General features: G+C 56.2%; 211 protein-coding genes and 6 tRNA genes (1 of these 217 cut by a window edge). 156 read left to right on the top strand and 61 right to left on the bottom strand.

Features of this window, described 5'->3' with window-relative positions:
• The 15 genes from M8010_RS14155 to M8010_RS14085 all read left to right on the top strand — a co-directional run.
• A protein-coding gene (locus M8010_RS14155) for a flippase (RefSeq protein WP_250092292.1) crosses the window boundary here: on the top strand, nt 1-341 show its end. It extends 979 nt beyond the left edge of the window; the window shows 341 of its 1320 coding nt (coding positions 980-1320); its start codon lies beyond the left edge, outside the window; it ends in the stop codon at nt 339-341.
• A gap of 19 nt (nt 342-360) precedes the next feature.
• The gene (locus M8010_RS14150) at nt 361-1011 is read left to right on the top strand and encodes a sulfotransferase family 2 domain-containing protein (protein WP_250092290.1); all 651 of its coding nucleotides are present in this window, start codon (nt 361-363) and stop codon (nt 1009-1011) included.
• 53 nt (nt 1012-1064) lie between these two features.
• Nucleotides 1065-2018 (top strand): glycosyltransferase family 2 protein, encoded by a 954-nt coding sequence (locus tag M8010_RS14145; RefSeq protein WP_250092288.1) that lies wholly within the window; start codon nt 1065-1067, stop codon nt 2016-2018.
• 91 nt (nt 2019-2109) lie between these two features.
• Nucleotides 2110-3213, top strand: coding sequence for a glycosyltransferase (locus tag M8010_RS14140; RefSeq protein WP_284048120.1), 1104 nt, complete (start codon nt 2110-2112; stop codon nt 3211-3213).
• Between the two features lie 77 nt (nt 3214-3290).
• Nucleotides 3291-4181 carry an ATP-grasp fold amidoligase family protein gene (locus tag M8010_RS14135; protein WP_250092284.1) on the top strand — a complete coding sequence of 297 codons (891 nt, stop codon included), beginning with the start codon at nt 3291-3293 and terminating at the stop codon, nt 4179-4181.
• Nucleotides 4178-5269 (top strand): EpsG family protein, encoded by a 1092-nt coding sequence (locus M8010_RS14130; protein ID WP_250092282.1) that lies wholly within the window; start codon nt 4178-4180, stop codon nt 5267-5269. The genes M8010_RS14135 and M8010_RS14130 overlap by 4 nt, the downstream gene beginning before the upstream one ends.
• A 1-nt stretch (nt 5270) precedes the next feature.
• Nucleotides 5271-6413, top strand: coding sequence for a glycosyltransferase (locus M8010_RS14125; protein ID WP_250092281.1), 1143 nt, complete (start codon nt 5271-5273; stop codon nt 6411-6413).
• A 5-nt stretch (nt 6414-6418) separates the two neighbouring features.
• Nucleotides 6419-7231 (top strand): glycosyltransferase, encoded by an 813-nt coding sequence (locus tag M8010_RS14120; RefSeq protein ID WP_284048119.1) that lies wholly within the window; start codon nt 6419-6421, stop codon nt 7229-7231.
• A gap of 20 nt (nt 7232-7251) precedes the next feature.
• Nucleotides 7252-8205: a UDP-glucose 4-epimerase family protein gene (locus M8010_RS14115; RefSeq protein ID WP_250092278.1), complete on the top strand. Its 954-nt coding sequence runs from the start codon at nt 7252-7254 to the stop codon at nt 8203-8205.
• Between the two features lie 12 nt (nt 8206-8217).
• Nucleotides 8218-8769, top strand: coding sequence for a sugar transferase (locus M8010_RS14110; RefSeq protein WP_250092275.1), 552 nt, complete (start codon nt 8218-8220; stop codon nt 8767-8769).
• A gap of 2 nt (nt 8770-8771) precedes the next feature.
• The gene (locus M8010_RS14105) at nt 8772-10712 is read left to right on the top strand and encodes a polysaccharide biosynthesis protein (protein ID WP_250092273.1); all 1941 of its coding nucleotides are present in this window, start codon (nt 8772-8774) and stop codon (nt 10710-10712) included.
• Between the two features lie 226 nt (nt 10713-10938).
• Nucleotides 10939-11304 (top strand): GxxExxY protein, encoded by a 366-nt coding sequence (locus M8010_RS14100; RefSeq protein WP_250092272.1) that lies wholly within the window; start codon nt 10939-10941, stop codon nt 11302-11304.
• Nucleotides 11305-11354: 50 nt separating this feature from the next.
• The gene (locus M8010_RS14095; RefSeq protein WP_250092270.1) at nt 11355-11561 is read left to right on the top strand and encodes a hypothetical protein; all 207 of its coding nucleotides are present in this window, start codon (nt 11355-11357) and stop codon (nt 11559-11561) included.
• Complete coding sequence (locus M8010_RS14090) at nt 11552-11890, top strand: type II toxin-antitoxin system PemK/MazF family toxin (RefSeq protein WP_250092269.1); 339 nt, start codon at nt 11552-11554, stop codon at nt 11888-11890. The genes M8010_RS14095 and M8010_RS14090 overlap by 10 nt, the downstream gene beginning before the upstream one ends.
• 57 nt (nt 11891-11947) lie before the next feature.
• The gene (locus M8010_RS14085; protein ID WP_250092263.1) at nt 11948-12232 is read left to right on the top strand and encodes a DUF4351 domain-containing protein; all 285 of its coding nucleotides are present in this window, start codon (nt 11948-11950) and stop codon (nt 12230-12232) included.
• Between the two features lie 31 nt (nt 12233-12263).
• Here the strand turns inward: M8010_RS14085 and M8010_RS14080 are convergent, their stop codons facing one another.
• Together M8010_RS14080 and M8010_RS14075 are read right to left on the bottom strand one after the other, a co-directional pair.
• Nucleotides 12264-12800, bottom strand: coding sequence for a GNAT family N-acetyltransferase (locus M8010_RS14080; protein WP_250092260.1), 537 nt, complete (start codon nt 12798-12800; stop codon nt 12264-12266).
• Nucleotides 12800-13114, bottom strand: coding sequence for a type II toxin-antitoxin system TacA family antitoxin (locus tag M8010_RS14075; RefSeq protein WP_250092253.1), 315 nt, complete (start codon nt 13112-13114; stop codon nt 12800-12802). The genes M8010_RS14080 and M8010_RS14075 overlap by 1 nt, the downstream gene beginning before the upstream one ends.
• 118 nt (nt 13115-13232) lie before the next feature.
• On the opposite strand from M8010_RS14075, the gene cysC reads away from it, so the two are divergent.
• Both cysC and M8010_RS14065 read left to right on the top strand, forming a co-directional pair.
• Complete coding sequence (gene cysC, locus M8010_RS14070; RefSeq protein WP_250092251.1) at nt 13233-13853, top strand: adenylyl-sulfate kinase; 621 nt, start codon at nt 13233-13235, stop codon at nt 13851-13853.
• Between the two features lie 6 nt (nt 13854-13859).
• Nucleotides 13860-15629, top strand: a complete 1770-nt coding sequence (locus M8010_RS14065; protein WP_250092249.1) for an SLC13 family permease — start codon at nt 13860-13862, stop codon at nt 15627-15629.
• Between the two features lie 177 nt (nt 15630-15806).
• On the opposite strand, the gene M8010_RS14060 is transcribed toward M8010_RS14065, so the two are convergent.
• Nucleotides 15807-17105, bottom strand: a complete 1299-nt coding sequence (locus M8010_RS14060) for a type II toxin-antitoxin system HipA family toxin (protein ID WP_250092242.1) — start codon at nt 17103-17105, stop codon at nt 15807-15809.
• Nucleotides 17106-17108: 3 nt separating this feature from the next.
• Nucleotides 17109-17357 (bottom strand): helix-turn-helix domain-containing protein, encoded by a 249-nt coding sequence (locus M8010_RS14055; RefSeq protein ID WP_250092240.1) that lies wholly within the window; start codon nt 17355-17357, stop codon nt 17109-17111.
• A gap of 402 nt (nt 17358-17759) precedes the next feature.
• Here M8010_RS14055 and M8010_RS14050 point away from each other — a divergent pair, with 402 nt between their 5' ends.
• From M8010_RS14050 to M8010_RS14025, 6 genes are all read left to right on the top strand, one after another.
• Entirely contained in the window at nt 17760-18170 is a 411-nt protein-coding gene (locus M8010_RS14050) for a type II toxin-antitoxin system HicB family antitoxin (RefSeq protein ID WP_250092233.1), read from the top strand.
• A gap of 192 nt (nt 18171-18362) precedes the next feature.
• Complete coding sequence (locus tag M8010_RS14045) at nt 18363-18611, top strand: type II toxin-antitoxin system Phd/YefM family antitoxin (protein WP_250092231.1); 249 nt, start codon at nt 18363-18365, stop codon at nt 18609-18611.
• Entirely contained in the window at nt 18601-18894 is a 294-nt protein-coding gene (locus tag M8010_RS14040) for a type II toxin-antitoxin system RelE family toxin (RefSeq protein WP_250092229.1), read from the top strand. The genes M8010_RS14045 and M8010_RS14040 overlap by 11 nt, the downstream gene beginning before the upstream one ends.
• Before the next feature lie 46 nt (nt 18895-18940).
• On the top strand, nt 18941-20386 hold the full coding sequence (locus tag M8010_RS14035) for an MBL fold metallo-hydrolase RNA specificity domain-containing protein (RefSeq protein ID WP_250092227.1): 1446 nt from the start codon (nt 18941-18943) through the stop codon (nt 20384-20386).
• Between the two features lie 34 nt (nt 20387-20420).
• On the top strand, nt 20421-21683 hold the full coding sequence (gene tviB / locus M8010_RS14030; RefSeq protein WP_284048118.1) for a Vi polysaccharide biosynthesis UDP-N-acetylglucosamine C-6 dehydrogenase TviB: 1263 nt from the start codon (nt 20421-20423) through the stop codon (nt 21681-21683).
• Nucleotides 21684-21842: 159 nt separating this feature from the next.
• The gene (locus tag M8010_RS14025; protein WP_250092220.1) at nt 21843-22211 is read left to right on the top strand and encodes a histone-like nucleoid-structuring protein, MvaT/MvaU family; all 369 of its coding nucleotides are present in this window, start codon (nt 21843-21845) and stop codon (nt 22209-22211) included.
• Nucleotides 22212-22295: 84 nt separating this feature from the next.
• Here the strand turns inward: M8010_RS14025 and M8010_RS14020 are convergent, their stop codons facing one another.
• Complete coding sequence (locus tag M8010_RS14020) at nt 22296-23255, bottom strand: GGDEF domain-containing protein (protein ID WP_250092218.1); 960 nt, start codon at nt 23253-23255, stop codon at nt 22296-22298.
• A 3-nt stretch (nt 23256-23258) separates the two neighbouring features.
• Nucleotides 23259-24287: a response regulator gene (locus tag M8010_RS14015; protein WP_250092217.1), complete on the bottom strand. Its 1029-nt coding sequence runs from the start codon at nt 24285-24287 to the stop codon at nt 23259-23261.
• Between the two features lie 262 nt (nt 24288-24549).
• Between M8010_RS14015 and M8010_RS14010 the strand changes: the two genes are divergently transcribed.
• The 4 genes from M8010_RS14010 to M8010_RS13995 all read left to right on the top strand — a co-directional run bounded on the left by M8010_RS14010 (nt 24550) and on the right by M8010_RS13995 (nt 28492).
• Complete coding sequence (locus tag M8010_RS14010; RefSeq protein ID WP_250092216.1) at nt 24550-25431, top strand: hypothetical protein; 882 nt, start codon at nt 24550-24552, stop codon at nt 25429-25431.
• Nucleotides 25432-25480: 49 nt separating this feature from the next.
• Nucleotides 25481-26926 carry an exodeoxyribonuclease I gene (sbcB, locus tag M8010_RS14005; RefSeq protein WP_250092210.1) on the top strand — a complete coding sequence of 482 codons (1446 nt, stop codon included), beginning with the start codon at nt 25481-25483 and terminating at the stop codon, nt 26924-26926.
• Between the two features lie 194 nt (nt 26927-27120).
• Nucleotides 27121-27309 carry a helix-turn-helix transcriptional regulator gene (locus M8010_RS14000; protein ID WP_250092208.1) on the top strand — a complete coding sequence of 63 codons (189 nt, stop codon included), beginning with the start codon at nt 27121-27123 and terminating at the stop codon, nt 27307-27309.
• On the top strand, nt 27299-28492 hold the full coding sequence (locus tag M8010_RS13995) for a type II toxin-antitoxin system HipA family toxin (RefSeq protein WP_250092206.1): 1194 nt from the start codon (nt 27299-27301) through the stop codon (nt 28490-28492). Before M8010_RS14000 ends, M8010_RS13995 begins: the two co-directional genes overlap by 11 nt.
• A 6-nt stretch (nt 28493-28498) precedes the next feature.
• Here the strand turns inward: M8010_RS13995 and M8010_RS13990 are convergent, their stop codons facing one another.
• Together M8010_RS13990 and M8010_RS13985 are read right to left on the bottom strand one after the other, a co-directional pair.
• Entirely contained in the window at nt 28499-30496 is a 1998-nt protein-coding gene (locus M8010_RS13990; protein ID WP_250092204.1) for a tetratricopeptide repeat protein, read from the bottom strand.
• Nucleotides 30497-30870: 374 nt separating this feature from the next.
• Nucleotides 30871-32400 (bottom strand): flagellin N-terminal helical domain-containing protein, encoded by a 1530-nt coding sequence (locus M8010_RS13985; protein ID WP_250092203.1) that lies wholly within the window; start codon nt 32398-32400, stop codon nt 30871-30873.
• A gap of 382 nt (nt 32401-32782) precedes the next feature.
• On the opposite strand from M8010_RS13985, the gene M8010_RS13980 reads away from it, so the two are divergent.
• The 6 genes from M8010_RS13980 to M8010_RS13955 all read left to right on the top strand — a co-directional run bounded on the left by M8010_RS13980 (nt 32783) and on the right by M8010_RS13955 (nt 39505).
• A complete protein-coding gene (locus M8010_RS13980; protein ID WP_250092201.1) occupies nt 32783-34246 on the top strand; it encodes a flagellin N-terminal helical domain-containing protein in 1464 nt (487 codons plus the stop codon).
• Nucleotides 34247-34328: 82 nt separating this feature from the next.
• Entirely contained in the window at nt 34329-34769 is a 441-nt protein-coding gene (locus tag M8010_RS13975) for a flagellar protein FlaG (RefSeq protein WP_250092200.1), read from the top strand.
• 182 nt (nt 34770-34951) lie between these two features.
• Nucleotides 34952-36940 carry a flagellar filament capping protein FliD gene (gene fliD / locus M8010_RS13970; protein ID WP_250092197.1) on the top strand — a complete coding sequence of 663 codons (1989 nt, stop codon included), beginning with the start codon at nt 34952-34954 and terminating at the stop codon, nt 36938-36940.
• 72 nt (nt 36941-37012) lie between these two features.
• On the top strand, nt 37013-37414 hold the full coding sequence (gene fliS / locus M8010_RS13965; RefSeq protein WP_250092188.1) for a flagellar export chaperone FliS: 402 nt from the start codon (nt 37013-37015) through the stop codon (nt 37412-37414).
• On the top strand, nt 37415-38218 hold the full coding sequence (locus M8010_RS13960) for a substrate-binding periplasmic protein (protein WP_250092185.1): 804 nt from the start codon (nt 37415-37417) through the stop codon (nt 38216-38218).
• Nucleotides 38219-38293: 75 nt separating this feature from the next.
• A complete protein-coding gene (locus M8010_RS13955) occupies nt 38294-39505 on the top strand; it encodes an argininosuccinate synthase (protein WP_250092183.1) in 1212 nt (403 codons plus the stop codon).
• Between the two features lie 234 nt (nt 39506-39739).
• On the opposite strand, the gene M8010_RS13950 is transcribed toward M8010_RS13955, so the two are convergent.
• The gene (locus tag M8010_RS13950; RefSeq protein ID WP_250092181.1) at nt 39740-40762 is read right to left on the bottom strand and encodes an AraC family transcriptional regulator; all 1023 of its coding nucleotides are present in this window, start codon (nt 40760-40762) and stop codon (nt 39740-39742) included.
• Between the two features lie 473 nt (nt 40763-41235).
• Nucleotides 41236-42204 carry a response regulator gene (locus tag M8010_RS13945; protein ID WP_250092179.1) on the bottom strand — a complete coding sequence of 323 codons (969 nt, stop codon included), beginning with the start codon at nt 42202-42204 and terminating at the stop codon, nt 41236-41238.
• Nucleotides 42205-42361: 157 nt separating this feature from the next.
• On the opposite strand from M8010_RS13945, the gene M8010_RS13940 reads away from it, so the two are divergent.
• The 3 genes from M8010_RS13940 (at nt 42362) to M8010_RS13930 (ending at nt 44802) form a co-directional block, all read left to right on the top strand.
• The gene (locus tag M8010_RS13940; RefSeq protein WP_250092174.1) at nt 42362-42844 is read left to right on the top strand and encodes a YajQ family cyclic di-GMP-binding protein; all 483 of its coding nucleotides are present in this window, start codon (nt 42362-42364) and stop codon (nt 42842-42844) included.
• Between the two features lie 93 nt (nt 42845-42937).
• On the top strand, nt 42938-44326 hold the full coding sequence (locus tag M8010_RS13935; protein ID WP_284048117.1) for an AmpG family muropeptide MFS transporter: 1389 nt from the start codon (nt 42938-42940) through the stop codon (nt 44324-44326).
• Between the two features lie 164 nt (nt 44327-44490).
• Nucleotides 44491-44802, top strand: coding sequence for an MGMT family protein (locus M8010_RS13930; protein ID WP_250092168.1), 312 nt, complete (start codon nt 44491-44493; stop codon nt 44800-44802).
• A gap of 169 nt (nt 44803-44971) precedes the next feature.
• Here the strand turns inward: M8010_RS13930 and M8010_RS13925 are convergent, their stop codons facing one another.
• Nucleotides 44972-45733: an SDR family oxidoreductase gene (locus M8010_RS13925; protein WP_250092166.1), complete on the bottom strand. Its 762-nt coding sequence runs from the start codon at nt 45731-45733 to the stop codon at nt 44972-44974.
• A gap of 94 nt (nt 45734-45827) precedes the next feature.
• Here M8010_RS13925 and M8010_RS13920 point away from each other — a divergent pair, with 94 nt between their 5' ends.
• The 6 genes from M8010_RS13920 to gspD all read left to right on the top strand — a co-directional run bounded on the left by M8010_RS13920 (nt 45828) and on the right by gspD (nt 52337).
• Complete coding sequence (locus M8010_RS13920; protein WP_250092165.1) at nt 45828-46388, top strand: FxsA family protein; 561 nt, start codon at nt 45828-45830, stop codon at nt 46386-46388.
• 161 nt (nt 46389-46549) lie between these two features.
• Entirely contained in the window at nt 46550-46837 is a 288-nt protein-coding gene (groES, locus tag M8010_RS13915) for a co-chaperone GroES (RefSeq protein ID WP_114613282.1), read from the top strand.
• A 64-nt stretch (nt 46838-46901) separates the two neighbouring features.
• Entirely contained in the window at nt 46902-48554 is a 1653-nt protein-coding gene (gene groL, locus M8010_RS13910; protein ID WP_250092157.1) for a chaperonin GroEL, read from the top strand.
• 137 nt (nt 48555-48691) lie between these two features.
• Nucleotides 48692-49498: a type II secretion system protein N gene (gspN, locus tag M8010_RS13905; RefSeq protein ID WP_250092150.1), complete on the top strand. Its 807-nt coding sequence runs from the start codon at nt 48692-48694 to the stop codon at nt 49496-49498.
• Between the two features lie 5 nt (nt 49499-49503).
• A complete protein-coding gene (locus M8010_RS13900) occupies nt 49504-50352 on the top strand; it encodes a type II secretion system protein N (protein ID WP_250092148.1) in 849 nt (282 codons plus the stop codon).
• Between the two features lie 32 nt (nt 50353-50384).
• On the top strand, nt 50385-52337 hold the full coding sequence (gene gspD / locus M8010_RS13895) for a type II secretion system secretin GspD (RefSeq protein ID WP_250092146.1): 1953 nt from the start codon (nt 50385-50387) through the stop codon (nt 52335-52337).
• Between the two features lie 21 nt (nt 52338-52358).
• On the opposite strand, the gene M8010_RS13890 is transcribed toward gspD, so the two are convergent.
• The 6 genes from M8010_RS13890 to purE form a co-directional block, all read right to left on the bottom strand.
• Entirely contained in the window at nt 52359-54320 is a 1962-nt protein-coding gene (locus M8010_RS13890; RefSeq protein ID WP_250092144.1) for a M48 family metallopeptidase, read from the bottom strand.
• A gap of 11 nt (nt 54321-54331) precedes the next feature.
• Nucleotides 54332-54919, bottom strand: a complete 588-nt coding sequence (locus tag M8010_RS13885) for a LemA family protein (protein ID WP_250092143.1) — start codon at nt 54917-54919, stop codon at nt 54332-54334.
• A 44-nt stretch (nt 54920-54963) separates the two neighbouring features.
• Nucleotides 54964-57030, bottom strand: a complete 2067-nt coding sequence (locus M8010_RS13880; RefSeq protein ID WP_250092141.1) for a putative bifunctional diguanylate cyclase/phosphodiesterase — start codon at nt 57028-57030, stop codon at nt 54964-54966.
• A gap of 257 nt (nt 57031-57287) precedes the next feature.
• Nucleotides 57288-57866, bottom strand: coding sequence for a superoxide dismutase [Fe] (gene sodB, locus M8010_RS13875; protein WP_250092134.1), 579 nt, complete (start codon nt 57864-57866; stop codon nt 57288-57290).
• A gap of 80 nt (nt 57867-57946) precedes the next feature.
• Nucleotides 57947-59065, bottom strand: coding sequence for a 5-(carboxyamino)imidazole ribonucleotide synthase (locus M8010_RS13870; protein WP_250092128.1), 1119 nt, complete (start codon nt 59063-59065; stop codon nt 57947-57949).
• 164 nt (nt 59066-59229) lie between these two features.
• A complete protein-coding gene (gene purE, locus M8010_RS13865) occupies nt 59230-59721 on the bottom strand; it encodes a 5-(carboxyamino)imidazole ribonucleotide mutase (protein WP_250092121.1) in 492 nt (163 codons plus the stop codon).
• Between the two features lie 178 nt (nt 59722-59899).
• Here purE and M8010_RS13860 point away from each other — a divergent pair, with 178 nt between their 5' ends.
• The 5 genes from M8010_RS13860 (at nt 59900) to M8010_RS13840 (ending at nt 62625) form a co-directional block, all read left to right on the top strand.
• Entirely contained in the window at nt 59900-60904 is a 1005-nt protein-coding gene (locus M8010_RS13860) for a GumC domain-containing protein (RefSeq protein ID WP_250092113.1), read from the top strand.
• A gap of 117 nt (nt 60905-61021) precedes the next feature.
• Nucleotides 61022-61900 carry a DUF2846 domain-containing protein gene (locus M8010_RS13855; RefSeq protein WP_250092111.1) on the top strand — a complete coding sequence of 293 codons (879 nt, stop codon included), beginning with the start codon at nt 61022-61024 and terminating at the stop codon, nt 61898-61900.
• A 409-nt stretch (nt 61901-62309) separates the two neighbouring features.
• Nucleotides 62310-62385 (top strand) — tRNA-Val (locus tag M8010_RS13850).
• 69 nt (nt 62386-62454) lie between these two features.
• Nucleotides 62455-62531, top strand: a tRNA-Asp gene (locus tag M8010_RS13845).
• 18 nt (nt 62532-62549) lie between these two features.
• Nucleotides 62550-62625: transfer RNA gene (locus M8010_RS13840), tRNA-Val, on the top strand.
• Between the two features lie 8 nt (nt 62626-62633).
• On the opposite strand, the gene M8010_RS13835 is transcribed toward M8010_RS13840, so the two are convergent.
• On the bottom strand, nt 62634-64040 hold the full coding sequence (locus tag M8010_RS13835; protein WP_250092110.1) for a 3-oxoacyl-ACP reductase: 1407 nt from the start codon (nt 64038-64040) through the stop codon (nt 62634-62636).
• A 41-nt stretch (nt 64041-64081) separates the two neighbouring features.
• On the opposite strand from M8010_RS13835, the gene M8010_RS13830 reads away from it, so the two are divergent.
• Complete coding sequence (locus tag M8010_RS13830; protein WP_250092109.1) at nt 64082-65419, top strand: acetyl-CoA C-acetyltransferase; 1338 nt, start codon at nt 64082-64084, stop codon at nt 65417-65419.
• 101 nt (nt 65420-65520) lie between these two features.
• Nucleotides 65521-65597: transfer RNA gene (locus M8010_RS13825), tRNA-Met, on the top strand.
• 51 nt (nt 65598-65648) lie between these two features.
• Here the strand turns inward: M8010_RS13825 and M8010_RS13820 are convergent.
• Nucleotides 65649-67124 (bottom strand): amidase, encoded by a 1476-nt coding sequence (locus M8010_RS13820; protein WP_250092108.1) that lies wholly within the window; start codon nt 67122-67124, stop codon nt 65649-65651.
• A gap of 29 nt (nt 67125-67153) precedes the next feature.
• Nucleotides 67154-68161, bottom strand: coding sequence for a hypothetical protein (locus M8010_RS13815; protein ID WP_250092094.1), 1008 nt, complete (start codon nt 68159-68161; stop codon nt 67154-67156).
• A 437-nt stretch (nt 68162-68598) separates the two neighbouring features.
• Between M8010_RS13815 and M8010_RS13810 the strand changes: the two genes are divergently transcribed.
• Nucleotides 68599-70359, top strand: a complete 1761-nt coding sequence (locus tag M8010_RS13810) for an autotransporter assembly complex protein TamA (protein ID WP_250092085.1) — start codon at nt 68599-68601, stop codon at nt 70357-70359.
• Nucleotides 70356-74096: a translocation/assembly module TamB domain-containing protein gene (locus M8010_RS13805; protein ID WP_250092084.1), complete on the top strand. Its 3741-nt coding sequence runs from the start codon at nt 70356-70358 to the stop codon at nt 74094-74096. The genes M8010_RS13810 and M8010_RS13805 overlap by 4 nt, the downstream gene beginning before the upstream one ends.
• A 9-nt stretch (nt 74097-74105) precedes the next feature.
• On the opposite strand, the gene M8010_RS13800 is transcribed toward M8010_RS13805, so the two are convergent.
• Nucleotides 74106-74792: an SIMPL domain-containing protein gene (locus M8010_RS13800; protein ID WP_250092083.1), complete on the bottom strand. Its 687-nt coding sequence runs from the start codon at nt 74790-74792 to the stop codon at nt 74106-74108.
• Nucleotides 74793-74804: 12 nt separating this feature from the next.
• Here M8010_RS13800 and M8010_RS13795 point away from each other — a divergent pair, with 12 nt between their 5' ends.
• Nucleotides 74805-75005, top strand: coding sequence for a hypothetical protein (locus tag M8010_RS13795; protein ID WP_250092082.1), 201 nt, complete (start codon nt 74805-74807; stop codon nt 75003-75005).
• On the opposite strand, the gene M8010_RS13790 is transcribed toward M8010_RS13795, so the two are convergent.
• Nucleotides 75002-75754, bottom strand: coding sequence for a gamma-glutamyl-gamma-aminobutyrate hydrolase family protein (locus M8010_RS13790; RefSeq protein ID WP_250092080.1), 753 nt, complete (start codon nt 75752-75754; stop codon nt 75002-75004). The two genes, M8010_RS13795 and M8010_RS13790, sit on opposite strands and share 4 nt — an antisense overlap.
• Nucleotides 75747-76742 (bottom strand): amidoligase family protein, encoded by a 996-nt coding sequence (locus tag M8010_RS13785; RefSeq protein WP_250092079.1) that lies wholly within the window; start codon nt 76740-76742, stop codon nt 75747-75749. Before M8010_RS13785 ends, M8010_RS13790 begins: the two co-directional genes overlap by 8 nt.
• Before the next feature lie 182 nt (nt 76743-76924).
• On the opposite strand from M8010_RS13785, the gene lexA reads away from it, so the two are divergent.
• Nucleotides 76925-77533, top strand: coding sequence for a transcriptional repressor LexA (lexA, locus tag M8010_RS13780; RefSeq protein WP_250092078.1), 609 nt, complete (start codon nt 76925-76927; stop codon nt 77531-77533).
• A gap of 85 nt (nt 77534-77618) precedes the next feature.
• Nucleotides 77619-78107, top strand: a complete 489-nt coding sequence (locus tag M8010_RS13775) for a cell division inhibitor SulA (protein WP_250092076.1) — start codon at nt 77619-77621, stop codon at nt 78105-78107.
• A gap of 36 nt (nt 78108-78143) precedes the next feature.
• Here the strand turns inward: M8010_RS13775 and M8010_RS13770 are convergent, their stop codons facing one another.
• Together M8010_RS13770 and M8010_RS13765 are read right to left on the bottom strand one after the other, a co-directional pair.
• Nucleotides 78144-78404 carry a hypothetical protein gene (locus M8010_RS13770; RefSeq protein ID WP_250092075.1) on the bottom strand — a complete coding sequence of 87 codons (261 nt, stop codon included), beginning with the start codon at nt 78402-78404 and terminating at the stop codon, nt 78144-78146.
• A gap of 60 nt (nt 78405-78464) precedes the next feature.
• Nucleotides 78465-78941 carry a DUF6586 family protein gene (locus M8010_RS13765; RefSeq protein ID WP_250092073.1) on the bottom strand — a complete coding sequence of 159 codons (477 nt, stop codon included), beginning with the start codon at nt 78939-78941 and terminating at the stop codon, nt 78465-78467.
• Between the two features lie 213 nt (nt 78942-79154).
• Here M8010_RS13765 and M8010_RS13760 point away from each other — a divergent pair, with 213 nt between their 5' ends.
• From M8010_RS13760 to flhB, 23 genes are all read left to right on the top strand, one after another.
• Nucleotides 79155-80516, top strand: coding sequence for a DUF1329 domain-containing protein (locus M8010_RS13760; RefSeq protein WP_250092072.1), 1362 nt, complete (start codon nt 79155-79157; stop codon nt 80514-80516).
• Nucleotides 80517-80587: 71 nt separating this feature from the next.
• Nucleotides 80588-80914, top strand: coding sequence for an SOS cell division inhibitor (locus tag M8010_RS13755; RefSeq protein WP_250092070.1), 327 nt, complete (start codon nt 80588-80590; stop codon nt 80912-80914).
• Nucleotides 80915-80985: 71 nt separating this feature from the next.
• Nucleotides 80986-82437: a sigma-54 dependent transcriptional regulator gene (locus M8010_RS13750; RefSeq protein WP_250092068.1), complete on the top strand. Its 1452-nt coding sequence runs from the start codon at nt 80986-80988 to the stop codon at nt 82435-82437.
• 216 nt (nt 82438-82653) lie between these two features.
• Nucleotides 82654-83943 (top strand): sensor histidine kinase, encoded by a 1290-nt coding sequence (locus M8010_RS13745; protein ID WP_250092066.1) that lies wholly within the window; start codon nt 82654-82656, stop codon nt 83941-83943.
• 12 nt (nt 83944-83955) lie between these two features.
• Nucleotides 83956-85413 carry a sigma-54-dependent transcriptional regulator gene (locus M8010_RS13740; protein WP_250092064.1) on the top strand — a complete coding sequence of 486 codons (1458 nt, stop codon included), beginning with the start codon at nt 83956-83958 and terminating at the stop codon, nt 85411-85413.
• A gap of 219 nt (nt 85414-85632) precedes the next feature.
• A complete protein-coding gene (gene fliE / locus M8010_RS13735) occupies nt 85633-86001 on the top strand; it encodes a flagellar hook-basal body complex protein FliE (protein ID WP_250092062.1) in 369 nt (122 codons plus the stop codon).
• A 15-nt stretch (nt 86002-86016) separates the two neighbouring features.
• The gene (gene fliF / locus M8010_RS13730) at nt 86017-87717 is read left to right on the top strand and encodes a flagellar basal-body MS-ring/collar protein FliF (protein WP_250092060.1); all 1701 of its coding nucleotides are present in this window, start codon (nt 86017-86019) and stop codon (nt 87715-87717) included.
• On the top strand, nt 87710-88750 hold the full coding sequence (gene fliG, locus M8010_RS13725; protein ID WP_250092058.1) for a flagellar motor switch protein FliG: 1041 nt from the start codon (nt 87710-87712) through the stop codon (nt 88748-88750). The genes fliF and fliG overlap by 8 nt, the downstream gene beginning before the upstream one ends.
• Nucleotides 88750-89622, top strand: coding sequence for a flagellar assembly protein FliH (locus M8010_RS13720; protein ID WP_250092056.1), 873 nt, complete (start codon nt 88750-88752; stop codon nt 89620-89622). Before fliG ends, M8010_RS13720 begins: the two co-directional genes overlap by 1 nt.
• On the top strand, nt 89603-90985 hold the full coding sequence (gene fliI, locus M8010_RS13715; protein ID WP_250092055.1) for a flagellar protein export ATPase FliI: 1383 nt from the start codon (nt 89603-89605) through the stop codon (nt 90983-90985). Before M8010_RS13720 ends, fliI begins: the two co-directional genes overlap by 20 nt.
• Nucleotides 90985-91425, top strand: a complete 441-nt coding sequence (gene fliJ, locus M8010_RS13710; protein WP_250092052.1) for a flagellar export protein FliJ — start codon at nt 90985-90987, stop codon at nt 91423-91425. The genes fliI and fliJ overlap by 1 nt, the downstream gene beginning before the upstream one ends.
• 124 nt (nt 91426-91549) lie before the next feature.
• A complete protein-coding gene (locus M8010_RS13705) occupies nt 91550-91855 on the top strand; it encodes an STAS domain-containing protein (RefSeq protein WP_250092050.1) in 306 nt (101 codons plus the stop codon).
• A 32-nt stretch (nt 91856-91887) separates the two neighbouring features.
• A complete protein-coding gene (locus M8010_RS13700; protein ID WP_250092047.1) occupies nt 91888-93633 on the top strand; it encodes a SpoIIE family protein phosphatase in 1746 nt (581 codons plus the stop codon).
• A 14-nt stretch (nt 93634-93647) separates the two neighbouring features.
• Entirely contained in the window at nt 93648-93992 is a 345-nt protein-coding gene (locus tag M8010_RS13695) for an Hpt domain-containing protein (RefSeq protein WP_250092044.1), read from the top strand.
• 107 nt (nt 93993-94099) lie between these two features.
• Nucleotides 94100-95254 (top strand): flagellar hook-length control protein FliK, encoded by a 1155-nt coding sequence (locus M8010_RS13690; protein ID WP_250092042.1) that lies wholly within the window; start codon nt 94100-94102, stop codon nt 95252-95254.
• 154 nt (nt 95255-95408) lie between these two features.
• Complete coding sequence (locus M8010_RS13685) at nt 95409-95918, top strand: flagellar basal body-associated FliL family protein (RefSeq protein WP_250092040.1); 510 nt, start codon at nt 95409-95411, stop codon at nt 95916-95918.
• 73 nt (nt 95919-95991) lie between these two features.
• Nucleotides 95992-96993, top strand: a complete 1002-nt coding sequence (gene fliM, locus M8010_RS13680) for a flagellar motor switch protein FliM (protein WP_250092039.1) — start codon at nt 95992-95994, stop codon at nt 96991-96993.
• Entirely contained in the window at nt 96986-97510 is a 525-nt protein-coding gene (gene fliN, locus M8010_RS13675) for a flagellar motor switch protein FliN (RefSeq protein WP_250092037.1), read from the top strand. The genes fliM and fliN overlap by 8 nt, the downstream gene beginning before the upstream one ends.
• Nucleotide 97511: 1 nt before the next feature.
• The gene (gene fliO / locus M8010_RS13670; protein WP_250092036.1) at nt 97512-97991 is read left to right on the top strand and encodes a flagellar biosynthetic protein FliO; all 480 of its coding nucleotides are present in this window, start codon (nt 97512-97514) and stop codon (nt 97989-97991) included.
• Nucleotide 97992: 1 nt separating this feature from the next.
• On the top strand, nt 97993-98757 hold the full coding sequence (fliP, locus tag M8010_RS13665; protein WP_250092034.1) for a flagellar type III secretion system pore protein FliP: 765 nt from the start codon (nt 97993-97995) through the stop codon (nt 98755-98757).
• Nucleotides 98758-98769: 12 nt separating this feature from the next.
• Complete coding sequence (gene fliQ, locus M8010_RS13660) at nt 98770-99039, top strand: flagellar biosynthesis protein FliQ (RefSeq protein ID WP_250092032.1); 270 nt, start codon at nt 98770-98772, stop codon at nt 99037-99039.
• A gap of 6 nt (nt 99040-99045) precedes the next feature.
• Entirely contained in the window at nt 99046-99828 is a 783-nt protein-coding gene (gene fliR, locus M8010_RS13655; RefSeq protein ID WP_250092031.1) for a flagellar biosynthetic protein FliR, read from the top strand.
• A 167-nt stretch (nt 99829-99995) separates the two neighbouring features.
• Nucleotides 99996-101132: a flagellar biosynthesis protein FlhB gene (flhB, locus tag M8010_RS13650; RefSeq protein ID WP_250092030.1), complete on the top strand. Its 1137-nt coding sequence runs from the start codon at nt 99996-99998 to the stop codon at nt 101130-101132.
• A 367-nt stretch (nt 101133-101499) separates the two neighbouring features.
• Here flhB and M8010_RS13645 read toward each other — a convergent pair whose 3' ends face one another.
• Genes M8010_RS13645 through upp form a run of 3 tightly spaced genes read right to left on the bottom strand, consistent with a single transcriptional unit; the run spans nt 101500 to nt 104247 of the window.
• A complete protein-coding gene (locus M8010_RS13645; protein ID WP_250092027.1) occupies nt 101500-102369 on the bottom strand; it encodes a class I SAM-dependent methyltransferase in 870 nt (289 codons plus the stop codon).
• Nucleotides 102350-103606, bottom strand: a complete 1257-nt coding sequence (locus M8010_RS13640) for a uracil-xanthine permease family protein (RefSeq protein WP_250092026.1) — start codon at nt 103604-103606, stop codon at nt 102350-102352. Before M8010_RS13640 ends, M8010_RS13645 begins: the two co-directional genes overlap by 20 nt.
• A gap of 2 nt (nt 103607-103608) precedes the next feature.
• A complete protein-coding gene (gene upp / locus M8010_RS13635; protein WP_250092024.1) occupies nt 103609-104247 on the bottom strand; it encodes a uracil phosphoribosyltransferase in 639 nt (212 codons plus the stop codon).
• 228 nt (nt 104248-104475) lie between these two features.
• On the opposite strand from upp, the gene flhA reads away from it, so the two are divergent.
• From flhA to M8010_RS13555, 16 genes are all read left to right on the top strand, one after another.
• The gene (gene flhA, locus M8010_RS13630; RefSeq protein WP_250092022.1) at nt 104476-106644 is read left to right on the top strand and encodes a flagellar biosynthesis protein FlhA; all 2169 of its coding nucleotides are present in this window, start codon (nt 104476-104478) and stop codon (nt 106642-106644) included.
• Nucleotides 106645-106703: 59 nt separating this feature from the next.
• Nucleotides 106704-108005: a flagellar biosynthesis GTPase FlhF gene (gene flhF / locus M8010_RS13625; RefSeq protein ID WP_250092020.1), complete on the top strand. Its 1302-nt coding sequence runs from the start codon at nt 106704-106706 to the stop codon at nt 108003-108005.
• Nucleotides 108006-108051: 46 nt separating this feature from the next.
• Nucleotides 108052-108864, top strand: a complete 813-nt coding sequence (locus tag M8010_RS13620; protein ID WP_250092018.1) for a MinD/ParA family protein — start codon at nt 108052-108054, stop codon at nt 108862-108864.
• A gap of 28 nt (nt 108865-108892) precedes the next feature.
• Nucleotides 108893-109624 (top strand): RNA polymerase sigma factor FliA, encoded by a 732-nt coding sequence (locus M8010_RS13615; RefSeq protein ID WP_250092714.1) that lies wholly within the window; start codon nt 108893-108895, stop codon nt 109622-109624.
• Nucleotides 109625-109803: 179 nt separating this feature from the next.
• Nucleotides 109804-110187, top strand: a complete 384-nt coding sequence (cheY, locus tag M8010_RS13610; RefSeq protein ID WP_114613228.1) for a chemotaxis response regulator CheY — start codon at nt 109804-109806, stop codon at nt 110185-110187.
• A 21-nt stretch (nt 110188-110208) separates the two neighbouring features.
• The gene (locus M8010_RS13605) at nt 110209-110997 is read left to right on the top strand and encodes a protein phosphatase CheZ (protein WP_250092017.1); all 789 of its coding nucleotides are present in this window, start codon (nt 110209-110211) and stop codon (nt 110995-110997) included.
• Between the two features lie 17 nt (nt 110998-111014).
• A complete protein-coding gene (locus M8010_RS13600; protein WP_250092015.1) occupies nt 111015-113072 on the top strand; it encodes a chemotaxis protein CheA in 2058 nt (685 codons plus the stop codon).
• A gap of 35 nt (nt 113073-113107) precedes the next feature.
• A complete protein-coding gene (locus M8010_RS13595; protein ID WP_250092013.1) occupies nt 113108-114241 on the top strand; it encodes a protein-glutamate methylesterase/protein-glutamine glutaminase in 1134 nt (377 codons plus the stop codon).
• Nucleotides 114241-114978 carry a flagellar motor protein gene (locus M8010_RS13590; RefSeq protein WP_250092011.1) on the top strand — a complete coding sequence of 246 codons (738 nt, stop codon included), beginning with the start codon at nt 114241-114243 and terminating at the stop codon, nt 114976-114978. The genes M8010_RS13595 and M8010_RS13590 overlap by 1 nt, the downstream gene beginning before the upstream one ends.
• Entirely contained in the window at nt 114975-115757 is a 783-nt protein-coding gene (motD, locus tag M8010_RS13585) for a flagellar motor protein MotD (protein ID WP_250092009.1), read from the top strand. The genes M8010_RS13590 and motD overlap by 4 nt, the downstream gene beginning before the upstream one ends.
• A 196-nt stretch (nt 115758-115953) precedes the next feature.
• A complete protein-coding gene (locus M8010_RS13580) occupies nt 115954-116751 on the top strand; it encodes a ParA family protein (RefSeq protein WP_250092007.1) in 798 nt (265 codons plus the stop codon).
• Nucleotides 116744-117469, top strand: coding sequence for a chemotaxis protein CheW (locus M8010_RS13575; RefSeq protein WP_250092005.1), 726 nt, complete (start codon nt 116744-116746; stop codon nt 117467-117469). The genes M8010_RS13580 and M8010_RS13575 overlap by 8 nt, the downstream gene beginning before the upstream one ends.
• 133 nt (nt 117470-117602) lie before the next feature.
• Nucleotides 117603-118091, top strand: a complete 489-nt coding sequence (locus M8010_RS13570) for a chemotaxis protein CheW (protein ID WP_250092003.1) — start codon at nt 117603-117605, stop codon at nt 118089-118091.
• Between the two features lie 69 nt (nt 118092-118160).
• Complete coding sequence (locus M8010_RS13565; protein ID WP_250092001.1) at nt 118161-118553, top strand: DUF2802 domain-containing protein; 393 nt, start codon at nt 118161-118163, stop codon at nt 118551-118553.
• Nucleotides 118554-118579: 26 nt separating this feature from the next.
• The gene (locus M8010_RS13560) at nt 118580-120850 is read left to right on the top strand and encodes an ATPase, T2SS/T4P/T4SS family (RefSeq protein WP_250092000.1); all 2271 of its coding nucleotides are present in this window, start codon (nt 118580-118582) and stop codon (nt 120848-120850) included.
• Nucleotides 120847-121950, top strand: coding sequence for an ATP-binding protein (locus M8010_RS13555; RefSeq protein WP_250091998.1), 1104 nt, complete (start codon nt 120847-120849; stop codon nt 121948-121950). The genes M8010_RS13560 and M8010_RS13555 overlap by 4 nt, the downstream gene beginning before the upstream one ends.
• Here M8010_RS13555 and M8010_RS13550 read toward each other — a convergent pair.
• Complete coding sequence (locus tag M8010_RS13550; protein ID WP_250091996.1) at nt 121936-122253, bottom strand: EscU/YscU/HrcU family type III secretion system export apparatus switch protein; 318 nt, start codon at nt 122251-122253, stop codon at nt 121936-121938. The two genes, M8010_RS13555 and M8010_RS13550, sit on opposite strands and share 15 nt — an antisense overlap.
• Nucleotides 122250-123602, bottom strand: coding sequence for a flagellar hook-length control protein FliK (gene fliK / locus M8010_RS13545; RefSeq protein ID WP_250091995.1), 1353 nt, complete (start codon nt 123600-123602; stop codon nt 122250-122252). Before fliK ends, M8010_RS13550 begins: the two co-directional genes overlap by 4 nt.
• A gap of 130 nt (nt 123603-123732) precedes the next feature.
• Between fliK and ccmA the strand changes: the two genes are divergently transcribed.
• The 9 genes from ccmA to ccmI all read left to right on the top strand — a co-directional run bounded on the left by ccmA (nt 123733) and on the right by ccmI (nt 130991).
• On the top strand, nt 123733-124371 hold the full coding sequence (gene ccmA / locus M8010_RS13540) for a cytochrome c biogenesis heme-transporting ATPase CcmA (protein WP_250091993.1): 639 nt from the start codon (nt 123733-123735) through the stop codon (nt 124369-124371).
• 52 nt (nt 124372-124423) lie between these two features.
• Nucleotides 124424-125086 carry a heme exporter protein CcmB gene (ccmB, locus tag M8010_RS13535; protein WP_250092712.1) on the top strand — a complete coding sequence of 221 codons (663 nt, stop codon included), beginning with the start codon at nt 124424-124426 and terminating at the stop codon, nt 125084-125086.
• A 22-nt stretch (nt 125087-125108) separates the two neighbouring features.
• Nucleotides 125109-125852, top strand: a complete 744-nt coding sequence (locus tag M8010_RS13530; RefSeq protein WP_250091992.1) for a heme ABC transporter permease — start codon at nt 125109-125111, stop codon at nt 125850-125852.
• 4 nt (nt 125853-125856) lie between these two features.
• Entirely contained in the window at nt 125857-126084 is a 228-nt protein-coding gene (gene ccmD / locus M8010_RS13525) for a heme exporter protein CcmD (RefSeq protein WP_250091990.1), read from the top strand.
• 14 nt (nt 126085-126098) lie between these two features.
• Entirely contained in the window at nt 126099-126575 is a 477-nt protein-coding gene (ccmE, locus tag M8010_RS13520; protein WP_250091988.1) for a cytochrome c maturation protein CcmE, read from the top strand.
• Between the two features lie 39 nt (nt 126576-126614).
• Nucleotides 126615-128627 (top strand): heme lyase CcmF/NrfE family subunit, encoded by a 2013-nt coding sequence (locus tag M8010_RS13515; protein WP_250091987.1) that lies wholly within the window; start codon nt 126615-126617, stop codon nt 128625-128627.
• Nucleotides 128624-129160 (top strand): DsbE family thiol:disulfide interchange protein, encoded by a 537-nt coding sequence (locus M8010_RS13510; RefSeq protein ID WP_250091986.1) that lies wholly within the window; start codon nt 128624-128626, stop codon nt 129158-129160. The genes M8010_RS13515 and M8010_RS13510 overlap by 4 nt, the downstream gene beginning before the upstream one ends.
• A complete protein-coding gene (locus M8010_RS13505; RefSeq protein WP_250091985.1) occupies nt 129160-129642 on the top strand; it encodes a cytochrome c-type biogenesis protein in 483 nt (160 codons plus the stop codon). The genes M8010_RS13510 and M8010_RS13505 overlap by 1 nt, the downstream gene beginning before the upstream one ends.
• A gap of 71 nt (nt 129643-129713) precedes the next feature.
• Nucleotides 129714-130991 carry a c-type cytochrome biogenesis protein CcmI gene (ccmI, locus tag M8010_RS13500; RefSeq protein WP_250091983.1) on the top strand — a complete coding sequence of 426 codons (1278 nt, stop codon included), beginning with the start codon at nt 129714-129716 and terminating at the stop codon, nt 130989-130991.
• A 5-nt stretch (nt 130992-130996) separates the two neighbouring features.
• On the opposite strand, the gene M8010_RS13495 is transcribed toward ccmI, so the two are convergent.
• The 6 genes from M8010_RS13495 to M8010_RS13470 are packed head-to-tail and all read right to left on the bottom strand — an operon-like array spanning nt 130997 to nt 137938.
• Nucleotides 130997-132736, bottom strand: a complete 1740-nt coding sequence (locus M8010_RS13495) for a BatD family protein (protein ID WP_250091982.1) — start codon at nt 132734-132736, stop codon at nt 130997-130999.
• Nucleotides 132730-134523, bottom strand: coding sequence for a vWA domain-containing protein (locus M8010_RS13490; RefSeq protein ID WP_250091981.1), 1794 nt, complete (start codon nt 134521-134523; stop codon nt 132730-132732). Before M8010_RS13490 ends, M8010_RS13495 begins: the two co-directional genes overlap by 7 nt.
• Nucleotides 134516-135538, bottom strand: coding sequence for a vWA domain-containing protein (locus M8010_RS13485; protein WP_250091979.1), 1023 nt, complete (start codon nt 135536-135538; stop codon nt 134516-134518). Before M8010_RS13485 ends, M8010_RS13490 begins: the two co-directional genes overlap by 8 nt.
• On the bottom strand, nt 135532-136002 hold the full coding sequence (locus tag M8010_RS13480) for a DUF4381 domain-containing protein (protein ID WP_250091978.1): 471 nt from the start codon (nt 136000-136002) through the stop codon (nt 135532-135534). Before M8010_RS13480 ends, M8010_RS13485 begins: the two co-directional genes overlap by 7 nt.
• A gap of 18 nt (nt 136003-136020) precedes the next feature.
• Nucleotides 136021-136965, bottom strand: coding sequence for a DUF58 domain-containing protein (locus M8010_RS13475; protein WP_250091976.1), 945 nt, complete (start codon nt 136963-136965; stop codon nt 136021-136023).
• 10 nt (nt 136966-136975) lie between these two features.
• Nucleotides 136976-137938 (bottom strand): AAA family ATPase, encoded by a 963-nt coding sequence (locus M8010_RS13470; RefSeq protein ID WP_250091974.1) that lies wholly within the window; start codon nt 137936-137938, stop codon nt 136976-136978.
• Between the two features lie 153 nt (nt 137939-138091).
• On the opposite strand from M8010_RS13470, the gene M8010_RS13465 reads away from it, so the two are divergent.
• The 5 genes from M8010_RS13465 (at nt 138092) to M8010_RS13445 (ending at nt 147085) form a co-directional block, all read left to right on the top strand.
• The gene (locus M8010_RS13465) at nt 138092-142978 is read left to right on the top strand and encodes an NAD-glutamate dehydrogenase (protein ID WP_250091973.1); all 4887 of its coding nucleotides are present in this window, start codon (nt 138092-138094) and stop codon (nt 142976-142978) included.
• A 65-nt stretch (nt 142979-143043) separates the two neighbouring features.
• Complete coding sequence (gene can, locus M8010_RS13460; RefSeq protein ID WP_250091971.1) at nt 143044-143721, top strand: carbonate dehydratase; 678 nt, start codon at nt 143044-143046, stop codon at nt 143719-143721.
• A 74-nt stretch (nt 143722-143795) separates the two neighbouring features.
• Complete coding sequence (locus M8010_RS13455; protein WP_250091968.1) at nt 143796-144842, top strand: methyltransferase; 1047 nt, start codon at nt 143796-143798, stop codon at nt 144840-144842.
• Between the two features lie 82 nt (nt 144843-144924).
• Nucleotides 144925-145776, top strand: coding sequence for a UDP-2,3-diacylglucosamine diphosphatase (locus M8010_RS13450; RefSeq protein ID WP_250091966.1), 852 nt, complete (start codon nt 144925-144927; stop codon nt 145774-145776).
• 163 nt (nt 145777-145939) lie between these two features.
• Nucleotides 145940-147085: a class I SAM-dependent methyltransferase gene (locus M8010_RS13445; protein ID WP_250091964.1), complete on the top strand. Its 1146-nt coding sequence runs from the start codon at nt 145940-145942 to the stop codon at nt 147083-147085.
• On the opposite strand, the gene M8010_RS13440 is transcribed toward M8010_RS13445, so the two are convergent.
• Entirely contained in the window at nt 147064-147678 is a 615-nt protein-coding gene (locus M8010_RS13440; protein WP_250091962.1) for a riboflavin synthase subunit alpha, read from the bottom strand. The genes M8010_RS13445 and M8010_RS13440 overlap by 22 nt on opposite strands.
• Before the next feature lie 204 nt (nt 147679-147882).
• On the opposite strand from M8010_RS13440, the gene M8010_RS13435 reads away from it, so the two are divergent.
• From M8010_RS13435 to M8010_RS13415, 5 genes are read left to right on the top strand one after another with little or no spacing between them, the layout of a single operon-like run.
• Nucleotides 147883-148749: an MFS transporter gene (locus M8010_RS13435; RefSeq protein ID WP_250091961.1), complete on the top strand. Its 867-nt coding sequence runs from the start codon at nt 147883-147885 to the stop codon at nt 148747-148749.
• A gap of 60 nt (nt 148750-148809) precedes the next feature.
• A complete protein-coding gene (locus M8010_RS13430) occupies nt 148810-149484 on the top strand; it encodes a TetR/AcrR family transcriptional regulator (RefSeq protein ID WP_250091959.1) in 675 nt (224 codons plus the stop codon).
• Between the two features lie 58 nt (nt 149485-149542).
• On the top strand, nt 149543-150049 hold the full coding sequence (locus M8010_RS13425) for a L,D-transpeptidase (RefSeq protein ID WP_250091958.1): 507 nt from the start codon (nt 149543-149545) through the stop codon (nt 150047-150049).
• Between the two features lie 49 nt (nt 150050-150098).
• Nucleotides 150099-151340: a mechanosensitive ion channel family protein gene (locus tag M8010_RS13420; RefSeq protein ID WP_250091957.1), complete on the top strand. Its 1242-nt coding sequence runs from the start codon at nt 150099-150101 to the stop codon at nt 151338-151340.
• On the top strand, nt 151337-152119 hold the full coding sequence (locus M8010_RS13415) for an S-methyl-5'-thioinosine phosphorylase (protein WP_250091956.1): 783 nt from the start codon (nt 151337-151339) through the stop codon (nt 152117-152119). Before M8010_RS13420 ends, M8010_RS13415 begins: the two co-directional genes overlap by 4 nt.
• Here the strand turns inward: M8010_RS13415 and M8010_RS13410 are convergent.
• Entirely contained in the window at nt 152100-152948 is an 849-nt protein-coding gene (locus M8010_RS13410) for a CsiV family protein (protein ID WP_250091955.1), read from the bottom strand. The genes M8010_RS13415 and M8010_RS13410 overlap by 20 nt on opposite strands.
• A 23-nt stretch (nt 152949-152971) precedes the next feature.
• Nucleotides 152972-156481 carry a transcription-repair coupling factor gene (gene mfd / locus M8010_RS13405; protein WP_250091954.1) on the bottom strand — a complete coding sequence of 1170 codons (3510 nt, stop codon included), beginning with the start codon at nt 156479-156481 and terminating at the stop codon, nt 152972-152974.
• Between the two features lie 193 nt (nt 156482-156674).
• Here mfd and M8010_RS13400 point away from each other — a divergent pair, with 193 nt between their 5' ends.
• The 10 genes from M8010_RS13400 (at nt 156675) to sthA (ending at nt 167141) form a co-directional block, all read left to right on the top strand.
• On the top strand, nt 156675-158144 hold the full coding sequence (locus M8010_RS13400) for a glyceraldehyde-3-phosphate dehydrogenase (RefSeq protein ID WP_250091953.1): 1470 nt from the start codon (nt 156675-156677) through the stop codon (nt 158142-158144).
• A 272-nt stretch (nt 158145-158416) separates the two neighbouring features.
• On the top strand, nt 158417-159763 hold the full coding sequence (locus M8010_RS13395) for a Na(+)-translocating NADH-quinone reductase subunit A (protein WP_250091951.1): 1347 nt from the start codon (nt 158417-158419) through the stop codon (nt 159761-159763).
• A 3-nt stretch (nt 159764-159766) separates the two neighbouring features.
• A complete protein-coding gene (locus M8010_RS13390; protein ID WP_250091950.1) occupies nt 159767-160972 on the top strand; it encodes an NADH:ubiquinone reductase (Na(+)-transporting) subunit B in 1206 nt (401 codons plus the stop codon).
• The gene (locus M8010_RS13385; protein WP_250091948.1) at nt 160965-161768 is read left to right on the top strand and encodes a Na(+)-translocating NADH-quinone reductase subunit C; all 804 of its coding nucleotides are present in this window, start codon (nt 160965-160967) and stop codon (nt 161766-161768) included. Before M8010_RS13390 ends, M8010_RS13385 begins: the two co-directional genes overlap by 8 nt.
• Nucleotides 161769-161770: 2 nt before the next feature.
• On the top strand, nt 161771-162436 hold the full coding sequence (locus M8010_RS13380) for an NADH:ubiquinone reductase (Na(+)-transporting) subunit D (RefSeq protein ID WP_250091947.1): 666 nt from the start codon (nt 161771-161773) through the stop codon (nt 162434-162436).
• The gene (gene nqrE / locus M8010_RS13375; protein WP_250091945.1) at nt 162436-163044 is read left to right on the top strand and encodes an NADH:ubiquinone reductase (Na(+)-transporting) subunit E; all 609 of its coding nucleotides are present in this window, start codon (nt 162436-162438) and stop codon (nt 163042-163044) included. Before M8010_RS13380 ends, nqrE begins: the two co-directional genes overlap by 1 nt.
• Before the next feature lie 37 nt (nt 163045-163081).
• Nucleotides 163082-164308, top strand: coding sequence for an NADH:ubiquinone reductase (Na(+)-transporting) subunit F (gene nqrF / locus M8010_RS13370; protein WP_250091944.1), 1227 nt, complete (start codon nt 163082-163084; stop codon nt 164306-164308).
• A gap of 9 nt (nt 164309-164317) precedes the next feature.
• Entirely contained in the window at nt 164318-165367 is a 1050-nt protein-coding gene (locus tag M8010_RS13365; protein WP_250091942.1) for an FAD:protein FMN transferase, read from the top strand.
• Nucleotides 165368-165381: 14 nt separating this feature from the next.
• Complete coding sequence (nqrM, locus tag M8010_RS13360; RefSeq protein WP_250091941.1) at nt 165382-165630, top strand: (Na+)-NQR maturation NqrM; 249 nt, start codon at nt 165382-165384, stop codon at nt 165628-165630.
• Nucleotides 165631-165749: 119 nt separating this feature from the next.
• A complete protein-coding gene (gene sthA / locus M8010_RS13355) occupies nt 165750-167141 on the top strand; it encodes a Si-specific NAD(P)(+) transhydrogenase (protein ID WP_250091939.1) in 1392 nt (463 codons plus the stop codon).
• On the opposite strand, the gene M8010_RS13350 is transcribed toward sthA, so the two are convergent.
• From M8010_RS13350 to dusA, 5 genes are all read right to left on the bottom strand, one after another.
• A complete protein-coding gene (locus M8010_RS13350; RefSeq protein ID WP_250091937.1) occupies nt 167115-167915 on the bottom strand; it encodes a glycerophosphodiester phosphodiesterase in 801 nt (266 codons plus the stop codon). The genes sthA and M8010_RS13350 overlap by 27 nt on opposite strands.
• Nucleotides 167912-169039, bottom strand: coding sequence for a 3-deoxy-7-phosphoheptulonate synthase (locus tag M8010_RS13345; protein ID WP_250091936.1), 1128 nt, complete (start codon nt 169037-169039; stop codon nt 167912-167914). The genes M8010_RS13350 and M8010_RS13345 overlap by 4 nt, the downstream gene beginning before the upstream one ends.
• Before the next feature lie 16 nt (nt 169040-169055).
• On the bottom strand, nt 169056-169502 hold the full coding sequence (locus M8010_RS13340) for a tellurite resistance TerB family protein (RefSeq protein WP_250091934.1): 447 nt from the start codon (nt 169500-169502) through the stop codon (nt 169056-169058).
• 36 nt (nt 169503-169538) lie between these two features.
• Nucleotides 169539-170504: a transaldolase gene (tal, locus tag M8010_RS13335; protein ID WP_250091932.1), complete on the bottom strand. Its 966-nt coding sequence runs from the start codon at nt 170502-170504 to the stop codon at nt 169539-169541.
• A gap of 119 nt (nt 170505-170623) precedes the next feature.
• Nucleotides 170624-171694, bottom strand: coding sequence for a tRNA dihydrouridine(20/20a) synthase DusA (gene dusA / locus M8010_RS13330; RefSeq protein ID WP_284048116.1), 1071 nt, complete (start codon nt 171692-171694; stop codon nt 170624-170626).
• Nucleotides 171695-171939: 245 nt separating this feature from the next.
• Between dusA and M8010_RS13325 the strand changes: the two genes are divergently transcribed.
• On the top strand, nt 171940-172854 hold the full coding sequence (locus tag M8010_RS13325; protein ID WP_250091931.1) for an AEC family transporter: 915 nt from the start codon (nt 171940-171942) through the stop codon (nt 172852-172854).
• On the opposite strand, the gene M8010_RS13320 is transcribed toward M8010_RS13325, so the two are convergent.
• Nucleotides 172834-173790: a zinc ABC transporter substrate-binding protein gene (locus tag M8010_RS13320; RefSeq protein WP_250091929.1), complete on the bottom strand. Its 957-nt coding sequence runs from the start codon at nt 173788-173790 to the stop codon at nt 172834-172836. The genes M8010_RS13325 and M8010_RS13320 overlap by 21 nt on opposite strands.
• Before the next feature lie 162 nt (nt 173791-173952).
• Between M8010_RS13320 and gltX the strand changes: the two genes are divergently transcribed.
• The 3 genes from gltX to M8010_RS13305 all read left to right on the top strand — a co-directional run bounded on the left by gltX (nt 173953) and on the right by M8010_RS13305 (nt 175708).
• Nucleotides 173953-175437 carry a glutamate--tRNA ligase gene (gene gltX / locus M8010_RS13315; RefSeq protein WP_250091927.1) on the top strand — a complete coding sequence of 495 codons (1485 nt, stop codon included), beginning with the start codon at nt 173953-173955 and terminating at the stop codon, nt 175435-175437.
• Between the two features lie 112 nt (nt 175438-175549).
• Nucleotides 175550-175625, top strand: a tRNA-Ala gene (locus tag M8010_RS13310).
• A gap of 7 nt (nt 175626-175632) precedes the next feature.
• Nucleotides 175633-175708 (top strand) — tRNA-Glu (locus M8010_RS13305).
• A gap of 207 nt (nt 175709-175915) precedes the next feature.
• Here the strand turns inward: M8010_RS13305 and M8010_RS13300 are convergent.
• Nucleotides 175916-176788 carry a 6-carboxytetrahydropterin synthase gene (locus M8010_RS13300; protein ID WP_250091926.1) on the bottom strand — a complete coding sequence of 291 codons (873 nt, stop codon included), beginning with the start codon at nt 176786-176788 and terminating at the stop codon, nt 175916-175918.
• A 110-nt stretch (nt 176789-176898) separates the two neighbouring features.
• On the opposite strand from M8010_RS13300, the gene M8010_RS13295 reads away from it, so the two are divergent.
• Complete coding sequence (locus M8010_RS13295) at nt 176899-177510, top strand: nucleotidyltransferase family protein (protein ID WP_250091924.1); 612 nt, start codon at nt 176899-176901, stop codon at nt 177508-177510.
• On the opposite strand, the gene M8010_RS13290 is transcribed toward M8010_RS13295, so the two are convergent.
• The 3 genes from M8010_RS13290 to M8010_RS13280 all read right to left on the bottom strand — a co-directional run bounded on the left by M8010_RS13290 (nt 177493) and on the right by M8010_RS13280 (nt 180411).
• On the bottom strand, nt 177493-178593 hold the full coding sequence (locus M8010_RS13290; RefSeq protein WP_250091923.1) for a response regulator: 1101 nt from the start codon (nt 178591-178593) through the stop codon (nt 177493-177495). The genes M8010_RS13295 and M8010_RS13290 overlap by 18 nt on opposite strands.
• Before the next feature lie 49 nt (nt 178594-178642).
• Nucleotides 178643-179728, bottom strand: a complete 1086-nt coding sequence (locus tag M8010_RS13285; RefSeq protein ID WP_250091920.1) for an MORN repeat-containing protein — start codon at nt 179726-179728, stop codon at nt 178643-178645.
• Between the two features lie 161 nt (nt 179729-179889).
• On the bottom strand, nt 179890-180411 hold the full coding sequence (locus tag M8010_RS13280; protein ID WP_250091918.1) for a hypothetical protein: 522 nt from the start codon (nt 180409-180411) through the stop codon (nt 179890-179892).
• Between the two features lie 98 nt (nt 180412-180509).
• Between M8010_RS13280 and M8010_RS13275 the strand changes: the two genes are divergently transcribed.
• The gene (locus M8010_RS13275) at nt 180510-183434 is read left to right on the top strand and encodes an insulinase family protein (protein ID WP_250091916.1); all 2925 of its coding nucleotides are present in this window, start codon (nt 180510-180512) and stop codon (nt 183432-183434) included.
• An 18-nt stretch (nt 183435-183452) separates the two neighbouring features.
• On the opposite strand, the gene ppsR is transcribed toward M8010_RS13275, so the two are convergent.
• Nucleotides 183453-184268 (bottom strand): posphoenolpyruvate synthetase regulatory kinase/phosphorylase PpsR, encoded by an 816-nt coding sequence (gene ppsR / locus M8010_RS13270; RefSeq protein WP_250091915.1) that lies wholly within the window; start codon nt 184266-184268, stop codon nt 183453-183455.
• Between the two features lie 227 nt (nt 184269-184495).
• On the opposite strand from ppsR, the gene ppsA reads away from it, so the two are divergent.
• Together ppsA and rraA are read left to right on the top strand one after the other, a co-directional pair.
• The gene (gene ppsA / locus M8010_RS13265; protein WP_502846224.1) at nt 184496-186832 is read left to right on the top strand and encodes a phosphoenolpyruvate synthase; all 2337 of its coding nucleotides are present in this window, start codon (nt 184496-184498) and stop codon (nt 186830-186832) included.
• Between the two features lie 28 nt (nt 186833-186860).
• Nucleotides 186861-187343: a ribonuclease E activity regulator RraA gene (rraA, locus tag M8010_RS13260; RefSeq protein ID WP_250091912.1), complete on the top strand. Its 483-nt coding sequence runs from the start codon at nt 186861-186863 to the stop codon at nt 187341-187343.
• A 56-nt stretch (nt 187344-187399) separates the two neighbouring features.
• On the opposite strand, the gene M8010_RS13255 is transcribed toward rraA, so the two are convergent.
• The 3 genes from M8010_RS13255 to M8010_RS13245 form a co-directional block, all read right to left on the bottom strand.
• Nucleotides 187400-187702, bottom strand: a complete 303-nt coding sequence (locus M8010_RS13255; protein ID WP_250091911.1) for a PilZ domain-containing protein — start codon at nt 187700-187702, stop codon at nt 187400-187402.
• Between the two features lie 89 nt (nt 187703-187791).
• The gene (locus M8010_RS13250) at nt 187792-188463 is read right to left on the bottom strand and encodes a TIGR04211 family SH3 domain-containing protein (RefSeq protein ID WP_250091908.1); all 672 of its coding nucleotides are present in this window, start codon (nt 188461-188463) and stop codon (nt 187792-187794) included.
• Between the two features lie 117 nt (nt 188464-188580).
• Nucleotides 188581-188880, bottom strand: coding sequence for a YciI family protein (locus M8010_RS13245; RefSeq protein ID WP_250091907.1), 300 nt, complete (start codon nt 188878-188880; stop codon nt 188581-188583).
• A gap of 85 nt (nt 188881-188965) precedes the next feature.
• Here M8010_RS13245 and M8010_RS13240 point away from each other — a divergent pair, with 85 nt between their 5' ends.
• Entirely contained in the window at nt 188966-189844 is an 879-nt protein-coding gene (locus tag M8010_RS13240; RefSeq protein ID WP_250091905.1) for a PHP domain-containing protein, read from the top strand.
• Here M8010_RS13240 and M8010_RS13235 read toward each other — a convergent pair.
• Together M8010_RS13235 and rne are read right to left on the bottom strand one after the other, a co-directional pair.
• A complete protein-coding gene (locus M8010_RS13235; RefSeq protein ID WP_250091904.1) occupies nt 189841-190380 on the bottom strand; it encodes a YecA/YgfB family protein in 540 nt (179 codons plus the stop codon). The genes M8010_RS13240 and M8010_RS13235 overlap by 4 nt on opposite strands.
• Before the next feature lie 3 nt (nt 190381-190383).
• Nucleotides 190384-193467, bottom strand: a complete 3084-nt coding sequence (gene rne / locus M8010_RS13230; RefSeq protein ID WP_250091902.1) for a ribonuclease E — start codon at nt 193465-193467, stop codon at nt 190384-190386.
• Between the two features lie 596 nt (nt 193468-194063).
• On the opposite strand from rne, the gene rluC reads away from it, so the two are divergent.
• The 3 genes from rluC to M8010_RS13215 are packed head-to-tail and all read left to right on the top strand — an operon-like array spanning nt 194064 to nt 196892.
• On the top strand, nt 194064-195116 hold the full coding sequence (rluC, locus tag M8010_RS13225; protein ID WP_250091901.1) for a 23S rRNA pseudouridine(955/2504/2580) synthase RluC: 1053 nt from the start codon (nt 194064-194066) through the stop codon (nt 195114-195116).
• 50 nt (nt 195117-195166) lie between these two features.
• Nucleotides 195167-195814: an HAD family hydrolase gene (locus M8010_RS13220; protein WP_250091900.1), complete on the top strand. Its 648-nt coding sequence runs from the start codon at nt 195167-195169 to the stop codon at nt 195812-195814.
• 25 nt (nt 195815-195839) lie between these two features.
• Nucleotides 195840-196892: a S49 family peptidase gene (locus M8010_RS13215; protein WP_250091899.1), complete on the top strand. Its 1053-nt coding sequence runs from the start codon at nt 195840-195842 to the stop codon at nt 196890-196892.
• Here the strand turns inward: M8010_RS13215 and M8010_RS13210 are convergent.
• Nucleotides 196872-197495 (bottom strand): Maf family protein, encoded by a 624-nt coding sequence (locus tag M8010_RS13210; RefSeq protein WP_284048115.1) that lies wholly within the window; start codon nt 197493-197495, stop codon nt 196872-196874. The two genes, M8010_RS13215 and M8010_RS13210, sit on opposite strands and share 21 nt — an antisense overlap.
• A gap of 150 nt (nt 197496-197645) precedes the next feature.
• Here M8010_RS13210 and M8010_RS13205 point away from each other — a divergent pair, with 150 nt between their 5' ends.
• The 13 genes from M8010_RS13205 (at nt 197646) to putP (ending at nt 211506) form a co-directional block, all read left to right on the top strand.
• Entirely contained in the window at nt 197646-198200 is a 555-nt protein-coding gene (locus M8010_RS13205; protein ID WP_250091897.1) for a YceD family protein, read from the top strand.
• Nucleotides 198201-198271: 71 nt separating this feature from the next.
• Nucleotides 198272-198451 (top strand): 50S ribosomal protein L32, encoded by a 180-nt coding sequence (gene rpmF, locus M8010_RS13200; protein WP_250091896.1) that lies wholly within the window; start codon nt 198272-198274, stop codon nt 198449-198451.
• Between the two features lie 42 nt (nt 198452-198493).
• Entirely contained in the window at nt 198494-199495 is a 1002-nt protein-coding gene (gene plsX / locus M8010_RS13195) for a phosphate acyltransferase PlsX (RefSeq protein WP_502846221.1), read from the top strand.
• Between the two features lie 128 nt (nt 199496-199623).
• Nucleotides 199624-200565, top strand: coding sequence for an ACP S-malonyltransferase (gene fabD, locus M8010_RS13190; RefSeq protein ID WP_250091892.1), 942 nt, complete (start codon nt 199624-199626; stop codon nt 200563-200565).
• Between the two features lie 9 nt (nt 200566-200574).
• Nucleotides 200575-201318: a 3-oxoacyl-ACP reductase FabG gene (gene fabG, locus M8010_RS13185; RefSeq protein ID WP_250091890.1), complete on the top strand. Its 744-nt coding sequence runs from the start codon at nt 200575-200577 to the stop codon at nt 201316-201318.
• Between the two features lie 132 nt (nt 201319-201450).
• Nucleotides 201451-201684: an acyl carrier protein gene (gene acpP, locus M8010_RS13180; protein WP_012136033.1), complete on the top strand. Its 234-nt coding sequence runs from the start codon at nt 201451-201453 to the stop codon at nt 201682-201684.
• 119 nt (nt 201685-201803) lie between these two features.
• On the top strand, nt 201804-203051 hold the full coding sequence (gene fabF / locus M8010_RS13175; protein WP_250091888.1) for a beta-ketoacyl-ACP synthase II: 1248 nt from the start codon (nt 201804-201806) through the stop codon (nt 203049-203051).
• An 8-nt stretch (nt 203052-203059) separates the two neighbouring features.
• Nucleotides 203060-203875 carry an aminodeoxychorismate lyase gene (pabC, locus tag M8010_RS13170; RefSeq protein ID WP_250091886.1) on the top strand — a complete coding sequence of 272 codons (816 nt, stop codon included), beginning with the start codon at nt 203060-203062 and terminating at the stop codon, nt 203873-203875.
• Nucleotides 203876-203880: 5 nt separating this feature from the next.
• Nucleotides 203881-204945, top strand: coding sequence for an endolytic transglycosylase MltG (gene mltG / locus M8010_RS13165; protein ID WP_250091884.1), 1065 nt, complete (start codon nt 203881-203883; stop codon nt 204943-204945).
• A complete protein-coding gene (gene tmk, locus M8010_RS13160; RefSeq protein ID WP_250091883.1) occupies nt 204942-205574 on the top strand; it encodes a dTMP kinase in 633 nt (210 codons plus the stop codon). Before mltG ends, tmk begins: the two co-directional genes overlap by 4 nt.
• 67 nt (nt 205575-205641) lie before the next feature.
• The gene (locus tag M8010_RS13155) at nt 205642-206421 is read left to right on the top strand and encodes an AraC family transcriptional regulator (RefSeq protein WP_250091880.1); all 780 of its coding nucleotides are present in this window, start codon (nt 205642-205644) and stop codon (nt 206419-206421) included.
• A gap of 203 nt (nt 206422-206624) precedes the next feature.
• Nucleotides 206625-209804 carry a bifunctional proline dehydrogenase/L-glutamate gamma-semialdehyde dehydrogenase PutA gene (putA, locus tag M8010_RS13150; RefSeq protein WP_250091879.1) on the top strand — a complete coding sequence of 1060 codons (3180 nt, stop codon included), beginning with the start codon at nt 206625-206627 and terminating at the stop codon, nt 209802-209804.
• Nucleotides 209805-210015: 211 nt separating this feature from the next.
• Nucleotides 210016-211506 carry a sodium/proline symporter PutP gene (gene putP / locus M8010_RS13145; RefSeq protein WP_250091878.1) on the top strand — a complete coding sequence of 497 codons (1491 nt, stop codon included), beginning with the start codon at nt 210016-210018 and terminating at the stop codon, nt 211504-211506.
• A gap of 299 nt (nt 211507-211805) precedes the next feature.
• On the opposite strand, the gene M8010_RS13140 is transcribed toward putP, so the two are convergent.
• Nucleotides 211806-214400, bottom strand: coding sequence for a bifunctional aconitate hydratase 2/2-methylisocitrate dehydratase (locus M8010_RS13140; RefSeq protein WP_250092694.1), 2595 nt, complete (start codon nt 214398-214400; stop codon nt 211806-211808).
• 194 nt (nt 214401-214594) lie between these two features.
• On the opposite strand from M8010_RS13140, the gene M8010_RS13135 reads away from it, so the two are divergent.
• Nucleotides 214595-215227, top strand: a complete 633-nt coding sequence (locus M8010_RS13135) for a MiaE family protein (protein ID WP_250092688.1) — start codon at nt 214595-214597, stop codon at nt 215225-215227.
• On the opposite strand, the gene M8010_RS13130 is transcribed toward M8010_RS13135, so the two are convergent.
• Complete coding sequence (locus M8010_RS13130) at nt 215179-216105, bottom strand: LysR family transcriptional regulator (protein ID WP_250091876.1); 927 nt, start codon at nt 216103-216105, stop codon at nt 215179-215181. The genes M8010_RS13135 and M8010_RS13130 overlap by 49 nt on opposite strands.
• Nucleotides 216106-216224: 119 nt before the next feature.
• Between M8010_RS13130 and M8010_RS13125 the strand changes: the two genes are divergently transcribed.
• The 3 genes from M8010_RS13125 to M8010_RS13115 all read left to right on the top strand — a co-directional run bounded on the left by M8010_RS13125 (nt 216225) and on the right by M8010_RS13115 (nt 218551).
• Nucleotides 216225-216995 (top strand): ferredoxin--NADP reductase, encoded by a 771-nt coding sequence (locus M8010_RS13125; protein WP_250091874.1) that lies wholly within the window; start codon nt 216225-216227, stop codon nt 216993-216995.
• Between the two features lie 101 nt (nt 216996-217096).
• Nucleotides 217097-217426, top strand: a complete 330-nt coding sequence (locus M8010_RS13120; RefSeq protein WP_250091872.1) for a DMT family transporter — start codon at nt 217097-217099, stop codon at nt 217424-217426.
• Nucleotides 217427-217450: 24 nt separating this feature from the next.
• Nucleotides 217451-218551, top strand: a complete 1101-nt coding sequence (locus M8010_RS13115; protein ID WP_250091870.1) for a hypothetical protein — start codon at nt 217451-217453, stop codon at nt 218549-218551.
• Here M8010_RS13115 and M8010_RS13110 read toward each other — a convergent pair.
• From M8010_RS13110 to M8010_RS13100, 3 genes are all read right to left on the bottom strand, one after another.
• Complete coding sequence (locus M8010_RS13110; protein WP_250091868.1) at nt 218533-221229, bottom strand: mechanosensitive ion channel domain-containing protein; 2697 nt, start codon at nt 221227-221229, stop codon at nt 218533-218535. The two genes, M8010_RS13115 and M8010_RS13110, sit on opposite strands and share 19 nt — an antisense overlap.
• A 72-nt stretch (nt 221230-221301) precedes the next feature.
• Complete coding sequence (locus M8010_RS13105) at nt 221302-223098, bottom strand: glycerophosphodiester phosphodiesterase family protein (protein ID WP_250091865.1); 1797 nt, start codon at nt 223096-223098, stop codon at nt 221302-221304.
• Nucleotides 223099-223131: 33 nt separating this feature from the next.
• Nucleotides 223132-224991, bottom strand: coding sequence for an LTA synthase family protein (locus M8010_RS13100; RefSeq protein WP_250091863.1), 1860 nt, complete (start codon nt 224989-224991; stop codon nt 223132-223134).
• Nucleotides 224992-225090: 99 nt separating this feature from the next.
• On the opposite strand from M8010_RS13100, the gene M8010_RS13095 reads away from it, so the two are divergent.
• The 5 genes from M8010_RS13095 (at nt 225091) to M8010_RS13075 (ending at nt 230407) form a co-directional block, all read left to right on the top strand.
• The gene (locus M8010_RS13095; RefSeq protein WP_250091861.1) at nt 225091-225924 is read left to right on the top strand and encodes a hypothetical protein; all 834 of its coding nucleotides are present in this window, start codon (nt 225091-225093) and stop codon (nt 225922-225924) included.
• 281 nt (nt 225925-226205) lie between these two features.
• On the top strand, nt 226206-227231 hold the full coding sequence (locus M8010_RS13090; protein ID WP_250091860.1) for an amino acid ABC transporter substrate-binding protein: 1026 nt from the start codon (nt 226206-226208) through the stop codon (nt 227229-227231).
• A 94-nt stretch (nt 227232-227325) separates the two neighbouring features.
• Nucleotides 227326-228513 (top strand): amino acid ABC transporter permease, encoded by a 1188-nt coding sequence (locus tag M8010_RS13085; protein ID WP_250091858.1) that lies wholly within the window; start codon nt 227326-227328, stop codon nt 228511-228513.
• The gene (locus M8010_RS13080; RefSeq protein WP_250091856.1) at nt 228513-229598 is read left to right on the top strand and encodes an amino acid ABC transporter permease; all 1086 of its coding nucleotides are present in this window, start codon (nt 228513-228515) and stop codon (nt 229596-229598) included. The genes M8010_RS13085 and M8010_RS13080 overlap by 1 nt, the downstream gene beginning before the upstream one ends.
• Nucleotides 229599-229696: 98 nt before the next feature.
• Nucleotides 229697-230407 carry an amino acid ABC transporter ATP-binding protein gene (locus M8010_RS13075; protein ID WP_284048127.1) on the top strand — a complete coding sequence of 237 codons (711 nt, stop codon included), beginning with the start codon at nt 229697-229699 and terminating at the stop codon, nt 230405-230407.
• Nucleotides 230408-230686: the final 279 nt, after the last annotated feature.

The raw sequence follows: 230686 nt of genomic DNA, 5'->3' as shown, positions 1-230686 counted from the left end.
TGGCACTGGTGTTAGGTGGAGAAGAATTGGTTGGATTGGCTTTTGGGGAGGACTATGCAACGATTTCCTACTATCCAGTTGTACTTATTTCATTGAGTCAATTATTGAATGTCTTCTTCGGGTCTGTCGGGCATCTTCTGTCAATGAGCGGTAATGAGAGGTACACATTATTTGGTCAAGTGATGGCTGTTCTCGTGAATGTTTTGCTGTGTATCGTGCTAATTCCTAACTTCGGCGCTGTGGGAGCAGCTATAGCTGTCTCAATAAGTATCGTAGTTTGGAACCTTGTTTTGGCGTATTTCGTTGTAAAAAAACTAGATATACGTCCGACAGCACTTTAGTGGATTTTGGAGGTGTTACGTGCCCATTTTTTCAAAAGACGAAATGAACATTTTATTCATACATATTCCGAAATCCGCAGGTTCCAGTATAGAGCGGATTGGTTCAGATTTTGGATGGAGGGAAAGCTTTTCAGTAAGGGGTGAATCTTTGCAAAATCTTGAGCATTACAAGGCTACTCTTCAGCATCTGCACGCAGAACCTTTAGAGTCTTTGCTGAACCCAGATAAGTTTGATGCGATATTTACAATAGTAAGAAATCCTTTTTCTCGATTAAAGTCTGAATATTATTGGCAAAGATCTCAAAGAATAACTGATCTTAGCGTTACTGAGTGGATTAATGACACTTTTGAGAGATATTCAAAAAATCACTACCTCTATGATAATCATATCCGTCCACAAACTGAATTTCTGTTAGATAATGAACGCATGAAGGTTTTTAAATTAGAAGATAATGGAATAGATAAAGCAAAGAAATTGTTCATAGATCTTTCATATATTCGAGGTCAAAGTAACTTTGTAAAGAGGAAATTTTTTTCGAGATTATTGCCGGAGCGACAAGAAAAGCGTTCTGTTAAAGATCGCGATATAGAGACGGAATTTAATAAGCACTATAATGAAGTCGTTGATTTTTACAAAGAAGACTTCTCGTTTTTTTCATATGATATATGAAAATAAATATTTTTTAATTGCCTTATGTTCATAATATGAAAATATCCATAGCAATGGCCACCTACAACGGTGCCCGATACCTTCAAGCCCAGCTTGACAGCTTCATAAGCCAAACCAGGCAACCAGATGAACTTATTATCACAGACGATTGCTCAATCGACGAAACGGAGGCTATCGTCAATGAGTTCGCTAAAACCTCGCCGTTCACTGTGGAGTTTTACCGCAACAAAAAGAACCTCGGTTATTGCGGCAACTTCAATGCAGCATTAATGAAAACCACTGGAAATCTGGTGTTCCTGTGTGACCAGGACGATGTTTGGTTTCCAGAAAAAATTGAACACATGGTTGACATCGCTGAGAGTAATCCCCGAGCGTTGGTGGTGATGAATGATGCAGCGCTTACGGACGGGGAGCTAAATGAGGTAGGGCTAACAAAAATTGGACAGATCCGTAATGCCGGTCTGCCACTTGATAGGTTTGTTATGGGTTGTTGCTGCGCAATTCGGCGAGAGCTTCTTGATTTCTGTCTACCCATCCCCGAGGGTTTCCGCGCCCATGACAGTTGGCTGGTAAAAATTGCGGATGGACTGGATGCAAAATTAGTGGATGAAAAGGTTCTCCAGTATTATCGCCGCCATGAGTCCAATGAGTCGCAGTTTATTGCCAACAGAACAACGAGAGTCTCGCGAACAAGTGCTTTTCTGCATTCATCCAAAAAAATCTTCGATCCTGATACACCGCTTATAGAACAACGGGATATCAGGCAAGCCAAAATATTTGAAGCTGGTATTAAAAATATAGGAATCGATGCGCCCTACGCTTATCAACCCGGGTTAGATAAGCTGTTGGAGGTAACAAAAAACCGGACGGCATGGATGGAAAGACGTTTTGAGATGCGACGGATGTCAATGGTTCCCAGGTACATATCGGTGATTCGATATTTTATCGATGGGGGCTACGGCACTACTGGTGGCTTAAAGGCATTTTTCAGGGATCTTGCGGGGTGAGCAGAGAAATATTAGAGTTTGGGGCAAGATAACAACAAGACCACTGAAGAATCACAACACAAAGACCTTCCCGAAAAATTGTTAGATTAATATGTCAAAAATAACATTAATTAGCCCTTCATTTTCTGGTGGAGGTGCGGAACGCGTAATGGTTACACTAGCGAATACTTTTCTTGATCTTGGGCATTTGGTCGACTTTATTGTGCTCCGTGATACCGGGCCCTACAGAGAAATGCTATCAAATCGCGCACGTAAAATCGTCTTATACCCGGTATCTTCTAAAGGGCGCATCAAAGGTGTAATTAAATCGTTTTTCTTCATGGTACGGTATCTTCGTAGGAATCAAGATCGTGCCATTATGTCGACTGTTCGTGAACTTAATCTGTTTTGTGTTGGAGCAAACTTCCTTAATCTGGGGCGGGGTAAACTCTTTATTCGAGAAGCCGCTACTCTTGACCGTTTCTTCGATAAACCTAGCCCGAGTGATCGGTTGATCTTCATCCTTATGAAGATTTTTTACAATAGAGCGGAAGGCATTATTGCCAATTCGGAAGAAACAAAAAAAGACTTGGTAGAATATCTGGGTCTTTCACCATCCAAAATTAAGACTATCTACAATCCGCTGGATCTTAAATCCATTCGTGCTGAGGCCGAAAATTCGAAGAAAACTGAGCATCCATCTTTAGTGGCTTGCGGAAGGCTCGTTCCCATGAAAAATTTTGAGGATGCGATACGCGCTGTAGTGAAGGTTCGGGAGAAGTACCCGAATGTAATTCTGAAAATTATTGGGGATGGCCCGCACTACGATACCTTGGCGCGTATGATTAGAGAGCTCCAGCTTGAGGGTACCGTTGAGCTCACTGGTTTTCTTACTGCACCTTTTTCAGAATTCGCCTGTGCGCACGTCTTCGTTCAGACTTCACTCTGGGAAGGATTTGGATATGTGATGCCGGAGGCAATGGCGTGTGGTACACCAGTGGTGTGTTTCGACAGTAAAGGCGCTATGCGGGAAATTCTCGATAAGGGTCGTTTCGGTTCGCTTGTCCCAACTGGCGATATTACCGCTTTAGCCAATGAGATTATGCGGCAACTGGAAACTCCTCATCCTTCTTATTTGCTGAGTGAGGCTGTAGGGCGTTTCGATTCTAAAGGGATTGCTCTTCAATATTTAGATGCTTTAGACGTCGAGGAATAGCCATTCGCAACATAAACCAAAAACCGCGTTAATTCAGGCAGTTCTGTTTCGTTTCTTTGACAATGCTGAGCTACACCATGAGTTCATTCAATAATTTTCTAAAATCTGTTTATTTAGCCCTACCTTTAACTCTGCGAGAGCAAATACGTTTTCGCTTTAACACGGGTTACTTTCCAAGGCACCGATGCCCAGTGACTTTTAACGAGAAAACATTACATAGGAAGCTCAATTGGTCGAACCCACTGTTCTCAAAATGCGCTGACAAAATTGGGGCAAAAATTTACGTTGCTGGCAGGCACCCGGATTTAGTTGTACTGAGAAATTTAGCCGAAGGTGAGCAGCTTAGTCTCGATATTTTGAGGAGAACTATTGCGGAGCACGGAGAGGTAGTATTGAAGACTAACCACGATTCTGGCGCGCCCTTTTTTGTGAATAGCACTTGGAGTGATGAGCAACTGAGGAGTGTTTGTGCGGCTGTAAATTCTCGACTCAAATCCAAGTTCGGCCAGCTGCAATGCGAGAATTGGTACAGCGATATAACTCCTAAATACCTGATTGAGAGTAAGATTGAAACTGGTCCAGGCGTTCAATTATGTGATTATAAGTTCCATGTTTTTAGTCACGGTGTGGATCAGGATCCAACGATCATTCTTCATGTAGATTTTGACAGGTTTACCAATCACACTCGGTCTTTTTTTGACTCTGAGCTTAATTGGCTACCGTTTTCAGTACGCTATCCTGCAATCTATACACAGGTACCCCGTCCCCTCCACTTTGATCGTATGCTAGATATTGCTAAAGATCTTGCATCACCCTTCTCATATGCGCGAGTGGATCTTTACAATGTGGAAGGAGCGATCTTTTTCGGTGAGATAACGTTTGCAAATGAATCTGGAAGGGGGCGGTTTTCTGATAAGGCATATGATGAGTGGCTCGGCAACCTGTGGACAGAAAATCCCTGCCTATGATTCCTTATACTGGCGTTCTGCTGTTGCTCATGTCAGCCTATCTTTACAGCAGGGCGCATTATGTGGTGGCTCCGAACCTCCTCGTCGGCTATACCCTGCTTTGCCTGACGGCGCTACTAGGGTTAAGGTTTGGCGTCGGCTCCGATTACTATAGCTACAAAGAAATTTTTTATAGTACCGATACATTGTCGGATTTTAATTGGTTTATTTACAAAGCTGGAGAGAACACTCCGATTGAGTCTGGTTACGCAGCTCTCGCGTTCCTGGTTCGGGAGTTGACTGATTCATATGCGGTGTTCGTCTTTTTGTGGGCTGTTCTCAGTGTTTCTCTTAAGATTTATGTTTTTTCTAAAACGTCTCCCATATTTATTCTGTCTTTTCTCATCTATTTCGCGGAGGAGTGGTTTTGGAAAGATCACAGTGGAGCTAGATCCGGCATGGCGGCAACATTTGTGCTGCTAAGCATGCTCTATATTCAGAAGGGTTCTTTTAGGAAGTTCTGTCTGTGTATTTTCGCGGGCGTACTATTCCATGTATCCGCAGCTATAGCTCTGCCATTCTATCTGATTCGCTATTTCCCAAATATTAAGATTATGCCAGTTGTGCTGGTAGTTGCTATTGCGGTGTCACTAACTGGCGGAGTCGGCCTGATGATTGTTGAGTTGGCGGGCCTTGCTGGCGTGCCCGATTCGTCTCGCCTCATAAAATATGCTTTGAGGGAAGACGTTGGCGGAATACGAATTCTTGGTGGCACTTACATTCTCCATATTCTACTTTCCTGCATTTTTCTTTTTTTCTATCGTCCTTTAACGAGTGCCTGGCCACTTAACAAATCTCTAATTCCACTTTATGTTTACGGTACGGCGTTGTTTTTTCTGGTGCTTGATTATGGGATCGTTGCTGGGCGCATTCGGGAACTATTAACAGTGCCGGCTATCACGATTCTCTTACCCAGTTTCATTCCAGCCTTAAAACAAAAGGAACAGGTTGTCGGTGTCTTCGCCGTGTTTGGATATGCGATCCTTTGGTTCTATCTAAAAACCCGGGAGCGGGTTTCCTATTCATCGATTCTAACAGCGACTTTGTAACATGCCTCCAACTATTGTTGTCTACGTAGTAAGCACACTGCAGCGCACTGGGCCGACCACCCAGCTGTTGAATCTAGTAAAGAACCTAGACTTAACTCGATATAAACCTCAGATCGTGACGTTATCACCGGAACCTAAAGACTCGTTGAAAGATCAATTCCTTTCCCATGGGGTGGATGTGAAAGTCCTTGATTTGTCTCGAATGCAGGGGGCTTTTCGCGCGAATAAATATGTGAGAGATGTTATTCGACAAACGGGAGCACAACTGGTTCATACTCAAGGTATCCGGGCGGATGCGATGGTATCAAGTTCGGCTTATAGACACATCTCGCGCATTGCAACGCTTAGAAATTATCCACAGCTTGATTACCCGCTAACGTATGGGAGATCGCTTGGAAAATTAATGTCTTTCGTTCATACCCGTTGCCTAAAAAGGCTTGATCTTACTGTTGGTGTCTCAAGGCCAGTCACGGAGAACCTTCGCAAATTGGTTCCACATGTGACCGTTACAACAGTTATGAACGGGGTGGATACAGATGTTTTTGAACCCGTAAACGAATTTGAAAAACAACAAATTCGCAACCATTTAGGTTTCTCGTCTAGCGCGACGATATGGCTTGTGTCTGGCCATCTCTCCCAGCGTAAAGATCCGATTACTTTGATTGAAGGCTTTAAAAATGCGTTCGGTGATGATTGTTCACAGCTTCTGATTCTAATTGGTGCTGGCCCACTCGAAGATGCTGCCAGAAGCCTTACTCAAGGTTGCGGTAATATTCGTATTGAGGGTCGGGTATCGGATGTTAGGAGCTATCTACAAGCTAGTGATTTCTATGTTTCTGCCTCAATGGGAGAGGGGCTTCCCAATGCCGCGCTTGAAGCCATGGCTTGTGGTCTTCCTGTCCTTATTTCAGATATTGAACCCCACCATCAGTTACTTGAAATGAAGCCAGGCATTGGAGTGAGCTTTGAGACAGGCAATGCCGTTAGCCTCAAAAAGGGGTTTCGCACCATGATGGATTGCGACATTCAGGTCATGAGGCAGTCCGCCATTGAGTTAACAAAAAATGAACTGAGTGCTCGTGCCATGGCAGTCAATTATCAGAATCTTTACGACGAACTAATGACACTGGGGGCGGGGGCTTAGCAATTATGCCGTGTTCCGTCCTGCTTCCTGTCTACTCAGGCGATGATTCAGGTTTGCTGAACGAGGCGCTGAAAAGCCTTGCCCAGCAGACGATGATGCCTGCCGAAGTGATTCTCGTAAATGATGGCCCCCTCACCGATCTTCAGGAGAAAATGATTCACTACCATGAGTGCCAGCTTCCGATTCGGCGGTGCGGAAACGACTCCAATCAAGGGCTAGCTTCAGCTTTGAATCTTGGGCTTAAACACTGCAGTTATAAATACGTGGTCCGGATGGATGCGGACGATATGTGTGCTCCCAATCGCATCGAACGCCAATTGGAGTTCATGTATGCCAATCCGGAAATTGACATCGCTGGCTCCTTTGCGCGTGAGGTAAACCGTAATGGTGAGCTTGGTGCGACGCGAAGAGTGCCATTGGAACATGCTGCAATTATATCAATGCTTTGGACATGTCCACTGCTTCATCCTACGGTCATATTTCGTAAGCAGCTTATTGAATCGTTGGGTGGATACGACAATTCGTTACGGCGCCGCCAAGACTATGAACTTTGGTTTCGTTGCGCCCGCCACGGTGCAACCTTTGCGAATATCCCGCAGGTCTTGTTGTACTATCGATTCGATTGGAGCATGTTACGAAAACAGACGCCTCGATTAGCTTTTCAGCAGGGTAGAGTTGGTTATCGAGGTGCAAGTGCACTGGGATTGGCGTACTGGAAGCGTGTGGCGTGTTTCGCGCCGTTCTTAAGGTCAATGTTGCCCGGCCGCTTCGAGCATTGGGCTTACCAGCTTATGCGACGCTTCGGCCCCCGCTCCTGATTGGTTAGTGAGCCCATCATATGGTGATACGCAATAAAATACTGATTACCGGGGCAACTGGTTTCGTCGGTAACCGTCTTGTTCAGTGTTTAAGTGAGGAGAAACTCTGGCCAATTGTCGCATTGACACGGAACTTCATCCCGGTTCCTTTCGCTTCACAGACAGTTACTGTGCCTGAACTTTCTTCCAGTGCTTTAAATTCAACACTTGATCTGGGAAAAGTGGACGTTATCGTACACCTCGCTGCGCGCGTTCATGTAATGAACGATGATGCTGTGGATCCTCTATGGGAATTCCGACGCACCAATGTTGAGGGAACATGCGCACTCGCAGAGCAAGCTGCCCGTTCGGGTGTTAAACGTTTCGTATTTCTCAGTTCCATTAAGGTGAATGGTGAGTTCACGAAACCTGGAGTACCTTTTACCGCTAAAGATGCACTTGCCCCTAGCGATCCCTATGGACAGTCCAAGGCAGATGCCGAGGAAGCTTTGTTTGCTATTGCTCGGAAGACGAGGATGGAGATTGTGATAATTCGTCCACCTTTAGTCTATGGACCCGGAGTGAAAGGCAATTTTAATAACATGGCGAAACTGGTTAAAAAAGGCTTTCCCCTGCCTTTAGGCGCTATACATAATAAACGGTCTTTGATATCGCTGGATAACCTGGTTGATTTGATCATCACCTGTATTGATCACCCGGCTGCAGCCAATCAGGTTTTTCTCGCAGCGGATGGGGAGGATTTGTCCACATCTGACCTGTTATGTCGCGTCGCTGCTGCGATGGGTAAGCCTTCTCGCTTGATACCTTTCCCTGCTGGCTTGTTGCAGTTCGGGGCTCTGCTGCTTGGGAAAAGAGCTACTGCACAGCGGTTGCTGGGTTCATTGCAGGTGGATATATCCAAAGCCCGTAACCTGCTTGGCTGGCAGCCGCCATTGAGTGTGGAAGAAGGGCTGAAACGCTGCTTTCCCGAATAATAAGGATTTCTTGTGATTCGTTTGTTGGATTTGATGTTTGCCTTGTTCGGGCTGGTGTTCGGTTTGCCTGTATTGCTGTTGTTGGTGGTGATCGGTCTATTTGATACGGGCTCTCCAGTTTTTTTTCAGCAACGGGTAGGGCGTAACAAAAGGCCGTTCACGTTGGTGAAGTTTCGCACCATGAAAAGAGACACTGCTTCGGTTGCCAGCCACCTGGCTAGCGCCGGTTCGATTACAAAATTCGGCCACTTCCTCCGCCGCACCAAACTGGATGAACTTCCTCAGCTCTGGAACGTGTTAAAAGGAGAGATGAGCCTTGTTGGCCCTCGTCCATGTTTATTCAACCAGGAAGAGCTGATTGCCGAACGGGACTCTAGGGGCGTGCTTAAGGCCCGCCCCGGTATCACCGGCCTAGCGCAAATTAATGATATTGACATGTCCACGCCATGTCTGCTGGCGGAAACCGATGCTAAGATGTTAGCGAGTCTGAATCTGAAAAACTACTTTCGCTACATTGTTCAAACGGTGCTCGGAAAAGGCGCCGGTGATCGTGTAAAGGACTGATCATGATCAAAACCTTTCTGAATCTGCCAAGGGTGCAGAAGCGCATCATATCCGTGGTCTCCGATATGGTCGTTCTATTTGCTGCTATCTGGGCAGCTTATGCCCTGAGGCTGGAGCAGCAGCTATGGGTGCCCAACCGTGATCAGTTGGTGGTGGCCGCTATCACTGTCGTGTTTACCATTGCGGTGTTTATCCGCCTCGGCTTGTACCGTGCGGTGATTCGGTATCTGGGGGATCGGGCGTTCCTTACCATTATCTATGGGGTTGCGCTTTCCGCCATATCACTGATTGTCTTGGGTTATCTCCTTCAGGTGTTTGTTCCCCGCTCCGTTCCCATCATCTACGGCGCGCTGGCCTTCCTGTTTGTAAGCGGTACCCGCCTCGGCGTTCGCATGATCGTAAACCACCCCAGACAACGGGCAAAAGAGGCGGTGGCCATTGTCGGCGCCGGCGAGACCGGTATGCAGCTTGCCTCGGCGCTGGAGCAGGGCATGGAATACCGCCCAGTGGTGTTTGTCACCTTTGAGCGCGCTAATCACAAATCGCTGATCAACGGTTTGCCGGTGGTGAGTATCAATCATGTTGCCAAGCACCTGCCAAAGTTTCGCGTGCAGCGGATTCTTCTGGCACTGGATGTGGACTCGAAAGTGGACCGTAAACAGCTGTTGAAGCAATTGGAGCCCCTGTCCATCCCGGTGCAGACGGTGCCGTCCATGTCGGAACTGGTGGCGGGGCAGGCGCGAATCAATGATATCCGCGATCTGGAACTGGATGACTTGCTGGGGCGTGATCCGGTACGGCCGGACTCGGCCATCGTGGCCCGTAGCCTTTACAACAAGGCGGTGATGGTGACGGGGGCGGGCGGTTCGATCGGCTCGGAGCTGTGCCGGCAGATTATTCAGCATCGCCCGCGGGTGCTGGTGTTGTTCGAGCAGTCCGAGTTTTCGTTGTATGCCATTGAGCGGGAGCTTCAGGCCATCAACCGTATTGAGGGCCTGGAGGTGCAGATTCACCCGCTGCTGGGCAATGTGGCCCATCGCCGACGCTGTGAGACGGTGATGAAGGGCTTTAAGGTGGAAACCGTTTACCACGCGGCGGCCTACAAGCATGTGCCGCTGGTGGAGCAGAATGTTATTGAGGGTGTTCAGAACAATGTGTTCGGCACCCTGCACGCGGCCGAGGCGGCTATTGCTGCTGGTGTTGAGCGTTTTGTGCTGATTTCCACCGACAAGGCGGTTCGCCCCACCAATGTGATGGGGGCTAGTAAGCGCCTGGCGGAGCTGGTGTTGCAGGGGTTGGCGGAGCGGCAGCGTGGAACCGTGTTTTCCATGGTGCGGTTTGGCAATGTGCTGGGGTCGTCCGGCTCTGTGGTGCCGCTGTTCCGTGACCAGATTCGTGACGGCGGGCCGGTAACGGTTACTCACCAGGACATCATTCGCTATTTCATGACCATTCCCGAGGCCAGCCAGCTTGTGCTGCAGGCCGGCAGTATGGGGCAGGGTGGTGAGGTGTTTGTGCTGGATATGGGCGAGCCGGTGCGCATCGCAGACCTTGCCCGTAAGATGATTCACCTGATGGGGCTGGAGGAGAAAACCGAGGACCAGCCGGATGGCGATATTGAGGTGGTTTTCACTGGCCTGCGCCCAGGCGAGAAGCTGTTTGAGGAGTTGCTGATTGGTGATGACCCGCAGGGTACGTCTCACCCACGCATTATGATGGCGCGGGAGGTGTCTTTGTCCTGGGAGCGGGTGGAGGAGTTGCTGGGCCAGTTGCAGCGCGCCAGTCAGGCTTTTGACTGTAGTGCCATTGTCGAGGTGCTGAAGAACGCGAAGACGGGGTATGCGCCGAATAGCGAGCTGGAGGACCTGGTTTGGTGTAACGGGCAGTCGGATGTTGTGGCTGAGGGCCGCCAGGATGACAAGGTGCATCGGTTGTCGGTTTAGGAATCTCGCCCCGGGCGCGCCGGTATCTCTTGAATTAGAGGTTATTTGTGGGGACTAATGATGTTTTTTTGCCACGAAATCCACGAAAGAACACGAAAAAAGGACAAAGATAACGGATTCATTGACTGGGAGATCCGCGAGGAAACGTGAGTGATTTCTGGTTTTACTTTCGTGTTATTTCGTGGATTTAGTGGCTAAAAAAAGTCCTTAAAAATAGGGATGTATAATGCTCAAGGAAAAAGAGCTGTGCTATCGCATTACCGGTTGTGTGTATGAAGTATATCGGCACCTGGGCGCAGGCTTTCTGGAGTCGGTTTATCAGAAAGCACTGATTCGGGAGTTGCAGCAGGTCGGGCTGGCTGTGGCGAGCGAAGTGCCAGTGGTTATTCGCTACAAAGGCGAGCCCATTGCCGAACATCGGTTGGATCTCCTGGTGGAGAACTCGGTTATCATCGAACTCAAAGCCCAGCAAAAGATGCCACTGTCGGCAGAGCCGCAGCTGATCAACTACCTGAAGGCTACCGGGAAAGAGCTTGGGCTGTTGGTTAATTTTTCGTTTCCCAGGGCAGTGGTGAAGCGGGTCGTATTATGAGGGACTTTCCCTGTTATGATGGACCTAAAGTCTTGCCGGTGGAGGGATGTATGTACGCTGTCGAATTTGAAGCTGATATTCGTGATGGTGTAGTCAAGATACCTGAGCAATACGCCCTTTTGAAAAATACCCATGCTCGAATAGTGGTTTTGCTTGAGGGTGAAAGCTCGGATTCAGAGCTCCGTGCACTCTCAAACCATGCAGCGGGGAATGTTGAAGAATGGAAGGATCCAGCAGAGGATGAAGTATGGAAGTAGAGCAGGGAGAGCTCGTGCTATGCGAATTTTATTTTTCTGATCTTGGCGCTAGTAAGCGAAGGCCGGTTGTCGTTTTTCGGGACAACCTTCCATTTGATGATTTTGTTGGCATTCCAGTGAGTAGCAAGGTTAATACGTTGCATGCTGACGAGTTCCTTTTGGAGGCTGCTGATCTGGTCGAGGGGGTGCTTCCTAAGCCTTCCAAAATTATGGTCAGGAAGACATTTGTCATCTCAAAGCATGTAATTATTAAAAAATATGGTGCGCTGGCTCCAGCACGCTTTCAGAAGTTGCATTCGGATTTTTGTCGATACTTCGGGTGCTGTTGAATCATTTGCGAGTACATTGACTTCATCGACATCTACTCAGCCCTGGATGATAATGAAATGGAACAGTACAAAGCGCAGTACCCGCAGGAGGATAAAACCATGGCAAGCCTGAGTGAACGGCTAAGGGCAGAAGGTATGGCCCAGGGCATGGAAAGAGGCATGGAAAAGGGCATGGAGAATGGCGAACGCGCCGTACTAAGCCGGCAGTTACAGCGTCGCTTCGGCTCATTGGACCCACAAACCCGGCACCGGCTTGAAGCGGCTGATCAGAAGCAGTTAGAGCTATGGGCTGAGCGTATACTGGATGCGGATTCGTTGGCGGATGTGTTTCAGGATCATTGACGGTCAGAAGTTAAAGAACCCCATATACTCACTACAGCGCCTCAGCAATGGTGGCGACCGGAAGGAACATTCTGAGGGGTTGGGAGGGCAGGCATTGAAATCCGAACCCTTCGTAGAGCCTTTGCCTTCGGGCTATCGCTGACGGGTTGCAGCAATCGAGGATATCAAGCATAACTACGGCTGTTCCTACTCTGTGTGAGGCCAGGTAGGCTCCCTTGAGTGCGTCAGCAAGGAGCAAACTTCCCAGGCCATGCCACTGAGCTGTTCTGGTGACCCCCATCATGCCGATGAAGGCGGCAGGAATGTTGCCGTCAGGCAGGGAGTATCGCCGGTAGCGGCCGGGAAGGTCCTTATATTCAATGCTATGCGCGTTAATTGAGTAGAAGCCAAGAATGGTTGTGGGGGAGTCTTCAGGGTTGACCGCTACAAAGACCCTTGCAGTACCCCCCTTCATCAATTTGCCGGCTGTTTTGTGTAGAAAGTTATCAACGGGCTCAACCCCTGACGAAAAAGCCGCTCGATCATGTTTGTGGGCATCGAGCGGCTCGATAATAATGTTACCCGGCATCAGCGCTTCTCAACCTTTTCCTTATGCTGGGCGAAAGCGGCGCGCAGTTTGTCTGTGGGGGCAGGGGGCTGCTCCAGGGCTTCAAAGAACGCCTGATGGTCCTCAGGTTTGAGGTGCGTTACCTCGTGGGCCTGTATCGTCTCGATGGCCCGCTGGTAAACTGCATCAATGGCGAAGGTTGATGTGTCCTGCCCCATCAATGCCGCCGCACGCTCAACGGTTTTCTTGATCCGTTCGGTTGTGCGGAAGTTGAAGCGGGCGGTGTTGCGCTTCCGGGCTTCCGGGTTGTTGTCGGGTGGTGATGTAGTAAGCATTTGGAGTTCCTTAATAATAACGTTGTATTGGGGTAGTGTACGTCCAATGGGCGTACAGTTCCAGTGTGGCTGGCCCCGCCGGGCCGATTTAACTTTCCAATAGCAAGGTAGCTGTTTAATGTCTGAAAATGTTGTCTGGCATCACCAGAAAGTTACCCGGGCGGACCGGGCGGTTCCGAAGAATCAAAGTCCTTGCCTTTTGTGGTTTACCGGCTTGAGCGGCTCTGGTAAGTCCACCATTGCCAATGCGCTGGATGTGGCGCTGTATGAGCGCGGTTATCATACGTTTCTGCTGGATGGTGATAATGTCAGGCACGGGCTGAACAAAGACTTGGGGTTTTCTGATGAGGACCGGGTTGAGAATATCCGGCGTATTGGTGAGGTCAGCAAGCTGTTTACCGATGCCGGGTTGATTGTGCTCAGTGCATTTATTTCGCCGTTTACCAGTGACAGGCGCCTGGTGCGCAACCTTTTCCCGGCCGGGGAGTACATCGAGGTGTTTATGGATACCCCGATTGAGACCTGTGAGCAGCGGGACCCCAAGGGGCTTTATGAGAAGGCCCGCGCCGGCAAGATCAAGCACTTTACGGGGATCGATTCGCCATATGAGGTGCCGGAGCGGCCGGAGGTGCGCCTGGATACCTCGGTGATGTCGGTGGATGAGTGTGTGAACCGGCTGATCGACTATCTGCTTAAACGACAACTGATTTTTACCCCGCCGCAAGCTACTGGAGCGTAATTTTCTATGGCATGGGAAGCCATTGTTACGCTGCTTACCCTGTTTACCGTCCTCGCCGCCCTGGTGATTACCCGGGTGTCCGCCGACCTGGTGTTGATGGCGGCCCTGGCGTTCCTGTTGATTACCGGCATCCTGGGGCCGGCTGAGGCGTTGGCGGGGTTTGGGAACCCGGGTGTGATTACCATTGCCACGCTGTATGTGGTGGCTGCTGGGCTGAAGGAGACCGGCGCGGTGCAGTGGATTGCACGTTTGCTGCTGGGGCATCCGAAAACCGAGAAGGGTGCCCAGCTGCGGATGCTGGCGCCGACCGGTATTCTCAGCGGTTTTATGAACAACACCGCTGTGGTTGCCATGTTTATTCCCGCCATTCAGGACTGGGCCCAGCGCTTGGGTATTCCTGCCTCCCGCCTTCTTTTACCCCTGAGTTACGCCGCCATTCTGGGTGGTACCTGTACGCTGATCGGCACAAGTACCAACCTGGTGGTGGACGGCATGCTGCAGACGCGATTGGGGATCAATCTGGGGCTGTTTGAACTGGCCTGGGTGGGGGTGCCCCTGTTGCTGGTGGGCGGATGTTACCTGGTGCTGGTGGCGTCCCGCGTGCTGCCGGACCGGGGTGGCATGAAGGAGGAGCTGGAGCAGGTTCGGGAATACGGGGTTGAGGTTGAAGTGGACGCTACCGGGCCTCTGGTGGGCAAGACGGTGGCGCAGGCGGGTTTGCGGGCATTGAATTACGGCTACCTGACGGAGATCGACCGGGGTGGCCGGCTGATTACGGCGGTAGAGCCGGACCGGATGCTGCAGCCCGGTGACAAGCTGTATTTTGTGGGGGCGCCGGAATGCGCCAGTGAGTTGCGGCGGATTCAGGGCCTGAAGCCCGCCCAGGCCAGTATCCATAAGCTGGAGCTGGCCAACCATCAACGCTGCTTGGTGGAGGTGGTTCTGGGGCAGGAATTCCCGGCGCTGGGTAAGACGGTGCGGGAAAGCCGGTTCCGTACCCGTTTCAACGCGGCGATTCTGTCGGTTTCCCGGGAAGGTAACCGAGTGCCGGGTAAGTTGGGGGATATTACCTTCAAGATGGGGGATACCCTGCTGCTGGAGTCCAGCCATGAGTTTGTGGAGCAGTATCGCTTTCGTCGGGACTTTCTGCTGGTCAGCGCGCTGAATGATTCCACGCCGCCGGATTTCCGCAAGGCGCCGCGGGCGTTGGGTATTTTGTTGCTGATGGTGCTGGCCAGTGCCTTGGGGTTGCTGCAGATTATCGAAGCGGCGTTTCTGGCAGCGGGCGCGATGATTGTGACTGGCTGTATTACCGCCAGCCGTGCCCGCCGTAGTGTGGATTTGCCAGTGCTGGTGGTGATTGCGGCGTCTTTCGCCCTGGGCACGGCCATGACGGAGACGGGCGGGGCGCTATGGGTAGCCGAGGGTTTGCTGGGGTTGTTTGGTCCGCTGACGCCCTGGTTGGCGTTGGCGCTGGTGTACATTCTTACGGCGGCGTTTACCGAAGTCATTACCAATAATGCGGCGGCGGTGCTGATGTTTCCTATTGCGCTGGCGGTGTCTGAGCAGTTGGGTGTGAATTTCCTGCCCTTTGCGGTAGCGGTGATGTTTGCGGCCTCGGCTTCGTTCATTACTCCGCTGGGATACCAGACCAACCTGATGGTGTATGGCCCGGGGCGTTATCAGTTCATGGATTATGTGCGTTTGGGGTTTCCGCTTAGCCTTCTGGTAGGTGCTACGGCCATCTCCCTGATCCCTTTCGTCTGGGCGTTTTGACGATATCCCGTAGGTAGGATTAGCGAAGCGTAATCCGACACCTCTTAGCCTGACAGTTTTGAGGCTGGCCCGGCGGTGGGGGTACCTTTTCTTTGGAAAAAGAACTCGCTGCGCTCAGACACCTTTTTCTGGCAGAAAAGGTACCACCACCCCCGGGCCGATCAGGCCTTCTAGTGCTCATCCCGTTTTCAGCTTCTCTGTCTGTTTCTGAAGTCCCTCAAGAATGGGTTGGCTGATGTGGTTCGGAAAGTCATTTGGAAGTATGGAATCGATATGTCCGATGACGGTTTCTGTTTTCTGAGCCATTTCGTCCATTAGGGTCTTCGCCTTCTGTGTCGAGAAGCCCACTTGTTGCGCAGTGCTGAGGAAATGGCGGGGTTGAATTCTGGCCCAGTGATAGTGGCGGTTATGTCCTTTGAGGGACATGGCCATTTTGGCTTTTTCGGCCGGAATACTGCCTTGCGCCATGAGTGGATAGGCTGACAGTACATCGTAAAGAGGCGCCATTCTGTAGGCGGAATCGGCTTCCAGGAACAGGCTGTAGTTTTTGGCGTGGCCGTCGATGGCTGCCATAAGCCAGTAGAGGATCTGGGCCCTGAAAAAATTGTCCCTGTCCTGGTTAGCTTGTTGAGAGCCCAGTAGCAGTTGCATACCTTCACGAATGCCCGGGCCGCCATCGCTTTCGTATTTCAGTGCGGGTGCTATGCCGAGTGCCTGGCAAAAGTCTTCCTGGGGCAGGCGCATCAGCCAGGTTTTATCTTTTGACCAGCGCCGGTCAAAACGTTCGACGATTAACGCCTTCTCGGCCCCGAAGTGACCAATCTCCGATTGAGCGGTGGGTAGTCCGTAGGCCCTGGCAATTTCCAGGCAAAGCCATTCATTTTCCGCGCTTTCCCGCAAATCGATGTTGCTTTGTCCGATAAACCCGATCGGCAACTTCAGTATGTGGCTGGTGGGGGTAGCGCCAAACGGACGATGCCACTGGTTTTTGAACCAAAGCAGCGCTGTCTTCTCCTGGGCGCCCGCCAGGGAAATGCGGAACTCATTGTCATCGGTCATTCCCAGCGGGTTGTTCTGGTGGTTTTTCAGAATGGTTTCGATGTCACTTTCATGGAGTGGTTCGGCGTCCACCTTATTGATCGAGGGAACCGAGGAACTCGAAGGGTAGAGCTGTATGGCGCCCACACAGTCCCTTCCAATGCGTGATAGTAAATCGAAGGGGTGGCTGGTCGGTATTTTGAACCGTGCCTGCATTCGCCCGCGAATGACATCTGAGTCTGGCAGAAGGTTGTCGAAGAAGTTGTAAACCAACGCCCCACTGTAACGCTGTGCGGACAAGGGTAACGACAGCGATATGGCCCTGGCGCCAGGGCGATTCAGCCAGTCTTTGCTGTATTGAAACGTCATTGCACCGGAAGGTTCCAGTTTTAACTGGCCGACCTGGATGCCGTTGAGGGCCACGGTGAGACTACTCACTGGTTACCACTCCTGATCCCAGTTTGTGGTTGGTTTTTCGTTGTCGCGTTCGGTGACGTGCAGTTCCAGTTCCAGCGCGGACAGCAGTTTGAACAGGGTCTCGATTCTGGCTTTGTCTGGTTGATTTTCGAGGCCTGAGACGGTTGATTGTTTAATGCCGATTTGCTCAGCTGTTTTTTGCTGAGTCAGCTTTTTGTCCGTGCGCGCGTTTTTTAACGCCTGGGCGAGTAGTTTGGGTGATGTGATTTTCATCTTTATCCCTTATGGCGGATTAAAGTGAGATTATACCCTTTGGGGGATATTTTCAATTTATCCTTTTGTCGGTATATATGCAGCCTGAAGGCTGCGGGGGCTGGCCCGGAGGTGGGGATACCTTTTCTTTGGAAAAAGAACTCGCTGCGCTCAGACACCTTTTTCTGGCAGAAAAGGTATCCCCACCCCCGGGCCGATTGAACCTTTGAGGCTGACACCCCTATCCATCCACGACAGCTCACTGCGTGGTGGGTATAGTGTTGACAAATTCTAGATGGTGGTTATAGTAACCACTAAAGCAAAGGGATTTGCATGAAAAGCTCTGATGTCAGGAAAAGCTGGAGAACGATGGCTGGCAGTGATTGTCTGGCCCTAAGGCTATAGAAAGTCGAGGAAGGTACTATGCGTTACCCAGTCGCGTTGCATACAGATGATGGCAAGAGCTTCGGCGTTACAGTGCCAGATATTCAGGGCTGTTTCTCTGCGGGCGACAATGAAGATGAGGCGTTGGATAATGCACGTGAAGCCATTCTGGGCCATTTAGAGCTGTTGGCGGAATCTGGCGAAGAAATTCCTTCTGCACAGCCCATTTCTGAGCACCGTCACAATCCGGATTTTGAAGGTGCAATCTGGGGTTTTGTAGAGGTTGATGTGACGCCTTTCCTGGGAAAGGCGGAGAAAATTAATATCACCGTACCCAGTCTGGTGCTCCGGCAGATTGACCGTTACGTTAAGATCCATTCTAAAGAAGCCCGGTCCCGGTCTGCTTTTCTTACTGAAGCGGCTTTGGAGCGGATGAAGGGGGTTCGTTGAATGACAGTTGCCTGGCCCGGCGGCAGGGTACCTTTTCTTTGGAAAAAGAACTCGCTGCGCTCGGACACCTTTTTCTGGCAGAAAAGGTACCCCCACCCCCGGGCCGACCGTACCTTTCGCGATAACTCTTTTTTGTATCATCCCTATGGTTGTCGTATTATAAGACCAGTTAACAGGTCTTGAGGTGTTGTTATGACCAGCCCAATCTATTCTGAAGTGACTGCCAGTGTGTCTGAGCTGAAAAAGAACCCTATGGCGACGGTTCGTGATGGGGATGGTTTCCCTGTGGCAGTGCTCAACCGGAACAAGCCTGCTTTTTACTGTGTGCCGGCCGATGTTTATGAATCCATGTTGGAGCGCCTTGACGATCAGAGCCTTGCTGAAATCGTGCGCGAGCGCCGTTCGGAACAAAGTGTCAGGGTTGATTTGAGTGAGCTTTAAGTACCAACTTGCCTTTAAGGCGTCTGCCTTAAAAGAATGGAAAAAGCTCGCTGAACCTATTAAAAAGCAGTTCAAAAAGAAGCTTGCAGAACGACTGGAGCTTCCTCGCGTTCCTTCTGATGCCCTTTCAGGGTTTGATAGTTGCTATAAAATCAAACTGAGAAGTGTCGGGTACAGACTCGTCTATGAGGTTGAGGACGAGACGGTAACTGTGACTGTTGTAGCGGTAGGGAAGCGCGAGAGAGCAGATGTATATACCAAGGCGAAGCGTCGTATTAAATGATGTGTCCGTCTGAGAATGGAACATTCAGGGTAAACGGTAAGGGACTATGATAGACATTAAACACCACGGAGCGGTGACAGGGGTAACGGGCTCTTGCCATGAGCTGACGGTTAAGGGGTCTGACCCCTCGGGGTCAGACCCCACAAGCACCAAGCCCTCCGGCATTCTAATCGATTGCGGCCTTTTCCAGGGCGAGGAAGCCGGCAACGGCGCTACTGCTTTAGATCTTTCCATTGATTTTCCTATCAGCCACATCCGTGCGCTGGTGGTCACCCATGTACACATAGACCATGTAGGCCGGATTCCCTATCTGCTTGCCGCCGGTTTTGAGGGGCCGATTATCTGTTCGGAGCCTTCGGCGATTATGTTGCCGGAGATTCTGGAAGATGCGCTGAAGATTGGCTTTACCCGGGACCGGACGTTGATTGAACGGGTGCTGGGGCTGATTCGTTCGCGGCTTGTGCCGGTACCTTACGGGCAGTGGCATTCTGTCTTTGGTGGAAACGGTGAGGAGGCGTCGCTTTCCGTTCGGTTGCAGAGGGCGGGGCACATTCTGGGTTCGGCTTATGTGGAGTGCGAGGCCCAATGCGATGGTGAGTCGGAGCGGATTGTGTTCAGTGGCGACCTTGGTGCACCCCATGCGCCGTTGTTGCCGGAGCCACAGCCGCCGGAGCGTGCCGACCGGGTGGTGATTGAGAGCACCTACGGTGACAAGGACCATGAAAGCCGGGAGGATCGGCGGTATCGCTTGAAGGCGGTGTTGGAGCATGCGCTTGAGGATGGCGGGACGGTGTTGGTGCCGGCGTTCAGTATTGGGCGGACGCAGGAGTTGTTGTATGAGATTGAGAGTTTGATTGGGGAGTTTGGCACGGGGTCAGACCCCATAACCGAGTTCACCTGGAACAAACTGGAAATCGTCGTAGACTCACCACTCGCCGCCACTTTCACCAGAATCTACCGCGACCTCAAACCCTTCTGGGATGCCGAAGCTACCGAGCTGGTCAGGCAGGGCCGGCATCCGCTTTCTTTCGAACAGCTCACTGTCATTAACAGTCACGAAGACCATCTCAACGCCGTCAACTATCTGGCGAATTCACATCGCCCCTGCGTGGTTCTGGCCGGCTCTGGCATGTGCGCCGGCGGCCGGGTGGTGAATTATCTGAAAGCCATGCTGGCTGATGAACGCAATGATGTGTTGTTTGTGGGCTACCAGGCTAAAGGCACCCCGGGTCGGGATATCCTGAACTATGGGCCCCGTGGCGGCTGGGTGGAGTTGGATGGTGAGCGTTACGATATCCGTGCCCGGATTCATCAGGTAGGAGGATACTCAGCCCATGCGGGGCAATCGGATCTGGTGCGGTTTGTCAGCGGGATTGAGCCGGCCCCTTCGGAGATTCGGATTGTGCATGGGGATGCGGATGCCAAAGAGGCTTTGAAAAGACAATTTCATTCTATTGGGCTAACGGGGATAATGATTCCCGGTTTGGCTTGAACCCGTTATTCGTTAATTAAGGATTGTTGGACTTATGAAAAAAATCGCCGTAGTCGGCCTGGGATATGTTGGTCTGCCTTTGGCAGCGGCTTTTGGGGAAAAGCGTGACACTGTCGGCTTTGATATCAATGCCAAGCGTATAGCTGAGCTAAAAGATGGTGTCGATTTTACCCGTGAAGTTTCCCGTGAGGAATTGGCGGCTTCGAAGGGGCTGTCGTTTACGGATTCGCTGGACGATATTAGCGATTGTCAGATTTATATTGTGACGGTGCCAACGCCGATTGATGAATTTAAATCCCCGGATTTAACACCGCTGGTTAAGGCCAGTGAAAGTCTGGGGAAAGTACTCAAGCGTGGCGATATTGTTATTTATGAGTCCACGGTTTACCCGGGTGCCACGGAAGAGGTGTGTGTTCCCATCCTGGAAAAAATATCCGGACTTGTGTTCAACCAGGATTTCCATGCGGGTTACAGCCCAGAGCGGATTAATCCGGGTGATAAAGAGCATCGCGTAACATCGATTAAAAAGGTGACTTCGGGATCAACGCCTGAAATTGCCACTGAAGTGGACGAGCTTTATGCGGGCATTATTACCGCCGGCACCCATAAAGCCAGTTCTATTAAAGTGGCTGAAGCCGCCAAGGTTATCGAGAATACCCAGCGCGATTTGAACATTGCGTTGATGAATGAATTGTCGATGATCTTTTCGAAACTCAAGATTGATACCCACGAAGTGATTGCTGCTGCCGCCACCAAGTGGAACTTTCTGCCCTTCAAGCCTGGCCTGGTTGGCGGGCATTGCATCGGTGTGGACCCTTACTACCTGACTCACAAGGCCCAGGCTATTGGTTACCACCCGGAAATTATCCTGGCTGGCCGCCGTGTGAATGATCATATGGGCCCTTATGCTGCGTCTGAACTGGTGAAAGCCATGATTAAGGCGGGGCATACCATTGCCAATGCCCGGGTTCTGATTATGGGCTTTACCTTTAAAGAAAATTGTCCTGATTTGCGCAATACCCGCGTTATTGATGTGGTTAAAGAGTTGACTGAATTCGGTTGCAATGTAGATGTTACGGATTGCTGGGCGAATAATGAAGAGGCCGAGCATGAGTATGGACTTTCATTGCATCAGAACCCGGAGAAAGCGCAATATGACGCGGTTTTATTGGCCGTGCCGCATCGGGAATATGCGGAGCGTTCTTCCGGTGAATTGCGGGAATATCTGAAAGACAATGGGGTGCTGTTTGATCTGAAAGGTGTGTTGCCGTTGGGTGAGGCGGACTTGAGATTGTAATCAAAACATTCTCTAAATAAAGCCAGCCTTCGGGCTGGTTTTTTTATGAATGACTGTTTTTTAAATGAATTATTTTGCCATGTTTCCATTTATCCATTATTATCAGTTTTGAATTCTCGATCACTTGATTTGCAGTTAATTTAATTAAGGTTTATATCCATGGCAAAGATTAACGATTACTACCAGAAAAAACAGCTTATGGAAAAGCTCTCTGAAGAACTGGCCAAACTGGAACAGGATCAGGCTCTGAAGGGCGAACTTGAGTTTGAAAACAAGGTTCGTGAGCTGATGAAGAAGTACGACAAGTCGCCAAAAGACGTGCTTCAGATTCTGGGTGCAATTGATCCCTCCATTGCTGGTGCCAAGGCTGATACTGCGACTGGTAGTCGTCCCAAGCGCCCGATGAAAACTTATAAGAACCCGCACACCGGTGAAGTGGTTGAGACCCGTGGTGGTAACCACAAGGTTCTGAATGAGTGGCGGAAGAAGCATGGTAAAGAGACTGTGCAGGGTTGGCAGCAGGATTGATTTGTTGATTTATACTTGAATGCTAGTGTTGGATTGCGCGCCTTTTGGCGCTAATCCAACTTACGGTTCTAATCCAACTTGCAGTTACTCGCCAAAAACTACCACTCTGTTTCTTCCTCCTTCCTTGGCGGCGTATAACGCTTCGTCTGCTTGTTGTAACCATTGCATGTGATTTTCCGGTACGTCGGTTAGCGGCGCTATGCCGATGCTGACGGTGTACTGAATCGGTGCTGCGGTGGTTTGTACGGTGCTGTTTTGGATGGTTTCGCGGATGCGTTCACAAATTACCTGTGCGCCTTCGGCGTCGGTTTCCGGCAGGATGATGCCGAATTCCTCGCCGCCGTAGCGACCGGGGCTGTCGGACTGGCGGAGGCTGTCGCGCATGACTTTGGCGGTGTATTTGATGACTTCGTCGCCGGCCAGGTGGCCATAGGTGTCGTTCACCGGTTTGAAGTGGTCGATGTCGAACATCACCAGGCAGGTGGGGTTGCCATAGCGCCGGTAGCGCTCGAACTCGGCGTCGATGAGGTTTTCCCAGGTGCCGCGATTGATCAGGCCGGTGAGGCGGTCGGTCATGCTGAGTTTGGCCAGTTGTGAGTTGGCCCGTTCCAGGGCCCGTTTGTTACTGGCGATATCAGTGACGTCATACACCATCAGGCACACCTTTTCGACCTTCCCGGTAATGCCCAGGAGCGGGCTGATGGTGAGATTCTGGAACATGTATTCTTCGGTGCCGGTGATGGGCCGGGTATTGCGGAACCGGAACAGGTAAGGGCGCTGCTCCCAGGAGGTGAAGGCCCGGGTGTTGAGCAATGCGACGGCGTCTACTTTGCGGGTTAGCCAGGCTTTTGGAATGTCTGGAAACACATCGAACAGCACCTGATTGCGGACCTTGCCGGCGGTGATGCCGCTGTGATTTTCCATGAATCCGTTCCAGGCCTGCACCCGGAAGTCCAGATCCAGCACGACCAGGCCGACTTCCACGGATTCCAGCATGTCCACCAGCCAGTGGAAGGAGCTCGCTTCAAATTCGTCTATGGCCATAGGTCAGTCCACCAGGTATTGAAGTCGGTCTTCGAGGAAGGGCACGGAATCCTCGGTAAGCAGGATCAGCATGTCACACTCAATGGCCCGGTCTTCCAGGGTGTAGCAGATCTCAATGCAAAGTAGCTGTTCTTCGCGGGTGCTGTGGTGCTCCAGGAGTTCGGTAATCTGCCGGTGCTGGCCGAGTACAGTCGGGTGGCCAAGGCTGAGCTTGAGGTCCAGCTGGTCGCCGATGCCTTTGAGGAATGCACCGAAGAGGATGCTCGACATGTCCATCAGCACCTCCACGTTGACAGCCTCGCCTTCGAAGGTCTCGTAGTGGAGCATTTCTGCCATGTCCCTGAAGCTGGCATCGGCGAACAGCAGCAGTGCTTCTCCGGCAATACCGGCACCGGTAAAACCCTGGCACACGGCGGAATAGGTGTCGCTGTCGTTGACCGAGGATATCGCCATATGCAGCTCTGAATTGGCCAGAAAAGCCACCTTGGGAATAGGCTGTTTTACAAAAACTTTTAACAGGCGGGCCAGCAGATCCGACGACCGCCCCATGGCCACGTTGGAGATTTCCTGCAGGTAGTCATTGAGGGAAACAGAGATTTCCGGGGTAATGCTGCCGGTGTTGTGGAGGTTGGTATCCTGCAGCGCGGCGTCTTCAATGTCGCCCGGGCGGTAAACGCCGTATTCCACCAGCAGGTCGAGAACGGTATCGGTTTCCGTGGGCTTTTTGATGAAGTCGATCGCGCCGAGTTTTTTCACCCGCTCCCGGGCTTCAGGCTGGATGTCGCCGGAAACCACGATGGTCATGACGGGCAGGTCTTCCTTGCGGACCTGTTCGAGCACCTGGTAACCGTCCATTTCCGGCATGTTCAGATCCAGGAACATCAGCTCGGCTTCATGCCGTCGCAGTTTCTCCAGTGCTTCCAGGCCATCTTTTGCGTAACTGACGTCTCCACGCAGCCCCTCTGGCAGGGCACGGGCCATTTGTTTTCTGGCAAGTGCGGAGTCGTCACAAATCAGTATGCGGGTGGTCATTGAGGAGGCCGTTGAGCGTCAATCATAAGAGGCGAAATTATACCAGCCGTGAATTTCATGTATACGTTTGCTACACGATACGTAACGTTCGGTCAGAATTTGTAAGTATTTTAAGCCAAGTGTTATGTGACTGTGTTCAAAGTTGGCCGAGTATTACTGAATTGTAAACGTTGATTGTGACTCTGCTCACTCATTGGCCGATCGGCCACGGTTACAGTGTGTACAGCAAATAAAACGATAAAAGTTTTCAGAGACGACCACTATGAGACAGCAGGCGTATGGATACGCTGCCGTTCCCCTGTTCTGCCTGGGTATTGCGCCCGGTGCCGAGGCCGAACTGCAGCCCATTTCTGACGAAACAATGGGTGAGGTGACCGGGCAGGCTTTTATGCAGATCGAGAACATCGGCGATGACACTACAAGCCATCAGTTCACCCGTATGACACTGGGCATGGATGTGGAAACCCGGGTCAATGCGGATGGTGTGAAACTCGGCGAGATCGATAGCGGCACAGACTTCGCCGCGCAGCACGTGGCTCTTGGGCATATTGCCCGGAATGATGGCGAGCAATTCAACGGTCGTACCTACAAGGCCGGTGACACCGTGTACTTCGAAGCATATCAACCGTTTATCGAACTGGCTGAAAGTCCCGAGGAGGGCAAGCTCTCCGGATTTCGCATGGGGTTCGCGCAGGCGAGGGGGTCGGTATCATCGCTGACCAGCAGTTTCAGCGGTAACATTGGCCTGAAGCTGACAGACGGTGACCAGACGTACGACGCCACGCTTTTTGATCAGAACAGCCAGGCCACCAAGTATCGGGCCAGTCATATTGGAATCGATGATGGCGCCACGAATTGTGGTGCCGACCCCACCAACTGTGCGCCTCTGACGCATCTTCAGTCCATTATCGTGGGCGAAGAGAACGCCGATGGCACCACTGGCTTCACCAATGATTTCTTCATCGGCTTCCAGCGTGAGGGGGTGGAGTGGCAAAGTCCGGATGGCGCCAATGTCATCAATGCCGGAGAAGGGGTGTTTATCAATCTGCCCACGAGCATGACGGTAGAGATGAGCAAACTGATGGGCGAGGGTGTGCAGCGCCTGCAGACGCATCGGCAGGATATGGGTACCCAGTTGTTTTAAATGCTAAACTCCTGCTTGCGTTAAACTCATTCAGCAGGAGCTTAGTCCCTTGATCCGCTCTTTTTACTGGCATGATTACGAAACCTTCGGCGTCGACCCCATACACGATCGCCCCTCCCAGTTTGCCGGTGTGCGCACAGACGCGGACCTGAACATCATCGAAGACCCGCTGGTGATTTACTGCAAACCGGCCGATGATTACCTGCCATCGCCGGAAGCCTGCCTGATTACCGGCATTACACCGCAAAAGGCATTGGAGGATGGCTTCCCCGAGGCGGAGTTTATCGCCCAGATCAATGAAGCCTTCAGCCAGCCCGGAACCTGTGCCGTGGGTTATAACAGCCTGCGCTTCGACGACGAAGTCACCCGCCACACCCTGTACCGCAACCTTCGGGATCCCTACGCCCGTGAATGGCAAAACGGCAACTCCCGCTGGGACATCATCGACATGGTGCGGCTGACCTATGCGTTGCGGCCGGATGGGATCAATTGGCCAAAGAAAGAAAACGGTAGCCCCAGCTTCCGGCTGGAGGAGCTGACAGCGGCTAATGGCATCGCCCACGAAGCAGCTCACGATGCCATGTCGGATGTGGAGGCCACCATCGCCGTGGCCAGGCTGATCAAGGAAAAGCAGCCCAAACTGTTCGATTTCGTGCTGCAGAACAAAGACAAACATTCCGCCCGCGCCATGCTGGATACCGCCAGCATGAAACCGGTCTTCCACATATCCGCCAAGTACCCGGCCACCCGGGGCTGCTGCGCGATGGTGGCTCCGGTGGCGGATCATCCGACCAACAAGAACCTGGTGATTGTTTACGACCTGCGGGAAGACCCCAGCGAACTGATCCACGCCACGCCTGATCAGATCCGTGAGCGGGTGTTTACTTCCCAGGCGGAACTGGGGGAGGGCACCAGCCGCTTTCCGCTGAAAGGTGTGCAGTTGAACAAGTGCCCGGTACTGGCTCCGGCGACCATGCTGAAGTCGCTCTCCGAAGACCGATTGGCGGAACTGGCGCTGGACGGTGACAAGCTGCGTGAGCACCTGGCCATCCTCCGCAAAGCCCCGGACCTGCCAGCCCGCATCGCCCAGGCCTTCGACCAGCCCCACGAAGGCGACCTGACCGACCCGGACGAACAGCTCTACGCTGGCGGCTTTATCAGCAAAACCGACCGTGAAAAACTGAACTGGCTGCTGCAACAACCGGTGGAGACGCTGGGTGAGCAGGAAATACGGTTCGAGGACGCCCGACTGGATGAACTGCTGTTCCGCTACCGCGCCAGGAACTATCCCAATACCCTGATCGGCGAAGAAATGGACCGCTGGGAAGAATTCCGCAGCCAGCGCCTGATGAATCCCAAGAAAGGTTGGCGATCACTGGAAGCTTACGCCCATGAACTGCAACGCCTGGCCGCGGACCCGGAACTGACGCCGGAAAGACGGCATGTTCTGGAGGAGTTGCATCTATATGGCGAGTCTTTGATTCCCTACGTCTAAACATGGGGTCAGACCCCAAGACATTTGATGCGGCCAAATGTCCGGGGGTCTGACCCCATTCTTTAATTATGGTTAATATATTTTACAAATAAAAATATTTAGGTTTAAATGTAAAGTATATTAGCTATAGGTGCGATTCTGTGGATTTGTCGACTCTTGGAAAAACAATCGCAACTCTGAGGCGTCAGCAGAGCGTGTCCCAGCAAGTCATGGCCGACCACCTTGGCCTGTCCCGTGCAACGATCAATGCGCTTGAAAATGGCAGGTCTGGCGATGTTGGTGTTCGTAAGGTGATCAAGATACTGGACTACCTTGGCTATGAGTTGTCTGTTCGGGAAAAATCTCCGTTCCCTACGCTGGAGGAGCTGAGGGATGAGCAATGAGCTGAATGTCCGTGTTGAGGGCGGCGCTGCCGGTACGTTGGTCGGGGAGGATCAGCAGTTCGTTTTCAGCTATGCCCCGGATGCCAGCCCTGATCAGTTCGTATCACTGACCATGCCTGTCCGCTTTCGGGACTATGTTCACCCCCGGTTGCACCCCGTTTTTGAGATGCACTTGCCGGAAGGGTACCTGCTCTCTGTGATCAAAAAACAGTTTGCCAAGCTGACGGAAACGGACGACTTCGGCGTGTTGAGCCTGTTGGCGCCCAGTATTCGGGGGCGCGTCCACTATGGGGTAGCAGATTCCGGATTGCCCGATGATCTGGAGCTTGATCACCTGCTTTACGGCAATAACGACGGTTTATTCGAGGAGCTGGTGCAGCGTTTTGCACTGCGGTCTGCGCTGAGCGGTGTGCAGCCCAAGGTTCTGGCCCGGGTGGAAAATAAGGCAACGCTGAAACTCGAAGACTATATCGTTAAATCCTCGGGAGCGGAGTATCCCGCCCTGGCGCTCAATGAGTACTGTTGCATGTTGGCGTTGAAAAACGCCGGTATTCCCGTTCCCGAGTTCTATCTTTCGGAGGACGAGTCGCTGTTTATCATGAAGCGATTCGATCTGACGCAGGAGGGACTACCGATGGGATTTGAGGATATGTGTGTGCTGCAGGCAAAGTCGAGGGATGACAAGTACAGTGGTAGTTACGAGCAGGTCGCCAAAACCATAAAGACGTTTGTGAACCCGCGTTTCAAAGCCGAATCTCTGCGGCAGTTTTTCAAGATGGTGGTCATGAACAACCGTCTCCAGAACGGTGACGGGCATCTCAAGAACTTCGGATTGATCTATGAAAATGTTGCGTCAGTGCGATTGGCGCCGGCTTACGACGTGGTCAGCACCACGGCCTACATCCGTCATGACGTTGCTGCACTGACGCTGATGGGCAGTAAAAAATGGTGGAACAGAAAGCACCTGCTCCGGTTCGGTATTCAGGTTTGTGACTTGACGGCAGGCCAGGCGGAGCGGCTTTTCGACGAATGTGAAGCCGGCCTGTCCGAACTTAAAGTCTATGTCCAGAGGCGGCTGAAGGGGCCGTTAAATGAGGACCAGAGAAATGTTCTGGCCCACCTGGACGAACTTTTGGGGTCAGACCCCAAGACATTTGATGCCGCCAAATGTCCGGGGGTCTGACCCCGATCAGCGTCGGCGCTGAAAGTACACTGACAATCCTTGCCCCATCAGGCTCTGCACTTCACTGCCCAGGGCTTCGGCCTGGATTTGCTTCTGCACGGGCTTAGTCGCAAGGCTGTGGCCGTCGGTATCCCGGGCCTTCACCAGTTTCCATTCCACTTCGTTACTCACCAGCGCCATCAGTTCTTTCAGTTGCGCAGTGTCCTGCTCGCAGAACCAGCGGTCACGGCAGCCGCCGAGGCCGTAGAAGTTGGTTTCTTCCAACAGCGCTTGCCACATCGGGTCGTGGCGGTTGGTCAATACCATTCTACGCAACTGGCGCAGGGCGGTGCGGGTGGGCTTGAGGTTGTGTTGGGCGATCAGGCGGCGGATCTGTTGGTCGCCGTCGGTCTGTTCGTTAACGGCGGTGTGCATGTGCACCACGGCGCCGTTTCCGGTGGCTGAGCTGACCAGGGCTGCCAGAGATACATCGGTCATATTCGCCGAGGGCAGGCGGCCGATTTCTATCCAATGCACCTTGTGATCATCCGCTACAAATCGCTGGGCGATGGACCAAGGCCAGAAGACGATATTGTTGATGCCCATTTCGCCGGCCAGGCGAGTGGCTTTGGCAATGTTGGCCAGGGATTCGTCCACGGCAATCACTTCCACGTCCTTCAAGTAGTGGGCGAGTTCCATGGCGCGCTGGCCGGACTGGGCGCCACAGACCATGATGCGTAGGGTGCCAGGCAGTTGGTCTGTGTTCATGCCCAGCTCCGTAGCCATCGTGGTTTTCAGGCTGGATTCGGTGCGATAGGCGAGTTTCGACCAGTTGGGCCAGGCCTGGGGTACGTCGGTTTTTTCCAGGCAAAGCTCTTCGGCTTTCTCGTCGAAATTCTGTTTGATAGCTTCTTCGGAGGCGCGGTTGTAGTAGCTGGCGGCCATCACCGGTTGCATCGCGACCGGCCAGTCCACCAGGTTCCAGCGACCAAGCTGAACGGCGAACTTCTGGTGGAACATGGCGCCGTACAACGCGCTAATGATGAGCGAACCGATCATGCCGTCCTGCTCTTCTCCCAGGGCCAGTTGCGCGCAGATGCTGTCGTTGATGGCTGAGACCAGGCGTTCCTCGTCGTCTTCCGCGGTCAGGGCGTAGCCGGTACGGTCTGCGTATACGGCAAGCGCCAGTGCCAGTGGCTGGAGCTCGTCCCGCAACTCCACGGTCTGTGCCACTTCGGCGATAATGGCGCGACGCAGCAGGGTGACCAGTTCTTCCACGGCTGGGTCTGGCATCAGGGTTTTTTCCAGTGCCAGGATCAGCAGTTCGTCGTCGCTGGCGGCATCCAGAGCCACCTGTGCGTTCGGGTTGTCCAGGTCGTATTGCTGGCGGATGATTGCCGCCACGAAGCGGCCGATTTCCTGGTGGGGCAGGCCGTCATGACTTAACAAGAGGATGGCGTCCCGGGCCAGCTTTGTGTCTGCTTTCTTCACGTCCAGGTGTTCAGCGCAGGTGAGCATGCCGCTGTAGATGGATGGCCATTCCAGGCCGGTTTCCAGCAGTTTGCGGTAATGCAGGTAGGCGACATCGAACTCGCCCTGTAAACGCTTGGCATGGGCAACCCCACAGAAAGCGGCGGCGGATTGCCGGTCCATCTCCAGGGCCTGGATGAAATACTGCTCCGCCAGGGCCGGGCGTTCGGATTTGATGGCCCAGTAGCCCAGGTTGATGAACTGCTGCGGTTGCGCGGGGTTCTGGCTGAGGCTGTCGGTGAACAGGGTGTGTGCTTTATCTAGGCCCCCATCGTCCATCTCCACCCGTCCCAGCAGGCCGAGGGCATCCGCATTAGAGGGTTCTTGTGCCAGAACTTCGTTCAGATAGCCACGACACTCATACCGAGCTTTAATCCGCTGAGCCAGCGATATCGGGCTGTTGGATTCGCCATAGGCCAAGTTCGCTTGCAGCAGAAGCCGCGCGATGTGAGCCTTCTGTGCGTCGGTGGCGTGAACGTTGTGCTGTGCTTGCATGGGACACCTCGTAAAACCCGCCGCGGCAATCTGAGCGGCAATGGTCTGCAGTTTTTTGACGTTTTGCAGTGCTTTGGAAGTGTTACTGCGAAAGGTGTGCCAGTTTCTGACCTGGTGCTGGGGCGTTGCCTGATGGTTGCGGTGGCTGGCCCGGGGGTGGGGGTACCTTTTCTTTGGAAAAAGAACTCGCTGCGCTCAGACACCTTTTTCTGGCAGAAAAGGTACCCCCACCCCCGAGCCGATCAGGCCACTGCAAATACGCTGGGGTCAGACCCCAGTGCATTTGGTTGAGCGAAATGTCTTGGGGTCTGACCCCAAAATAAAACAGCCGGGTTTGGGTCCGGCTGTTTTGGTTACTTCATTGAAGTTGGCGATTAGCCCTGTAGCAGCTGCAACACCTGCTGAGGCCTTGCGTTGGCCTGGGCCAGGACCGAGAGGCCGGCCTGTTGGAGGACCTGGGTGCGGGCTAGTTCGGCGGTTTCTGCTGCGAAATCCGCATCCTGAATACGGGACCTTGCCGCTGAGAGGTTTTCGGAAGTCGTACTTAAATTTGCGATAGTGGACTCCAAACGGTTTTGTGCAGCACCCAAGTCGGCACGAATCCCGCTGATTCGTTCTATCGCTGCGTCAACAATTGCCAATGCGTCTGTGGCACCCTGGAATGAACCGATATCAATAGTGCTTACATCTTCAGGTGTTGAGCCAACAGAAATTCCTGCATCAACACTTAGAATGCTGCCCTGAGCGGCGCCAGCATTAGCGCTTGATGTCACCGCAAAAGATGATGAGGAGTCAAACGAGATTTCGCCGGATGCACGAGCGCTGTCAATACTATCATCGGAGGCATCCAGTGTTATTGCGTCAGCTGCATCTTCCGAACTGCCTTTGAATTTAACAGTAGTGTCGTCGGCATTGGTCGAAAACTCTTCGACTACGATATCTTTACCGTCAGCCTGAATGAGTCTAAGAGTTCCGCTGTCATCTGCCTCTGCTGTAATCCCCGTTTTACCCGACGCAGCATTGATTTCCTGGGCAAGTGATCGAAGATCATCCGTATCCGAAATTTGAGCAGAGATGGTTGCCTTCTGGCCACCACTTGAGATGGTCATTGAAACCGTGCCGGTTCCATCGCCTGTTCCACCCAATTCGGAGAACTCGGCAGTGGTTCTTGCATTGGCTCGTACACCAGTGGATTCAGTCGCGTTATTTACGGCTGCAGCAATCTGCTCTGCTGTATCGCCCTCATCAATGTTCACTGTTGCTTCACCGATGGAGCTGGAGATTGTAAGATCTTGTTCACCAATGGTGTTGGTTACAGAGCCATCAGCACTGGCGGCAGTTGTGGAACCAGCGCCGGATCTGGGGATCGTGTTCTGAGCCGTTATGGTGTTGTTCGCCAGATCAGTCGTTCTTGCACCCTCAATCGATACGGCTATTGTCTGATTCTCGTTGGCACCTGCCTGAAAGTTTTGAGCTTGAAAGCTACCGTCCAGCAACTTGAGACCGTTGAATTCTGTTGTAGTTGCGATCCGCTCTAGTTCTTCTTTCAGCTGATTAACCTCTGATTGGAGAGCTTGTCTATCTGATGCGGAGTTCGTCGCGTTAGCCGATTGAACTGCTAGTTCTCTAATCCGTTGAAGAATGTTGCCTGATTCGCCAAGTGCGCCTTCTGCTACCTGAGCTAGAGAGATGCCATCGTTAGAGTTTCTTATGGCCTGGTTGAGCCCTTTAACCTGGGAGGTGAACCTCTCGGTAATGGCGAGACCTGCGGCATCGTCTTTAGCAGAATTGATGCGCAGACCAGAGGAAAGGCGCTCCAGAGCCTGATTGGCATCGCCCTGCGACGCATTCAGATTGCGCTGAGTATTCAGCGACGCAATATTGGTGTTGATGATCTGAGGCATATCTTTTCTCCCTGCTCAGAGATGCCGGTAACCCAGTGCCCGATCAAAATGGGCGCCTTGCCGGCGGAAAGTCGTTTATTTGCCGTTTTGCAGGGAAGTAAGCGAAGGGTGTGCCAGTTCTTTCAGATTTAGCTTAGTTGATTGAAATGCATAGCATAAATTTAGCCAGCAATCGTCCGGTGAGCAGGTTTCTGGCATTTCCATGACGTGAAAACAGGAATAACGTTGCCGCTTTTACATTCTATTACAATCTTTTGGTCGTTTTTTCTAAAGGAACCAAATCAAGCGCCGTTAAGCATTGCAACAGGGAGGCGCTCCCAAACCAAAAACGGGCGCCACACCTTTTCCATGAAATAACGACACCAGTCGAAGGAGAAGCAATATGGCTCTCGGTATTAACACCAATGTCGCGTCACTTTCCGCGCAGAATCAATTGAATAGTTCGCAAAGAATTAATGATCAGGCTCTGGAGCGCTTGTCTTCTGGCCTGCGCATCAATTCTGCCAAAGACGATGCGGCTGGACTGGCCATTTCAACCAGATTTCAGTCTCAGATTTCAGGTTTGAATGTCGCCCAGCGTAACGCCAACGATGGTATTTCTCTTGCGCAAACTGCTGAAGGCGCGCTTGAGGAGACTGTAAACTCCCTGCAGCGAATTCGTGATCTGGCGCTGCAGGCAGCGAACGGGACCAACTCTGCTTCAGACAGAGCTTCTTTGCAGGAAGAAGTTGATCAGTTGGTATCAGAAGTTGACAGAATTGCTACGACTACACAGTTCAACGGCCAAAATATTCTGGACGGTAGCTTCGACGGCGAGCAATTTCAGGTAGGCGCAAACGCCAACCAGACGATCTCGGTTTCTATTGGTGATGCGCAAGCTGATGCGTTGGGGGCCAATGCAACAGTGACTTCCACTGGAACTACGCTTGCTGACGATGTGGCAGCAGCCACAATCACGGGTAATGCAGCTTTGGATCTCTCAATAAATGGGACTGCAATAAGTACCCAATCTGACGGCGTGTCGACCGCTGGCGACTCAGGCTCCGCACTTGCATTTGCGAATGCAATTAACGCGGTTGCAGGCACGACTGGCGTTACCGCTGAGGCGAACGCAACTGAGACGAATTTGGGGGCCATTACTGCGGAAACGGCTGGTATTGATGCTGGTGATTTCACGATCAATGGTGTGAACATCAGTGTTTCAGAGGTGACGAATGGCGATACAAGCGGATCTCTTAGAGATGCGATCAACACGGTCAGCAACCAGACCGGTGTCAAAGCGTCGCTAAATGATTCGAATGAGCTTGTTTTGTCAGCCGAGGATGGGCGAAATATCGCATTTGGTGGTACCGGCGCCGCAGATAGTGCGATTTTTGCAAATCTCGATGCCTCTGGTGGAGCGATTGATAATATTGTTACGGGCACTGTGTCTCTAGACAGTGATGAGTCTTTTGAAATTACGGCAGATCAGGCTGACGCAGGGGTTCAAGGTCAAGGCTTTAGTAGCGGAACTCAAGCGCTCGACACGTCTAACTCTATTGGTAACATTGACATCTCCTCAGTAACTGGCGCCAATGACGCGATAGCCAATATCGACCGGGCCCTTGATACCGTGAACTCTCTTCGAGGCACTCTCGGTGCGACGCAAAATCGATTTGAGTCGACTATTACTAACTTGGCCACAACCTCAGAAAACCTGAGCGCCGCCAACAGCCGTATCCTGGACGCCGACTTCGCCGCAGAAACTGCGAAGCTGTCCAAGTCCCAGGTACTGCAGCAGGCTGGTATCTCTGTACTGGCGCAGGCGAACGCCCGCCCACAGCAGGTTCTGTCCCTCCTGCAGTAATCGGGGTATAGCGGTAAAAGCCGGGGTTTGTCTGATAAAGAGACGCCCCGGTTTAACGCCGTTAAGGATAGCGAGGTGAGCTATGAATGACGTTAACCTGAACAGCCCGGATTTGAAGCTGGTTCGATCCAGTGAGCAGGCTCCGGCTCGGGCACTTTCGTCATCTCAGGCCGAAGGCAGGAATGCCTCAGCCCAGGTTGCACCCTCATCGGCTGGCCGTGCGGACCGCACTCAGTCTCCCACCCAGGCTCAGGAGCCTTCGAAAGCCGAGCGGCTTGAGAATCGCAACGAAGCGCAGCGGGAGAAACTGGATGAAGCGGTATCGCAACTGAACGATTTTGTTCAGAACGTCCAGCGGGATCTGCAGTTTGAAGTGGATAATGATCTGGGACAGACGATTGTGAAAGTGGTCGATCAGTCTACTCAGGAAGTGATTCGCCAGATTCCGGATGAGGTTGCATTGAGGTTGGCAGAAAACTTGCAGCAGGATGAACCGCTGACGTTATTTAATATCAAGGTGTGAAAGCTTGCCGCTTTTGACCTGATATAAATAATGGATTTCCGGCACCGCCGTACCCGAGAGGGGCCGGCGGTGTTTCTGTTTACGCAGTGTTACAAATTGGCCGGGCAAAAAGGCAAAGTTTTGCCGCTTTCTGCCGATAAACTGAACAGTATCGAATTGAGCCCCCTTGAGGAGGCATGGTTATGGCAAGCATTTCATCATTGGGTATTGGGTCAGGAGTTCTGAACTCCGATCTGGTTGAGCAGCTGGTTGCGGCGGAGCGTGAGCCTACCGAGCAGCGGTTGAACCAGAAAACAGAGCGTACAGAGGCTCTGATTTCCGCCTATGGCACCCTGAGAAGTGCTGTCACCGAGTTGCGTTTGCCAATGCGCCAGTTGGGTTCGGCGGACGCGATGAAATCGTTTTCGGCTACATCTTCTGGTGGTAACGTTGATGTCTCTGTGGATAGCAGTGTGGCTAACCGTGGTTCTTACAGTGTCAATGTGACCAGCCTCGCCCAGTCCCAGGCGCTGGCGACGCGCGCCAGTTTTGCGGATCGGGATTCGACCAGTGTAGGCCAGGGCACCTTGACCCTGTCTGTGGGTGACAAGGTCACCAATATCGAGATTGACGGCAGCAACGATACGCTCCAGGGCCTTGCCAATGCCATTAATGACGCTGATGCAGGTGTGTCTGCCGGTGTGATTGACACCGGTGACGGTTACCAGCTTGTGCTGTCTGCAGAAGAAACCGGTACGGCGAATGCTGTCAGCATCTCTGCTGCCGATAGCGATGGCAATAACACCGACGCAGCTGGTCTTTCCCGGTTTGCGTTCAATGACTCCATGGATGCTGACTCTGGTCTTCGGGAAACCATCGCGGCAAAAGATGCGGTGATGGAGATCAATGGCGTTGCAGTTACCCGTTCGACGAACACTATTGAGAATGTTGTCGACGGCCTTACCTTCAACCTGACAGCGGAAGGTCAGTCAACGGTAAAGGTTGAGCAAGACACTGCCGCCGTAGCTGAACGTGTGCAGGCATTCGTTGACAAGTTCAATGCGTTGCAGTCCACCATTTCCGAGTTGTCTTCCTTCAATAGCGAAACCGGCCAGGGGAGTATCCTCACTGGCGACTCAACGGTCCGAAATATTCAGAACCAGCTTAAGCGTGTTCTCACCGATGTGATACCTGGCCTTGAGGACGCAAATGTTCGCAGTCTGGCGGACGTAGGTATCACCACGGACTTCCGTACTGGTCAGTTGCAGTTTGATAGCCAGAAGTTTCAGGCGGAGTTGCTGGAAAACCCTGACGACGTTACGGCGCTCTTCGCAGAGCAGGGTAGGGCGAGCGATTCCCAGGTTGAGTTTGTTCGCAGCGGTTCGAATACGCGACCGGGAGATTATGATATTGCCATCAGTCAGATGGCTACTCGCGGCTCACTGAACTATGGCATGGCTAACGGCGATACGATCACCGTGGCTGATGGTAATAGCCTGACCTTCCGGGTGGACGGTGAAACCAACGCAACGATTTCGCTTGAAGCCAAAGATTATACACCGGATGAGCTGGCAGCAGCGCTCCAGACGGCACTGAGCGATAACGATGCACTGCGGTCAGCGGGGCGCTCGGTGCAGGTAGATTTTGATGACGCGGGTGGCCTGACATTCAATTCCAGCCGTTTTGGCAGTGAATCCAATGTCAGTCTGAGTTCGCTCAGCGGAATTACGTCTACAGGCACCAACCTGTCTACGGCTACCGGCTCAGCAGGGGAAGATGTTCAGGGTACGATCAATGGCCAGACTGCCAAAGGCGATGGCCAGGTATTGTTTCTTTCCAATAGTGCTGGTGGCGATGCTGCTGGCCTGCAGGTGCGAATCACCGGCGGAACGACCGGGGACCGGGGCTCGATTTCCTTTATTGAAGGTGTGAGTGAAAAAGCGGTAGATACCATAACCAGTATGTTGAGTGAAACTGGTGGCCTGAGCTCTCGCACTGAGAGCCTTAACCGTGACCTTGAGCGTATTCAGGAAGATAGAGTGGATCTGGACCGCCGGATCCAGTCCTACCAGGAGCGTTTGGTCAGTCAGTTCAGTGCGGCAGATTCTCTTATCGCTCAGCTGAACAATACCCGTGATTACGTAAGCCAGCAGCTGGCTGCCCTGGCGCCACAAAATAATCGAGACAACTAAATTAGCCATACTGGATATGGCTGGCCCGAATACAGACAAACTGGCGTTTGCTGGTGAAAGAAGAGGTAAATTATGAACGGTTTACAAGCTTACCAAAGGGTAAACACCCAAACCAGCATCACCGATGCAGATCCCCACAAACTGATCCAGCTGCTCTACAACGGAGCCCTGGAGCGCATCAACATGGCCAAGGCCCGGATGCAGGCGAAGGATTTCGAGGGTAAAGGTAAGCTGATTTCCAAGGCCATCGAGATCATTGGCGGCCTGCGTGGCTTCCTCGATTTCGAGAAGGGCGGTGATCTGGCTGTGCGCCTGGAGTCTCTCTATGACTACATGGAGCGCACCCTGTTTGAAGCAAACGCAAAAAACGACGTAGCCAAGCTTGATGAGGTTGCCGACTTGCTACGCTCTATCAAGGACGGCTGGGACGGTATCCGCGAAGAAGCTGCTTCGCTGCAACAGCAGGCTGTGTGATTGCCGTTCGTTAGCCGGTTTCCGGTATGGATAGCCGGATGGTTGCTGGTTGCGATTTTAGTCGCAGGAATTTCGTTTGCATCGGTCACCGAAGCGGCAACGGAGGAAACGGTTACCTTCTCCATCCCCGATGTCTGGCCCTGGGCGTATGAAACTGATGACGGGGAGCTCCAGGGCAGCCTGATTGAGGTTGCCGAAAGGCTTTCCGAGCTCACGGGCATTCCCGTCCAACCGCGGCTAAGGCCTTTGCGTCGGGCGATTGTCGAGTTGCAGGAAGGCGCCGTTAATTTCAGCATTCTGTTTCAGAGCCCCGTGTTGGATATTGAGGCAGTCAATGTCTCTCCCGTGATCCAGGTGAACATTCTGTTGGCCGCAATGGCGGAGTCTGATTACCCGCTCACTCTAAGAGATTTGAAAGGCAAGAGGGTGGCCTACATTCGTGGAACCTATCTGGGAGAGAGTTTTGAGGGCGACACCGATGTTGTGAAGGTGCCTGTGAACGCCATCAGTCAGGCTGTGGATTTACTGACCCTGGGGCGGATTTCAGCAATCCTGGCCAGCGACCACAACATTTATCGCACTCTCTCGTCGCGGAACCTGGACCGGGATATGCTGCGAACCAGCCAACATGTGCCGGGTATGAAAGGCACTCTTTACATGTCTCGGGTCGCAAGTCGACCGGAGGTGGCCCGCAAGTTCAGCGCCGCCATCAAGCAGATGGAGGCCGGGGGCGAGCTCCACCGGATTTTCTATGGCAAGGCCGCGAGCAAATACAAACACGCCACCCTCCTTTCCGCTCAATAGCCATTCCCCCCGCTGTCCCGTACAATATGCGCCTTATTTTCGATACATCCATTCTGTTCAGTCTGGAGCAAGGGCATGTCTGATATTAAAAAGGTGGTGCTGGCCTATTCCGGTGGCCTGGATACCTCGGTAATCGTTCGTTGGTTGCAGGATACCTATGAGTGTGAGGTGGTAACCTTTACCGCCGACATCGGCCAGGGCGAGGAAGTGGAACCCGCGCGTGAGAAGGCTAAAGCGCTGGGTGTGAAGGAAATCTACATTGAGGATCTGCGCGAGGAGTTCGTGCGTGACTACGTGTTCCCGATGTTCCGCGCCAATACCATCTATGAAGGTGAGTACCTGCTGGGTACCTCTATCGCACGCCCGCTGATCGCCAAACGTCTGATCGACATCGCCAACGCAACCGGCGCCGATGCGATTTCCCACGGCGCCACCGGCAAGGGCAACGACCAGGTGCGTTTCGAACTCGGCGCCTATGCGCTGAAGCCGGGCGTGAAAGTGATTGCGCCCTGGCGCGAGTGGGATCTGAACTCCCGCGAGAAGCTGCTGGCCTATTGCGACGAGCGCAACATTCCGGTGGAGAAGAAGAAGGGCAAGTCTCCTTACTCCATGGATGCAAACCTGCTGCATATTTCCTATGAAGGCATCAACCTGGAAGATCCCTGGGCGGAAGCCGAGGAGGATATGTGGCGCTGGAGTGTGTCTCCGGAAGCGGCCCCGGAAACGCCGACCTACATCGAGGTGACTTACGAGAAGGGTGATATCGTCGCGATTGATGGCCAGGCCATGAAGCCCCATGAGGTGCTGGAGCATCTGAACAAGGTGGGAGGCGATAACGGCATTGGTCGTCTGGATATCGTTGAGAACCGTTACGTGGGCATGAAGTCCCGTGGCTGTTATGAAACACCGGGCGGAACCATCATGCTGCGTGCTCACCGTGCGATTGAGTCCATTACGCTGGACCGGGAAGTGGCGCATCTGAAGGACAGCATCATGCCGCGTTATGCGGAGGTAATCTATAACGGTTACTGGTGGTCACCGGAGCGTGAGGCGCTGCAGGCGCTGATCGACCAGACCCAGGCTTATGTTAACGGTACGGTGCGTCTGAAGCTCTACAAGGGCAATGTGGATGTGGTTGGCCGGAAGTCTGAAGATTCGCTGTTTGATGAGAAGATTGCGACCTTTGAGGAAGATCAGGGGGCGTATGATCAGAAAGACGCGGAAGGCTTTATCAAGTTGAATGCCCTTCGTTTGCGGATTGCCGCTGGTAAAGGCCGCAAGCTTTAAAGGTTGAGCCCATGCCTGATGGACTCGGAGTAGACGCCAGGCAGGAACTGCTTTTCAGGACACGCTACGAGCACATCCATGTGCGCTTGACGTTGGCCATCCTTGGCCAACGACAGTCCTGAAAAGCCGTTCCTGCCTGGCTCTCTGAAGCCCGCTATTGCCCTCTTTGAGTCGCCATACTGGCGCTCCACGTTTCTCAAAGCCTGAATAGGCCTTGCTCGTTCTGCCTTCGGTTTATACCGCTTTTAGCTGTCTGAATTCCCCTGGTGTCTTTCCTGTTTCAGCCTTGAATTTTCGGTGGAACGACGTTGTTTCGCTGTAGCCCAGCCTCAGTGCTATCTCCGGTATCCCCAAGTCACTGTTGGTCAGGAAGTCCTCGGCCATGACCTGCCTTACCTCATCCAGCAATTGCTGATACGAAACACCCTCCTGGCTGAGTTTGCGCTGCAAGGTTCGGCTGGTCATACCGAGGTTGTCTGCCACCATGTCCTGCCGGGTGATGCCGTGCATGAGTTGTTTGCGGATGCTGTGTTTTACCCGTGTGGTCAGGGCTGTGTCGGTGTCGAGTGATGCCAGTTGGCTGAGGGCGTGGGCTTCCAGGGTTTTGCGGAGCAGGGGGTCGGGATGGCGCAGTGGGGTGTTCAGCAGGTCTTTGTGCAGCACGATGGTGTCTTTTTTGGCGTTAAACCGGACGGGGCAGCGCCAGCGTTCGGTGTAGGCGGTTTCCAGTTCTGGGCCGGGTGAGGGGTGTTTCAGTAGGACTTCCACTGGCGAGGCGGTGTTGTTATCGGCCATCCAGCGGGCGTAGTTGATCCAGGAGGCGAAGACGTTGTCGACCATGTGGAGGCTGACCACCGGGTCGGTGTAGTTGCAGGCCCAGGTGAGTTTGATGTGGTCGCCGCTGTCGGTCAGGTGGGTGGTGCCCATGTCGCCGACCAGTTTCTCGAACGGCGCGATTCTGGCGACTGCTTCGCCCAGGGTGGCGCAGCTCATGGTGATGTAGCCCAGCACACTCCAGGAACCCGGTTGCACGAAGTCACCGGTTTCCAGCCCGAGGATGGGGTTGCCGGTTTGTTCGCTTAGAAGGCGGATGAAGTCCTGGAATTGCTCGCCGTCGATGCGTCCGTCGTCGGTTTCCAGGATCTTGGCGTCCATCCCGGCTTTTACGAAAAGCTCACCGGTATTAACACCGGCTGATTTGGCAGCACGAACGTATTGGCGCAGGGCGGCAACGGAGGCAGTTCCGAGGGTTTTCATGGTTACAGCAACGTCTTGGGATTTTTGTTGACCGAAGTATAACGGAATCGGAGAACTAAAAGAGAAACGCGGCGGGCAACCTTGAGCTTTAACAAGCGGTGGTGGCACTGGGGAGCCTCCTCCAGAAATGTGGAGCGCCATGGATGGCGCGACCAAGCCCTACAGGGATGTATTCACGGGCGTTTTCTGGAGGAGGCTCCCCAGTGCCATCATCGCGGAACTCCAAGCCAAATGGGCAAAGGCCACATTCGAAGCAATAAAAAAGCCAGCTAAAAAGCTGGCTTAAAAACAAGGAAAGAACGAAAGTGCCTGAAAAATTCGTTAATTCAGTGGACCGTTTCCCCATTTGGCGGCGGAGGTACTACTCGGCTCCTCCGCCATGGGGGATACTGCTTAAATCCACAATTGCAGAATAGGGCTTCCGCTCGGGGAAGTCTGTTTGTGATGTGTGTCTTGGTGTTACGGAGTGTGTTTCAGGCTTTCTCCAGTTCCGGTGTTGTCTCGGTAAACCGCCGCGTCTCATAGGCATCCACCAGCCCCTGAACCGCTGCCCGCTCCATTTCCGGAACAGAGGGCGTCCCATGCTGGGCGTCGGCGCGGCAAAGCACCATGCCCGCCTCAACGGAAATATAGCCGGCTGTGGTCTTCAGGGCTTTGTGATTGATGCCGTCGAATACCCTGCGGAACGCCGTGGTCGAGCAATGGTCGCTGTTGGGGAAGTGGGCAATGATCGCGTACTGGTTGTCGCCCACGCGGCACAGGGAATCCATGGGGCGGATCAGATGGCTCAGGCGGCGGGCGATGCCGACGGCCAGTTCGCTCATCACCGAGGGTGCATGCTTGCGCTTGAGCTCCTGCCAGTTGCGGATGCCGCAAAGCACGTAGGCTGAGGCTCCGCCGCGGGATTCAGCCTGGCGCAGGCATTTGCCGAGTTTGTCGCGGGAGTAGCGGTTGTTGCACAGGCTGGTTTCCAGGTCGATGATGCTGCTGTTTTCCAGTTCCCGGTTGTTTTCAATGAGCAGGGAGTTGGCTTTCAGAAGCGTGTTCTGACGATCTGCCATGCGGTCGGCGGCGAAGATCCGGGGGATCAGCTGCTTGGTCATGTCTGACTTGTAAATAAAATCATCCACGCCGCGGTCAAAGGCTTCGGATAGCGCTTCCACACTCTCACGGGCAGTGAGCAGGATCACGTAGGTGTAGTGGTTGTTCTGCTCATCCTGCTGGCGTACCTGGTCGGTCAGCTCCAGCCCGTCCATCTCCGGCATCAGCCAGTCTGCGATCAGCACGCTCACTGGGCGCTGGTCGATAAACTCAAGGGCGGCGGGTGCATTGTTAGCGATTCGCACGTCGCGGTACCCTGCATTGCGAAGGGTGCGGCCCACCACCATGCTGCTGAATTTGGCGTCGTCTACCACGAGGATGGGAAGGTCAAGATTTGGCATTGTTATCTACTGCTCACCAGTCCATTGTCAGATGCGGTGCCGCCCCGGTCTTGGTATGCTTTGGCACCTTGTGAAACCAGAGTTCACCCCGAAGGGCATCAGTATAGCGTTTTGTGCCTGCCCTGACGTGGATAATTGTAAAAAGTGAGAACACATCATGCCTTCTTTTGACATAGTTTCTGAAATCGACATGCACGAAGTCACCAACGCTGTTGACCAGGCGAAACGCGAGCTGGGCAACCGCTGGGACTTCAAGAACGTGGAAGCGGATATCGAATTGGACGACAAGGGCATCACCATCAGTGCCGAGCAGGAATTCCAGCTGGAACAGCTGATGGATATGCTGCGGATGGCCTTCGCCAAGCGCAATATTGATACCCGGGCGCTGTCTGAAGATGGCGAGAGCAAGTCAGGCAAGCTGGTCAAACAGCATCTGCAATTGAAGCAGGGCATCGAGACCGACATGGCTAAGAAGATCGTTAAAATGATCAAAGACGCCAAACTGAAAGTCCAGACCAGCATCGAGGGTGACAAGGTGCGAGTAAAAGGCAAAAAACGCGACGATCTGCAAACCGCCATTGCGCTGCTGAAAGAGTCCGAGCTGGACGTGCCCCTGCAATACAACAATTTCCGCGACTGAATGTATTGGGGTCAGACCCCTGTGGATAAGTCAAAAGACGACTTACCCACAGGGGTCTGACCCCGTTGCCCAAAGGGAGGCAGGATTATCCGCATGGGTCATCGCAGTGCCCTGATCAGGGATGCCCTCTACACCTACACCCGCTGGCAGGTGATTGCCCTGCTGTTCCTGGGGTTTTCGGCCGGGTTGCCTTTTCTGTTGGTGTTTTCCACCCTGAACGCGCGGTTGGCAGATGTGGGGGTGGAAACGGCGACGATCGGATTTTTCAGCTGGTTGGGGATTACCTATTCCATCAAGGTGTTCTGGGCTCCGATTGTTGACCGGCTGAAACTGCCACTGCTCGACAAGCTGCTGGGCAAGCGCCGTAGCTGGATACTGCTGGCTCAGGCGGGTATTGCCACCGGGCTTTACCTGATGGCCCATGTGGATGCGACCGACGCACCGGAGATGATGGCGCTCTGCGGATTGCTGGTGGCGTTTTCCTCCGCTACCCAGGACGTGGCCATCGATGCCTACCGGATTGAAATTGCTGAGGAGCGACTGCAGGCGGCCTTGGCGGCGACTTATATATTTGGTTATCGGTTGGCGTTGCTGGTGGCCGGGGCGGGTGCCCTGTACCTGGCGGAATTCTGGTCCTGGCAGGTATCTTACGAAGTGATGGCGCTGCTCGTCGGGGTGGGCATGGTCACTGTCCTGATTGTGCGGGAACCCGCGGTCAATCACTTCGCTGCTGCACAGGATATCGCTGACAAGATCGAGCACGAAGCCAGCAAGCGCACCCACCTGAATCCTCGCCTGGCCCGATTTATCGGCTGGTTCTATGCCGCGGTTGCCGGACCCTTCCTGGATTTTTTCCGGCGCTACAAGGAACTGGCGATTCTGATACTGGTGATGGTGGCGGTGTACCGCATCTCCGACATTGCCATGGGCGTGATGGCCAATCCTTTCTATCTCGACTTTATGGGCTTCTCCAAGACCCAGGTAGCGGATGTGACCAAGATTTTCGGGTTCTTCATGACTATCGCGGGCTCCCTGGTGGGCGGTGTCATGGTGGTGCGTTATGGCGTTCGCAAGATACTGCTTACCGGCGCCATCATGACAGCGGCCACCAATCTGTTATTTGTGGTGCTGGCTCAATACCCGCCAAACATCGCCACTCTGGCGCTGGTGGTCAGTGCGGACAATCTCAGCGGCGGCATCGCCAACGTCGCACTGATCGCCTGGCTGTCCAGCATGACCAGCGCTGCTTTCACCGCAACCCAGTACGCGCTGTTCAGCTCGCTGATGACACTGCCCGGCAAGTTTATCGGCGGCTTCTCCGGAATCGTAGTGGCCGGTTTCGGATATGGGGAGTTTTTCCTCGTGGCGGGCCTGATGGGTATACCGGCCATACTGCTGGCGTGGTTCATGATCAGCAAGGGTGAGCGACTGGATGCCCTCGCGCCCCGTAATGAGGAAGCCGAACCCGGCAGGTCGGATTAGGCTCAAAGGGTTCTGGCCCGGGGGTGGGGGTACCCTTTCCTTGGAAAAAGAACTCGCTTTGCTCAGACACCTTTTTCTGGCGGAAAAGGTACCCCCACCCCCGGGCCGATTCTGACTTTGCGGGTAGCTTCGACAACGCAAACCGAAACCAAGCCCAAAACCCTATGACTGAACCCACCAAAGATCAGAAAATCTGGCAGGTCGTCGCAGCCATCCCTGCAGGCAAAGTCGCCAGCTACGGACAGATCGCCGACATGGCCGGCCTGGGGCGGCAGGCCCGGTACATCGGTAAGGCTCTCGGCAAGCTTCCCGAGGGGCACGCCATTCCTTGGTATCGGGTGATCCGAAGCAGCGGGCAGATTGCGTTTCCCATCGGGAGTGAGGCGTTTGAGGTGCAGGCGCAGAGTCTGCGGGAGGAGGGAATTGTTGTGGTTGATGGGAGGGTTTCTATGCGGCGGTTTGGGTGGAGGCCGTAATGTGTGATGGTATCGTTGGTTCAGTGTCGGATGCCACGGGATTGGACCTGGGGTGTAGGTCGATGTGATGGTCTCCTCCCCTCATTTCTGATAGGAAATTCTCCTTCCCTATCCTGGCGCATCGCGACGCCGATTAGGAGGGGAGGAGACCATCACATCGACCTACAGCCTACAGCCGAAGCGCCCCGTCAACCTCCAGCATCCGCCCGGACATGTAGTCGTTTTCGAAGATGAATACCGCTGCAGAGGCTATCTCCTCGGGCTTGCCCATGCGTTTCAGGGGAATACTGGCGCTCATTCTCTCCAGTGCCTCCGGCTTCATGGAAGCGGTCATCTCGGTTTCGATAAAGCCCGGGGCAATACCCATGCAGCGGATGCCGTAGCGGGCGAGTTCCTTGGCCCAGACTGGAACGAGGGCAGACACGCCTGCCTTGGCGGCAGAGTAGTTGCTCTGGCCCATGTTGCCGGCGCGGGCGATGGAGGCGATATTGATGATTACCCCCTGGTTGCCGTTCCGGATCATCTGTGTGGCAGCCTCGCGGCCGCACAGAAAGACGCCGGTCAGGTTTACGTCAATCACCGCCTGCCACTGGGACAACTCCATGCGCTTCTCCACCTGGCCTTCTTTCGCTTTCACCAACAAACCATCCCGCAGAATGCCGGCGTTGTTGACCAGGCCGTCGAGCTGGCCGAAGTCTTTCGCGATTGCTTCAAAGGTCTTCTCGACATCTTCTTCCCGGGCCACGTTGCAGATGTAAGTTTTGGCACTTCCTCCGGCTTTGTCGCACGCAGCGGCGGCTTCATCCAGTTTTTCCGGTATCAGATCGATCAGCGCCAGGCGGGCGCCTTTGGCGGCGAGATATTCTGCCATGGCTCGGCCCAGGCCCTGGCCGCCACCGGTAATTGCAATCACCGAATCTTGAAGTTTCATGTTTTGCCCTAAGGTAGTGAATTAATACGCGTGGCGAGTATACCAGAGCTTTTTACCGCCGCCGCAACCAGACACAGGATCCCGGGAGGCTCTTTTGGGCGTTTTTCTGTTTTTGTTTATCGTCATGCCAATTGTGGAAATGACGATTCTGATCAAGGTGGGAACCATTATCGGCGCCCTGAATACCATCGGCCTGGTGTTGTTGACGGCCATTATTGGTGCGGCTCTGCTCAGGCAGCAGGGGCTTGCAACCTTGCTGAAGGCGAATCAGCGGCTCAATAGCGGCGAACTGCCGGCGAAGGAAGTGGCAGAGGGCCTGATTCTTGCGGTGGGTGGCGCCTTGCTGCTGACGCCCGGTTTTGTCACTGACACCATTGGTTTTCTGTGCCTGATTCCCGGCTCCCGTCACTGGCTTGCAGCTCAGGCTTTGAAGCGCATGGTAGTGGCAGGCCAGGGTAGCAGTTTCACCTTTACCGCCGGCCAGCGCGGACCGTTCGAAGGGCAGGGGCCTTTTGGTGGTCGCGAGGGTCCGTTCGGCCGTCAGAACCCTTTCGATAGGAACGATGACATCATCGAGGGTGAGTATCGCGATGAGACCGAACGTGATCATCAGCGTCTGGACCGCAGCGATGACGACTCATCAGAAAAAAAGTGAAAATTTTTTTCGCCAAGTATTGAAAACCAATGCGCCACCCCCACATAGGTCTCACAAGTTCGCTGCGGGCTAATAACCGCTGTAAAACAGTTGGTTAAAGGCCCCGGCTTTTAACGCAACCATCATTGCCAAACCTAACCTGACATTGGAGATATCGAGCAATGAAAATTCGTCCACTACATGACCGTGTTGTCGTGCGCCGTAAGGAAGAAGAAGAGAAAACAGCTGGTGGCATCGTGCTGCCGGGCAATGCCAAGGAGAAGCCGTCCCAGGGTGAAGTGATCGCCGTAGGTAATGGCCGCATTCTCGACAATGGCGAAACCCGTGCACTGGCGGTCAAGGTGGGTGACACCGTGGTCTTCGGCCAGTACGCCGGCAATACCGTGAAGATTGACGGTGAAGACCTGCTCATTATGAGCGAAAACGACATTTTCGGCGTTCTCGAGTAAGTCTCGGTTACGCAGCAATCCGATTGAACAATCAAATTGGGTTTAACGAACAGGAATAGAAGACATGGCAGCAAAAGACGTTAGATTCGGTGACAGTGCCCGTAAACGTATGGTTCAGGGCGTTAACGTTCTGGCAGACGCAGTAAAGGTTACCCTCGGCCCGAAAGGCCGCAACGTGGTTCTGGACAAGTCCTTCGGTGCGCCGACCGTTACCAAGGACGGCGTATCCGTGGCCAAGGAAATCGAACTGAAAGACAAGTTCGAGAACATGGGTGCCCAGATGGTCAAGGAAGTGGCTTCCCAGACCAACGACACCGCTGGTGACGGCACGACTACAGCGACCGTTCTGGCCCAGGCTATCGTTCGTGAGGGTATCAAGGCCGTTACCGCCGGCATGAACCCGATGGACCTGAAGCGTGGTATCGACAAAGCGACCGTCGCTGCTGTTCAGGCGATCCGTGACCTGTCCAAGCCTTGTGACGACAACCGCAACATTGCCCAGGTAGGCACCATTTCTGCCAACGGCGACGAGACCATTGGTCAGCTGATCGCCGACGCGATGGGCAAAGTCGGTAAAGAAGGCGTTATTACCGTTGAAGAAGGCCGTGGCCTGGAAGACGAGCTGGACGTGGTTGAAGGCATGCAGTTCGACCGTGGCTTCCTGTCTCCGTACTTCATCAATAACCAGGAAAACATGTCCACCGAGCTGGATGACCCGTACATCCTGCTTGTCGACAAGAAGATCTCCAACATCCGCGAACTGCTGCCGGTGCTGGAATCTGTTGCCAAGGCGGGCAAGCCGCTGATGATCATCGCCGAAGACATTGAAGGCGAAGCGCTGGCAACTCTGGTAGTGAACAACATGCGCGGCATCGTGAAGGTGGCGGCTGTGAAGGCGCCTGGTTTCGGCGACCGTCGCAAGGAAATGCTGCAGGACATCGCCATTCTGAGCGGTGGTACTGTGATTTCCGAAGAGGTTGGCCTGACTCTGGAGAACACCACTCTGGATGACCTGGGTACTGCCAAGCGTGTGAACATCACCAAGGAAAACACCACCATCATCGATGGCGCTGGTGCCAACGCCGATATCGAAGCCCGCGTTGAGCAGATTCGCAGGCAGATCGAAGACAGCTCTTCCGATTACGACAAGGAAAAGCTTCAGGAGCGTGTGGCCAAGCTGGCTGGCGGTGTTGCCGTCATCAAGGTAGGCGCCGGTTCTGAAACGGAAATGAAAGAGAAGAAAGCCCGCGTTGAAGACGCTCTGCACTCCACCCGCGCTGCGGTTGAAGAGGGTGTTGTACCGGGTGGTGGTGTCACCCTGATCCGTGCCATGGCCGCACTGGATAAGGTGGAAACCATCAACGAAGAGCAGAAAGCTGGCGTGAACATCCTGCGCCGTGCCATGGAAGCTCCGCTGCGCCAGATCGTGACCAACGCCGGTGGCGAAGCCTCCGTTGTTGTGAACAGGATCCTGGAAGGCGAAGGTTCCTACGGCTACAACGCCGCTACCGAAGAGTTCGGTGACATGCTGGAAATGGGTATCCTTGACCCGGCGAAAGTCACCCGCTCTGCCCTTCAGGCTGCCGCTTCCGTGGCTTCCCTGATCATCACCACCGAGGCGATGATTGCGGACGAGCCTGAAGAAGAAGGCGCCGGCGGCGGTATGCCGGACATGGGTGGTATGGGCGGAATGGGAGGCATGGGCGGCATGATGTAATGCCGGCCTGACCCAGACCGTTTCTCTTAAAACCCCGCGTTGGTTCACACTGACGCGGGGTTTTTTGTTTTTTTGTCATGAACTTGCGAAAGGGCTTTGCTAGACTCGGCAACTGCTATTCATCGTTGTGACACTGTATGAGCGAAACCCCTGCAAAAGCCTTTCTCAGACCCGGCAAAGTCTTCCTGCTGACCCTTGCCGGTGTGCTGGTTTATCTGCTTGCGTTGGTGGTTCTTGTCCCCGCCGGATGGTTGTGGCACCAGGCTTCGGCTCACATTCAACTTCCGCCGGAAATTCAGGTCAGGCAGGTTTCCGGTAAAGCATGGTCCGGTGCTGCTGGTGCAGTGGTTGCCGGCTATCCGGTCCGGCTGGAGTGGGAGCTTGGCTTCCCATCCGTATCCGAGTTGTCGTTGCCGGTGGTATTTTCACTGGTGTCATCGCAGTCGTCGGTTGACGGCCGTGTCAGCTTAGGCTGGCAAGGTTCTGGCACTCTCTCCGGCACTCTGGATGCAAGAGGAAAGCTGGCGGTAGCCGAGTTTGAGGACTTGATCCGCCGCAGTGGTGGCGCGGTGATTGAGGGGGATGTCACCATCGACGAGCTGGGTCTGTCCTGGCAGGACGGCCGGCTTACCAGGGCTGAAGGTCTGGGCCGCTGGGCAGGTGGCAAGGTTACCTGGCCCATGGGTAACAGTGTCGGGCAGGCCGATTTTCCTCCCATGCGCGCCACGCTGGACAGTACTGTCGATGGCGTTGCCCTGGTGGTTTCGGAGCAGGGCGGTGACGGGCCCGCGGCGGACGCGGAAATACGCTGGAATGGCATGATGGATCTACGGGTATACAAGCGCATGGTGGATCTGGCTGATCAGCCGTGGCCGGACTCGGCCAGCCCGGACGATGTGGTTTTCCGGGTCAGGCAACCACTGATTCCGGGGGGTGCCCTGTGATTGTCGTGGCATCGGCCTTTGGTGGCTATCGAATTCCGCGCCTGCTGGCCAACCTGTTACTGCTCGGCCTGGTGGTTTATCTTGCCTGGGTATTGGCGCAGACTACCTGGTTGATTGCCTGGGATGAGCGCCCGGTTGCGGTGGCGTCGTCCGCTGCCGCCAACGGCGGAATATCCAGCTCTTCAAGGCGTATGCAGCCCATGGCCGCCCACGAATTTTTCGGCCGACCCGAGGGGGCAGCCAGAGTGGCTGAGGTGGTTCGCCGCTCGGCACCGGAAACCCGGCTTAATCTCAGGCTGGAAGGGGTTCTGGTGGCAGAGCGCCCGGAAGACTCCGGTGCTATAGTGGCGGGAAGCAATGGCGTCACGGAGCATTATCGCGTGGGTGATGTCCTGCCTGGCAACGCGGAGCTTTCGGAAGTGGAACCTGGCCGCGTTCTGATTCGCCGGAATGGGCAATATGAAAGCCTGACCTTTGATGACGAGGTGTCGGCAGAACTGGTTGAGGATGTGGAAGATGTGCCGGCAGCCTCCTCGCCGGAACAGTTCCTGAGCGAAGCCAGGGAACAGCTTGACTCCCAGGGGGTTGCCGCTCTTGCGCCGTATGGTTTAAGCCTGGCGGGCAATGACGGCAGCTCCGGTTACGTTTACGATGGCTCCAGTGCCATGCTCAATGCTGTCAGCCTGAGGGCGGGTGACGTTATCACCGCCATCAATGGTCAGCGTCTCGGTGACATTGAACAGGACATGGCGCTGTTGGAGAGTTGGCGGTCCGAGCCGCAACTGGAAATCGAAATTGAACGGGACGGATCCATTCTGACTGTAAGCTATGCCATACCTGAACAGTGGCGCTGAACAGATTTAACAATACAGGACAAGAACGCCAGATGCTGAACCACAGATCCAATCTATTCCGGGCTTTTGTAGTGGCCCTGTTGTTGCCACTGATGTCGCTTGCTTACGGGCAGGATGAGACCTGGCGGTTAAACCTCAAGGATGCGGACATTCGCGCTTTCGTAACCCAGGTGGCGGACATCACCGGTTACAGCTTCGTGGTGGACCCGCGGGTAAAGGGCAAGGTCACGGTGTTGTCCAGTGCCCCCATGAACAAGGATGAGATTTACGATCTGTTCCTGGCGGTGCTGCAGGTGCATGGCTTTACCGCCATCCCCGGTGAGGAAGTGATCAAGGTGGTTCAGCAGGTGGATGCCAAGCAGTCGGCTGAATCGCTGGACCGATTCACTGAGGTGCCCTCGGAACAACTGATCACCCGGGTTATCCAGATCGATAACGCCAATGCCCTGGAGCTGGTGCCCATCCTGCGGCCGCTGGTGGCAAAGTATGGCCACCTGGCAGGTGTTGCCGCGGCCAATGCCCTGATTGTCAGTGATCATTCCTCCAATATCCGCCGCATCGAACAGATTGTCAGAGAGCTGGATAGTCCTTCCAAATACGAGGTGGAGGTAATCCAGCTGGAAGAGGCCTGGGTCGGTGATATGGTGGAACTCCTGCAGGAGCTGGCACCGGATGAGCTTGGGCGTGGTGGCGGAGAGAATGCCGCACGCAAGTACAGTGTGACTGCGGATGAGCGCAGTAACCGGTTGATTCTTCGTGGCGATGAAACCTTCCGCGATAAAATGCGCTCCCTTATCAAAAAACTTGATCAGCCCTCCGCCACCGGCGGCACCACCAAGGTGATTCGCCTGAGCCATGCTGATGCGGAGAACCTGACGGAAATCCTGAAGGGGGTTATGGGGGAACTGGCCAAAGAATCTACCGGTTCCGGTGGCTCGTCCTCTGGCGGTGGCTCTGGCAGTGGTCGCAACACCGGTTTTGCGGTCTTTGCCGATGAGGGTCTGAACGCACTGGTGGTGCGTGGCGAGCCGTCGATGATGCAGGAAGCTGAGCAAATTGTGCAGGCACTGGACGTGCGTCGTGCCCAGGTGATGATTGAAGCGGCCATTGTTGAAATCAGTGATGAGCTGGGCCGGGACCTGGGTGTTCAGCTTGCTGTGGGTGACGAGTCGGGCGAGTCCACGCCGGTGGCGGGCACCAACTTCAATAACGTTGGCCGTAGCCTGGGGGATGTTCTCGGTGCCATTCTTTCGGATTCGTTCATACAGCCTGCCACCGGCGGTATAACCCTTGGTGCGGGCCAACGGAATGAAAACGGTATTTCCTGGGGCGTCCTGCTACAGGCGCTGTCCACGTCCGCCGCGGCAAACCTGCTGTCGACACCGAGCATCATTACCCTGGACAACCAGGAATCTGAAATTATTGTTGGTCAGAACGTGCCTTTCCGTACCGGGCAATCGACGGTCACCGGTGATGGCACTACCAATCCGTTTACCACCATTGAGCGCCGGGATATCGGCCTGACCCTGAAAGTAACGCCAACTATCAGCGCCGACGGGCTGGTACGGCTTGTTGTGGAGCAGACTACCGAGAACATTGGTGACAGTGTTGAGTCAGCTTCGGACATCATTACCAACAAGCGGGAAATCAAGACCACCGTACTGGCGGACGACGGGGAAACCATCGTTCTTGGTGGCCTGACAACGGACGATCTTCAGATCAACAAAAGCAAGGTGCCTCTGCTGGGCGATATACCCGTGCTTGGCCGGCTGTTCTCGTCGGAATCCGAGCGCCGGGTGAAGCGTAACCTGCTGGTGTTCCTGCGGCCCACGATCATGCTGGGAAAAGCCGAGTCGATCGCGGCCACGGATGAGAAGTTCCAGAGTCTGTGGGAAATCAATCTCGGGGTGCGTCGCAAGCTGGGGCTGCCGGATCCTGAAAATCCGCCCACGAAAGACTCGCTGTTCAACCCCAGCAATGACTGAGCCTCTCTGAGGCCTCTTGGTTCACGCCTTCAGCGGCGGCATCGGGCAATCGAGCTGGTCCGCGACAAGGCGGATCAGTTCGTATTCGCTGGTATTGACCTTGCCGTCTGCCATCACGCAATGGCCACAGGCATCGATAATGCCGGGTTTGAGCAGGGGGGACAGGCTGTTGAGGGTCAACAGTGCCTGCCGCAATTTTGTGACTGACACCTCCGTAAGCAACTCCGGTTTTTCTCCTTTCGAAACAAAGCCTGCCATGGCTTCCTCAAAGAGGGTTTGTCTGTTGCGACCATCGTCTGCGCCGGCCCGCGCCATCAGGCTCAGCACCACCTGCAACTGGGTTGTCACTGGCCGGTAGCTGCGATAGCGCACCGGTACTACCCGCGCCGAATCCTCGGCAAGGTGGCGACGAAGAAAGGTGTGCATGGCCAGTTCGAAGAGGCTCAGGCGGTTATCGGCCCTGATCAGTACTTCCGTGCTGTCCATCAGCAGGCCTCGCTCGTCCGGGTCCAGCTTTCGCAGGGCAGGCATGGCCAGCTCCAATGCCGGGAAACGCACACCCTGGCCCAAGGAATCCAGTGCAGGTAACAGTTTGTCTAACAGGCCCGGATTGGGGGCAAAGATCGAACCAGCCTCAATCAATGCCAGCCTTTGCTTTCTCGCCTCTGGCGGCAGTTGGCAGATTAACAGGGCGTAGCACAGCTGGATGGCACCGGCGCGGGTATAAAGCAGGTTGCGGAAGGTTGACGGCAGGCTGTTCAGGAGGGACACCGCGTAGTCTTCACTGCGCTGGTTAACCGTACCCACCGTATCTGACATCTCCTGCGTGGACTGGTTGGCCAGCGGCGATGTACTGCCTGTGCCTCCACTCCCAAAACCGGCTGCGCCTTGCGCAAGCGGAGAGCTTGCAGAGGGGGAGCCAGCGGATCTCAGAGTTGCCTCTGGCTCGGTGTCCCTGAGTCGGCTGCGAAGGCGCGCAAACATGCCGGGCTGGATGGCCTCGATGCGTTCCTGGACCGGAGGGTGAGACGCCAATAGAGCGGTAAACTTCATCCGGGTACTTTCGCCGAAACACATATGGTTCATGTCGCTGGCGTGGCTGGTGGTATCGAGATAGCCGCCTTTGAGGCCGATTTTGAACAGCGCGCCGGCGATGCCCTCGGGGTTGCGGGTAAACTGCACGGAAGAGGCGTCCGCAAGCATTTCCCGTTGCCGCGAAACAGCGGATTGTATCAGCCGCCCAAAAAACACGCCGACATAGCCGATTACCAGCAGGGCCAGCCCTACGAGACCGAAAATTGCCTGGCCACGTCTGTCCCGGGATGCTCTTGTGGACATGCCGGTGCGGTAGAACGATATGCGTAGCAGGAAAGCGCCAATCTGTCCGATCATGAGAATGCCGGCCAGAATTGCGATCAGCCGAACATTGAGTCGCATGTCACCATTAAGAACATGGCTGAATTCATGGCCAACCACGCCCTGAAGCTCGTCACGGCTCAACTGGGTGAGGGCGCCATGGGTTACCACCATAACCGCTTCACCGGGCGTATAGCCGGCCACAAAGGCATTTATGCCGGTTTCGTGGTCCATCACGTAAAGGTCCGGAACGCTTACGCCGCTGGCAATCGCCATTTCCTCGACAATGTTGCGTAACTTGCGTTCGTCGGCATCCCGGGTGTCCGGGTCGATGGCCCTGGCGCCGACCATTTTTGCCACCCGGTCACCGCCACCGGCCAGGTCGGCCCAGCGGATCAGTGAACCAATCCCGATAAGGCCAACCACCGCAAGCGCGGTATACAGGCCATGACGGCTGATCAGCCAGTCCGCAAACGCCAGCCCGGTGGTTTCGCTGCGGGTAACCAGGTAGCCGACGAGACAGACGCAAAGGGTGATAATGGTCACCGCCGCCAGAAACAGGATGACGAGTACCCCTGTATTCCGGCGGGCACTGGCCTGACGCTGGAAAAACCCCTGGTGTGCCATGACAACCGGCCTCAAAAGGCGACTTGCGGTGCCTGGCGGGCCTCAGGAGATTCCAGTTCCAGCTGGGAGGAAGGTTTGAAGGCGAAGAATCCGGCCACGATGTTGTTGGGAAACTGTTCGCGGGAGATGTTGTAGCTCATCACGCCGTCGTTATAGGCCTGGCGTGCGAATGATACCCGGTTCTCGGTACTGGAGAGCTCTTCCATCAACTGCTGGATGGTTTCATTGGCTTTCAGTTCCGGATAGTTTTCCGCCACTGCGTAAAAATTGGCAAGCGCCTTGGAGAGCATGTTTTCGGCACTGCCGAGGCGCTGGATCTTGCCGCCATCCGCGGGGTCGCCGGCGGCATCTTTCTGGGCACTGACGGCATTGTTGCGGGCTTGCATTACCTCGGTGAGGGTGTTGCGCTCGTGAGAGAGGTAGGCCTTGGCCGCCTCTACCAGATTGGGAATCAGATCATGTCGGCGTTGCAGTTGGACATCAATCTGGGCAAACCCATTCTTGAACTGGTTACGCAGGGAAACCAGACGGTTGTAGATAAATACAATATAGACAACGACGACCGCAATAACGATCAGGCCAATCAGCGTGGTACCCATGGCAACTCCTTGCGTGCTCGAGGATCAGGTTGGGTGGTCAATACTCAGGCGTTATTTTCCACGATTTTACTGTGAAAGCGGGCGACGAACCTCTCAAAATCGAGGGGTTTGAGTGGTTTGCTGAAGAAATACCCCTGCGCCAGCTGGCAACCTCTCTGAGCGAGATAGTATTCCTGTTCCGCCGTTTCCACGCCTTCCGCCACAACGGTGAGGTTGAGGCTCTTGCCAAGGTCGATAATGGTATTGGCGATTCGGGTATCTTCTTCGTTCACCAGCAGATCGCGGATGAACTGTTTGTCGATCTTCAGATGCTGAACCGGCATACGCTTGAGGTAGGTCAGCGACGAGTAACCGGTACCGAAGTCGTCCACGGCGATGCTGATTCCGGCGCGATGCAGGCGTTTCAGCTTATCCACGGCTTCTTCCAGGTTAGTCATGAAGCTGGTTTCCGTTACTTCGAGCTCCAGCCTGCCAGCGGGGATATTGTGGCGCTTCAGGGTGTCCAGGATGTCGTCCACAATGGAGTCCTGCCGTAGCTGGACTGCGGAAAGGTTAACGGCAATCCTCAGCGGCATACTATTGCTGGCCCAGCGGGCGGCTTGCCAGCAGGCCTGCTCAAGCACCCATTGTCCGATTTCCACGATGCTGCCATTCATCTCGGCTACGGGTATGAAGGTGTCTGGCGGAATGAGGCCCTTTTCCGGGTGTTCCCAGCGTATCAGTGCTTCGGCGCCGATAATGCGGTGGGTTTCCAGGTTTATCTGTGGCTGGTAAACAAGATGGAACTGATGACTGTTGAGCGCAACGGAGAGATCTTTCTCGAGTTGCTTGCGCTCGCGGATTTCCTGGTCAACGCTGGCAACATAAAACTGGAAGTAGTTGTGCCCGCTTTCCTTCGCCAGTGCCATGGTTTGTTCGGCGCTTTGCAGTAACCGGTCACCCTTTTCAGCGTCGCCAGGGAACAGGGCGATGCCCAGGGTCGCCGTCATGGTGACGGTCTGGTCGTCAAAACTCATGGGGCTGCTCAGGGCCCCCAGAATCCTGTCTGCGGTGTTCGCCGCCTGGAACCCGTCCCGCAGCCCTTTTTCCACGATAACGAACTGGTCACTGCCCAGGCGGGCAATGGTGAAGCGGGTGCCGCCCAGCGTCTGAGTGAGGCGATCAGCGACGGCCTGAAGAATCAGGTCACCGGTGCGGAAGCCACATTGCTCGTTGACGGACTTGAAATCGTCAATGCCACAGCAGATCAGGGAAAGCACGGAGTTGCCGTTTTGCGCCTCTTCAATATCCGCCTGCAGGAGCTCCATGAATGTGTCGCGGCTGGGCAGGCCGGTTAGCTGGTCGTATCTGGCGAGGCGGTTGACCCGGTCCTCTGCCTCCCGGTGGCGGGTCTGGCTGTCACCAATGGCCACCAGCAAATTGTTGGTGGCATTTACCCAAAGCCCCAGTTCGTCGTTCTGGTGGCCGTGGGGCAGGTGGATGAGGTTGTCGTCCGGGTGGTCCGGATCCACCTGCTTGACGGACTGGACAATTTTCAGCAATGGGCGTGTCAGCAGCAAGTGGAAAACAACAAAGAGTGCCATGCCAAGAATGATGGCAATGGCGATACCGGAACCGAAGGTTACCGAAGCGCGCTCGAGCCAGGTGCCGGCAGCCGTACCGGTGTCATAGTGCAGTTCAAGATAGCCATAAACGTTGTTGCTGCCAGAGTTGCCGCTGCGGGAAAGTTCCTGGCGATAGCTTCGCTCGGAATCAAAAATCGGGTCGGTTATCGGTCGGAATGGGCTTTCCTGAAGTGGGCGTTCACGACGACCGAGCGCTTCACCATCCGGATGGGTAATCCGTGCCAGACGAATGGATTCCTGGGCAAAAAGGCCATCGACAACCTGCTGTGCGAGATCGGAATCAATGCTGAAAACGGCCTGGGTTGAGGCGTCCCTGACCAGTGCCATGGTCTGTTGGGCTTGCGCATCAAGTGAAGCAGATACCCGTCGTGCATCAAGGATAACCTGAATAGTGCTGACAAGAATGCCGCTGATCAGCGCAACAGCCAGCACCCATCGCAGTACCCGGTACCCCAGGCGATGTTCTACCTCAAAGGAATTTTGCATGAAGGCCTGTGTGATTCGTTCCAACTGAATGAGACCCGGCACCGCATTCCAGTGGTCAAGGGTACTCCTGATTCATTATTTTGCTAACAGTATGGTTCAGTTTTCAGCAACTGCTTACAGTATCGGCAATTTTTCCAGATAATTCAGGGTTCAGCTGTATCATTTTGTAATGCCGGTTTCATGCCAGATACAAAAATGCCCGCGTTAGAGCGGGCATTTTGGGATGCAGTTTTCACTGCGAACGATCTGTAGCGTGATCAGGCCAGGTTTTTATTGACAAAATCCCAGTTGACCAGCTTCCAGAACGCTTCCAGATAGTTGGGGCGCGAATTACGATAATCGATGTAATAGGCGTGTTCCCAGACGTCAACGGTCAGTACCGGCTTGTCGGCAGTGGTCAGCGGCGTTTCGGCATTGCTGGTATTCACAATGCCAACGCTGCCGTCTGCTTTCTTCACCAGCCATGTCCAGCCCGAACCAAAGTTGTTGGCGGCTTTGTCGTTGAACTCTTTCTTGAAGTCTTCGAACGAGCCAAAGGCTTTTTCGATGGCGTCTTTGGCGGCACCGGTTGGTTCACCACCACCGTTCGGGCTCAGGCAATGCCAGTAGAAGGTATGGTTCCAGACCTGGGCTGCGTTGTTGAACAGCGGGCCACTGGCGCTCTTGATGATGTCTTCGAGCGACTTGTTGGCGTTGTCTGTGCCTTCGACCAGGCCGTTGAGCTTGGTTACGTAGGTGTTGTGATGTTTACCGTAGTGATACTCAAGGGTTTCCTGAGAGATGTGCGGTTCCAGTGCGTTCTTTTCATAAGGCAGTGCGGGAAGTTCAAATGCCATGAGGTCGTTCTCCCTGATTCTCTCTGTTTATGTGACTTTGTGTGACTGTGTCTGTAAATATAGGGGTGGTTTCGGTTATATCAACCCCTTGCCGTGAGAGTGCTGTTGAACTCCGGACAGGCGGGCAAAAACTGGGCGCAGTTTTTCACCCGCCAAACCAATTCTTCGTAGCTGTCTGCCAGAACGGTCACATGACCCAGTTTCCGCCCCGGGCGCTCGCCTTTGTTGTAGAGGTGAGGATGAGCGTAAGGCAGTTCGAGGATTCGTTCAATATCGCCATGCTCGGCAATGATATTGATCATGCAGCTGACGCCCCGTGGCTCCGTGCTTCCCAGTGGGTGGCCGCTGACCGCGCGAATATGGTTCTCGAACTGGCTGGTCATCGAGCCTTCAATGCTCCAGTGGCCCGAGTTGTGAACCCGCGGAGCCATCTCGTTAGCCACCAGACCCTCAGCTGTTTCAAACAGCTCAAGCGCCAGCACGCCGACGTAATCCAGCTCGTTCAACAGCGCTTTGATATAACGCTCGGCGTCTTCCTGGATGTGTTTTTCAAGCTTCGGCGCCGGGGCAATGGAGTAGCGCAGGATGCCTTCATGATGAGCGTTTTCGGCAATGGGATAGAAGGCGAGTTCACCGTCTTCGCCACGCACGGCAATGATGGAAACCTCGCGACGGAACTCGACGAATTTTTCAACGATCAGACGCGGGTGGCCGATGGAGTTCCAGGCCGACTCCGCGTCGTCCGGGGTCTTCAGAACTGCCTGGCCCTTTCCGTCGTAACCTTCGGTATTGGATTTGGCCACGACCGGGCAGCCGAGTTCCTCGGCAGCAGCCTGAAGGGATTCCGCGCTGTCCGCTATTTTCCATTCTGGGGTCGGGATACCGAGTTCACCGAAAAGGCTTTTCTCCAGTTCGCGGTTTTGGCAAACCTTCAGTGCGCGAGGGCAGGGGTGAACCGTTTTTTCTTTGACAATGCGTTCGGCGACATCTACGGGTAGATGTTCAAACTCGTAAGTGACGCGGTCTACGCGGGAAATAAAGTCGTCCAGGTACTGGCCTTCGCGGTCAATAATAACTTCACCGAGCCCGGCACTGGGGCTACCCGACATATCGTAGAAAACAAACGTCTTGGCTAGCGGGTACCCAGCCAGCGCCAGCATACGCCCAAGCTGTCCAGCCCCTAGAACACCAATTCTCATCCGTCATCTCCTGCCATCAAAGGCATCTGCAAAAGTTCGGGGAGAGGGTGGGGAATGTTTTCCAAAACTGTGCGGAGCCATGGATGGCGGAGCCCAAGCGTACATGGACGTATTTACAGCGTGTTTTGGAAAACATTCCCCACCCGCTCTTGCACCCAGGCCGATTATTGGTCACTGGGATCAGGATTATCCAGAATCGTCTGTGTCTGATTCGCACGGAATTCATCAACGGCTTTGCGGACATCGTCCTTGAAAGTGCCAATGATCTGGGCAGCCAACAGGCCGGCGTTGGTGGCTCCCGCCTTGCCAATCGCCAAAGTACCGACCGCAATACCGCCGGGCATCTGTACGATGGACAGCAGCGAATCAAGACCGTTGAGTGCTTTGGACTGTATTGGAACACCGAGGACCGGCAGAGACGTCTGCGAGGCCACCATGCCTGGCAGATGCGCAGCGCCGCCAGCGCCCGCAATTACGACTTTCAGGCCACGGTCGGAAGCGGTTTTGGCGTAATCAAAAAGCAGATCCGGGGTGCGGTGGGCAGAGACTACTTTGGTCTCGTAAGGCACGCCCAGCTTATCCAGCATCTCGGCGGCGTGTTCCATGGTGGGCCAGTCTGACTTCGAGCCCATGATGAGTCCTACAAGCGGCTGCATATGCAACAGTCCTGATGTGTGAGAAAGCCGGACATTGTATGTAAGGCTCTGTAGCCATGCAAATAACGGATGGTGCGGGGGTAAAATCTCCCATCGTTACTGGCCTTGATTTTGCTGCGTCGCAAGGTACGGGTATTATCAGGCGTTATTACCTTACCGTCCATATCCTGGAGCTGTTATGGAACCGATCCGTCCGGATGATGATGAAGTACGCACTGGCACCGCAGATACCAAGCGGGAAGAGGGGTTGTCTGCCCAACGGGAACCACGAGGTGGCGCAAAGGCAGCCAGTGACAAACGGCCAGAAGCACCGAGGCGCAGCGCTGCTGGCGGTGGCGGCACCCAAAAGCCGACAGGCAAGCCCGGTAAGACCTCCGGAGGTGGCGGTTCTGGCCGCGGGATGATGCTTATTGGCCTTCTGGTCGTTGCAGGTGCCGCCGGTGCTGGCTGGTATCAGCAGGAGCAGCGAATCCAGATGCTGGAAGGTCAGTTGGAGGAAGCGGACTACTGGGCGCGTCAAAGCAAGCTGGCATTGGCGCGGTTTGAGGGTGATCTGTCCGAAACCGGCGAAAGCCTGCAGGAAAAAGGCCAGTCTATTGAAGACAGGCTGGCTGGTCACGATGAACGCCTGGATACAGCGGATAGCGAGATCCGGAAGTTGTGGGGCGTGGCCAATGATCGCAACCGCAAGCAGTTGGATGATCATCAGTCGAAGCTGGAGTCGTTACGGGCGGATGTGGACAGCGGCAAAAGCGAAAGGGATGCTCTGGCAACGTCAGTGGGCAACCTGGAGAGTGATATCGCGTCAAGGCTGGAAGATGTCAAGGCAGACCTTGAAAAGCAGATCATTGCGGTGCGTGAAACCGGCCAGGAGAATGCGTCGAGGCTGACCACGCTTGACGAATCCCTGGCAGGTATCGACAAACTCGTTGAACGTCAGCTGGTGCGCTTTGAACGTGAGCAGAAACTGACCATTGATGGCCTGGAGAGCCGGATTGCGGCCCTGGAAAAAGAAACTGAAGATCTGTCCAGTAGCGGGCAGCTGAACTCGGTCCGTAATGACCTGAAAGAGCTGGAGAATACAGTCTCGGCGATTGATTCATCCCGTTCCCAGTTGACCTCCAGGTTGGTGCGGCTGTCTGAAGAAGTGAATAACTTGCGTTCGCAGATCTCGGGCCAGTAAAACGCCCGGCTCTGCTTTGTAACAGTTTGTATTCATCCCTTGCGGTAGCTCTCAGTTCCGCGAGTGTGCAGTTGTTATGATCGGGACAACTCGCCAAAGGATGAAGAGTAAACAACAATGAAAACCCGATTTCTTTTTCCCGGACTCTCCCGTTTGCTGGCAGTCGTGGTTATGGCGGCTCTGCTGGTTTCCGGCTCCGGCTGCACGGTTTATCAGTCCATCGGCAAGAGCGTGGGCTCCTTTCTACACCCGGTGTTGGGACATGATTTTGTCCATATAGACAACGATCAGTGGGACCGCAGTAATGCGGTTCTTTATTTCTACCGCACCCATTCCCAGTGGGCTGCCGATGAGATAGAAGCCCCGAGCGTCTATATCGACGACAACCACTACTTCAATATCCGTAACGACAGCTTTACCTGGCTCGAAGTGGCCCCTGGAGAGCGTCACATTGCCATCCGCCGGCCACTGTTGGGGCTTGAGGGGCTGAACTCCTTCAGTCTCAGCCTGATTGCCGATGCCGCGTTGAAGGTAGAGCCGGGGAAAATCTACTATCTGCGATACAACGAACTGGAAGGGCCAGAGAGCTCTCATCCTGAGTTGGCAGAAGACCACCCCCTGACGTCCGGTGACGTGCAGCTGGTCACGCGGGAGTACGCCATGCAGGCAGACGAGATCGTTTCCACCCGCTTTCTCAATAGCGACCTGCTGGCTCCGAACCATGCCGCCGCATCGATTGTGGAGGTCAATGAAGACGGCGATTACGAGCGTAACCTGGCCTTGCTGGAAGAAGAGCGTGAAGCGGAGATCGAGCGCCTCAAGGCAGAAGGGAAATATGAAGATGCCCCTTGGTACTGGCCGTTTGGTGGCGGGCCTACAGTGCCGTTGGAAAGTGACCGCAAGCTGCGGGAGCTGGAACAGGATTACGCCGCAATTGAGCAGGAGCGTGAGCGCAGGGAAGAGGCGGAAGCCGGTGATAGCTGGTGGATATTCTGAGGGCGGAATCAATGTCCACGGTGAATTGTTGTTTCCGGCTCCGGTTACTAGACTGTTGGTAGACAGTCACGACAGGGGCGCTGAGACATGTCGCATAAGGATTCGTTACAAACCAGGTTTCGCCGGTTTTCTGAAGCGGTTCTTCCGGGAGCTCTGGGCAGCGTCAGTGAAAAGATTGGGCATCTCAGAAAACGACTGGACCATCTGAACTGCTCTCTTGCGGAACGAGCATTGCCCCAGAATCGCCGGTCGCGGGTCAGTGAGCTCTCGCTGAGTCGCAAAGCTGAACTTGCCGGACAGAAAGTCGTAAAACCCCAAGAAAAAATTTGACACCGTCAGACAAATGCTTAAAATGCGCGTCTCACTTGGTCGAGACAGGAATTCTGACTCGCCAGTGTGCTGCGAAAGTGGGCGGTTAGCTCAGCTGGGAGAGCATCGCCCTTACAAGGCGAGGGTCACTGGTTCGATCCCAGTACCGCCCACCACTTTTCAGCATCACCGGGCCACCCCGCCCGGTTTCAGATCCCTGAGGCCTTTCAGGTCGGGATTGATGCGGAGCGGTAGTTCAGCTGGTTAGAATACCGGCCTGTCACGCCGGGGGTCGCGGGTTCGAGTCCCGTCCGCTCCGCCATTTTTGTTTCCAGATCCCGGGTGGTTAGCTCAGCTGGGAGAGCATCGCCCTTACAAGGCGAGGGTCACTGGTTCGATCCCAGTACCACCCACCATTTCCCCTTTATTTCCCGATCAACGACTGCCCGCAAACCCGAACGACGTTCCCGTTAACACCATTTGATCCCGGGTTGCAGTACCATGCTATGGCTTCGGCCACGTCTATTGGCAAACCACCCTGAGACAGACTGTTCATGCGCCGACCAGCTTCGCGAATGGTTATCGGCATGGCGGCGGTCATCTGGGTTTCGATGAATCCGGGTGCTATGGCATTGATGGTTACACCGTGTTTCACCTGTTTTGCCATGGCTTCCACATAGCCGATGACCCCGCACTTGGCGGCGGAGTAGTTGGTCTGGCCAAAGTTACCGGCGATGCCGCTGATGGAAGAAATGCATACGATGCGGCCGTTTTCACGTAGCAGCTCCTGGTGCATCAGTTCCTCATCAATCAGCTCTTCTGCCGTCAGATTCACGGCAATGGTCATGTCCCAGAAGTGCTCCGGCATATTGCCAAGGGTCTTGTCCCGGGTGATGCCGGCATTGTGGATGACCAGGTCAATGCCGCCGAAATGCTCTTTCACAAAATCCGCGATCTGTACGGGTGCTTTCTCGTCGGTTATATCACAGGCCAGGGCCTTGCCCTTGAGCGGATTCATGACGTTTTGCAGGTCTTCCATTGCCGGCGGAATGTCCAGGCCGATTACCATTGCCCCGTCCCGGGTCAGGGTTTCGGCAATGGAGGCGCCAATGCCCCGTGAGGCACCGGTTACCAGGGCGACTTTCCCGGTCAGTGGTGCGACAGGGTTGGTGGCTGGCGCCTCTGTACTCTTGCCGATACGAGCCACCTGGCCGGACACATAGGCTGACCGGGCAGAGAGGAAAAAGCGCACACTGGAATCCAGCTGTTTTTCCGCGCCGGGTGCCATCCACAACAGGTTGGCGGTTGAACCTTTCTTGCCCACTTCCTTGCCAACGCTGCGGACAAAGCCTTCCAGCGCCTGATGGGCCGCCGCTTTGGCTGGTTGGCGGCAGGTGGCCGGGTCCTGCCCGATAACCAGAACGCGGCCATTGCCCGCGAGTTTACGGATAGTAGGATGGAAGAAGTCGTAAACTGCTCTCAGGTCCGTGGTGTCTTTCATGCCGGTGGCATCGAACACCAGGGCCGAGAATTTCCGGTCAGTGTCGGTATTGAGAGGCAGCGGTTCGGCCTTGTTGCCGCTTTTGGAAGAATCGTTCAGAGTATCCACAGCACTGGCATGGAAAAGCTTCGCAGGGCTGGCGCCAAGCAGGCTGCCAACAGCGGCGATGGCTTTGCTGCCATTGGCTGCGCCGACCAGTACATCGCCTTCGATAAATGGTTGGTCTGCGCGCTTCCAGCGTTTCAGGTTGACGGGTGAGGGCAGTCCCAGCGACTGGGCAGCGGTTCTGCCCACCGGGGTATTGACGAATTTCAGATAACGATCAGACATGGCATTTTCCTTTCGTACACTTGTTCAGACAGGACATCATCATGGCACAGGCACCGAAAAGCACCCAAAAGAAAACCACGGCACCAAAAAAGACTGCGGCGGCAAAGAGTGGCGTTTGCCGGGTCGCGGTTATTGGTGGCAACCGGGTCCCCTTTGCCCGTTCCAATACGGCTTACAGCAAAGTCAGTAACCAGGAGTTGTTGACCGCCGCGCTGCGGGGTCTGGTTGATCGCTTTGGCCTGCAGGGGCAGCGTGTTGGGGAAGTGGTTGCCGGGGCCGTCATCAAGCACTCCAGGGACTTTAACCTTACCCGTGAGTCTGCCCTCAGCAGTGGTCTGGCGCCGGAAACACCCGCTTACGACATTCAACAGGCGTGTGGAACCGGCCTGGAAGCGGCCATTCTGGTGGCCAACAAAATTGCTCTCGGGCAGATCGAGTGTGGTATTGCCGGTGGCACCGACACCACGTCCGACGCGCCCATTGGCGTTGGTGAGGGCCTGCGGGAAATCCTGCTGGACCTGAATCGGGCCAAGACCGCCGGTGAGCGGCTGAAGATTCTCAGCCGCTTTCGTCCGGGGCATCTGAAACCGGAAATTCCGGAAAACGGTGAGCCCAGAACCGGACTGTCCATGGGCGGCCACTGCCAGATCACGGCCCATGAGTGGTCCATTCCCCGCGACGAGCAGGACAAACTGGCCTATGAAAGCCATCAGAAACTGGCCGCTGCCTACGAGGAAGGTTTTTTCAAGGACCTGATGACGCCCCTGGCCGGCCTTGAAAAAGACAACATTCTGCGCCCGGACACCACCCTGGAGAAACTGGCGACGCTCAAGCCCGTGTTCGATCGGGAAAACGGCACCATGACAGCTGCCAACAGCACTGCGCTGACTGATGGCGCCTCCTGTGTGCTGCTGGCCAGTGAAGAGTGGGCCAGGGCCAACAACATGGAGGTCAAGGCTTACCTGACCTTCTCCGAAGTGGCTGCGGTGGATTTCGTCGACAAGAAAGAGGGCCTGCTAATGGCGCCGGCCTACGCCGTGCCGCGTATGCTGGAAAAAGCCGGGCTGACCCTGCAGGATTTTGACTTTTATGAGATCCACGAAGCTTTCGCTGCACAGGTGCTCTCTACCCTCAAGGCGTGGGAAGATCCGGCTTTCTGCAAGGACCGGCTGGGGCTGGATAAGCCGCTGGGCAGCATTGATCGCAGTAAGCTGAACATCAAGGGCAGCAGCCTCGCTACCGGCCATCCTTTCGCCGCCACTGGCGGACGCATTATCGCCACCCTGGCAAAGCTGCTGGAAGAAAAAGGCAGCGGCCGTGGCCTGATCTCCATCTGTGCCGCCGGCGGGCAGGGCGTGACAGCGATTCTGGAGCGGTAAGTTATCGGAAAAAGTCATTTTCCCCTTTGACAGGTAAGGTTTTGCCCCGTACTATGCGCACCTCGTTGATCGGCGCATTACCCGGTTAACCACCAGTTTGATGCGGGGTAGAGCAGTCTGGTAGCTCGTCGGGCTCATAACCCGGAGGTCGTAGGTTCGAATCCTGCCCCCGCTACCATTTGGAAAAGCCGGTCACCACACCGGCTTTTTTGTGGGCGTCTGGAAAGTGTCAGAATCCTTCCGGTGTCCTGAACCCCGCCAATCCCTCCAGTTCCAGTAACTCCGCAAACCGAATCGTGGTCAGGTCCATTCCCGGCGCACCAATCACCTGTATGTTGAATGGTAAGCCTTCCCTGGTTTTGCCAACGGGCACTGAAGTAGCGGGCAGGCCAAGGAGTGTCGCCAGGGCAATCCAGCAGAACTGGTCCATGTATGCCCGGGGCTGGCCGGCGACGGTAATTTGCCGCTTGAACACCGGGTGGCTGTGATCGTGCCGGATGGCGGTGGTTGGTGTGATCGGCGTCAGGAGCACATCGAATTCATCGAACAGGGAGGCTATCTCCGCCCGCATCTTCTCGCGCATTTCACTCCAGGCCATCCACTGGTACACCGGCTGATTCACCCCGCGGCCATATTCGCCGATATAGGCGGTCACTGGCCCGAACAGGTGCAACCACCTCTCCAATCGGGCGATCCACTTCATTTGCCGACGTTGGGCCGGTTTCAGGGAGGTGCTCAGCAGGCTGCCCATCAGGTTGAAGTAGGCGGGCAGGATGTGTTCCAGGTTCAACAGGGTGTGCCGTGCCTGCGCCACCAACGCGCCCCGGCTCTCCAGGTCGCGGCCCAGTTGTTTGTATCCGTTCACCAGTTCGTCATCGACCGGGCACAACGGGTCTTTCAGCCACAGCCCCACCCGGGCCTGTTCAAGGGAATCAATGGGCGCCGGTGCCATGGCCAGCTGCCAGCTGTTGCGCTCCCGTTCGCCCGGGCCGGCAATCACCTTCAGTAGCAGTTCCAGATCTTTCGCCGAGCGCGCCAGGGGGCCGCCTTCTGCAAGGTCGGGTCGGGACTGGGTACCCGGAGGTCCGGGAATATGGCCACGGAACGAGACCAGGGCCCGTGATGGTTTGTGGCCGAAAATGCCGCAGAAGTGAGCCGGTGTGCGGATGGAGCCGGCCAGGTCGCTGCCTACTTCCAGTGGCGTCATGCCGGCTGCCAGGGCCGCCGCAGCGCCGCCGGAGGAGCCGCCGGGCGTGTACGCCAGGTTGTGGGGGTTGTTGGTGATACCAAAGAGTTTGTTGTAACTCTGGAGGTCGGTGGCGTAGATGGGAACGTTGGTTTTCCCCAATATGATGGCGCCGGCATCTTCCAGGCGCTGAACCACGTCCGCATGCTTTTCCGGCCGGTGATCTTTCAGTGCCGGCGCACCTGCCGTACAGGTCATTCCCGCCACTTCCCAGGTGTCCTTCAGGGTTAATGGAAGGCCATGGAGCGGGCCAACAGATTCGCCCCGTGACAGCGCTTCATCCGCCTTTCGGGCCTGTTCCAGTGCTTTTTCTTCGTCCAGTGTCACAACTGCGTTAATGGTGCCGTTGTGCTCGCGGATTCTGTCCAGAAAGGCGCGGGTAACGTCCATGCTGGTTAGCTTGCCGTCCTTGAGGTCGCTAACCAATTCGGTGGCGGAACGATAATGCAGTGGGCTCATGGTGTCCTCGTTGTTTTTGGCCGGGGAGGTCAGCTCAGTTCGCTGCGCCAGTGCTTGACCTTCACTTGTGACTTGACCGCATCCAGGATCTCGACAATCAGGTTGATCAGAGCTTCGTTGGGAGCTTCTTCCTGGGCGTTTTCATCCGGTGAGGGCAGGAATACATTCACAATGTCTTCGATAAATGCGTGGTTGGACGCGGACGCCAGGTCCTCGAGGATCTGGTGGATCACGTCTGCAACAATGTCTCCGACGGCATCTTCCAGGGTTTCCTGGATGGTGGGCCCGACGACTGGCAGATATTTCAGCCGCGACAGCTCCAGGTTCTGCTTGAGGGCATTGTCCACGCGGGTTTCCAGGTAGCTTCGCAAGGCACCGCGATTAGGCACGTAGCCTTCCTGTGCGGCTTCCGCCACGCGCTGCGAAATCCAGTCCGAGAGCATTTCCCGTCTGGGGTAGAGAATGTCGTTCTGGATGCGTTCAAACAGCGGGGAGCCACGGCGGATTTCGTCCTGGGCGCCGGAGAGTACCTTGATAACGATCCGGTCAGAGAGTTCTTCCAGAAAGGCTTCGTAGTAGAAATTGAAGAACTGGAAGGCTCTGGTCTGGGTAAAGTCGATGACTTTGTACTGGTGCAGCCTGTAGACAATGGAGATTACCCTCAATATCCGCAGGAAGCGGAAGGTACCGACGGGAATACAGCCGATGATGTCGTACCAGTGAATGAAAGGATAGAAGTACCAGCGGTCGTATATCTTGGCCTTGATGGCGTAGCCCCAGCGCACAACGAACTCGGTCAGGAAGATGCTGACAAATATGAGGTCGTAGAAGAGAAAGTTTTCGTGGATGGGGTGGTAGAGTTCTTTGATGGCAGGGGCGTTGTCAGCCAGTAGGTTCTGGATGCCGGCGAAGTTATAGATGGAGTCGAAGATGATGAAGGCCAGGTTGATGATGAGCAGGCCCAGCATCAGGAAGTCTATGACGAACCAGATGAGTTGGTGGCTGGTTTTCAGGTTTTCTCTGTTTATCTTTAGCATTCATTGGTCCAGGACTTCGAGTTTGGAGATTGCACGCTTGGGTGCAGGCAAGCCCCGGGCAAGGCCTTCACAGACACGCCGTGAACCCATCCGTGGGGGCTCGGCATTGCCATCCCTGGCAATGCACGGTCTGTGAAGGCCTTGCCCGGGCCTTGCGTCAGGCTACGTGCTATTCGCCATTGGTTCGGCGAATACTTGTTGCACTTGCCTGATTTTTCGACGCTTTCACACAGGTTAGCTTATTTCAGCTCCTTCGACGACTTGCCCAACAACATCCATGCGATATTCAACAACTGGATTTGCTGTTCGCCATTGGCACGTCTTACATTACCACCAGGCAAGATGGTCAATAGCCATGGATTAAACCTACCTCTTCCCGTTACACTTCTTTTGGAATTGCGCCCCTTAATCCACATAGACTGAAGTAACGCTACTGGATGCTTCCCCACATTCGCTTTCGCTCTGACCTCCGGCTCCTGATTGTCTGGTTGCTTATCCTGGCCGCGCCGGCATTGGCCGAGGCGCAGCAGGTGGAAGTAAAGGTCGAGGGCGATCATGATCAGTTACAGGATAATGCCGAGGCCTTTGTCGGGGAGGTTGAAGGCCGCAGTGCCGACAGTCTCAGGCGCTATGCCGGCACGGCCGAATCACAGGTTGAAAATGCTCTTCGTGCGCTGGGCTACTACAGTCCGGTTATTCAGTGGGAAGTCATTGAGCCATCCGGAGAAGAAGAGAAGCCGGCGCGACTGGTTCTCACGGTTCAACCCGGTGAGCCGGTGCTCGTCCGCTCCCGTACCGTTGAGATAAACGGTGCCGCCAATGAGGACTCCAATTTTACGGGGACACTGCCGCAGAAGCCGTCCGAGGGTGATGTGCTGAACCACGGCGATTACAGCTCGCTGCGCCAGACGATTCAGAATCGCGCCAGTCGGCTGGGGTATTTTGACGGTGAGTTCACTACCCGCAGGCTGGAAGTGGACCCTGAAAACAGGGTGGCGGATATCACCCTCATTTATCGCAGTGGTGAACGTTATCGATTGGGCGAGGTCAGCTTTGAAGATGGCCATGGATTCGAGGAGCAGCTCCTGGAACAGTTCGTACGTTTTGAGCCAGGCGAGATCTTTCACGCTGACAAGATTGCCAGGCTCAACACCGATCTATCCAACAGTGGCTACTTTTCTGGCGTTGATATTAATGCCTCTCCCGGCAGTGCTGAGGATGGGGTGATTCCGGTGAATGTGGGGCTGACAACACGCCCGCCGCGATCGGTGGCGGCGGGTGTTGGTTTCTCCACCGACGTGGGGCCACGTTTGCGGGCCAACTGGCGGGAACACTGGGTCAACCCTATGGGTCATCGTCGTGGGGTCGAAACTGAACTTTCGGTTCCACGGCAGAACCTGAGTACCTGGTATGAATTGCCCCTTGATCCGCCCATGACCGACTCCATTCGATTGTCAGCCGGTTATCAGAGGGAAGAGATCGAGGATATCGAGTCGGAACTGCTGACCCTTGGCCAGCAATGGAAGCACCAGCTCGACGATGGCTGGTTGCAGGTGGCGTCGATACGGTGGGAAGGCGAACGCTTCCGGATTGGCGACGGTGAGACCGAGCAGAGCAGTCTGTTATTGCCAGGGCTGGGCTACTCCAAACTGCATGCGGATTCGCCGCTGGACCCATCGAGGGGATACCGGATTCAGTTCGATGTGACCGGCTCTCATCGGGCCGTCCTGTCGAACGTGGATATTCTGCATGTGAATTTTCTCGTTAAGGGACTGTACACGCTGGCGGATAATCACCGTTTCCTGACCCGTTTTCAGTTCGGGGGAGTGGCAACCAATCGTTTTTCCGATGTGCCACCATCGTTGCGGTTTTTCGCTGGTGGTGACCAGAGTGTCCGGGGTTATGGCTATGAAACCCTGTCGCCGCGAGATGATGAGGATGTTGCCGTTGGTGGGCGTTACACGATGGTTGGCAGTGCCGAATATCAGTACCAGTTTGCCGACAATTGGCGGGTTGCCGCGTTTGTTGATGAAGGCAATGCCATTGATGATCTGGCGGACCCTCTGGCGACCGGTGCCGGCCTGGGTATTCGCTGGATAAGCCCGGTGGGACCCTTGCGCCTGGACATCGCAAAGGGGCTGGACCCCGGGTTTGGCGGTGAATGGCGCATTCACTTTTCCATGGGGCCCGAGCTATGACCGAAGCTCCGGAAGAAAAATCCCACAAGCCAAAGCGCCTGAGAAACGGACTGCTGATTGCCCTGGCCATTATCATTCTGCTGCCCGTTTTGTTGGTGGCCGTGTTGCTGTTGGCGCTGCGTTCGGAAACCGGAACAGCCTGGGTGATCGATCAGGTTCCCGGCCTTGACGTGGAGCAGGGCCAGGGTTCGTTGCTCGGCCAGTGGCAGGCACAGTCTCTGACCTGGCAGGGGTACGGTGTAGGCCTTCGCCTCGAGGCGCCGGTAGTGGACTGGTCGCCTACCTGCCTTTTCAGCAAGCAGCTATGCCTGGAAACCCTGCGGGTGGAAACCATCGATCTGACGCTGCAACCGTCGGCGGATCAGCAGGATGAGCGTGGCGACATTAGTCTGCCTGGCTTAGACCTGCCCATTGGTCTGGCTGTCAGGGAAGTGGACCTCGGAACCTTTACCCTGAATGACGGCAAGATCTGGGACCAGTTGCAGATACGCGCGGAAGGCTCGGGATCGGACTGGCACCTGCAGAACCTCACCTTCGTTCGTGATGACATCAGTGTTGATGGGGCCGGGCGGATACAGACCCGCGGCGACTGGCCACTGGACCTGAATGTTGGCATCAGTCTGCCGCCGCCTTACGGACCCGATTGGCAACTGGCCCTGAACCTCACCGGAAGCGCCGTGGACCTCAGAGTGCGGGGCGAGAGCACCGGTTACCTGGAAGCGTCTCTGGCTGGTCGTGTGGCGCTTCTGGAAAGCGCGCTTCCAGCCCAGTTAACCGTTGAGTCGCCACGCTTTGTGCCCGCTGAAGGATTGCCCGGAACCCTGGCACTGAAGAACACGGTGGTGAATTTGGAGGGCAGCCTCGAGGACGGGTTCCGTTCCGACTCCACGGCTTCGCTACCCGGTACGTCTGGTGACATTGCGCTTTCACTGAAAGGGTTGATTACAACTGCTGGCGTTGACGATCTGGATCTCTCCCTGTCGGGTCCGGGAACCGGTAATGCCGAGACCGGAAAGGCCTCGGTGACAGGCCGTATGGACTGGCAGCAAGACTTCCTGGTGGATGCCCGGATCACGATGGATGCCTTTCCCTGGTACAGCCTGATACCGGACTTTGAACAGCCACCGGTTGCCCTGCGGCAACTGAATGGTGAAGTCAGGTACCAGTCCGGCGCGTACCAGGCGAGCGTTGAAGCCAGCGTTAATGGCCCGCTCGGTGAGGCCGATCTGGCAGCGGAACTGGATGGCGATATGGAATCCGTGGATATCAGCCGTCTGAGGGTGAACACAGGGGCTGGGTTCCTCGGCGGTGAAGGCAGCGTGGCCTTTGCTGACCAGCTGGCGTGGGATGCCAGCCTGGTGCTGGACAGCTTCAATCCCGGTTATTGGCAGCCGGCACTGGAGGCCAGCCTGAATGGTGATATCAATACCAGCGGGCAGCTGGTAGAAGGGGGCCAGCCCTCGATAAAGGCTGAGTGGGACCTGTCCGGAAGCTGGCAGGCGAACGAGGCCATTATTCGCGGGGCGCTGAATAGCGATGCCGGGGCGTGGGCGTTATCAGGTCTGGAGCTCCAGGTGGGTGATAACCGGGTTACCGGCAATGGCGAGTGGGCCGGTGAGATCGCGGGTGATCTGGCGCTGGAAATGCCTTCCCCGGAAACGTTCCTGCCGGGGCTGGCCGGTTCACTGAGCGCAACCGCTTCGGTTTCCGGCACACCCGATCAGCCACGGGGCAACGCGAGTGTCTCGGGTTCCGATCTGGTGTGGAAGGACGAACTGAGCCTGTCCAGCCTGGACTTTAACGCATCCCTGGGCGAGGGGCTGAGCGTCAGCGCAGATGCTCGAGCGAGTGAACTCCGCTACGGCGAGCAGCTGCTACAGTCTCTGACCCTTGGTTTGTCAGGCACGCAACACAACCATCGCCTTGAGGTGAACGCCGTTCATGAGGAGGCTGATGTCGAACTGGTGTTTGCCGGCAATGCGTCCGCGGACTGGAGTGCCTGGCAGGGCGCTTTGGAGCAGGGGCGCATTGATGTTCCGGAGCAGGATCAGCAGTGGACGCTGGCAGGACCAGCGGCACTGGAATACACCGACACCGGCAGGCTGACCTTTGGCCGCCATTGCTGGCAATGGCAACAGGCTTCGGTGTGTGCCGAGGATCAGACGCTGCTGCCGACCCAGGATATCGCTTACCGCATCGAGAACTTCCCGGCCACCGCATTGGCCCCGCTGATGCCGGAAACCCTGCGTTGGGATGCCAGCCTGAACGCCGATATCAGGCTGGTGATGACCGATAGCGGCCCGGATGGAGAAGTGTCCGTGGACGCCGGTGCAGGCAAGTTCGAAGTCATGGTCAGGGACGAATGGCAATCTCTGGGCTATGACACTTTCACCACCGGGTTACGGCTGAAACCGGAAATTGCGGAGCTGACTGTACAGTTGAAAGGCCCCGAGCTGGGTGACCTCTCGGTATCAATGGCTGTTGATCCGAACGACAGTGAACGGGACGTTAATGGCCAGTTTCGGGTCCAGGGCCTGAATATCGCGATGGCCGCGGTTTTTGCAGGGCTGGAAGTAGTTGAGGGTGAGCTCAATGGTGAAGGCACGCTTTCCGGGCCATTACTGAAACCGGCGGTGAATGGCGAGATAGCCCTGACCGGCGGGCGGATTTCCGACCCACAGCTTCCGATACCACTGGAAGATATGGTGGTCAGCCTCGAGTTGAACGGGTATTCCGCGGATCTGTCGGGCCGCTGGCGCAGCAACGAGCGCAGTACCGGCAACCTGAAGGGCGTTCTGGACTGGTCGGGTGAGCCCTCTGTGGAGGTCAACGTTACCGGTGACCGATTGCCCTTCAGTTATGATCCTTATGCCCGCGTGGAGCTGGTTCCGGACATCACCATTACCTACGGCGGCGGTGATCTGGCGGTAACCGGTCGCCTGGAAGTTCCGCGTGGCGAGATCGAAATCCGGGAGCTGCCTGCCCAGGCGGTATCGGTATCGGAAGATGAAGTGATTGTGGGTGCGGAACAGGAAGAGGGCGGTTTGCGTTCCCTGAACATGGATGTGACGGTGGTTGTCGGCGATGATCAGGTCAGTTTCAATGGCTTTGGCGTAACCGGTAATCTGGAGGGAACACTGCGCATCGGCAATGACATGGATACCCGGGGTGAGTTGCGGCTGGTTGATGGCCAGTATGAAGCCTACGGCCAGGAGTTGGAGCTGCGCAGGGCGAGATTACTGTTTGTGGGGCCTTTGACGGAGCCCTATCTGGACATCGAAGCCATCCGGCGGGTAGACACGGTGGTGGCGGGAATCCGCCTCAGTGGCCCGGTAAGCGCGCCTCAGACCGAAGTGTTTTCCGAACCGGAGATGCCCCAGACGGACGCATTATCCTATGTGATTCTGGGCCGGGCACCCCAAAGCAGGGGCGACGAGGGGCAGATGAGCCGCGCTGCCATTTCCCTGGGCCTGACCCAGGCGAACAAGGTAACCCAGGGGCTGGGTGAAGAGATTGGTATACGTAACCTGATGCTGGAAGCGGAGGGCTCCGGAGATGAGTCCGCAGTGGTGGCCAGTGGCTACCTGACAGATGAACTCAGTATTCGCTACGGCGTGGGTATTTTCGAGCCGATCACCACAGTTGCCCTGCGATATGACCTTGGCAGATATTTCTACCTGGAAGCCGCCAGCGGCCTGGCAGCTTCCCTGGATATATTCTACACCCGGGATTTCTGATCCGGCCTGTTACTCCAGTTCAAAGGTGGCGCTGACCCGCGATGTCAGTTCCCGTGGGCCTACCGCGGACACGGTGTCGGATGAAGCGCGCATTTCCGCCATCATCGGAACAGGGGGCTGGTGCCCATCGTCCACATTGATATTGATAACCTCGCCGCATTGCTTGTCCAGTTCATTGGCAACAAACTCGCACCTTGCCCTGGCATCGGCAATAGCCCCGGCCAGTGCCTGCTTGCGAAGGCTGCTTTCATCGGAATGGAAAAACTGGTGCGGCCCCACGTTGTAGTCCATACCCAGGGCCTGGGCCTGCTGGAGAATGGGGTTAAGCAGCGACAGGTCATCGATGGTGAAGCTCACCGTCTGTGAGGCAACGGCCACCTTTTCCGGTTTCTGACCACGTTCCTGGGACGGGATGGAGCGGCTGTAGAGGTTGACCGATGCATCGCTGTAGGCGCCGAGCTGGCCACGATAATCACTGATGCCATTCCGCCACTGCTCCATTTGCTCGTTTACTCGCCGGGTTGCTGTCTCCGGCAGGTTGTGTTCGGCACTGGCGGTAAACTGCAGCCTCGCGCTGTCTGGCGTATACTTTACTGAAGCCTGGCCACTGAGGCTTACTTCCCCGGCCATTGCACCCAGGGGAATCAGCGTCAGGGCGGCAGGGATCAGCAGATATCGATGGGCGGTAGAAAACATTGTGGGATCTCCATGCTTTTACACAATAATCAGGTCAGGTTGACTCCCCGGGAGCGTGACATCCTGCTCAGGCTGACTGGGAGCGACCCCCATTATGTGACGACAAGGGAGCAACTGAAAGAGTGGGCTGCCCGACACCTGGAAGCGGTGCCTGGTGATGCCAGGGAAATAGTGGAAATCAAGGCGGTGCTCCAGCGCTATCTGCCGCTTTAAAGACTGTCGCCACTGGGATCCTCGAATTCTGTCGGCTCATCCAGCCTTACCAGCTTTCGCTCCTCCGCAGCGTCCACGAAGTGCCGGAAGATACGCCGGTGGCCACCGTGGTAAAGCAGATATTCCGGGTGCCACTGAATACCCATCAGCCACTGCCCGCGGGTATTCTCTATTGCCTGCACGAAATGATCGTTGTCGAGGGCAACGACGCGAAGGTTTTGTCCGAGCCTTTTGATGGTCTGGCTGTGTATCCGGTTGGCGCCAATGACTGGCTGCCGCATGACTTGTCCAAGGCGACTGTCACTGACGATCCGAACGGTCTGCATGGGCAATAGCAGTGGGCGGTGACGGGTGTTTATTCGCAGGGGTGTCACGTTCTGGCAGAGGGAGCCGCCACGGAAAATATTGATGAACTGTGCGCCCCTGCAGATGCCCAGTACGGGAATATTCAATTCCTCGGCCCGTGAAAGCAGGCGGACATCGGTTTCATCCCGGCGCGGGTCATAGTTCGCCGTGACCTGAGGTGTCTGGCCGTACCGGGAGGGGTGAACATGGGTGCCCCCGGAGAGTACCAGGCCGTCAAGCAGGGACACATCCACTTTGGAACCAGGCCGAATGAAGTGGGTGCGGGCGCCATGCATACGCAGGGCAAAACTGATCAGCCGGTGCGCCAGGCTGCGTCTTGCCGGGCCACTGATGCCAATAGTGAGGCCTGGATGCTCCGGCTTATCCGCGACGTCGTCAGACATAATTCCGCGACCGGAGCCACTGGTCAGATGTGTCGACCCAGCTGTGGGTGAGGTTGTGGAAACTCAGCTTGCGGCTGTTTCGGAACTCGGTGACCAGTGCTGCCAGGTCGGCGGCGTTGGCAGCCAGTTGCTCCAGCACTACCCAGTCATTCCACACCGTTGAGAAATGCCAGTGCGGATTGTCGATGTCGCAATCCGGCAGGCGGTAATGCAGGGTGGGCCTGCTCTTGATGCGCTCGTCCTTGACGTACCTGGCCAACAGGTCGCTGTTCAGGTGTGCAAACAGCGGCAGCAGATCCAGCGCTTTGTTCCGGGTAGGGTTGTAGTGAAGGTAGTCCTTCATCAGTTGATCCATGTCGGGATCATAATCTTCCGCAATCAGAAGATCGATGTAGGTGCTGCTCCAGGGTTCAATGTAGCTGGTGAGTTTACGGCTGAAGTCGATCTGGTGTCGTGCCTTGAGCCATTCGTAGAGAGCGGCAAATGCCCGCAGGTAACGCACCAGGGTTGAAGCCTTCAGGTCCGGCAGTTCCGGATTCAGTTGCAGGCCAAAGGCATAGTACAGCGCTTCACGGCTGCCAAGAGCGCCCGCTTTGCGCAATTCATCACAGAGGATCTCGATGCGCTCCAGTTCGCTGAACGGTAACGGGGGGCCGACAATCTCCAGGGGTACGATCTTCTCCGCCGCCGCGTCTATCACGCTCATTGCCTGGCCGCCAAGTTCCCGAACCGATTCCGGTAGGCGCTCGTCCTGCAGGTCCAGGTCCTTGATGGGGTCGGAGTCCAGTTCAATTGTGAATGCGCCCACATCGGTGTCGATCTCCGATACATAGCGCGAAACAGGTTTTGCCTTGCCACCAAGAAGCTGTGAGGAAAGCGAAATGAGAGCCTCATATCCGAGGCCCGAAAGTTCGATCTCCACACCTACTTTCCGTTCTTTCCCGTCATCTGTTTTCATGATGTCCGGCATACTGCATCTTTTGCTCATTAATGCGTCTCCACAAAGGGTTAGCGATACCTTAACACAGTCCTCCGCACTGAAAACGGGCGCTGCCGGCCAATAACCCAGTGGTTGAAAAAAATTGCAGGCACGGACTTTACACTGGATAAAACACTGTATATAGTCAAATCACTGTATATAAAAACAGGATTAACCGGGGCTACCGACTCATGAAGCTGACAGCAAGGCAGACACAGGTACTGGACATCATCCGTCGCTATGTCGACGAGACCGGATATCCACCTACCCGCGCGGAGATCGCTGCGGAACTCGGGTTCCGTTCGGCCAATGCCGCTGAAGAGCATCTCAGGGCGCTGGCCAGGAAGGGCGCTATCGAAATGGTACCGGGGGCAAGCCGTGGTATCCGCCTTCCGGAAGTCGAGGCGGACCCGGGGTTGCCTGTAATAGGCCAGGTGGCAGCCGGTAGCCCGATTCTTGCCCAGGAACACATTGAGGATCATTGCACACTGCGACCGGAATTTTTCTCACCGTCGGCGGATTACCTGCTGCGTGTGCGTGGAATGAGCATGAAGGATATCGGCATCCTGGACGGAGACCTGCTTGCAGTGCACAGCACCAGCGACGTTCATAATGGCCAGATTGTTGTGGCGAGGGTTGGCGAAGAAGTGACGGTCAAGCGGTTTCGCAAAGAAGGTTCGAAGGTGTATCTCATCGCAGAGAATGAAGAGTTCGCACCTATTGAAGTGGATCTGAAAGAACAGGAACTATTTATTGAAGGTCTGGGTGTCGGGGTTATCCGGCGTTCCGATCTTCACTGACACCCCGGTATCCGGACATTTCCGGCAGTGCTCTGCAGAGTTTCAAATTTTGCCGGGCTCAGCTTAAAGGCAGATGAGGCTTATCATGGAACAACTCAGCTTTAATCAGAACCTGGCTTACGCCCACGCCGGCGGAAGATTCGTCGGCCCGGAGGCTGCGGCTTTGAGCAGCCATGATGTAGGCGGGGCACCATCCAACCTTACACGCCCGGTGCAGCCGACAGGCAACGTGACGGAAATTATCCTGCCTGAAGGGCAGGTTGAAAATTTCCAGCTGTTGCTGCCGATGCTGACACAGCTGAACCAGGAAAAGCGCTGGCTGGCCTGGATCGATCCGCCCCAAAGTCTGGTGAGCAAGTGGCAGACGATGCGCGGGATTGTAGCCGGCGAATTACTGGTTCTGCGTTCCACTTCAGATTACCCGGCCCGGCAACTGGCTGAGCGGGCATTGAGTGCCGGTACCTGCCATGCCGTCGTAATGTGGACACGGAAGCTTGGGCATGAGGCCCTGACTTCGCTGGAGCAGGCCTCCGCCAGGGGCAACAGCCATGGCGTTGTTCTGCGCCAACGCTGACGGCCCAGTGACGTTCATGTCAGTGAAGTGCGCGGCTCAGTGGAGTGTATATGAGGGCTGGACATCATGAGCGTCCGGCTCCTCTTCTTCCCAGTCAATATCGTGGGCAATGTTGCCTGCGGCTTCTATACCGGCGGAAATCATGGCCTTGGCCACGTTCATATCCCGGTCTTCCATCATCTCCCTGGCTTCGGCTGAGAACGATATTTTCACCAGTGGTGCGCTGTCGTCATCGATACGGCGAAGTGCATAATCGCCGTTAGTCAGTTGTACAATCTCGAAAAATGAGGGTGACATTCAGTTAGCCTTTCAGTTCATGCCCCGGGTGGCGGCGTGTTGCAGCGATGGGCCGTGGTACTACCACTCGCTGTGCCGTTCCTCGAGGGTATCGGTAAAGTGTTTGATTGCACTCAGGGTTTGTTCGAGTGCCTGTTTCGATCTGTTCGGGCCGGTATCCGCAGAAACGGCGATCACATTTTCATCGCTTACGGTTTTTTTGGCCGCTGGTGGATTGCTCTGATGTCGCTCCAATTGCTCGAGATGGTTCCACCAACTGTTGGATTCGCCGGCCAGCTGGTTTAGCTCCGTTATTTCCGGAATGTCAATTCCGAGCAATTCCGTCAAAGACTCAAGGCTGTCGGGCTGGCCCAGCTTGTCCTGATACATTCTTGCAACCATGATCAGGACCAGTTCCCTCGCGCGCAGGGCGAGCTCGACTGCCCCCTGTGTCAGGGCTTCTCGCTGAGGCACAGTGTCGTTCTGCTCCAGTCGGCCCAACAGGGTTCTGGCAAGAAAAATCTTCTGGGAAACCAGTGAATGCCAGGGTGACGCCATGTGGATACCTGTACTCGGGCCTAGGGTCATGCAATGAATTAACTGGCAATCATAACATTTCTGGCGGGCAATTTCTTCCCTCCTGTTAATCCGGGGACCTTTGACAAGAAACTACAAAGATTCACTTGAAACGGTCGTTTGAATTTGGCAAAAAGGCGCCCCGTTTGAATGACTTTTGATCGTCCGGATCAGTTTCAGTGGAGGTGGAAGGGAATGCGTAACCAGTTGGTCGCAGGTTTTACAGTGGCAATGCTCGGGTTTTCCGGCAGCAGTGTCTGCGCGAAAGTCAGTGAGTCGGGGGCCGAGCGGCTGGGTAATGATCTCACCCCTGTTGGTGCGGAAAAAGCGGGTAATATCTCTGGCAGCATTCCGGAATGGACCGGCGGTTTGTCCACTCCACCGTCAGGTTGGTCACGGGGGCAAGTAGAGACCAACCCGTTCCCGGGGGATGACCCTCTGTTCGTGATTACCGCAGACAATCTGGATCTTTATCGCGATAAGCTTACGGACGGTCATATCCGGATGCTGGAGCAGTATGGCCCGGAATTTGTGATGCCGGTTTATCAGACTCGCCGTACGGCTGCTTTTCCCGAAGATGTCTATGAAAAGTCACGTGAAAACGCGCTCGGCGCAGAGTTGCTGAGTAATGGCAACGGAGTGCGGAACACCATCATGACCAGCCCATTCCCGATTCCGAAGAATGGTCTTGAAGTCATCTGGAACCACATACTCCGATACCGGGGCGAGGAATTGTCGTTCCGCAGTTCCTCTGCGACCCCTCAGGTCGGCGGTTCCTTTAACCAGGTTGTAAACCAGTACGATTACTTTTTTGCCTATAGTCGCAGAGGCGCGGATCTTGCGGATATTGATAACAAGATCTTCTATCTGAAGACCGACACCATAGCGCCCTCCAACCTGGCAGGCACCATCACTCTGGTACACGAGACACTTGATCAGATCCGTTCGCCACGTCTGGCCTGGCGTTATGACGCCGGTTCCCGGCGCTTGCGCCGATCACCCAATCTGGCCTACGAAACCGACTTGCCCAACTCATCCTCACTTCGGTCCGTTGACCAGAAAGACATGTATAACGGTGCACCCAACCAGTACGATTGGGAACTGAAAGGCAAGCGGGAAATCTTTGTTCCCTATAATGCCTACAAACTTCATGATGAAGATGTCCGGCCGGATGATGTTATTCGCCCAAAGCACATCAACCAGGCACTGACCCGTTATGAGTTGCATCGGGTTTGGGTAGTGGAAGCAAAGCTGCGTACAGGTATCAGCCATATCTATTCACGTCGTGTATTCTATGTTGACGAGGATAGCTGGCAGATTCTGGCCAGTGAGGAGTATGACAGCGAGGGAGAGCTCTGGCGCGTATCAGAGGCACACAACATCAGCTATTACAGTGAGCCGGTATTCTGGACTACCATGGAAATGACATACGACCTCAAGGCCCAGCGTTATTACATTGATGGTCTGGACAATGGTTTCCCGGCTTACGACTTCAATCCGGGCTTCCGTGGCAACCAGTTCTCGGCTTCAGCGGCCCGCAGGGCGGCTCGACGCTGATCCGAGTGTCGGCCGGGGCGTTGAATCCCCGGCCATTGTCCGGGCGCCACACTGATACTGGAGATACCGTTATGCCGGTGCCGGAACAACTGGAAGCAGTGGATACCCTGGTCGGACATCTGAAAACCGCCCTTGCAGAGAAAAACTGGGAAGAACTGGCGCGCCTGAATGAGTTGGTCAAACCGACCATTGAGCCGGTGATGGCAGCTCTGGAAGCGGGCGAGCTGAGTCCGGAGCCGGTCCGGGAGCGGTTGGCTACCCTTCAGAGCTTTTGTGATCGTGCCAATATTTCGGCAAATGAGGCCAGAGCTGAGGCGCAGAAAGCCCTCAAGGAAGTGAATCAGAATCGAAGCGCAGCCAAAGCCTATCAGAACGTCTCTTCGAATCCCCGGAAATAGCGTCATAAAATTGACTCTGACGCACATACAGTCTTAAATACCGCACAAATCCCCGCAAGAGATTCGTTTGAATGTCGAAGAATAACAAAGTGCTGGTGCTCAGCGAGGACGATTCAAGAAAGCGTGACATCGCCACCATACTTGAATTTATTGGCGAGGAAGACGTCGTTTTCGGTGAAGAAGCGCACGCACTGCTTGCCAGTGGCAATCCCGAAACACTTGATGAAGTCTCGGCTGTCGTCGTCAACGGTGAAGATACCGGAGCGCACAAGACAGTCTCGGCAGTATGTGAAGCCTGTGTAGGCGTCCCCGTGCTGATGGTCGGGAATCCTGACCTGAAGCAACTGCCGGAAGATCAGGCCAACCGGGTGATCGCCCGTATGGAATGGCCCCTTAACTACACCAAGTTTGTGGATTCCCTGTATCGCGCCCAGATATACCGGGACCAGTTTGCCCGTTCCCGGGAACGGGGCCAGCAGCGTGGATTACAGCTTTTCCGCAGTCTTGTGGGCACCAGCCGCAAGGTACAGTCGGTTCGCCAACTGATGGAGCAGGTGGCTGACAAGGATGTGAGCGTGCTGATTACCGGCGAATCGGGTACCGGTAAAGAGGTGGTGGCTCGTAATCTGCATTACCATTCTGCCCGACGTGATAAGCCCTTTGTTCCGGTCAACTGCGGTGCCATTCCCGCGGAACTGCTGGAAAGCGAGCTGTTCGGGCATGAGAAGGGTGCGTTTACCGGGGCTATCACCGCAAGGGTCGGCCGTTTTGAGCTTGCTGAGGGTGGCACGCTGTTCCTTGATGAAATTGGTGATATGCCCCTGAACATGCAGGTAAAGATTCTGCGGGTATTGCAGGAGCGCACCTACGAGCGTGTGGGCAGCAACCGCACCCAATCCGCCAATGTAAGGGTGATTGCGGCAACCCACAAGATTCTGGAAGACATGATCGAAAGCGGCGACTTTCGGGAAGATCTGTATTACCGCCTGAATGTGTTTCCCATTGAGATGCCGGCCCTGCGGGAACGGGTAGAGGATATCCCACTGCTGATTAATGAGCTGATCTCCCGCATGGAGAAAGAAAAACGTGGCTCGCTGCGGATGAATTCGGCGGCGATCATGAGCCTGTGTCGCCATGACTGGCCGGGCAACGTGCGCGAGTTGGCAAACCTGGTGGAGCGGTTGGCGATCATGCATCCGTATGGGGTGATCGGGGTGCAGGAACTACCGAAAAAGTTCCGTTATGTGGACGATTACGATGAAAATCGCCCGGTCGAGGATTCGGGAATGCCCTCCGGTATTCCGGGGCTGGTCGGGCTGGACGCGCCGGCGTTGCTGCCGGTGAATGGAATCGACCTGAAAGATTATCTCTCCAACCTTGAGAAGCAACTGATCCAGCAGGCGCTGGACGAGGCCGGGGGTGTCGTGGCAAGGGCTGCGGAGAAGTTGCGCATTCGGCGGACTACGCTGGTGGAGAAGGTTCGCAAGTATGGGCTTCGGGATGAGGAGTCCGAGGAAAGCTGAGGCTTTTGGCTTTTCTTAATGGCGTCAAAGGTTTGTAGCCTTCGGCGCCGTTGTTGTTTTTGGGCGACGGAAACCCGTCATCTGTCCTTTCTTTGATTTTCCTTCCTGTTGAAATATAAACAAAATTTAAAGTTGGCACAGTGCTGGCTTAGTTTTGCCCAAACGATCCATCCGATTGGTACGGGCTGGGGTTTGGTCCGGCCAGAGGGCGAATTTATGAGTCAGTTGCAATTTGTTGGTTTGTCGTCGGCGAAGGAATCTTCAAGCAGTAAGGATTCTTCTGCCAATGCGGCGGCGGATGTCAATGACAAGGTGACCGCGTTGTTCCCGGAACAGGATGATGAAGCTGTGGGCACAGCGCTTGACCTGTTCAATCAGATGTCACAGCAGATCACTGACTCCTATCGCACTCTGGAGTCCCGCGTTAACCAGCTGTCCGGGGAGTTGTCGGCAGAGTCGCGACAGCGCCAGGCGGAACTGGAGCAGAAAGAGGAGCTGGCGGACCGGCTTTCCACGCTGCTGCATGCTCTTCCCGCCGGGGTTGTGGTGCTCGACAGCCAGGGCGTGGTGACTCAGACCAATCCCGCAGCGATTACCTTGTTGGGTGAACCCCTCGACGGCGAGCGCTGGGTGGATGTGATCCGTCGCTGTTTCGCGCCACGGCGGGACGACGGCCATGAAGTGTCGTTGAAGGACGGCCGCCGGGTGAGTATCGAAATTCGGACCATGGAGAACCAGCCAGGACAGTTGATCCTGCTGACGGATCTGACAGAGACTCGTCATCTTCAGGCCCAGTTGGCCCACGCCCAGCGTCTGTCGGCCATGGGCAAGATGGTGGCGTCCCTGGCTCACCAGATTCGCACGCCGCTCTCCGCCGCCATTCTCTATGGCGGGCACCTTAGCCAGGACGACCTGGACGAAGAGATGCGGCAGCGCTGTGCATCCCGTTTGATGTCGCGTCTGACGCATCTTGAGCAGCAGGTTCGTGACATGCTGATTTTCGCCCGCGGCGAAACCCGGCTGGCGGAGGAGCTGTCTGCTGCTGCCCTGGTTGAGGCGCTGGCGTCGGCACTGGATGGGTTGAAGCTGCCTTCCGGCGTTACCGTGTCTCTGGACAGCGAGGCGGACGATGAGGCGCTGATGTGTAACCGCGACGCACTGGTCGGCGCCTGCACCAACCTTGTCAATAACAGCCTGGAAGCGGGCGCAACGGACGTTACCGTTGCCATCCGTTCCTGTAATGGCGAACTGGTGATTCGGATTGTCGATAACGGCCCCGGTTTTTCCCCGGAACAGGCCAATCAGCTTCTGGAGGCCTTCTATACCACCAAGTCTCACGGTACGGGGCTCGGCCTGGCGGTTGTCCAGGCAGTTGTGAAAGCACATCAGGGCCGGTTTGCGATTGAGGCGCCCTCTGGTGGGGGAGCCCTGGCAACCATTTCGTTACCGTTGCTGCGTTCACTGTCGGCCAGTGGCCGGTATTCGCACACGTACAAGAAAAACTGACTGGAGGCAATCATGGCCAAAGCCCAAATTCTGATCGTTGAAGATGATCACGATCTGCGTGAAGCGCTGGTAACAACACTGGAACTGGCAAAGTTCCGGGTACGGGAAGCCTCCGACGCGGAAAAGGCGCTGGTACAACTGGCCGAGTCCCCGGTGGACATGGTCATCAGCGACGTCAATATGCCCGGTATGTCCGGTCATGACCTGCTGAACGAGATTCAGCGGCTATACCCTGGATTGCCGACCATGCTGATTACCGCCTATGGTCAGATCAGCCATGCGGTTTCCGCCATGCAGTCAGGTGCTATTGATTATCTGGTCAAGCCGTTCGAGCCTTCTGTGCTCGTGGACGCCGTTACCCGAGTAGTGGGCGGTGGTCGTCAGAAAAAAAGTAGCGATCAGCCGGTGGCGGAAGATCCCATCAGCAAGCGCATGTTCCAGTTGGCGGCCAAGGTTGCGGGTAGCGACTCAACGGTGATGATTTCCGGTGAGAGCGGCACTGGCAAGGAAGTACTGGCGCGTTATATTCACCAGCAGTCCCCCAGGTCCGACCAGCCTTTCGTTGCCATCAACTGTGCGGCGATTCCGGAGAACATGCTTGAGGCAATCCTCTTCGGTCATGAGAAGGGCGCTTTCACCGGTGCGGTTGCATCGTCCCCCGGTAAGTTTGAGCAGGCCAATGGCGGTACCATTCTGCTGGACGAAATCTCGGAAATGGACCTTGGCCTGCAATCCAAGTTGCTGCGAGTATTGCAGGAGCGCGAGGTCGAGCGAGTGGGCGGACGCAAGACAATTGTCCTGGACGTGCGGGTGATTGCCACCACCAACCGGGATTTGTCCGACTATGTCCGGGAAGGCAACTTCCGGGAGGACCTCTATTATCGGCTTACGGTGTTTCCAATGCACTGGCAGCCCCTGCGAGAACGCACACTGGATATCATGCCGCTGGCCAGCGCGTTGCTCAGAACCCACTGTCGCAAGATGAAACTGACTGGCGTGACCTTTGCGCCCGATGCCAGGAACGCGCTGATGGCACATCAGTGGCCCGGTAATGTTCGCGAGCTGGACAATGCCATTCAGCGGGCGTTGGTGCTCCACCAGGGTAACGTGATCCACGCCGGCGACCTGTGCCTGGAACTGGGTATTACCGGGCGGATGGACAGTGGTCCGGCACCGGCAACGGCTCAGCAGGTGGCACCCGATCCGTCTTCGGAAGTAATCCCACAGGCAGACGGAGAAGTAGCTGGTGGACTCACCGAGGTGAGCCGTGACGAGCTGTCACCAACTTCCCTTGGTGACGAGGTTCGCCAGCGTGAATTCCGGATTATCATTCAGACCCTGAAAAAGGAACGTGGCCGTCGCAACAGGGCTGCAGAACAGCTGGGTATCAGCCCCCGCACGCTCAGATACAAGCTGGCCCAGATGCGGGATGCGGGTATTGACCTGGACGCCGAGCTGGCCGCTGCCTGATCCGCCCAACAACGCTTTCTTTCGGCACCTGCGGGTGCCGTTTTTATTATTGGCCTCGTCAAAAGAATGTCGCCGCACAGTGACTTGCTTCCGAAACGCTCATTAACTTTATGAAAATATTGCAATAAATTTTGTTGGCCTGTGGATTGCTTAAGTGTTGGAAAGAAATATCTAGTTCAATGGCTTGCCCGCCACAGGGGCAAGCCGGGAGAGTGAATCATGGTCCAGCGTGCTGACATCAACAGTGTTCTTTCCGAAATCCGCAATATGCGCTCGCAGATGATGGAAAACCAGCGGGTTGAGCAGGATAACAATATCCGTGGCCGGGTAGACGGTCCCTCCCGGGTTCAGGAAACTCCCGAAACCCCGAAGTTCAGTGACATGCTCAGCCAGGCTGTGGGGTCAGTAAACGAATTACAGCAATCGTCCAGCGATCTCAAAACAGCTTATGACATGGGCGATCCCAATGTGGATATTACCCGTGTCATGATCGCGTCCGAAAAGGCGTCTATTTCCTTCGAGGCACTTACCCAGGTTCGTAACCGGGTGGTCAAGGCCTATGAAGACATCATGAATATGCCGGTTTGATAGCGGAGCAGACCCATGGCCAGCGTACCTGCTGAAACCTCATCCTCGAATATGCCTGCAGCGCGTGGTGAAGACACCGGCGAAAGCCGCAGTGACCTGATCTTCGGGTTCAACCGGCTGAACCTGCTGCGGCAGGTGGGCCTGATGGTGGGGCTCGCCGCCAGTGTTGCCCTTGGTGTCGCCGTGGTTCTGTGGGCGCAGGAGCCCAATTACCAGCCGGTAGTGGGGGATATGTCGGGGTACAATCCCCAGGACGTTACGACCATTCTCGAAAGCAACGGTATCGATTACCGCATGGACCCTCGCACGGGAGCCCTGCTGGTGGCTTCCGATGAGGTTTATAACGCCCGCCTGAAGCTGGCTGCCGAAGGCGTGACGGACGAACAGACCATCGGTTATGAGTTGTTGGATCAGGACCGTGGCCTGGGTACATCGCAGTTTATGGAGACCATCAGTTTCCGTCGGGGCCTGGAAGGGGAATTGGCACGCACCATTGGTAGCATGAGAACGGTGCGGTCTGCCCGGGTTCACCTGGCCATTCCCGAGCGTTCGGTGTTTGTGCGAGATGCGCGCACGCCGACGGCCTCAGTCTTCCTCGAAGTGATTGCTGGCCGCCGGCTTGAGCAGGAACAGATCGCGTCGATTGTAAATCTGGTCGCCGGCAGCATTCCGGAAATGTCCAAGGAAAATGTCACGGTCGTTGACCAGAGTGGCAACCTGCTGACTGGTCGTGACGAAGGCGGCGACAGCCGTCAGATGGAAGACCAGTACGATTACACCGCCCGTGTCGAGGATCGCCTGACGCGCAGGATTGCCTCACTCGTGCGTCCCGTGGTCGGTGATGGCAGGTTCCGCGCGGAGGTGGCGGCGGACCTTGATTTTTCTTCGGTGGAGCGGGCCGAGGAGCTCTTCAATCCTGAGCAGCAGGCAGTCCGTAGTGAGCGCCAGATGTCCGAGCGCCGGGCCGGTGGCGCTGCTGGCGGTATTCCTGGTGCTCTTGCCAACCAACCACCGGCCCAGGCTGAAGTGCCGGAGCAGGCCAACGGCGCCGAAGAGGGTGAGGCACAGGCACCGCCGGTGAATGTGCGCGAGGAATCAACCCGTAACTATGAGATGGATCGAACGGTCAGCTACGTTCGTCAGGAGCTTGGCCGGGTAAAGCGGTTGTCTGTAGCCCTCGCTGTGGATGACATGAAAGTGGTCGACCCCCAGACCGGAGAAGTCAGCTATGAACCCTGGCCCGAACAGGAACTGCAGCGTCTGACCATGCTGGTCCGCGACGCCGTTGGCTATTCTGCTGCCCGTGGCGACAGTGTTACGGTAATGAACACGGCCTTTGCGGCCGAGGAACAGATTGAATTCGAGGTGCCGGGATTCTGGGAGCAGCCCTGGTTCTGGGACCTGATGAAGCAGGTACTGGCAGGGCTGGTTATCCTTGTGCTGGTACTGGGACTGTTGCGCCCGACCCTGAAAAGCCTTTCCGGTGGTGGCCGCAGCGAACGCCGGGGCGATTCTGGTGATGACGGCTACGAAGGCCTGGATGGCATAGAGGGTGGCGACGCCCTGCGGGATGCCATGCACGCGCAGGATGATCTGCTTTTGCCAGGCGCAACAGACAGCTATGATAGGCAGCTAAATGCACTGAAAGGCCTGATCGCGGAAGACCCCGCGCGGGTTTCCCAGGTGATGCGCCAGTGGGTGAACGTCGATGACTGATGAGAACAACCGCCAGCCTGAGGCGCCGCAAAAACCCCAGCGGAAAATTCCGCGGGTAGAGCAGGCGGCGATCCTGCTGATGTCGCTTGGCGAAAACGACGCCGCCGAAGTGCTCAAGCACATGGGCCCGAAAGAGGTTCAGCGGGTTGGCGTGGCCATGGCGCAGATGAAGGACGTCAGCAAGGATGATGTTACTTTTGTGCTGAACCAGTTTGTCGAGGCCGTAGGTGGCCAGACCGGCCTGGGTGTTGGCAACGATGACTACATCCGTACCATGCTCACCCAGGCTCTGGGTGACGACAAGGCCTCCAGCCTGATTGACCGGATACTCATCGGTGGCAACACTACCGGCCTGGACACTCTGAAGTGGATGGAACCTCGCGCCGTCGGTGACATCATTCGGTACGAACACCCGCAGATTCAGGCCATTGTTATTTCCTACCTTGACCCGGACCAGGCAGCTGAAATTCTCGGCACTCTGGACGACAAGGTGCGCCTGGATGTAATGATGCGGGTTGCCTCGCTGGAAAGTATTCAGCCCCAGGCACTCCAGGAGTTGAACGACATCCTCGAGAAGCAGTTCTCCGGTGGGTCCGCTGCCCAGACCAGCCGCATTGGCGGGGTCAAGCGCGCTGCTGACATCATGAACTTCATGGACCGCAACATCGAAGGCGGCCTGATGGATTCCATCAAGGATATGGACCCGGACCTGGCCTCTACCATCGAAGATCTGATGTTCGTCTTCGACAACCTGAAGGACATCGATGACCGTGGAATTCAGGCGCTGCTGAGGGAAGTGTCTTCTGAAGTACTGGTCGTGGCGCTCAAGGGCGCCGATGATGGAGTTCAGGAAAAGATCTTCAAGAACATGTCCAAGCGTGCTGCCGAACTGCTGCAGGATGATCTGGAGGCCAAGGGCCCGGTGCGTGTCAGTGAGGTTGAATCCGCCCAGAAAGACATTATCACCATTGCCCGTCGTATGGCTGAAGCCGGTGAAATCACTCTCGGCGGCTCTGGCGAAGAAATGATGTGATGAAAGATCCCCGTCGCAACCTCGATCGCATTCCCAAGGAAAACCTCACCGCGTATGAGCGCTGGGAGTTGCCATTGCTGGACGCCCGGGGCAACGAGGTGGCCCGGGAAGAGGAGCGCGAAGTAAAGCCCCTGACCGCGGCCGATATTGACGAAATCCGCCATGCTGCCCACGAAGACGGCCATAACGAAGGCCGGGAAGCCGGATACCAGGCAGGTTTCAATGAAGGCCGGGAAAAGGGGCATCAGGAAGGTTATGAAGCCGGTCTTGCCGAGGGTCGCGAGCAGGGAACCGAGCAGGGACTGGCGGAAACCCGCAAGGAAGTCGACGCCAAGCTGGACCGGCTGGAGCATTTGCTCGGCGAGTTGCTGATTCCCATCCGGCGTCACGAGGATGAGCTGGAAACCGCACTGGTCAATCTGACCACCGTACTCTCTCGTGCCGTTGTATTCCGGGAACTGTCACTGGACTCCTCCCATATCGCTGAAGTGGTCCGGCGTGCCATGGCGTCGCTGCCGTCCACGACAGAAAATGTTCGCGTTCACATTCACCCCGACGACTATCAATGGGTCAGCGAGATTGCCGGAAAGTTCGAGGCAGCTACCTCCGTTGTGGAGGATGCTTCGATTTTGCGGGGTGGCTGCAAGCTCGAGACCCGACATAGTCTGGTGGACTTCACGGTGGAAAAACGTTTCCAGAAAGCCATTCAGGGTATGCTGGACAAGCAGTTGGATAACGACAATTCAGCTGAAGGGGAAGAACTTGACGCCATGATGAGTGACCTTACTGACTTTCAGCATGGCGTGCTTGATTCCGACGAGGAAGAGGTGAACGAAGACAAAGGTGAAGGTGATGACGGCGCATCTGGCTGAACGCCTGACAAGATTGCAGGACTCGTTCACCGGCGAACCGCAACCGGAGCTCTCCGGCCGCCTGACGCGGATGGTTGGCCTTACCCTGGAGTGCGTTGGCTGCCCCATGGTGGTGGGCGACCGCTGTGTGATTACCGGGCAGGGCACCGGCACTGTGGAAGCAGAAGTGGTCGGTTTCGAGGATGAGCGGGTTTACCTTATGCCCCTGACGGCCATTGAAGGACTTCGCCCCGGTGCACGCGTGGTGCCGTTGTCCGTGGCCAGCCGGGTGCCGGTGGGGCCGGAACTGCTGGGACGGGTGGTGAATGGCAATGGTGAGCCACTGGATGGCAAGGGACCATTACAGTCGGAAGCCCGGGTTTCCCTCAGCGGCGATATCATCAATCCTCTGGACCGGGCCCCGGTTCGCCAGTCCATGGACGTGGGAATTCGCGCCATCAATGCCTTGATGACCGTCGGTCAGGGGCAACGCCTGGGCTTGTTTGCCGGCAGTGGCGTCGGTAAAAGTGTGTTGCTTGGCATGATGACCCGCTTCACCAACGCCGATATAACCGTGGTCGGGCTGATAGGTGAGCGGGGCCGCGAGGTTAAAGAGTTTATTGAGGATATCCTGGGTGATGAGGGGCTTGATCGCTCTGTGGTGGTTGCTTCACCCGCCGACGATTCGCCCTTGATGCGGCTCCGTGCCGCCATGCTGACTACCCGTATTGCGGAATACTACCGAGACCAGGGTAAGCGGGTACTGTTATTGATGGATTCGCTCACCCGCTATGCCCAGGCTCAGCGTGAAATCGCCCTGGCAGTGGGCGAGCCGCCGGCTACCAAGGGCTATCCCCCATCCGTATTCGCAAAGTTACCGCAACTGGTGGAAAGAACCGGCAATGGCCGTCCCGGTGGTGGCTCGATAACGGCGTTCTACACCGTGCTGACAGAAGGTGATGACCAGCAGGACCCTATTGCCGATGCGGCGCGGGCAATTCTCGATGGCCACATTGTGCTGTCCCGGCGATTGGCTGAGGAAGGTCACTATCCGGCGATTGATGTGGAGGCATCCATCAGTCGTGTCATGCCACAGGTGACGGAACCGGAACACTTCGCCCGAGCACAGCGTTTCAAACAGGTATATTCCCGCTACCAGCAGGCCCGCGACCTGATCAGCGTTGGAGCCTATGTAAAAGGGTCTGATCCGGAAACCGATTTTGCCATGACCCATATCGGTAACATGGGGCAGTTCCTGCAACAGGGACTGAACGAAAGCGCCCCCCTTGAGGAAAGCATTCAGCAACTGTTGGCAGTTGTGCCGGAAAGGCGATCTCCCGACCGGTCCAAAACTCCGCCGGCCTTGAAGGGAGAGGGTAGCTGATGTTGCGATCCCAGCGGCTGGCCGTTGTGCTCACTCTTGAGGAACGGAAGGAAAAGGCGGCTTTGGAAAAAATGGCTGAGGCCCAGCAACACCACGAGGCCCAGCGCCAGCAGATTGACAATCTGGAGCGTTACCAGAGGGAGTACCGGGAACAGATTCGCAACAGCCAGCAGGGCGTGGTGTCGGTGGCCAGGCTTCAGGGTTGGCAGGCATTTATTGCTCAGCTGGATCAGGTAATTGGCCAGCAACAGAAACTACTTGTTCAGGCGGAGAACCGGCTCAGGGTCTGCCGTGAAGAATGGCAAAGAGCCTGGGAGCGACGCCGGGGAATGGAAAAGTATATTGAAACCTGCCGCCGCCAGGAACAGCGGGAGCAGGACCTGAGGGACCAGAAGCAGATGGACGAGGCTGCCGGGCGAATCTTTGCAAGGCGTCGCTGAAAGGGCAGCGGGCATTGTAGTGTGGGTGCAAAATCAGTGTGGTGAGCTATCCTGTAACACAGGACGCCCCCCGAGGCTTATGCTGTTCCCTGTTACTACACCCGCACTTCATGGAGGCTCCGGAATGCCGATTCAGACGCATCGCAGTGAGGACGGTCAAACCCTGACCATAAAAATTGAAGGGCGCTTCGACTTCAGTACCCATAAGGCGTTTCGTGATGCCTATGAACTTGGTGATGAAAAGGTGACGGCTTTCGTGGTGGACTTGTCCGACACCACCTACCTCGACAGCTCGGCGTTGGGCATGCTGCTTTTGCTGAGAGACTATGCCGGTGGTGACAGTGCCAGGATACGTATCGAGAACTGCAACAGTGACGTGCGCCGCATACTCTCCATATCCAATTTTGAACAGTTGTTCGCGATTCGCTGAATCATGATATCGCTGGGTCGCGGAGGTTTGTTGTGGATGATTCACTCTCAGACAACCGGCCGCTGAAGATTCTGATCGCCGATGACAGCGACAGTGACCGTCTGATCCTCAAAACCCTCCTCCGTCGTCTTGGCCATGAGGTGGAAGACGCCAGAAACGGCGAAGACGCTGTCGGGATTTTTCGAAAGTCCGGCGCCGATATCGTATTGCTGGACGCGTTGATGCCGGTGATGGACGGGATGGAGGCCGCCCGTCACATCAAGGCGCTGGCGGGCGAGCGCCTGGTACCGCTTATCTTTCTGACCTCGCTGTCTGATGCCGACGCCCTGGTTCGTTGCCTGGAAGCCGGGGGCGATGACTTTCTGACGAAACCCTATAACCGCATCATTATTGAAGCCAAGATCAACGCATTTAACCGCATGCGATTGATGCATCGCACTTTGAGCCACCACCGCGACGTGATCCGCGACCGCAACCGGCAGCTTCTCGAGGAACAGGAAGTTGCCAAGCGGGTATTCGACAATGTCGCCCACACCGGCTGTCTGGATGCGCCCAATATTCGCTATCACGCATCACCCATGTCGATATTCAATGGCGATGTTCTGTTCGCCTGTCCGCGCCCGGCAGGGGGAATGCATATACTGGTTGGCGACTTTACCGGCCATGGCCTCCCGGCAGCCATTGGCGCCATGCCGGTGGCGGAAATTTTCTATGGCATGACCAGTAAGGGCTTCAGCGGCAGTGATGTGCTGCGGGAGATTAACCAGAAGCTATGTCGGATCCTGCCTACCGGCATGTTCTGTTGTGCGGCATTGATTCAGGCAGACTTTCATCTGAATCAGTTGCAGATTTGGAACGGAGGGCTGCCTGACGGCGTCCTGATAAGGAAGAACTGCGTTTTTGAGAGCATTGCCTCGCGGCATCTGCCGCTGGGTGTACTTGGCGCCACACGGTTCGATGCCGTTATGGAAGTGTTTCGCACTGAGCCGGGCGATACCCTGCTGATGATGACCGACGGCGTTATGGAAGCCGAAAATGGTGATGGAGAGATGTACGGCGAGGAGCGCGTGAAACGATCGCTGGATGACGTTAGTAATGGGCGCTCGCCCTTCGATGCAGTGATGGCCGGAATCCGTTCATTCACCGGCAAACGACCGGAACAGGATGATGTAACGTTACTGTCGCTTGAAATGGCAGAGGAATCCGAGCTGGCAGGGGTGTCGGATGGTTTGCAGCAATCGGCACTGGAAGGTCCCGCGGAATGGCACTGCGTCTACGAGATCCAGGACCGATCGCTGGAGCAGTTCAGCCCACTGCCGCTGTTGCTTCATATCTGTATGGAGGTGCCCGGGTTGCGTCACAAGAGTGGAGAAATTTACACGCTGCTAGCTGAGCTATACACCAACGCCCTGGAGCACGGTGTTCTGGGCCTGTCCTCGGACTGGAAAACCACACCGGACGGTTTTGGCCGCTATTATGCCGAACGGGAACGGCTCTTACGGGCAGTATCAGACCACTTTATCCGGTTTACCCTGACTCACACCATGACTGACCGGGGAGGGCAACTGACCATCGTATGTGAAGACAGTGGCAGCGGGTTCAATTACCTTGACGTCTCCGCAGTCGGTAGTGAAAGTGGTTATTCCGGGCGGGGGCTGATGCTGTTGCAGAAGCTGGGGCGATCTCTCAGCTTCGGGGAATATGGCACCCGGGCGGAAATTGTATATGATTGGCATTTTTCTGAGGTTGCTGCCCGGGAGGGCCGCGCTAACACATAGACAGGGGGTTGGTCATGACGGACAAGCCACACCTTGATCAAGAGGCACTGACCGAGTTGCAGGATGTGATGGAGGATGAATTCGATATCCTGATCAACACCTACATCAAGGATTCCTCGGATCGCATTGCTCATCTGCGCTCGGCTCTGGAACAGGAAGACGCGGACGGCTTTTCGAAATCCGCACACAGCTTCAAGGGAAGTTGCATCAATATTGGTGCTCCCAGGCTGGGAGAACTTTGCTCCGAGGCTGAAAAGGCCGGGCGTGACAATCGCCTGGGAGAAGCCGCTGCCATGGTCAATGCGATAGAGAGCGAATTCCGGCAGGTAGAGGAAACTCTCCGACGATTTCTGGAGTAACTCGATAAAATGGTATTGCTTTTGCCCAGAGTGGCACTGCTTTTGCTGAATAACCCGGTAACGCAGACAGATGCATTCCAATCAGCAAAAAGCGGCAAGAGGTTGCCATGTCCCAGATGGTTCTTCCCCAGACATCCCCACAGGGGCCGCAGTCCGATAAAGGCGTAAAGCCAGGCCCGGACGGCCGCGAAAAAAACGGTGATAGTGATTTTGATACGGTTTCCCGTTCCGAGCAGCAGCGACTCGACCAGAAACAGGCCGAAAAGCGGGATCTGGCCCGGGAAAGGAAAAGCGACAAACACAACGATGACCGCAACGAAGCCGCCGCGGCCACGGATGCCCGTAATAGAGACAGCCGTGCCAGGGGCGCGTCCGACGAACCTTCGCAAACCGCCAAGTCGCAACAGGCCAAGGATCAGGACCTTCCTGAAGAGGCCACTCCTCTGACGTTTGCCGGTTTGCAGGAGTTGCTCATGCCGGCTGAAGGCAGTAAACAGATGCTGGCAACCGGTAAAAGTGTCGCACAGGCAGGCGGCAACGGTGCAACCCCGGGGGTGGAGGCATTTGCCGGATTTATGGCGGGCCTTCCTGGCGCTACCGGCGGCAAACCTGGCCAGGGTAATGGAAGTGGTGTGGGCGCTGGGGCCGGCCTGACCTTGACCGAGGCGTTTATGTCAGGTCTGGCCGCAGATGCTAACCGAACCCAGGAAACGCCGTCGGCTCAGGGGGCTATTCGCTTTCAGGCGGCGGCAGAACTGGCCAGCCAGCAGGTTGCCAATCCCAATAGTGCAAAGTTGCCAGCCGAGGCTGCCGCGCTGCGGGGATATACCACGTCGATCGATGTACCGGTCAATCACGCGGAGTGGGGCGACAAGCTGGTTGGCAAGCTGACCTGGCTGACCGCGCGCAATATGTCGGTTGCTGAAATACACCTGACACCACCGGATATGGGGCCAATGGAAGTTCGGGTCCAGGTTCAGCAAGAACAGGCCAATATAACCGTGCACTCGGCCAATCCTGCCGTTCGGGACCAGTTGGAACTCCACAGCCACCGCCTCAGGGATATGTTGAGCGAGCAGGGATTATCCCTCGAGCAGTTCGACGTGTCGGACTCTCCTCAGCAACAGGCCGGTGAGGAGGGCCCGGGTGAAGAAGGAGGCAGCGGCAGTGGCGCCCTGGCAGACACGGGCCCGGAAGATCAGGACCTGCAATCGGAATCCCTGGATCTGACCTGGAAAGGCGAAGTCGATATCTTCGCCTGAACGCATTTCCCTCCCCGATAATTCTTCTTTTGCCCATCCTCCACAGCAACGCTAGACTGCTGTTCTGATAAGGAGGATGGCGCTATTTGGCCCGTCCTTTGCTTATAACTCTATAAAACCTGTCCGGTTGACGGATTTCTGGCAGAAGCGCGATATGGCTGAAGACAAAGCGCCCGAAGTGGCGCCAGCAAAGAAAGGCAAACTCAAGCTGATTATATTGCTGGTATTGGTGGTTATTCTGGCTGTGGGACTCTCCGTGGTCGGAACCCTGTGGTTCCTTGGCGGAAATATCCCCGGTATTACGGGTGAAGACAGCGAAGAGGTCACTGAACAGGTTGACGTCTTTGAGCCCAGTACTTACAAAGTGCTCGAAAAGGCGCTGGTCACAACGGTACAGGCAGAGGGGCGGCAGCGTTATGCCCAGGCCTATCTTGCCTTTGAAGCCAACAATCCCGAGGCGTTGGCTGCCGCCAGCAAGCACATGCCACTGCTGCGAAGCAGATTGATCACTATTCTCGGGGGCCGGAGTTTTGACGACTTACAGACGCCGGAGGGTCGGCAGGCATTGGCCGATGGTATGCTGGAGGCGGTCAACGGCGCTCTCGAGCAGGAAGGAGAGCCGCCCTTGCTGAGGGTGCTTTTCAGGAACTTCGTAGTCCAGTAGAAGAGCACAGTAAACAGCTCGGTAATCAGCGAACAAGGGCCCGGCCAGGGCGGACACAGGGGCAGAGAAACGTATGCAGGACTTACTGTCACAGGACGAAATCGACGCGCTCCTCCACGGGGTGGACGACGGCGATATTGATACCTACGACGAAGCTGACGAGGAAGGTATCAAGTCCTACGACCTTGCCAGCCAGGATCGTATTGTCCGTGGCCGCATGCCCACGCTTGAAATGATCAACGAGCGTTTTGCCCGCTATACCCGAATCAGCCTTTTCAATCTGTTGCGCCGCAATGCCGATGTGTCCACCGGTGGCGTCCAGATCATGAAATTTGGTGAATACATCCATACCCTCTATGTGCCTACCAGCCTGAACCTGTGCAAAATTCGGCCCCTGCGGGGAACGTCCCTGTTTGTGCTGGATGCCAAGCTGGTGTTCAAGCTGGTGGACAACTTCTTTGGCGGGGAGGGCCGCCACGCCAAGATTGAGGGCCGTGAATTCACGCCGACTGAAACACGTATCGTGCAGATGGTGCTGGACCAGGTTTTCCACGACATGAAGGAAGCCTGGCACGCGGTTTTGAAGGTGGACTTCGAGTACCTCAGCTCTGAGGTAAACCCGGCCATGGCCAATATCGTCAGCCCCAGTGAGGTGGTGGTGGTCAGTACCTTCCATATTGAGCTGGATGGCGGTGGTGGTGAACTGCACATGGCGCTGCCTTATTCGATGATTGAGCCTATCCGGGACGTGCTGGACGCCGGCGTGCAGAGTGATATCGATGATGTGGACGAACGTTGGGTCAGTGCCCTGCAGGAAGACATCAAGGAGGTCAATGTTCCCATCAATACCACGGTGTGCCGGCGCCGGATTTCCCTTCGCGAGATTGCCAAGCTGAAAGAAGGCGACATCATTCCGGTGGAAATTCCCGAATTACTGACCCTGACTGCCAATGGTATACCCGTCTACAAAGCCACGATGGGTACCCGCGATGGCAAACTGGCATTGAGAATCCATGAGCGGGCAACCAGGCCCAAGCTTAAAAAGCAACTGAAGGTGGGACGCAGCAATGGCTGATGACGACAAGAAAGACGAGCAGGAGCTCAGCGAAGACGAGAAGCTCGCTGCCGAGTGGGAATCCGCCATGGAAGAATCTGGCGATGCCGATGACGACAGCCGCGAGGACGAGTGGGCGGCTGCCATGGCGGAAGCGGGCGAGACCGGCGACGGAGATGATGATGCCGATTCCCGGAAACGCAAAGACAACGTACGCACGGCCCCCATGGAAGAATTTCCGGAAGGTACCAGCTTCCATCAGGGTGATGGTCCGGCACCGGATTTGGACGTTATTCTGGATATTCCCGTCACTATCTCCATGGAAGTGGGTAATACCCAGATTCCGATCCGCAACCTGTTGCAACTGAATCAGGGCTCGGTGATTGAACTGGACCGACTGGCGGGTGAGCCGCTGGACGTGCTGGTTAACGGCACCCTGATTGCCCATGGTGAAGTGGTGATGGTCAATGAAAAGTTCGGCATCCGCCTGACGGACGTGATCAGCCCTGGCGAACGCATCAAGCGGCTGCAGAAGTAATATGACGCTGATCCCTGGCTCTGTGCTTCGAAACGGGTTTTTCGGCTATTTTCTGACGCTGTTGGCGCCAGCCCTTGTGGCGGCCCAGGAGCAGGAAGTCCCGGCCCGGGAAACCACATCAGCGCCTGATACCCTGGTTACCATGCTGACCCTTGGCGCCGGTTTGCTGGCGGTACTCGCGCTTATTTTCGGTTGTGCCTGGATCGTGCGGCGCATGGGCGGAATGAGCGGTGGTAACACCCGTGCCATCAAGGTGGTGTCGGTGATGCCCATGGGTACACGGGAGCGTATAGCGCTGATCGAAGTGGGAGGCACGCAGATCCTGGTGGGCGTAACCCCGTCCACCATTCGCACCCTGCATGTATTTGACAAGCCAGTCGTCAGCGCCGGTGAGCCGGTATCTGGCGACTTCGCGCGCAAACTCCAGGGCATGATCGGTAAATCCTGGAGCTCCGGTTCTTCATCGAAGGACGGCTCCTGACATGTTGGCGCGTGTTCCCGGGCGTGTCCTCGCCTTACTGACCCTGATTCTTTTCACTACCTGGGCTCCTGCTGCAGTGGCGGATATACCGGGGATCCCTGCCTTTACGGTAACGCCCGGCGAAGAGGAGGGTGTGCAGGAATATTCGGTATCGCTGCAGATACTGGCGCTGATGACTGCGCTGACCTTCCTGCCTGCGATGCTGATGATGATGACGTCGTTCACCCGCATCATCGTGGTGTTTGCCATACTTCGCCAGGCCCTTGGTCTGCAGTCCACGCCCTCGAACCAGATCCTTCTAGGCCTGACACTCTTCCTCACGATTTTCATCATGAAGCCGGTGCTGGAAGAAGTGAACGAGGTGGCGCTTCAGCCCTATATGCAAGAGGAGCTATCCTCGCTAGAAGCCGTGGAGCAGGCCAGCCAGCCATTCCGCGAGTTCATGCTCGCCCAGACCCGTGAAAGCGACCTGGGCCTGTTCATGCGCATTGCAGACGAACAATACGCAACTCCCCAGGACGTCTCTTTCTGGGTGTTGTTACCGGCGTTTGTCACAAGCGAGCTGAAAACCGCCTTCCAGATCGGGTTTATCCTCTTTATACCGTTTCTCATTATCGACATGGTGGTGGCCAGCGTGCTGATGGCCATGGGTATGATGATGCTTTCACCGATCATCATATCACTGCCGTTCAAAATCATGCTGTTTGTACTGGTGGACGGCTGGGCCCTGATCATGGGCACCCTGGCTGCCAGTTACGGGATATAGGGGAATGCAACCATGACGCCCGAAACCGTTATCGACATCCTGCGTGAAGCCCTGTGGATGATCGTGCTGCTAGCAAGCCTGATCATCGGCCCCGGGCTGGTGATCGGTCTTGTGGTCAGCACCTTCCAGGCTGCCACTCAGATCAACGAACAGACCCTGAGCTTCCTGCCACGCCTTTTGGTCACCCTGATCACCATAATCGTGATGGGTCCCTGGATGCTGACCCAGCTACTCGACCACGCGGAACGGCTGATCACCAGCATTCCCTACCTGATCGGTTGACCGGGCATGCCCACGGAAATATCAGCTGACCTGATCAACCAGTGGGTAGGGCAACACCTGTGGCCCCTGTTCCGCCTGGCCAGCTTCATGATGGTCATCCCCTTTATTGGTACCCAACTGGTACCTGCCAGAGTCCGGCTCGGCCTGGCCCTGATCATCACCATCCTGGTGGTGCCGATGATTCCCCCGGTACCGCAAATCGATGCCTTCAGCGCGGATGGGGTAGTGATCACCCTCCAGCAGATCCTGATCGGCGTAGGCATGGGCTTCGCCCTGACCGCGCTGTTCCAGCTATTCGTGGTGGCCGGCCAGATGATCGCCATGCAAATGGGCCTTGGCTTCGCCTCCATGGTCGACCCGGCCAATGGCGTCAACGTGCCCGTGCTGGCACAGATCTACAGCATCACCATCACGCTGCTGTACCTGGCCATGAACGGCCACCTGGTGGCCTTCGAAGTCTTCATCGAAAGCTTCCGCACCCTGCCCATCGGCCTCGAAGGCCTGGGCCAGTCGGGCGTCTGGGAGCTGGCCCACCGCATCAGCTGGATGTTTGTCTCCGCTCTGTTATTGGCGCTGCCAGCGGTAACCGCTGTATTTATCGTCAACATCTCCTTCGGCGTAATGACCCGCGCCGCGCCCCAGATGAATATTTTCGCCCTCGGCTTCCCGATTGGCCTGATTTTTGGATTATTTGCCATATGGGTGCTGCACGCCAATTTTCTGCCGCACTTCGAACAGTACACAAGAGAAACGTTCGAATTCATGCGAAACCTGCAGGGCCAGCCGTAACGGTTAATGGTCTACCTCGAAAGTTTGCCGAGGTCGGTGGGGATGGCTATCCAAAACTGTGCGGAGCCATGGATGGCGGAGCTCAAGCGTCACATGGATGTGCCGAAGGAGCGTGTTTTGGATAGCCATCCCCACCGACCGACACTTCAAAGCTAAGACAGCAAAACATGGCAGAAGAAAACGACAACAGCCAGGAGAAAACCGAAGAGGCCACCCCCCGAAGGCTCGAAAAAGCCAAGGAGGATGGCCAGACCGCGCGCTCCAAGGAACTGGCCACCATGGCCGTCCTGCTGGCCGGCGCCGGCGGCCTGCTGATGTTCGGCGCCTCCATGGGTGGGGCCATGGAAAACATAATGCGCGACAGCTTCGTGATAGAACGCTCCGCCATCTTCGACACCCGCCACATGAGCGTTCAGCTGATCGCATCAACCAAAGAAGCTGCGCTCTCACTGGCCCCATTACTGATCCTGCTATTAGTTGCCGCCATTGCCGGCTCCATTGGTATCGGTGGACTGCTCGTCAGCGGCAAAGCCATCGCCCCGAAACTCAACCGCATGGACCCCCTCAAGGGCCTGAAACGCATGTTCTCCATGCGTTCCTTGATCGAACTGGTCAAAGCCATCCTGAAAGTAGGCCTGGTTCTGTCTGTGGCCATCCTGATCCTGAATCTGCGTACCGAGGATCTGCTCAGCATCTCGGAAGAACCCGCCAGGTCTGCCATGGAACATGTGTTGTGGACCCTGGGCTGGAGTTTTTTCATCCTCGCCTGCGCCACCATCGTCATCGCCGCCATCGACGTGCCGTTCCAGATATTCGATCACCAGAAAAAGCTGCGTATGACCAAGCAGGAGGTGAAGGACGAATACAAGGACACCGAAGGCAAACCGGAAGTGAAGGGCAAGATCCGCCAGCTTCAACGGGAAATGGCCCAGCGTCGGATGATGCAGGATGTGCCCGGTGCCGATGTGGTCATCACCAACCCGACCCATTATGCGGTGGCGCTGAAGTACGACCAGAAGAAGATGGCGGCGCCAATTGTGGTCGCCAAGGGGTCCGACCAAACCGCCTTCAAGATTATGGAAATTGCCCGCGAAAACAAGGTGGAGATCCTCCGCACGCCACCTCTGACCCGGGCGGTCTATCACAATACCGAACTGGGCGGCGAGATCCCCGACGGCCTGTACATGGCCATCGCCCAGGTTCTGGCCTACGTGTTCCAGCTCCGCCAGTTCCGTAAGGGGCGCGGTGAGAAACCCCACGTGCCGGACTTCCCCATACCTTCGGATATGCGGCGGGATGGGTGAGCCCGGTGTTTGCCCTCTTGTAGCCTGCGCGCTGCAGGGAGGTGGTTCTTCAGGTGGGCTTCCCAAAACACGCTCAAGCACATCCCTGTGGCGCTTGAGCTCCGCCATCCATGGCTCCGCACAGTTTTGGGAAGCCCACCCGAAGAACCACTTTTGACTCCTCAGATATCGCGAATAACCTGAAGCATAAACTTTGAGTCGGGGTTGGCGATATCGCCGTTGCCCGAGAGGGTGTGGGGAAGGGGCTCCCAAAAACGTGGAGCGCCAGGGATGGCGCGACCGAGCCCTACAGGGACGTATTCACGGGCGTTTTTTGGCAGCCCCTTCCCCACACCCGCCGCCACCGACCCATCAGGCTACAAGAAGGCTACGACGAAGCCTCAACAACCCGAACCATAGGATCATGCCGGCTATCGGGAATCGGAAGGCGGCGGTAAAAGTCGGTGGGATTGTTAACGGTAACGGAAGGGAAGCCGCAGGCCGCAAAGTGCTCGGCGGCTTCCTGGTCGTTGAGGAAATGGAAACTGACGTCACTTCGCGTAATTGCTCCCAGTATCCCGCCGAGGGATTTCAGGCTGCCGCGCAGCAGCGGCTGCTTTGGCATCAGGTAGCTTTCGGAGAGGTAGACCGAGCCCGGGCGTTGTTGCATCAACTGGGCCAGGCGTCTCCAGAACCGTGAAATAACCGGCAGCGAAAAGTAGCCGGTCAGGCCTTCGGTGACGACGATCATCGGGGCATTATTGGCGAAAGCCCTGCCGACAACCGTCTCCAGTGACTGCTCGCCGGACTCCGCCAGAATATCGACGGGCATCACCTGGTGATGGTCACCCAATCGACCAGATACCAGCAACCTTGAAGCCTTGCGGGTGGCCATGTCAGGGAGATCGGCCTCCACCATGTGGATCAGCGGGTGCTTGTCCCGCAAGCGGATACCTCTCGGGGACATGCCGCAGGCGATTTCCAGTACCTGGGTAACGCCGCGTTCCAGCGCCTGTTCGATCAGGTGGTCAATGATCAGGTGGCGCTGCAGCAGGAAGGTGCGGATGTTGCCGCCGATGAGGGCCTTGCTGCTAGCTTCGAAGGGGGTCATCAGGTGGTAAAGCCAGCGGCCCTGGTCCGTGGCGAGCACGTCATCTGAGAGCCCGTGCCGGTGCCAGACGGCACCGGTGTAGAGGGCGGTAAAGCTGATGCCGGAGCTGTCTTTACCGGCGTTGGCTTTAGAGGGTGTCGTGCTCATGGATCTTTTTACCCCATGCCTCGCCGCTACCCGGCAGGATCAGGTTCAGGGCAATGGCCACTACGGCACACAGGGCAATGCCTTCCAGATTGCCGATCGCCATGCCGCCGATACCGAATACCAGGGTAACGGCGACGATGACCAGGTTGCGGGCCTTTGACAGGTCCACCTGGTGACGGATCAGGGTATTGAGGCCTACAACCGCAATAGAGCCGAACAGCAGGCAGAGAATGCCGCCCATGACCGGCGCTGGAATAGTCTGCAGGGCCGCGCCGAATTTACCTACGAACGCCAATACGATGGCAATGCACGCCGCCCAGATCATCACCTTCGGGTTGAAGTTCCTGGTCAGCACCACCGCACCGGTGACTTCAGAGTAGGTGGTGTTGGGCGGGCCGCCCAGGGCAGACGCTGCGCTGGTCGCCAGGCCATCGCCAAGCAGGGTGCGGTGCAGACCTGGCTTTTCAAGGTAGTTTTTGCGGGTAACGGTGCCAATGGCCAGGATGTCGCCGATGTGCTCGATGGCCGGTGCTATGGCAACCGGGATCATGAACAGGATGGCCGCCCAACTGAACTCCGGCGCCACGAAATTGGGGACGGCAAACCAGGGTGCTTCGCTGATGGGGGACAAATCCACGATGCCGGCAATGGCCGATAGAATGTAACCGACGATAATGCCAAACATGATCGGAATCAGCCGGAAAATACCGCTGGACCAGACGGCCATGATCACCGTTATGGTCAGGGAAATCATCGCGATCCAGATGGCGGTGTCATAGGGCACCAGTTGTTCCGCGCCATCACCGGTGCGACCGGAGGCCATGTGAACAGCGACCGGCGCCAGACCCAGGCCGATGACCATGATCACCGGGCCGATGACCACCGGCGGCAACAGGCGGGTAATGAAGCCGGTGCCGCGCAGGCGCACAGCACCACTGAGGATAATATAGAGAATACCCGCCGCCATCAGGCCGCCCAGCGTTTCCTCAAGGCCAAAACGGCCCTTGGCGGCGATGATGGGGGCGATAAAGGCAAAAGAGGACGCCAGGAATATGGGGATCTGCCCGCCGGTGACAATATGAAAAATCAGCGTGCCAATGCCGGCAGTAAACAGAGCAACGTTGGGATCCAGGCCGGTGATCAGCGGCATCAACACCAGTGCGCCGAAGGCCACCAGCAGCATCTGTGAGCCGGCAATGGCCTGCTTCCAGATTGGGTCGTTCAGGTGGTCCTGCATGCTCAGACGTCCTTCTGCTTGGTGCCGAATATTTTGTCACCGGCATCGCCGAGGCCGGGGAGGATGTAGCCTTTCTCGTTCAGCCGCTCGTCAATGGATGCTGTATAGATGGAAACATCCGGATGCTTTTCCAGCACTTTGTCGATACCTTCCGGTGCGGCCACCAGCACAAGGGCGCGTATTTCATGGCTGCCTGCCTTCTTCAGCAGATCGATGGTTGAAATCATGGAACCACCCGTCGCGAGCATAGGGTCGACGATCATGGCCATGCGCTGGTCAAGCTCTCCCACCAGTTTTTCGAGATAGGTACTGGCCTCCAGGGTTTCTTCATTTCTTACCTGACCAACAACGCTGACGCGAGCCCCGGGAATCAGGGTGAGCACACCGTCCAGCATGCCCATGCCCGCCCGCAAAATGGGGACAATAGTGATTTTCTTGCCCTGGATCTGTTCGATTTCCACAGGGCCGGCCCAGCCTTCGATGGTTTCTTTCTGTAGGGAGAAATCCTTGGTGGCCTCATAGGTCAGCAGGGCGCCCACTTCCTGGGCCAGCTCGCGGAAATTCTTGGTGCTGATGTCGGCGCGGCGCATGAGACCGAGTTTATGGCGGATTAGGGGGTGTCTTACCTCGTGGATTGGCATGGGTTCACCTTTTTGCGTTCTGGGCTGTGTCTGAATGCTGGATGCAGGCGTGAAAGCCGGTAAATGGCGCAAGGATACCGTATATCGGCATGTCCGTCAGGCATGGCTCACAGAAAAAACCTCAGCTCTGGTACGGATCTTGCGAATACACCTCGCAACGATGCATCGGCGTCAAAAAAACCACCCGCGAGAAACCGCGGTTAACCGCTAATCGGAGAGTTTTCCGGCATGGACCGAGCGTTAGTCCTAAATAATGTCAAATCCCTGACGCGGGGTAATCTGGGCGTTCCCGTCATGCTGATGGGGTTGCTGGGCATGATGATATTGCCCATGCCGGCGTTCATGCTGGACGTGTTTTTTACTTTCAATATCACTCTTTCCATCGTGATTCTGCTGGTGTGCGTATACGCCCTGCGCCCGATGGAGTTTGCGTCCTTTCCCACGGTATTGCTGGTGGCCACGCTGCTCAGGCTGGCGCTTAACGTAGCGTCGACACGGATTGTGCTGCTTAACGGCCATGAGGGCGGAGATGCCGCCGGTAAAGTCATCGAATCTTTCGGTGCGGTGCTGATTGGCGGCAACTATGCCGTCGGCCTGGTGGTATTCGCCATCCTGATGATCATCAACTTTCTGGTGGTCACCAAAGGTGCTGGCCGGGTTTCCGAGGTGAGTGCCCGTTTTACCCTGGATGCCATGCCCGGCAAGCAAATGGCTATTGACGCAGACCTGAATGCCGGCCTGATCAACCAGGACGAGGCCAAGCACCGCCGTTCCGAAATCGCCCAGGAGGCGGATTTCTACGGTTCCATGGACGGTGCCAGCAAGTTCGTCAAAGGTGACGCGGTTGCCGGCCTGTTGATTCTGGCCATCAACCTGATCGGCGGTATCGCCATCGGCATGGTGCAGCACGGTCTGGATTTTGGCACTGCGACCCAGAACTATGCACTGCTGACCATTGGTGACGGCTTGGTGGCGCAGATTCCTTCGCTGCTGCTGTCCACCTCTGCCGCGATCATGGTGACCCGCGTAACCTCCAGCCAGGATATGGGTGGCCAGATATTGCAGCAGATGTTCAATGCGCCAAAGGCGCTGGGCATCGCGGCGGTGATTCTTGTCATTCTCGGGCTGATTCCAGGCATGCCTCACGTGGCTTTTCTGGGTCTTGGCGCTATTTCTGGTGCCATTGCCTGGTATATCTGGCAGCAGGAGCGTCAGACGGTTGAAGAGGAGGGTGTGTTCCCCGCCCGGGGCGGCGGCGCGAGACCGGCGGGTCGGGATATTCCGTCCGGCGGCGATGGCGGTGACCAGAGCGCTCAGTTACCGCCTCCGGGCGAGACCCGGGAGCTGGGTTGGGACGACGTGGCAACGGTAGACATTGTTGGCCTGGAAGTGGGCTATCGGCTGATTCCCCTGGTGGACAAGTCCCAGGGTGGACAGCTGCTCAGCCGCATCAAGGGTGTGCGCAAGAAGCTCTCCCAGGATCTTGGGTTCCTGATGCCGTCGGTCCACATTCGCGACAATCTGGACCTGATGCCCAATGTGTATCGCATCACCCTGATGGGAGTAACGATCGCCGAGGCGGAGATTCATCCGGACCGGGAGCTGGCCATTGATCCGGGGCAGGTGTTCGGCAAGATCGAGGGTATTGAGGGCAAGGACCCGGCCTTTGGTCTGGATGCCAGCTGGATCGAGCCGGACAGGAAAGATCAGGCACAGACCCTGGGCTACACCGTGGTGGATGCCAGTACTGTGGTGGCCACTCACCTCAATCAGATCCTGCAGAAACACGCCCATGAATTGCTGGGCCACGAGGAGGTCCAGAAGTGGCTGGATCAGCTCGAGAAGGTGTCTCCGAAGCTGGCGGAAGAGCTGGTGCCCACCACTATTTCCATCAGTCTGTTGCTGAAAGTGTTGCAGAACCTGCTCAAGGAAGAAGTGCCGATCCGCGATATGCGTTCCATTGCCGAGGCCATTGTAAATGTGCATCCGAAGAGCCAGGACCCGAAATTGTTGACGACAGTGGCACGCCAGTCACTGCGTCGGATGATTGTTCAAAGCATCTGCGGCAACGACTCCGAAATCCCGGTGATCACCCTGGATCCAGACTTGGAACAGTTATTGCTGAAGTCAATGCAGCAGAGTCAACAATCCGGCGGTCAGGAAGACATCGGGCTGGTGCTGGAGCCGAATATGGTCGAGAAGCTCCAGCGTTCGCTCCAGGACAGTGTCCAGCGCCAGGAGATGTTGGGCAAACCGGCAATATTGTTGGTGTCCGGGCCGCTGCGGCCGGTTCTGGCCAAGTTTGCGAGTTTCGGGGTAGAGCGATTGCACGTGTTGTCGTACCAGGAAATTCCGGATAACAAACAGATCACCATTGTGGCATCCGTCGGCCAGTAAAGGCCGCGGACGGCAAAGCGGAAGGCGTCGGAAAGCGCTGACCGGGAGGAAGAGTCATCATGAAAGTAAAACGGTTTTTTGCTCAGAGTATGGCAGAGGCGCTGCGTCAGGTACGGGACCAGATGGGCCCCGATGCGGTAATTCTGTCCAATCGTCGGGTGGATGGTGGCGTCGAAATTGTGACAGCGCTGGATTATGACGAGAATATGGCGCGCCAGCGATTAGGGGACGCGGCTCAGGAAGCGACCAATGGATCCCGGCTGGCAGAGCTCCAGGCGGAACAGCACCGCCGCCTTGAGGACGAACTTGGCCGGTCCCGGGATCGTATCCGCGAAGTACGGGAGCGGCGTGCTGCTGTCGGATATCGGGCCGGCGGCGGGGATTTCGGCCACGCCAGTCTAGTGGCCAGCGAACTTGATGACGAAGATCTGCAAATCGCGGAAACGGCGGCTCCGACAGCTGATACTGCCGGTTATTCCGGTGAGTTGGCACAGATGCGCGCAGAGATCAGCTCATTGCGTGATCTGGTCAGTGCCCAGCGTGGCGAACCTGACAAGACAGCGGTTAATGCTGTGCAGCAGCGGTTGGCGGAAAAACTGCAGGAATTTGGTCTGGGGCAGGACCTGGCAAACTCCCTTTCCCGTCGTCATCGGGCCGGGCGGCTTGAAGACGGTTGGAAGCAGTCCCTGAAAATGCTGGCGGCCGGTGTCAAGACTGCGCGTACCGAGTGGGCGGAAGAAGGTGGTGTTTATGCCCTGGTTGGGCCGACAGGCTCAGGCAAGACCACCACTATTGGCAAGCTGGCTGCTCACTACGTGCTGCAGCATGGCCCGGATTCACTGGCGCTGGTTACAACTGACCGCTATCGGGTGGCGGCCCACGAGCAGTTGTTCGTGTTCGGGCGCATTCTGAACGTGCCGGTTCGGGTAGTGGATGAGACCCATTCACTGGATGATATACTGGATGAGTTGTCGGACCGTCATCTCGTATTGATAGATACCGCAGGCCTTACCAGTACTGACAAGGGCTACGAGGAGCAACTCACGGAACTGGCACGCAGCCACCACCGGATTCGCACCCATCTGGTGGTTTCTGCAACCAGTCAGCCACGCATCATGAAATCCGTCTGGCATTGCTATAAGATGGCAAATCTCACAGGGTGTGTGATGACAAAGATCGATGAAGCACTGACCCTGGGAGAATCGCTGGGATTTGTCATGGAAACGGGATTGCCGGTGGCCTATTACACCGACGGACAGAAGATCCCGGAAGACCTGCACCACGCCGAGCCCATTCCGCTGGTGCGGCTGGCCGTGGAGAGGCTGAAAAAACTCCAGCAGCAAGAGGCAGTCGCTGTTTAACAACAACACAGCCTGTGGATCAACGTGGCAAGAGATCAGAAACAGTATGAGCAAACCACATCCGGTACAGGTGATTGCGATTTCCGGCGGAAAAGGGGGCGTTGGCAAAAGTAACGTTGCGGTAAACCTTGGCATTGCCCTCTCGCAAAAGGGGCGGCGTGTGGTGCTGCTGGATGCCGATCTTGGCCTTGGCAATATTGATGTATTGCTTGGCATTACCGCCAATCGAAACATCCAGGATGTTATAGCCGGCGAGTGCGATCTGCGTGATGTGCTGGTTGATGGTCCGGGCGGCATCAAGATTGTGCCAGCGTCCTCCGGTACCCAGCGTATGACCCAGCTGTCCTCACTTGAGCATGCAGGACTGATCAACGCCTTCAGTGAGCTGGGCGATCAGATTGACGTACTCATAGTGGATACTGCGGCCGGCATTTCCGATTCCGTAGTCAGCTTCCTGCGAGCTTCCCAGGAGCTGTTGCTGGTTGTGTGTGATGAGCCCACCTCCATTACCGACGCTTACGCCCTGATCAAACTGATGAACCGCGACTATGGCACCAACCGCTTCCGCATTCTGGCAAACCAGGTGCGTAACGAGCAGGAAGGCCGCCATCTTTTTGAAAAACTGACCAGAGTCACCGAGCGGTTCCTGGATGTGGCACTGCAATACGTGGGTATAGTGCCGTATGACGAAGCCGTGAAAAAAGCGGTTCAGCGCCAGCGCGCCGTACTGGATGCCTATCCACGTGCCAAAGCGTCACTGGCCATCAAGAGCCTGGCGGAAAAAGTCGACAGTTGGCCATTACCACAATCGCCCAGAGGGCATCTGGAATTTTTTGTTGAGCGGCTCGTCGAAGTCTGATTTTGATCCTTCACTGAAAGCCGGATACATGACATTGGCGAAAGAACTTGGAATCTACCACCGGACCGGTACACAGGGGCCCTCACAACTTGTCGAGGAGCAGGCGCCGCTGGTCAAGAAAATAGCCCTCCATCTGATGGCCCGGTTACCGGCTTCGGTCCAGCTTGAGGACCTGATGCAGGCCGGAATGATTGGCCTGCTGGAAGCAGCCCAGCGCTACAGCTCCACCAAGGGCGCTACCTTTGAAACTTATGCTGGCATCCGGATCCGCGGTGCCATGGTGGATGAGATCCGCAAGGGGGATTGGGTTCCCCGCTCCGTGCACAGAAACTCCCGCCGAATTGCCAAGGCCATCAAGGCTGTTGAGGATCGTCTGGGCCGTGAAGCCCTGGACTGGGAAGTCGCCGAGGAGCTCGGCATGGGCCTCGATGAATACCACTCCTCACTGAGCGATGCCAACAGCGGCCGACTTTTTAGCCTGGATGAGCTCAATGAATCCGGCGACCTGCCGATAGACGAAGCAGAGGCCAGTGATAATCCACTGGATGGCCTGGCATCGGACAACTTCCGGAAAAATCTCGCCACAGCAATTGGCGATCTGCCAGAACGCGAAAAACTGGTGCTGAGCCTGTATTACCAGGAAGAGCTGAACCTGAAGGAAATTGGTGCTGTGCTGGGTGTCAGTGAAAGCCGGGTGAGCCAGATCCACAGCCAGGCCGCACTTCGTTTGCGGGGACGGCTCTCCGACTGGCAGCAATGAGCCCTGTCGCACCACAGCCATTCTGCAGCGTTGCAAAGCATTCTTTACTGTAGCCTTTTGGTAACCGGTGCTTTACAACCGGGCCAAAGGCAACACAATAAGCGGTAAATCTGCCGGCTTGCTGGACTGAGAGCCGGAAGCCAAATATGAATTCCGGGCGTTTTATACTGGAGGTCCCATTGGACAAGAATATGAAAATCCTGATCGTGGATGACTTCTCCACCATGCGACGGATCATCAAGAACCTGCTTCGCGATCTGGGCTTTACCAATACCGATGAAGCGGACGATGGCAATACCGCATTGCCAATGCTTCGAAGCGGTAAATACGATTTTCTCGTCACTGACTGGAACATGCCGGGCATGTCCGGGCTGGATCTTCTCAAGGAAGTCAGGGCTGATGAGAACCTCAAGACTCTGCCTGTGCTCATGGTAACCGCGGAAGCCAAACGGGATCAGATAGTGGCAGCGGCGCAGGCCGGGGTGAATGGCTACGTGGTCAAACCGTTCACCGCCGCGGTACTCAAGGAGAAGATTGAGAAAATCTTCGAGCGAATCCAGTAAGCAGAGGTCGGACGGGCTCCCATGAGCGAAAGTGACAAGAACCAACAGGGCCTCGACCCGGAGATTACGGAAAAGCTCCGCAGTCAGGCCGCTGAACTGGTTGAACAGGTCAATGCCGGAGAGTATGCCCGTGCCATGACCCTGATCAATGAACTCAGCGAAGTAAGGGATCAGAGTCTGTACCGCGAAGTAGGCCGGTTGACTCGTAGCCTCCATGAGGCAATTCGCAATTTCCAGATTGATCCGCGTAATGCTGAACAGTCAGAGGTGTTGTCAAAAATGACCGACGCCTCAGACCGCCTGGAATACGTGGTTCAGATGACAGGGCAGGCGGCTAACCGGACCATGGATCTGGTAGAAGAAGCCATGCCCCGGGCCAGCGCCATCCGGGATGAAGCGGCGGAGCTGAGGGATGAATGGCAGCGGCTGCGCCGTCGTGAGATGGCACCGGCGGAATTCCGCGAACTGTATGCCCGGATTGACACCTTTTTTGTCAGCCTCAATACCGACGCCGGTGCCATGTACGAGAACCTGTCGGAAATTCTGCTGGCGCAGGATTACCAGGATCTCACCGGCCAGGTTATCCAGAAAGTCACCACACTGGTCAAGGAGGTGGAGGAACATCTGCTGAGCCTGGTAGTGATGGCCAGCCATGTGGACCAGATGACCGGTACCGTGCACGAACTGGATGAGAAGGAAAAAGTGTCGGCGGAGCAGGGTGTCGGCCCGCAGATAAAGGCCGAAGAGCGCGAAGATGTTGTATCGGGCCAGGACGATGTTGATGATCTTCTGTCCAGTCTCGGTTTCTGAGGAAAAGAGGGTAACCCATGGCGTTTGATGCCGACGAAGAGATCCTGCAGGACTTCCTTGTGGAAGCAGGCGAGATACTCGAAAAGCTGTCCGAGCAACTGGTCGACCTGGAGCAACATCCGGACGACAGTGATCTGCTCAACGCCATTTTCCGTGGCTTTCACACTGTAAAAGGCGGTGCCGGATTCCTTCAGCTGGATGCCCTGGTTCGTTGTTGCCATTCCGCAGAGAACGTGTTCGATATTCTGCGCAATCACAAGCGCAAGGTAGACTCGGAACTGATGGACGTAGTGCTGGAAGCGTTGGACCATGTCAACGCCATGTTCGAGCAGGTTCGTCACCATGAAGAATTGACTCCCGCTCCCGACGAACTGATTGCTGCCCTGGATGCACTGGCGAAACCTGCGGGAGAAGCCCCGGCAGCGGAGAAACCGACTGAGCAGGAAGAATCGGCGACAGCGGCAAGCCCAGCGGACAACGGTGACATCACCGACGATGAATTCGAGCAATTGCTGGACGCCCTGGACGATGACAAAAGCAGTTCTCCGGCCACACCCGCGAGCGATAGCCAGTCCAACGGCGGCGATGACGAAATCTCCGATGACGAATTCGAAGCATTGCTGGATCAGCTTCATGGCAAGGGCCAGTTCGCCGGTCCGCCAGAGTCCGTCAAGGCTGACGATTCAACGCCGAAAGAGTCTGACCAAACCGGCGTAGGTGGCGCAGATGACCTGATTTCCGACGACGAGTTTGAAAAACTGCTGGACGATCTGCATGGCAAGGGCGGTAGCCCGACGGCAGAAACCTCAAACGCCTCTCCGGCGCCTGCAGACAAAAAGCCGCAGGCAGAGGGCAAGGGCGGTTCTACGTCCGCAGCTCCTGCGATGCCGTCCAGGGATACCAACGCACCAGTGGCGGAAACCTCGGTACGGGTCGACACCAAACGGCTTGATGACATCATGAACATGGTGGGTGAGCTGGTACTTGTGCGTAACCGGCTGCAGCGCCTGGGAGCCCAGAGCGAAGACGAGCATATGCACAAAGCCGTCTCGAATCTGGATGTCGTCACCACGGACCTCCAGTCTGCGGTGATGGCAACGCGAATGCAGCCGATCAAGAAAGTGTTTGGCCGCTTCCCACGGGTGGTTCGTGATCTGGCGCGTAATCTCAAGAAGGAGATCAACCTTGAGATGCACGGCGAAGATACCGATCTGGACAAGAATCTCGTAGAGGCATTGTCTGATCCGCTGGTTCACCTGGTGCGCAACTCAGTTGACCATGGCATTGAAACACCGGATGTCCGTGAAAAAGCGGGCAAACCCCGCCAGGGCACAGTGATTCTGTCCGCAGAGCAGGAGGGTGACCACATCCTGTTGTCCATAGAGGATGACGGCGCGGGGATGGACCCGGATGTGCTGCGGCGCAAAGCGGTCGAGAAAGGCATCTATGAACAGGATGCCGCGGACCGGTTGACCAACGCGGAATGCTACAACCTGATTTTCGCCGCTGGTTTTTCCACCAAGGACCAGATATCGGACGTGTCCGGCCGCGGCGTTGGCATGGATGTGGTCAAGACCAAGATCGGCCAGCTTAACGGCCAGCTGAGCGTGGAGTCGGAGCTGGGTAAAGGCTCGCGCATCATCATCAAGGTGCCACTGACTCTCGCCATCATGCCCACGCTGATGATCATGCTTGGCGACCAGTCCTTCGCCTTGCCGCTGGTCAACGTGGTCGAGATTTTCCACCTGGATCTGAGCAAAAAGAATATCGTTGACGGCCGCGAGTGTATCGTGGTCCGTGACAAGGTCTTCCCGCTGTTCCACATCAAGCGCTGGCTGGTGAAAGGTGCGGCAGGAGAACCGGAGCCGGAAAATGCCCATGTGGTGATCGTCGCTATGGGCACCCGCCGCGTCGGCTTCGTCGTTGATCAGTTGATTGGCCAGGAAGAAGTAGTGATCAAGCCTCTGGGCCGGGCCCTGCAGGGAACACCCGGTATGGCGGGTGCAACGATCACTGGTGACGGCCGTATAGCACTCATAATTGACGTTCCAAGCCTGCTGCAGAACTACGGTTGACAGCTTTTCGGCGGGCCCGGGTTTAGGAGAAATGGATGACGGTTTCTGTCCTGGTCGTTGATGATTCAGGGTTCTTCCGCAAGCGACTGACGGAAATCCTGACCGCTTCCGGTCAGATCAAAGTGGTCGGCGCTGCCACAAACGGCCGTGAAGGTGTTGAGCTTGCGGATAAGCTGCGGCCCGACGTCATCACCATGGATTACGAAATGCCGGTGATGGACGGTATTTCCGCTGTCCGCGAGATCATGAAGCGGCACCCCGTTCCGGTGCTGATGTTTTCTTCCCTAACCTATGAGGGTGCCCGGGTTACCCTGGATGCGCTTGAAGCGGGCGCTGTCGATTTTCTGCCGAAGAATTTCGAGGAAATAGCCAGAGACTCAAGCCAACTGCAGAAGATTCTGATCGATCGCATAATGGATGTGGCGGGCAGCCGGCCGGGGGCAAAATCCGCTCCTTCCCCAGCAGCGGCTCCGGTAACGCGACCCGCCCCGGAAAAACGCCCAACGCCTGTAAGCCCTCGCACGGACCGTGAAACACCACGGCCAGCACCGGAGCAAAAAGCGCCCGCCCGACACACCGTTCGCCGTGGGTCTGCCAAGCACTACAGTGTGGTTGCTATCGGCACTTCTACCGGTGGCCCGGTTGCACTTCAGCGGGTTTTAACTGCACTGCCGGCGGGATTTCCCGCGCCGCTGGTGCTGATTCAGCACATGCCTGCAAGCTTCACTCCCGCATTTGCCGAACGCTTGAACAAGCTTTGCCAGATTGAGGTTCGCCAGGCTGCTGATGGCGACATCCTGAAACCGGGGCTGGCCCTGTTGGCCCCCGGCGGCAAGCAGATGATGATTGAAAACCGGGGCGGTAAGGGCAGGATACGGATACTGCCCGGTGATGACCGCCTTAACTACAAGCCGTGTGCAGACGTCACCTTTGGTTCGCTGGCACGCAGTTTTCCGGGCAAGACGCTGGGCGTGATACTTACCGGAATGGGAGCGGATGGCAAGGAAGGCTGCCGGCTGATGAAACAGAGTGGCTCCGATATCTGGTCCCAGGATGAGAAAACGTCGGTGATCTATGGCATGCCCATGGCTGTGGCCAAGGCCGGCCTGACGGACGAGGTCCTTGCCCTCGAAGACATTGGTCCCCGCCTGGCTGAAGGGGTGATCTGATGGATATTCTCAGCCTGCTGGGCGTTATTCTGGCATTCGTCGCCATCCTTGGCGGGAATCTGCTGGAAGGGGGCGCGATCAGTTCCCTGTTTAACGGCCCGGCGGCGTTGATTGTTATTGGCGGAACGCTCGCAGCGACCATCCTTCAGACTTCCTGGCCACTGTTAAAAAGGGCTTGTTCGCAGGCACGTTGGGTGTTTTTTCCACCCTACGTCAGTCTGGAAGATGGTATTGGCAAGGTCATTGATTGGAGTGTGAAAGCCCGCAAACAAGGACTTTTGGGGCTGGAAGGACTGGCTGAGAAAGAATCTGAACGGTTTGCCCGCAAGGGGCTGCAGCTGCTGGTTGATGGTGCTGAAACGGAAACCATCCGCAGCATCATGGAGGTGGATCTGGAATCCCGGGAACAGAGGGACCTGGAATCCGCCCGGGTATTCGAGGCCATGGGAGGCTATTCACCCACCATTGGCATTATTGGCGCGGTGATGGGGCTGATCCAGGTGATGACCAACCTCGAGGACCCCCAGTCCCTCGGTAGCGGCATTGCGACTGCTTTCGTCGCCACTATCTATGGTGTGGCACTGGCCAACCTGCTGTTCTTTCCGGTTGCCAACAAATTGCGGGGCATCCTCCGGGAGCGCACCCGATATGAGGACATGATGATTGACGGGATTATTGCCATCGCTGAAGGCGAAAATCCCAAATCCATTGAACTGCGGCTTCGGGGCTTCTTGTGAGACGTCGCAGACGCCAGGACGATGATCTCCACAACAAGGAACGCTGGCTGATTTCCTACGCTGACTTCATCACCCTGCTATTCGCATTTTTCGTGGTGATGTATTCCGTATCCTCGGTTAATGAGGGCAAGTACAAAGTGTTGTCGGAAACTCTGACCGGTGTCTTCAACGCGCCCCAGCGCTCATTCCAGCCCATCGAAGTAGGCGACCAGCCCCGCCGTTCAATACCCCAGGCGGCTGAGGATGTCATTGATCCCCCGGTCACCGAAGCCCCTCAGAACCCGTCGATGAGTGAGCAGGGCCGCACAGAAGCACTTCGTGCCATGGCGGACCAGCTTGCCCTGGAATTTGACGAGCTGATCAACCAGGGGGTGGTAACGCTGGAAACCAGCGATGACTGGCTGGAGTTGAGTCTGCGTAACAGCCTGCTGTTTGCCACCGGTGATGCGGAGCCCCATTACGATGCTTTCGAGGTGGTGGAAAAAATCGCCGGTGTGCTGCGCAATCGCGACAATGCCATCCGCGTAGAAGGCTTTACCGACAATCTCCCGATACGGACCAATGCCTTTCCCTCCAACTGGGAGCTTTCGGCTGCCAGGGCTGCGGCAGTCGTGCGTATGTTGTCGATGGAGGGGGTTGAATCCGAACGGATGGCGGCCGTGGGCTACGGCGAGTACCAGCCTGTGGCCCGTAACGATACCGAAGAGGGCCGCCGCCGCAACCGCCGCGTGGTTCTGCTGATTTCCAGGGACGCCAGCATCCGCGGTGCCATGAGATAAGCACTTTGCAGTCAGCGACTTGCCCGATGCTGAGGAAGGTCCTTATAGGCAAGTTGGCATAATATCTGTATTAACTCCCGTACATCATTAATGCCGGCAATCCCTTGCCGAATTGTTTTCAAGTTGAGCGGATGACGGCCGATAACTCCCTACGGTTTCCGGCGTTTCCGGAGCAGATATTTCTGGAGAATGCAGCGTGCGAATCTGGGCAGTAGCCAATCAAAAAGGCGGAGTGGGTAAAACCACGTCGGTTGTGGCGTTGGGTGGTCTGCTGGCCGAAAATGGCAAGCGCGTTCTCGTGGTGGATCTGGATCCTCATGGCTCACTTACCAGCTGGTTCGGGTATGACCCGGACACCATCGCCCACAGTGTGTTTGATCTTTTCCAGCATCAGGGTAAGGTACCTGATGGCTTGCCTGCCCAGTTGATCACGGAAACCAGCTGCCCGGGGTTGTCACTGCTGCCGGCCAGCACCGCGCTGGCAACCCTGGAACGGCGAATGGTGGGAGTCGAAGGCATGGGGCTGATTATTTCCCGCGCACTGGCCCAGTTGTGGGATGACTTCGACTACGTTCTGCTGGATAACACGCCGTCTCTGGGAGTGCTGATGGTGAATGCACTTGCCGCCGCGCAGCACCTGATTATTCCGGTACAGACCGAGTTTCTCGCCATCAAGGGTCTGGAGCGGATGCTGCACACGCTCAAGATGATTATGCGATCCCAGAAAAATCAGCTTTCTTACACCATTGTGCCAACCCTGTTTGACCGGCGTACCCAGGCCTCGGTAAAGAGCCTTAATCAGTTGCGAAAAAGTCACGCCGATGCTCTCTGGCGTTTCGCCATTCCCGTGGATACCAAGTTCCGCGATGCCAGCCAGGCTGGAGTCACACCCTCATCACTGGAAGCGGAGACTCACGGTGTCAGAGCCTATGTTCGTCTGTTAAGTGACTTGCAGGACATCACCGGTTCAGTGGCGGAGCGCCGGCATGCCTGACAAGAAATTGACGCAGGTGGCGGACCCGTCGTCAGCCATTGCCAGTTATCTGGACGAATTGCTGCATACGGCAACGGACACCGCGCGACAGCAAGAGCCTGAACCGCCGAAACCGGTGGCTCGCGAGCGTACCCGTGTGGCGCCCCGGCCTGCCCCTGTCGCTAAAAAAGCGCCAGAAGTTGCGCCGCCGCCGATTAAGGAGCAGAAGGTCGCAGATATTCCGTCGCCACCGGAGGCGGAACCACCGGGGCGGCCCGAATGGTCGGACAAACCCTTCGAGTGCCTTATCTTTTCGGTCGCGGGGCTCCAGCTCGCGGTGCCATTGATTCTGCTGGGCGCCATTCACCGCATCGAGGAGCCAGTGAAACCGATTCCCGGCAGCCCCCGTTGGTATATGGGCATGCGACCGGACCGGGATCATAACCTACGGGTGGTGGACACTGCAGAGTGGATCATGGCGGGCCGTACGCCGGCCAATGCCAGGGATAACTACCGGTTTGTTATCCGGCTGGACAGCAGTGAGTGGGGTCTGGCCTGTGACGGCGTGGCCCAGTCCTTTACCCTGAAACCGGATGAGGTGCGCTGGCGAACGGCGCGCAGCAAGCGGCCCTGGCTGGCGGGTACGGTGATTGATCACATGTGCGCGCTGATTGATGTAAAAACCATGGCGGACTTGCTGGTGCGGGCCGAGCGCGAACATCACCTCGATCTGAGCTAGCAACCGTCGGTTACTGAATGAAACCGTGCGATGCTGGCACGGTTTGTGCCCTTGAATATAGTATTGGGGCACTGATGATGAATTTTTGACGATCAGGTTGCCCGCAGGGGCGGCCCACAGGAGATACAAGGCTATGGCATCCCCAAGCGGACAGAAAAATCAGGCCCAGGATGATCAGGTACTGCAGTACGTAACCTTCAGGCTGGATGACGAAACCTATGGCATTGATGTCATGCAGATCCAGGAAGTATTGCGGTATACCGAAATCGCGCCGGTTCCGGGTGCTCCGGATTATGTTCTGGGCATCATCAACCTGCGGGGCAACGTGGTCACGGTAATCGATACCCGTCGTCGCTTTGGTCTGGCGGATGCGGAGGTCACCGACTCAACACGTATTGTGGTGATGGAGTCGTCCAACCAGGTTATGGGCATTCTGGTGGATTCCGTGGCCGAGGTCGTGTACCTGAAAGCCAGTGAAATAGAAACTGCACCCAATGTGGGGAACGAGGAAAGTGCCAAGTTTATCCAGGGTGTGTGTAACAAGAACGGCGAGCTGATCATACTGGTCGAGTTCGACAAGATGTTGTCAGACCACGAATGGGCTGAAGTCTCCGCACTGTAGCGCCGGTTTTGTTGCCGGCTGGCAGGCAGGATGGAAGCCCCGTGGAACAATCAACCGAGGACGTCCATCATGTTTGCAGATATCTCTTCCCTGGCTCCGTGGCTTTTGACCACCTGCGCACTGGGCCTGCTATTTGTACAGGGTCTGCTTTTGCGCCGTGAAAACCGAAAGCTGAAAGCGCAAATCAAGGAGCGATGCGAGATCCTGGGCCGGGAGCTTCATGCGACCGCCAGCGGCAGTATGGGGGTAGGCCAGCGGGTAGTGACCTGTGAGCGCCAGCTTCATGAGCTGCGGGGCATGCTCGACGAAATGCGCCAGAACGACCCCCTCAGAATATCTTACGATGAAGCCTCAAGACTGGTTGATCTTGGTGCCGATATCGAAGATCTTATGGATACGTGCGGAATTTCACGTCCCGAGGCCGAGCTGGTGTCAGCACTCAGAAAACGTCAGGCGGCCTGATACCATGCTGTTACGGACGCTGTTGAATGAAGAGAGTTTACGCGAGGGCCGTTGAGGCCCTCAGGTCTGTATCCCGCCATGATTTCGTTGCCGGTTCCGATCTGATCCCATCCATAACCGGCCATTCCATTCCCCGCGAAGAAACCGTCAGGCACATCCTTTCCCTGATGCCCGAAGTCGAACCGGACCAGGTGGTGATGCATGTGGGCGGTGGCTCCGGCTACCTCGCTGCGGTGCTCTCGGAACTGGCACACCGGGTAATATACCTGGAGAAGAATCCGGCGGTCGCAGACGCTGCCAGGCAGCGCTTTTTCCGGCTTGGCATGCACAATGTGGATGTGGTGGTCGCAGGCGTTGAAGACGCGCCTGAACCTGACCAGCCCTGTGACCTGGTTCTGTGTACTACATTTGTCAGCAAGTGGGGCACCATGGCCCGTTTTCTGCGGGAAGGTGGCAGGTTGATCAGCCTGGAAGGTCGTGCCGGCCCCGTGCCAAGCTTGGCGATGTTTGTGCGCCGGCAAACGGATCTGGAACGGGTTCGCACCCTGGGTTGGGTGGATTTTAACCGCAATGTCGAGCAGATCCTGATTGACCAGGGTGTTGTGGATGACAAAATCCTGGCGGAGGCAAAAGCCGAGGCCGCCAAGCAGAATGGCCGATTGCTGGAGGTGCTCCGGCGCAAACTGAATCTTGAGGAGATCGACCTCTACCGCTCCCTCGCCCGGCAGCGGGGCATGGATTTCAAAGAGGCCGATGATGTTCTCCCCAACCTCCATCCGGCACTGTTCCGGCGCTTTTCCCGGACCTTTCTGGACCTGTCGCGCCTGGTCCCGATTACCGAGGATGACGGTAAAATTACGGTTGTAACCGACGATCCGGATGCAAGGACTGACCAGCTCGAGCGTCTCTCCCCAAATCAGGAGATCGATTGCCTGTTGGTCACGCCGACTGATTTCCGTCGGATCTGGTCCGCTCTGGATCTTACTGCCAAGGGGTGCAGCTTTGTCGCTGATCACAGTGCCGGTGCGGATGACAAGCCCAACACTGACCAGCTCAGGGGTGATGACGCCAACAACAGGCATGTAAGCCCGTACCTGGTGTCAGTGTACGAAGCCATTCTGATGGATGCTGTCAGCGAAAAGGCCAGTGATATCCACATAGAGCAGTATCAGGACCGGGTCCGCATCCGCCTCAGGGTAGACGGTGATCTTCACGACCTGCCCCAGTACCAGCTGTCACCCCGGGAAATTAAAGGGGTGATCAACGTGATCAAGCTCAGGGCCGAGCTGAATATTGCCGAGCACAGGCTGCCCCAGGGTGGACGCTCACGCCTGCAACTGGGTGACATGGCCTACGATCTGCGTATCCAGACCCAGCCTTCGCTTCACGGCGAGCACGCTATCATCCGGCTGTTGCCGCAGACCGGGCGTGCAATGACCATTGCCGAGCTCGGCATGTCGCCGATGATTGGTGCCAGGTACCAGCGCCTGCTGGATAACCCTGCCGGCCTGGTGCTGGTTGTCGGGCCGACCGGTTCCGGGAAATCGACCACACTCTACGCCGGATTACAGACTCTGGCTGACGATGGGCGCCGAAAGGTCATTACCGTTGAGGATCCGATCGAGTATTCCATTGACAACATCCAGCAAACCCGGGTGCGGGCCCGGATCGGATTTGGCTTTGCTGATGCCATGAGGGCGTTTGTGCGCGAGGATCCGGACGTCATCCTAGTTGGTGAAATCCGCGATCAGGAGACGGCGATGGAGGCGATTCGGGCCTCCCAGACGGGCCATGTGGTGCTGTCGACACTGCACTGCAATGATGCCGTGGATTCGCTGCAGCGTCTGTACGACCTGGGTGTTCACCCCAACTCGATTGCCGGAGAGCTGCTGGCGGTCATCGCCCAGCGTCTTGCCAAACGTATCTGCAAGCACTGTCGAACACCGGCGAAACCGGACGTGGCCATTCTGTCCGAGGTGTTTCCGGACGGCCCGCCGGCAGACTTCCGGTGTTTCGGGGGCACCGGCTGTGACAAATGCAACGGACGAGGTACCCGCGGTAGGGTGGCGATCGTGGAATATATGGAAGTGGATTCCGACATCCGTAATGCCATTTCCAGTCAGCCGCCGATAGGCGAGCTGCGGTGGCGGGCCCTGGATGCTGGTCTGATAACCATGCGAGACAGCGCGCTGGACCTTGTTATTGAAGGCATTATCCCGCTTTCGGAGCTGCCACGTATCCTCCCGCAGGAGCGTATGGCGCCAGAAATCCGTGGTGGCCGCAGGAGCCAGGTATGAGCAGCAGTAATCAGGCATGCAAAGCCGCCCAGCGCGAGCCGGCAGAAGAAGTTTACGCCGAAGAGCTGGTTAAGCTGAAAGGCATGGACCATGGGCCTGTTCCTCCTGGCTGGCAGATGTCCCCCCGTGCGGTGGAAAAATTTGTACTGGGGGACGAGAAGCTCGGCATTGAACAGAAATTCGTCGCCGACCGGGCGATGGTTGTGCGGATTATCATATCGCTGTGTACCAGTCGCGGATGCCTTCTGGTCGGCGAACCCGGCACGGCCAAGTCATGGTTGTCGGAACTGTTGTCAGCGGCTATTTCCGGCAGTTCAACCCTGACACTCCAGGGCGGGGCGGTGAGCCAGGTCGGACAGCTTCTGTACAGCTGGAACGAGTCGGTTCTGCGTGCCGAAGGGCCGTGCCTGAAGGCGCTGGTGCCAAGCCCCCTGCTGCGAGGCATGATGGAAGGGCGCATGGTTCGTTTCGAGGAAATTGCCCGCTGCCCGCAGGCGCTGCAGGATGCTCTGCTGTCTGTGCTTTCAGACCGAGTGGTTGTGATTCCGGAGCTGGCCGGCGAGGAAGGGGTGATACTGGCCCGGGAAGGCTTCAACGTGATTGCGACCTCCAACAGCATCGACGAAGGTGTAAACCGGATGAGCGCTGCACTGAAACGGCGGATGGACTTCGAGGAAATCCGCCCGATCCGCAACCTGTCGGATGAAATGGGCGTGGTTCTCCGGGAGGTCCGCAAGGCCAACAACCGGGCCGGTATCAACGTGGAACCGGATGAATCGGTGGTCGAGATCCTGGTAACCATGTTCCACGAACTCCGCAACGGGCAGACCCTGGATGGCCGAAGTACTGACCGGCTCGCGGGTTCCGCACTGTCGACGGCGGAAGCAGTGTCCGTAGCCCATGCGGCCAGCCTGAATGCCTGGTATTACGGCGGTGGCGCCATGACGGTGGAGCAGCTGATGCACCATATTATCGGTTCGGCGCTCAAGGACCAGCCGGAGGACCGGCGGCGACTGAAACACTATTTCGACACAGCCGTAGCACCGCGGCGTGGTGAGCACTGGCAGCAGGTATGGGCGCTGCGCTCACTGATCCATTGAGGTATCCCCGGCGCCTGGCTTGCGGTCGCCGGGCGTAAGCCCGCGGATGTGGAATGCAAATGCCAGAATCTCGGCGATAACCCGGTACAGAGACTCCGGGATTTCCTCGTTCAGCGAAAGCCTGGCCAGGATGCTGGCGAGTTCCGCATTCTCATAAAGCGGCACGTCGTGTTCGCGGGCAATGCGGATGATTTCCTCGGCCAGTTCGTGGGTGCCGGTCGCACTGATAGTAGGGGCCGTTTCACCATCGTATTTAAGTGCCACGGCTGCTCGATTGTCCCGGTGCTGTCTGTCTGCTGTCATGCTCGTGTATCCACCAGTCTGTGTTCAAGTCGGGTAACACTGCTCTGGGGCGTTCCGCGGCGACATTCCAGCTCGGTTACCTCCAGGCCAAGGTCAGACAGGCTTTGCCGCAAGGCGGGGAGTTCCTGGTTCACGGTGCGCAAGGTGGCCTGTTTTTCCGCCCATACCCGGGCGCTGACCGCCTGTTGGCGCAAGGCAATATCAAAGTGCAGTGGCCCCGCCTCATCCAGGTCCATGGCCAGCGACAGCCGCCATTCGGTTGATGCCGATGGGGAGGTGTTCCTTTGTGATTCCTGCTCTTCCGGATACTGTTCGATTCTGAGTTGTGCAAGCCTGGGCTCATTCTGGGGCGTCAGCCATGGCAGGTCCAGAAGCAGGGTCGAGGCCGGTGCTGCCGTATCACCTCCCCCCCGGGTAGTCAGAACCTGGCTGTGTAACTGATTGACCGTAATACGGTTAAGCATCCCCGCCAGCAAACGCAGCATCTGCCCGACGCTGGGAGGCTCGCCATCGTTCCGGGCCACCGGCGCAGTCAGAGGCTGTGGAAACTGCAGGGGGGGCTGCATCAGCTCCGGGGTTGATATGGGCGTCAGCCGGTTGAACTGCTCGGGGGTACTGCCCTGATTCGCAAGCAGTGCCGTAATGACTCTTCCCAGGGCCAGCTTAAGGTCCGGAAGCTGGGGGGAAGGACTCTGGACCAGGCGTGACTCGGCAAACAACCCGCTCTCCGAAAGCCACTGTCGTACCTGTTGGATTGAAGTCGCCTGATTGCCGGAGCCGGGCGCCAGCTGGCTTCCGGAAGGCAGCCTGGCCACCAGCTGCTCAATGGCCTGCCTGGCAGCTTCCGGGAGCGGCTGTGCCGGCCTTGACGACGGCAGCTGGCCGGGCAGTGGGTCTTGCTTCACGCCCTGAGTCAGCGCCGCCACAAGCTTCGCCAGGCCGGCATCAATGGACTGTTGCCATGGCAGGCGTTGGGCCAGCGCCCGCGCAATACCGGCTTCCGGAGCCTGCGCAAGTTTGCCCATCAGTTGCAACTCGTTGCCTGCGCGCATCACCTTGACCCAATCACCGGTTTCCAGCGCTGTATCTCCAATGGCAGCCTGAACAGTCAGCGACTGGCCGCGGATATCCAGCAATAACTGCGCGCCGGCGGATGACTGGCGGTTGATCACTTCCGCCACCCGTGCCAGTGTGGCTTCCCGGTTGGCGAGCTTGAGTTGATCAAGCTGTACCCTCGCGGAGGCGGCGTCCGGCGTTGCCAAGGATCGCTCCCCCGACGGCCTGGAAGGGGCCGGCACAGGCGCTTCTGTTTTAGGGGGTGTTGCGGGGGTGCCGTTTGGTAATTTCATTGTCACTGTTTTGATGTCAGACAAGAGTATTCCCGGGACGCTTTCGTTATAATACGCCCGGTTGGCAAGTATTGCCGTTCTAAACGCCTGAACCCGCCGGGTCAGTAAAGTTCATAGCCCTGGGGCCCCGATGTCTGAGCCGTTACTACAGGCTGTCAATCTTGAATGTGAGCGTGATGACCGGGTACTGTTCCGGGACCTCTCATTTTCCATACTGCCCGGTACTCTGATCCGTGTCGAGGGCCCTAACGGTTCCGGTAAAACCACGTTGTTGCGAATTCTGGCGGGGCTGAACGACAGTTACAGTGGTGATCTGCTCTGGCGGGGTCAAAGACGTGACGGGTACCGGGAAGATTTCCTTCGCAATATGCTCTATCTCGGACACCGTCCTGGTATCAAGCCACTGCTGACTCCCATTGAAAATCTCCGGGCCTTGATGGCCGGTCGCCGGTCAGTGCCAGACAAGGTGCTCTGGCAGGCACTGGAAGGTACCGGGCTTGGTGGATTTCAGGCGGTGCCGTGCCACAGCCTTTCCGCTGGCCAGCAGCGCCGGGTTGCCCTGGCCAGACTGCTGATAGCTGATGAGCCCCTGTGGATACTGGATGAAGTGTTCACCGCGATTGATATTCACGGGGTCGCTGCTCTGGAGAAACTGCTGATAGAAAGGGTGGAGAATGGCGGTGCTATCGTCGTTACAACGCACCACGATTTGCGCCTGCCCGCAATGCAAAGGGTGACTCTGGGTGGAGGCGACGGCTATGACCGCTGAATTCACCGTTAATCTGCGCTCTCCCGATGTGTCAGTGGGCACGGCAACGGCCATGAAGGCAGTCTTTGTCCGGGATTTGAAAATTGCGCTCCGCCAGCCTCAGGACTTGCTTAATCCGTTACTGTTTTTCGTGATGGTGGTAACTCTTTTTCCCCTCGGGGTTAGCCCGGAAGTGTCATTCCTTGAGCAGGCCGGCAGCGGTATCCTGTGGGTGGCGGCATTATTGTCAGTGCTTCTGTCGCTGGACCATCTTTACCGGCATGATTTTGATGATGGCACGCTGGAGCAACTGGTGCTTCAGCCCCAACCACTGTTCCTGCTGGTATTGGCCAAATCCATGGCGCACTGGGTGCTGACGGGGCTGCCACTGGTTCTGCTGGCGCCGGTTCTTGGAGTAATGGTGCACCTGCAGGGGAACTCTGTTGCGGTTTTGTGTCTAACGCTGCTCATCGGAACACCCGTGCTCAGCCTGATAGGTTCCATCGGGGCGGCGTTAACGCTGGGTTTGCGGGCGGCGGGTGTGTTGTTGTCGTTATTGATCATTCCGCTGTACATTCCCGTGCTGATTTTTGGTACCGGTACGGTGATGGCTGCCTCTGAGGGGGCGCCGGTGGCAGGACAGCTGGCACTGATGGGGGCGTTTCTGGTTCTGGCTCTGACGCTGGCGCCCTTCGCGTCGGCAGCCGCTTTACGAATCAGTCTGTCCAACAGTTAAAAGGTAGAAGGGTAGCAACCTGATGTGGCAAATCTTTCATAAGCTGGGCTCGCCGAAGTGGTTCTTCGGTATTGCGTCGACATTGATGCCCTGGCTGCTTTGGGTTGGCTTGGCGCTGATGGTGGCGGGTATCGGCTGGGGGTTGGCGTTTGCGCCTCAGGATTACCTGCAGGGCAACAGCTATCGCATTATTTTTATCCACGTGCCCTCGGCATTTCTGGCCCAGTCTGTCTACATGATGATGGCGGTAGCTGGGCTGGTGACCCTGGTATGGCGAATGAAACTGGCGGATGTGTTCGTCAAAGCCGTCGCCCCGGTAGGGGCTGTCCTCACGTTCCTGGCCCTGTTTACGGGCGCGGTCTGGGGTAAACCGACATGGGGTACCTGGTGGATATGGGATGCCCGGCTCACCTCCATGCTGATCCTGTTGTTTCTGTATTTCGGTGTGATAGCTTTGGGCGCAGCCATATCCGATGAGAAGTCCTCAGCTCGGGCGGTTGCAGTTCTGGTTCTGGTGGGCGTAGTGAATATACCTATCATCAAATACTCCGTGGAATGGTGGAATACACTTCATCAGCCCGCCACCTTCAAACTGACGGAAAAGCCCAGCATGCCCGCTGAAATGTGGGTGCCACTATTACTCTCGGTTCTGGGGCTATACCTGATTTTTGGCTGGCTGACCTGTTTGCGGATGCAGACCGAGATCCTGGTGCGGGAAGGCCGCACCCGCTGGGTAAAAGAACTGGTTCAGGCAGGGGGAAACTGATCCGATGGCATTTGATTCGTTCGGCGCCTTTATTGTTATGGAAGGGCATGGCCCGTATGTCTGGGCCTGTTATTTCATGTTCTTCCTGTTGATGGGAGCCCTTGCACTGTGGTCACTGCGCCAGCGTCGTTCCGTTTTTGCGCAACAACGCCGCAGGATGAACAGCGCGCCGGCGCGGGACCAGAGCCCCGCGGGCGCAAGCTTTACCCGAATTGAACCTTCACATGACTGACTGGTAGACAAACCATGCACCCGATCCGCAAAAAACGGCTCACCATTGTCCTTTTCCTGCTTGCCGGGGTTTCGGTGGCGGTTGCCCTGACTACCTACGCATTGCGGCAGAACATCAACCTGTTTTATGACCCGAGCCAGATTGCGCAGGGCGAAGCACCAGTAGATGTGCGCATTCGAGCCGGTGGCATGGTGGAAGAAGGTTCGGTGCTGCGGGACCCGGAAAGCCTCAAAGTCGAGTTCAAGGTAACGGATTTTACTTCCTCGGTATTGGTGGAGTACACCGGTATCCTGCCAGACCTGTTCGCGGAGGGGCAGGGCGTTGTAGCCATGGGCCGTATGGATGGGAATGGTCGCTTTGTGGCTGACCAGGTCCTGGCCAAGCACGATGAAAATTACATGCCGCCGGAAGTTAACGAGGCGCTGGAAAAAGCAGCGGGTAAACGGGCTTCCATGCCCGGTGTACAAGACGAAGCTGCCGCCAGCTACTGAGCCTGCTGGTCATCCTGTTGAAATAATTGGAGAACCCTGATGTATCCGGAACTCGGACAGATTGCACTGATACTCGCGCTGTTGCTGGCAGTGTTACTTTCCGTGGTACCCCTCGTGGGCTCGGTGACCGGCCGTGATCAGTTACAGGCGTTCGCCCGGCCATTATCGGCAGGTTTGTTCGTATTTGTGGCACTCGCCTTTGGAATTCTGACCCATGCTTTTGTAACGGATGATTTTTCCGTGGCTTATGTGGCCAACAACAGCAACAGCATGCTGCCGTGGTACTACAAGTTCAGTGCCGTCTGGGGTGGCCACGAAGGCTCGTTGTTGCTGTGGGTGCTGATGCTTGTTGGTTGGACGCTGGCCGTTGCCGTGTTCAGCCGCCGCCTGCCGGCGGTGATGGTGTCCCAGGTATTGGCGGTTCTCGGTATGGTTACGGTGGGTTTCCTGCTGTTCACCATCATCACCTCCAACCCCTTTGACCGCACACTGCCCAATGTGCCGGCTGACGGCGCCGATCTGAACCCGCTGCTGCAGGATTTCGGTCTTATCGTGCATCCGCCGATGCTTTACATGGGTTATGTGGGCTTCTCAGTGGCTTTTGCCTTTGCCATTGCGGCCTTGATCAACGGCAAGCTGGATGCAGCCTGGGCACGGTGGTCAAGGCCCTGGACGACCGTGGCGTGGGCCTTCCTGTCACTGGGTATTGCCCTTGGTAGCTGGTGGGCCTACTACGAGCTTGGCTGGGGTGGCTGGTGGTTCTGGGATCCTGTGGAAAACGCCTCATTGCTACCCTGGTTGTCCGGCACAGCCTTGATGCACAGCCTGGCGGTCACCGAGAAACGAGGAGTCTTCAAGAGCTGGACGGTTCTGTTGGCCATTGTCACTTTCTCCCTGAGCCTGCTTGGAACCTTCCTGGTGCGTTCGGGAGTGCTGACGTCCGTCCATGCTTTCGCCTCTGATCCGGATCGCGGCACCTTCCTGCTGGTATTGCTGGCCATCACCATTATCTCCAGCCTGACCCTGTATGCGTTCCGGGCGCCGGTAGTGCATGTGCGCTCCCGTTACGGCAGCCTTTCCCGGGAGATTTTCCTGCTGCTCAATAACGTGTTGCTTGTGGCTGCCACATTGCTGGTGCTGGTTGGCACGTTGTACCCACTGGTACTGGATTACCTTGATATGGGCCGGCTTTCCATTGGTGAGCCATTCTTCAACCTGACCTTCAGCCCGCTGGGTATCGCTGCCGGTCTGCTTCTTGGCGCCGGGATTTTCTCACGCTGGAAGAAGACCGACGGTGGCTGGCTGGGGCGCAAGCTGTTGTGGCCCCTGGCCATAAGCATGCTGGCGACAGCTTCTGTCATGTTGGCGTACGGCACCTTCATGCCCTGGGCCTTTGCCGGCGTCTTTGCGGCTATCTGGGTAAGCGTCGCCACGTTCTGGGATATCTGGGACAAGTCCGGTTCGAAAAAAGGCCGGCTCCATGGGCTGAAGCGTCAGTCGCGGAGCTATTACGGCATGGTGCTCGGTCACCTTGGTCTCGCCATTACCATGGCCGGCGCGACGGTTGCATCCAATTACGGTATTGAGCGGGATGTGCGGATGTCGCCGGGTGATACTGCCTCCGTGGGTGACTATCAGGTGACCTTTACCGAGATAGGCAACCGGCGGGGCAAGAACTTTACGGCGGAATACGGGCGGTTCGAGATCACCAACGATAATGGTCGGGTGGTATCCACATTGTATCCGGAGAAGCGTCAATACATGGTCCAGCGCAACACCATGACTGAGGCCGGGATTGATGCAGGCCTGTTCCGGGACGTGTTTGTGGCCATTGGTGAGCGGGTTTCCGACGACGCCTGGGCGATTCGTGTGCAGTACAAACCGTTGGTGCGCTGGTTATGGCTTGGTTCGCTGTTCATGGCTGCCGGTGGCTTCCTGGCGATTTCCGACCGCCGTTATCGCATTCGCGACAAGGCCCCTGAAAGTTATCCCTCTCCGGTACCCCAGGGCAGTGACACGCGCCGGCCTGATCCGGCAGGAGCGGCGTCGTGAAACGGGTGTTTCTGTTTATCCCGGTCATTATTGCCGCCGTACTTGGTGTTGTGCTGTTTGCTGGTATCGGCAAGGATCCCAACAAGCTGGAATCGGCACTGATTGGTAAACCGGTGCCGGAATTCCTGTTGCAAGACCTTCACGACGAGGAACGTGAACTTACCCGTGAGTTGTTCGAGGGGCAGGTGTCACTGTTGAATGTCTGGGGAACCTGGTGTCCCGCCTGCCGCGATGAACATGATGATCTGGTCTGGCTGGCCGAGGAAAAGGGTATCCGTATCGTCGGCCTGAACTACAAGGACAACCGTGACGATGCATTGGTCTGGCTGGACAGGCTGGGGGATCCGTATCAGGTATCCATCTACGATCCCCGAGGCCGGCTTGGTTTTGACCTGGGCGTCTACGGTGCACCGGAGACCTACGTGATTGATGCGGAGGGCATCGTGCGCCATCGCCATGTTGGTGTGGTTAACGAAAAAGTCTGGGAGCAGGATATCGAGCCCCTGGTCATCCGTTACAGGGAGAAAATCTGATGCTTCGTCCTGTGCTGATTGTCTTGTTGCTGGCGGTGTATGGGCCTTCATTAATGGCCGAACCGAACGATGTATACAGTTTCGAGTCCCGCTCGGAAGAGCAGAGATTCCATAACCTGATCTCGGAGCTCCGTTGCCCCAAGTGCCAGAACCAGAACATTGCAGATTCCAATGCCCCGATATCTAAAGACATGAGGGATGAGGTCTACCAGATGATGTCGGAAGGCGCCCGCAACGAAGAAATTGTTGATGCGCTGGTGGGTCGTTTCGGTGAGTTTGTGCGGTACAAACCCGAAGTGGACAGCCGGACTATCCTGCTGTGGGCTACCCCGGTAATTGCCGTCGGAGTGGGCTTGGTGGTGGTTGCCTTTATCGTTATCCGTACCCGTCGCAACGACGAGAGTGAGCCCGCGCTCAGTGACGAAGAGCGTTCCCGGGCCGCAAGAATTCTTGCCGAGGGTGACTCCGACCGCACATCCTGATTAACAGGTTTGTTTCTCCCCGGCAGCACAACGTTTCCACCCATTTTCTTTCAACGGACCATGACTGCTCCATGACACAGACTTTCTGGCTCACTGCAGCCGTATTGATCATACTTGCGCTGGCTTTCATTATCGCACCAATGTTTTTTCACCGTTCAGGCCGTCGCGCTGAGCTGGACTTGCGCAACCAGAATCTGCTGGCCTATCGAAGCCGGATGTCGGAGTTGGATCGCGAGTTTGAGGCCGGGGCAATGGATGAAGATAGCTATCGCCAGCTTCGTGAAGAACTGGCGGGTAGCATGCTGGATGACGTGCCCGATGCCGACCGTGGCGTACTGGAGTCTCCTGCCCAAGTCGGTGGTGGCAAGAGCTCCGTTGCCGTGGTGCTTGCCAGCCTGGTCATCATCCCGGCTGCTGCAGTGTTTCTGTATCAGCAATGGGGGGCTTTGGACGATGTTGAGCAGTTCCGTGCCATGCAGGAAATGATGGCGGCGGACGGGGACCGGCTGGGCCAGATGCAGGAGCTCACAGCCCAACTGCGTGAACGACTCGAAGAAAGCCCGGAGAATACCGATGGCTGGGCGATGCTGGGCCGGACCTATATGCGCCTGGAACAATACAGCGATGCAGCCTGGGCCTTTGAACGGCTTGCCGGCAGCATTGACAATGACGACAACGGCAAAGCGGTAGCATGGGGTCTGTCTGCGCAGGCTCAGTTCTTCCTGAGCCAGGGGGACCTGACCCCGGAGGTTTCCGATGCCATTGAGAAAGCCAGGACCCTGAATCCGGATGAGGTCAATGCGCTGGGATTGCTGGGTATCTATGCGTTCGGTCAGGAAAATTACGAAGAGGCCATTGGTTACTGGGAACGCATCGTTGAAGTGGCGCCGGACCACCCTCAGATTGGCTCCATTCGCCAGGGTATTGATCAGGCCTATCAGCGCCTCGGTCGCGAGGCGCCAACCGAAAGCGCGGAGGTCGCATCCGGGCCGGGCGTGACGGTTCGGGTAGAGATTGACGAATCGTTTCGCGACGATATTCCAGAGGACACCACGCTGTTTGTGTTGGCCCGGAGTGCCAAAGGTGAGGGTGGCCCGCCACTGGCAGTTGCCCGGCTGACAGCCGGCCAGTTGCCGGCGGAAGTGCGTCTGGATGACCGTTTCAATATGTCACCGGATTCTAAGCTGTCTGAGGCCAGTGAGGTGCGTGTGCAGGCACGGCTGTCACGGTCAGGAAATGCGCGGCCCCAGGCGGGCGACTGGGAAGGTCAACTGGATGAACCGGTTGCGGTAACCGGTACTGACACCGCCCCGGTCACTCTGGTTATTGACACCCAACTGGTGAACTAGCCGTTTCAGCTGGTTCTGAGCCCGTCGGGGTAAAGCGGCGGTAACGATTTACCCGAATCGACGGGCTTGGCAGCGCCGCGAATCCGGATCAGTGTTGCTACCAGGCGGTCTCCATTCCAGGTTGATGCCTGCTGTTCCGGTGTTCCGAATAGTCGGTGTTGCAACTGTTCAATCCCGGCCGCCAGCTCCTTATCCTGCAGGACACGGTTAACGTCCACCACGCTGCGAAAACTGGCTTCCGGATGCTGTACCGCCATCCAGCGCACCAGCAACTCGGTTGTCCTGGGTGAGCCTGCCCGGGCTGACTCGCAAAGTTCCCTGAACAGCGTTTTTTCACGGATGCCCAGAGGATTTTCCGGCGCAGGTTCGGGCCGCGATGCGCGTCGTGACAACCACCAGGCCGCAAGGGTTACCAGCCAGGCCGCCAAAAGGGCCGCCGTAGCCAACGGCCAGAAACCAGGGTCGGTATTCCTTTCGGCTGTATTGTCCGTGCCACTCCCTTCTTCTTGAGTCGCATCTGCCTGGCCGGGTGAGTCGGTGGGCAATGTCTCAATCTGACCGGGAATCGCCTCAATTGTCAGAGTCCTGGCCGGAACCACCGCGACCCGTTCGGTGTCACTTTCGGTATCCCACCAGGGTATCCGGATTTCAGGCAGTACCAGCTCCCCCGGTTGCACTGGCACCAGCGCTGTTGTCTGTGTCAGCTGTGATGCCAGCCCCTCACTGCCAGGAGTTGTCGTGCGCTCTGACTTCTCCGGATAGGCACGGATGCCGTCGGGCACCTGTTCCGGAAAGGGCGGTAGTGTCTCCGAGGGTAAGCCATCAGCCTGCAGATTGAGGGTTCGGGTGAGGTTCTGGCCGGCCGTCAGTGTCTGGTTCTGTGGCAGCCCGGATTCGCTCAGCTCCAGGTTACCTGCCGGCAGCCAGGTATCCCCACTGAAACCTGCGGGAACTCCCTTGACGGGTACGTCGAACAGGGTGGCGTTGTCGCGGAGGAATTTCAGCTGTCCGTCGTTGTTGCGTGCCTGCCCCTCAAATCTGATGGGCCGCAGGCTGAGTTGTCCTTCCCGCTGAGGGAAAATGGCGTATCGTCGCTCGACCACCCGGTAACGAACACCGTCCCGGTAGCGGGTGTACTCGTTCTGCTTGCCCAGTGATTCGACGATGGCGTGGGGATGCTCCGGTTCTGACAGCTCACCGCGAATCAGATTGCCTGTGAAGAACAGCTTGACGGTAAGGACCAGCTGCTCCTGCACGTAGACTTCGTCCTTGTCCGCCGCCAGTTCGATGAAACTGTCCCGCGAGGCATCTGCTTTCTGGTCTGGAGCCCTGCCACTGATGACCTGAATAGTAACCGGGTCGGATTCTGAGTCCCGGAATTTCAACGCCGGAATCGTCAAATCTCCGGTGGTTTTCGGGGCCAGTTGATAGGTCCAGGTGATTTCGCCGATCATTTCGTTGTTGATGGTGCGGATGGAATACTGCTGATTGCGGGCCAGGATATCGAAATCACCCTCTACTTTCTCGATATCCGGTTTCGGCAGGCTGGACATGTCGAAATCAAACAGATTGCCGAGGTTGATGTCGATTTTGGTGGTGCCTTTTACGGTCAGAGTCAACACTTCGCCTTGATACAGGCGGGTTCTGTCAGGCTCCACGGTCAGGTTATTTGCGGCCATAGCCTGCCCGGCCATGGTCAGAAGCAGCGACATCAGAATTAACGGATAGATCAGCCGGCTTACCATGGTGTATCGCCCTCGTCAGATGGTGTTTCCCGTTCCTGGTACTGTTGCAGGAATTTTCTTCGCAGCAGGCCGCCAGGATTGTCGGGTACACGCCTGAGCCACTGCTCCTGGCCCTGGCTCAGTGGCGAGGTCTCCAGCTCTGCTGGTGAGCGGGATTCCTGGCTGTCGGCTCCCTCATCGGTACTTTGGTCATTCTGCCCCGATGGCGGCTCCTGCTGCTGGTTGTCGCCGTCGCTCCGGGACTGGCTTTCCTGTTGCTGATTATTGCGCTGGTTATCCTGCTGCTGGTCACCTGGCTGACCGGAGGGGTCACCCTGCTGGTTCTGGCTGTCGGAGCCGTCCTGGGAGTCCTGCTGGTCGCCCTGTTGTTGCTGGCCCCCTTGCTGATCGGAGGATTCATCTCCCTCACCACCAGATTGGTTCTGTTGTTGTTCCAGAAGCTGTTTTACCAGGTCGCGATTGAATTGCGCATCCTCGTTGTCCGGGTGCGTTTCAATGGCTTTGCTGTAGGCATCCAGGGCTTCTTCCAGTTTGCCAGCACGCGCCAATGCGTTGCCGCGATTGTATTCCGCCGAGGGAGTGTCAGCGCCGGCAAAGGCTTGTGCAGCCTTGTCATAATCTCCCTTCCGGTAGAGTGCGCTGCCGCGCCAGCCGGGGTCATCCAGAATCCGTGCCGCCCGGTCGGGATCTTTTTCAATGAGTTCCGGCGCCCGCTGGTCCTGTCGCGACCAGAGGCTTTCCCAATCCAATGCCATGGCCGGGCGAGGCGTAAGTGGCAACAGGGTAAGCAGCAGCATAGCCATGGCGCCGCGGCGCCAGCCAATAAGCGCCAGCGGGGCTGCCAGCCAGAGTAACCAGTATCCATCATCCTGCCAGCGGTTGACGGTCAGATTCCGATCGCTGTCTTCCCAATCGGCAGAGTCGATGGGGCGGAGCTCCAGTGCAAGAATGTCATCATCGGTGATGGTCACCCTGTGGCTGTTGCCGCCGTTTCTGCTTGCCAGATTGGCCATGCTGTCCGGGTTGGCCCGGGTAATAACGATGTCATCGTTGTCCCTGATGAACCCCTGGCGGGCCAATGGGATCGGCCCGCCCTCTGCAGTGCCGACGGTAAGTGTGCTCAGTGCGAAAGGGCTGGTCGCCAGGTGATCGGTGATCCGCTGGCGATAGCGTTCTCCCACATCGTCTGCGATCAGTAGCAGGCGTCCGTTGCCGGGCGCTCCCTGTTCCAGCAGGTCCAGCCCGCGTTCGATTCCCAGATCCGCGCGATTGCCGGCAGCGGGCATGATAACGGGTTCCAGCACGTCCAGCATGCCTTCGATGGTGTTGCGGTCGTCCGTTAACGGCGTGACAACATGGGCATCTGCCGCATATACCACCAGTGCTGTCAGAGCTCCTTCACGGGCTTTAAGGATGTCGCGGATTTTGCGTTTGGCGACGGTTAGCCGATCTGGTTCCACATCAGTGGCCAGCATGGACAGTGAGAGATCCAGCACGATAACCAGACTGTCGTTTTGCTGCTGTAATGGGGTGGGAGCCTGCCGCCAGGATGGCCCGGAAAGCGCGAACGCCAGTACAACCACCGCTGCCACTGCCGGCCATATCAGGGATTTTCGCGGCGAGCCTGCTGCGCCCGATTGGCTGATCAAGGGCCGCAGCAACTTCGCGGGAATGATTCTGCCCCAGCCACTATCACTCTGCTGGAAGCGCCGTAGAAGCAGTGGCAGGAGCAGGGCAGCGAGTAACAGGAGCAGCCACAATGGGCGAAGGAAATGAAATTCAGCCATTGCGGGCCTCCTGCGCCGTGTCAGAGGGTTGGCGCCTGACTCTCGCCAGCCTGCCCCCTTGCATCAATAGCCATATCAGGGCTGCAATGCCCGCAGGCCAAACGTAGAGTTCAGTCACCGGCCGATAGTGTTTGCCCTCCAGCTCGATGGGCTCCAGCTGATTGATACTTTCATAAATCAGCTCCAGCTCGGGCAGGCTGCGGGCACGGAAATACTCACCGCCGGTCTGCTGTGCTATGCGTTTCAGCAGTTGCTCGTCCAGATCCCGGGACGGGTTCACCCGGCGGGAACCCAGCAGCCCACGCTGCACCATGGACTCAGCACCAATGCCGATGGTGTAGATACGTACGCCGGCGGCGCTGGCTATCTCGGCGGCCTTGTCCGGTGCAATTTCTCCGGCGGTATTGGCGCCATCGGTCAGCAGTATGACCACCCGTTGTTCTTGCGGCCGGTCCCGAAGGCGTTTGATCGCCAGGCCGAGCGCGTCGCCAATGGCAGTCGCTCGCCCGGCCATGCCAATGCCGGCCTCGCTGAGCAGGGTTTGCACCGTTGCCCGATCAAACGTCAGGGGTGCCTGGATGTAGGGTTCGGTACCAAACAGCAGGAGCCCGAGCCGGTCGCCTTCGCGGCGCTGGATAAAGTCATCCAGCACCCGCTTGACAGCGTGCAACCGGTTTATGCTGCGGCCCTGTATCACCATATCCTGTTCATCCATGGAGGGGGAAATGTCCACCGCCAATAGCAGATCTCGCCCGCTAACGGGCATTTGTATCTGCTCACCCACGTGCTGTGGCCTGGCCATTGCCACCACCAGCAAAAGCCAGATCAGAAACAGAAGCAGCTGTTGCCACCGGGGAACCCGGCTGCCGCTGCGGCTGACACCGGGCAGATCGGATAACCAGTGGCCCACGGGGAACACCGGCGCCTCTACTGGCTGGCTGCTGCGGCGACGCAAACGCATAAGCAAGGGTAACAGTGCCAGTAACAATACCCAGGGATAGGCGAGGCTCAGCATTTCTGGCCTCCCAACCATACCCGCGCGAACGTCAGCGCTTCTGCGGGGCTGCACTCCGGCGATGGCTGCCAGGCGCTGTTGACCATGGCTTCGACCACGGGCCGGAATGCCACCCGGTCTTTCGGGCTGGTTTCAAGCAGGAAGCGAACCCAGGACTCGCCGGACAGGGACTCCGGTACCTGTTCCGGGTAGCGCATTCGGGCCGACTGTTTCAGCAGCCGGTTCAGCGCGGCGAACCATTGGTTGTCCGCCGAAGCGTTTTGTTCCAGACGTTGTAATTCCTTTTTGGCTGAGCCCAGCCAACGGTTCCTGCGCTGTTTCCGCCGTATATAAACGAACACCACGACAGCCAGGCCGATGATAATGGCCAGCAGAATCCACCAACCCGGCGCCGGGGGCCAGAAGCCTCCGGGTTGCGGCAGGTGTATGTCTCTGAGCTGGCTCAGTGGATCCTGTTCCATCATGGGCTTGAAGTGGTCCTGTTATCCAATGTGGCCACGGGGGCCGAGCAGTGTCTGTAGTATCAGTGCAGGCTGATCGCTGGTCATCACGTTGGCCGGTTGTACCCCTGCCGTACGGAAGCATTCTTCCAACGCTTCGGTATGCTGCCGTACCTTTTCGGCATACGCTTGCTTAAACCGGGGGTTGCTGCTGTCAAACCACACCGGTCCGTCCTCGCTGGCAATTGCGAAGCGTCCGCTGTCGGGCAGTTTCAGTTCCAGCGGGTCAATAACTCTGAGTGCGCTGACGGTGTTGTGACGCGCCAGCGCCCCGAGCAGTCGTGATGTGTCTCCGGTAATGTTGAGAAAATCACTGATCACGAAAATACGACTGCCGGTATGGGCAACCCGGCGCGCCTCACGTAGCGCTGTATCGAGGTCACAGCCTTTCTCAACGGCCTGCTGCAGGCCCCGGTCGTCAGGGGATACTCTCTGCTGCTGGGCCAGGGTATCCAGCAGCCGGAGCACCGATTTCTTGCGGCGCGCAGGTCGCTGAACGCTTAACTCTCTGCCATTGAAAACGATGCCCCCCACCTGATCCCCGGACCAGAGCGCGAGCCATGCCAGAATACCGGCCAGCTGTGCGCAGCGGACCTGCTTGTAGGCGCCGGTACTGGCGAAAAACAGGGAAGGGCCAAGATCACACAATAGCAGGACCGGACGCTCACGCTCCTCTTCATAAAGCTTGGTATGCGGGGATTGTCTTCGGGCGGTTACCCGCCAATCAATACTGCGTATGTCGTCACCGGGCTGATACTGGCGCACTTCTGCAAAAGCCATCCCCCGACCCCTGCGTGGGGAACGCTGCAGGCCTGCCTGGCGCGATCTTACCGGCCTCGCCGCCGGCAACTTCAGGGCGCGGGCATCCGCCTGAAGCCGGATTAGTTCGGGCAGGGAAATGTGTGTGCCTGGTTCGGTTGCGGTCATGGTCACGGATTCAGGCAGTAACCGGAACGCGGTCGATCAGTCGCTGGATAATGGCATCTGCCGTCAGTCCCTCGGCTTCGGCTTCGAAGGTCAGCAGGATGCGGTGCCTGAGTACATCGAAGGCGATACTACGGACATCATCCGGGCTGACATAATCGCGGCCTTCGAGCCAGGCCATAGCGCGGGCGCAGCGGTCCAGTGCAATGGTGCCCCGGGGGCTGGCGCCAAAAGCAGTCCAGCGGGCAAGCTCGGGATCGAGAGTGGCCGGATCCCTGGTTGCCAGTACCAGCGCCAGCAGGTACTGCTCGACAGTCTCCGACATGTAGATGTCGGAAACCTCGTTACGGGCCTCAAAAACCTGATCTGCGGTCAGGCGTACTTCGGCGGCAACCTGCCCGCGCCGGTAGTCGTTTCTTGCCAGATGCAGGATGGCTTTCTCGGCTTCAGCCGACGGGTAGTCGATGACCACGTGCATCAGGAACCGGTCCAACTGTGCCTCGGGGAGCGGGTAGGTGCCCTCCTGTTCGATCGGGTTCTGGGTGGCCATGACCATGAATAACCGGTCCAGCGGAAAGGTACGCATACCCACACTGACCTGGCGTTCTCCCATGGCTTCCAGTAACGCAGACTGGACCTTGGCAGGCGCACGGTTGATCTCGTCTGCCAACACCAGGTTATGGAAAATAGGTCCATGCTGAAATTCGAACTGCCCTGTTTCCGCCCGGTAGATCTCACTGCCGGTCACGTCTGATGGCAGCAGGTCCGGCGTAAACTGGATGCGGTGAAAGTCGCCCTCCAGATGATCGGCCAGTGCCTTGATCGCTGTTGTTTTGGCGAGGCCGGGGGCCCCTTCCACCAGCAAGTGGCCATCGGCCAGCAGTGCAATCAGCAAGCGGTCCACCAGTTTTTCCTGGCCGATAATTCTTTTTGCTAACTGAGACCTCAGCTCGCCAAATGTATGCTGTAAAGCCATCGGTAGTGTCTGCTCCTGGTATAGAGATGCCCTAATTGATACGCATAAGTAGTTGTCGCAGTTTTCGCATCTGGGGGGCAAAAATCAAGGCTTTGACTATGCTTATGTGACAGTACGCCGATTACGTTTATTTCACACTCACAGAGGTCGACTATGAATGCGCTGACCATCGCCAGCAAGGAACAGTTTTTTCAGCAGCTGGACGAAGCCTTCGCCGAAAAAATAGCCAAAACCGAAGCGAAAAAGATCAGTGAATTCGCGAAACAGCATTATGCCCATGTTCCGCTCGAAGAGCTTGTGAGTCGCCGGTTTTCCGATACCTACGGCGCCATACTGGCGGCCTGGAAGTTTCTCCAGAAACGCACGGCCGAAGAAACCCCGGTGGCTGTGTTCAACCCCGAACTGGAAACTGATGGCTGGCAGTCGACGCATTCCGTTATTTTCATTCTCCATCCGAATATGCCGTTCCTGATTGATTCTCTGCGGATCGCGATCAATCAACGCGAGATTGGCACCCATTCTATCCAGCATTCGATCCTTCAGGTGGAGCGTGATGCTCAGGGCAAGGTGAAGAAACTGCACCCGCCCAAGAAAAAGGTCGATGGTGGTAATCACGAGGCATTTATTGTCCTGGAGATTGACCGGCACAGTAATCCGGAGGATCTGAAATCCCTGGAAGAGGTGTTTCAGATCATTCTTCATGAAGTCCGGATTGCGGTCAGTGATTTTCCGCTTGTCACCGAAAAAGTCAGTGAAATTATCAGCGAGCTCGACAATACCACGGCTGGTATTGACGCAGAGTACAAGGAAGAGGCCAAGGCATTCCTGGACTGGCTTGTCAGGGATCATTTCACCTTCCTGGGATACGATGAGTACGATTTTGCCAAGGACAAGAGCGGGCTGGTTGTTCGCCGTGTCGAAAATTCCGAGTTGGGTATTCTCCGGGTCAACAATGAGCGACCGGACAAGGTCAGGCTCAACGAGTTGCCGCAACGCACCCGGCATGAAATGACCCGCACCGACGATATATTCATCTTCGCCAAGTCGGCGCAACGATCACGGGTGCATCGGCCGGCCTATCCGGACTACATTGCCGTCAAGAAGTTCAACAGCAAAGGTGAAGTGGTCGGTGAGCGGCGTTTCCTCGGCCTGTATACCTCCCGTGTCTACAACGAGCGCCCGGACGAGATTCCTCTGCTGCGCCGCAAGTTCCATACCGTTATGAGGCGCTCCGGTTTTCTGCGGGCAGATTACTCGGGCAAGGAGCTGGATCAGATACTCACGGTGTACCCCCGTGATGAGCTGTTCCAGATCGAACCCAATGAGTTGCTGTCAGTCGCCAAGAGTATCCTGTACATCCAGGAGCGCCGCCGGATTGAGCTGTTCATGCGCGAGGATGTCTACGGTCAGTTTGTAACCTGCCTGGCGTTTTTTCCACGTGATATCTATAACACGGAACTGCGCCTGAAAGTGGAGCGGGTGTTGCGAGAAAGGCTTGAGGCAGAGGACATTGAGTTCGTAACCCACTTCTCCGAATCGGTTCTGGCCCGGGTGCAATTCACAGTGCGCGTGCCCCTGGTGGAAAACCGTCAGTTGCCAATCTCGGAAATACGGGAAACGGTAATCAGTCTTGCCCAGTCATGGCGCGATGGCCTGTTGGAAGCGTTGAACGAGGCTTACGGCGAAGAGCAGGGCAACGAATTGTTCCGGCTTTATTCCGCCGGTTTTCCAGCCAGCTATAAGGACATGTTCTCGCCACGGCGCGCAGCCATAGACCTCGAACACATTGCCGGAGCAGCCAGCGAAAAGCATCTCACGATGAGCTTCTACCGGGCACTCGAAGAGGACGAGAGTACGCTGCACTTCAAGCTGTTCTATCCCGATGAGACTCTCCCACTGTCTGATGTTATGCCGATTTTTGATAATCTCGGCTTCCGGGTTATCGGAGAACATCCGTTCGAAGTCACTGATCGCCTCGGACGAACAGTCTGGATCCATGATTTCACCTTGCGGTCGTATACTGGAACCGTGGTGGATATTCACCGTATTCGCCCCATCTTCGAGGATCTGTTCCGCCGGGTCTGGTATGGCGAGGCGGAAAACGATGCCTTTAACCGGTTGCTGTTGTCTTCTTACATGAGCTGGCGGGAAATTGCCCTGCTTCGCACCTTTGCGCGCTACATGCGCCAGATCCGTTTCTCCAACAGCCAGACTTTCATTTCCAATACCCTCGTCAATCATGTGGACCTGACGCGGCTGTTACTCGAGTTCTTTGAGGTGCGCTTCAACCCCGCGCGCTACCAGAGTGAGGGAAAGAGCAAGGCCGCCCAGCAGAAGCTGGAAATCGAGTTTAATGCCGGTCTTGATGGTGTGGATAACCTCAGTGAGGACCGGGTGCTGAGATTGTTCCTGGAATTGATGCAGGCGACCCTGCGTACCAACTATTACCAGCCTGACAAGGAGGGGCGCACCAAAAGTTATATCAGCGTCAAGTTCGACCCGTCACAGATTCCGGACGTGCCGCTGCCGCTGCCCATGTTCGAGATTTTCGTCTACTCGCCAAGGGTTGAAGGTGTTCACCTGCGTGGCGGTAAAGTAGCTCGTGGTGGTTTGCGCTGGTCCGACCGATTCGAAGACTACCGCACCGAGATTCTCGGGCTGGTCAAGGCGCAACAGGTCAAAAATGCCGTTATCGTGCCGGTAGGGGCCAAGGGCGGTTTCGTCGCCAAACAGTTGCCCGATATATCAGATCGCGAGGCTTTCCAGGCGGAAGGCGTGGAAGCCTATAAGACCTTTATCCGGGGTTTGCTGGATATTACCGACAATCTGGTGGATACCGGCATTCAACCGCCGGAGTCGGTTATCCGTCACGACGAAGACGACCATTATCTGGTCGTTGCAGCAGACAAGGGCACCGCGACTTTCTCGGATATAGCCAATGGCCTGGCTGCCGAATACGGTTTCTGGATGGGTGATGCGTTTGCTTCTGGCGGAAGCAACGGCTATGACCATAAGAAAATGGGCATTACCGCCCGCGGTGCCTGGGTATCCGTGGAACGGCATTTCCGGGAGCTGGGCATCAATCCCGCCCTGGATGAAATTACCGCTATCGGCATCGGCGACATGGCCGGAGATGTGTTCGGTAACGGCTTGCTGTCTTCGGAGAAAATAAAACTGGTGGCGGCCTTCAACCACATGCATATTTTTATCGACCCGTCGCCAGATCCCGCCAAGAGCTACAAGGAGCGCAAGCGTTTGTTCGAGTTGCCGCGTTCGTCCTGGACCGATTACGACTCCGGCCTGATTTCCAAGGGCGGGGGCGTATTCAACCGCAGCGCCAAGTCGATTCCCCTCAGCCCGGAGATGAAAAAACTGCTTGGCATCAAGTCTGACCGCGTGCCCCCTAATATGCTGATTACGCATATTCTCAAGGCTCAGGCCGATTTGCTGTGGATTGGTGGCATTGGCACCTACGTGAAGGGTAAGGGCGAGTCTCATGCTGATGTTGGTGATAAGGCGAACGATGCATTGCGGATAGACGGTTCGGAGCTTCGCTGCAAGGTCATAGGCGAGGGCGGTAATCTGGGAATGACCCAGTTCGGGCGGATTGAGTTTGCCCTCAAAGGTGGACGACTGAACACCGACTTCATCGACAATTCTGGTGGTGTGGACTGCTCGGATCACGAAGTGAATATGAAAATCCTGCTGAACCGAGCCATTGCCATGGGAGACCTCACCGGCAAGCAGCGCAACACCATGCTTGAGGAAATGACGGATGACGTTGCCGCACTGGTTCTGAAAAACAACTATCGGCAGGCCCAGGCAATCAGCATTGCCAGTGTTGAGGCGGTTACCCGGCTGGAGGAATACCGGCGTTTGATGAACACCATGGAAAGCGAAGGCAAGCTCAATCGCAGCCTGGAGTTCCTGCCGGATGATGAAACTCTCTCGGAGAGGAAGCTGGATAAAAAAGGGCTTACCCGCCCTGAGCTGTCGGTGTTGATATCCTACGTCAAAGGCGATCTGAAGCAGACCCTGATTGCCAGTAGCCTGCCCGACGAACCCTTGCTGGCAGGGGAGATGTACAAGGTGTTTCCCAAGGATCTGACCCGCAAGTTCTCGAAGGAGCTGGGCGAACACCAGTTGCGTCGGGAGATCATCGCTACCCAGATTGCGAATGATATGGTCAATCACATGGGCATCACCTTTGTTGAGAGGCTGAGACAGTCAACCGGTGCAGATGCCGCATCCATCGCGCTGGCGTGGATTATAGCCCGGGATGTTTTCCGCCTGGACACCTGGTGGGACAAGATCGAATACCAGGATTACTTCATTCCGGCAAATTTACAGATGGAGCTTATGGGCGATCTGATGCGCCTGATTCGCCGGGCAGTGCGCTGGCTGCTCCGTAATCGCCGGGCCGAACTCAGTATCCAGAGTCACATGGAGAGGTTTGCCGACAGCGTCTGGAAAATTACGGCGGACCTGCCGGATTACCTGGGAGACCAGGCCCGGGCAGACTGGAAGAAGCGATACGATGAACTGGTGGGGTCGGGGCTGCCTGAGGATCTCGCTGCTGTGGTCTCTGGTACCAGCTACCTCTACTCGTCATTGGGTATTATCGAGGCAAAAGAAGCGACCGGCATGCCACTGAAAACCGTTGCCAATCTCTATTATGACCTTGGAGACAAGCTGGATCTCAACTGGTTCGCCAATGCCATTGCGGCTCTGGTTCCGGCCTCTCACTGGCAGGCACTGGCAAGAGAGAGCTTCCGGGAGGACTTGGACTGGCAGCAGCGGGCACTTACCACGGGCGTGCTCAAGCTGGCGGAAAAACCCGCTGACGTTGAAAGGTGTGTCGAGAACTGGATGCAGCGGCACGCCGCCATGATCTATCGCTGGAGAGCCATGCTCACCGAGCTGAAGGGCGTGAGGGAGCCGGAGTATGCAATGTTCTCGGTGGCTCTGCGGGAATTGCTGGATCTGGCCCAGACAACCATGCACGAACAGTACGATGAGGCGGTAACTCCGACCTCTTGAGTATTGCTTTATGACATCAATTGCCGTTCAATTCCGGCAACTTGAATTGGAAGACAGGAGGTTTGATGGGCCAGCTCGATAATTTGCTGAATAAAAACAGGGCCTGGGCGGACAGCATCAAGGGTCAGGACCCTGATTTTTTTGCCCGGCTTTCCAATCAGCAGGCCCCGGAGTACCTCTGGATTGGCTGTGCCGACAGCAGGGTGCCGGCCAACCAGATTGTGGATCTCATGCCCGGGGAACTGTTTGTGCACCGCAATGTTGCGAACGTCGTGGTGCACACGGATTTCAATTGTCTGTCGGTAATCCAGTTCGCCGTTGATGTGCTCAAGGTGAAGCACATCCTGGTCGTGGGCCATTATGGATGCGGTGGGGTGAAGGCCGCCATGCATAATGAAGGCTTTGGCCTGATATCGAATTGGCTGCGTCATGTTCAGGACGTTCGTGACAAGCATCAGGATGTGCTCGACGGGTTGGCATCGGATCAGGATCGCATCGACCGACTGTGTGAGCTTAACGTGGTTGAGCAGGTTGGCCATGTGTGTCAGAACAGTATTGTCCAGGAAGCCTGGCGCAGGGGCCAGCCTTTGACCGTTCACGGTTTCGTCTATGACGTGGCTGACGGTATTCTGCGGGATATGGGGCTTTCCATTGGCTCCGAGGCGGACCGCGAAAGCATCAAGCAGAACAGCGTTGACGAGTTGGTGTTACGGCCGGTGCGCTCGGGACGTCAAAAAACATGACGCAAAAGGTGTCGAAGTGTGCCAAGTATTCGTGGTGAGTGCCGCTGTCTGATCCGGACTGGAATAGCCCAATAATGCCTGCGTTGCCTAACTCCCACGAAGCCCTGTTGAGAAACCGCGAATACTTGCGTGGCCGTCTGGCGGTGCTCGGCCCCCTGGATATCGCCGTGGTTCCGGCCCTGGCGGAATCCGGACTGGTGATGACGGAGCATTATGGTCTGTGGGAGAGACTGCAGAACCTCGCTGGCTGGGCGGTGGCATTCGGCTACGATGATCCTGCTTTAACGCCTGCTGCCGCTGATACGATTGTAGTCTTCCTGCCCAAGGCGAGGGCCGAACTGGCTCTGCGGCTGGAGCTTGCGCGCTGGCTTGCCGCAAACGGCGCCCGGCTGATTCTCGTCGGCGAAAAAAAGGAAGGTATCGCTGGCGCCGTGAAACAGCTCAAAGCCATGGCGCCCGCGGCCGTAAAGTTAGACAGTGCCCGCCATTGCCAGGTCTGGCAGGCCGACGACCTTCAGCCGGCGGAAACCTTTGATGTGCACCAGTGGCTCGAATGGCATCCGGTTGACTGCGGGGGTATTCGCTTCGAAGTAGCCGGGTTACCCGGCATCTTCAGTGCGGGCGAGCTGGATACCGGCACAGCAATGCTTCTGGAATCGCTGGCCGATTATCCGCTGACGCAGGGACCGGTGCTGGATTTCGCGTGTGGCGCCGGCGTTATTGGTACCTGGCTTCAGCTCTATCAGCGTTCAAACGGGCAGTCAGCAGCGCCAGTCGATGGCCTGGATGTGCAGTCCCAGGCTGTTATCTGCGCGCGCTCGACGTATCAGCGCGCCCAGGTAAGCGGTGCTATTACTGCCTCGGATGGCCTGTCTCGCATCGAGGGCAAATACGCTTCGGTACTGAGCAATCCGCCGTTCCACACCGGTATCCGGACCGATACATCAATGACCGAGCAGTTTCTGCAGCAGGTGAAAGAGCATCTGGAGCCGGGGGGCGAATTACGCCTTGTTGCTAATAGTTTCCTGCCTTACGAAGAGCTTATTCGCCGCCATATAGGGCCAGTTAAGGTCATTGCCGGTGACAGGCGGTTTACCGTCTGGTCCGCCCGGCGTCATTGAACTGTCGCACGGTTGTCATACGCTCGTCATTGCCATCGGACAAGGTATTGATAGTTTTTGAGCAGGCCGGTGGGAGAAGCCGATGCATCAGTACCGGAGTATTTTTATTTCCGATGTACACCTGGGGTCAGCCGACTGCCAGGCAGATTACCTTCTGGATTTTCTCGACAATGTCAGCTGCGACACGCTGTACCTGGTAGGGGATATTGTCGATCTGATTGCCATGCAGCGCAGGGTGTATTTTCCGCAAGCCCACCAGGCAGTAGTGCGAAGGCTTATGGCCATTGCCGCAGCCGGCACCAGGGTGATCTATTTGCCCGGCAACCACGATGACTTTCTCCGGCATTTTTGTGGCCAGACCCTGGCGGGAATCGAGCTGAAACAAAAAGCGATTCACACCACCGCGGACGGCCGCCGATTCATGGTATGCCACGGTGATCAGTTTGATCAGGTAGTGAGATGCAGCCCACTGATGCTGCTGGTGGGAGACCGCGCACATGGTGTTTTGTTGCGCCTGAATCGCTGGTTCAATGCCTGGCGAAGAATGCGAGGAAAACCCTACTGGTCTTTGGCAGCCTGGGTGAAGAGCCGTATCGGTAAAGCCAGGTCGTTCATTCGCCGCTTTGAAATTGCCGCCCTGACAGCAGCAGAACGTGGCCACTATGACGGCTTTATCTGCGGCCACATCCACTCGGCAGGCTTTCTGCGCAGCCAGGAGGGTCTGTACTGCAATGACGGGGACTGGGTTGAGCACTGCACTGCACTGGTGGAGCAACAGGATGGCCGCCTGGACATTCTGCATTGGTCCGAGCAGCCCGCCATTATCGCCACTGAGCCGGCTGAGCCAGCGCCAGAATTTGCCGGTGGGTACAGGCCCGTTATCGATGTGTTGTCGCCGGCGTTTATTGAAAGCATCAACGCGACGCCCAGGTAGGGCTTTTTTGGGCGCGAAAAAAAGCCCCTGGGGTGAGGGGCAAAAGAGGTTGGCTTCCAAAAAAACGGAGCAACCTGAAATCGTCAGCTAAGAGTAGGGTTAATTTCTAGAATAATCAGCCTAGAATACCCGCTGTTTCGTAACCGAAGAGCGGAAGCCCGACATGACAACCGACGTGCTGGAAGTGAGTGGTATCTCCCTGGCTCTGAAGCGTCCCGGTGGTGGGCATTCATTGCGGGCCTGGGACGCGGCTGACGAGCAATTGCTGGAACAGACTTTTACTCGCTTTACGCCCGAATCCGGTCTTCGTGTGCTCATTATCGATGACCAGTTCGGCGCGCTGACGCTCGGGCTGGCATCATTTACCCCGGCTTCCTTCGCTGACAGCAGTTCGCTGGCATCCGCTTTGATCATGAATACGCCTTCCGGACAGGATGTGGTGGTGCCATCAAGTTGGCTGGCGCCCCCGAAAGGACCATTTGATCTGGTGGTCATGCGCATTCCAAGACAGCTGGACTATCTTGTCTGCCTTTTGCGTTGGGTAAACGGGTTGATCGATCCTGACGGCACGCTCATCGCCGGCGGTATGATCAAGCATTTGCCGGACAGCAGTGCCAGCGTATTCGCGGATCTGGTGCACACACGCGAAGTGTGCCCGGCCCGCAAGAGGGCGCGGGTCATTGTTGCCGGTCCCGGAGACAGAACCCTGAGGAACTGGGATGATTTCTGGAAGGGCTACCTATTGCCGCACCTGGAACATAATATCAGCGCCATGCCCAACGTATTCGCCAGGGATCGGCTGGATATTGGCACCCGGCTGCTTCTGCCGTTAGTTACACGCCACGCTGCGGACCTGGCGCCCGGGACCAGAGTATTGGACCTTGCTTGTGGCAATGGTGTGCTGGGCCTGACGGCATTGGCGGAAAACCCGGCGTTGGCGGTGACATTTTCAGATGTCTCCAGCCAGGCTGTGGTCAGTGCCCGTGACAATGCTTCAGAGGCGTTCCCGGAAGCCGAAGTTGCATTCCATCATAGCGATGGTATTCCGGAGGATGCCGGACGTTTCGGGCTGGTCCTGCTGAACCCGCCATTTCACGAGGGCGGCGTGGTTGGCGATCACATTGCCCTGCGGCTGTTCCGGCAGGTCGTCCGCCATCTGGAACCTGGCGGACGAATGCTGATGGTGGGAAATCGTCACCTCGGGTATCACCGCAGCCTCAGGCGCTTTTTTTCAACGGTTCGCCAGTTGGAGGCCGACCCGAAGTTTGTGGTGTTCGAGGCTGGTAATCAGGAAGCTGGTCGGTCGTAGCCCATTCTCGCCAGGGTATCGACGATGGTCTGGGTCTGGCTGTCAATTTCGATATTTACCCGGGTGCCGGTCGAGGCGTCGCCAAAAGTGGTGGCCCGCAGGGTTTCCGGAATCAGGTACACATTAAAACGGTTGTCCTGAACCTCCCCAATGGTCAGGCTGCAACCGTTAATGGCAATGTAGCCCTTCGGAAAGATGTATCTGGCCCAGAATTCCGGCACTTCGAACTCCAGGGTGCAATTATTCTCGGGCCGGTTAATTGCCACAATGTCTGCGGTGGTGTGAACGTGACCAGACAGCAGGTGCCCTCCGATCTCGTCGCCGATCCTGGCAGCCCTCTCGAAATTAATCCGGTCCCCGGCCCTGAGGTCTCCCAGGGTGGTGGCGCGCAGTGTCTCCTGCATGGCATCGAAGTAGAGCCGGTTTCCCTCCTGCCGGGTGACTGTGAGGCAGGTGCCATTGATTGCGACGGATGCTCCAATGGTAACGCCGTGAACCTGCTCCTCGGGAAAACGGATGGCGAAGCTTGTAAGCCCCGGCTCAGTGGATAAATTGTCAATGGTGGCAACACCCTGAACAATACCTGTAAACATTCATGCCTCTTCAACGGATTGCGGCCGGTAATGGCTTCATGGTAGGAACCAAGGATAGCGATAGCATGCGGCCATGCCAAGGCATGTTTGGCAGGATACAGCTATCGCCCCCGGGCTCAAGGATCCACGGGTGTGGTCGATAGACAAAAGGAGCGGGCACAGTTTTATGGTTTTGGCCCGGATACAGTCAACGGATAACCAGCGATGGCAGAGAACGAGAGCACAGTCCGGCACAGAACCAATGCGGAGGAGCCGCTTTTGCGCAAAGGGCGTCCTGCGGATCCGCAGCCTGCCGTGGCCGGGGAAAAGTCGGATATTGTTGGTGCGGAATCCGCAAAGTTTGCATCATCTGGAACTGGACGGGAGGTTTCCGCTGCTGAGGCTGATGAACAGAGTGCAGCCAGCGAGGACCCGAAGGATATCGAAACGACACTGGCTGAGTCCCGGCAGCGCAAGCTGAGACTTATGTTGCGGCAGTGTGACCGGGTGTTGCTGCTGGATTTCGAGCTGCTGGCGCTGCCGGACTGGCCCGATAACTATACGCTTTCCGCGGCACGCAGAAATCGGGATCTATGGTTATTCAGCGCATTGCTGGCGGCGGTAATCTTCCTCAGCGGAATGACAGGTTTCGTGCCCGCCTGGATTGCCGGCGGCGGATTCGGTGCGTTTGTGATTATCCTGTTGATGGGTGTACCGGCGATTCGGCGATTGTATACGTCGCGCCCCTCGTATATGGACCTGATAGTCCGCCGGCGGCGTCTGTTGCGGGACGCACGCAAGCATATTGAGCACCTGGAGGGAAAAGAAGGGCTGATATGGCAATGTGCCCGCATGGCCGAATTCAATCCGGCGCTCAAGGCTATGCGTTTCAGCGAGCTCCTGGCGTTGTCAGAGCGCCGGGCGTTGGCCCGGAATATGACGCGGCGTGAACACGTCCGTCTTTATCTGGTTTATCTGCTGGAGGCGGAGAAAGCCTATTCACGAGCCCAGCAGGTATTTTTCGAGGGCCACCAGCAGGCAATCGACAAGGGTTGGGAGTCAGTAGCGTCCGAGCCGGACAGGAGAACTTGACAAGATAGCCGGTCAAACGTATGTTTTAAACAGACGTTTGCTAGAGGCACTGATAATAAAATGGCGCAGTCTGATACGGTTGACCGGATTCTGGATGCAGCGGAAGAGCTTTTCGCAGACCGTGGGTTTTCTGAAACCTCGCTACGGATGATTACCAGTAAGGCTAAAGTAAATCTGGCCGCTGTCAATTACCACTTTGGCTCGAAGAATGCACTGATTCATGCCGTGTTCGCCCGCTTCCTGACACCTTTTTCGGCAACGCTCGACAATGCGTTTGATGAACTTGAGGCCCGTTGTGATGGTGAGCCACCCACACTCAATCAGACGCTCTGGGCGCTGACGGAAAGTGCAGTACGCATGCCTCAGCGCAACGAAAAGGGTATTTCCATATTCATGCGTTTGCTTGGCCTTGCCTACACTCAGTCCCAGGGGCACCTGCGCAAGTTCCTTGAGCAGGAGTACAGCCAGCCGTTCAGTCGCTTCATGCGGCTTCTCAAAGAAGCGACACCTCAGTTGTCTTCGGTTGACCGTTACTGGCGTATTCAGTTCATGCTGGGAGCCACCGCCTTTACCATGTCCAGCAGTGACGCACTGAGAGACATCCTGCAGAATAAACTGGGCGTGGAGACCACCGTCCAGGAAATTGCGGCGCGTCTGGTGCCGTTCCTTGCCGCCGGGATGCAGGCCAAGGATGCGATGCTGGTGTCTCCGGCCGCCAAACCCTCGGTTGCCTGACTTACCCGCTCTCGGTTAGGCTTCTGGTTTGCTTTTTCCGCCGGGAGCGTAACACTGCATGCCAAGTGACTTGTCTTCGACGCCAGTCCCCCGTATTGAGATCAGCCTGAGCGAACAGACACTGACCCTGTTTACGCAGGACGCCTCAAATCCGGTTTCCTTCCCTGTTTCCACTGCACTGAGCGGGCCTGGCGAAAACGACGGCAGTGGCTGCACGCCAACAGGTCGGCACTATGTGCGGGCGATGATTGGTGAGGGTACTCCCCTGAACTCGGTGTTCGTCGCACGCCGCCCAACCGGTGAGGTGTATTCGGCGGAACTGGCCCGGCAGTTTCCCAAACGGGACTGGATATTGTCCCGGATTCTCTGGTTGTGTGGTCTGGAGCGTGGGAAAAATCGTGGCCCCGGGGTCGATAGTTTTCGCCGCTTCATATACATTCACGGCACACCGGACTCTGAACCCATGGGGGTTCCTCGGTCCCATGGGTGTATCCGCATGCGGAACCTGGATGTGGTCGATCTATACGGCCGGCTGAGTCCGGGCATACCTGTTTTTATTGAGTGAACGCATTGTCCGTCTCTAATTGTAACCCGTCACCGAACCGGGGGAATCGATGATCGAAGAAACGCCTGCCTTAGTGAATAGCTGGATTCAGGATTTTAACCTGTTGTCGGAGGGCTGGCGGGTCGGGGTCGTGGTCTTCGCCCTGGTCTTCGGCACCGCAGTGGTTGCCTACCTTGCCAGTTTCATTGTGGGGGTCGCAGAGCGTCGTTTCGAGAGGACCGATAACTTCTGGGATGACGCCTTGCTCCACGCGGCCAGGAAGCCGGTGGTGGCTTTCGTCTGGTTGCAGGGTGTTTATTGGGCAGCCGAGGTTGCTAAACGCTACTCGGAAGCTGAAATATTTTCGGCGAATGACAAGGTGTTGCAACTTGGCTTCATCATTTTGCTGGTGTGGACCCTACTGCGGCTGATCAAGCAGGGCGAGGAAATGCTGACTTCGCCCCTGAAGATGAAAACACCGATGGATTACACCACGGTTAATGCGATCAGCAAGCTTTCCCGGGCGGTCGTGATCATTACCGCTTCACTGACCGCGCTCCAGTCCATGGGTTTCAGCATTTCCGGTGTATTGGCATTTGGTGGTGTCGGCGGCATTGCGGTCGGTTTTGCAGCGAAAGACCTGCTGGCCAACTTTTTCGGCGGATTTATAATTCACCTGGACCGGCCTTTTAAAGTGGGCGACTGGGTTCGCTCTCCGGATCGAAATATCGAGGGCACGGTTGAACATATCGGCTGGCGTCTGACCACTGTTCGCACATTCGACAAGCGTCCTCTCTATGTCCCCAACGCGGTCTTTACCACGATTTCGGTGGAGAACCCCTCGCGGATGCTTAACCGCCGTATCTCGGAAACGATTGGAATCCGCTACGCAGACGCCAGCGGCATGGCAGAGATTGTTGCAGAGATCCGTTCCATGCTGGAAAACCATGAAGACATTGATCAGGACCAGACCCTGATCGTCAATTTCCTGGCTTTCAACGCATCGTCCCTGGATATCATGGTTTATACCTTCACCAGAACGATTCAGTGGGTGCGATTCCATGAGGTCAAGCAGGATGTGCTGCTGAAGATCAGTGACATCATTGAAGGCCATGGCGCCGAAGTTGCTTTCCCGACACGGACACTTCATTTGCCAGACGGCGTGCGTCTGGCCAGCAGCGAATCCGGAAAGGACGGTGATAACCAGGCTTCCAGCGCGGAGCCTGGCGCTAGCACCGCACCGGTGGATGGCAGTGCAGACTCCAGTGAAACCCAGGGTGACAGCGCCGAGGCTACGGGGGAATCTTCATGAGCAAACTCAACGACAATCGGCCGGTTGGCATTATTGGTGGTACCGGGCTGACAACCTTGTCTGGCCTTCAGATAACGGGGGAACGGTCCGTTGACACGCCCTGGGGACAGCCGTCGTCAGTTCTGGTGGAGGGATATCTCGGCCAGCAACCCGTCGTTTTCCTGTCCCGCCACGGAAATCCGCACCGCATTCCGCCGCATCAGGTCAACTACAGGGCCAATCTGCAGGCACTCCATGACGCCGGGGTTGATACGGTGGTAGGGGTGAATGCGGTCGGTGGTATCCACCCGGATATGGGGCCGGCCCATATTGTGATACCAGACCAGATCATTGATTACACCTGGGGCAGGGCAGGCACTTTTTTTGAAGGCGAGTTGGAAGAAACAACACACATTGATTTCACCTGGCCCTATACCGAAAAGGCCCGTGAACTTCTGATTGCTGCCGCGCGTGATGAAGGACTGCAATTCTCAGATTTTGGCGTATACGCAGCCACTCAGGGGCCACGGCTGGAAACGGCTGCGGAAGTTCGGAGATTGGAGCGGGATGGCTGTGACCTGGTGGGCATGACCGGCATGCCCGAGGCTGCGCTGGCGGCGGAACTGAAGATGAACTACGTATGCCTGGCGTTGGTGGTGAACCATGCCGCCGGTAAATCGGACCACATCATTACCATGGCGGAAATCGAGGCCGCTATCGACCAGGGGATGTCTGGTATCAAGCGGATACTCGAAGTGTCAATGAGCGGCCTGGGCGCCCTTACTCCTCAATTTTCTTGAAGAAAACCAGCACGCCGATAGTGGGGGAGTCCAGGAAGTGGACTTCCTCGCTGCGCATGCGGCGGGTTTCGCGTATCCAGGTCAGCAGTTCCGCTTTTGGCCAGTTAACGCCGGTAATCGCCTGCTCAGGTTGGTCGGCGGTTTCGCTGACATCACCTTCCACGGCGTCATCACTGTCCTCACTGGCCTCAGCGCGCTGATCTTCTTCCGGTGTGTCACCCCTCACATCTGACATCTCTTCTGAGCGGGGCATCGGTTGCCAGTGATTCAGGTGCACATCAACGTGCAGATAACGTTGACGGTCAATGGTGATACGGCCTTCTACGTCTCGGTGCCCTGCATCTTCCAGCCAGTCGCCGATGGCAACCTGCAATGGTTCACCCTCGAAATCGGGCGGGAAGGACTGATACCAGCCTGCTGCCATAAGAACCCGGTACCGACCGCTGTTTTCCAGTCGATTGGCGGCGGAGTTGAGGTGCAGTTCGCTGCGTGGAACCAGATCCAGTGTTGTTTCAACCGTGCCGTTAACGTCCACGGCCCGAAGCATTTCTGTGAGTTCCGGGTCCGGTGGCTCCGGGATGCGGCTGGCCATTCGTTCATTAATGTCGTCCGGGTCGGTCTTGCGCTCCAGGATAACGAATTCGGCCCGATAGTAGTCTTTTCGCGGTTCCGCTGCCTCTGCAGTCCCTGATGATGCCGGCTCCGACGACTGCTGGGCTGATGCCAGCGGTGACAGCGCCAGTGCAACCGCAAAAATGAAAATGGATCTTCCAGACAGTAAGTTACCGGGCGTTCGCAAGGGCTTTGCTCCAATGTTCCTGTTGTTCATCTCGGGTCTCTGGGCCGGGCGCATCATGAAACCAGCTGGCCCAGCATGTCGGAAATGCCGTCGAGTTTACCACTGGTTGAGGTGTCGTTCAGCCGGAAACGGAAACTGTTGGCGCCTTCGAGGCGATACTGGTCTGGTGAGGATTGCACTTTTTTAACCAACACCAGCGGATCCACCGGTGTTGAGCTGCCAAACTCCAGCCTCGCCCACTCCTTGCCTGCGTCCACTTTCACGATTCCCAGGGCTTCTGCGCGGATTCTGAGTTCCGACTGACGGATCAGGTTCTTCGCCGGCTCAGGTAATAATCCGAAGCGGTCGATCATCTCAACCTGAAGTTCTTTTAATCCGTCCTTGTCGCTGACACTGGCAATTCGTTTGTACAGCATCAATCGGTTGTGAACATCGGGCAGGTAGTCGTCGGGAATCAGTGCCGGTATCCGCAGGTTCATTTCGGTGCCGTGGCTCAGGGGCAGTTCCGCATTAGGCGTTCTGCCTTCACGGATGGCCTGAACGGCTTCATCCAGCAGCTGCATGTAAAGCGTGAAGCCAATGCTCTCAATCTGGCCACTCTGTTCCTCGCCCAGCAGCTCGCCGGCGCCGCGGATTTCCAGGTCGTGGGTGGCGAGCATGAACCCGGCCCCCAGATCCTGGGCTTCCGAAATGGCTTCCAGGCGTTTCTTTGCATCTGCTGTGATCGACCTCGGTGGTGGTGTCAGCAGGTAAGCATAGGCCTGGTGGTGGGAGCGCCCGACCCGGCCCCGCAACTGGTGAAGTTGCGCGAGCCCGAACTTGTCTGCACGTTCGATGATAATCGTGTTGGCGCTGGGAATGTCGATGCCGGTTTCAATGATAGTGGTGCAGACCAGTACGTTGAAACGTTTGTGGTAGAAATCCGACATGATCTGTTCCAGGTCACGCTCCCGCATCTGGCCGTGTGCGACACCCACGCGGGCTTCCGGGATCAGTCGCCGCAGATCTTCGGCGGTCTTCTCAATGGTGGCGACATCGTTATGCAGAAAATACACCTGGCCGCCCCGGAGCACCTCCCGCAGGATGGCTTCTTTCACCATGGCTTCATCCCGCTGGCGAACGAATGTTTTGACCGACAGGCGGCGGGCCGGCGGGGTGGCGATAATAGAGAGGTCCCGCAGGTGCCCCATAGCCATGTTGAGCGTTCGCGGAATCGGCGTGGCCGTCAGGTTGAGCATGTCGACTTCGGCCCGCAGGGCTTTCAGGCGCTCTTTCTGCTGTACGCCGAAACGATGCTCTTCATCAATGATCACCAGGCCGAGGTTTTTAAACTTTATATCACCCTGAAGCAGTTTGTGCGTGCCGATCACAATGTCGGCCTTGCCGGCTTCTATGGCAGCCATGGCCTTGGTGGTCTGGCTGCCGCTACGGAACCGACTGAGTAGCTCCACGCTAACGGCGGTATCGGAAAAGCGGTCACGGAACGACTCGTAGTGCTGTTGCGCCAGCAGGGTAGTGGGCACCAGCACCGCCACCTGTTTGCCCGAATAGGTGGCCATAAAGGCCGCACGCATGGCCACCTCGGTTTTGCCGAAGCCCACATCACCGCAGACCAGGCGATCCATGGGCTTCTCGCTGACCATGTCTTCAAAAACCGCTTCAATCGCAGCCTGCTGGTCCGGTGTCTCCTCGAATGGGAAGCCGGCAGCAAAGGCCCGGTAAGCCTCTTTGGGATCTTCAAAGGAAAAGCCTTTGCGCGCTTCCCGGCGGGCATAGACATCAAGAAGTTCGGCTGCAGTGTCCCGAATCTTCTCCAGCGCTTTCTGTTTGGCATTGCTCCAGCGATCGGTGCCGAGCTTGTGCAGAGGGGCGTGATCGGTGTCGGAACCGGTGTAACGGGAAATCAGGTGAAGGCTGGATACCGGCACATAGAGTTTCGAACCGCCGGCGTATTCCAGCATCAGGAATTCACTGGATTCCCCTTCCACGGTGATAGTTTCCAGACCCTGATAGCGGCCAACGCCGTGGTCGATATGCACAACTGGCGCGCCGATTCTCAGCTCGGAGAGATCGCGATATCCGGAATCGTCTGCCTCGGTGGGTTTCTCCCGTCGCCTACGCTGCAGTACCCGTTCACCGAACAGGGCGGTTTCTGTAACCAGCGCTACACGATGATCTGGCAGAACCAGTCCGTATTCCATCGGCGCCACCGTGATGGCGAGGTTGCAGTCCGGGTTCTCCGTGAACGCCCGCCAGTTCTCCAGGGCCGTCACCCGCAGCCCGTGATCGGCCAGATTGTCGATCAGCGCTTCGCGGCGGCCTGAAGACTCGGCGCATATCAGTACCCGGCCATGGAAGTCATGGATAAAGCGCTTGAGGCGAGCAGCAGGATCGGCCGCACGGCCGTCCATGGAGACGTCAGGCAGAGCCTCGGTCGGGCAATTGTGACCGCCAGCGGAGTCGGTCGTCTCCGTGGTGAGCGTGACCCTCGGGAAATGCTTGAGCTGGCCAAACAGTTCGTCTTTTTGAAGGAAGAGCTGTGCCGGAGGCAGTATAGGTCGCATCCGGTCATGGCGGCGCTCCTCGTATCGGGCCCGAGTATCGACGTCAAAGTGTTCCGCAGCCTCGTGGAGACCGGATGCAGTAAACACCAGGGTTTCCCCTGGCAGGTAATCAAACAGGGTTGCGGTCTGATCGAAGAACAGCGGCAGGTAGTACTCAATTCCCGGTGGAGTGATGCCGTGGGTCACGTCCTGGTATACCGGGGAGTTCTTGTCGGCGTGAGGAAACTGCTCAAACCAGCGGTTTCTGAATCCCGAGCGGGCTTCCTTATGCCAGGGAAACTCGTTAGCCGGCAAAAGCTCTACGTTTTCGATCCGGTCGAGGGATCGTTGGGTTTCCGGGTCAAAGGTGCGCAGTGTTTCAATTTCGTCGTCGAACAGATCGATCCGGTAGGGCCTGGTTGCGCCCATCGGGAAAATATCCAGAATGGCTCCACGGACCGCGTATTCACCGTGTTCATAGACATTCTCGGCATGTCGGTAACCGGCAGCTTCCAGTTGCATGCGCCAGCTATCGATATCCAGCGACTGCCCCACTTCCAGCAGCAGCGTGTTGCCCTGCAGGTAGCTGACTGGCGGCAAGCGGTGCATAAGCGTGCGGGCAGGCACCACCAAAACGCCGTGGGTGGTTGTGGGCAATCGGTGCAGCGCCCGGATGCGCCGGGAGGTAATGTCCTGGTGCGGTGAGAACAGGTCATACGGCAGCGTTTCCCAGTCCGGCAGGGAGAGTACTTCGAGCCCGTCGGGCGTGATGGCGGCCTGATCCTCGTCGGCAGGCAGGCCGAGATAGAAGCGCATAGCCTGTTCCAGGCGAATGGCTTCGTCGGTGCTGCGGGTAATGACCAGGGTCAGTCCTGTGTGAGCTTGCGCGCTCTCGCAGATCGCCAGTGCGTCGGCGCTGCCTTGCAATTGCCCCCAGGTTCTGTGATCCGCTGCTTTGTGTGGAACCGGGGGCGCCACCAGTACGGCGTGTCTGTCGGAATGGGAGGCACCTTGGTTCATGATCGTTGTGGTTCTCCTGGAAAATGACGGCCGAAAACCGGCGAGGCGCGTATTCTACCGGCGAGAGATGGCGGTGTCATGACATTGGCGGCAAACCAGTACGTATGGAATGGCAGTCTGTATTTGCTGTCTGACCTATAACGTTGGATAATGTGCGCCCAATTTTCCAGGTTCCAACTGCAGAGGTCCAAGCGTGAGTCACCAACAGATCAACCAGCACCTGTCTAACTGGACGGAAAGAGAGTCCACAGCGGAGGCCATGATTCCGTTGATCGGCCGCCTCTACCGCAAGAACAATGTGGTTACTTCCGTTTACGGTCGCGCCATCATCAATCAGTCGGTTATCGACATTATCCGTGCGCACCGCTTCGTGCGCCAGGTCGAGGACAGTGAGCTGTCGGTTCACGACACCCTTCCCATTCTGCAGGCAATGGACAAGATGGAGCTCGGGCGCGGGCACGTCGATATCGGTAAACTCGCCGTAAAGTTCAAGGAAGAGGGCGGCTCCCTCGGCGATTTCCTGAATCGCGAAATCGCTCCGATTGTGGGCCAATATCAGACGCAGTCCGAGCAGGACGCTGAAAACGATACCAAGGACGTTGTGCTCTATGGTTTTGGGCGTATCGGTCGTTTACTTGCACGCATCCTGATTGAAAAGGCCGGTGGCGGAAACAACCTCCGCCTGCGCGCTATTGTTGTGCGCCAGGGTGGCGCTGATAACGATCTGGAAAAACGCGCCAGCCTGCTGCGCCGCGATTCTGTTCATGGTCCCTTCAATGGCACGATCAGTGTGGATGAGGAGAATTCTGCCCTGATTGCCAATGGCAACTTTATCAAGGTGATTTATTCGCCGGGTCCGGACCAGGTGGATTACACGCAGTACGGCATCAATAATGCCATCGTGATTGACAATACCGGTATCTGGCGTGATGAAGCCGGCCTCGGTCTGCACCTGAAGTCAAAAGGCGTCAGCAGGGTTATGCTGACGGCGCCAGGCAAAGGTGATATCAAGAATATCGTTCACGGTATCAACAACGACTGGATTACCGATGAGGATCGCATTCTCTCGGCTGCGTCCTGTACCACCAACGCGATTACGCCGGTGCTCAAGGCTATATGTGATGAGTACGGGATCGAAGATGGTCATGTTGAGACGGTTCACTCCTACACCAACGACCAGAACCTGATCGATAACTACCACAAGGGTAGCCGTCGTGGTCGTAGTGCGCCCCTGAACATGGTAATTACCGAGACAGGTGCCGCCAAGGCTGTCGCCAAGGCGCTGCCAGAACTCAAGGGCAAGCTGTCCGGTAACGCTATTCGTGTGCCGACCCCGAATGTGTCCATGGCCATTCTGAATCTGAATCTGGCAAAAGATGTCACGGTTGAGGGAGTCAATGAGTACCTCCGCGACATGGCACTGCACTCGGAGCTGCAGAAGCAGATTGACTTCGTCAATTCGCCGGAGGTGGTCTCCACCGACTTCGTTGGCTCCCGCCATGCCGGCATCGTGGACGCCCAGGCCACCATTGCCAATGGCAAACGCCTGATTCTCTACGTTTGGTACGACAATGAGGCGGGTTACAGCGCGCAGGTTGTCCGTGTGGTTAACCAGATGGCGGGGGTCACCTACCCGATCTTTCCGAAGCGGGCCAGGGACTGAAAAACAGCTGCTGAACTCAGTCTGACTGGTAAACCCCGATCGTTTTGCGATCGGGGTTTCTTTTTTTGCGCCTGTAAACCATTCTTTATTTACGTTCAGGCACAAACCCCACTGGGTTTCTGGTGGAAATAGTATTCCTTAATCTCTATAATTGGCGCGATTTTGGGTACGTCTGACACCCGCTTCCCATCGATTTCTGTACCAGGACACCTGGGCCGCAGAGTCGGGCGTTACAAATCCATCGAATAGTTTCTGATGATTGGATGAGGCTAATGATCAAGATCAAAAAAGGCCTGGATCTTCCCATCAGCGGCGCTCCTGAACAGACCATTACTGACGGCAAACCCGTTCGCCACGCGGCGTTGATCGGTTTTGACTACATCGGCATGAAGCCGACTATGGCTGTGAAAGAAGGGGACCGTGTAAAGCGCGGTACGCTGCTGTTTACGGACAAGAAGACCGAGGGCGTTCGTTATACCTCACCGGCTGCCGGTGTGGTCAAGGAAATCAACCGCGGTGAGCGCCGTGTATTTCAGTCCGTCGTCATTGAAATTGATGGTGACGACGCTGAAACCTTCGCGCGCTACAACGAATCCGATATTGCCGGCCTTGAGCGCCAGCAGGTTGTTGATAACCTGGTTGAGTCCGGGTTGTGGACGACGTTCAAAACCCGTCCGTACAGCAAGGTGCCGGAAATCGATTCGGCCCCGCACTCCATTTTCGTTTCGGTGATGGATACTAATCCGCTGGCCGCGGATCCCACGGTCATCATCCGTGAGAACGGTGCTGCGTTCGAGCAGGGCCTGAAGATTCTCACCAGGCTGACGAACGGCAAGGTGTTTGTCACCGGTAAACCTGGCTCGGATGTGCCGGTTCCGTCTGACGACAATGTGGAAGTGCACCAGTTCGATGGTGTCCACCCGGCGGGCAACGTTGGCACCCATATTCACTACCTTGATCCGATTGCTGTCGATAAGGTCGTGTGGAGCATTGGTTATCAGGACGTTATCGATATTGCGAAGCTGTTCGAAACCGGCGAGCTACCCGTAGAAAAAGTGGTGGCAGTGGGTGGGCCCAAGGCTCTGAAACCTCGTCTGCTTCGTACCCGGATTGGTGCCAGCCTTGAGGAACTTCTGGACGGTGAAATTGCCACAGACTGTGAGGTTCGCACCATTTCCGGTTCCGTATTTGGCGGCCGTCGTGGCGACGGACCCTGTAACTACCTCGGTCGCTTCGCCAACCAGATTTCAGTTCTGGAAGAAGGCTACAAGCGGGAGTTCATGGGTTGGCTGTCTCCGGGCCCGAACAAGTTCTCGATCCTGAACATCTACCTGTCGAAGCTGGCAGGGGGCAAACTGTTCAATTTCTCCACCACGACCAATGGCAGCGAGCGAGCCATGGTTCCGATAGGGGCCTACGAGCAAGTGATGCCGCTGGATATTCTGCCAACGCAGCTGCTGCGTTCGCTGATTGTCGGTGACACAGAAATGGCCCAGAAACTGGGGGCGTTGGAACTGGATGAAGAAGATCTGGCACTGTGCACGTTCGTGTGCCCGGGTAAATACGAATACGGTCCGATTCTCCGAGAGAACCTGACCCGAATCGAGATCGAGGGCTAACAGATGGCAATTCGACAGTTTCTCGATGGCATAGAACACCACTTTGAAAAAGGTGGCAAGTACGAGCGCTGGTATGCTCTGTACGAGGCCGTCGATACCATTTTCTACACACCCGGATCGGTCACCTCGACCACATCCCATGTACGTGATGGCGTTGACCTGAAACGCATCATGATTACGGTGTGGCTGTGTACGTTCCCGGCGATGTTCTTCGGGATGTGGAACATCGGCTTCCAGGCTAACAGTTACCTGGCGTCGAATCCCGACGCGCTGATGGGTGACGGAGGCCTGCGTACCGCCTTTATCAGCGCTCTGGCTGGCAATAATGCTGCCAGTATCTGGGATAATTTCGTTTACGGCATGGCGTACTTCGTACCCATTTACTTCGTGACCTTTGTGGTTGGTGGTTTCTGGGAAGTTCTGTTCGCTACCGTGCGTCGTCACGAAGTCAATGAAGGCTTCTTCGTCACTTCAGTGCTGTTCGCGCTGATCTGTCCGCCGACAATCCCGTTGTGGCAGGTGGCACTGGGCATCACCTTCGGTGTTGTGATCGGCAAGGAAGTGTTCGGCGGTACCGGCAAGAACTTCCTCAACCCGGCGCTGACCGGGCGTGCCTTCCTGTACTTTGCTTACCCGGCACAAATCTCCGGTGACACAGTGTGGACAGCGGTTGATGGATTCAGTGGCGCCACGGCGCTCAGCTGGGCAGCTAGTGGTGGCCTGGAAGCGCTGGAAACGCAGATTGGCTGGATGTCAGCGTTCATGGGCTCTATTCAGGGTTCCATGGGTGAGACATCAACGCTTGCTGTGTTGATCGGCGGTATTATTCTTCTGGTGATGAAGATTGCCTCCTATCGTATTGTCGGGGGGGTATTGATCGGCATGATCGCTATGTCACTGTTGCTGAACGTGATCGGCTCCGAAACCAATCCGATGTTCGACGTGCCCGCACACTGGCACCTGGTCATGGGTGGTTTCGCCTTTGGCATGATGTTCATGGCCACGGACCCCGTGTCTGCCGCCATGACCAACACCGGTCGCTGGTGCTTTGGTATCCTGGTGGGCGTTATGACGGTACTGATCCGCGTGATTAACCCGGCGTTCCCGGAAGGCATCATGCTGGCAATCCTGTTTGCCAACCTTTTCGCACCGCTGATGGACCACTATGTGGTTCAGGCCAACATCAAACGGAGGCTCGCACGTGGCTAAAGCTAAAGAAACTGTCTCCAGAACGCTGATGGTTGCGCTGGTGCTGAGTATTGCCTTCTCTGTGGTGGTTTCCACGGCAGCCGTCATGCTCCGGCCGGCGCAGGTGAAGAATCAGAACCTGGATATCCGTTCCAATATGCTGGCAGCAGCTGGTATGTTGGAGTCTGGTGCCAGCGCAGATGAGATAGAGGCGGAATTCTCTCGCTTCACAGTACGCCTTGTAGATCTTGATACCGGTGAATACGTGGATCCGTCCGCAGTCGGCGTTGAAGATCCTATGAAGTATGATATGTACAAGGCTGCTTCTGACCCTGAGCGTTCTACCAACATTCCTGCAAAGGAAGACAAGGCTGGCATCAAACGCCGTCCGAACATCGCCAAGGTTTTCACGCTTGAGGAAGACGGCGAACTGGTTCGTGTGGTACTTCCGGTCCACGGTTACGGCTTGTGGTCAACCCTTTACGGGTTTGTCTCGCTGGAAGGCGATGCCAATACCATTGAGGGGTTGGGCTTTTATGACCACGCCGAGACGCCGGGTCTTGGTGGTGAAGTAGATAACCCGCGCTGGAAAAGTCAGTGGGTGGGCAAGAAAGTCTACGGTGATGAGCTTGAGGAACCACAGATTCGTCTGGTCAAGGGTGGTGTGAGTACAGATGCAGCCGACAAGGAGCACAAAGTGGACGCGCTATCCGGTGCGACACTGACCAGCCGCGGTGTGGAAAACCTGGTCAACTACTGGATGGGTGATCGGGGCTTTGAACCCTACCTGCAAAAACTTCGTGAAGGGGAGGTCTGATCATGGCAGACGCTTCAGCCAAACAGGTTCTCTTCGAACCGATTTTCAGTAACAACCCGATCGCGTTGCAGATACTTGGTATCTGCTCAGCGCTCGCGGTGACCACCAGCATGAACGTGACGCTGGTTATGTGTGCGGCGGTTATTGCAGTTTCGGCCTTCGCCAACCTTGCGGTGTCATTGGTTCGCACGCAGATTCCAGGCAGTATCCGGATCATCGTTCAAATGACCATTATCGCCTCGCTGGTTATCGTGGTAGACCAGGTGCTCAAGGCTTACGCCTATGAGATCAGCAAACAGCTCTCGGTATTTGTTGGTCTGATCATCACCAACTGTATCGTCATGGGGCGTGCTGAAGGCTTTGCCATGAAGAACGGCCCCTGGTTGAGTTTCCTGGATGGCGTTGGTAACGGCCTGGGGTACTCGGTACTGCTTATCTTCGTGGCCTTCTTCCGTGAACTTCTGGGTGCAGGTTCGCTGTTTGGCGTATCCCTGATGCCGGTTGTTAACGAAGGTGGCTGGTACATTCCCAACGGCCTGTTGCTGCTGCCGCCGAGCGCGTTCTTCATCATCGGTCTGGCCATCTGGGGTCTGCGGACCTGGAAGCCGGAGCAGGTGGAAGAGCCCGAGTACAAGATGTCTCGCCACACCGTCAAGGAGGCCTTCTGATGGAACATTATATCAGTCTGATTCTGAAGGCTATTTTTGTTGAAAACATGGCACTGGCCTTCTTCCTGGGGATGTGTACCTTCCTGGCCATTTCCAAGAAGATTGAGGCAGCTACCGGCCTTGGTATCGCCGTTATTGTTGTACTGACGATTACGGTTCCGGTGAACAATCTTCTCTATAATACGATTCTCAGGGAAGGCGCGCTGGACTGGGCAGGTTTGCCGAACGTGGACCTGAGCTTTTTGGGACTGCTTACGTATATTGGTGTAATTGCCGCGCTTATCCAGATCATGGAAATGATTCTGGACAAGTATATTCCGGCGCTCTATGCGGCGCTCGGCGTGTTCCTTCCGCTGATTACAGTGAACTGTGCCATCCTCGGTGCCTCACTGTTCATGGTAGAGCGTGACTATACCTTTGGCGAAAGCGTGGTTTACGGGTTTGGTGCAGGTGTTGGCTGGGCTCTGGCTATCATTGCCCTGGCCGGGATCCGTGAAAAGCTGAAGTACAGTGACGTTCCCGAGGGCCTGCGGGGCCTGGGTATCACCTTCATTACGGTTGGTCTGATGTCGCTGGGCTTCATGTCGTTCTCAGGTATTTCACTGTAACCAATCCGGTGATTCGGTTTAACGAAAAGGCGAGACCATGAATACAGAAATTATTCTCGGCGTGGTCATGTTCACCGTTATCGTGCTTGCCCTTGTCGCGGTCATCCTCGCGGCACGGTCCAGGCTGGTAAGCACCGGTGATGTGACCATCGAAATTAATGATGATCCAGAGCACACGCTTAAGACGGAAGCCGGTAGCAAGCTTCTTGGTACTCTGGCTAATAACGGCATTTTCCTTTCATCCGCGTGTGGTGGCGGTGGCACCTGTGCCCAGTGTAAATGCAAGGTCCTGGAAGGTGGTGGCGCCATGTTGCCTACGGAAAAGACCCACTTTACCAATCGGGAAGAGAAGGAAGGCTGGCGCCTGTCGTGCCAGGTTCCGGTGAAACAGGACATGAAGGTTGAGGTGCCGGAAGAGTTCTTCGGCGTCAAGAAGTGGGAATGCGAAGTGTTGTCCAATCACAATGTGGCGACGTTCATCAAAGAGCTGATCCTGAAGCTTCCGGAAGGTGAGGAAGTGGACTTCCGGGCTGGCGGCTACGTGCAACTAGAATGTCCTCCCTATGAAATCGATTTCAAGGATTTCGATATCGAAAAGGAATTTCAGGGGGATTGGGACAAACACGATGTCTGGCGCTACAAGGCGATCAACAAGGAAGACACCATACGCGCTTACTCCATGGCAAACTATCCGGAGGAGAAGGGCGTTCTGAAGTTCAATATTCGGATTGCGTCACCGCCTCCGGGTACGGACCATCCGCCGGGCATCATGTCCAGCTATGTGTTCAACCTGAAGCCGGGTGACAAGATTACTGTGATGGGTCCGTTTGGCGAGTTCTTTGCCAAGAAAACCGACGCAGAAATGGTCTTCATCGGTGGTGGTGCCGGCATGGCTCCCATGCGGTCACACATCTTCGACCAGCTCAAGCGCCTGAATTCCAAGCGCAAGATCAGCTTCTGGTATGGTGCCCGAAGCGTGCGAGAGATGTTCTACGTCGAGGATTTCGACCAGCTTCAGGAAGAGTGCGACAACTTTGAGTGGCACGTGGCGCTTTCTGACGCGCTTCCTGAGGATAACTGGGAAGGCCCGACTGGCTTTATCCACAACGTGCTGTACGAAAAGTATCTGAAGGACCATCCGGCTCCTGAAGACTGTGAGTTCTATATGTGTGGGCCCCCTATCATGAACGCCTCCTGCATCAAGATGCTGAAGGATCTCGGGGTTGAGGACGAGAACATCATGCTGGATGACTTCGGGGGTTAATCAGCTCAGATGACATTCAGCATGACACGACCCGCCAGGGTGGTTCTGGTCAGCGCCTTTTGGGCGCTGGCCGTTGCCGCGCTGGCGGGTTGTTCGTTTCAAGATGAAGAAAAAATCTGGGAGATATCCGGGCCGGTGTTTGGCACGCAATACCATATCAATGTGGTATTGAAGGAAGACGCGGACCGGCTTGAAAAGCTGGCGGCTGGCATCGAGGAAACACTCGAAGAAGTTGATGCCTCAATGTCTACCTGGCGGGACGACTCGGAATTATCCCGGTTTAACCGCCTGGACGATCAGAGTCAGTGGACCGAGATCTCCCGACCACTTCATGAGGTATTGGTAACGGCCAGGGACGTGTCTGAACTGACCGGTGGCGCTTTCGATGTGACTGTCGGCCCGGTGGTCAATCTGTGGGGGTTCGGCCCTGATGCCCGGCCTGAGCAGGTGCCGGACGACGCTGAGCTTGCATCCAGAATTGAAAACATCGGCTATGACAAGCTTGAGATAAAGGATGAACCGCTAGCGCTGAGGGCCCGTCCAAACCAGTACGTTGATCTGTCTGCAATAGCAAAGGGATACGGGGTGGACGCGGTTGCGCGTTTCCTCGAATCCGAGGGCTTATCCGCCTATCTGGTGGAAGTTGGCGGTGAAGTCCGGGCTCAGGGGCGTAAACCGGACGATACAGCCTGGCGCCTGGCCATCGAAGAGCCGGTTTCGGAGCAGCGGGAAATCAACCGCGTGGTTGCCCTGGAGGGCCAGGCGATGGCAACCTCGGGGGATTATCGTAACTATTACGAATCGGAAGGGCAGCGGTTTTCACATACAATAGACCCCAAGAGTGGCAAACCGATCCGTCACAATCTGGCGTCGGTCACGGTTATAGCTGACGATTGCATGAATGCAGACGCTCTGGCGACGGCCTTCAATGTTATGGGGTTTGAGCAGGCAAAGGAGCTTGCCACACGTGAAAACATTGCCGCCTATTTCATAGTTCGGGGTGAAGACGGGTTTGAAACGGATTACACACCGGCCTTTTCCTCGTTCCTGACAAATTAACGGAGAGACCTCCTATGGGTACTTTTCTGCTGGTTCTGACAATTGTTGTACTACTGGTTGCTGGCATGTCGGTAGGCGTTATATTCGGCCGCAAGCCAATCAGTGGTTCATGTGGGGGCCTTGGCGCCATGGGTATCAGCAAATCCTGCGATATCTGCGGTGGTAATACCCAGAAATGCGAAGATGAGAATGAGCGCCTTGCGAATGAGGGCAAATCAGCGGAGTCGTTAACCTACGACGCCTCCAGCAAAACGCCCCGTTGATTCGGCGCCACCAGAACACTATAAAACGGGAGCCTCTGAAAAGCGCCTGTCTGGCCTGCGCGCGCGTGCAGGGTCTTTTCAGAGGCTCCCCCACGACGTAGATAAGGAGTCACTGCAGAATGGCAGAACATCATTACGACGTCGTCGTTATCGGCGCGGGTCCCTCAGGGGAAGGCGCGGCGATGAATGCGACGAAACATGGCAAACGTGTCGCGATCATCGAGGACAAGCCCACCGTTGGCGGTAACTGCACTCATTGGGGCACAATCCCTTCCAAAGCGTTGCGCCATTCGGTCAAGCAGATCATCACGTTCAACACCAATCAGATGTTCCGGGATATTGGTGAACCCCGGTGGTTCTCGTTTCCTCGCGTGCTGCAGAATGCCCAGAAGGTGATTGGTAAACAGGTAAAACTGAGAACCCAGTTCTATGCCCGTAATAGGGTAGATCTCATCAACGGTCGTGCCAGCTTTGTCGATGCCCACCGACTGGAAATTCGTGGCAACAAGTCCCACGAAATCGTTCATTTCAAGCAGGCCGTTATTGCTACGGGCTCACGTCCCTATCTACCACCGGATGTGGACTTCCGTCATCACCGGATTTATAACTCGGATACGATTCTCAATCTTTCCCATACCCCCCGTACGCTGATCATATACGGTGCCGGTGTTATCGGCTCGGAATACGCCTCCATTTTTGCCGGGTTGGGTGTGAAAGTGGACCTGATCAATCCGGGCAGTCGCTTGCTGACATTTCTTGATGATGAGATTTCCGATGCCCTGAGTTATCACCTCCGCAATAATGGTGTACTTGTCAGGCACAATGAAGAATACGAATCTGTTGATGGCGATGACCATGGAGTTGTGCTGTCGCTGCAGTCCGGCAAGAAAATTCGCGCGGATGCCTTCCTGTGGTGTAACGGCCGTAGTGGTAATACCGAAAAGCTGGGGCTGGACAACATCGGCCTTACGCCAAATGGCCGCGGACAGCTAGCTGTGGACGACCATTATCGGACTGAAGTGGAGAACATATACGCTGCCGGCGATGTTATTGGCTGGCCAAGTCTTGCCAGTGCCGCTTACGATCAGGGCCGGTCAGCGTCTTCCGATATCCTGAAGGATGATTACTTCCGTCGCGTAACCGACGTTCCGACCGGCATTTATACCCTCCCTGAAATCAGTTCTGTTGGCCAAACAGAACGGGAGCTGACCGAGGGGAAGGTGCCTTATGAGGTGGGACAGGCCTTCTTCAAGGATCTGGCCCGGGCCCAGATTACCGGCGATCCGGTCGGCATGCTGAAAATACTCTTCCATCGCGAGACGCGGGAGATTCTGGGCATTCACTGCTTTGGCGACCAGGCCGCAGAGATTGTTCACATCGGCCAGGCCATCATGAATCAGGAAGGCGAAGCCAACTCCCTGAACTATTTCATTAATACCACGTTCAACTACCCCACCATGGCTGAGGCTTATCGGGTGGCAGCACTAAACGGTCTGAACAGGATTTTCTGATTTCGTTCCGTCCGCCCTGGTTTGCCCTGCGGGCAAATGCAGGGCTGCTTGTGCCCGATTATCGAAGTACATGCGCGTGCTGGTCGGGTAATCGGTGATAATGCTGTCGACACCCTTGGCTTCAAGCTGAAGCATGTCGTGGATGCGGTTAACGGTCCATGTAGACACGTGCATACCCCTTCGGTGGGCATCGCTCACGATTGCTTCTGTGCAGATGCGCCAACCGATGCACAGAAAGTCGCAGTGCAACCGGGCCGCCGCATTCACAGGCCTTGGGAATTTCCGGTCAGTAACCAGACCAATACGCACCTTCGTGTCCCTGCGACGAGCTTGCTGCAGAAACCAGTGATCAGAAGAGGTGATCACAACGCGGTTATACAGGTCGCGGCGCTGAATCACCTCAATCATGCGGTTACAGAGAATGTTCAGGCGATGGCGACTGTCTTTTTTTACTTCCAGTTGCAACTGCTCAAAATCGGGATATTCATTGAGCAACGTTTCCAGCGAGGGAATTCCGACAGCCCGCGGCCAGGATATACCGCTTCGCCGGGCATCCATTGCCGCAAGCTCTTCGGCGGTGTAACTGCCAACGTTGCCCTCATGGCCCGTTGTGCGGTCCACCGTAAGATCGTGAATGATAACCGGCTTACCGTCTTTGGACAGGACCAGGTCCAGCTCGAAGTTCCGGACACCATGACGGTAAGCATGGGTGAATCCGGCGAGGGTGTTTTCCGGGGCTTCTCCCTTTGCGCCCCTGTGCCCATAAACGATCATTCTGTAGCGGATTCCTTCAAACGGTTGTAAATTTGCTGGCGTTTCTTCCAGGTGTCATGACACAGCTGGATGTCTTCCAGGTACGCTGGCAGTTCTCGCATCAGCAGGGCCTGTGGGCCATCCACCAACGCTTTTTCCGGTTTGGGGTGAAAGTCCACCAACACCATGTTGGCACCGGCAATCACCCCCTGAGCCGTGGCGTGCATGACGTCCAGAACGCCATCTGGTGCCCTCTCACGGCTGCCTACCGAGTGGGATGGGTCAACACACACCGGCATGCGGGTAAGCCGTTTTACCGCGGGCACGTGGGCAAAGTCCACCATGTTGCGATGGGGCTGCCCCGCTTCGGTTTTCATGCCGCGCAAGCAGAAAATCACGTTGGCGTTGCCTTCGCTGGCAAGGTACTCGGCCGCGTTCAGTGACTCGTTCAGAGTGATGCCAAAGCCGCGCTTCAGCAGCACCGGATAAGTTGACTGGCGGCCAATGGCTTTGAGCAGCTCGAAATTCTGGGTGTTGCGTGTACCGACCTGCAGCATCACACCGGTGGGTCGGCCCAGCTGTTCCAGGCAGTGGTCGATTTCCTCAATATGGCTCTCATGGGTGATTTCCATGGCAATCACCTTGATGCCATGTTTGCCGGCCTTCTCGAATACCCAGGGCAGGCAACCCTTGCCATGCCCCTGGAAAGAGTAGGGGTTGGTGCGGGGCTTGTAGGCACCCATGCGGGTACAGACCTGGCCGTTGTCTTCCAGAGCCTGCATCATCTGTTCCACGTGCTCGGGGACATCGACGGCACACAGCCCGGCAAAGATGTTCAGGTTGGACTGATCGAAGGTGACACCATTGTAGTTGAAACCATTCTGACGGCGGTCATCCTTGTGGCGACCCAGTATCCGGTAGTCGTCCGAGATGCGAATAGCCCGCTCGACTGCCGGAAGGGCCTCGATTTCGTCTTTGTCCAGGGATTTGGTGTCACCCAGCAGATAAACCTCGGTGAGGCGCTGCGTGGCACCCTGAACCTCATGAACCCTGACTGATACACCGGGCAGATTCTCGAGAAAGTGCATGGTCTGGCGATAGGCTTCGCTGTCCAGCGTGGTATCAGGGTGGAGAATAGCTAACATACTTGCTCCTTAAGTTTCAGTTAGCGCTTTCGGCGCGATAACGGGCCTGCATGAATTCCCGGTGGTTCAGGTGCAGCAGGTCAGCCATGCGGCGTATCATGTGTTCCTCATACTTGTCGATGCGGCCGTCGGCAAAGGCCACCCTCCAGATACTCTCAAGCAGTACCTGTTTTTCTTCCTGGCTCAACTGCTCGTTGATCAGGCCAGTAAATTCGTAAAGAGAGGTGGCGTCATCGGCATGGCTCAGCGCGTCCTGGAGGATGTCTTCCGCCTCTTCCCGGGTAACCTGATGGGCGCGGACCGCGCATTCGATGATGGTTTTCAGCTCCTGCTGGTCTTCGTCATTGTCTACCCTTGACAGCTGGACCATAAGCGCTGTGGCTGCAATCGCCAGCTGGTGGTTGTCGGGCTGTGTCGGTTCGTCTTCGGATGAGCCAAACAGGTTCTTCAGGCGCTCAATCATGGTAATGCGACTCTCCTCGCGGTTACTGCTGCCGGGTCAGGCAGCCTGAGATAGCCGGCGGACGCGTTTTTCCAGTTCAATCTGGTCATTGGTGAATCGGCGGATGCCGTCTGCCAGCTTTTCTGTGGCCATGGCGTCTTCATTGGATTCCCAGCGAAACAGGCGTTCATCGATATCACCGGGCCTGTCAGAACTTGTGGCGCCTTCGGCCGACAACTGGCGGGGCAGGGAACCGGAGTCGTCGTCCAGTTCCTGCAAAAGCGCCGGGCTGATGGTGAGCCGGTCACAGCCCGCCAGCATCTCGATTTCACCGGTATTACGGAAGCTGGCACCCATAACCACGGTTTTATAGCCATTGGCCTTGTAGTAGTTGTAAATGCGGCTTACCGATTGTACACCCGGATCTTCTTCTGCCGGGAAACTGTCGCGGCCGGTCGCGGCCAGGTGCCAGTCCAGTATACGGCCCACGAACGGTGAGATAAGGAAAGCGCCGGCATCGGCACAGGCGGCGGCCTGGATGAAGGAGAACAGCAGCGTCAGGTTGCAGCGGATGCCTTCCTTTTCCAGTTGCTCGGCGGCACGGATGCCTTCCCAGGTTGAGGCGATCTTGATCAGTACCCGGCTGGTGTCCATGCCAAGATGGTCGTAAAGCTCGACAAGTCGGCGGGCGCGGGTGAGGGTGGCGCCGGTATCAAAGGATAGCCGTGCGTCCACTTCCGTTGAGACCACGCCCGGAATGCGGCCAAGAATCTCTTTTCCGGCCAATACGGCCAGCATATCGGTGGCATAAGTTAACTGGTCGGCATCGGAACCACCCTGCCTTCGGGCGGCTGCCACGGCTTCATCCAGCATCGGGCGATAGGCGTCGGAGGCCGCAGCTTTGAGGAGCAGTGAAGGGTTGGTAGTGGCGTCTTGGGGTTTCCACTGGGCTATAGCGTCCAGATCACCAGTGTCAGCAACCACGGTGGTCATGGCTTTGAGTTGTTCGAGCTTGCTGGTCATTCGTCCTGTCGTCCTGATTGGTTTTTTATTGATCGCCCGTATCGCGGGCGCTGAAGGTCATGTGACTACAATAACGGGCTGCTCTGACAGGAACAAGACAGTAAAAGGTATCGGGACGTTCAGGCAGGTGCGGTTGAAGCGTCAGTCAATGAGCTGGCAGGCTCCGGAACCCTGGCCATGGCTTGCTCGATAACTTCAATGCCGGAACCCGGCTTGTGGGCATTCTCACTGATGTAACGCCGGAACTGGCGGCCTCCGGGCTGACCATGGAACAGTCCCATCAGATGGCGGGACATATGGCTGAGGTAGACCCCACGGTCGAGTTCATCCTGAATGAATGGTAATACCGCGCGCAGAGCATCATGCCGGGATTGGGCCGGCCCGGGCGCTCCAAAAAACTCATTGTCCACACCGGCCAGCAGCCAGGGGTTGTGATAGGCTTCGCGGCCAAGCATGACACCGTCGGTATGTTCAAGGTGTTGCCGGCATTCATCAAAGGTCTTGATGCCGCCATTGATGATGATCTCGAGATGAGGGTAACGGGCTTTGAGCCTATACACCCAGTCGTATTTCAGTGGTGGTATGTCCCGGTTTTCCTTGGGGCTCAGCCCTTCCAGAACGGCAATGCGCGCGTGGACGATAAAAGTGCGGCAGCCGGCCTGGGAGACCTTTTCGATAAACTCGCACAGATCTTCCCAAGACTCACGGCCATCAATCCCGATACGGTGTTTTACCGTTACCGGCAGGCGCGTGGTATTGATCATCGCTTCTACGCCCTCAGCCACCTTGTCGGGATGGCCCATCAGACAGGCGCCAATCATGTTGTTTTGTACCCGGTCACTGGGGCAGCCAACGTTCAGGTTCACTTCATCAAAACCGTATTGTTCCGCCAACGCCGCGCAATGGGCCAGTTCCTGCGGATTGCTGCCACCCAGTTGCAGCGCCAGCGGGTACTCCGCAGGTTCATGCCGCAGGAAACGCGCGGTATCGCCATGGATCAGCGCGCCGGTGGTGACCATCTCGGTGTACAGTAGAGCGTGCCGGCTGAGTTGACGGGCCAGGTAGCGATAGTGGGAGGTTGTCCAGTCCATCATTGGCGCCACGCAGAATCTTCGTGACGGCCCGAAGTGGGTGTCTGTAGGTCTTTCCGCTGTCTGTTCCGGTATGTCTGTGGTGCTAATCGTGCTCATTAACTGCCCAATCTGAATCTGTCTGCCATTCGTCGCTGAGGTCAGCGGGTTGAATGAAAAGAGTCGTTATTCTATCAGGAAAACTGCCCCCCTTGCCGTAGGGCTTTAGCGAAACACGGGACACTTTACAGTTCTTGATCAGGTGCGCAGGTGAGTTGATTTCAGCATTGCTGGAAGTCTACAGTAAGCTCTCGTCGAGCACCGCACAGCTGATGCGGGAACACCTTTCCAGAGAGTAATTTTCAATGCCGGTAATGGTACAGGCGCTGATGCCTGTGTTTGTGCTGATTCTTTTGGGCTACCTTTTCCGGCGCTGGCATTTTCCCGGGGATGATTTCTGGTTCCAGGCCGAGCGGTTCACCTACTACGTGCTCTTCCCGGCAATGCTGATTTTCAAGCTGGGCCAGGCCAGGGTGCCGGCTTCTGCCTATGGCGATATCCTGATATTGATCGTGGCCATGCTGGTGGCCATGACGGTGTTGCTGTTCGCGCTATGGTGGGTCTGGCGTTGGCCCGGGCCGGTTTTTTCCTCCGTATTCCAGGGCGGCATTCGCTTCAACTCCTACGTTGCCCTGGCGGCGGCAGGCATGTTGCTCGGGGATGAGGGGCTGTCGCTGATCGCCATAGCGATAGCAGTGAAGGTTCCTCTACTCAACCTGCTGTGCATACTCATGTTTTCGCTGGTCGCCGAAAAGGGCGCGGTAAAACTTAAACCCGTACTCAAGGCCATTGTTTCCAATCCGCTGATTATCGGCTCCGTGGTCGGGATGGTCTGGAGCTACTTCCAGATCGGATTCCATCCACTGATGGCCGGAATTCTGGAGCCATTGAGCGATCTGGCCCTGCCGCTCGGCCTGATGACTGTTGGCGCTGGTCTGCAGCTCAAGGCGCTGCGTGGTGCCTCAATGCCGTTTCTGGTCTCTTCGACCGCCAAACTGGTGGTTTTCCCGTTGTTGACGGCCGGCCTGGCGCTGCTTTTGGGGTTGGAGGGGATGATGGTGCAAGTGGCCGTTTTGCTGGCCGCCCTGCCAACGGCCACGTCTTCCTACATACTGGCGCGTCAGCTGGGTGGTGACGCGCCATTGATGGCGGGGATTATCAGTGGTCAGACATTGCTGGCCATGGTGACTATCCCACTATTACTGGGCATTCTCTGGTAAGCACTTGAGTACCGCATCAGCCAGGCCATACTGGAAAGCAATGTAGCCGTCGCGGTCGGGCTCAATATCGGTCGCTAACGGGTCCCAGGTGCTGAAGGTGATATCCAGACCTTCAGTGATCGAACGCCACCATTGGCGATTGAACTGGGGTTCCGTCAGCAGGCAAGGCTGATTGGCCTTCTGCAATTTCTGTTGTACTTCTGCAATATGCCTGGCCCCCGGGGAGAGTTCGGGGTTCAGGGTCAGCACGCCTTCCAGCGTCAGGCCATAGTGCTCCACGAATCGCGTGAATGCATCGTGGTAGGTAAACAGGTCGATGTCTGCCACTGGCTTCAACCGGCTGGTAATCTCGCTTTCGGCTTCGGACAGCCTCTGCTCAAACCTGTTCAGATTGGTATCAAGTGCCGCTACGTCTGCGCCATCCTGCCGCGCCAGTATGCTGTGAATATCCCTTGCCATATCCAGTGCCAGTGCCGGATCCAGCCAGATATGGGGATCTTCTCCGGCGCCGTGGTCATGACCATGATGACTGGTTTCTTGCTCATGCCCGTGTCCATGGTCGTCATGGCCATGGTGATCGTCATCCGTATCGACTTCGGGTACGTTTTCTCCGTGCATGAGGGAATGGGTGCGGTTACTGAATTCGTTACCGCTGAGCAGCCGTGTCAGAAAGGTTTCCATTTCCGGGCCAACCCAGAAAACGGCATCGGCGTTTGACAGTGCCCGGCGTTGTGAGGGCTTCATGGAGTAGTTGTGGGGGCTGGAACCGGGAGGTACCAGCGTGGTGACTTCAACATCGTCCGTCGCCACAGCCTTTACCAATAACTCAATGGGTTTCAGTGAGGTGACAATTTGCGTGGCCGCGAGGGCATTGGCGGCTCCGAGGAGCCCGGCAAATCCCAGCGCGGTGGCGCCTGCAAAGCGTTTGGCGATCATATTCGGTGAGTCCTTTAAAATTAAAGATACGTTATAATATAACATTTTCAGGCTTGGATGAAGCGGATTTACCGGCGCCCATGCGAAAACTGGCTGTGGCCGGTATAATGCGGGGCTTTTAACGCACAGCCTTCATCAGGCAGTAACCTTCAGGATGTTTTCATGACCGTACGCACCCGAATCGCACCGTCTCCCACCGGAGACCCCCACGTTGGTACCGCCTTCGTGGCGCTGTTTAACCTGTGCTTCGCCCGGCAGCATGGCGGACAGTTTATTCTGCGGATTGAAGATACGGATCAGGCCCGAAGCACCGAAGAGTCGGAACAGGATATCCTGCAGGCGCTACGCTGGCTGGGGCTTGAATGGGACGAGGGGCCGGATGTGGGTGGCCCCCATGGTCCCTACAGGCAGTCGGAGCGCAAGGATTCCTACCGTCAGTACGCGTTGGACCTGGTTACCAAAGGGCATGCCTTTTACTGTTTCCGTACACCGGACGAGCTGGAGGCCATCCGCGAAGAGCGTAAGGCTCAGGGTCTGAATCCCGGAATTAAAGGTGATCTGGAGCTGCCGGAGGAAGAGGTCAAGCGCCGGCTGGATGCCGGCGACCCTTATGTGATCCGCATGAAGGTGCCGGAGACTGGTGTTTGCGAGATTGAAGATATGTTGCGCGGCACGATCGAGATCGACTGGTCCCAGGTGGACAGCCAGATCCTGCTGAAATCTGACGGCATGCCCACTTATCATCTGGCCAACGTTGTGGACGACCATCTGATGGATATCACCCACGTGTTGCGTGGTGAAGAGTGGATCAACTCGGCGCCCAAGCACAAACTGTTGTATGAGTACTTCGGTTGGGATATGCCGGTGCTGTGTCACCTGCCACTGCTGCGCAATCCTGACAAGAGCAAGCTGTCCAAGCGCAAAAACCCCACCAGCATCAATTTCTACGAGCGCATGGGCTTCCTGCCCGAAGCAGTGACCAACTACCTTGGCCGCATGGGCTGGTCCATGCCCGACGAGCGCGAAAAATTCACCCTGGACGAAATGATCGAGAACTTTGATATCCAGCGGGTTTCCCTGGGGGGGCCGGTTTTCGACGTGGAAAAACTGCGCTGGCTCAACGGCCAGTGGATCCGCGACGAACTCAGCGACGACCAGTTCATCGAGCGCATGCGCCAGTGGTGGTTCAACGAACAGGCGCTGCGGGACCTGGTGCCGCACATCAAGGGCAGGGCAGAAGTGTTCAGTGATGTGGCGCCCATGGCGTCGTTCATGTTCTCTGGCATGCTCAATCTCAAGCCGGAAGACTTCAGTCATAACAAGCTTGAGGAGGCTCAGGTCAAGCGTGTTCTCCAGTTCACGCTCTGGAAGCTGGAAGCCCAGCGTCACTGGAGCAAGGACAACATCTTTGCTGACATCAAGACCCTGGCCAAGGCCATGGAGCTGAAAATGGGTGACTTTATGTTTGCCATCTTTGTCGCCATTGCCGGTACGCCCAACTCCTGGTCCGTCATGGATTCCATGGCCATCCTCGGCCCGGACATGACCCGTTCCCGCCTGCGCCATGCTCTTGAGTTGATGGGCGGCTTCTCGAAAAAGGAAACCAAACGGGTGGAGAAGGAATACGCAGCTTTGCTCGCTGAGTAACCAGATTGATGGAATAGTAAACGGCCCGGACAGGGATGTTCACGAAACTGAAAAAACGTTGGAAAAAAGGTTGACGCCCCAGGGGCCGATCCTTAATATACGCAGCCGTTGAGGGGCCATAGCTCAGCTGGGAGAGCGCAACACTGGCAGTGTTGAGGTCAGCGGTTCGATCCCGCTTGGCTCCACCAATTTCTAGTCCCCTTCGTCTAGTGGCCTAGGACTCCGCCCTTTCACGGCGGCAACAGGGGTTCGAACCCCCTAGGGGACGCCAATACGGCTTATCGGTTTAGTCCACCGGTCAGCCATCAAAAAAACCGCCTTCGGGCGGTTTTTTTGTTAGGGGTCTGTCCCCATTTATCCTCATCAGTCAGAGATCTCCGGGGGTCTGTCCCTGCGTGGACTGACCCATACATACTGACCAGTCAACAAGTCACCCGCTAGCTCCGATGAGAAGCCAGCTGGGTCAGTGTAAATGGGGTCAGTCCCCGTTCGGGGACAGACCCCTTGAGGCAATCGCACCCTTACCAACCCCTTCGTAGGCCTTTACCCGAATAACATCCTCCGGATACTCGGCTTTGAGTTGCTCGGCAATATGCGCTGCAATCAGCTCTACCGTGGTGTCGGTATCCAGCATGTACACACGGCTTTCTGGCAGTGTCAGCGAAAACTCTCCCTGGTTCGCCTCGTATTCGAAGGTCACGTATGCGGTGCCGTCTGCGGCCACCTGGCGCTGTGTCACGTCCTCCTCGGAGCCCACATAGATATCCTGCCAGAGCTTCGCCCAGAGATTTTCGAGATTGCGGTCCCGGTGGCCGTTTCGGTCAATGCGGATGGGAGAGCGATGCCCGTGAGCAATCCGCTGACAGTTGCCCAGATGTTTTTTCAGGCCATGGACATAGTGGTAATAGGCGCCCTCAATCACGTCTTCCCGGAGCGTAATCTCCACGTCTGTCACATTGGCTGGCAGCACTGCGACCAACTCATGCTCCAGAAGTCTGGCGACCGCCGAAGGCACGACTCTCTCGGAGGACAGCCAGACTACCGCCTGGTCCGGGGACTGGTGGACAATATGGGTGCCGTCTTTCAGGCGCCACAGGAAACGATCCGGCTCATCTTCATTCCACTCAAGACCGCTGTAGCCCCGCGGAATCACCAGGCGGTGATCCACGCGCTCATCGATCACCCGTTTTATGGTGCGCTTGACGTTGCTGAAATCAAACACCATGCCCTGGTCGTCCAGCTCGCCCCCAAGAACCACATCAGCAATCCAGCTTTCACCTACGAGCCCGCGTGTAGCGTCCAGGTAGGCGAAGTCGATAACCGTCAGATTGTCTACGAAAAGGTGGTTCATCAGAGAAGCCTGGGGAGATGAAGTTGATTGATGGGCGAATTCTAGCAAAAATCCGCCAACGCTCGCAGCTTTGTGTATGGTGCATGGCGAAAACAACTGAGCAGGTAACAATGGAGAAGACCGACGCAGATCGCAATGATGCCTTTCCCGTACTCGTATTGGCCGCCGGAGCTTCGCACAGAATGGGTGGGTCAAAGGCGTTGTTGCCAGTACATTCAGGTACGCTGCTGGATCACGCGATTGGCCAGGCAAGGCAGCTCGGTGCGCCGGTTACCGTTGTTGCTGGCGGCTGGTACCCCCTGGTGCGTTATCGCTGCCGTGTGCAGCCATCATCCTGGGTTTTTGCGCAGAACTGGCGAATAGGTATGTCGGCATCACTGAAGGCGGGCTTGGCAAGCCTTGCACCCGGGGCAAAAGGTGTGTTCGTTGTGCTGCTGGATCAGCCCCTGATAGAAGTTAATTCGTTGCATGCGTTGGCGGATGCCGCCAGGAACAACCCGTCGCAACCCTTTGCCGCAGATATGCAAGGCAAGCCGGGTGCGCCCGCCTATATTCCCAGGCGTTTGTGGCCGCAGGTTATGATGCTGGAAGGTGACAGGGGGGCAGCTGGTGTGCTGGCGGGAAATGGCGCTGGCCGGATAGCCATGGCTGGCGCCAGCCTGGATGTGGATACACCCGCAGACTGGCACCGCGTCAGGCGACGATTAGCCGAACAGCCCTGACAACCAGGCGATGCCCACTGCGAAAATGCCCAGGCTGGCAGCCAGGCCCATGGTGTAGATGCGTGATGTGGTCGAACGCTGCTGGGATACAAACAGGTCGATCGTGCGCTGGGCGATGTCTTCGGCGGTTTCCCGGGAAATCTCATGAGCCTGCTGTATGGCTTCTGATTGCAGGGTCTGCCAGAACTCGGTGTCGATGGTTTGTACGCTGGTGATGTGGTCCTTCAATTCTGCCATGTGGTCGCTGGTAAACCCGGTATTGCGGGACAGATCCTTGCGCAGCTCGGCCAGCTCCCGGGTCAGGTTCAGGTTTACTTCCGCTGCCACATCGTCACAGAGGTTGCGCGTGCGCTCTTCGACCATACCTGTGACAGCGTTCAGGCGCTCTTCCACGGCGGCTTCCTGCCTTTTTGCAGATTCGTCCAGTGCGCGCTTGAGGTGGTCGAACTGTTCGTCAAACAGAGAGCTGAGGAGTTCGTGCAGGCGATTGTTGATGTGGGTTTTCACTGCCGAGCGGGCAATCTGCTCGATCAGATCGCTGGTCAGTGGAACCACTTGGGACCCGCTGCCGTTGCCACCGGTATGCGTTTTACCATCGGCTTGTGGCGACATTTCTACCGATGCATCAACGGGTATGTCCAGCGGGCTTTCCTCAGTGGCATCGGCAGCGACGTCCAGCTCCGGTGGCTCAGGAAGATTGCCATCAGTCACGTCGCTGTCGAGCTGTTCCAGAACCAGGCTCAGGCCTTCAGTGTGAGGCGGTTTGGTGAGAATATTATAGACACCGAAATTTCGGGCCTCCTCCATGAATGACGGTGATTTCTTGGAGGTGCACATAATGATGGGGATGGTGGCGGTTTCCGGATTGCCCTTGATGGCTTTCGTGGCTTCCACGCCGTTCATACCTGGCATCAGGTGATCCATGAAGATCACATCCGGGCGAATGTTGGAGCTAAGGAAGTCCAGTGCCTCCTCTGCCGAGCCGGCCATGTTTACTTGCATGTCCCGGCCTTCCAGCAGTTTGCTCAGGGCAAATCGAGCCACTTTCGAGTCATCCACCAGGAGGGCGTTCTTGATCGCCATGTCACAACCTCAACCTTTACTGCATGTGTGTTCATTATCGGGCTGATGCTTACCAGCCTTCCAGTTTCGGGCATTGGGTCGCCCGATAGCTCTTGTCCCGATAACAAACACCGGGTTCCTTGGTCCGGGCGGTGAATACCTCCCCGGCTGCCGTTGTCAGGCGAACCTGTCCGTAGGGTTCGCCATACCGGAAGGTCGCTTCAATCGAACTGCCATTGGGATTGCGCAGCAAACCCTTGCCGTGGAACGAACCTTCAATGTATCCGCCTTCGTATTTCTTGCCGTCGGCAAACACTTCCTGGCCTTGGCCGTGAAATTCTCCGTTTGAGAATTCTCCCTCGTAACGCCGCCCGTCCGGATAGGTGAGGGTACCTTCGCCGTGAAACTCGTCGTTGCGGAACCCGCCTACATACAGCGTGCCATCCGATGTCGTGAGCGAGCCATGCCCGTTCAGTTGTCCCTCGGACCACTGCCCGGTCAGAATGTCATTGTTGGCAAGCCTGAGTGTGCCCTGGCCATCAAATTCGCCAGCCACGAAGTGCCCTTCGTAGCGCAGGCCATTGGCATCTTCATAGGTGCCGTCGCCGGTTTTAACGCCGCCTATCCAGGTACCGTCGCGGTATTCTACCCGGGTGTAGGCATCCAGTTTGCCAACAAGTGTCTTTTCATTGCCGGCCGAGAGCGCCACCGTTTGCTGCCAGGGCTTATAGCCTTCCTTGCTGATTACAACCTCGTATTGGCCGGCTTCCAGTTCCAGATCCAGCCGGGTGGCGCCATACTCCTTGCCGTTGATGGTGACTTCATCACCGACCACATTTGAACGCAGCACCAGCTTACCCGTTGTCGGGCGGGGTTCTTCAGGTTGCATTGGAGATGCATCAGTGCCGGATTCGGGCATTGCCGAGGGTTGCTCAGAGACAGCCACCAGCTTTGGATCGTCTGGCAGCTCGGGAATAAAGAAAGGTTCGGCAGCAGGTTCTTTAGAGTTGTCCTGGTAGAGTTCCCCGGTCTCTGGCTCACTGGCCACGGTATCCGTATTCATGGACAACTCACTGCGTACCGACGCAAAGCCTGCTGTCACCAGAAGCATCAGCGCCAGCGCGTTAACGAACAGTAGCGGTCTGAAATCGACCATGGGAAACCTCTCAATTCTGCATTCCTGTGTGACTTCCAATGCCCCGTCTGTTTCGTTGTCGTTCTTCAGCAGGAATCAGGGATTACACAGCCTAATCTTACCCAGCCGGGGCAATGTTATGTAACAGAAAGTCACTGAAGTTCACGAGAATGCAGGACAAATCACACTTTCTCCGGAAGCTGGTCATGGTTGAGCTGCTCCCAGGAACGCATGTACACATCCGCCTCGTACCGATAGGGGGATTTGAATGGCGTTAGCACAAAATCGAATACCAGAAAGAAAAATCCGACAGATCCCCAAGCGATGGCCAGCGTACTGATAGTATTAGCCTGCACTTCCGGATTTGCGTCGACGAAACTCTCAAGCAAAGGGATCAGGTCGGATGCCATGACCACGGGGTTGAAGCTGGAAAGCACAAACGGTATCCAGAAAGCGAGAAACACCGGGAAAAAACCGAATGACCACAGCACCCTGCGAAGCAGGTATATGCCAATGGCGCGCCAGTAACGCTGCCTGATCTCGGGGACCCGGCGTATGCGCTCCAGGTACCTGCGGCGTTCGTCCCAATAGGCGGCCACTTCTGGGGCATGAATATTCTGGCCCTTGCTGGTTGGCTTTTGACCGGGCCCGGAAGTACTCCTGGCGGTTTCCGGAGGTTGGTTACCCTGAGTTTCAGTGGTCATGGATTCGGCTACTGCCTTGTGGTGTCTGGTTAGTGCATGATAGTAGAAAGTACGTGTTACCCTACAATCCCCATTTGGTTAAAGACAGGATAGTTTTAATGGCGGCAGTGATCGAGAACACAGTCCATCCGGCGTTTGAAATGCTACGCAGCCACCGGATCAGCACGCTGAACGTGACCGTTGAAGAGTACCGTCACCGGAAAACCGGCGCCCGCCATCTGCACCTGGCGGCAGACAACGATGAGAATGTGTTCTTCGTTGCGCTGCGGACCTTCCCTATGGACTCCTCCGGGGTGGCCCATATCCTGGAGCATACTGCGCTTTGTGGTAGCGAACGATTCCCGGTGCGGGATCCGTTTTTCATGATGATCCGCCGTTCCCTGAACACCTTCATGAATGCGTTTACCAGCAGTGACTGGACTGCATACCCCTTTGCCAGCATGAACCGCAAGGATTTTGATAACCTGCTGACGGTCTATCTGGATTCGGTGTTTTTCTCGTCACTGGATCCCCTGGACTTCGCCCAGGAAGGTCACCGCCTGGAATTCGATACACCGGAGGATCCGTCCACGGATCTGGTTTACCGCGGTGTGGTATACAACGAAATGAAAGGTGCCATGAGCGCACCCACGTCCCAGTTGTGGCAGAACCTCTCCAGCCATCTGTTCCCGACTACCACCTATCACTACAACAGCGGTGGGGAACCAGACCACATTGTCGATCTGAGCTACGATGATCTGCTGCGTTTTTACCGTCACCACTATCATCCCAGCAATGCAATTTTTGCCACTTACGGCGATATACCGGCTCACGAACATCATCAGCGCTTCGAAGAACTTGCCCTCAAGCAGTTTGATCGTCTGGATGTGGAACTGCCGGTGCGGGACGAGAAGCGGATGTTCTCCCCGGTTCGTGTCGACCAGAGCTACGCCATCAGTGAGGGTGAGGAAACCAGCCACAAGACCCACATCGTGATGGGCTGGTTGCTGGGGCACAGCTTTGACCTGCAGGAAAACCTTGAAGGCCAGCTGCTGGCCAGTGTGCTGTTGGAAAACAGTGCTTCGCCATTGATGCGTGCTCTGGAAACCACGGATATCGGGCACTCGCCTTCGCCCATGTGCGGCCTTGAGGACTCCAACCGCGAAATGACTTTTGTCTGCGGCATCGAGGGTAGCGAACCGGACAAACAGGGCGATCTGGAAGAGTTGATCGAACAGACGCTGGCAAAAGTGGTGGAAGAGGGTGTCAGCCAGGACCGCCTGGAGGCCATTCTGCACCAGCTGGAGCTTCACCAGCGTGAGATTGCGGGTGACAGTTTCCCATACGGTCTGCAGTTGATCATGACGGCCATTTCGCCGATGGTTCATGGCGGTGATCCGGTGGAGCTTCTGGACTTGGAACCTGTGCTGGCGGACATGCGTGAGAAAATCCGGGACCCGAACTATGTGCCGGACCTGATTCGCAGCAAACTGCTTGAAAATCCCCACCGGGTTACCCTCACGCTACGCCCCGATGACAAGCTGGAAAGCCGCCGTCAGGCCGCGATTCGTGAGGCGTTGGCCCGACGCAAGGCCTCACTCACCGATAAAGAGGTTCAACAGATTGTCGATCGGGCCAGGGCTCTCGAAGAACGCCAGACCCGCAAGGATGATGATTCCATCCTGCCCAAGGTGGATTTGACCGATGTGCCACTGCAGTTGCCGGAACCCGAAGCGCGGTTTGACGGCGACATGTCGGCAACCATTTATGCGCGGGGGACCAACGGCCTGGTCTATGAACAGGTAGTTGTGCCGGTCCCGGATCTATCTGAAGCCGAGCTGTTGTTACTGCCGTACTACACCACGCTGATTCCGGAAGTGGGCTGCGGTAATCTGGATTACCTGCAGATGCAGGATCGAATTTCCGCCGAATCCGGCGGCATCAGTGCTTCCTTTACTGCCAAGGGAAAAATCGACGATGTGCAGGATTTGTCAGGCTACATTGTATTCAATGGTAAGGCGCTGGCCAGAAACCGCGAGGCGCTGACCCGTCTGTTAAAGGACGTGTTCGACGGCGCCCGTTTTGACGAAAAAGAGCGGGTTCGCGAACTGGTAGCCCAGATTCGTTCCCGCAGGGAGCAGGGCGTGACCGGTAGTGGTCATGCCCTGGCTATGGGCGCTGCTGCCCAGGGCCTCAGCGCCGGTGCCTGGCTGGCTTTCCGGCTCGGTGGTCTGGCGGCCGTTCGCGGGGTCAAGGCATTGGACAAATCACTGGACACCCCCGCGGAGCTAGACACGCTTTGCGAACGCCTCGCCGCGCTGCACGAGCGTATCCGGCAGCAATCCCGTGAATTCCTGCTGATTGGTGAGGAAGATCAGCTGGGTCCCATGTTGACGGAGTTGAAATCCATCTGGGGCGATACCAAAGCCGAAGCTGGCGAACCCTGGAAGCTGGCACCCGTCAGTTATCGGGCCCGTGAAGCCTGGCTGACCTCGACGCAGGTGAATTTCTGTGCCAAGGCTTACAGCACAGTTGCCATCGATCATCCCGATGCAGCTGCATTGACGGTGTTGGGTGGCTTTCTTCGCAACGGGTACCTGCACAGGGCCATCCGTGAGAAGGGCGGAGCCTATGGAGGCGGTGCTGGCCAGGACAGTGTTAACGGTATCTTCCGGTTCTTTTCCTATCGTGATCCGAGGCTGTCCGAGACTCTCGGGGACTTCGACACGGCACTGGATTGGTTGCAGCAAGAGCAGCATGACCCCCAGGAACTGGAAGAGTCCATTCTCGGAGTCATCGGCCAGCTGGACCGCCCACGCTCCCCGGCGGGTGCGGCCCGTCATGCCTTCCATAATCACCTGTTTGGTCGTACACCAGAGCAGCGCGCCCGATTCCGCGAGCGGGTACTGGAAGTGACCCTGGAAGACATAAAGCGGGTGGCGAAGGAATGGCTGAAGCCGGAGAACGCCAGTGTGGCGGTTGTCACCAGCTTCGAAAACCGCGACACCGCGGAGAAGCTGGGGCTGGAGATTCAGGAGCTGTAGGCCATTTCGCTGTCCGGGCTAACGGTTTCGTTTGAGCCCGGTAGTTACCATGATACGGGTGGATATCTCCTCTACGGAGTAGGCCGTGGTATTGAGGTAGGGGATGCGCTCCCGGCGATACATCAGCTCGATTTCCTCGATTTCATGCATGCATTGCTTCAGGGACGAGTACCGCGAATTGGGCTTGCGCTCATTGCGGATGATGGCCAGTCGCTCAGGCTCGATGGTCAGCCCAAAGATTTTTTCCTTGTGGGAGCGTAATGCTGATGGCATCCGCTGGTCTTCCAGATCCTCCTCGGTGATCGGGTAGTTGGCAGCCTTTACGCCGTATTGCAGTGCCAGATACAGGCAAGTGGGAGTTTTGCCACTACGGGATGCGCCTACGAGTATCAGGTCGGCTTCGTCATAGTGACGGGTGCGCGCACCGTCGTCGTTCGCAAGTGCGAAGTTGACGGCTTTGATCCTTCGTTCGTAGCTGCCCTCATTGTTGATGGCGTGGGACTTGCCGACGGTGTAGGACGAAGACGACCGTAACTCCTGCTCAAGCGGGCTCAGGAAGGTGCCAAAGATATCCACCATGAAGCCTTCTGCACCGGAAATGAGATCCCGAATGTCGCTGTTTACGATAGTGTCAAAAACCAGTGGTCGCGAGCCGTCTACCTCGGCTGCTTTATTGATGCGCTTGACCATCTCCCGGGCTTTGTCAGCGTCATCGATGTATGGCACGGTAATGCGCTCGAATTCGATTTTCTCGAATTGCGCCAGCAGGCTGTGGCCGAGAGCCTCGGCGGTCAGCCCGGTACCATCGGAGATGAAGAAAGCGGTTCTTTTCATGGCGTGTAGTCCGGCTCCGTAATTGGCGGGTTCCCTAGGTAATTCCCACAGGTTACAGTATCATACACGCCAAGTTCGAGAGCCCGCAGTGGAGAATGCAGGAATTGCAGGGTCAGGGTAACGCTAACGCGAGAGTTACCTTCACCGCTCCGGTATCGCTCTTTGCTAAAACGAATCAAGGGAGACACGCTTTGGAAGATTACATCATCTGGTTTGATCACCTGGGAATGTCAGACGTTGACCGGGTGGGGGGGAAGAACGCCTCCCTCGGTGAAATGATCAGTAATCTCGCCAATGCTGGTGTTACTGTACCCGGCGGATTTGCCACCACGGCCCATGCCTATCGAGAATTCCTCGCAAAAGATGGCCTGCGGGAAAAGATCGATAATGCTCTCGACGTCCTCGACATCAATGACGTTAATGAACTTGCGCGGGTCGGATCCCAGATCCGCCAGTGGATCCTCGATACGCCGTTCCCTGAGGCACTAGAGAAGCCACTGGAAGACGCTTACGCCAAACTCCGTGCCGGTAATGACAGGATGGCGGTAGCAGTGCGCTCCTCAGCTACGGCTGAAGACCTGCCTGATGCCTCGTTTGCGGGCCAGCAGGAAACGTTTCTCAATGTGGTGGGTCTTGAACAGGTCCGAACATCGGTTAAAGAAGTTTTCGCATCGCTGTTTAACGACCGTGCCATATCCTATCGCGTTCACCACGGATTCGATCATAAACAGGTAGCCCTGTCTGCAGGCATTCAGAAGATGGTTCGCAGCGAAACCGCTGCCAGTGGTGTTATGTTTACCCTCGACACCGAGTCAGGCTTCCGGGATGTCGTGTTTATCACCGGTTCCTACGGCCTTGGTGAAACGGTGGTTCAGGGCGCCGTGAATCCTGATGAGTTCTACGTGCACAAGCCTACCCTGGAGGCAGGCCGGCCTGCGGTTCTGCGCCGCAATCTGGGCAGCAAGGCCATCAAGATGGTTCATCACACGGATCCGTCCGCAGGGCAGTTCGTGGAAACCGTGAAGGTTGAGCAGGACGACCGTAACCGCTTCTGTATTACCGATGCAGAAGTGGAAGAGCTTGCCAAACAGGCCATGATCATCGAAAAGCACTACCAGCGCCCGATGGATATTGAGTGGGCGAAAGACGGTGATGACGGCCTGATCTACATCGTTCAGGCCCGTCCGGAAACCGTCAAGAGTCGTGCATCCGCAAACGTCATGGAGCGCTATCTGCTGAATGAAACCGGCACCGTTCTGGTGGAAGGCCGCAGTATTGGTCACAAGATTGGCAGCGGTCCGGTCAAGATCATCACCAGTATCAAGGAAATGGACCGGGTGCAGGCCGGAGATGTGCTGGTAACCGACATGACTGACCCGGACTGGGAGCCGGTCATGAAGCGGGCCTCCGCCATCGTGACTGACCGGGGCGGGCGCACCTGTCACGCGGCAATTATTGCCCGTGAGTTGGGGATTCCCGCGGTGGTGGGTTGTGGCGATGCCACGGAAGTACTGAAAGACGGTCAGGAAGTGACGGTTTCCTGCGCCGAGGGCGACACCGGCATGATCTATGAAGGCAGCCTGGACTTTGAGCTGAAAGAGAACACCGTGGATTCCATGCCTGCCATTCCGTTCAAGATCATGATGAACGTGGGCAACCCCGACCGGGCTTTCGACTTTCAGGCATTGCCCAATGAGGGCGTTGGCCTGGCGCGCCTGGAGTTCATTATTAACCGGATGATCGGCGTGCATCCCAAGGCGCTGCTGAACTATGACGGCCTGCCACGTGACATTCGCCAGACCGTGGAAAAACGGATCTCGGGATACAGTTCCCCGGTGGATTTCTACGTCGACAAGCTGGTTGAAGGCATCTCCACACTGGCTGCGGCTTTTGCCCCCAAGAAAGTGATTGTCCGCCTGTCAGACTTCAAATCCAATGAATACGCAAACCTGATCGGTGGAACCCTGTACGAACCGGATGAGGAAAACCCGATGCTGGGCTTCCGGGGCGCGTCTCGCTATATCTCGGAAACCTTCCGTGACTGTTTTGAGCTGGAATGCCGTGCGCTCAAGAAAGTTCGCAATGAGATGGGGCTCACCAACGTCGAGGTGATGGTGCCGTTTGTGCGCACCGTGGGTGAGGCAGAGCAGGTGGTGAGCCTGCTGGCCGAGAATGGGCTCAAACGTGGCGAGAATGGCCTTAGGGTCATCATGATGTGTGAGCTGCCTGCCAACGCCTTGCTGGCGGATCAGTTTCTGGAGCACTTTGACGGTTTTTCCATCGGCTCCAATGATCTGACCCAGCTAACCCTGGGGCTGGACAGGGACTCCGGTATCATTGCGCACCTTTTTGATGAGCGGAATGATGCTGTCAAAGCATTACTGGCCAGTGCTATTCAGGCCTGCAAGAAGGCCAACAAGTACATCGGCATTTGTGGGCAGGGGCCCTCCGACCATCCGGATCTTGCGAAGTGGCTGATGGATCAGGGTATCGATTCTGTTTCCCTGAATCCGGACTCGGTTCTGGATACCTGGTTTTTCCTTGCTGACGAAAAAATTGATTGATCATTTTGAGATAAAGGAGAGCGCAAGCGTGCCTATCGTAACCCCTGATCTGTGTGATGATTATCCCGAAGTTCTTGTGGTGGAGCCGGGTTTTCGGAACTTTGGTGGCCGAGATGCTTTTGGCGGCGAGATAGTTACGGTCAAGTGCTTTGAGGATAATTCCATCGTCAAAGAGCAGGTAGCCCTTCCGGGCAATGGACGGGTAATGGTTGTTGACGGTGGTGGTTCAAAGCGTGCTGCGCTGCTCGGCGACATGCTGGCGGAAAAAGCGGCTGACAATGGATGGGCCGGGCTGATCATTTACGGCTGCATCCGGGATGTGGACGTGATCGGAAAGACTGCTCTGGGTGTTCAGGCTTTGGGCACGCATCCACGTAAAACGGAAAAACGCGGTGTGGGTGATCTGAACGTATCTGTAACGTTTGGTGGCGTGACCTTCCATCCAGGTCACTATGTCTATGCTGACAACAACGGTATTGTGGTGTCCGAAACGTCGCTCAAGGCCGACTGACCTCCGTTGATGCTGTTCCGGGCCCGGTAGTCGCCTGTGACTGCCGGGTATCCTCGTTAGCGTGTGACCTTCAAAATCTCCATTCCCAGCAGAAATCCGTCGCCTTCGGGTTCGCATCGAAGCACGCGGCAAACCGTCTCGAACGGGGGAAACTGCTCACTGGTTGACGGCAGCAGGGTATGTATCTCGTCTCCCTCGGAAAATGCTTTTTCAACAAACAGCTGCATGCCGCTGCCACTCAGGTCTTTACAAATTCCCGGAAATGCGACTCCATTGCTGTCCGAGAGTTCGATTTCCGAATTCATGGTCATGCGGTGGAAATCGCGCTTTTCTGAATAATCCTTCATGAACTCAGACATACCGCCACCTCTCGATTGTTGTTTTATTCTTTATAATGGCTAAGCGCGCGAGCGTCAAAGAACACGCCTGAGTGTGCCGGGGCCCGAGCTCAGGCCCAGTTATCGTTTTTTCGGGTTGGCTTAAGCATCGGGATAACCAGTGCGAGAATCACGCCGGCCAATACCAGGGCGGCGCCAAGCAGCATGAAGTCGGATTCTTTCTTCCCCTCCAGCCTTTCCTTTTCGGCGGTAAGCACCTCCAGCTCATTGCGAAGTTTCTGGTTCTCCTCGCGAAGTTCGCCGTTTCGACGGTCAAGGTTGATCGAATCGGCAGCCACCTCTTTAATATTGTTGAGCTCTTCGCTAAGTCGCCCGGCCCTGGATTGCAGGGTTTCTTCGGAATTCCTGAGCTCATTCCGCTCACTGGTGACTTCTTGCAACTGTGTCTTGAGCTCGCCCAGTTCGTTACGTGCCTGTTCGAGCTGACGGTTGGTCTGTTCAAGGCGCTGTCTGGCGATTGGAGTCTCGGTAATGTACCGGCTGACTATCCAGCCTTCGATACCATCGGGAGTTCGTACCCGGCTGTAGCCGGATTCGGATGTTTCCAGAAGTTCCAGAGCAGTACCACTGCGAACGCCGGAATGAAGAATGCGGTATTGTGTCCCTTCGCCACTGCGAATGGGAGCAAACAGGGTGTCATCGACGTAGACAGTTTTTGCATGGGCCGAGGCGGCAGCAACCATCAACACAATCAGACAGGTAAGAAGACGTAGAGGTGTCACTGGTTTTGTTCCCTGAAACAGCAATTTGAGGCGCAATTTTGTCATAGATACCGGGCCATACAAGGTGGCATTCATTACAAAAAACTCATGGAGCGCGATACGTGGCATGGGTGTACCTCATGGCAGCACCGCCTTGAAAGGCTTGACAGTGACTCGTTGGTATACGCCTGCTTCCACGTAGGGGTCGGCGTCAGCCCAGGCCTGCGCGGACTCCAGGGATTCAAATTCGGCAATGACCAGGCTGCCAGTAAAACCTGCGTCGCCGGGTTCCGGGGTGTCGAGGGCAGGGTGGGGGCCTGCAACCAGAAGCCGGCCCTCATCTTTCAATGCGTTGAGTCGCCCGATATGGGCCGGGCGTGCCGAGGTTCGCAGGTTAAGGCTGTCTTCAACGTCCTCACTGATGATCGCGTAATACATGGCGCTCTCCGGATATATGGTGACACGGGGCAGTGCCTGGCTGGTACACTGGGGCCCTTGTAATAACTCTGAAATCGGAATTGATGTGACTATAACGCAAGAAGCTGAGTTCTGCATTGATCTGCATTGCCACAGTACAGCGTCTGACGGCGCTCTGCCGCCGACCGACCTGATTCACAGGGCGAGCGCTAAAGGTGTGACACATCTTGCACTGACAGATCACGACACCATTTCAGGGCTGGACGATGCCAGGACAGCGGCGCAGGCCGTTGGTATTTCCCTGGTTGCGGGTACTGAACTTTCCTGCCTCTGGAAAAGCCAGACAATTCACATTGTCGGGCTGGACTTTGATACCTCTGACCACCATCTGAACGAAGCTCTGGCACGGCAGAATGATAACCGCTGGCGCCGTGCCCGTACGATTGCGGAGAAACTCGCCAAGCTGAAAATTGACAACATGGTGGAGAAGGCCACACTCAAGGCCGGCGGCGATGTGCCGGGCCGTCCACACTTTGCCAGGGTGCTTGTGGAAGAGGGTGCGGTCAAGGACTCCGCGCAGGCGTTCAAACGATACCTCGGTGCTGGTAAGGCGGGTGATGTGAAGGGCTTCTGGCCGTCTCTGGAAGAAGTCGTGCAATGGATCACCAGTGCAGGCGGGATTGCAGTTCTCGCGCATCCGAGAAAGTACAAGCTGACCGCAACAAAATTACGTGCACTGACCAAGGATTTTCGTCAGGCCGGTGGTCGGGCGATTGAGGTGTCTACATCCGGCCAATCCAGTGGCGATCTCGGCTTCCTGGCGGAGCTGTGTCGTCGTGAAAACCTGTTGGCGTCTCAGGGGAGCGATTTTCATTTTCCCGGAGCGCCCTGGTGTGAGCTGGGGTCCATAATGAAAATGCCAGACGGGCTTGAGCCTGTCTGGCATCATTTCAGACAACCGGTGGGAGTTCCCGCAGCGGTTTAATCCGGAGCGTGGAACAGCAGGAACAGATCCGTCAGCGAGTCCGGAATCGCATCTACCATATCCCTTGAAAGCTTCGGGCTGTTGCGTACATTCTGGAAGTCTTCATCCTCGAAAAGGCCAGATAGTGTCAGCATGGGCACCAGCAGGTCAGCCGTTTCTTCCTCGCCTGCTGACAGCCAGGCATCCTCATTCTCCAGGAACGTATCCACAAAGCCCGCACACCAGTTTTCCAGTGCATTCATCGGGTCGCCATCCTCGGGTTCCGGCAACTCAAGGGATTGGCCCATATCGAGAGAGTGGGCCATGTCTCTGGCAAGCTTTTCCACGGCTTCCCGGAAGGTCTCCGGAACCTGGCCACCAGGTGCCTGATCGGCACCCGTAGCCAGCCGGAAGATATCTTCAGTGCTGAGTGATGCCGGTCCTACTACGCTGGCGCAGACAACCCCGTGCAATCCGAAGAAGTCCAGGGCTTCGTCGCCCCAGGGCTCGGCGAACAGGATGTCTTCCAGCGCCTCGATGTCCGAATCTGATAGCATTCGTCAGTTACTCCCGGCCTTTTTGGCCTCTTCGGCGGCCCGCTGACGTTTACGGACTTCCCTCGGATCATTGTAGGCTCGGCCCGGAGTTACCGGTACATCGACCTGCTGAGTTGGCTTTTCTGGTTCTGTCACTGGCTCCTGAGTCGTTTCGGCAGAGTTTTCTTCCTGTTTGGCCGGGTCGGCGTCCGGTTCTGTGGAGGGTTTCGGAGCCTCCTCCGCGGGCGGCTCGATCTTTTCAGGTTCCGGAGCCTTGGGTGCAGCGTCAGCAGTATCATCAGAGCTGGTTGCCGTCCCGGCTTGGGTTTGCGGCTCGGGGCTTGCCTTCACTTCAGGTTCTGGTGTACCGGTTTCCACTGTCGACTCTTCAACTGCGTTGTCTGGTGATGGCTCGGCCACCGCCTCCGGACCTGTGTCAGTCTCCGGGCTTGTGTCAGTGGCTGTTTCGGACTTCTTGGCCGCTGGTTTTCTGGCGGCAGACCGGCGCGGACGGGCAGGGCGTTTTGGCTTGTCTTCACTGGCCGCCTGTTCCGTTACTGGTGGTTCGGCAGGCGTTTCCACCTGATCAGCCTTCACCGTGTCAGAGGTTTCAAGCTCTGGCTGTTGCTGAGGCGCATCCGGAGTCGCTGTAGCAGCGGCTACTTTGACGCTCTCGTTGTCTGCCGGCTTTTCTGTCGGTTTTTCAATCGGTTTTTCCGCTGGCTTGTCATCAACCGTATTGGCAGCCGCTACACTGGGCTTCACTACAGGTTGTTCAGCCGATTGGTCTTCCGGCTGAGTATCTTTCTGGTGTTTTTCGCTCCGGGCCGTCTTGCGTTCCGCCGGTGTAGAGGCCGGGGTTTCCGCCGGTGAGCCGTCGCGATTGCGATTGCGCCTGGGTTTACGGCGCTTCTCATCGGAGCTGGGTTTGTCAGCAGCGGGCGCGGCTTGGGCAGGGCTGTCCTGTTGCTCCTTCAGTTCCTGAGAATCCTTCTGGTCGCGGGTATCCTTCTGGTCGCGGCCCTGAGGCCGGTTGCGACCCTGGCCACGGCCCTGCGGCTGCCCGTCCTTGCGGCTGCCGTCCCGCCGGCTATCACCTGATTTCTCGGTGCTGGCCTGCTGGGTTTGCCCGCCTCGAGCCTGGTCTTCGCCACGAGTGCGATTGGCGCCACGGTTGCGGCTACGGTTGTCGTCGCTGCGAACACTATCGCTGCGATTATTGCTGGCCTGACGACGGTCGGCCCCGCTGCGGTTGCCTGAGCGGTTATCATCCCGTGCTACCCTGGACTTGCGGCGTTCCTGGCGGTCCTGGGTGCGGCGTTCCTCATTGCCGGGACGACCAGCTTGCTGTCGACTTGCCGGTGGCTCACCGATGACTTCCTCACCACTGAAAAAGTCGGCAATTTTCCGACCGAGTTTGCGGAACAGACCTTCAGTCTGTTCGGCGGAAGCCGCTTCTTCTGTCTGGTCCGGGATCGGCTTGGACGCAGGGGCCGGTGCAACCGGGCGTATTGCTTTCACTGCAGCCTGCTCACGCACCGGAGGCTGGGCTGCGGGAGCCTCGAATATCTCTTCTTCTCTCTCAAGGTATTCCTGGGCCACCTGGTAGCTGGATACCTGCTCCACACCCGCTTCATCATCGCGCATACGCAGAATTTCAAAGTGTGGTGTTTCCATATGTGGTGCCGGAACGACTACAACTTCCACTTCCTGTCGAGCTTCAATATCAGCCAATTGCTTGCGCTTTTCGTTAAGCAGGAAGGTGGCGACAGCAACCGGCACAACAGCGCGAACCTGCCCCGTCTTCTCCTTGGAAGACTCCTCGAAAATCAGGCGCATGATACTCAGGGCAAGTGATTCAATACCCCGGATGGTGCCCTGGCCTTCGCAGCGCGGGCAAACTTCACTGCGGGTTTCGCCGAGTGACGGCCGCAAACGCTGACGCGACATTTCCAGCAGGCCAAAGCGGGAAATCTTGCCCACCTGAACCCGGGCGCGATCGATTTCCAGCGCTTCACGCATTTTCTGTTCAACTTCCCGCTGATGTTTGGCCGGGGTCATGTCAATGAAGTCGATGACAATCAGGCCGCCCATGTCCCGCAGGCGTAGCTGGCGGGCAATTTCTTCTGCCGCCTCCAGATTGGTCTGAAAGGCAGTTTCCTCGATGTCATGTCCCTTGGTGGCGCGGGAGGAGTTGATATCGATGGAAACCAGAGCTTCTGTGGGGTCGATAACGATTGAGCCGCCGGAGGGCAATTTCACTTCCCGCTGGAAAGCGGTCTCGATCTGGCCTTCGATCTGGTAGCGGCTGAACAGGGGGATTTCGTCCTTGTACAGCTTGATCTTGTTTTCGAATGAGGGCATCACCGCGCGAACAAAGTTCAGCACATCCTCATAGACGGTGTTGGCGTCAATCAATACCTCACCAATGTCCTGGCGAAGGTAGTCACGCACGGCGCGGATGATTACGTTGCTTTCCTGATGAATCAGGAATGGTGCCTTGCGTTCGCCAGCGGCCTGTGTAATGGCTTCCCAGAACTGTACCAGGTAGTCGAGATCCCATTGGAGCTCTTCCGTGGTGCGGCCGATGCCAGCGGTGCGAACGATGATGCCCATGGACTTGGGCACCTGAACGTCACTCATGGCATCTTTCAGCTGTGCCCGCTCGTCACCTTCGATGCGGCGGGAAATGCCACCGGCGCGAGGGTTGTTAGGCATCAGCACCAGATAGCGACCGGCGAGCGATACAAAGGTGGTAAGGGCTGCACCCTTATTGCCACGCTCTTCCTTGTCGACCTGAATGATCACTTCCTGACCCTCGGCCACAACATCCTTGATGTTGATTTTGCCCTCTATCTGGCCTGGTGATTTCTTGAAGTACTCCTTGGAGATTTCCTTGAGGGGGAGGAATCCGTGACGATCAGCGCCGAAGTCCACGAAGGCGGCTTCGAGGCTGGGCTCTACGCGGGTGATACGGCCCTTATAGATGTTGGCTTTCTTCTGCTCGCGGGAGCTGGATTCGATATCCAGATCGAACAGACGCTGGCCGTCTACCAGGGCTACGCGCAACTCTTCGGGATGAGTTGCATTGATCAGCATTCTTTTCATGGAAAGAAGTGGTTCCTGTCGTTTGATTTGGACAGAAAACCCCGGGGATTGGCATCAGCAAAGCAGAACTTGCGTGCCGCGGGCTCCATGAATGAGGAGCAAACCGGCGACCAGACGAATCATAGCCCGATGGGAAGTCTTCCCGAGGCTCTGAAGTCACCGCCGACAGTGCAACTGCCCGAAGGCAGAGATGTGTCGTATAAGGTTAATGTCTGTTGACGCATGTTATCCGTTTTCAGGTTCACGCGGGTACCTGGGTCTCACGTCGTATTCGTATGCTGGACGGCCCGGCCCTGCGTGCTGGTAAAGATTCTTCGCGATGTCGCCCGACGGTTTTCCGTACGGTTTCATGTTCTCCCGGAGTCCGGTCAGTTGCCGTTCTCGGCTTCTTCCGTTTCAACCCGGGAGGATTCTTGCGCCGTACCCGGTAATGATTGGGCTCTCGGCGTTCAAACTCTCAAATAGTGTCGGTATACTTCTGCCGCTCCGGCTTCTGGCATACTGGCCAGGCCGTAGACAAACGGTAAAGCACGCCGGAATATAACAGTATTCGTCATACCCTTCAATCCCGCAGGCTTTTTGGCGGTAAGGTAATCATGTCCAGATCTCCCAGGCGAAAACGCCCTTTTTCTTCTCCCCGACGAGACCGGGATGAACGGAGCGTCAGTGATGCGACCGGTACCCGGAACACAGAGGTCAAGCAGGGCGTTCGAAAAGTGGTGGTGGATGAAGATAACGCCGGGCAGCGGGTGGACAATTACCTGATGGCGCAAATCCGGGATGTGCCGCGCAGCATCATTTACCGCATCATCCGCAAGGGTGAAGTGCGGGTGAACAAGGGTCGGGTGAAGCCTGATACCCGGCTCCACACCGGAGATGAAGTGAGAATTCCACCGGTAACCCGTAAGGAAAAGCCGGATCAGGTTCTGCCCGGTTCCCGGGTCCAGGGGGTGATGCAGGATGCGGTCGTTTTCGAGAATGACCAGATGCTGGTGGTGAACAAGCCGTCCGGCATTGCCGTTCACGGTGGCAGCGGCCTGGATTTCGGCCTGATAGAGGTTTTGCGGGCTGCAAGGCCCGAATCAAAGTTCCTGGAACTGGTTCATCGCCTGGACCGGGATACCTCCGGTCTGGTGATGGTGGCGAAAAAACGCTCGGCACTGCGATACCTTCAGGATGAATTGCGCCAAAAGCGAATTCGTAAAAGGTACCATGCCCTGGTGGCCGGAGACTGGCCGCGATCACTTAAGCGGGTCGATGAGCCGTTGTTGCGTTTTGAGCTCAGCTCCGGTGAGCGCCGGGTGCGGGTAGATAGCGCTGGCAAAGAGTCTCTTACACTTTTCCGGTGCCTTGAGTCGTTCAGTGGCTACAGTCTGGTGGAAGCCTCGCCGGTAACAGGGCGGACGCACCAGATTCGGGTTCATAGTGCCTGGGCGGGTCATCCAATTGCCGGGGATGACAAGTATATGGATGATGTGAGTCTACGGGCTTTCCGCTCCGTTGGTGGTCATCGTTTGATGCTGCATGCCCGGGCACTGGACTTCACATTGCCTTCAACCGGAGAGGCTGTTCATCTTGAGGCGCCTTATGACGAGGCGTTTGGCGATACCATAGCCAGGTTGACAGCCCGCCGGAAGGTTTCCGAATAACCGGTCTCGCTGCTTAGTGAATGCAGTGTGACCTCAGCAGGGTAGTATGAATGGACGTAAAAGTCGTAATTTTTGACTGGGACGGAACCTTGGTGGATTCCGTCGATCACATCGCGGACAGCCTGCACCAGGCCGCCACTGAGCTGGGTTACCCGGAATTGGAGCGCGAAGCCTATCGCGACATTATTGGTCTGGGCATGATTGAGGCGCTGGAAAAGCTGTATCCCGGCATCAGCCGTGAAGAAATGAACACAATCCGAGAGGGTTATGCTCGCTATTTCTTCGCCAAAGTCACCACTCCGCAAAACGTTTTCGAGGGAATGGCGGATGTAGTGGCCGATCTGCGCGGCGGCGGACGTGGTTGCTCGGTTGCAACTGGCAAGAGTCGCCGTGGTCTTGAGGGTGCGCTGGTTTCAAGCGGTCTTGGGCCACACTTTGATATCACCCGCTGTGCCGACGAAACCCGTTCCAAGCCCGATCCGGCCATGCTGGCCGAGATTATCCGCTTTTACGGTATTGAGCCGTCCCAGGCGGTAATGATCGGCGATACCCGGTACGATCTCGAAATGGCGCAGCGTATCGGCATGCCTTCCATTGGAGTGGAGTGGGGCGTGCACAAGCGGGATGTGCTGGGGCACTATTCTCCACACGCAATCGTTGATTCTGTGAAGGATCTGCGGGACGTACTAGGTCTCTGAACGTTAACAGCAACAGGATGCATCAATGAGCGATTGGGAGTCAGACAGGAATCCGGGCTGGGGAAGCAAGCCAGAGAATGGGGGTGAGAGCGGGGCGGCTAAACCGTCTGGCAGCCGCAAGTCACCAGCAATACCACCGGAGTCGGCGCGGGATTGGAAGCTGATTGAAAAGCTGGTGATGTCCCTCCAGTCTGAACAGAGGAAGAGCCGGCGCTGGGGTATTTTTTTCAAGCTGCTGACCTTCGGATATCTTTTTGCTCTACTGTTCATGATCCAGTTCCCTTTTGGTGACGCCCTGGAATCCGCCTCCAAAGGCAAGCACACGGCGCTTGTGGAAGTGGAAGGCACTATTGCTGCGGATGAGCTCGCCAGTGCGGACAATATTGTCGGCGCCCTGCGTGGTGCATTTGAGGCTGACAATTCGGTGGCTATTATTTTGCGGATTAACAGCCCGGGTGGTAGCCCTGTGCAGTCGGGATACATTTACGATGAAATTGTCCGTCTACGGGGCGAATACCCGGACAAAAAACTGTATGCCGTTATTTCAGATATCGGCGCCTCCGGCGCCTATTATATTGCCGCGGCCGCGGATGAAATCTATGCCGACAAGGCCAGCCTGGTTGGGTCCATCGGTGTGGTCGCCGGGGGCTTCGGATTTACTGGTGTAATGGAAAAGATCGGCGTCGACCGCCGTCTCTATACCGCTGGTGAGAACAAAGCATTTCTCGACCCGTTTTCACCTGAGGAAGAGGAAGAAGTTCAGTTCTGGGAAAGCGTGTTGGAAACCACTCATAGCCAGTTCATTGAAAGCGTGCGCAAAGGGCGTGGCGATCGTCTCGCCGATGATGAGCGCCTGTTCTCAGGGCTGGTATGGAGTGGTGAGCAGGCGCTGGAGCTGGGTCTGATTGATGGCCTGGGTAGCTCGTCCCATGTGGCCAGGCAGGTTATCGGCCAGGAAGACCTGGTGGATTACAGTCGTCGCAAATCCCCGTTCCAGGATATTGTGGATCAGCTTGGTGTGTCAGTGGGAAGTGGTATTGCCCGCTACGTCACCGAGTCACGGTTCGAGCTTCGTTGATGGCGCCCGGGGCTGAAGCAGAGGGTTCAGCCCCCAGTTCCGCAGCATATCGTTCAGTGCGATCAGCGGCAGGCCCACCAGGCTGTTAGGATCTCTGCCTTCCAGTCGACTGAACAGTGTGATACCCAGGCCTTCCATTTTGAAGCTGCCAGCACAGTCGTAGGGGGTTTCGAGGTGCAGATAATTCTCGATCTCCTCTGGACTCAGTTGTCGGAAGTGAGCATGGAAATGCTCACAATGTGTTTGTAGTTCTCCTGAGCCAGAATTCAGTAATGCCAGACCGGTCATGAAGGAAACCCGCTGGCCACTGCTCCGCAAAAGCTGCTGGACGGCCTGCTCATGGTTTCCGGGTTTGTTCAGCAACGTACCATCCTGTAGGCAGGCAACCTGGTCCGAGCCGATAATCCAGTGGTCGGGCCAGGCCTTCGCAAGTGCTTCGGCCTTTTTTTGGGCGAGTCGTGTTGCTAAGTGTTCTGCGGTTTCATTTTCGGCGGGTGATTCGTCGATGTCCGGTGATGCCGTCTCGAAGGGCAACCCGAGCCTTGTCAGCAGGTTTCGCCGGTAGGGTGACGAAGAGGCGAGCAGGAGTGGGCGCAGGTTCATGAGCTTCCTTGGCGAGCAGGATGAGTGGGGTCGGGCAGACCTTATGGCAATGGTATTATCGTAGAATACACCTATCCTCAGTATAACCCCTGGCCAAATGCGCATGAAGTCTTTGACAGCAGCGTGCCGGGTCCCTAAAATTGCGCGCCTATGTCGAAAGCCTCAAGTGCCGAGCTGCCCAAAACTGTCGATCCTTATCGTTTGGCAGAGCAAAAGATTGTGTTGGAGGGAGAAATTCCTCTGAAGGCATTGTCTCGCTTTGGTGATTCCGTTTACGGATATGAAGACGGTGCAGTGTGCCGTGTTGAGCTGTCGTTTTCGATGGACAGTGAGCGCAGGCGCATGGTGACAGGTGAGCTGGAAGCACCGGTAATTCTGGAGTGCCAGCGTTGTATGGGGCCCATGCAGAAAACGCTCGTTTCCAGCTTTACGCTCGGTCTGGTAACCAGTGATGAACAGGCGCAGCAGTTGCCCAAAGAGCTTGAACCGTTTCTGACGGACGATTTCAGCGCGAATTTGTGGTCCATGACGGAAGACGAGCTGCTGCTGATTTTGCCTCCGTTCCCGCTTCATGAGCGTGACGAGTGTCCCGCGAGGGAGGAACTGGAAGCTTTCGAACCGGATGCGTCCGGCGTCGAGCCGGTGAAAAAGTCTGAAGATAACCCGTTCAGTGTGCTGGCGGATCTGAAGACAAAGAAACATTAACCAGGTGCCGTTTTCTTGGAAAATCGGTGCGAATCTCATGAACACACGTTTATCAGGTCAGGAGCATAATCATGGCTGTACAGAAATCCCGGAAAACCCGCTCAAAGCGCGGTATGCGCCGCTCGCACGACGCCTTGAGCGCCGCTGCTCTGTCCACTGACGTTACCACCGGTGAAGTGCATCGTCGTCACCACGTGTCGCCGGATGGTTTCTATCGTGGCCGGCAGGTAATTGAGGCCAGCGACGAGTAAATCGTCGCTGGCATCCACCCGCCAATGCGAGATGGAGGGACGGTGAAGCCGGTCACCATCGCTATTGATGCCATGAGTGGTGATCGCGGAGCCGCCGTGGTGGTCTCTGCTGCACTGGATGCGGTGAAAGAAAACGAAGCCTTGAGTCTTGTTCTGGTAGGAATCCGGAGCGAACTTGAGGCTTTGTTGCATGAGGGGCACCCACGAATCCGCATTGTGGAAGCGGCTGATGTGGTTCGAATGAACGAACGGCCCTCCCATGCGCTTCGGCATAAACGCAATTCCTCCATGGCGGTTGCCCTTGGCCTGGTTCGTGATGGCGTTGCCCAGGGTTGTGTGAGTGCCGGTAATACCGGTGCTCTGATGGCTTTCGGGCGATCCCTTATCCGTATGTACCCGGGGATAGAGCGGCCTGCAATCGCCAAGCTGATTCCATCTCTCCGTGGCCGCTGTCACGTGCTTGACCTGGGTGCGAACGTGGACTCTACGGCAGAAAATCTCTATCAGTATGCGCTGATGGGGTCCCTGATGGCATCGGCCATCTGCAGCCAGCCCGAACCCCGTGTCGCGTTGCTTAACGTCGGCGAAGAAGAGATCAAGGGCAATGAGCAAGTGCGGCTCGCGTCTCACATGCTGGCCCAGTGCGATACCATCAATTACATCGGATATATTGAGGGCAGCGATCTGTTCAGAGATGTAGCCGACGTGGTGGTCTGCGACGGGTTCGTGGGCAATATCGCTCTGAAAACCGGCGAGGGTGTTGCCGGGCTACTGATCGAATTGCTGGAGCAGGCATTTACCAAAACGCTCTACGGGAAGTTCGTTGGTCTGCTGGCCCGGCCCATGATCGGACGCCTGCTCAGACTGATGGACCCTTCGCGCCACAATGGTGCCAGCCTCCTCGGGCTTCAGGGCGTGGTCATTAAAAGTCACGGCAACGCGAATGAACGCGCCATGCTGGCGGCAATTCGGCAGGCCGTGCGTGAGGTGGATCTGGAAGTGCCCAGCCGCATCAACGAGCGTCTTGATGACCTGATGTTCTGACCATACCTTTCTGAAAGCCTTCTGAGACTAAAGTCTCTTCCCATATTTGCCAGATTGGCTGTACCGGCCCCGGGGTTGTACTATTGGCTAATCTCCCGTCACCCATTATTAACGGTAAGATTCGCGCTATGAAATCAGCTTTTATTTTTCCCGGACAAGGATCGCAGTCTGTAGGCATGCTGGCCACAGCAGCCGAGAGCTGGCCGATCATAGAAAAAACCTTCCTGGAAGCCTCCGATTTGCTGGGGTATGACCTATGGCACCTGTGCCAGCATGGTCCTGCGGAAGAACTGAACCAGACGACGGTGACGCAGCCCGCTCTGTTGACCGCCAGCGTTGCGCTGTGGCGGCAATGGTTTGTGGCCGGCGGTAAGGCGCCTGATTTTCTTGCCGGGCACAGCCTTGGTGAATACAGCGCCCTGGTGGCGGCCGAAAGCCTGAATTTCTTTGATGCCATCAAGCTGGTGAGGCTGCGTGGTGAACTCATGCAGACGGCTGTGCCAGCCGGTGAAGGCAAGATGGCCGCCATCCTGGGCCTGGAAGATGACGATGTCATCGCGGCCTGCTCTGAGGCCGCCAATGGTGATGTGGTTGCCGCCGTGAACTTCAATGCGCCCGGCCAGGTCGTTATTGCCGGTTCTGCTGCTGCAGTAGAGCGTGCCATTGAGGCCTGCAAGGCTCGTGGTGCTCGCAAGGCAATGCCTCTGCCGGTGAGTGTCCCGTCGCACTGTGCGTTGATGAAGGGCGCCTCAGAGGAGATGGCAGCAGCACTTGATGAAGTCAGTTTTAACGATGCTGTCATTCCCTTGGTTCAGAATGTGACGGCGTCCATTGCCCGGGACAGTGATTCTCTCAAGAGTAATCTGGTCAAGCAGCTATACTCCCCAGTGTTGTGGGCAGACACAATCCGCGAATTGGTGGCTAACGATGTCGGGATCGCGGTAGAGTGCGGCGCGGGTAAGGTGCTTGCTGGCCTGGCAAAGCGGATCGATCGTGATCTGTCGGTCTATGGAATTGAAGAACCGGATGCCCTGGCAAAGGCGTCAGAGGCATTCGGACAGAAAGGATAGGAGCATTGCATGTCTCTTGAAGGTAAAACGGCACTGGTAACCGGTGCAACGCGTGGTATTGGTAAAGCCGTCGCCAGGGCGCTGGCTGATCAGGGCGCAACAGTTATTGGAACGGCAACCAGCGAAGCTGGAGCTGAGACCATTTCGGCCGATCTGAAGGCTGCGGGTGCGAAGGGTTTCGGTATCGTAATGAACGTTGCTGACCCGGAGAGCATCGACGCCGGGCTGAAAGAAGTGAATGAAAAAGCCGGTGCCCCGGTTATCCTGGTCAACAACGCGGGGATTACCCGTGATAACCTGCTAATGCGCCTGAAGGACGACGACTGGTCGTCCGTGATTGAAACCAACCTGTCGAGTGTCTATCGCACCAGCAAGGCCGTTTTGCGCGGTATGGCGAAGGCCAGATGGGGACGGGTAATCAACATCAGCTCTGTGGTTGCCGGAATGGGCAATCCCGGGCAGGCCAATTATTGTGCTGCCAAGGCCGGTGTGGAGGGCTTCACCCGCAGCCTGGCAAAAGAAATGTCGAACCGTGGGATTACAGCCAACTGTGTTGCCCCTGGATTTATTGACACGGATATGACCCGAAAACTGGACGACAAGCAACGCGAGGCTATGATGGAAGTCATACCTGCCGGTCGTCTGGGTGAGCCGGAAGAAGTGGCAGCAGTGGTTGCCTTCCTGGCCTCGGAGGCCGCCGGTTACGTGACAGGCGAAACGATTCACGTTAATGGCGGTATGTACATGGGATAGTCCCTTCGGGGACATGTGCGCAAACCCTTGTTGCACAACATGTTTGAATGGAACCCCTGCTTGTTTGCAGGTATGGTTTAAACTAAACTGGCAGCATTCTAGTTGCTTGGTTGACACAAAAGTGAGGACATTATGAGTACAGTTGAAGAGCGCGTTAAGAAGATCGTTTGCGAACAGTTGGGCGTTAAAGAGTCCGAAGTTCAAAACTCATCTTCTTTTGTAGAGGACCTTGGCGCTGACTCACTGGACACCGTTGAGCTGGTCATGGCACTTGAGGAAGAGTTCGAGACCGAGATTCCGGACGAGGAAGCGGAAAAGCTGGCGAGTGTTCAGGACGCGATCGACTACATCGTCGCGCACACCTGATACTCAGCACGTTTATTGCACCAGGCAAGAAGCCGTCCATGTAATACTGCAATGGGCGGCTTTTTTATTGGTCGAGATATACTGAAACAGTACTTGAAAAGACTTCAGGTGAAAGGGATATGGCTAAACGACGTGTTGTGATAACAGGTATGGGAATGCTCTCGCCGCTGGGTAACGATGTTGACTCGTCCTGGCAGGGCATTCTGGCCGGGCGCAGTGGCATAACCGAGATCGACCGGTTCGATACCACGGGATACAACACACGGATTGGCGGCGGTATCAAAAATCTGGACATGGGCGCCTACCTTTCCACCAAAGACGCCAGGAAGCTGGATCCGTTTATTCACTATGGCGTCATTGCGGCCCAGCAGGCTGTTGATGCCAGTGGCCTTGAAGCCTATGCCGACCTCGACAGAGAGCGGGTGGGTGTTGCCATTGGTTCCGGCATCGGCGGTCTCGAATACATTGAAAAAAACGTGATTACCATGGAGAAGTCAGGCCCAAGGAAGGTATCGCCATTCTTTGTGCCTGCATCCATTATCAACATGATTTCGGGTAATGTCGCCATCCGCTTTGGCTACCAGGGCCCCAACATTGCCATCGTGACGGCCTGTACCACGGGCACGCACAATATTGGATATGCTGCCCGCACCATCGCCTATGGTGATGCAGATGTCATGCTCGCAGGTGGGTCTGAAATGGCGACCACTCGCAGTTCCATCGCTGCGTTTTCGGCAGCAAGGGCGCTGTCTACCCGCAATGATGAGCCCGAAAAGGCAAGCCGGCCCTGGGATTCTGGCCGGGATGGTTTTGTGCTCAGCGATGGTGCCGGCGTAGTCGTGCTTGAGGATCTTGATCATGCAAAACGTCGTGGGGCAACCATCTACGGTGAAATCATCGGTTTTGGTATGAGTGATGACGCTTTTCACATCACTTCTCCGCCTGCAGGAGGAGAGGGTGCTGCTCGTTCAATGAAAAATGCGATTCGCGATGCAGGGCTTGATCCCGAGGCGGTTGACTATATCAACGCCCATGGTACCTCGACTCAGGTAGGTGATGTGGCCGAGGTAGCCGCGGTAAAGTCGGTGTTTGCGGAGCACGCTTATAACTTGTCAGTCAGCAGTACCAAGTCGATGACCGGGCACCTGCTCGGTGCTGCGGGTGCCGTTGAGGCCATTTTCTCGGTGCTGTCAATTCGCGACGGTGTCTTGCCTCCCACCATCAATCTGGAGGAACCGGACGAAGGCTGTGATCTCGACTTTGTGGCGGGTAAGAGCCGCAAGGCCGATATTCGGGTCGCCCTGTCAAACTCCTTCGGATTTGGTGGTACCAACGGTACCCTGATTTTCCAGCGCTACGAAGACTGAGCAGGATCGTGCTGAGTGTTATCCGCGACAGCAGCAATGTTCCCGCCGGTGATCGTGGGTTGGCATACGGCGACGGCCTGTTTGAAACCATCCGTATGCGCGGCCGGCAAGCGGTATTGCGCGGGTTGCATCTGGACCGGTTGGTAACAGATGCGGCTCGGCTGGAGATACCGGTCGAACGTAGTGATCTGGACAGGACGATAACGCAGGCCGGACTCGATTTTGAGGCGGATTTCGAGGGCATTGACTGGGTACTGAAGCTGATTTTGACCCGCGGCAGCGGTGGACGGGGGTACCGGTTGCCCGAGAGCTGCCAGCCCAACCTGATAGTGTCCGTCTCTACCATGCCGCCAGTCCCGGACATCAGCGGAGTTGTGGCAGATTTTTCTCGATTTCCCCTGACAGTGAACCCCCAATTGGCTGGCATCAAAACGCTCAACCGGCTGGAACAGGTGATGGCAAGCCGTGAGTTTACAGGGAGGGAGTTCGAGCTGGTTATGCGGGATGTTGCAGGTAATATGGTTGAGGGCACTCGTACAAACCTGTTTTGCAGGCACGGCGAAAAATGGCTTACTCCGCCAGCCGGGAGTCTCGCGGTAGCCGGCGTTATGAGAAAGTATCTGATTGATTGTCTTCGGGAAGCCGGACATGAGGTTGTCGAGGAATTCATTCCACCATCCATTGTTTCGGCGCCCGATTTCCGGGGGCTTTATCTGACTAACAGCGTTGTGGGAATTGTTCCTGTCCGCAAAATGGGTGGTGTTGATTTGCCAGTGGGTGGCGGGCTTGAGACAATCTCTGACCCTCTGAAAACTTTGGAATAAATAGCTTGTTCAAGAAGTTGTTAATCAGTCTGTTTTGCCTCTTTGTTCTGGCAGTTGCCGGCAGCAGTCTCTGGGTGTGGCAGGGGCTCCAGACCCTTGAGCAACCGGTAGCACTGAATGAACCGGTACTGTTCAGTGTTCCGTCCGGGACTGGTTATGGGCAGGTTGCCCATAAGCTTGAGTTGGAAGATCTTACCGGGAACAGTCTCTGGCTGAAGATACATGGCAGACTCTTTCCAGAGCAGACCCGCCTTAAAGCCGGCGAGTACGAATTCACTGCCGGAATGAGTACTCTGGACATGATCTCGATGATGGTGGCCGGCGCCACGAAACACTGGCAGGTCCAGTTCATTGAAGGCTGGACATTCCGCGATATGCGTCGCGCGCTGGAGGCCAGTAAACGCCTTGAGAAAGTGACCACAGCGTGGACAGACGATCAGATCATGGAAGCCATGGGGGCTGAGGGTGATCATCCCGAGGGACGGTTCTTCCCGGATACCTACCTGTTTACCAGTGATGAGTCTGACCTCGATCTTTTGCGCCGCGCTTTCGAGAGGATGGAGGATGTGCTGGCGTCTGAGTGGGAGGTCAGGGCTGAAAGCCTGCCTTACAAGTCTCCTTACGAGGCACTGATTATGGCATCCATCGTTGAACGTGAAACCGGCGCCGCTCACGAGCGGGAAGAAGTAGCCGGTGTTTTCGTCCGCCGCCTGGAGCAAGGAATGAGGCTGCAGACGGACCCCACCGTGATCTATGGCATGGGGGAAAACTACCAGGGACGGATCACCCGCCGCGATTTGCAAACCCGCACTGACTACAACACTTATCGGATCGATGGGCTGCCACCGACACCCATTGCATTGCCCGGTAAGGAGGCGATTCACGCGGCACTCAACCCGGCGGATGGTGATGCGCTGTATTTTGTGGCTCGTGGTGACGGCACTCACAAGTTTTCCCGGACGTTGCAGGAGCATCAGAAGGCGGTACGGGAGTTTCAGCTCAACCGCCGCTCTGACTACCGCTCCTCGCCTGCACCTGTTACTGACCCCGACTCCGGGGGTGCCGAATGACCATCCGCGGACATTTCATTACCTTTGAGGGGACCGAGGGCGTTGGTAAATCCACCCAGATGGCAAATGCAGCGACTGCCCTGGAGATGCTCGGTGTCGACTTTATCGTGACTCGGGAGCCCGGCGGTACGCCCATGGCTGAATCCATTCGCGAACTCTTGCTGGCGCCCCGGGACGAGCCGGTCAATGACATGACCGAGTTGCTGCTGATGTTCGCTGCGCGCGCCCAGCACCTCTATACCCGCATACTTCCGGAACTGGAGTCAGGGCGTTGGGTGCTGTGTGACCGCTTCACCGACGCCACCTTTGCCTATCAGGGAGGAGGGCGGGGCGTGCCCGGAGAGCAGATTGCCCAACTGGAAAGTCTGGTGCAGGGAAGCTTTCGCCCTGATCAGGTTATTCTGCTGGATGCGCCGGTTGAAACCGGCATGATTCGCGCCCGTCACCGGGGCGAGCTGGACCGGTTTGAGCAGGAAGCCGTCGCCTTCTTTGAACGCATTCGCCGGACCTACCTCGAACGGGCGGCAGCAGACCCTGGCCGATATCACATAGTGGATGCGGCACAGCCCCTGGAGGCAGTCAGCGAAGATGTTACCAGTCTGATCGAAAGCTTGGTGCATCGGTCCTGATCGTGCATGTTGCGCGATGTTCTGCTTTAATTGAGTAACATTCTCAGTCAATCTCCGGGTCGCGGGTATGTTGAACGCACGCTTGCTCAAGCTTCCAACGGCTTCTCATCACCACCGCCACGAACATCACCAGATTGTTGTGGGGGTTCGCGGAGAGGCTGATCTCAGCGTAGACGGAACCGGTTCCCACCTGGATACCTGGCGTGCATGCCTGGTGCCCACCGAAGCCAGGCACGATTATTGTGGCGACCTTCAGAATCACGTTCTGGTGATCAATCTTGATCCCTATATGCCCGCTCTCAACAGCCCGGCTCATAGCGAATACGAGACGCTGGCCCCGTTATTCGAGAAGCCGCGTACGTTGGTGCTGGATAGCAAGTTGCAGGGACTGGTGCAGTTTGTCGCCGGAGAGTTTGATCGCTCGCCGGATAACGAGGGCATGAAGCATCATATGGGTGCCAGCATTCTGCACTGCATGGCTGAGCGCCTGAGTGAAGGCCGGGAAGTTCGCCAGAATCGTCACGCCATAAGCCCGGACACCATACGGCGCTATATCATGGAAAATATCCAACGCAAGATTACCGTCAACGACCTTGCTGGTGTTGCCTGCCTCAGCGTCAGCCGCTTTCATGAAATGTTTCGTGAGGTGGTTGGCGTTACGCCCCACCAGTTCCTTCTGCAGACCCGCCTGGATCAGGCGGTGCAGTTGTTGACTATGACCCCCCTGTCGGTGGCGGAAGTCAGTTACCGGACTGGATTCTCCTCTCAGAGTGCTCTCACCAATGCCCTCAGAAAACACAAGGGCACAACACCTTCCAGACTACGAATTGATGGCAAAGTTGCCTGATTTGCTAAAAAGCTCCCATTTCCGGATGAATTTACAAATAAATCGTAGGATTTTGTAAGCTTGTGATCCGTAGTAATACTAACTTATAGGGGAAGCTGGTCATCTTCCGGGCGCGGAATGGATTCGTGCGTGTTGTCTGACCCAAACAGAATAATAAATTCTGGTATTCGGCTGACGGCCGGTGCCATCGACGGGGCGCTAACATGTTCAATGCAAGCAAGGTTTTAGAGCCTGCATTTCAGGAACAGCCGAAACCTTTCTTCTGGCAGGGAGTTCTTGCCAATTACGCCGTCGATGAAGCGAAATACCTGAGCGAACTGATTCCCCTGGCCGAGAGTGACGCTGCGGAGCATCGTGCCGTCACCCAAATAGCTACCAGCCTGATCAGAAAAGTCAGGGAGCAGGATGACTCCGTCCACATGATCGATGCGCTCCTTCAGGAGTACAGCCTGGATACGCAGGAAGGCATCCTGCTGATGTGTCTGGCTGAAGCATTGATGCGTATTCCCGATAAATACACGGCGGATGCCCTGATTCAGGACAAGCTCTCCGATGCCGACTGGAAAAAGCACGTAGGCCGCAGCGAATCCACCCTCGTTAATGCCTCTACCTGGGGGCTGCTGTTGACGGGGAGGGTGGTCAAAATGGACAGGCGCCTCGACGGCTCACCCTCCAGCATCTGGCACCGTCTGGTCAAACGCAGCGGTGAGCCAGTAATTCGCAGTGCCATGTACCGGGCCATGGCCATCATGGGAAAACAGTTCGTTCTCGGCCGTAATATTGACGAGGCCTTGAGGAACGCCCAAGAATACCGCGATATGGGTTACACCTATTCCTTCGATATGCTGGGCGAAGCGGCAATGACCAGTGATGACGCTGCCCGCTACCTGAAGGATTACATGGATGCCATTCAATCCGTCGGAAACGACAGCTATCCCGACAGTGATATTTCGCCCCCCTCAATTTCCATCAAGCTTTCCGCGCTTCATCCCAGATTTGAGGCATCCCAGGAAGAGCGTGTTCTGCAGGAACTGGGCGCTACACTTACGGATCTTCTGACATTTGCCCGTGAGAACAAGGTGTCGATTACGATTGATGCCGAGGAAATGGATCGTCTGGAAATCTCCCTGAAACTGTTTGAAAAAGTCTTCAGCTCGCCGGTTGCCAGAGGGTGGGACGGATTCGGGATGGTTGTTCAGGCTTATTCCAAACGGGCGCTGCCGGTTTTGTGCTGGCTCACAAAACTGGCGAAGGAACAGGGCGACGAGATTCCCATCCGGTTGGTCAAAGGGGCCTATTGGGATACCGAAATCAAGATCTGTCAGCAGCTGGGGCTGGAGAGTTACCCGGTATTCACCCGCAAGGAAGCCACCGATACGTCTTACCTTGCGTGCCTTCGATTTCTGTTGAGTGACTATACCGAAGGGGCGTTGTACCCACAGCTGGCGAGCCATAACGCCCACACCGTTGCCTCGGTGCTCGCCATGGCGAAGACCAAACGCCGCCGGATCGAGTTCCAGCGACTGCATGGTATGGGAGATGCGCTTTACAACAGTATCCTCCAGGAGAACGATATTCCCGTGCGTATTTACGCACCGGTAGGCGCCCACAAGGAACTGTTGCCGTACCTGGTCCGTCGACTACTGGAAAACGGCGCCAACTCGTCATTCGTTCATCGTCTGGTGGACGCGGAGACCCCAATTGAGGATCTCGTTCAGAATCCGGTCCATGAGCTACAGAAATATGACTCCCTTCCCAATGACCGGATTCCGGCACCAACTCATATCTATGGTGAAGAGCGCCGCAATGCCAGAGGTATGAATATTCATGTTGCTGCCGACCTTGAGCCGCTGCTGAACCATCTCTCCGGATGCTCGGAATCCGGCTGGCAGGCGGCCCCGGTCATTGGTGGAGAGCAAAGGCGCGAGGGAAGTCCCAGAGAAATTACCGCTCCCTACGACACTACTCAACCGGTTGGGCATGTTTATTGGAGCACCGAATCCCAGGCAGCCGAAGCTCTTGACGCAGCCAGTGCGGGTTTCCCCGGGTGGCGCGATCGTCCCGTCGAGGAGCGGGCCCGATGCCTAGAAAAATATGCCGATCTGCTGGAATCCCACATGGAAGAGCTGATGGCGATCTGTTGCCGCGAAGCGGGTAAAACCATGCAGGATGGCATCGACGAAGTTCGGGAAGCTGTTGATTTTTGTCGTTATTACGCCATTCAAGGCCGGGCTCGATTCGGCGATGCCATGGCTTTGCCGGGGCCGACGGGAGAAAGCAACGAACTCTATATGGAAGGGCGTGGTGTGTTTCTCTGCATCAGCCCCTGGAATTTCCCGTTGGCCATATTTACCGGCCAGATCATGGCTGCGCTGGTTGCCGGCAATACTGTGATCGCCAAACCGGCGGAACAGACAAGCCTGGTAGCGGGCCGCGCCTTTGAGCTGATGCTTGAGGCCGGATTTCCACCTGATGTAATTCAACTTTTACCCGGTGATGGTGCAACAATCGGCGGCAGACTGACCCCGGACCCCAGGATTGCCGGCGTCGCCTTCACCGGCTCTACACAGGTAGCCCATATCCTCAATCGTACCCTTGCGCAGCGTGAGGGAGCAATCGTGCCTCTTATCGCAGAAACAGGCGGGCAGAATGCCATGATTGTGGACAGCAGCGCGTTACCGGAGCAGGTGGTCAGGGATGTTGTCCAGTCCGCCTTTGCCAGTGCTGGGCAGCGATGTTCTGCACTGCGTGTGCTTTATATCCAGAAAGAGGTGGCCGAGCGGATGGAAACCCTGCTGGCGGGAGCCATGCAGGAGCTGTCAGTTGGTAATCCGGAACGACACAGTACCGACGTTGGGCCGGTGATCGATGATGAAGCACGGTCCAGCTTGCAGTCACATCTGGCCGATCTGAACAAAGGCGCGCGATTTATTGCCAGCGCGCCATTGCCTGAATCCTGTCAGTCGGGGTACTTCATTCCGCCCACCGCCTACGGGATTTCGGGCATAAAAGAGTTAAAAAACGAACATTTCGGGCCGATTGTTCACGTTGTCCGCTACACTGCAGAGAAGCTGGATGATGTCATCGACGAAATCAACGCTGCAGGGTATGGCCTTACGCTGGGAATCCACAGCCGCAGTGAATCCACCGCTGCCTATATCGAACAGCGTGTAAAAGTGGGCAATACCTACGTCAACCGTAACCAGATAGGTGCGGTTGTCGGTGTTCAACCCTTTGGTGGTCGGGGCCTGTCGGGCACCGGACCCAAAGCCGGTGGACCGCATTATCTGCTGCGGTTTGCCACCGAGAGAACCCGCACCATCAACACGACGGCGGTGGGAGGTAATGCCTCGCTGCTGTCCCTTGGGATTGAAAGGGTGTAAACGGCGCTATGCTCGTACAGCAGGGCGAAACAAAAACTGACGGACAGGAGGTAAGCATTGCGATGCGGAGGCTGGCGCTTTAGGCAGTAGCGCCTCATCATTTGGGCAAGAAAAAGCGTTAAAAAAACAAAGGGTGCGACTATCCGATTAAACAGGGTAAACGCGCCAACCGGTCGGAGTCAGATCCGTCCAATTGAACTGGAGGAGTTTCATGGCTATTGGTGTTTGGATTAGTCTATTTGCTTACTTTGCGCTCATGATCGCTATCGGCGTTTATGCAATGCGCAGGGCTACGTCTTCATCTGAAGATTACATGCTGGGTGGCCGAGCGCTCAGTCCAAAAGTGGCGGCTTTGTCGGCTGGTGCTTCGGATATGAGTGGTTGGTTGCTCCTGGGCCTGCCCGGGGCGATGTTCGTATCTGGTCTGGGCTCTGCCTGGATTGGTATCGGTCTGCTCGTGGGTGCGTTCTTTAACTGGACCCTGGTGGCTCCGCGCCTTCGTGAACAGACGGTTCACTACGGCAACGCGATAACCATTCCATCCTTCCTGGCAAACCGGTTCCCGACTCAGGCACTGTCGCTGAGAACGGTATCCGCTGTCGTCATCGTTATCTTCTTCGCGGTCTACACGGCCTCCGGCCTGGTAGCAGGTGGTAAACTGTTCGAGAGCGCATTCTCAGGCATCTTCAACTTCGGTGGTTTGAGCGATTACGCGGTGGGCATCGTGATCACGTTGGGCGTGGTACTTGTCTATACCGTGGTTGGCGGCTTCCTGGCTGTGAGCATGACGGACTTCGTGCAAGGCTGCATCATGATGCTGGCACTGGTGATCATGCCGGCGGTTGTGCTCTTTGGCGAAGGCGGCGGCGGATTTGCGCAGGCGTCGCAGACTCTGAATGAAGTCGACCCCACGTTGCTATCCTGGACGGAGGGATTGACGCTTATTGGCTGGTTGTCTGCTGTAACCTGGGGTCTTGGTTATTTTGGCCAGCCACACATCATTGTGCGGTTCATGGCGATCCGTACACTTAAAGAGGTACCGACTGCCCGTAACATCGGCATGGGCTGGATGCTTATCTCGCTGATTGGCGCTGTCTCTCTGGGCGTGTTCGGTCGGGCCTACGCAATCCGCAATGGCATGGATGTTCAGGATCCGGAGACCATCTTTATTATCCTGGCGGATCTGCTTTTCCATCCGTTGATCACTGGTTTCCTCTACGCTGCGCTGCTTGCAGCGGTCATGAGTACCATCTCCAGTCAGTTGCTGGTGTCGTCTTCATCACTGACCGAGGACTTCTACCGTCTGTTCCTGCGAAAAGAAGCGGACGATAAAGAATGCGTAAGGGTTGGCCGAATTTGTGTCGTGCTGGTTGGTCTGGTTGCAGCGGTTATTGCATCCGATCCGAACTCTCAGGTTCTGGCGCTGGTCAGTAACGCCTGGGCAGGCTTCGGGGCTGCATTCGGCCCGCTGATCCTCCTGTCGCTGATGTGGCCGCGTACCAACGGTGCTGGCGCTATCGCCGGCATGGTGGCAGGTGCTGCTACCGTTATCATCTGGATCTCGCTGGGCTGGAACGGCTCGTTCATGGGTGGTCCTGGCGTGTACGAGATCATTCCTGGCTTCATCATTGCCTGGGTTGCCATCATGGTGGTGAGCCTTGCTACTGAAGATGCCGGCGAGTATCAGCACATCACCCGGTAAAAAAAGAGCACTTATAACGCTCTGAATAATGACAGGGGCTCCTTAGGGGGCCCCTTTTTTGTAGTGGGGTGGGCCCGCCGCGGGGGTATATCCTCGGAGTTAGATCGGGCACGGTGTGGGGTGCCTTTTCTGCCGGGAAAAAGGTGTCTGAGCGCAGCGAGTTCTTTTTCCCAGAAGAAAAAGTACCCCGCGGCGGGCCCAGCCTCACGATCTGTCAGGCTACTTCTGTGTAACCAGCCACAAAAAACGCCAGCCCGGAGGCTGGCGTTTTCATGGAGCTAAACCGTTAAGGTCAGGTCTTAAGCGACGTTCGCTTCAGATGCCTTGCTGGTGTATTTCTCCATCTGGTCGAAGTTGAGATACTTGTAGATCTCTTTCGACATGCTGTTCAGGTTCTTGGCGTACTCCATGTACTCCGCAGCGGAGGGCAGTTTGCCCAGTACCGCGCCGACTGCCGCCAGTTCCGCAGAGGTCAGGTACACGTTGGCACCATCGCCCAGGCGGTTGGGGAAGTTACGAGTGGACGTGGACAGCACGGTGCTCTTGGCTGCCACACGCGCCTGGTTGCCCATGCACAGGGAGCAGCCCGGCATCTCGGTGCGAACACCGGCGGTGCCGTAGATGTTGAAGTAGCCTTCTTCCATCAACTGGGCCTGGTCCATCTTGGTGGGAGGAGACATCCACAGACGGGTCTTCAGGGGTTCTTTGTTCTGTGCCAGCAGTTTGCCGGCGGCACGGAAGTGACCGATGTTGGTCATACAGGAACCGATGAACACTTCGTCTACCTTGTCGCCAGCCACTTCGGACAGGGTGCGCGCATCGTCCGGATCATTCGGGCAGCAGACGATCGGCTCTTTGATCTCGGCCAGGTCGATTTCCACCACATGCGAGTACTCGGCGTCCTTGTCCGCACGCATCAGCTTCGGATCGGCAATCCATTCTTCCATTTGCTGGGCGCGACGCTCCAGGGTACGAGGGTCGCCGTAACCTTCGGCAATCATCCAGCGCAGCATGGTGATGTTGGAGCGCAGGTACTCGGCGACAGACTCTTCCGACAGGTTGATGGTACAACCGGCTGCGGAGCGTTCGGCGGAGGCGTCAGAAAGCTCGAACGCCTGCTCGACGGTGAGGTGTTCGAGGCCCTCAATTTCCAGGATGCGACCGGAGAATTCGTTGATCTTTCCCTTCTTCTCAACCGTCAGCATGCCCTGCTTGATGCCGTACAGCGGGATCGCGTGTACCAGGTCGCGCAGGGTGATGCCTGGCTGCATTTCGCCTTTGAAGCGCACCAGAACCGATTCCGGCATATCCAGCGGCATAACGCCAGTGGCTGCAGCAAACGCAACCAGGCCAGAACCGGCCGGGAAGGAGATGCCCATCGGGAAACGGGTGTGGGAGTCACCACCGGTACCGACGGTGTCCGGCAGCAGCATGCGGTTCAGCCACGAGTGGATGATGCCGTCGCCCGGGCGCAGGGAAACACCGCCACGGGTACGGATAAAGTCCGGCATGGTGTGCTGCATTTCCACGTCAACCGGCTTGGGATAGGCGGCAGTGTGACAGAAGGACTGCATCACCAGGTCTGCCTGGAAGCCCAGGCACGCCAGGTCTTTCAGCTCGTCACGGGTCATCGGGCCGGTGGTGTCCTGGGAGCCGACGGTAGTCATGTGCGGTTCGCAGTAGGTACCCGGGCGAACGCCTTTGCCTTCTTCCAGGCCACAGGCCTTGCCGACCATCTTCTGGCCCAGGGTGAAGCCCTTGGTGCCGGCTTCCGGGTCGTCAGGCAGACGGAAGATGTCAGTGGCGCCCATGCCCAGTGCGGTGCGGGCTTTGGCGGTCAGGCCGCGGCCGATGATCAGCGGAATACGGCCGCCGGCCTGAACTTCGTCCAGAATGACTTCGGATTTGAAGCCGAATTCGGAAATGGTTTCGCCAGCCTCGTTCAGAACCTTACCTTCGTATGGGCGAATTTCGATGACGTCGCCCATATTCATGTTATCAACAGGTGCTTCGAAGACCAGCGCGCCGGCGTCTTCCATGGTATTGAAGAAGATCGGGGCAACTTTATTGCCGATACAGACGCCACCGGTGCGCTTATTGGGTACGCCCGGCATGTCTTCGCCGAAGAACCACAGAACAGAGTTGGTTGCAGACTTGCGTGAAGAGCCGGTACCCACAACGTCGCCAACGAAGACAACGGGAAGACCCTTGGCCTTGATTTCATCAATCTGAGCCATGGGGCCGGTAACGCCGGGCTCGTCCGGCTCGAGGCCGTCACGCTCCATTTTATAGGCTGCGCGGGCGTGCAGCGGGATATCCGGGCGTGACCAGGCATCCGGGGCCGGGGACAGGTCATCGGTGTTGGTTTCGCCGGTAACCTTGAACACCACCATCTTGGTGCTCTCGGGAACCTTCTTCTTGTTGGTGAACCACTCGGCGTTGGCCCAGGATTCAACCACGGACTTGGCAACGGCGTTGCCGGCGTCCATTTTCTCTTTCACATCGTTGAAGGCATCAAACATCAGCAGCGTGTGCTTGAGCTCTATACCGGCCAGCTCGGCCAGTTCGCTGTCGTCCAGAAGGTCAACCAGCGTGGCGATGTTGTAGCCGCCCTGCATCATGCCCAGCAACTGGACCGCTTTCTTCTTGTCGATCAGTGGGGAAGTGGCTTCACCCTTCACGATGGCAGACAGGAAAGCGGCTTTCACATAAGCGGCTTCGTCTACGCCCGGCGGTATACGGTTTTCCAGCAGGTAAACAAGCGTTTCTTCTTCACCGGCCGGTGGATTTTTCAGCAATTCGACCAGCGCGGCGGTCTGCTCGGGATTCAGCGGCTTGGGGGGAATTCCCAGAGCTTCGCGTTCTGCAACGTGTTCACGATAGGCTTCTAACACGATATGGACCCTCATCAGTTGGAATGTTCCGCGTCGTGGGCGTCTTTGCCCGACGGGAGTTTTATGGCGAAAAGGTGTTAAGTTGGCGCTGCATTCTATAGGAAAGCCCTTATAAAGTTAAGTTGGACAGAGGTCGGAGGAAGCTGTTGTCTGCGTTATACTCGCCTGCCGCACATCAATACTGTTATGACGCCATGAACGACGCCTTGCTAGAGATCCACAACTTTCTGCCGTGTCGAACTCCACAACAATGGATCGACAATGCCCTGGCAAACCAGGATCTGATGTTGATCGACCATGCCCATTGCGAGAAAAAGGCAGCTTCGACAGCGCTCAGCCTTATGTATCGCTATGTGGATAACACCGACTTGCTCAACAAGATGTCCCGTCTGGCCCGGGAAGAGCTCAGGCATTTCGAGCAGGTACTGGCCATTATGGAAAAGCGTGGCGTGCGCTACGCCCACCTCACCCCGGCGCGTTATGCCGCCGGTTTACGCAAAGAGGTCAGGGCGGAGGATCCAGGCCGGCTGGTGGATGTTCTGATTGTCGGAGCCATTATCGAGGCGCGCTCCTGTGAGCGCTTTGCCGCCCTGGCGCCTCATCTCGATGAAAAACTGTCGGAATTCTACAACGGGCTCCTGAAATCCGAGGCGCGGCACTATCGGGATTACCTGGACCTGGCAGAGCAGGCGGCAGGTGAGCCGGTCGAGCATCGTATTGACAGTTTCCTGGAACTGGAAAGGCAACTGATAGAATCACCAGATACCGAATTCCGGTTTCACAGTGGTCCGGTCTGGCCCTGTGAGGTTGGCATTGGCGGGTCCTGAAGCTGCTCACAGAGCTCTATCCAGCGATCGATACCAGCACTCCGGTATTTCTGTTTGTGCAGAATGAAGTAGAAGGTACGGTCGAATTGCCTTTCTTCAGGAACCTTCAGAGGTACCAGACTTCCCCGCCGGAACGCGTCCGCAAGACATACCCGGGAAAGGCAGCCGATACCAAGGTTGGCTTCCACGGCACGCTTGATCGCTTCCGTGTGTTCCAGTTCCAGCAGTATATCCAGATCCGATAGCAGGCCGTGCATGCCCCGCTCAAAGGTCTGGCGGGTCCCTGAGCCTTGTTCTCGCATTATCCAGGTGGCGGAGCGCAGGTCGGCGTCTGATAGTCTTGCCTTGCTGGCGAAAGGATGGTTGGGAGAACAGAACGCCACCAACTCATCTCCACGCCAGGGGATCACTTCCAGTTCTGAGGACTGCAGCTCGCCCTCAATCAATCCGATGTCCAACTCGAAGTCACTGACCCGTTTGGCAATGGTGCGCGTATTGGCCACTTCCAGGGAAATCTTGGGATGGGTAGGGGTATTCATGTATTGGGCCATGACGCCTACAGCCAGATAGTTACCGATCGTGAGTGTGGCGCCAACCTTGAGGGCGCCGACCTCGGTATGCTTGCTGAAAGCCTGCTCCAGTTCACCGGCCTGGGCTAGCAGGGCCTCAACTTTCGGGCGGTAAAGCCGGCCAAGCTCATTGAGCTGAAGGCGTTTGCCGACCCGGTCAAAAAGCTGGATATCGAACTGGTTCTCCAGTTCTTTCAGGGCGCTGCTGGCAGCAGACTGGGACATGGCCAGGGAGTCTGCGGCGCGGGTGATGTTCTGGAAGTGCGCTGCAGCCAGGAATACTTCAAGCTGACGAAAACTGAACTTCATAATCGGAAAACCCGAATAAGGTTATGAAAATATCCCATTTTGTCGATAGGTTACCTGTGGGTTATTATTCACACAATGATTTTCATTCATTTGCTAACGGCTAACAAACGGGCGATACCATGAGCAACCTGAACAAAGAGCGTGTAACAAGTGTTCGTCACTGGAACGACACCCTCTTCAGCTTTACCACCACCCGTGATCCCGGATTCCGGTTCAAGAATGGCCACTTCACCATGATTGGTCTGGAAACCGACGGCAAGCCGCTGATGCGCGCCTACAGTATTGCCAGCGCCAATTATGAAGAAGAGCTGGAGTTTTTCTCTATCAAGGTGCAGGACGGCCCGCTGACTTCACGGCTGCAGAAAATCCAGGTAGGCGATGAGATCATGGTGAGCCGCAAGCCAACCGGCACCCTGATTATGGACAACCTGCTGCCGGGAAAGAACCTCTGGCTGATCAGCACAGGCACCGGCCTGGCGCCATTTATCAGCATCATCAAGGACCCGGAAGTCTATGAGGCCTACGATAAGGTGATTGTCACCCACGGCGTTCGGTACAAGTCCGAGCTGGCTTACCAGGATGAGATCGAGGAACTGCCGAATAACGAATTCTTTGGTGAGATGGTGGATGGCAAGCTGCTTTATTACCCCACGGTCACTCGTGAAGATTTCCGCAACACCGGGCGCCTGACCGACGCCATGGAAAATGGCAAGCTCACAAAAGACCTGGATCTTCCCGAGTTTGATCTTGAGAACGACCGCTTCATGGTCTGCGGTAGCCCAAGCATGTTGAAAGATACCTGTGCCATCCTCAACAATATGGGCTTCAAGGAAGCACGTCATGGCGACCTTGGGCACTACGTTATCGAGAGGGCGTTTGTGGAGCAGTAAATCTCACGCTTCATCAGCACCAATCCTGGTGACCATGAAACCCCGGAGTGCAAGCTTCGGGGTTTTTGCATTCGAAGCGACTCAACAAGGTATGCATTGAAATGATTCAGTGGGCGTATTTGTCGATTGCCATCCTCGCCGAAGTCATCGGCACATCCTTCCTGAAAAGCTCAGAGGGCTTTACCCGACTGACACCGTCTCTGGTTGTCGTGGTGGCTTATATTGTGGCGTTCTACTTCCTGGCACTCACTCTGAAAACACTTCCTGTCGGGGTTGCCTACGCCGTCTGGGCCGGCGCTGGCGTGGCATTGATTGCACTGGCGGGCTACGTGTTCTTCGGTCAATCTCTGGACCTGGCTGCGATGATCGGAATCGGCCTCATCGTTGCCGGCGTGATGGTAATCAACGTATTCTCAGGCAGTATAGGTTGAATCCAATTAGCCAGGGGTGAGTGTTTGAACAAAGCCATGTGGGTCCTTGGTGTGGCGCTACTGGTTGCCGCACTTGCCAGTTACTCGTCCCGACCGGTGCCGATTGAGCACAAGCTTATTTCGATTCAGGCCCGGGAAGCATTGCCCGGTTTTGACAATATCAAAGACGAGCCCATTGAAGTCCAGGCAGCCATACTGGATCTCGGGGATGATCCGCTGGTGTTGCTCAAGGCCCAGGCAGCCCTGCTTTCCTATCCCGGTATGGCCCGTACCATCCTTCCCCTTTACGCCTCAGAACCGGAGTTTCGTGAAGTACTTCGCACCTACGGTGAAAGCGTTTTGCCGCCCATTCACTATTTTATCCGGCATCCCGTCAGTTCCGTTGAATGGATGAGCAAGGCGGCCCGTCAGTATGAACTTGCCAAGGATTACATTGCACAGCTCAGAGGCAAGGAGATTGATCCAAGGGAAGAAGCTGAACCACTGACGCCGGAAGAGCGAGGCTGGTATGCGGTGAATTTCATTCACAATGAAGGACACGATTTCCTCGGGCAGTTTGTCGTGGATGCCAGTGGCCAGACCCAGTGGGTGCAGACCGAAAGAGTGACCGAAGGCATTGCCCAGTTTTTCACCAGTGGAGTTCGGCAACTGGAGTCGGACTACCGTACCGGGGAGGATATTTCCGCCAGCGATATCGGCTGGGCCTCGGTGGATGTGCTGGTGTTCGCCAGCGCAGTGAAGGTGCTTCGTGCAGGCCGCACGGCGGCAAAGGCAACACAGGGAGCCAGGCTATCAACCCGCTCAGCAGCTTTGGCTGCCCGCATAACTGGCAGCGGGCGGCTGATTCTCAGCAGCGCCCGGTATGTGAAATGGCCCGTAATCCTGGGAGCAGGGTACCTGGTGGTCACGCATCCCAGCCTGATCAATGATTTCTTTGCCGGGGTGGCGGATGTGCTGGGTGTATCTCCAATGGCTATACAGATCGTTGGCTGGTTGATCATCCTTGTGCCGGCCCTGTACCTCCTCAGCTGGTTGTTATGGCCAGCCATTGCCCTGCTCCGGGGACTTCTTGCGGCCCTGTACCGACTGTCTGGTCGAAGGCCCGGTTATTCGGGCCTCCAGTAACTTTTCCCCACGTGAATATCCCGCTGAGGGAAGGGGATCTCGATGCCTGCTTCCTTCAGGGCGCGAGTAATGCCGGCGTTGATCTCGTGGGACAGGGGCATAATGTCCAGGGGATCTTTGACAAACACCCGTAGCTCGAAATCAATGCGGCTGTCACCGAGACCGACGCAGAATACGGCTGGTGCCGGATCATCCACGACCCGTTCGTTGCTCTGAGCCACCTCCGTGAGCAGTTCCTGCACCTGGTCCATGTCGGAGCCGTAGGCAACGCCGACTTTCAGTATGACGCGGGTGATCGAGTCAGACAGTGTCCAGTTGGTCAGGTCCTGGGTCACGAAAGTCTTGTTGGGAATGATCTGCTCCTTGCGGTCCCAGTCAACCAGAGTGGTTGCGCGAATGCGGATACGCGAGACCGTGCCGGTTATGCCGCCGATGGTGACCGTATCTCCTACACGGATGGGACGTTCGAACAACAGGATAATGCCGGACACAAAGTTGGCGACAATTTCCTGAAGGCCAAAGCCCAACCCCACCCCGAGCGCGGCTACCAGCCACTGCAGCTTGGACCATTGCACTCCGATCACGCCGAGAAAAAACACCACCCCGACTAACACCAGGGAATAGGTGGTGAGGGTAGTGATGGCATAGCCTGTTCCTGGCTCAAGCTTCAACCGGCTTAGCACCATGACTTCCAGTGTGCCGGGCAGGTTTTTGACGGCGAGCACTGTACCGACGCCGACCAACAGCGCCAGCAGCAGGTCACCAAGAGTGATGGGCAGTGGGTCGCCGCCTTCAAGATCGGTCGCGATGGTCCAGAGTGAGATGTTGTCGAACAGCTGCAGGGCCGGTATCAGGCCGGCCCAGAACAGCCAGAGGCCGGATATGACAAGCGCGGAAATCAGGATGCGCAAAAGTGCGGTACTTTGCTGACTGATATCCTTGAGGTCCATTTCCGGCATGTCCAGGCTTTGGGGAACCCCTTCGCCTGAGGATTCCGCCGCTTCTTTGTGATCAGCGACCTTGCGTTCCGCCTCCCGATGTTCCCGCAGGCGCTCCAGGGTGAGGCGACGCTCCCTGACCGAGAGTGCCCGGAGTCCGACGTAGAACAGCATAGCGTTGAATGCGATCCAGCAGATGCTGATGAACAGATTTCGCTCCAGTTCGAGGGCGGTGTAGTGGTATCCAACCAGTGAGGCCACTGCCAGTAGCAGGGGCGTTGCTACCGCCAGTATATGCAGGGCCAGCAAGAATCTGTTCTGCGGACGGTCGGCGCGAACTGCACTCATAATACGCTGTGCGAACATTGACAGGGCTATGGATACAGTGGTGAAAAGAAGGCGCCCCAGACTGCCTTCAAATTCGGAGCCGCCGGGTGTGGCGGTGGTCGGCAAAATAACGGTGATAGGAATTATCAGCGTCAATAGAAACGGAAGCTCCCGGCGAATGGCGCGCAGCGAGTCGATATGCCAGTGGAAATGGGCGTCTCCCAATCCACCGCGGCGGGCAACGTTTTTGATAAACGCCAGCAGGAGTGTGACAAGGGCCGCCGTGGCCAGTCCCTTGGACAGGGCGGAATAGAAGTCGTTGCCTTCCATCAGCGATAGGGAGGCGACTGCGAGCACCAGCACGCCGGGCAGGGCCAGTAACACGCTGTTGGCAAACGCATACAGCGTAAAATCAATACGATCATGGCCGACGTTGCCAACGTACTGGCTGTTGGCATCCAGGTTTCGTCTGATGGCTCGCCGCTTGATCAGCAGTAATGCCAGAAGGGCAATCAGTAAGGCTATACGGCCGCCGCGCTCCTCAACCGATTCAGCAATGGCGTCTCTGAGCGGGTCAACACGCAACTGCCCGGTAAACCAGGTCGCTGCGTTCAACAGTTCCGTAAGGGTCTCCGTTCCGACAACCGGTGCACTGGGCAGCCAGAACAGGCGCTGCTGCAGCAGAATCTGATACGCCTCCACGCGGTCCTTCAGGGCCGATACTGTACTGTAGTACTCGTTCAGAACCTGGATGTGCTCGGTGACGGCCTTGTGCAACTGGCGAACCAGGCTGGCCCTCTGGCTCCTTAACTGGTCGCGGGCATCATCGCCGGGATCAATGATGGCCTCGAACTCTTCCAGTCGGAGTTGTTCCTCACGCGCTGTCGACAACTGATCTTCGATGTCACCAATCAGATCCTCGGCAATCCCCTGACGCTGGAGTCTCTCAAGCCGCTGCTGAAGGAGGTTGGCGTAGTTGCCGGTGAGGTTGAGGCCGGCTTTTTCCAGTCGGAGCTCAAAACTGTCGTATTCGTCTTTGAGTCGGTTGAGAAGTGATTCCGCGTAGGTGAGCCGGTTGCGGGTGGAGTCAACCGCAACCAGGCGCTGGTCCAGTGAGGTTCTCAGGGCCTGGATCTGCTGGCGGATATCCGCCGTCTCGGTATCAGGAAGCTGAATCTCGGGTGGCCCTTCGGCATCTGCTTCCAGCTCGGGCTGGACTGCAGGTCTTGCTTCTTCGGGCTCTTCTTCTTTTTCTTCGGGGGGCGCCTCGGCGCCTTCCTGGTTGCTCTCTTCACCAGACCCTTCGTTTTGCTGTTCGGCGTGGGCCGGCACGGCTGAACAGAACAAAATGACTGCGCATATCAGACAGAGTGATCTGAACCAGCGGCGTGAGCGTTGGCCTGGGCGGTTCATGTCGACGCTCTCCTTGCGCTGGATGGTGAAGTCACATTCAAGATTAGACCAGTTACCATGGGTAATCAGCTGTTATCGAAGCCAGTTGCGCAGCTTGATCACCAGCACTTCGGCATCGGTGAGTCCACGCCGTTGCTCAAGCAAGGCAGCCAGTACCTCCGGCCTGTCGGTGATGATGTTGTCCACGCCCATGTCGATAAAGCGTGACATGGCGTTGGGACTATTGACCGTCCAAACATGAAGTTCGTTGCCGGATCGGTGAGTTTGCGCAACCGTGGCGGGCGTCGTCCTGTTCCTCCGTAGGCCGAGATTGTCAAAGCTCCGTTCCCAAAGCGGGCCGACAATAAACTGCGCCAGAAGTGTGGTTCTCAGCTCGGGTTCCAGTTGGCGAACTTCAGCCAGCACGTACCATTCGGCTGCCGCAATTACGGTGCCGTCCACGGCGTTCATTCGCTGGAGCAGCGTGACCACTTCCCGGGTCAGTTCGGGGGTGTCCCGGTCGGGCTTTATGTCGACGTAAAGGTTTGCCTCGCCCCTGGTGGCGGTGATGGCTTCTTCCAGAGTGGCGATTCGCTCGTGACTGAAGGCCGGGTCGAACCAGGAACCGGCATCCCGGTTACGGGCGTCTTCCAGGTTGATATCGGAGATTTTTCCTGCCAGGCCGAAGACGCGCCGCATATCGGTGTCGTGCCAGAGCACCGGTACCCCGTCAGCGGTCATACGAACATCAATTTCAATGTAATCCGCCCCATCTTCAATGGCCTGCTCTATGGCACTCAGAGTGTTTTCTGGTGCCTTCAAGGCACTGCCTCTGTGGGCGGTTATCGCGACTTCGTCCTGTTGTTCGAAGGACTGCAGTACGAGCCATGCCTGGCCGACTGCCAATACGATAACCAGCAATTCTGCCGTCCAGGCCATAGGGCCGGCCTGTTTGGGCAAGCCTTTCGAGGATACGCGCTGGTTGTGGCCGGTTGCCTGACGGTAAACGCTATAAACAAGCATGCTGTAGGCCGCGATGCCTGCAAAGGCCAGCGTTATGGTGAAGAAGATATAAAGTGCGACAAAGGCGAGCGTTACCGGCATGAGCAGGTCCATCCGTTCCGGTAACCTGGGTAGCAGTTGGCTGCCAATGCCCTGAAAGACAAGGGTGACCAGAATCGGAAGTATCACCAGCCCGCAAAGGCCTGTCAGCAATGCGCCGGTGGCAGGCAGGCGCTGACCATGCACGTATTGGCTGCTCAGTCTGAGCGCTGTTCTAGCACCGTGGCCTTCCAGCAGAACCAGGGGAACAGAGAGTATCCACCGCAGATACAGCCAGCCATTGCAGAAGGCAATTCCCAGTGCCGCAGTGGCGGAGATCCCCAGGAACCACCAGAGAACCGGTGGCCGTTCAAGCCGCAGGTAGTATATGTCGTGGGGCGAAAGGAGCAGTTGATAGGCGAGGATCACCGTAAGCAGAAAAGGCAGTGCCACCATGAGATGGCTGCCAACATGCAGCAAAGCCAGAGCCGTAAGTTTCCTGAAATGGCGGGCAATGGCCCAGAGTGCCGACAATGCAATTCGGTATTCCCGATGGCCGCTGGAAGCGGCGATCCAGGTCATGCCTGCCTGCTGCAGAAGCACCAGCAGTGTGGCAATAGTGGCAGTGGCGGCAAGCCAGAGAATTCCACCCGGCGAGATGACGAATTGCACCAGGCCGCCAGTACTGATCGCCGCCTTGCCGGTGACCGGGCCAAGCGTCGCCAATGCGGCTGAGAACAGGGGCGTCAGCGCAGCCAGGGTCAGGCCAGTGAAAAACAGGTAAAACGTCAGCAGACCCCGACGATGAACGTGCAGAAATGCCAGAGTATGTAGTGCAAGAATCTTCATTCAGGTGAAGAACTCCCGGTTTGAAGTTTCTGCCTATGGGTTTTCAACAGGTTTCATAGACGCAGCGTTATTGAACAGCGCTGTACGTTCCTCAAAGGTGAGAAACGGTTCATTATCCGTCTGCTGCAATGTGCCGAACACACGTTGCGGGTCGAAACGCCATGTGCTGCAATTGGTCATCAGCTCACTGCAGCTCAGCAACTGACCGGACTCCCTGAGAAAGTATTTCAGCCCTGTGTAGGTGTCTGCAAGCAGAAGGTCGCGCTCTGAATCGTGTTGTTGTACCAGCAGGCTTCGGCCAATCATATCGCCGGTTTTCCGGCCCAGCCCGGTAATGTCCAGTATCGTTGGGGGAATGTCTATCTGTGCGACGATCTGGTTCTCGGAGGCGTACCGTGCCAGCGTGTCTCCTTCGGGAGGCTTCACTGCCAGCACCCCAACGTTGCTGTTCAGGGGCACGGACTCCGGATCCTGTCTGATAAAACCACCGGATTCGTCGGAGGTGAGAATCACCAGGGTGTTATCGAGGATGCCCTCGGATGCGAGACCGTCGAGAAAGCGATTCAGTGATGCCTCCATGGTTTTCATCGCTTTTCGGCGGGATTCCTGTGGCTCGGTCTCTGCCAGCTCTTCGAGATCGCCGGAGTCAAAGCCATCATCCTCAAGTTCTTCTTTTCCGATATTGAACGGGTGGTGTGTGCCCACGTTCAGCAAAGTCACCATCCAGGGAGCCGCGGTGGAATCCAGCTTTCGAATACGCTTGGCTATGTTGTCAAAATACGTCGGATCAGGTGGGCCCCAGCCCTCCACCTTGACACCCTCGCTGGTGAAGACTTCGGCTCCGGTCACGTCCTTGAACCCGACTCGCGGCATAAAGTCACCTTTGCTCATATAACCCAGGGGAGCAGCCTGCCAGTAGGCTGTGGTGTAGCCACTTGCCAGCAGTCTTGCGGGCATACAGTCAGGGCTTGCCCGGTCTTCGGCTACATCGACCATTTTTCGGGATTGCCTGCTGAAATCCGGATACGCACCGCAGAGGATGGAGAAGGTTCCCCGGTCGGTCTGTCGCTCCATGCTCAAGGCGTTCCTGTAAACGCGGAACCCGTGACGGGCAAGGTTCTCCTCGAGGCTGCTCAACTTCACGGAGGGATCGAGGTTGTGGTAGTTGCTCACACCCGGGAAATAGCCCGCTGACAAGCCTTCAATCATGACCAGCAATACGTTGGGCGGATTTTCTACGCTGGGAGCGGCCACCTGCTGGTGAAAAAAATTGGTGTCGTCAGGCATCTTCTGAGCATTGTCTGCTAGCTCACCCCCGGAGTTGCCTGAGGACGTAAAGGGACTGACAAGGGCGCCGGGAAGCTGTGAGAAAAAGCTGGCAACAAGATTATTAGTCGGTGTTGTAAGACTCTGGAAGGAGACGCCATAAACAGCTACCACGAGCGTGGCGAATACAACCAGTCCCTTGCCACCGGCGACGGGTGCGGTCACAAATCTGCGGTGTAGCCAGTGAAGGAGCCAGGCAAAGACAAGGTAGACCGGTAACAGTAGAGAGTGCCTGTTGATCAGGCTTCCGCTGATGAAGGTTGGATCGACACCTTTGCCAATCAGCGACAACTGAAAAATCGTGCCGTGGACGGTGAGGTGCATTCCTGCCACGAAGGCTGCACAGCCCAGAAGAACAAACAGCAATACTCTGCAGGCGCCCGCCGTTATGCTCAATAAAACCGCCAGAACCACCGCTCCGGCAAGATCGCTTGCGAGCATGCCTGCGGAATTTGGCCAGATACCGCTTTGTAGTATGTGGCTTGCCCTTACGATCAGCAGCCAGACAAGTGCTAACAGCACAGTGTATGCAAAGCGCCGGGAGGCGAGCGCTGAAAAAAATGTCATAGTATGTTCCGGTGTTTGCCACGGATTCCGGCTGCCAGTGTCTTGGTGCGTGGCAACATATCTGTAACACAGGTTATCCCCACTGGCTGGAGGCTGGCAATGTCGCGAGCTAATTATGAAACTCTGGTAATCGCATTGATGCTCCTACTTCTTATGGCAGGCTGCCGGCAAACCAGTGAAACGACGGCCCTGGATATTGAGCTGACCCCTGCCGATCTGACCTGGATTGGTGAGCAGGTCTTCCGTAATGAGTGTGCCAGCAAAACTAGCTGTCTGGTGCATTGGAACGAGGGAGAAGCCTTTCCATCCCTGGGTATCGGGCATTTCATCTGGTATCCCACCAGTGTTGATGGCCAGTTTGTGGAGAGTTTCCCGGAGCTGATCGACTTTATGCAGCAGCAATCCGTTCCTTTGCCTCGGTGGTTGAGTGAGCTGGAACCGTTCGACGCACCATGGCCGGATCGAGCCGCCTTCATGCAGGCGGTAGTAAGTGAAGAGCGCGATGAAAGAGTGTCGTTACTGCGGGAATTTCTCTGGGCCACCCGTGGGGCGCAGGCAGAATTCATTGTTCGTCGGGCGCGAAGTGCTCTGGAGAGAGTTGTGGCGGCAGCCCCGGAGCCCCGCCGGGAGTCACTCCGTAATAAACTGCGTCAACTTGTTGGAACGCCAGGGGGCGCCTATGCCGTCATTGATTACGTCAATTTCAAGGGCGAGGGGCTGTCAGCACAGGAAACCTATCGCGGGCAGGGGTGGGGCTTGCTGCAGGTGCTCCTGGCCATGCCTGACAAAGGCGGCCCCGCCCTTCAGCGCTTTCGAACGGCAGCGAAGATGACGCTCACACGTCGGGCAGAGCTCGCCCCAAGAGCCATCGAGCGCGATAAGTGGCTAGCGGGATGGTTGGCGCGGATCGATACCTACCAGGAACCGGGCTAGAGAATTGCGAAGCCCGGCTGCAGAAAATCTCCGGAAAACTGGTTGATTTCCGTAACTGCTTCTATTTTATACATGAGCGTTCAGAAATAGTGGCTCCGGAGCCACTGGTGCTCCCAGTGCCCCGAATTGAGGCATTGACCGCACCGTATTGTGGCCTGTTGGCGTTATCGAGGAATGCTCAGAGAAAACAAATATTATAAATCAATGAGTTAGTGTGCCTGGCTTGCAAATTGCTGAAAGCTAGTTGCTCCTCTAACCAACGGAATTTCGGAGAAACCAGAATGAACAATACCAAGTCGATTGCTGTCGGCGCTGTAATGCTGTGCGGTGTGCTCGCCGCACCCTTTGCCAGTGCCGCGACAACCCTTGAAAGCGTCAAGGAAAAAGGACATTTGCAGTGTGGCGTGACCAGTGGTCTGCCAGGATTTTCCCAGCCGGACGATAAAGGCAACTGGACAGGTATTGATGTGGACACCTGTCGTGCCTTTGCGGCCGCCATTTTTGGCGATGCCCAGGCCGTTGAATTTACGCCCCTGACCGCAAAGGAGCGATTTACCGCGCTTCAGTCAGGTGAGATTGATGTGCTGTCCCGTAACACCACCTGGACACTGACCAGGGATGCGTCTCTGGGCCTGAACTTCACAGGCACCAACTACTACGACGGCCAGGGCTTCCTGATCAACAAGGACATAGGCGTCAATGATGCGACCGAACTGGATGGTGCCACCATCTGTATTCAGGCAGGTACTACTACCGAGCTGAACCTGTCGGATTACTTCCGTTCAAAGGGCATGGAATACCAGCCGATTGTTTTCGATACTTCTGAACAGACGGTTCAGGGTTTCGCTGCCGGCCGCTGTGACGTGCTGACCTCCGACCGCTCGCAGCTGGCGGCACTGCGCTCCAAGCTGAACGACCCGAGTTCCGCAAAGATCCTTCCGAACACCATCTCCAAAGAGCCTTTGGGCCCAGTAGTGCGTCAGGGTGATGATCAGTGGTTTAATATTATCAAATGGGTGCTGTATGCACAGATCAACGCAGAAGAACTGGGCGTTACCAGTGACAACGCTGACGACATGTTGAAATCGGACAACCCGAGCATTCAGCGCCTGCTGGGAACTGACGGCGATATGGGTGCCAAACTTGGCCTGCCCGATGACTTCGGTCACAAGGTGATCAAGCAAGTTGGTAACTATGGCGAGATGTACGACCGCAACGTAGGCCCGGACACCCCTCTCGGGCTTGACCGTGGCGTCAACGCTCTGTGGACTGACGGCGGCGTCCTTTATGCGCCACCGCTTCGCTAAAACCTGAAAGCGTGCAGGGGCTGGCCCGACAAACCGGGCCAGCCTGCTGTGTTCGTGATTTGTTTCATCGCGGTTCAGCTTTCCGGGATAACACATGAAAAAACAAGCTACTGATTCAGTACCGGCGGGGCCGAAACCCTGGTACGACCCGCGGGTACGATCCCTCTTTTTCCAATTCATTGCCATCGCCCTGGTGTTCTGGGGTGGGTGGACTCTGGTTGATAATACCCTTTCGAATATGCAAAGCCGTGGAATCAGCACCGGCTTTGGATTCCTTGGCGAAACCTCAGGTTTCGGCATTATCATGTCGTTGGTGCCCTATGATTCCACCATGACGTATGGTCGGACCTTTGTCGTGGGGCTTATGAACACATTGCTTGTCTCGGCAATGGGTATCGTGACCGCCACGATTATTGGCTTTGTCGTCGGCGTGGCCAGGCTCTCCAGTAACTGGCTGGTTGCCAAGCTCGCGCTCGTTTACATTGAAGTGATTCGCAATATTCCACTGCTGCTACAGATATTTTTCTGGTACTTCGCGGTACTGGGGAGCCTTCCCTCTGCGCGCCAAAGCCTGGACGTGGGTGGCACCTTTTTTCTCAACAACCGTGGGCTCTACCTGCCGGGTCCAGTGACCCAGGATGGATTTGGCCTGGTCTGGGGGGCGGTTATTGCGGCCATCGTTGCGGTTATTGGTTTACGTATCTGGGCGAAAGAACGCCAACTCGCCACAGGTGCAATCTTCCCGACGTTCAGGGTGGGCCTGGCTATTCTGGTAGTTGTGCCTGTGGCCGGATACTTTGTCGCTGGCGCGCCGCTGGAATGGGATCTGCCTGAACTCAAAGGGTTCAACTTTGGGGGCGGCATCACCATCATTCCAGAACTGGCTGCCCTGTGGATTGCGCTTTCCCTGTATACCGCCAGCTTCATTGCCGAAATTGTCCGCTCGGGCATTCTCTCGGTCAGCGGGGGGCAGACGGAAGCTGCAAAAGCTCTGGGGTTGCCTAACGGACTGACTCTGCGACTGGTGGTTATTCCCCAGGCCATGCGGGTGATCATTCCCCCGCTAACCAGTCAGTACCTGAACTTGGCGAAGAACTCATCGCTGGCCACGGCGATCGGCTATCCCGACCTGGTGGCGGTGTTCATGGGCACAACCCTGAACCAGACCGGCCAGGCGGTCGAAGTGGTGGCGATAACGATGGCGGTGTATCTGACCATCAGCCTGTCAATCTCTCTGGTTATGAATATTTATAATCGGGCCGTGGCGATTAAGGAGCGATGATGGCTGAGCCAATGTTGAAACCACCCAAAATTGCAATCAGCCCCGTGGATTGGATGCGAGAGAATCTGTTCTCCAGCTGGTACAACAGCCTGCTGACCATCGTGGTGGGCTATCTGGTGGTGACCAGCGCCTGGCCGCTGTTCAGTTGGCTGTTTTTTAATGCGACCTTTTTGGGCGAAGATTCGAGTGACTGCACGGGCACGGGTGCCTGCTGGCTATTTATCAGTCAGCGGCTGAACTTCTTTATCTATGGGTTCTATCCGGATGATCTTCAGTGGCGGGTAGACGTGATGTTCCTGCTGCTGGCGGTCTGCTTTATTCCCCAATTCATTGAGCGATTTCCCGGCCGCAAGTGGTTCGGTCTGTTCGGCCTGACCGGCTTGCCGGTCATTGGCTATTTCCTGATTCCCGGCGGCAACTTCGGACTGGAAGAAGTGCAAAGCAGCAAATGGGGCGGCCTGATGCTGACGCTGATTCTCGCCTATATCGGGATCATCGCATCACTGCCAATCGGCATTCTTCTGGCGCTGGGACGGCGTTCTGAAATGCCGATCATCCGTGGTATCTGTGTCGTGTTTATTGAAGTATGGCGGGCCGTGCCACTGATAACGGTATTGTTCATGGCATCGGTGATGCTGCCGCTGTTCCTGCCAGATGGCATGAACTTTGAGAAGCTGATGCGGGCACTGATCGGTATCACTCTCTGGCAATCGGCCTATATGGCGGAAGTTATTCGTGGGGGCCTGCAGGCTATTCCGCGGGGTCAGTATGAAGCGGCCGATGCGCTCGGGCTGGGGTATTGGAAAAAAACCGGTCTGATTATCCTGCCACAGGCCTTGAAGATGGTGATTCCAGGCATCGTCAATACTTTCATTTCGTTGTTCAAAGACACCACGCTGGTACTCATTATCGGCCTGTTCGATATTCTCGGTACCGTGCAGTCCACGATTACAGACCCGGCCTGGCAGAACGTGGCGATAGAAGGCTATGTGTTTGTGGCTTTCTGTTTCTGGGTCTTCTGCTTCGGCATTTCCCGTTACAGCCAGAACCTTGAACGCAAACTAGACACCGGTCACAAGACCTGATGGGTAACACTATGACAGAACAAACCCAGGCTGCGGATTCCCGGAATTCGGTGCCCAGCCAGAAAGACGACAGTTCCGCCATCATCCGGGTGGAAGGGATGAACAAGTGGTACGGCGACTTTCACGTACTCAAGGACCTGAACCTCACTGTCCGTCACGGTGAGCGTATCGTGATCTGCGGCCCGTCAGGGTCTGGCAAGTCGACGTTTATCCGTTGCATTAACCGGCTGGAGGAACACCAGCAGGGCAAAATCATCGTGGATAACATCGAACTGACCGATGACATCCGCCACATTGATACGGTGCGCCGCGAAGTCGGCATGGTGTTCCAGCATTTCAACCTGTTCCCACACCTGACGGTGCTGGAGAACTGCTGCCTGTCGCCCATCTGGGTCAGAAAAACGCCCAGAAAAGAGGCAGAAGCAGCGGCAATGGAATATCTGGAGCGGGTCAAGATTCCCGATCAGGCCAGCAAGTATCCCGGCCAGTTGTCCGGTGGTCAGCAGCAGCGTGTCGCCATTGCCCGTGCCCTGTGCATGAAACCGAAGATCATGCTGTTTGACGAGCCGACTTCAGCGCTGGACCCGGAAATGATCAAGGAAGTGCTGGACGTGATGATCGAGCTTGCGGGCAGTGGCATGACCATGATCTGTGTAACCCATGAAATGGGTTTTGCAAAAACCGTGGCGGACCGGGTAATTTTCATGGACGGCGGAGAGATTGTGGAGGAAGCACCTCCCCACGAGTTTTTCACCAATCCACAAGAGCCTAGAACCCAGCAGTTCCTGGAGCAGATTCTCCAGCATTAACTCAGGGCTGGATTAGGAGGCTGGCCCCGGAGTGGGGGTCCTTTTCTTCTGGGAAAAAGAACTCGCTTTGCTCAGACACCTTTTTCCCGGCAGAAAAGGACCCCCACCCCGGAGCCGAGATCCGGCTTCTATGCGGTCGTCCTTTGGCTAGATAGTGCCCATCCAGAAACACCGTTTTCCGGTGATCTGACGTGCTCCAGGAAGAACCAGTGTGAGTGAGAAGCTAAAGGATACCAGCGATGCCTGAATTATTGGCGTCATTGGTTGTTATTTGGTCAA

This window comes from Marinobacter sp. ATCH36, assembly GCF_023555055.1.
Taxonomy (GTDB): domain Bacteria; phylum Pseudomonadota; class Gammaproteobacteria; order Pseudomonadales; family Oleiphilaceae; genus Marinobacter.
The sequence above is the reverse complement of the archived record's forward strand: the minus strand, read 5'-3'. Positions and strand labels throughout refer to the sequence as shown.

Excerpts from the sequence above, each read along its gene's own strand:
- M8010_RS13690 (WP_250092042.1), top strand. The coding sequence starts at position 94,100 with ATGTCCCAGATGGTTCTTCCCCAGACATCCCCACAGGGGCCGCAGTCC.
- M8010_RS14095 (WP_250092270.1), top strand. The coding sequence starts at position 11,355 with ATGTACGCTGTCGAATTTGAAGCTGATATTCGTGATGGTGTAGTCAAG.
- M8010_RS13300 (WP_250091926.1), bottom strand. The coding sequence starts at position 176,788 with ATGAACCACCTTTTCGTAGACAATCTGACGGTTATCGACTTCGCCTAC.
- ccmE (WP_250091988.1), top strand. The coding sequence starts at position 126,099 with ATGCACCCGATCCGCAAAAAACGGCTCACCATTGTCCTTTTCCTGCTT.
- groL (WP_250092157.1), top strand. The coding sequence starts at position 46,902 with ATGGCAGCAAAAGACGTTAGATTCGGTGACAGTGCCCGTAAACGTATG.
- gspD (WP_250092146.1), top strand. The coding sequence starts at position 50,385 with ATGCTGAACCACAGATCCAATCTATTCCGGGCTTTTGTAGTGGCCCTG.
- M8010_RS13340 (WP_250091934.1), bottom strand. The coding sequence starts at position 169,502 with ATGATTGAGCGCCTGAAGAACCTGTTTGGCTCATCCGAAGACGAACCG.
- M8010_RS13255 (WP_250091911.1), bottom strand. The coding sequence starts at position 187,702 with ATGTCTGAGTTCATGAAGGATTATTCAGAAAAGCGCGATTTCCACCGC.
- M8010_RS13945 (WP_250092179.1), bottom strand. The coding sequence starts at position 42,204 with ATGCCAAATCTTGACCTTCCCATCCTCGTGGTAGACGACGCCAAATTC.
- M8010_RS13295 (WP_250091924.1), top strand. The coding sequence starts at position 176,899 with ATGGAGAAGACCGACGCAGATCGCAATGATGCCTTTCCCGTACTCGTA.
- M8010_RS13695 (WP_250092044.1), top strand. The coding sequence starts at position 93,648 with ATGACGGACAAGCCACACCTTGATCAAGAGGCACTGACCGAGTTGCAG.
- M8010_RS13275 (WP_250091916.1), top strand. The coding sequence starts at position 180,510 with ATGGCGGCAGTGATCGAGAACACAGTCCATCCGGCGTTTGAAATGCTA.
- flhB (WP_250092030.1), top strand. The coding sequence starts at position 99,996 with ATGGCAGAAGAAAACGACAACAGCCAGGAGAAAACCGAAGAGGCCACC.
- tal (WP_250091932.1), bottom strand. The coding sequence starts at position 170,504 with ATGACCAGCAAGCTCGAACAACTCAAAGCCATGACCACCGTGGTTGCT.
- M8010_RS13390 (WP_250091950.1), top strand. The coding sequence starts at position 159,767 with ATGGCAATTCGACAGTTTCTCGATGGCATAGAACACCACTTTGAAAAA.
- M8010_RS14125 (WP_250092281.1), top strand. The coding sequence starts at position 5,271 with ATGCCTCCAACTATTGTTGTCTACGTAGTAAGCACACTGCAGCGCACT.
- M8010_RS13215 (WP_250091899.1), top strand. The coding sequence starts at position 195,840 with ATGAGCGATTGGGAGTCAGACAGGAATCCGGGCTGGGGAAGCAAGCCA.
- can (WP_250091971.1), top strand. The coding sequence starts at position 143,044 with ATGGGCCAGCTCGATAATTTGCTGAATAAAAACAGGGCCTGGGCGGAC.
- tviB (WP_284048118.1), top strand. The coding sequence starts at position 20,421 with ATGAAAAAAATCGCCGTAGTCGGCCTGGGATATGTTGGTCTGCCTTTG.
- fliM (WP_250092039.1), top strand. The coding sequence starts at position 95,992 with ATGCAGGACTTACTGTCACAGGACGAAATCGACGCGCTCCTCCACGGG.
- M8010_RS13760 (WP_250092072.1), top strand. The coding sequence starts at position 79,155 with ATGCGTAACCAGTTGGTCGCAGGTTTTACAGTGGCAATGCTCGGGTTT.
- M8010_RS13490 (WP_250091981.1), bottom strand. The coding sequence starts at position 134,523 with ATGGCTGAATTTCATTTCCTTCGCCCATTGTGGCTGCTCCTGTTACTC.
- mfd (WP_250091954.1), bottom strand. The coding sequence starts at position 156,481 with ATGAACCAAGGTGCCTCCCATTCCGACAGACACGCCGTACTGGTGGCG.
- M8010_RS14035 (WP_250092227.1), top strand. The coding sequence starts at position 18,941 with ATGATAGACATTAAACACCACGGAGCGGTGACAGGGGTAACGGGCTCT.
- M8010_RS13600 (WP_250092015.1), top strand. The coding sequence starts at position 111,015 with ATGGCGTTTGATGCCGACGAAGAGATCCTGCAGGACTTCCTTGTGGAA.
- M8010_RS13365 (WP_250091942.1), top strand. The coding sequence starts at position 164,318 with ATGACATTCAGCATGACACGACCCGCCAGGGTGGTTCTGGTCAGCGCC.
- M8010_RS13980 (WP_250092201.1), top strand. The coding sequence starts at position 32,783 with ATGGCTCTCGGTATTAACACCAATGTCGCGTCACTTTCCGCGCAGAAT.
- M8010_RS13505 (WP_250091985.1), top strand. The coding sequence starts at position 129,160 with ATGCTTCGTCCTGTGCTGATTGTCTTGTTGCTGGCGGTGTATGGGCCT.
- M8010_RS13770 (WP_250092075.1), bottom strand. The coding sequence starts at position 78,404 with ATGTCACCCTCATTTTTCGAGATTGTACAACTGACTAACGGCGATTAT.
- M8010_RS13395 (WP_250091951.1), top strand. The coding sequence starts at position 158,417 with ATGATCAAGATCAAAAAAGGCCTGGATCTTCCCATCAGCGGCGCTCCT.
- M8010_RS13555 (WP_250091998.1), top strand. The coding sequence starts at position 120,847 with ATGAGCAGCAGTAATCAGGCATGCAAAGCCGCCCAGCGCGAGCCGGCA.
- tmk (WP_250091883.1), top strand. The coding sequence starts at position 204,942 with ATGACCATCCGCGGACATTTCATTACCTTTGAGGGGACCGAGGGCGTT.
- M8010_RS14080 (WP_250092260.1), bottom strand. The coding sequence starts at position 12,800 with ATGCCGGGTAACATTATTATCGAGCCGCTCGATGCCCACAAACATGAT.
- M8010_RS13925 (WP_250092166.1), bottom strand. The coding sequence starts at position 45,733 with ATGAAACTTCAAGATTCGGTGATTGCAATTACCGGTGGCGGCCAGGGC.
- M8010_RS14020 (WP_250092218.1), bottom strand. The coding sequence starts at position 23,255 with ATGGCCATAGACGAATTTGAAGCGAGCTCCTTCCACTGGCTGGTGGAC.
- ccmB (WP_250092712.1), top strand. The coding sequence starts at position 124,424 with ATGAAGGCAGTCTTTGTCCGGGATTTGAAAATTGCGCTCCGCCAGCCT.
- fliR (WP_250092031.1), top strand. The coding sequence starts at position 99,046 with ATGCCCACGGAAATATCAGCTGACCTGATCAACCAGTGGGTAGGGCAA.
- M8010_RS13835 (WP_250092110.1), bottom strand. The coding sequence starts at position 64,040 with ATGTCTGATCGTTATCTGAAATTCGTCAATACCCCGGTGGGCAGAACC.
- M8010_RS13930 (WP_250092168.1), top strand. The coding sequence starts at position 44,491 with ATGACTGAACCCACCAAAGATCAGAAAATCTGGCAGGTCGTCGCAGCC.
- ccmI (WP_250091983.1), top strand. The coding sequence starts at position 129,714 with ATGACACAGACTTTCTGGCTCACTGCAGCCGTATTGATCATACTTGCG.
- M8010_RS14010 (WP_250092216.1), top strand. The coding sequence starts at position 24,550 with ATGAGACAGCAGGCGTATGGATACGCTGCCGTTCCCCTGTTCTGCCTG.
- fliP (WP_250092034.1), top strand. The coding sequence starts at position 97,993 with ATGTTGGCGCGTGTTCCCGGGCGTGTCCTCGCCTTACTGACCCTGATT.
- M8010_RS13130 (WP_250091876.1), bottom strand. The coding sequence starts at position 216,105 with ATGAAGTTCAGTTTTCGTCAGCTTGAAGTATTCCTGGCTGCAGCGCAC.
- M8010_RS14075 (WP_250092253.1), bottom strand. The coding sequence starts at position 13,114 with ATGCTTACTACATCACCACCCGACAACAACCCGGAAGCCCGGAAGCGC.
- ccmD (WP_250091990.1), top strand. The coding sequence starts at position 125,857 with ATGGCATTTGATTCGTTCGGCGCCTTTATTGTTATGGAAGGGCATGGC.
- M8010_RS13565 (WP_250092001.1), top strand. The coding sequence starts at position 118,161 with ATGTTTGCAGATATCTCTTCCCTGGCTCCGTGGCTTTTGACCACCTGC.
- M8010_RS13750 (WP_250092068.1), top strand. The coding sequence starts at position 80,986 with ATGTCGAAGAATAACAAAGTGCTGGTGCTCAGCGAGGACGATTCAAGA.
- M8010_RS13345 (WP_250091936.1), bottom strand. The coding sequence starts at position 169,039 with ATGTTAGCTATTCTCCACCCTGATACCACGCTGGACAGCGAAGCCTAT.
- purE (WP_250092121.1), bottom strand. The coding sequence starts at position 59,721 with ATGCAGCCGCTTGTAGGACTCATCATGGGCTCGAAGTCAGACTGGCCC.
- M8010_RS13605 (WP_250092017.1), top strand. The coding sequence starts at position 110,209 with ATGAGCGAAAGTGACAAGAACCAACAGGGCCTCGACCCGGAGATTACG.
- M8010_RS13480 (WP_250091978.1), bottom strand. The coding sequence starts at position 136,002 with ATGATGGAACAGGATCCACTGAGCCAGCTCAGAGACATACACCTGCCG.
- M8010_RS13820 (WP_250092108.1), bottom strand. The coding sequence starts at position 67,124 with ATGAGCCCACTGCATTATCGTTCCGCCACCGAATTGGTTAGCGACCTC.
- M8010_RS13705 (WP_250092050.1), top strand. The coding sequence starts at position 91,550 with ATGCCGATTCAGACGCATCGCAGTGAGGACGGTCAAACCCTGACCATA.
- M8010_RS13590 (WP_250092011.1), top strand. The coding sequence starts at position 114,241 with ATGGATATTCTCAGCCTGCTGGGCGTTATTCTGGCATTCGTCGCCATC.
- M8010_RS13530 (WP_250091992.1), top strand. The coding sequence starts at position 125,109 with ATGTGGCAAATCTTTCATAAGCTGGGCTCGCCGAAGTGGTTCTTCGGT.
- M8010_RS13325 (WP_250091931.1), top strand. The coding sequence starts at position 171,940 with ATGCCGGTAATGGTACAGGCGCTGATGCCTGTGTTTGTGCTGATTCTT.
- M8010_RS13220 (WP_250091900.1), top strand. The coding sequence starts at position 195,167 with ATGGACGTAAAAGTCGTAATTTTTGACTGGGACGGAACCTTGGTGGAT.
- fliN (WP_250092037.1), top strand. The coding sequence starts at position 96,986 with ATGGCTGATGACGACAAGAAAGACGAGCAGGAGCTCAGCGAAGACGAG.
- M8010_RS13450 (WP_250091966.1), top strand. The coding sequence starts at position 144,925 with ATGCATCAGTACCGGAGTATTTTTATTTCCGATGTACACCTGGGGTCA.
- upp (WP_250092024.1), bottom strand. The coding sequence starts at position 104,247 with ATGCCAATCCACGAGGTAAGACACCCCCTAATCCGCCATAAACTCGGT.
- M8010_RS13890 (WP_250092144.1), bottom strand. The coding sequence starts at position 54,320 with ATGGCACACCAGGGGTTTTTCCAGCGTCAGGCCAGTGCCCGCCGGAAT.
- M8010_RS14025 (WP_250092220.1), top strand. The coding sequence starts at position 21,843 with ATGGCAAAGATTAACGATTACTACCAGAAAAAACAGCTTATGGAAAAG.
- M8010_RS13155 (WP_250091880.1), top strand. The coding sequence starts at position 205,642 with ATGTTGAACGCACGCTTGCTCAAGCTTCCAACGGCTTCTCATCACCAC.
- M8010_RS13075 (WP_284048127.1), top strand. The coding sequence starts at position 229,697 with ATGAACAAGTGGTACGGCGACTTTCACGTACTCAAGGACCTGAACCTC.
- M8010_RS13685 (WP_250092040.1), top strand. The coding sequence starts at position 95,409 with ATGGCTGAAGACAAAGCGCCCGAAGTGGCGCCAGCAAAGAAAGGCAAA.
- fliG (WP_250092058.1), top strand. The coding sequence starts at position 87,710 with ATGACTGATGAGAACAACCGCCAGCCTGAGGCGCCGCAAAAACCCCAG.
- groES (WP_114613282.1), top strand. The coding sequence starts at position 46,550 with ATGAAAATTCGTCCACTACATGACCGTGTTGTCGTGCGCCGTAAGGAA.
- M8010_RS13410 (WP_250091955.1), bottom strand. The coding sequence starts at position 152,948 with ATGAACAACAGGAACATTGGAGCAAAGCCCTTGCGAACGCCCGGTAAC.
- M8010_RS13620 (WP_250092018.1), top strand. The coding sequence starts at position 108,052 with ATGAGCAAACCACATCCGGTACAGGTGATTGCGATTTCCGGCGGAAAA.
- M8010_RS13435 (WP_250091961.1), top strand. The coding sequence starts at position 147,883 with ATGGCAGAGAACGAGAGCACAGTCCGGCACAGAACCAATGCGGAGGAG.
- rpmF (WP_250091896.1), top strand. The coding sequence starts at position 198,272 with ATGGCTGTACAGAAATCCCGGAAAACCCGCTCAAAGCGCGGTATGCGC.
- M8010_RS13810 (WP_250092085.1), top strand. The coding sequence starts at position 68,599 with ATGCTTCCCCACATTCGCTTTCGCTCTGACCTCCGGCTCCTGATTGTC.
- M8010_RS13775 (WP_250092076.1), top strand. The coding sequence starts at position 77,619 with ATGGAACAACTCAGCTTTAATCAGAACCTGGCTTACGCCCACGCCGGC.
- M8010_RS13440 (WP_250091962.1), bottom strand. The coding sequence starts at position 147,678 with ATGTTTACAGGTATTGTTCAGGGTGTTGCCACCATTGACAATTTATCC.
- sthA (WP_250091939.1), top strand. The coding sequence starts at position 165,750 with ATGGCAGAACATCATTACGACGTCGTCGTTATCGGCGCGGGTCCCTCA.
- M8010_RS13640 (WP_250092026.1), bottom strand. The coding sequence starts at position 103,606 with ATGCAGGACCACCTGAACGACCCAATCTGGAAGCAGGCCATTGCCGGC.
- M8010_RS13290 (WP_250091923.1), bottom strand. The coding sequence starts at position 178,593 with ATGGCGATCAAGAACGCCCTCCTGGTGGATGACTCGAAAGTGGCTCGA.
- M8010_RS13880 (WP_250092141.1), bottom strand. The coding sequence starts at position 57,030 with ATGCAAAATTCCTTTGAGGTAGAACATCGCCTGGGGTACCGGGTACTG.
- M8010_RS14145 (WP_250092288.1), top strand. The coding sequence starts at position 1,065 with ATGGCCACCTACAACGGTGCCCGATACCTTCAAGCCCAGCTTGACAGC.
- M8010_RS13560 (WP_250092000.1), top strand. The coding sequence starts at position 118,580 with ATGAAGAGAGTTTACGCGAGGGCCGTTGAGGCCCTCAGGTCTGTATCC.
- M8010_RS13420 (WP_250091957.1), top strand. The coding sequence starts at position 150,099 with ATGATCGAAGAAACGCCTGCCTTAGTGAATAGCTGGATTCAGGATTTT.
- M8010_RS13800 (WP_250092083.1), bottom strand. The coding sequence starts at position 74,792 with ATGTTTTCTACCGCCCATCGATATCTGCTGATCCCTGCCGCCCTGACG.
- M8010_RS14105 (WP_250092273.1), top strand. The coding sequence starts at position 8,772 with ATGATCAAAACCTTTCTGAATCTGCCAAGGGTGCAGAAGCGCATCATA.
- M8010_RS14045 (WP_250092231.1), top strand. The coding sequence starts at position 18,363 with ATGACCAGCCCAATCTATTCTGAAGTGACTGCCAGTGTGTCTGAGCTG.
- M8010_RS13940 (WP_250092174.1), top strand. The coding sequence starts at position 42,362 with ATGCCTTCTTTTGACATAGTTTCTGAAATCGACATGCACGAAGTCACC.
- fabG (WP_250091890.1), top strand. The coding sequence starts at position 200,575 with ATGTCTCTTGAAGGTAAAACGGCACTGGTAACCGGTGCAACGCGTGGT.
- M8010_RS13885 (WP_250092143.1), bottom strand. The coding sequence starts at position 54,919 with ATGGGTACCACGCTGATTGGCCTGATCGTTATTGCGGTCGTCGTTGTC.
- M8010_RS13425 (WP_250091958.1), top strand. The coding sequence starts at position 149,543 with ATGCCAAGTGACTTGTCTTCGACGCCAGTCCCCCGTATTGAGATCAGC.
- M8010_RS13320 (WP_250091929.1), bottom strand. The coding sequence starts at position 173,790 with ATGATCGCCAAACGCTTTGCAGGCGCCACCGCGCTGGGATTTGCCGGG.
- M8010_RS13830 (WP_250092109.1), top strand. The coding sequence starts at position 64,082 with ATGGCACAGGCACCGAAAAGCACCCAAAAGAAAACCACGGCACCAAAA.
- M8010_RS13515 (WP_250091987.1), top strand. The coding sequence starts at position 126,615 with ATGTATCCGGAACTCGGACAGATTGCACTGATACTCGCGCTGTTGCTG.
- cysC (WP_250092251.1), top strand. The coding sequence starts at position 13,233 with ATGTCTGAAAATGTTGTCTGGCATCACCAGAAAGTTACCCGGGCGGAC.
- putA (WP_250091879.1), top strand. The coding sequence starts at position 206,625 with ATGTTCAATGCAAGCAAGGTTTTAGAGCCTGCATTTCAGGAACAGCCG.
- fliQ (WP_250092032.1), top strand. The coding sequence starts at position 98,770 with ATGACGCCCGAAACCGTTATCGACATCCTGCGTGAAGCCCTGTGGATG.
- M8010_RS13245 (WP_250091907.1), bottom strand. The coding sequence starts at position 188,880 with ATGTATTACGCGATCATCAGTGAGGACGTTGAAGACAGCCTTAACCTG.
- M8010_RS13550 (WP_250091996.1), bottom strand. The coding sequence starts at position 122,253 with ATGACAGCAGACAGACAGCACCGGGACAATCGAGCAGCCGTGGCACTT.
- ccmA (WP_250091993.1), top strand. The coding sequence starts at position 123,733 with ATGTCTGAGCCGTTACTACAGGCTGTCAATCTTGAATGTGAGCGTGAT.
- M8010_RS13595 (WP_250092013.1), top strand. The coding sequence starts at position 113,108 with ATGACGGTTTCTGTCCTGGTCGTTGATGATTCAGGGTTCTTCCGCAAG.
- M8010_RS13125 (WP_250091874.1), top strand. The coding sequence starts at position 216,225 with ATGAGCAACCTGAACAAAGAGCGTGTAACAAGTGTTCGTCACTGGAAC.
- M8010_RS13855 (WP_250092111.1), top strand. The coding sequence starts at position 61,022 with ATGAAAACCCGATTTCTTTTTCCCGGACTCTCCCGTTTGCTGGCAGTC.
- M8010_RS13080 (WP_250091856.1), top strand. The coding sequence starts at position 228,513 with ATGGCTGAGCCAATGTTGAAACCACCCAAAATTGCAATCAGCCCCGTG.
- M8010_RS13790 (WP_250092080.1), bottom strand. The coding sequence starts at position 75,754 with ATGTCTGACGACGTCGCGGATAAGCCGGAGCATCCAGGCCTCACTATT.
- M8010_RS14055 (WP_250092240.1), bottom strand. The coding sequence starts at position 17,357 with ATGAAAATCACATCACCCAAACTACTCGCCCAGGCGTTAAAAAACGCG.
- nqrM (WP_250091941.1), top strand. The coding sequence starts at position 165,382 with ATGGGTACTTTTCTGCTGGTTCTGACAATTGTTGTACTACTGGTTGCT.
- M8010_RS13210 (WP_284048115.1), bottom strand. The coding sequence starts at position 197,495 with ATGAACCTGCGCCCACTCCTGCTCGCCTCTTCGTCACCCTACCGGCGA.
- M8010_RS13100 (WP_250091863.1), bottom strand. The coding sequence starts at position 224,991 with ATGACATTTTTTTCAGCGCTCGCCTCCCGGCGCTTTGCATACACTGTG.
- M8010_RS13285 (WP_250091920.1), bottom strand. The coding sequence starts at position 179,728 with ATGGTCGATTTCAGACCGCTACTGTTCGTTAACGCGCTGGCGCTGATG.
- M8010_RS13645 (WP_250092027.1), bottom strand. The coding sequence starts at position 102,369 with ATGAGCACGACACCCTCTAAAGCCAACGCCGGTAAAGACAGCTCCGGC.
- M8010_RS14120 (WP_284048119.1), top strand. The coding sequence starts at position 6,419 with ATGCCGTGTTCCGTCCTGCTTCCTGTCTACTCAGGCGATGATTCAGGT.
- M8010_RS13575 (WP_250092005.1), top strand. The coding sequence starts at position 116,744 with ATGCCTGACAAGAAATTGACGCAGGTGGCGGACCCGTCGTCAGCCATT.
- putP (WP_250091878.1), top strand. The coding sequence starts at position 210,016 with ATGGCTATTGGTGTTTGGATTAGTCTATTTGCTTACTTTGCGCTCATG.
- M8010_RS13485 (WP_250091979.1), bottom strand. The coding sequence starts at position 135,538 with ATGCTGAGCCTCGCCTATCCCTGGGTATTGTTACTGGCACTGTTACCC.
- M8010_RS13470 (WP_250091974.1), bottom strand. The coding sequence starts at position 137,938 with ATGGCTTTACAGCATACATTTGGCGAGCTGAGGTCTCAGTTAGCAAAA.
- M8010_RS14050 (WP_250092233.1), top strand. The coding sequence starts at position 17,760 with ATGCGTTACCCAGTCGCGTTGCATACAGATGATGGCAAGAGCTTCGGC.
- M8010_RS13455 (WP_250091968.1), top strand. The coding sequence starts at position 143,796 with ATGCCTGCGTTGCCTAACTCCCACGAAGCCCTGTTGAGAAACCGCGAA.
- M8010_RS13990 (WP_250092204.1), bottom strand. The coding sequence starts at position 30,496 with ATGCAAGCACAGCACAACGTTCACGCCACCGACGCACAGAAGGCTCAC.
- fliF (WP_250092060.1), top strand. The coding sequence starts at position 86,017 with ATGGCCAGCGTACCTGCTGAAACCTCATCCTCGAATATGCCTGCAGCG.
- M8010_RS14065 (WP_250092249.1), top strand. The coding sequence starts at position 13,860 with ATGGCATGGGAAGCCATTGTTACGCTGCTTACCCTGTTTACCGTCCTC.
- ppsR (WP_250091915.1), bottom strand. The coding sequence starts at position 184,268 with ATGAAAAGAACCGCTTTCTTCATCTCCGATGGTACCGGGCTGACCGCC.
- fliS (WP_250092188.1), top strand. The coding sequence starts at position 37,013 with ATGAACGGTTTACAAGCTTACCAAAGGGTAAACACCCAAACCAGCATC.
- M8010_RS13950 (WP_250092181.1), bottom strand. The coding sequence starts at position 40,762 with ATGAAAACCCTCGGAACTGCCTCCGTTGCCGCCCTGCGCCAATACGTT.
- fliK (WP_250091995.1), bottom strand. The coding sequence starts at position 123,602 with ATGAAATTACCAAACGGCACCCCCGCAACACCCCCTAAAACAGAAGCG.
- fabF (WP_250091888.1), top strand. The coding sequence starts at position 201,804 with ATGGCTAAACGACGTGTTGTGATAACAGGTATGGGAATGCTCTCGCCG.
- fliD (WP_250092197.1), top strand. The coding sequence starts at position 34,952 with ATGGCAAGCATTTCATCATTGGGTATTGGGTCAGGAGTTCTGAACTCC.
- M8010_RS14090 (WP_250092269.1), top strand. The coding sequence starts at position 11,552 with ATGGAAGTAGAGCAGGGAGAGCTCGTGCTATGCGAATTTTATTTTTCT.
- M8010_RS13975 (WP_250092200.1), top strand. The coding sequence starts at position 34,329 with ATGAATGACGTTAACCTGAACAGCCCGGATTTGAAGCTGGTTCGATCC.
- M8010_RS13235 (WP_250091904.1), bottom strand. The coding sequence starts at position 190,380 with ATGCTATCAGATTCGGACATCGAGGCGCTGGAAGACATCCTGTTCGCC.
- M8010_RS13860 (WP_250092113.1), top strand. The coding sequence starts at position 59,900 with ATGGAACCGATCCGTCCGGATGATGATGAAGTACGCACTGGCACCGCA.
- acpP (WP_012136033.1), top strand. The coding sequence starts at position 201,451 with ATGAGTACAGTTGAAGAGCGCGTTAAGAAGATCGTTTGCGAACAGTTG.
- fliJ (WP_250092052.1), top strand. The coding sequence starts at position 90,985 with ATGTTGCGATCCCAGCGGCTGGCCGTTGTGCTCACTCTTGAGGAACGG.
- M8010_RS13475 (WP_250091976.1), bottom strand. The coding sequence starts at position 136,965 with ATGACCGCAACCGAACCAGGCACACACATTTCCCTGCCCGAACTAATC.
- M8010_RS14015 (WP_250092217.1), bottom strand. The coding sequence starts at position 24,287 with ATGACCACCCGCATACTGATTTGTGACGACTCCGCACTTGCCAGAAAA.
- gltX (WP_250091927.1), top strand. The coding sequence starts at position 173,953 with ATGACCGTACGCACCCGAATCGCACCGTCTCCCACCGGAGACCCCCAC.
- M8010_RS13815 (WP_250092094.1), bottom strand. The coding sequence starts at position 68,161 with ATGCTAAAGATAAACAGAGAAAACCTGAAAACCAGCCACCAACTCATC.
- M8010_RS13615 (WP_250092714.1), top strand. The coding sequence starts at position 108,893 with ATGACATTGGCGAAAGAACTTGGAATCTACCACCGGACCGGTACACAG.
- M8010_RS13465 (WP_250091973.1), top strand. The coding sequence starts at position 138,092 with ATGAATGCGCTGACCATCGCCAGCAAGGAACAGTTTTTTCAGCAGCTG.
- M8010_RS13205 (WP_250091897.1), top strand. The coding sequence starts at position 197,646 with ATGTCGAAAGCCTCAAGTGCCGAGCTGCCCAAAACTGTCGATCCTTAT.
- M8010_RS14130 (WP_250092282.1), top strand. The coding sequence starts at position 4,178 with ATGATTCCTTATACTGGCGTTCTGCTGTTGCTCATGTCAGCCTATCTT.
- M8010_RS14135 (WP_250092284.1), top strand. The coding sequence starts at position 3,291 with ATGAGTTCATTCAATAATTTTCTAAAATCTGTTTATTTAGCCCTACCT.
- fliO (WP_250092036.1), top strand. The coding sequence starts at position 97,512 with ATGACGCTGATCCCTGGCTCTGTGCTTCGAAACGGGTTTTTCGGCTAT.
- rne (WP_250091902.1), bottom strand. The coding sequence starts at position 193,467 with ATGAAAAGAATGCTGATCAATGCAACTCATCCCGAAGAGTTGCGCGTA.
- M8010_RS13805 (WP_250092084.1), top strand. The coding sequence starts at position 70,356 with ATGACCGAAGCTCCGGAAGAAAAATCCCACAAGCCAAAGCGCCTGAGA.
- M8010_RS13280 (WP_250091918.1), bottom strand. The coding sequence starts at position 180,411 with ATGACCACTGAAACTCAGGGTAACCAACCTCCGGAAACCGCCAGGAGT.
- M8010_RS13765 (WP_250092073.1), bottom strand. The coding sequence starts at position 78,941 with ATGGCGTCACCCTGGCATTCACTGGTTTCCCAGAAGATTTTTCTTGCC.
- M8010_RS13090 (WP_250091860.1), top strand. The coding sequence starts at position 226,206 with ATGAACAATACCAAGTCGATTGCTGTCGGCGCTGTAATGCTGTGCGGT.
- M8010_RS13495 (WP_250091982.1), bottom strand. The coding sequence starts at position 132,736 with ATGGTAAGCCGGCTGATCTATCCGTTAATTCTGATGTCGCTGCTTCTG.
- M8010_RS14085 (WP_250092263.1), top strand. The coding sequence starts at position 11,948 with ATGGAACAGTACAAAGCGCAGTACCCGCAGGAGGATAAAACCATGGCA.
- M8010_RS14100 (WP_250092272.1), top strand. The coding sequence starts at position 10,939 with ATGCTCAAGGAAAAAGAGCTGTGCTATCGCATTACCGGTTGTGTGTAT.
- M8010_RS13795 (WP_250092082.1), top strand. The coding sequence starts at position 74,805 with ATGCTTTTACACAATAATCAGGTCAGGTTGACTCCCCGGGAGCGTGAC.
- M8010_RS13445 (WP_250091964.1), top strand. The coding sequence starts at position 145,940 with ATGACAACCGACGTGCTGGAAGTGAGTGGTATCTCCCTGGCTCTGAAG.
- nqrE (WP_250091945.1), top strand. The coding sequence starts at position 162,436 with ATGGAACATTATATCAGTCTGATTCTGAAGGCTATTTTTGTTGAAAAC.
- M8010_RS13755 (WP_250092070.1), top strand. The coding sequence starts at position 80,588 with ATGCCGGTGCCGGAACAACTGGAAGCAGTGGATACCCTGGTCGGACAT.
- M8010_RS13720 (WP_250092056.1), top strand. The coding sequence starts at position 88,750 with ATGAAAGATCCCCGTCGCAACCTCGATCGCATTCCCAAGGAAAACCTC.
- M8010_RS13380 (WP_250091947.1), top strand. The coding sequence starts at position 161,771 with ATGGCAGACGCTTCAGCCAAACAGGTTCTCTTCGAACCGATTTTCAGT.
- M8010_RS13995 (WP_250092206.1), top strand. The coding sequence starts at position 27,299 with ATGAGCAATGAGCTGAATGTCCGTGTTGAGGGCGGCGCTGCCGGTACG.
- M8010_RS13935 (WP_284048117.1), top strand. The coding sequence starts at position 42,938 with ATGGGTCATCGCAGTGCCCTGATCAGGGATGCCCTCTACACCTACACC.
- gspN (WP_250092150.1), top strand. The coding sequence starts at position 48,692 with ATGAGCGAAACCCCTGCAAAAGCCTTTCTCAGACCCGGCAAAGTCTTC.
- M8010_RS13085 (WP_250091858.1), top strand. The coding sequence starts at position 227,326 with ATGAAAAAACAAGCTACTGATTCAGTACCGGCGGGGCCGAAACCCTGG.
- M8010_RS13135 (WP_250092688.1), top strand. The coding sequence starts at position 214,595 with ATGAACGACGCCTTGCTAGAGATCCACAACTTTCTGCCGTGTCGAACT.
- lexA (WP_250092078.1), top strand. The coding sequence starts at position 76,925 with ATGAAGCTGACAGCAAGGCAGACACAGGTACTGGACATCATCCGTCGC.
- rluC (WP_250091901.1), top strand. The coding sequence starts at position 194,064 with ATGTCCAGATCTCCCAGGCGAAAACGCCCTTTTTCTTCTCCCCGACGA.
- M8010_RS13105 (WP_250091865.1), bottom strand. The coding sequence starts at position 223,098 with ATGAAGATTCTTGCACTACATACTCTGGCATTTCTGCACGTTCATCGT.
- M8010_RS13870 (WP_250092128.1), bottom strand. The coding sequence starts at position 59,065 with ATGAGAATTGGTGTTCTAGGGGCTGGACAGCTTGGGCGTATGCTGGCG.
- M8010_RS13985 (WP_250092203.1), bottom strand. The coding sequence starts at position 32,400 with ATGCCTCAGATCATCAACACCAATATTGCGTCGCTGAATACTCAGCGC.
- M8010_RS13095 (WP_250091861.1), top strand. The coding sequence starts at position 225,091 with ATGTCGCGAGCTAATTATGAAACTCTGGTAATCGCATTGATGCTCCTA.
- fabD (WP_250091892.1), top strand. The coding sequence starts at position 199,624 with ATGAAATCAGCTTTTATTTTTCCCGGACAAGGATCGCAGTCTGTAGGC.
- flhA (WP_250092022.1), top strand. The coding sequence starts at position 104,476 with ATGGACCGAGCGTTAGTCCTAAATAATGTCAAATCCCTGACGCGGGGT.
- flhF (WP_250092020.1), top strand. The coding sequence starts at position 106,704 with ATGAAAGTAAAACGGTTTTTTGCTCAGAGTATGGCAGAGGCGCTGCGT.
- sodB (WP_250092134.1), bottom strand. The coding sequence starts at position 57,866 with ATGGCATTTGAACTTCCCGCACTGCCTTATGAAAAGAACGCACTGGAA.
- fliE (WP_250092062.1), top strand. The coding sequence starts at position 85,633 with ATGGTCCAGCGTGCTGACATCAACAGTGTTCTTTCCGAAATCCGCAAT.
- M8010_RS14115 (WP_250092278.1), top strand. The coding sequence starts at position 7,252 with ATGGTGATACGCAATAAAATACTGATTACCGGGGCAACTGGTTTCGTC.
- M8010_RS13415 (WP_250091956.1), top strand. The coding sequence starts at position 151,337 with ATGAGCAAACTCAACGACAATCGGCCGGTTGGCATTATTGGTGGTACC.
- M8010_RS13120 (WP_250091872.1), top strand. The coding sequence starts at position 217,097 with ATGATTCAGTGGGCGTATTTGTCGATTGCCATCCTCGCCGAAGTCATC.
- M8010_RS13740 (WP_250092064.1), top strand. The coding sequence starts at position 83,956 with ATGGCCAAAGCCCAAATTCTGATCGTTGAAGATGATCACGATCTGCGT.
- fliI (WP_250092055.1), top strand. The coding sequence starts at position 89,603 with ATGACGGCGCATCTGGCTGAACGCCTGACAAGATTGCAGGACTCGTTC.
- M8010_RS13570 (WP_250092003.1), top strand. The coding sequence starts at position 117,603 with ATGGCATCCCCAAGCGGACAGAAAAATCAGGCCCAGGATGATCAGGTA.
- M8010_RS13955 (WP_250092183.1), top strand. The coding sequence starts at position 38,294 with ATGTCTGATATTAAAAAGGTGGTGCTGGCCTATTCCGGTGGCCTGGAT.
- ppsA (WP_502846224.1), top strand. The coding sequence starts at position 184,496 with ATGTCAGACGTTGACCGGGTGGGGGGGAAGAACGCCTCCCTCGGTGAA.
- nqrF (WP_250091944.1), top strand. The coding sequence starts at position 163,082 with ATGAATACAGAAATTATTCTCGGCGTGGTCATGTTCACCGTTATCGTG.
- M8010_RS13430 (WP_250091959.1), top strand. The coding sequence starts at position 148,810 with ATGGCGCAGTCTGATACGGTTGACCGGATTCTGGATGCAGCGGAAGAG.
- M8010_RS13350 (WP_250091937.1), bottom strand. The coding sequence starts at position 167,915 with ATGATCGTTTATGGGCACAGGGGCGCAAAGGGAGAAGCCCCGGAAAAC.
- M8010_RS13785 (WP_250092079.1), bottom strand. The coding sequence starts at position 76,742 with ATGAGCAAAAGATGCAGTATGCCGGACATCATGAAAACAGATGACGGG.
- M8010_RS13110 (WP_250091868.1), bottom strand. The coding sequence starts at position 221,229 with ATGAACCGCCCAGGCCAACGCTCACGCCGCTGGTTCAGATCACTCTGT.
- M8010_RS14140 (WP_284048120.1), top strand. The coding sequence starts at position 2,110 with ATGTCAAAAATAACATTAATTAGCCCTTCATTTTCTGGTGGAGGTGCG.
- dusA (WP_284048116.1), bottom strand. The coding sequence starts at position 171,694 with ATGAGCACGATTAGCACCACAGACATACCGGAACAGACAGCGGAAAGA.
- M8010_RS13745 (WP_250092066.1), top strand. The coding sequence starts at position 82,654 with ATGAGTCAGTTGCAATTTGTTGGTTTGTCGTCGGCGAAGGAATCTTCA.